Here is a 222,230-nt window from a genome sequence, read left to right on the forward strand (position 1 = left end):
ACGGTGGAGCGGGGCTCCATGAAGGCCGGGATGAGCCGCTGCTGGCGGTACTCGCGCTCGATGACGATGCCACCGTCACGCGCCTTGGCGATGGCTTCCTCGATGTCCTCGCCGGTGCCACCCTCCTTGGAGTCGAGCTGCCAGAAGGCGGACTTGTTGGTCCCGAGCGAGGGGTGCGCGAGGACCGAGTCGGTCGCCGCCTCCTTGAGGTCGAGGACGGCCGGGAGCTCGTCGTAGTCGACGTCGACGAGCTCGGCGGCGTCCCGCGCCTCGGCGGCGGTCCGGGCAGCCACGACGGCGACGATCTCGCCGGCGTGGGCGACGCGGTCGAGCGGCATCGGCAGGTGGTCGGGCGACTTCTGATCGGTCGTGATCGGCCACGCGGTGATGTTGACGCCCTGGATGTCGGCGATGTCCGCGCCGGTGAAGACGGCGATGACCCCCGGCGCCTGGCGCGCCGCCTCGGTGTCGATGCCGGCGATGGTCGCGTGCGCCAGCGGGCTGCGGACCATCGCGAGGTGCAGCATGCCGGGGAGCTGGAGGTTGTCGGTCCACCGCGTGCGACCGGTGATGAGCCGCTGGTCCTCCTTGCGGCGCCGGTCGCGCCCGATCTCGCGCACAGGCGCCTGCGCCTCGGGCCGGTCGTCGACGGCGGTCATGACTGCGCTCCCGAGGTCGCACCCTGGCCGGCCGCCTGCTGCACGGCCTTGACGATGTTGTGGTAGCCGGTGCACCGACAGAGGTTGCCCTCGAGCCCGACCCTGATCTCCTGCTCGGTCGGGTTCGGGTTGTCGGCGAGCACGTCGATGGCCTGCATGATCATCCCCGGCGTGCAGTAGCCGCACTGGAGCGCATGGCACTCGTGGAAGGCCTGCTGCATCGGATGGAGCTCGCCCCCTTGGGCGAGCCCCTCGATCGTCGTCACCTCGTGCCCGTCCACCTGGACGGCGAGCACGTTGCACGACTTGATGCTCCTGCCGTCGAGATGGACCGTGCAGGCGCCGCAGTTGCTCGTGTCGCACCCGATGACCGTCCCGGTCCGGCCCACCACCTCCCGCAGGTACTGGACGAGGAGCATGCGCGGCTCCACCTCGTCGGTGTATGCCGTGCCGTCGACCGTGACCGTGATCCGAGTCATCGTTGACCCTTCGCCGTGGCGGAATGCGGATGTCCGCGATCTTTCTCCGAAAGGGCGGACGATGACAAGGGTTCAACGAGATTGACAGCACCCTCGCAGGGAGCTGCACCCTCACTGCGTGGGCTCAGGTGTGGATCGGCCCGTCGCGGTCGGCGAGCCGGTCACCGCGACCGCCCCACCGCAGCGCGACGATCTCAGCGGCGATCGACACGGCCGTCTCCTGAGGTGTGCGCCCACCGAGGTCGAGGCCGATCGGCGACGACAGTCGCGACAGCTCGGACTCGGTGAGCCCGGCCTCGCGCAGGTGCCGCATCCGGTCGTCGTGGGTGCGCCGCGAGCCCATCGCTCCGACGTAGGCCACGGCGGGCAGCCGCAACGCCACCTCGAGCAGCGGCACGTCGAACTTCGGGTCGTGGGTGAGCACGCACAGCACGGTGCGCCCGTCGATCCGCCCGGCCGCCGCCTCGTCGCGCAGGTAGGTGTGCGGCCAGGACACGACGACCTCGTCCGCCGCGGGCAGCCGTGCCGGGGTCGCGAAGACGGGACGCGCGTCGCACACCGTCACGGCATACCCGAGGAAGGCGCCCATCTCGGCGACCGCCGCCGCGAAGTCGATGGCGCCGAAGACGATCATCCGCGGCTTCGGCGAGTAGGACGCGACGAAGACGCGCATGCCCTCGCCGCGGCGCTCGCCGTCGGGCCCGTAGGTGAGGGTCTCGGTCGTGCCGTGGTCGAGCAGGCCGCGCGCGTCGTCGGTGACGGCGTCGTGGGCGCGCTCGCTGCCGAGCTCACCCACGACGGAGTCGGGGCGCACGACGAGCCGCCGTCCCACCCACGTCGGATCCGGGTGTGCCACCACGGTGGCGACGGCGACGGGACGTCCGGCGTCGATGTCGTCGGCGACCGACCCCAGCTCCGGGAAGCTCTCGGCGTCGACGCGCTCGACGAAGACGTCGAGCTCACCACCGCACGTGAGACCCACGCTGTATGCCGTGCTGTCCGAGACGCCGTAGTGCGCGAGCTCCGGTGTGGCAGAGACCAACACGTCCTGGCCGACGTCGTGGACGGCGCCCTCGACGCACCCGCCGGACACCGAGCCGACGACGGTGCCGTCCGGCCCGACGAGCATCGCGGCGCCGGGCGGACGCGGCGACGAGCTGAACGTGTCGACGACGGTGGCGAGCGCCACGGGCTCCCCCGCGTCCCACCACGCGCGCAGCTCACGCAGCACCTCACGCATCGGCGACCACCTCCAGCAGCTCGGCGAACGAGGCCATCGAGTGGCCCGCGACGAACGAGTCGATGTGCGGCATCGCGGCGACGATGCCGAGCTGGACCGGCTCGTAGGCGTCGTGGCCGCGGTGCGGGTTGGCCCAGACGACGTGGTGCGCCAGGGCGTGCAGCCGTCGCATCTGCTCGGCTAGGCCCTGCGGGTCGCCACGCTCCCAGCCGTCGCTGACGAGGACGACGACGGCGCCGCGCGCCATGCCGCGCCGGCCCCAGAGGTCGAGGAAGGCCTTGAGTCCGTCGGCCAGCCGGGTGCCGCCGGACCAGTCGGGGATGGTGCGCCCGGCCGCGACGAGCGCCCGGTCGGGGTCGCGCTGGTGCATCGCCGCGGTGACGTGGGTGAGCCGCGTGCCGAGGGTGAAGACCTCGACCGGTCCGTCCGCCCGGCACCACGCGTGGGCCAGCCTCAGCAGGGCGTCGGCGTAGGCGCTCATCGAGCCCGAGACGTCGAGGAGCAGCACGACCCGACGGGGGCGCTCGGTCCGGCGGCGCCACCGGATCGGACCCGGCTCGCCGTGTCGACGGAGCATCTCGCGCATCGTGGCTCGCGCGTCCACGCGGCCGCGGCGCGAGGGGGCGAGCCGGTGGGTGCGTCGGCGAGGCGGTCGTGGCCGCAGGCCCCCGAACAGCCGTACCAGTGTCGCCCGCTCGCGCGCCGACATCGTCGCAATGTCCCTGTGCCGCAACACTTCCGTGGCACTGGCTCGGGCGCGCACCGCCTCGGGGTCGAGATCGCCCTCCATTCCCTGGTCACCATCGTCGGCGAGGTCCGCCATCGGCGCCGGCGGCCTCGACGGGGGGCGACGCGCGGCCGCGGGGCGCTGCGCACCGAACCACACGGCATACACGAGGTCGTAGCGCTCGAGGTCGGCGGGCGAGCCGCAGAGCGTCGCGCGCCCCACGGCATACACGGCGGCCTGGTCCTCGAGGCCCACGGTGGCGACCGCGAGGAGGTAGGTGCGCTCACGGTCGGCCGTCACCGCGACGCCCGCGGCGCGCAGGGCACGCGCAAACCCGAGGAGGATCTCCTCCGGAGCGCGCGTCACCGTCACGACGTCACCTCGCGAGGATCCGGTCGAGTGCAGCGCGGACGCGGTCGGCGTCCTCGCGGTACTTCACGGCGACGCCGAGCGACGCGGCGGCGGAGGCGGTGTCGAGGTCACGCACGCCGAGCTCGTGGAGCGCGCGGGCCCAGTCGAGGGTCTCGGCGACGCCGGGTGGCTTGAGGAGCTCGGTGTCGTCACGGACGGCGTGCACGGCACGGACGACCTGGTCCGCGAGCGCCTCCGGAACCTCGGGCGCACGGGACCGCACGATCGCGAGCTCCCGCTCGAGAGAGGGGTGTTCGAGCCAGTGATAGAGACAACGCCGCTTGAGCGCGTCGTGCACCTCGCGGGTGCGGTTGGACGTGAGGACGACCAGCGGCGGCACCTCGGCGCGCACCGTCCCGAGCTCGGGGATGCTCACCTGCCACGTCGAGAGGACCTCGAGCAGGAACGCCTCGAACTCGTCGTCGGCGCGGTCGATCTCGTCGACGAGCAGCACGGCGGGAGCCTCACGCAGCGCGCGCAGGATCGGACGGGCGACGAGGAAGCGCTCCTCGAAGAGCCCGGCCTCGACCTCGTCGAGCGAGCCGGCGCCGTCGACCGCCTCGACCGCACGCAGATGGAGGATCTGGCGCGGGAAGTCCCAGTCGTAGAGCGCCTGGCTCGCGTCGATGCCCTCGTGGCACTGGAGCCGGATGAGCGGCACCCCGGCCGCGAGGGCGAGCGCCTCGGCGAGCGCGGTCTTGCCGGTGCCGGGCTCGCCCTCGAGGAGCAGCGGTCGCGACAGCCGGGTGGCCAGCCACGCGATCGTGGCGAGGTCGTCGTCGACGAGGTAGCCGGTGCCCTCGAGCGCGGTGCGCAGGTCCGCAGCGGTGGCGGGGGCGAGATCCATACCGAGCATCGTCACACGGGCGCTGCTCAGACGTCAGCAGGCCTGTCGATGTCGCGCCCGCTCGCGAGGTCCCCGCACTCGACGAGCCGGGGCCGCTGGTCCTTGAAGTAGTCGCGAGCGCCAGAGTCTCCGACCGCGCCCTCACGCACCGCTGCCCAGTGCGCGCGACCCAGCAGCACCGGGTGTCCGGGCAGACCGTCGTATGCCGCCCGCACCAGCACCGCGGTGAGGTCACCCTCGTCGGCGACCGCCGTGAGCAGCCTCGCGTGGACCTCGGCGCCGACGTCGGGCAGGTCGACGAGCATGAGCAGCGCGGCGTCGGCACCCGTCCTCGACAGCGCGTCGAGGCCGCGTCGCAGCGAGGCGCCCATCCCCTCGGCCCAGTCGGCCGCCTCGACGACGAGGCCGCCGACCCTCTCGGCACGCACCCGCACCTGGTCGGCTGCGGAGCCGGCGACGACGTGGACGTCCCCCACTCCCGCGTCGTGCAGCCGCGTCACCGCGGTCTCGACGAGGGACGGGCCGGACGGCGTGAGGCGGAGCAGCGCCTTGGGTCCCCCCATACGTCGCCCCGCCCCTGCCGCGAGCACGAGCCCAGCGACCCCTCCGTCAGCCATCCGCACACTCTGCCATCCGGTGACGTAGTCGTGGGTCGGCGTGTGGAAATCTCCCATGAGGTGGTCGTCCCGGAGACCCCGTGGCCGTCGGGTTGCCATCGGCCGCGTCAGGACCGAGAGTGCAGCGATGACGTTGACGACGAGAGCGGCCGTGCTGCGCGGGTCCACCGACGAGCTGCCGTTCGCCCGGTCGGCGCCGCTCACCGTCGAGGAGGTCACCCTCGAGCCGCCCGGCCCCGGCGAGGTCCTCGTGCGGATCACCGCCGCGGGCCTGTGCCACTCGGACCTCTCGGTCGTCAACGGCGACCGTCCCCGGCCGCTGCCGATGGTGCTCGGGCACGAGGCGGCCGGTGTCGTCGAGGAGGTGGGCGCCGGTGTCACCGACGTCCGACCGGGCGACCGGGTCGTCTGCTCCTACGTCCCGTCCTGCGGCCACTGCCCCGACTGCGCCGGCGGCAACCCGGTGCGGTGCGCCGACGCCCAGGCCGCGAACCGCGAGGCCCGGCTCGTCACCGGCCGGCGACCTTTCCGCGACGCCTCCGGCGCCGCACTGCACCACCACCTCGGCGTCTCGGCGTTCTCCGAGCTCACCGTCGTCTCCCCTCGCTCGCTCGTGCCCGTCCCCGATGAGGTGCCGCTCGACGTGGCGGCCGTCTTCGGGTGCGCCGTCCTCACCGGCGCCGGCGCGGTCCTCAACACCGCGGTCGTCCGCCCGGGCGAGTCCGTCGCCGTCGTCGGGCTCGGTGGGGTCGGGATCTCCGCAGTCATGGCGGCCGCCCTCGCGGGCGCGCACCCCGTCGTCGCCGTCGACACCGTGCCGGCCAAGCTCGACGCTGCACGGGCGGTCGGCGCGACCCACGGCGTCCTCGCCGGCGACGACGTCGTCGACGAGATCCGCGACCTGACCCGTGGTGGCGTGACCGTCGCGATCGAGGCGGCCGGGCACCCGGGCGCGCTCGCGACGGCATACGCCGCGACGCGCAGCGGCGGACGCATCGTCGTCGCCGGGCTCCCCCACCCGCGGCACCAGATCCAGGTCCCCATCGCGTCACTCGTCGGCGAGGAGAAGTCGATCCTCGGCTCCTACATGGGCTCGTCGGTCCCGCGCCGCGACCTGCCGCGCCTGTTCGACCTGTATGCCGCCGGGGTCCTGCCCGCCGACGCCCTCGTCACCTCGCGCTCGGTGCCGCTCGACGACGTCAACGGCGCACTCGACCGGCTGCACGCGGGCACCGAGGTCCGGCAGATCCTCACGCCCTGACGGCGGCCTCGCTACGCGTGGCCGATGACGAACGCGGTGAGGAAGCCGACGGTCGCGGCGAGGCCGGCATACAGGTGGGTCTTCTCGAACGCCTCGGGGATCATCGTGTCGGCGACCATGGCGAGGATCGCGCCGGCCGCGAGCGCCGTGATCGCGGCGACCGTCTCGGGGGTGGCGCCCTCGAGGAGCAGCACGCCGAGGAGACCGGCCAGACCGCTGGCGACCGCGATGGCGCCCCACACCCCGAAGACGTAGCGCGCGCTGCGCTGCGATGCCTTCATGCCCGCGGCGCTCGACAGGCCCTCGGGCAGGTTGGACAGGAAGATCGCGACGAACACCGCGATGCCGACGCCCTCGCCGCTGAGCAGCGTGAGCCCGAGGACGATCGACTCCGGGATGCCGTCGAGCAGCGCCCCGATGGCGATCGCCGCTCCGCTGCCGGGGTTGTCCGCCTCGGAGCCCTGGATCTCGTGCGAGCGCTTGCGATGGCGTGCGCCCCGCTTGGACAGCAGGACGTTGGCGGCGACGTAGACCACGGCGCCGGCGATGAACCCGCCCGCGGTCGGCACGAGCCCGCCGGTCCGTTCGGCCTCGTCGACGAGGTCGAACGACAGCGCCGAGATGAGCACGCCGGCGCCGAACGCCATGATCGTCGCGACGACCCGCTGGGGCACGCGGACGAACCAGGCGACCGCCGCACCGACGACGAGCGCACCGCCCGCGAGCAGCCCCCACAGTCCAGCCTGAGCCCACACGGGCATGTGCCACGTCCTCTCACGGATGACAGCAGTTCTACCCCGGATCGTGGCCGTCGACGTCGTTGGGCCTCACCCCGGGTGTGCGCTGGGTAGGTTGCATGGACCGGACGGCGACGAGGCGAGAGGTCGAGATGCGCGAGACGCGCAAGGGGCGCAAGGCGCGCGGGACGCGCCAGGCGGAGAGCGGCGCGGACGAGTCCACCGACCTCTGGCCCGGTGCACCACCGTCCCGGATCGAGGACTACGCCGTGGTGTCGGACCTCCAGACCGCCGCGCTCATCGGCCGCGACGGGTCGATGGACTGGCTGTGCCTGCCCCGCTTCGACTCCTCCGCGTCGTTCGCGGCCCTGCTCGGCGGACCCGAGGCCGGACGCTGGCGGATCGCCCCACTCGCGGGCGGGGTCTGCACCCGCCGGGCCTACCGCGACGACACGATGGTCCTCGAGACGTTGTGGGAGACCGGCGAGGGCACGGTCCGGGTCATCGACTTCATGCCGGTGCGCCAGACCCAGCCCGACATCGTGCGGATCGTCGAGGGCGTGAGCGGACGGGTCGAGATGGGCGTCGAGCTCGTCGTCCGCTTCGACTACGGACGGGTCGTGCCGTGGGTGCGTCACTCGGGTGGGCGCTGGGTCGCGGTGGCCGGCCCGGACTCCCTGTGGCTCGACACCCCCGTGGCCCTGCGGGGCGAGAACCTGCGCAGCCGGGCCGAGCTCTCGGTCGGCGCCGGCGACCGGATCCCCTTCGTCCTCACCTGGGCGCCCTCGTACGAGCCGGAGCCGCGCCGCTACGACCCGGAGCGGGCGCTCGCGGACACCGACCGCTACTGGAGCGAGTGGGTCGGGCACTGCACCTACGACGGCCGCTACGGCGTGGCGGTGCGTCGCTCTCTGCTCGTCCTCAAGTCCCTCACCTACGCACCGAGCGGTGGCATCGCCGCGGCCGCCACCACGTCGCTGCCCGAGCAGGTCGGCGGCCCCCGCAACTGGGACTACCGCTACTGCTGGCTGCGCGACGCCGCGTTCACACTCCAGGCCCTCACCGGCGGTGGCTACACCGACGAGGCGAAGGCGTGGCGCGACTGGCTGCTGCGGGCGGTCGCGGGCGACCCCAAGGACCTGCAGATCATGTACTCGCTCACCGGCCGCCGCCGGCTCGCGGAGACCGAGCTGGAGTGGCTCCCGGGCTACGAAGGGTCGCGGCCCGTGCGCGTGGGCAACGAGGCGGCCGGGCAGTTCCAGCTCGACGTCTACGGCGAGCTGCTCGACGGACTGCACAGCGCACGCGAGGCCGGCCTCGCCGGTGACGACGACGCCTGGACCCTGCAGTGCCTCCTCACCGACCACCTCGAGAGCGTCTGGCGCGAGAAGGACAGCTCGCTGTGGGAGGTGCGCGGCCCACGCCAGCACTTCGTGCACTCCAAGGTCATGGCCTGGGTCGGGCTCGACCGGATGATCATTACCGCCGAACGCTCCGGGCTGAGCGCCCCGCTGGACCGGTGGCGGGCCACCCGCGACGCCATCCACGACGAGGTCTGCGAGCGCGGCTTCGACGCGGAGCGGAACACGTTCACCCAGTACTACGGATCCCGCGGTCTCGACGCCGCACTCCTGCTCATCCCCCGCGTCGGGTTCCTCCCACCCGACGACCCCAGGGTGGTCGGCACCGTCGACGCCGTGCGTCGAGAGCTCTGCCAAGACGGGTTCGTGCTGCGCTACCGCACCGACGCGGACCCGACCGGGGAGCACGGCACGGTCGACGGCCTCCCCGGGGACGAGGGCGCGTTCCTCGCGTGCAGCTTCTGGCTCGCCGACGCGCTCGCGCTGACCGGCCGCACGGACGAGGCCCGCGAGCTGTTCGAGCGCCTGCTCGAGGTGCGCAACGAGGTCGGCCTGCTCAGCGAGGAGTGGGACCCGGTGGCCCGGCGCCACCTCGGCAACACCCCCCAGGCGTTCAGCCACGTGGGCCTCATCAACACCGCCCTCACGCTGGACCGCGGCCCCGCACACTCCGCCACCGGCTCCCCCACGCAGAGCGCACGGTGAGGGGATGACGAAGGCCCCCGACCGGCATACCGGTCAGGGGCCTTCCAAGCACTGGTGGCGGGTGAAGGATTCGAACCTTCGAAGCTTTCGCGATGGATTTACAGTCCACTCCCATTGGCCGCTCGGGCAACCCGCCGTGCGCGTGGAAGGATAGCAAGCCAACCACGCAACAACGAAACCGTGCCCCCGCACGCCCCCGGGGCACCCGAACGAGGAGGACCCGTGGCGGACAGCTCCATGGACATCGTGAGCAACTACGACAAGCAGGAGATCGCCAACGCGGTCAACGCTGCGGCCAAGGAGGTCGCGAACCGCTACGACTTCAAGAACGTCGGCGCGAAGGTGGAGCTGTCCGGTGAGACCATCTCGATGCAGGCCAACTCCGAGGAGCGCTGCCTCGCCGTGCTCGACGTCGTGCAGACCTGGCTCGTCAAGCGCAAGGTCTCGCTCAAGCACCTCGACGTGCCCGAGGGCGGGCCGCGGCTGTCGGGCAAGGAGTACAAGCTCGACGTCCCGCTCAAGCAGGGCATCTCGACCGAGAACGCCAAGAAGATCAACAAGCTCATCCGCGACGAGGGCCCCAAGGGCGTGAAGTCGCAGATCCAGGGCGACGAGCTGCGCGTGTCGAGCAAGTCGCGCGACGACCTTCAGGCCGTGCAGCGGATGCTCAGCGGCGCCGACCTCGACGTCGCGCTGCAGTACACGAACTACCGCTGAGGCTCGCGCCGCTGGTTTTCGCTCCCCATGCGGGAACGTTGAGGGTCCGGAGGGAACATTTCCCTCCGGACCCTCAACCTTTCCTCCGGACGATGCCCGTATGCCGGGTGCCGGCGAACGTGACCGGCGCCACCCTTGCGGGTCACGACGGGGCGATTTCTGGTTACGTGGAAGTAACCAACGCCGCCGAACAACGGAGTTCACATGCGCCGCCGCCCCGCCCTCGCCCTCGCCGCCCTCGCCAGCGCCGCCGGAGCCACGCTCGCGCTCGGGCTCGCCAGCCCGGCCGTGGCCGCCACCGGAGCCACCACCGGACCCCGCGTCCCGGCCGGCCGGTACGTCGCACTCGGTGACAGCTTCTCGGCCGGCTCCGGCGTCCTCCCGCTGAGCCCCACCGCGAACCCGCAGTGCACGCAGTCGGCGCTCAACTACCCCAAGCTCCTCGCGCAGCGCAGCGGCGGCGCGCTCACGGACGTCACCTGCGGCGGGGCCGACACCGGCGACTTCACCGGCTCGCAGTTCACCGGTGTCGCCCCGCAGCTCGACGCCGTGACCCCGGCGGCCCGCCTCGTCACGATCGGCATCGGTGGCAACGACTCCAGCGTCTTCACGAGCATCATCCAGCAGTGCGCGACGGCCGGTCTCCGCACCGCCGGCCAGGGCAGCCCCTGCAAGGACACCTACGGCTCGTCCTACGCCGACACGATCCGGACCAAGACCTACCCCGCTGTGCGTGCCGCCATCGCCGCCGCCAAGGCGCGGGCACCCCAGGCCCGCATCGTCGTCCCGGGCTACCCGCAGATCCTCCCGCCGACCAAGGGCTGCTACGCGACGATGCCGATCGCGACCGGCGACGTGCCCTACGTCAACGGCATCGAGCAGGTCCTCAACGCCGCGCTCGAGCAGGCCGCCAAGGACAACGGCGCGACCTTCGTCGACATGTGGGCGCCGTCGGCCGGACGCGACGCCTGCCAGCTGCCGTGGGTGCGCTGGGTCGAGCCGCTCGCGGGCTCGCTCAACTACGTGCCGGTCCACCCGAACGCCGCCGGCGAGCGGGCCTACGCCGACCAGATCGCAGCGCGCGTCAGCCTCTGACCCCGCGACGTCGCGCCCCGCACCCATGGGGCAGGACGTTGTGACGGAGGGGGCGAGGGGGCGCCGGCCTCAGCTCCAGCGGGAGCGTGAGGCCAGCGCCTCCTCGAGCTTGCTCAGCTCGTCGGCCATCGAGCGGCGCACGCCCGACGTGACGTCCGGGCGGTCCATCGCCGCCCGCACCAGGTCCACGGTCTCCGGCTCGACGATCCGTGACGGGAACGCGAGCGTGGCCACCCGGTCGAGCGCGTCGGCCCCGACCCACTCGGTGAGGCGAGGGATGTCCGCGACGTAGCGTGCGGCATACGGGCGCAGGTCCTCGACCGAGCCGCTGGACCAGAACCCGGACGCGAGGGCGTTGAGCTCGTAGTTGGAGCGTTCGCGGTTGCCGGAGATCTGCGCCCAGGCCCACTCCTTGTCCTGTATGCCGGGTCGCGCGGCTCGCGCGGCCAGTCCGGACAGGCGTCCCGACAGGGTGGTGTCGTCGGCCTCGACGGCGGCGATGCGCCTCTCGTCGGCCAGCCCCAGGCGGGCCATCGTCTGCAGCACGATCCAGCGGAAGTCCGAGTCGTGCTCCAGGCCCTGCGGAAGGTCCCGGCCGGAGACCCACGCCTCGAGCCGCTGCTCGTCGGTCGTCGTGGCGGCGAGGACACGTGCCGCGACGAGGGCCCGGTCGGAGCCGGGCTCGGCGTCGTCGAACGCGGCGAGCGCGGCCTCGGCGAGCCGGGCCTTGGCGTCGGCGGCGCGGTCGGCGGGCAGGAACTGCGGCACGATGCGGTCGGTGACCGCCAGCGCCACCCGCGACATGAGGGCGTCGTCGCGCTCGTGCGGCCAGGCAGCGGTGACGACGTCGAGGGCAACGGCCGGGTCGACCGTGCCGCGGAAGACGCCGGTGAGCACCGCGCCCCACATGACGGACCGCGCCACCGGGTCCTGCACCTGGGCGAGCTCGCGCGGGAGGGCGGCGAGCGACTCGGCATCGAGGTCGACCTGGGCCCAGGTGAGGTCGCCGGCGTTGGGCAGGAGGACGGCCGCGTCCCGCTGCACGCCGTCGACGGACACCTGGGGTGCGTCGAGGGTGAGCGACGTGCGGAAGACCTCGGCGCCGCCGGTGAACCCCGCGACGTCGAGCGCGTGCGGCCGGTCGGCCGGGTGCTCCTGCGGCGCCGTGCGGGTCAGGATGCCGTCGCGGTCGAGCGCGATGGCGTCGACCCCGGCGGTCTCGAGCCACGCCGCGCTCCAGTCGGCGAGCGAGGACCCGTGGACCTCCTCCATCGCCGCGAGGAACTCGGAGAGCTCGCCGTTGCCGTGCTCGTGCGAGCGCAGGTAGGCCGTGACGCCGGCGTTGAACGCCTCCTCGCCGATGTGCGCGACGAGCTGGCGCAGGACGGACGCGCCCTTGGCGTAGGAGATGCCGTCGAAGTTCGCGAGGGCGCTCTGGGCGTCGGGCGCAGGTGACCCGGCGACCGGGTGGGTCGAGGGCGCACGCTCGGCGGCGTAGCCCCACTGCTTGCGCGAGATGCCGAACTCGACCCAGCTGTCGGTGAACTCGGTCGCCCGCGAGGTGGCGGTGTAGGCCATGAACTCGGCGAAGGACTCGTTGAGCCAGAGGTCGTCCCACCAGCGCATGGTCACGAGGTCGCCGAACCACATGTGCGCCATCTCGTGGGCGATGGTGTTGCTGCGCTGGAGCACCTGCTCGCGGGTGGCAGCGCCGCGGAAGAGCATCGGGTCGCGGAAGGTCACGCAGCCCGGGTTCTCCATCGCGCCGGCGTTGAACTCGGGCACGAACACCTGGTCGTAGTCGCCGAACGGGTACCGCACGTCGAAGGTGCGGTGGTAGTGGTCGAACGACTGCTTGGTCACCTCGAACATCTGCGGCCCGTGCAGCTCGAGCTCGCGCTGGAGGCTGCGGCGGGCGTGGATGCCGAGCGGGATGCCGTCGTGCTCGTCGTGCACCGAGACGTACGGGCCTGCGCAGACGGTGACGAAGTACGTCGCGAGCGGCAGGGTCTCGCTCAGCTCCCACCGCCCGGGGGCGGTCCGCGTCGCGCGGCCGTTGCCGAGGACGACCCACGCCTGCGGCGCGCGGACGGACACGGCATACGGCGCCTTCAGGTCCGGCTGGTCGAAGCAGGCGAAGACCTTCGGTGCCGCGTCGAGGAAGAGGTGGCCGTAGACGTAGTCCTCGCCGTCGGCCGGGTCGGTGCTGCGGTGCAGGCCCTGGCCGTCGCGCGAGTAGGCCATCGTCGCCGTGACCTCGACGACGTTGTCGGCCGCGAGGTCGGTCAGCGTGAGGCGACCCTCGGTGACCGTGTCCGGATCGATCCGTATGCCGTTGAGCTCGATCCGCTCGCAGCTCACGGCGTGCAGGTCGAGGAACGTCGAGCCGCCGGGAGCGCTGCAGGAGAACGTGATCCGGGCCGTGGATCCGAAGTGCTCGGAGCCGCGGTCGAGGTCGAGGTCGACCTCCATGCGCTGGACCGAGATGAGCTGCGCCCGCTGCCGGGCTTCGTCGCGAGTCAGAGATGGCACGCGGCGATGGTGTCACACGGCCCGCGGCCCCGCCCGCAGGTCGGGCGTCGCGTGCGCGCCCGTCACACGTCAGTCGGGCGTCAGCCAACCGTCAGTCGCGCGGGAGGACCGTGAGGACCCGCTCGACGTGGTCGCGGAACTCGGTCATGAACGTCCGCAGGAACTCCTTGCTCTCCTCGTCGGTGACCTCGCCGCTCGCGAGGTAGATCTCGGGGTCGAAGTGGATGTAGCCCTCGGGCGCGGTCATCTGACGGGCGTTGCAGTAGCTGAGGATCGAGCGCAGCGGCTGCTGCCCGACGGCGGTGCCGATGGCCCCGACCGACGCCCCGATGACGGCGGCGGGGATGTGGTCGAAGGAGTTCTTGCCGTAGGGCCGCGACGCCCAGTCGATGGCGTTCTTGAGGGCGCCGGGGATCGAGCGGTTGTACTCCGGGGTGATGAAGAGCAGCGCATCGGAGTCGGCGATCGCCTGCTTGAGCGCCGTCGCCTCCGCCGGGTAGTCCTCGTCGAGGTCGCGGTTGTAGAGCGGGAGGTCCTTGATCGGGATCTCGTGGAACTCGAGGTCGTCGGGGGCGACGGCGATGAGGCACTGGCTGAGCACCCGGTTGATCGAGTCCTTGGACAGGCTTCCGATGAGATATCCGACCTTGTGCGCCATGACGACCTCCTGACGACGAGCGACGGCCCGGGTCCGGACCACGTGTTCCACCGTGCCACGGACCCGGGCCGTCAGCCGGGCAAGAGCCTCGTCAGTTCGCGTTGGGCCTCGTCAGTTGGGGCGGTAGCCCGTCGCCATGCCCTGGAGCCGGGCGATGCGGTCGGCCATCGGGGGGTGGGTCGCCATGAGCCGCGAGATGTCCTGGGCGCGGAAGGGGTTGGCGATCATCATGTGGCTCGCGTTGACGAGGTCCTTGGTCGGCGCGAGCGGCGCCTGCGAGACCCCGGCCTCGAGCTTGGCCAGGGCCGACGCGAGCGCGAGCGGGTCACCGGTGAGGGTGGCACCGTCCTCGTCGGCGTCGTACTCACGGGTGCGCGAGATGGCGAGCTGGATGAACATCGCGCCGATCGGGGCGAGGAAGGCCATGGCGAGCCCGGCGATCGCGCCACCGGGGTTGTTGCTGTCGCGGTTGCCTCCACCGAACATCGCGCTGAACGACAGCATCTGCCCGACCGAGCTGATGACACCGGCGATGGCGGCGGCGACCGAGCCGGTGAGGATGTCGCGGTTGTAGACGTGCATGAGCTCGTGACCGAGGACACCGCGCAGCTCGCGCTCGTCGAGGAGCTGGAGGATCCCCTGGGTGCAGCAGACCGCGGCGTTCTGCGGGTTGCGGCCCGTCGCGAAGGCGTTGGGCGCCTCGGTGGGCGAGATGTAGAGGCGAGGCATCGGCTGCCCGGCCTTCGTCGAGAGCTCGCGGACGATCCGGTACATCGCCGGCGCCTCGGTCTCGCTCACCGGGAACGCGTGCATCGCCTTGATGGCGAGCTTGTCGCTGTTCCAGTAGGAGTAGAACGTCATCGCGACGCCGATGAGGGCGAAGATCAGGATGAACGAGCGGTTGTTGAAGTAGACGCTCGCGGCCCATCCGAGGGCGAGCAGGAGTCCGAAGATCGCTCCGAAGAGCCCCGCGGTCTTCAGGCCGTTGAAATGGTTGTGCATGTCTCCTCCAACGCTCGACCTCGGCGGAAACGTTCCGCGTCGGCTCTCATGACACCAGACCGACGAGCAGCTGCGGGAGCACGCTCGTCACGACGAGGACCGCGGCGCCGACCACGGCGACGGCGACGCTCGCCCGGCGGCGACGCGGACGGGACGGCGCACCGGCCTCCGGCTCACCGAACAGCACCGCGAACCAGCGGACGTAGACCGCGATCCCGAGCACCGCGGCGACCACCGCGACGACCGCGACGGGCCACAGCCCGGCGGCGATGGCCGGTCGCAGGGCGACGACCTTGGCGACGAGCCCGATGACTCCCGGGGGCAGTCCGGCGAGGACGAGCAGCGCGAGGGCCAGCGTCCCTCCCGCGACCGGGTCCCGACGCAGCAACCCCCTGTATGCCGCGAGCTCCCGACCGTCCTCGACGCGCCATCCGTGGACCGCACGGACCGCGGCGAACGCGACGAGGCTGGCCACGGCATACACGAGGGCGTAGGCCGCGGCAGCCTGACGGCCGGCGACGGTGAGCGCCGTCAGCGGCAGGAGGATCCAGCCGGCCTGGGCGACGGTCGACCACGCGAGGAGGCGGACGACCTCGGTCTGGCGCAGCGCCATGACGGTGCCGACGAGCATCGAGGCGACGGTGAGGACGACGAGCGCGGAGACGACGACGTGGGGGCCGGGGCGAGCGCCGAGGACCGACTCGTAGGGCGCGAGCACAACGACGAGGGCACCGACGGCGGCGAGCTTGGAGGCCGACGCGAGCAGCGCCGACACCGGGAGCGGGCCCGACGTCAGGGTCGTCGGGGTCCATGCGTGGAACGGCACGGCCGAGAGCTTGAAGGCGAGGCCGGCGAGCAGGACGACGGTGGCGAGGCCGGCGAGGGTGCGGGTCTCGGGTGCGCCCCACGCGGCGGCGAGCGACTGTCCCGTGAGGGTCGGGTCGCCGGTCGCCGTGACCCAGAGCGCGGTGCCGAGGACGAGCAGCCCGAACGACACGAGCGAGGTCGTGAGCAGCGTGAGGGCGCCGTGCGCGGCGGCCCGGCGCTCGCGCCACGCCACGAGGGCGATGACGGGCAGGGTCGCGAGCTCGAGCGTGATGAGCCAGGTGCCGAGGTCGCGGGCCGCGACGACCGCGACCGCCCCGCTGGCCGACGCGAGGAGCATGACGACCTCGATGACGCCGACCCTCTGGATCGACAGCAGGGCCAGCACGGCGAGGGTGGCGAGCAGGGCGCCGACCTGGAGGGTGCTGGCGAGGGGGCCGCCGTCCCAGAGGCAGCGACCGTCGGGTGCAGGGGTGCAGAGCGCGAGCCGCGGTCCGGTGGCGACGAGCCCGGGCAGTGCCGCGACCGCTCCCCCGACGAGACCGACGGCACCGATGACGGGTGCGGCGAGCCGGGTGCGCGGCGCGACGGCGTCGACGAGCAGGACGAGGACCATCGCGGCGACGGGCAGGAGGGCGGGCAGGAGCAGCCCCCAGTGCATCTCGAGGGTCATCGGCCGCCTCCGACGAGGGCGGTCACGGCGTCGGCCGTCACCGAGAACACGAGGAAGGGCGCGACGCCGATGACGACGACGGCGGTGCCGAGTACGGCCATGACGGCCAGCTCGACCGACCGCGCGTCCGGGGTGCGCCCGAGGGCCTGGTCGAGCCCCTCCTCCGGCGCGGCGTCACTCACCCAGACGATGCGGGCCACCCGCAGCGAGTAGGCCGCGGCAAGGGCCGCACCGATCGCGGCGATGACGGCGCAGGTGCGCAGGATCCCGGTGTGCTGGGCGGGGTTCCACGCGGCGAGGAGGGCGACGAACTCGCCCCAGAAGCCGGCGAGGCCGGGGAGCCCGAGGCCGGCGGCGAGCCCGAGGATGAGCGCGAAGCCCAGGCGAGGCGACACCTCGCGCAGTGCCGGGCGTACGACGGCAAGGTCGACCGAGCCCCACCGGTGCTTGAGCCCGCCGACGATGACGAAGAGCAGAGCCGAGATGACGCCATGGGCGATGTTGCCGATGAGAGCGGCCTGGAGACCGGTCTCGGTGCCGGACGCGAGCGCGAGGACGACGAAGCCCATGTGCGCCACCGACGAGAAGGCGATGAGCCGCTTGAGGTCACGCTCGACGAGGCAGATGAGCCCACCCCAGAGGATGCCGACGACACCGGCGATGGCGAGCACCGGCGCGATGCGGGCGAACCCGTCGGGCACGTTGGCGATGGGGAGCCGGACGAGGCCGTAGGTGCCGAGCTTGAGCAGGACCGCGGCGAGCAGGACCGAGCCCGCGGTCGGCGCGGTCGTGTGCGCGGCCGGGAGCCAGGTGTGCAGCGGGAAGACTGGGACCTTGACGGCGAGCCCGAGGGTGAGGAGCGCCGCGATGGTCGTCTGCTCGCCGATCCCGAGGGCCGCGGCCGCGGCGGGGAGCTCGCCGAGGTCGGCGGTGCCCGCGCGGGTCACGAGGAGCAGGATGCCGACGAGCATGAGCGTCGAGCCCACGGCGGTGTAGAGGATGAAGCGAGCCGACGCGTCGGCCCGGGCGGCGGCGCTGTGGCGGTCGCCGTAGCGGCTGATGAGCACCCACATCGGGACGAGGACGACCTCGAACGCGAGGAAGAAGAGGACCGCGTCCCGGGCCGAGAACGCGGCGAGCGCACCGGCGACGACGAGGAGCAGCGCGCCGAGATAGGTCGCCGCGCTGCCGCTGTCGGGCGCGTCGGCCCACGGCTGCTCGACGAACGCGTGCGCGACGACGAGGACGCCGATGACTGCGGTGAGGACGACGAGCGGCGCGCTCACGCCGTCGACCTCGAAGTGCCACCGCACCCCCAGGTCGGGGATCCACGCACGGTCGACGACGGGTCGCAGGACGGTCGCCGCGACGGCCGCTGCGCCTCCCACGGAGGCGGCCACCAGCGCGACGAGCCGTGCCGTCGAGGGCGCGAGCGCCCGGCCGCCGGTGACGAGCCACAGGCCGACGGCGCCGGGCACGAGCAGCATGAGGATCAGCGCCATGCGAGCACCGCCGTCCCGGCCGCGACGAGCAGCCCGAGCGCGACGAGGGCGACGCCACCCGACGCGGCCTCGCGCCGGTGCCCGCGCTCGGTGAGCCAGCCGGCGATGCCCGCCGACGCCGCGGCACCGCGCACGTAGCCGTCGACGACCTCGCGGTCGAGGAACGCCACGACCCGCGCCAGTCCCAGCACCGGTGTCGCGATCAGGCGCCGGTATGCCGTGTCGAACCCGAGCCCGCCGTCGGCGAGCACGCGCTGGCGCGCGGTGCGGACGAAGGCGTCGCGGGGGTCGCCGTCGGTCGTCCGGCTGCGCGCCGACCAGACGGTGCCGCCCCCGATGAGGATGAGCACGACGGTGAGGAGCATCCACCAGGGGGAGACGCCGTGGATGTCGAACAGCCCCGTGAGGAGCACCAGCCCACCGACGACGGTGACCACGGTGAGGACGGCCAGGGCGACGATGACGGGGGCGGACGGCATACGGGCGTCCTCGTCGAGGGTCTCTCCGTCCGGGAGCGCGGCCGTGACGACGAGATGGGCGCGCGTCGCGTAGGCCGCGGTGAGGACGACCGTGACGAGCAGGGCCGCGAGGACGATGACCCCGGGTCCGCCGGCACCGATCGCACCCTCGTAGGCCGTGGTGATGACGTGTTCCTTGGAGAGCCCGCCGACGACGAAGGGAGCTCCGGCGAGAGCGAGAAGGCCGAAGAGCCAGGCGACCTTGGCGAGCTGGTGGACGTTGCCGCTGCCGCGCAGGGCGACGGCGAGCGTCGAGCCGGCGACGACGGACAGCCAGCCGATCGTGAGGAAGAGCAGGGACTTGAAGACCGCGTGCGACCACAGGTGGAACAGCGCCGGGTCCGGTCCGAGCTCGCGGGTCGCCGTCGCGAGCGCCGACAGCATGATCGCCACCTGGCTCACCGTCGACCACGCGAGCAGGCGCTTGAGGTCGGACTGCCCGAGCGCGAGGACGGCCGCCCCGACCATCGTCACCGCGGTCGCGAGACCGAGCAGCCAGCGCGCACCGTCGGCGACGACGAGGAGGTCGAAGAGCTGGGCGAGGACGACGGTGCCGGCCGCGACCATCGTCGCGGCGTGGATGAGCGCGGACGCGGGGGTCGGGCCCTCCATCGCGTCGGGGAGCCAGTCCTGGAACGGGAACTGGGCCGACTTGCCGAGGACCCCGATGACGAGCAACGAGAGCAGGAGCGACCGCAGCCACGGCTCGGGCGGGGCCATGCAGGCGGCGGTCTGCGTCACGGTGTCGACGCAGACGCCGCCCGTGTGCGACCAGAAGTCGACGACCCTGTCCAGGCCGGTCGAACCGGCGCCGGCACTGAGGCCCACGACACCGAGGACGAATCCGATGTCGGCCACCCGCGTGACGATGAAAGCCTTGTATGCCGCGCGGCGGGCGGACTTCTTGCGCGACCAGTGGCCGATGAGCAGGTAGGAGCACCAGCCCATGACCTCCCAGCCGACGAGGGTGAGCACGAGGTCGCGGGCGTGGACGACGAGCATCATCGCGGCGGTGAACAACGAGACGGTCGCGGCGAACTGGGCGAGGCGGTCGTCGTCGGCGAGGTACCAGCGGGTGAAGACGAGGACGGCCGCGGCGACGAGTGCGACGACGGCGGCGACCGCGGCCGTCGACGGGCCCGAGCCGAGCTGCAGCGACATCTCGATGTCGCCGACGTGGAACGGTTCGCGCAGGTAGACGGTGCCCTCTCCGCGGGTCGGCGCGACGGCCATCCCCACGATGGACACGACGATCGACACGAGCGCGGCGCCGGTGGCGACGAGTGCAGCGAGCGCCGGTGTGCGGCGGAGCGCGAGCGTGACGACGGCGGCGAGGACGGGAACCCCGACGAGCAGGTGGGCCACCCAGAGTGCGCCACTCATGCCCCCTCACCCCCCGGCTGATTGCCCCACGGCGAGTCCCCATCCCCCGACTGATTGCGACTTCGCAGAGTTCCGAGGGACGAGGCACTCTGCGAAGTCGCAATCAGTCGCTCGTCCAGGGGCTCGTCGAGGTCGATCGAGCCGCGGAGGCGGAAGGCGGTGAGGATCACCGCGAGCGCCACGACGACCTCGGCAGCGGCGATGGTGATGACGAAGAGCGGCAGGACACTCGACGCCTCCCACCGCGACGCCGACGTCGCACCCGACGCGACGAGCAGGACGAGAGAGCCCGAAAGAATGAGCTCGACGCCGATGAGCAGCAGCACGGCGTTGCGACGCACGAGGACCCCCATGACGCCGAGGCCCACGAGCAGGGCGGCGACAACATAGGGACCGGCGAGGTGGATCACGCGTCCCCACCCCTGCCCACACCTTCCGACTGATTGCGAGTTCGCAGAGTCCCGAGGGACGAGGGACTCTGCGAACTCGCAATCAGTCGGTCGTCGGGGCGGTGCCCCGAGCGCGAGACGGCGAGAGCGGCGACGAGCGCCGCGAGCAGAAGGACCGACAGCGCCTCGAACGGCCACACCCACGTGCCGAAGAGCTCGGTCGCCACGGCCTGGTTCGAGACCTCGCGGCGCTCGACCGCGTCACCGGCGAGCGGCAGCAGAGCCGCGAGCAGCAGCCCGGTCGTCGCGGCACCGGCCAGCCCCGCGAGCACCCGGCGCCACCACGGCACGGCGTGCGCGACGTCGGGCCCGATGGGCGCGCGCGTCAGCATGAGCGCGAAGAGCACGAGGACGACGATCGCCCCGACGTAGACGAGGACGAGCACCAGCGCGACGAGCTCGTGCCCGAGCACGAGCAGGCAGCCCGCGACCCCGAGCAGGGCGACGACGAGCCACAGGGCCGCGTGCACCACCTGCCGGGTCGTCACGGCCAGCAGCCCCGCCACGACGGCGAGCAGTCCGCAGGCCGCGAACGCGAGGTCGAGAGAGGTCATGTGGCGCGACCCCGCGGCATACGGGCAGGTTTGTTCGCGGCCGCGACCTCGGCCGGCTCGGCCGCGTTCTCGTCGAGCGCCGGCGGCGGCGGCACGGTCTCCATCCAGCCGCCGAGCCGCTCCTTGTCGTGGAGCAGATCGCGGATGTCGGTCTCGGCGTACTCGAACTGCGGGCTCCAGAAGAGCGCGTCGAACGGGCACACCTCGATGCAGATGCCGCAGTACATGCAGAGCGAGAAGTCGATCGAGAAGTTGTCGAGGACGTTGCGCTGGCGGTCGCGCCCGCCCTCGGTCGTCGCCGGGATCGTCTCCTTGTGCGAGTCGATGTAGATGCACCAGTCGGGGCACTCGCGCGCGCAGAGCATGCAGCTCGTGCAGTTCTCCTCGAGCAGGGCGATGACGCCGCGGCTGCGCGGCGGCAGGTCCGGCGCGACGTCGGGGTACTCGTGCGTGTGCGTCTTGCGCGTCGCGGTCTTCGCGGTCGTCGCCAGACCCTTGAGTATGCCGGGCAGCAGGCCCTTGTTCGTGGGTCTCGTGGGCTTCTTGTCGTCGTTCACTGCGTCACCACCACGCCAATTCCGGTGAGGGCCAGTTGGATCAGGGCCAGGGGAAGGAGGACGAGCCACGCGAGACGCTGGAGCTGGTCCTCGCGCATCCGGGGCCAGGCCACGCGGAACCAGATGACGAGGACGGCGATGACGAACCCCTTGAGCAGGGTCCACAGCCACCCGAGCTGGTCGTCGAACGGGCCGCGCCACCCGCCGAGGAAGAGCACGGCGAAGAGGACCGAGAAGACGACGATCCCGGCGTACTCGGCGAGGAGGAAGAACGCGAACCGCAGCCCGGTGTACTCGGTCCAGGGCCCCATGACGAGCTCGGCGTCGGCGATCGGCATGTCGAAGGGCGGCCGCTGGAGCTCCGCGAGCGAGGCGACGAGGAAGACGACCATGCCCGGCAGCTGCCAGAGGAGCCACCACGGGCTCCACGCCTCGACGATCCCGGTGAGGCTCAGGGTGCCCGCCGCCAGGCAGGCCGACGCGACGGCGAGGACGAGCGGCAGCTCGTAGGACACGAGCTGGGCCGCGGACCGCAGCGCCCCGAGCAGGGCGTACTTGTTGGCGCTCGCCCACCCGGCCATGAGGGTGCCGAGAGCGCCGACGCTCGTCGCCGCGAGGACGAGGACGGCGCTGGCGGGCACGTCGACGCCGGCCACGCCGGACTGGAGCGGGAGGGCGCCGAGGGCCAGCAGGTAGGGCACGAGCGCGACGAACGGCGCGATCCGGAAGATCGTCCGGTCGGCGGCGCGCGGGGTGATGTCCTCCTTCTGGACGAACTTCACCCCGTCGGCGACGAGCTGGGCCCACCCGTGGAAGCCACCGGCATACATCGGTCCGAGCCGGCCCTGCATGTGCGCCATGAGCTTGTGCTCGGTCTGCCCCACGAGAAGGGGGAACACGAGGAAGGCGGCCAGGACGGCCACCGACCTCAGCACCACCTCGAGCACGCTCATCGCACGCAGCCTAGTTGGGACCGGTGCTGCGTGGGCGGTGCCGCCGGGTCGCGGCATTTCGCCGAATCGCCGGACAGCGCGCAGCCGCAGCGGGACCATGGATTCGAGGTTGAGCCGGAGCCTCACCACATCGCACGGGCACCACTACTTGCAGATTCGGGTGGCGCGGTCGGCGACGACGTCTCGGCCGAGCCCTGTCAGAAAGGCTCCACCATGCGGAACGTCTACCGTGTGCTCGCCGGCCTGATCGCCGTCGAGGTCATGCTCCAAGCGTCCTTCATCGTCTACGGCGATGCCGGGATGGGCAAGTACGTCGAGGACGGCGGCGTCATCGACAAGGCGGGGATGGAGGCGGCGTTCGACAGCGGCGACGCCCCGTTCTCGGAGTTCGTCGCGTTCGTCCTCCACGGCATGAACGGGATGATGGTCATCCCGCTCCTCGCCCTCCTGCTCCTCGTGTCGTCGTTCTTCGCCAAGGTCCCCGGCGGCGTCAAGTGGGGCGCCATCGTCCTCGGCCTCGTCGTCCTCCAGGTGACCCTCGGCCTTCTCGGGCACAGCTACCCGATCCTCGGCGCGCTGCACGGGATCAACGCGCTGCTGCTCTTCTCGTCGGCCGTGTGGACCTTCTGGCGGTCCCGCCGGGTCACCGGGACGGACACGACGTCCGACGTCCCGAGGGAACGTGTCGTCGCCTGACGACTCCCCATCTCGCGGCAAGGGCCGGCTGGCACTGCTGGTCGCCCTTGCCGCGTCCCTCCTGCTCCTGCTGCCGCTGGCGTGGATGTGGAACGCCAGCCGGATGCCCGAGTCGTGGTCGGTCATGGACATGGGAGTCCACGAGCCGGGTCTCGTCGCGGCGGCCGGCGGCCACGGGACCGGGCACGGGCTGCCCGACGCGTCGGCAGGGCCCGTGTCGCCCGTGTCCGTCAAGGACCTCGTCGAGGTGCAGAAGGGTCCGGCAGACGTCAGCGTCCGGCTCGTCGCCGCAACCGGCCGCATCGACATCGGTGGAGGCACGACCGTCCCCGGGATCACACTCAACGGCACCTCCCCCGGCCCGGTGGTGCGGGCGACGCAGGGCGACCTCGTCGAGGTCACGCTCGTCAACGAGTCGGTCCCCGGCGGGACGACGCTCCACTGGCACGGGCTCGACGTGCCCAACGCCGAGGACGGCGTCGCCGGTGTCACGCAGAACGCGGTGCACCCCGGACAGTCGCACACCTACCGGTTCGTGGCGGGGCAGGTCGGGACGTACTGGTACCACTCGCACCAGGTCTCGCACGAGCAGGTGCGCCAGGGGCTGCTCGGCGCGATCGTCATCGCGCCGAAGGGCGCAGCCACGGCGCCCGCGGCGGACGTCCTCGCCCTGTCGCACATCTACGGAGGCAAGCGCACCGTCAACGGACGCGTGGGTGAGCAGCACGTCGACGCCGCGCCCGGCACGCGGGTGCGGGTGCGGGTGGTCAACACCGACCCCGGAGTGGCGCCGGTCTGGGTGAGCGGCGCGGCCTACCGGGTCGCCGCGGTCGACGGCACGGACGTCAACGACCCGGAAGAGGTCGCGGACAAGGCGCTCGTCGTCCCGGCGGGCGGTCGGGCCGACCTCCTCGTCGAGGTGCCTGCGACGACAGCGGCCCGCGTCGAGCTCGGCGGTGCGTCGCTCGTCATCGGGCCGGCCGGTTCGACGACACCCTCGACACCGCGACCCAAGGCCTCGGTCGACCTGCTCACCTACGGCTCACCGGCGTCCCTCGACTTCGACCCCGAGCGCCCCGACCGCACGTTCGCGTACTCGATCGGCCGGCGCCCGGGCTTCGTCAAGGGACGTCCCGGCGTGTGGTGGTCGGTCAACGGCAAGCTCTATCCGGACATCCCCATGTTCACCGTGAGCGAGGGTGACGTCGTGCGGATGGAGATCCTCAACCGCAGCAACGAGACCCACCCGATGCACCTCCACGGCCACCACGTCGTCGTCCTGTCGCGCAACGGCGTCAGGGCGAGCGGCAGCCCGTGGTGGACCGACTCGCTCGAGGTGCCCGTCGGCGCGCGCTACGAGGTCGCGTTCGTCGCCGACAACCCCGGCATCTGGATGGACCACTGCCACAACCTCCCCCACGCGCGCGAAGGCCTCATCGCCCACCTCGTGTACGAGGGGGTGACGACGCCCTACCGGCTCGGCGGATCCACGCCCAACGAGCCCGAGTGAGTCAGGACTCGCGCGGTCCCCACGCAGGGTCGGGCACACCCGGCGCCTGCACGCGACGGCGTGACGGCGACTTCGCCGAGTCGTGCCCCTCACCGGGCTCCTTGCCGCCGGGCCACTGCTTCGACGCGCGAGCGGCGAGGACGAACGACTTGCGCAGCGGCGTCCCCTCGAAGCCGTCGGGCAAAAGGAGTGGCCGCAGCCCCGACCCGGACCCGTCGTCGAAGCCCTCGAACTCGACCCCGAACATCTCGTGCGTCTCGCGCTCGTGCCAGGCCGCGCCGGCATACACGTCGGTGACCGAGGCGAGCGACGCACCTTCGGGGACCCTCGTCCTGATCCGTATGCCGTGCAGTCCCGCGAGCTGGTCGCCCGTCACCGAGTCGCGACGCTGGAGGGCGAGCGCGCGGAGCACGACGTCGTAGCCGGGTGCGGCCTCGTCGTAGGTGCGGTCGACGGCACTGAGCCAGTCGAAGAAGGTGAACCCGGTCGCGTGCGCGGCGGCGACGGCCTCGTGCCAGTCGCCCGGCGCCACGTCGTGCAGCTCGTCGGTGCTCACGTCGTCACCCTAGACCCGGGGTGCGGACGGACAACTGATTGCCCTTTCGCGAGGCCCCCACGACTGATTGCCCTTCCGCGAGCCTCGCGAAAGGGCAATCAGTCGGTGGTGGGTGAAGCAGTGCGTCAGCGAGTGGCGGCCTGCTTGGCCTGACGGGCGGACCAGACGCGGTCGGCGGCGTCGATGCTGGCCCGCGAGGACAGGTCGACCCCGGCCTTGGCAGCGGCGGCCTTGACCGCGGACGTCCGCAGGTTCGGCGTGCGGAACTCCTTCGGCGTGATCGAGGCGTCGCGGACGGCATACGTGCGCTGTTGTGCCGCAAGGCGATCGGCACTGGCGGCCGCGCGCTTCGACGTCGCCGAGGTGAGGCGGAACGCGCTACCGGTGAGCGGGGTGCTCACGGTCGGCGCGTAGCCGCTGGCGTGGCCCGGCTTGTTGGGGTGGTAGCTCTCGCTGATGGGGTTCGAGAGGCCGTTGAGCCACTCGACGTCGTCGCAGACCGCGTGACCGATGAAGCGCGACGTCGGGTTCGCGAAGCTGAAGCCCTTGGCGCTGGCGGCCGCCGACGTCTTGCTGTTGAGCAGGTCGGCCATCGAGTTGAGGCGGGCCTCCTCGGCCGGGGAGAACCACGTGAGGGCGTTGCAGTCCTCGCCCTGGAAGATGCGCGGGTAGCCGACGATGACGACCTTGGCGTTGGGCGCCTTGCTCCGGATCGACGTGTAGAGCGTCGAGAGCCGGCCCGGCAGCACGTTGTTGACGAAGCTCTGGGCGGTGTCGATCGCACCGTTGCAGTTGCTCGCCCAGCCGGGCATCGCGCACTCGGTGAGCACGTCGGCGAACCCGGCGTCGTTGCCCCCCACCGAGAGCGTCACGTGGGTCGTGGACGCGGTGAGGGCGCTGAGCTGGGTGTTGGTGACGTCCGGGATCGTCGCCCCCGAGCAGGCCCGGAAGTTGAGGGTGAGGCCCTTGGACGCCGCGATGAGCGAGGGGTAGGCCGAGGTCGAGCGCTGGCACGACGTGCCGTCTGCGATGTAGCTGCGGGTGCCGGTCCCCGAGGAGTACGAGTCACCAAGCGCGACGTAGGACGTCGCGGCTTGGGCGGGTGCGGCACTGATCACGAGGCTGGTCGCGGCGGCTCCCGCGGCGAACAGGCCCAACGCTCGAACTGTCGTCATTGACATCTCCCATGGGTGGCAGGACTGGTGCTCGCAACCTAGGGCTGCGAGGTGACCCCCGTCACAGAACTTTGCCAAGTTCTTACCTGCGGGTAGGGAACCTTTGCGTCCGCAAGGCTGGTCGGCCTCGCGACCACGTGCCCGGACGTCGTTCGCATGCCGTCCGCGGCGCTCGCGATCAGGTGCCGCCGCGGACGCGACGCACCCGGATCGGCCCCTTGGCCGTCGACGGGTCGACGACCCTGCCCTGCTGGACGATCTCGACCTCCCCCGCGACCACGAGCCGGCGTGCAGCGCGACGGGCCGGCTCCATGAGGTCGCGCCACTCCTGCGCACCCGAGCCGGCCTCGGACGCCACGGCGCGCGCCGCCTCGGACGGGCAGATCGTCGCCCCGGCTGCCCGGTCCCGGAGCAGGTCGAGGATCGAGCGCTCCAGGCTCCGGTCGGCAGCGCCGACACCGCGCCGGCGGCAGGCGGCCGAGCAGTAGCGGACCTCGTCCCAGTCCTTCTCCCACTTCTTGCGCCACTCGATGCGTCGCCCGCACGACGCGCAGCTCTTCGTCGGCCGTTCCGCGCTCATCGTCGTCGCGAGCGCTGGTCGCGGCGCGAGCGCTGGTCGCCGTGCGAGCGCCGGTCGCCATGCGAGCGCTGGTCGCCGTCAGCACGATGGTCACGGCGCGAGCGCCGCGTCTCCTGCGTCCCCCCGGTCTCCCCTGTCTCACCACGGAGCCCCCGACCCTGCGGCGGCGCCACGGGCCCGGCGTCGTCGAGGGTGATCTGCGCGACGACGAGCACGAGCCCGGCGCCGAGCAGCACGAGACCGAAGCGCTGGTGCCCCTGCGCGAGCAGTCCCGCCCCGACGGCGGCGACCGCCCCGCCGGCGACGAGCGCCCGGGGCAGCTTGGGCAGGCGGCGACGCGCCTTGGGCGCGAGGAACAGGCCCCAGAGTGCAGCGACGACGACGACCGCGAGGACGCCGAGCAGGCTGCCCGCCACACCGCCGCCCACGACGCTCGACGCGAGCATGAACACGCCCACCATGAAGGCGAACTCGATGACGAATGCGAGCAGCCCCAGGACGACGAGGCTCACCGCGGCGGCTCGACGCGACCGCGCGTCACCTCGGCGGCAGACCCGGTGCGGTGGGCGGTGTAGCGCGGCGCGGCGGCACCCTCGCCGTCGGCGGGGACGAGCCGCCCGGCACCACCGAGGCGCTCGGCGATGGCTCGCCCGGACAGGCGCTCGCCGGCGATCTGCTCCTGGAGCCGGATGATGCCGTGCAGCAGCGCCTCGGGCCGCGGCGGGCAGCCGGGCACGTAGACGTCGACAGGGATGAGCTGGTCCACGCCTTTGGTCACGGAGTACGAGTCCCAGTACGGGCCACCGGAGTTGGAGCAGGCACCGAACGAGATGACGTACTTGGGCTCGGGCATCTGGTCGTAGAGCCGCCGGATGGCCGGCGCCATCTTGTCGGTGACCGTGCCCGACACCACCATGAGGTCGGCCTGGCGTGGCCCGGGCGCGAACGGGATGACCCCGAGCCGGATGAAGTCGTGCCGTCCCATCGAGGCGGCGATGAACTCGATGGCGCAGCAGGCGAGCCCGAAGTTGAAGACCCACAGCGAGTAGCGGCGGCCCCAGTTGAGGACGACCCGGATCGGCTTGGGGGCGTGCTCGGCGACGGGACCGACGCGAGGCATCGGCAGCATCACGGCCCGGTCCTGGCCCACGGCGTTCGGAGCGTTCACCTCGGTCACGGGATCACGTCCACCGCAGCAGGCCGCGGCGAGCGGCGTGCAGCAGCCCGATGACCACTATCCCGATGAACACCGCGATCTCGACGAGCGAGGCGACCCCGAGGTCGGAGTCGCGCAGGACGTAGGCCCACGGGAAGAGGTAGACGGCGTCGACGGCGAAGACGACGTAGAGGAAGGCGTAGGCGAGGTAGCGCACCTGGCTCTGTGCCCAGCCCTGGCCGACGGGGTCGACGCCGGACTCGTAGGTCGTGAGCTTGGCCGCTGTCGCGGCGCGCGGAGCGAGCAGTGACCGGGCGCCCATCGCGGCGATGACGAGCAGCATGCCGGTGGCCAGCACCGCTGCCGCCGCCACGTATCCGGTCATGCAGGTCACCTTAGCGAGCCGCATCCGGGCGGGACGGGCTGCGCCCAAATGACCACTCCCTCGGTCGCGTCCCGGACCTAGACTGCGAGGGGAGAGAGGAGGGTCCATGGCCATCTTCATGATCGAGCGCCAGTTCGCCGACCGGCTCGACCTCCAGCCCGACGACGCACGAGAGCTCCGTGAGATCAACGACGACGAGCACGTGCGCTGGCTCTACTCGTTCCTCTCCGCCGACCGCCGCAGGACGTTCTGCCTCTACGAGGCCGACTCCGCCGAGGCGATCCTGCGCGCAGCCGAGCGCGCCGGCGTCCCCGCGGACGTCATCGTCGAGGTGACGCACACGCTCACGCCCGACGGCGCTAGCCACGACATCCGGGAGTCCGTGGGCTGAGACCCGATCGGACGCTCCTCAGGGGCCGGCGTCCAGCAGGCCGTGCTCGGCGGCATACCTCGACGCCATGGTCCGGTTCGTCACGCCGGTCTTCATGAGGATCGAGCGCACGTGGTTGGTCACGGTGTTCTCGCTGATGAAGAGCTGCTCGGCGAGCTCCCGGTTGCTCAGGCCCTGCGCGAGCAGTCGCAGCACCTCGACCTCGCGACGGGTCAGCCCGTCGGCACGGCGACGAGGTGGCACGACGCGTTCCAGGCTCGAGGCGAGCCTCGGCGAGTGCAGGGCGCCGACACGTGCCGAGGCGTCGAGCCGGGCCGCCTCGAGCGCCGTGGCTCCGGCCCCCGAGCGCCGGAGGTGCTCGGCGAGCGCGACGGCGTCGTAGCCCACGAAGAGCGGGGCGCCCATCCGGCCGTCCATCTCGGTCGCCGACCGCAGCAGTCCCTCGGCCCCGGGGCGGCCCAGGGTCGACTCGAGCATCCCGAGGTAGCGGTCGGCGGAGCCGAAGGCGGCGAGCATCGGCCCGACGGTGAGGTTGTGCCCGGCGTACTCGGCCGCCGCCTCGCGCAACCGGTCCGCGGCGGGACGGTGGCGCAGCCAGACCGCCGCCTCGGTCACGAAGGCGATCGTGGCCGGCCACGTCGGCGAGGCCATGAAGCGCGCGAGGTCCTGCTCGACGAACCAGTCGAGCACCCTGCGGGCCGGCTCGCGCAGGCCGAGCTCGACATAGAGGGCCAGCAGGCCCGGCGCCCAGTGCTGCTCGACGGACTCGCTCCCGGAGATGAACGGTGCGACCTCCCCGAGCCGCGCCTGCTCCCTGCGCAGGACGAAGGTCTGCACCGACAGCCGCTCGGTGAGTTCGGCACGGGTGCCGACGCGGTGGGACTGCAGGAGCTCCTCCCCGATCGCCTCCGCCCGGGCGAGGTCACCCCGGACGAAGGCCCGGACCCACTCGAAGCACGAGGACTGGACCTGGAAGAAGGGCTCCCCGCTCGCCGCCGCGGCCCGCACCAAGTCCGCGTGGGACCGCTCGTACTGCACTGCGTCACCCTCGAGGTGCGCGACGAGAGCGAGGATCGAGGCACCGTTGAAGACCCAGTCGGACTCGCCCCCGGCGGTGCCGAGACGGACCAGCTCCTCACACCGGGGCCGTTGCTCCCGGGCGGTGCGGGGCCGGACGTTCATGATGATGCTGCACTCCACGGCGTGGGCGAGGGTCGCCCGGTCACCGGACGCGGTGGCCAGCTCGATGGCCCGGGCGCAGACCTCGCGTCCGCGGTCGAAGTCGCCCGTGAACGTCAGCGCCCGACCCAGGCTCGCGACGGCGGTGATCCGCAACGGGTCGGTCTCCGCGACGTCGGCCTGGCCCAGGGTCGTGGTGAGGAGGTCCGCCGCCTCGAACCCCAGGTCGCCGATGCGCCACGTCGCGCTCTCGAACGCCACCGCCGCACGCAGCCGGTCGCGCTGGCTGCCCTGCACCGCCACCGCGCGGTCGAGGTCGCACGCCGCCGCGAAGTCGCCCGCGGCCCGGAGCGACTCCGCCGCGAGCAGGCGCAGGTCGTCACGGTCGGCGCCCTCGTCGGCGAGCTCGGCCGCCCGGGCGAGCGCCTGCCCCGCCTCGTGGTGCGCCAGCCGGGCACGGGCCACCGACGCCGCCTCGGTGAGGTAGTGCACGGCCTCGCGGCGGTGCCCCAGGACCTCGGCGCTCGCATAGTGGTGGGCGATGCGCTCGACCCGGTTGGGCGCCGACGACGGGCCCGCCTCGAGGGCTCGGGCGACGTCGACGTGGAGGTGCAGGAGGTCGGTGCGGAGCATGAGGTCCAGCACCGACTGCCGGCAGAGGACGTGGTCGAAGGCGACGAGCGACCCGTCACCCGCGAGGCTCCGCAGGAGGCCGGCCGTCTCGGCGTGGCCCAGGCCCTCGAGCGTCTCGTCCACGTCCTGCCCGGCCACGCGGGCGAGGAGCTCGACGGGCACCTCGTCCCCGACGACCGCCGCGACCTCCACCAGGCGGCGGGTGCCGGTCCCGAGCCGCCCCAGGCGGCCGGCATACAGGTCGCGCACCGTCTGCGGCGTCGGCAGCTCGCCGGAGCCGAGGTGCTCGAGACCACCACCCCTGGCGTCCACGAGGTCCCGGACGAGCTCGCGCAGGTAGAACGGGTTGCCACCCGTGTGCTCGAGCAGCAGCGGCGCGACCGCGCGAGCCCTGTCCGGCGGTGAGCCGGTGCGCGCGACGACGTACTCCGCGACGTCGCCCTCGGTGAGCGGGGAGAGCCGGACCCTGCTCACCGCTTCGAGCCGGTGGAGCTCCGCGACCGCGCTCGCCAGCGGCGCGGACCGGTCGGGGGCCGTGCTGCGGTACGACGCCAGACACAGCAGCCGGACGTCGCCGGTGTGCCGGGCCAGGTGCGACAGGAGCTCGAGGGACGTGGCACCGGCCCAGTGCAGGTCCTCGAGGACGAGCACGACCGGACGCTCGCGGGCAGCGGCTCGCAGCGCCGTGACGAGTGCGTCGTGGAGCTCACGGGTCGTCGGTGCGCGCGAGGAGCCGACGGCCGCGTCGGTCCCGACGAGGGTGCCGAGGAGCTGCGTGAGCGCCGGCGCCGCGTCACCGGACACGTCCGCGAGCGCCCCTGCTAGGACCGCCGACGTCAGCGCCTCGACCGGACCGACGAACGGCTGGTAGGGCGCCCCGCCCTCGGCCACGCACGACCCGAGCAGGACGGCCGCGCCGTGGGCGTGCAGGATGCGGCCGGTCTCGGCGATGAAGCGGGACTTGCCGGCCCCGGCCTCCCCCTCGAGGAAGACGACCTGGGCGAGCCCCGACTCCACGGCGGCCCAGGCCTCCTCGAGGGCGCGGAACTCCGCGCGCCGGCCCACGAACGGGCTGGCGTGGACCCGCCATCGGGCCGGGAGGTCTGGGGGCGTCCACCGCTCCACGTCTCCCACGGTAGGCCCGTCGTATGCCGTGGTGCGGCGCTCGCTCGAATCGCGCGGCGGCGCACGCTCACCTCGCTCCGAAGATGGCCAGATCTGGCCATGCCGGCGGCTCCGCGGAGTTCGCCAGTGCTGGTCAGGTGCCGAGTCGGCCGCGTCCCTAACGTCGTTGGCACAGAGATCACCATCGATGGAAGGACACACCGTGAACACTCACCTCGCACGGGGCACCGCAGCTGTCGGAGGATCGCTGCTCGGCCTGCTCCTCCTCGCCGGCCCCACGTCGGCCAAGGACATCGGCCCCGGGGACGCCCTCCCCGGCACCACCTCGTCGGCCTCCTGCCGCAACGTCGTCCCCGAGGACCGCGCCGCCTGTCAGGGCACCGGCACCACCACGGTCCCCCGCAGCGCTCCGGCCTCGATCCCCGACCTCCACGTCGAGGGAGGGCTGCTCGGTCTCGAGCCGGGCCAGCTCGGCGTCGTCGTGCTCGGCGCGGCAGCGCTCGCGGGCGCGGCCCTCGTCACGACGCGGCACCGTCACCCGCACGCGTCGGGGCACCGCCCGGCCTGACCCGGGCCACGACGAGGCATGGCGTCACCCGCATCCCGGGGGGCGCCACGCCTTCCCGTGCCCGGCACATGCCGGCACAGGCCAGCGCAGGCCTGGTCGAGCGGGCGCGCCGCCTCACTTCGTGAGGTAGCAGGCTCCGAAGACGGTGGCAGTGGTGTTGACCCCGGTGCCCACGGACAGCTCGGACCCGTCCTCGTCGTAGACCGACATCTGGTGGCCGCCCGGCTCGTCCTTGAGGGTGTGCTCGTCGCCGTAGCCACGCTTGGCCGCGACCTCCTTGACCGCCGCCCAGGCACGTGGCCAGTCGGCGTCCGGGATCGCACCGAGGGCGCCACCGCTCGTGAGGTTGAGCGTCCCGGCTCCGTCCACCGCGTCGAACGGCTCCTTGCACAGCGAGCCGGACTCCACGGTCGGCTCGGGCGTGCGCCACTCAAGAGCGGGGTTGACCCGGGTCAGGGCCTCGCGCACCTCAGCAAGGAGGGCGAGGTTGTCACGCTGGGCCTCGGCCTCGCTGCGTCGCGAGTCGAGCTGCTGTCGTGCGTCCACGGTGTCTCCTGTCTGGGGGGTGGTGCCGGTGCCCCCGCCGTCCCGGGTGCACCCGGGGAGCAGGGCCAGTGCCGCGACGACGGCAGCAGCCTTCGTCGCGATCCGCGCCCGGCGGCGTCGGTCGGTCGGGGTGCGGCGAAGGCCGGTCATCGGGTCGTCGTCTCTCACTTGAGGAACCCCGGCCACCAGGGCTGGGCGTCGAGCGGGTCGGTCCAGAAGCCCACATTCTTGCCCTCGATGACGTCGTCCGGGTGGCCGCCCACGACCTGCGCCATCGAGTACTGGCTCGTCGAGCCGTCCTGGAGGTAGTCCGAGTGGCCCTCCACGCCGTTCCACGACCGGCCGTCGGCGGACTCGCCGTCGCCGGTCTCGAGGTGGTTCATGCCGTCGAGCCCCGTGGGGTCGGTGCCGAAGCGGCCGAGGTCGCCTACCGGGTCCCACTTGGCCTCCGCGTAGTAGGCGTTGCCCTCGGGCAGGTGCAGGTCGTCGAGGTCGCTCGTGCCCAGACCCGGCGAGCCGAAGAAGACGGCGCGGTCGACCCCCGTGCCCTCGTGCTGGAGGGAGTAGCCGGTCGTCGTGGAGCCGTAGGAGTGGCCGAGCGCGGTGAGGTCGGGGTCGTCCAGCCGGGAGGCGTTGAGACCGGTGAAGTAGGCCGCGAGGTCACGACCGCCGTCCTCGGCGGACCCGGACAGCGCGACCGAGTCACCCGCGAACGTCGTGCCCCACTGCGGCGCCTGGTAGTCGAGCCAGGTCACCGTGGCGACGGTGCCCGACTCGCCTCGGCGGAAGAGCTCGTCCTCGGTCCTCGCCCTGAGCTGGGCCATGCTCGAGTCGTAACCGCCCATGCCCTCGACGGTGGAGGTCAGCCCGGGCGTGAAGACGGCGACGTGGTCGGCCGTGTCGACGTTGCCGTTGGCGACGATCGCCTGGGTGCGCGGCGTCGTGAAGTCCACACCGATGAGCTGGTGCTCACCGGGACGGGCGAGCATCTCGTCGAGCGTGGCGATCGCGCCCTTCTCCTCCATGAGGTCGTTGTACTCGTCGACGTGGTCCTGGTAGTAGACGTAGTCAAAGTTGCCGTCCTCGTCGATGAAGCCGGCCTCGAGCTCGGCGAGCCTCGTCGTGACGTGGGTGCGACGGGTGTCGAGGAGATTGCGGTTGGCGAGGTCCCGCGACGTCGCGTCGACGCCGTCGAGGTTGCCGATCCAACCGGGGTGCTCGGCGATGACGAGCGCCCGCTCGTCCGGCGAGAGCGTGGCCCACCATGCGGCGTTCTGCGTCGGCGACCCGCCTCGGGGCGGCTCGAGCACGCTGAGGTCACCCTTGACCTCGCCGATGGCCGAGGCCTGGGCGAGCGTCCCCTTTCCGCCGTCGATGCGATTGAGCTCGATGCTCGTGAGCACGGCCGAGAGGTCGGCGTCCACGTCGGCGGCCTTGCGCAGCGCCTCGGAGATCCGCGTGACGCACTCGTCGACCTGGGCCTGGCGGGCACGGCGGGCCTCGACGTCCTCCTCGTCGTCGTCGGCACGGCATACGAGGAGCTCGTTGGTCGTGACCACACCGGAGGCGCTGATGGTCAGCGAGCTGAGGCGGGCGTACTCCTGGGCCTGGTCCACGGCACCCACGACGCCGAGGACTCCGTCCGCGGCGTCACAGACAGCGGTGTATGCCGCGGACACCTCCGCGACGACGTCGCGGAGGTCGTCGGCGACCGTTGCGAGCCTGGTGCCCGAGGTCTCGGCGGCGTCGCCGGTCCAGTTCTTGGGCAGGCCCATGGTCGCCAGCTCGTCGGCGAGGTCGAGGAGGTCGCGCCGCGTCGTGCGCAGCTCGCGCTCGGCGGTGGCGAGGGGCTCGTGCTTCCACGCCGTGATGTCGGACCACGTCAGCGGCACGCGTCAGCGCCCCTGACCGAGGGGGCCGAACGCGTCGCGCGCGGCCTCGTCGTCGAGCTCGTACTGGTCGGCGTTGGTGTCGAGGGTCCGGCCGTAGCCCCGGGCGGCCTTGGCCCAGTCGGAGAGCTCGGTGGTCCACCCCGAGCTCACCCGCGCCATGATCGCGACGCTGGCCGCCCCGGGCATCCCGGTGCCGGCGCCGGTGAGGTGGCTGCCCGGCGTCTGGCGCGCGACCTCGGTGGCAGCCGTCCGGGCAGCCTTGGCCGAGTCACGCAGGTCCTTGATCTCGACCTCGTACGTCATCGGCACCCCCCGTCGTGTGTTCCCCGGGGCGACAGCCTGTCATCCCCTGCCCCGGCCGGACAATGGGGAGGTCTCCCCACCGCCGATCCGACGATCGCCCTGCGTCGTGCCCGATGCCACGGATCGGGATGGACACCTCCATAGCCTTGCCTTACCCCGGCCGTACGATGGGAGCACCACGTCGGGACACGACGCACGCGTCCCGACCGACGTCTCTCGAGTCAGGTGTTCATGTCCAGCAAGACCGTCCAGAAGCTCGATCGCGTCGTCATCCGTTTCGCCGGGGACTCCGGCGACGGGATGCAGCTCACGGGGGACAGGTTCACCTCCGAGACCGCGGCCATGGGCAACGACCTGTCGACGCTTCCCAACTTCCCGGCGGAGATCCGCGCACCCCAGGGCACGCTGCCCGGAGTCTCGAGCTTCCAGCTCCACTTCGCCGACCACGACGTGCTCACGCCGGGAGACGCCCCCGACGTCCTCGTCGCGATGAACCCGGCAGCGCTCAAGGCCAACCTCGCCGACGTCCCCCGCGGGGCGACGATCATCGTCAACACCGACGAGTTCTCCAAGCGCAACCTCGCCAAGGTCGGCTACGCCGAGAGCCCGCTCGACGACGGCAGCCTCGACTCCTTCCACGTGCACCCGGTGCCCCTCACGAGCATCACCGTCGACGCGCTCGCCTCCTTCGAGGGCCTGACCCGCAAGGAGAAGGAGCGCGCCAAGAACATGTTCGCGCTGGGTCTCCTGTCATGGATGTACACCCGGCCCACGACCGGCACCGAGGCCTTCCTCACGAAGAAGTTCGGCGCCCACCCCGAGATCCTCGAGGCCAATCTCGCGGCGCTGCGGGCCGGCTGGAACTACGGCGAGACGACCGAGGACCTCGCGTCGAGCTACGAGATCGCTCCCGCGGTCATGCCGCCGGGCACCTACCGCAACATCACCGGAAACACCGCGCTCGCGCACGGCCTCGTCGCCGCCGCCCACCAGGCCAAGCTGCCGCTCGTGCTCGGGTCCTACCCGATCACCCCGGCCTCCGACATCCTGCACACCCTGTCCGCGCTCAAGCGGCACGACGTCACGACGATGCAGGCCGAGGACGAGATCGCCGGGATCGGCATCGCCCTCGGCGCGAGCTTCGGTGGCGCCATCGGCGTGACGACGACGTCCGGACCGGGCGTCGCCCTGAAGTCCGAGATGATCGGCCTCGCCGTGTCGCTCGAGCTGCCCCTCGTCATCGTCGACGTCCAGCGCGGCGGACCCTCGACCGGCCTGCCGACCAAGACCGAGCAGTCCGACCTGCTGCAGGCGATGTTCGGGCGCAACGGCGAGTCGCCGGTCCCGATCATCGCGCCGTCGACCCCGGCCGACTGCTTCGACGCCGCCTTCGAGGCGGTCCGGATCGCGACGGCATACCGGACTCCGGTCTTCCTGCTCAGCGACGGCTACCTCGCCAACGGGTCCGAGCCGTGGGCCGTCCCGGAGGTCGCCGACCTGCCCGACCTGCGCGTGGAGTTCGCGAGCGCCCCCAACGGCGTCGACGACAAGGGCGAGCCGGTCTTCCACCCGTTCCTGCGCGACCCGGAGACGCTGGCCCGGCCGTGGGCCATCCCGGGGACCGCCGGCCTCGAGCACCGCATCGGCGGCATCGAGAAGGCCGACGTCACCGGCAACATCTCCTACGACCCCGACAACCACGACAGGATGACGCGGCTGCGTGCCGCCAAGGTCGCGGGCATCGCCGGCATCCCCGACCTCGTCGTCGAGGACCCGTCCGGCTCGGCGTCGCTGCTCGTCCTCGGCTGGGGGTCCACGCAGGGCCCGATCGCCGCTGCTGTCAGGGCTGTTCGCAACGCCGGCCACTCCGTCGCGAGCGCGCACCTGCGCCACCTCAACCCGTTCCCCGCCAACCTCGGCGAGGTGCTGCGGTCCTACGACCGCGTCGTCGTCCCCGAGATGAACCTCGGCCAGCTGTCGATGCTGCTGCGCGCCGAGTTCCTCGTCGACGTCCGTCCCCACACGTCCGTGCGCGGCCTGCCGTTCTCGACGGTCGACCTCGCCGACGTCATCCTCACCCACCTGGAGGAGGTCAAGTGACCACCACGGAGCACCCGACCACGACCAACGGTGCGGCTGCGCGCCCGAGCGGGCTGGCCGGCATACCGCTGCTCGCTCCTGACGCCGCCAAGCAGACCAAGAAGGAGTTCACCTCCGACCAGGAGGTGCGCTGGTGCCCTGGCTGTGGCGACTACGCCATCCTCGCCGCGGTGCAGTCGTTCCTTCCCGAGCTGGGCCTCAAGCGCGAGAACATCACGTTCGTCTCCGGCATCGGCTGCTCGTCGCGCTTCCCGTACTACCTCGACACCTACGGCATGCACTCGATCCACGGCCGCGCGCCGGCGATCGCGACCGGTCTCGCGACGTCGCGCCCGGACCAGAACGTCTGGGTCGTCACCGGTGACGGCGACGCGCTGTCGATCGGTGGCAACCACCTCATCCACGCGCTGCGCCGCAACGTCAACATGACGATCCTGCTGTTCAACAACGAGATCTACGGGCTCACCAAGGGCCAGTACTCCCCCACCTCGCGCGTCGGACAGGTGACGAAGTCGTCGCCGCTCGGGTCGGTCGACCAGCCGTTCAATCCGGTGTCGCTCGCCCTCGGCGCCGAGGCGACCTTCGTCGCCCGCACGATGGACAGCGACCGCAAGCACCTCACGTCGATCCTGCGCGCTGCGGCCGAGCACCGTGGGACCTCGCTCGTCGAGATCTACCAGAACTGCCCGATCTTCAACGACGGCGCGTTCGAGCTCATCAAGGACCGCACGCAGCAGGAGGCCCGCATCGTGCACCTCCTCGACGGCGAACCGGTGCAGGTCGGTCCCGAGGACGACCGCAAGACCCTCGTCCGTATGCCGGGTGGTCACCAGGAGTTCGTCGCTGCGGACTCGCTCCCCGAGGGTGCCGAGGTGGTCGTCCACGACGCCGGCGCCGAGGACCCGAGCCAGGCGTTCGCGCTCTCGCGGCTCAACACCCCGGAGATGACGCACGTGCCGATGGGCATCTTCCGGTCGGTGTCGCGCCCGACCTACGACGACGGTGTGCGCGCCCAGGTCCGGGCGGCGGTCGACACCGCCGGTGGTCCCGCGACCGACGACGACCTCGCCGCGCTGCTGCGCGGTCGCGACACGTGGACCGTCGGGTGAGCGTGGACGCTCGGGTGTCGGGGGCGTGAGCGCACCCCTCGCGGGTGACGACGCAGAGCTGAGGCGGGGGACGGCATACGCCTTCCTCGCCTACGGCATCTGGGGCCTGTTCCCGCTCTACTTCCACGCGCTCAAGCCGTCGGGCGCGTTCGAGATCCTCGCCCACCGCATCCTGTGGACGCTGGCGTTCTGCGCCGTCGTCCTCCTCGTCCGGCGTGACTTCGGCTGGCTGCGGACGGTGGCCTCGCGACCCCGCCTCCTCGGCGGGCTGACGATCGCCGCGCTGCTCATCGCGGCGAACTGGGTCATCTACGTGTTGGCGGTGATCACCGGACGCACGTATGCCGCGGCGCTCGGGTACTTCCTCAACCCGATCGTCACGGTCGGGCTCGGCGTGCTCGTGCTGCGTGAGCGGCTGCGACCGCTCCAGTGGGCGGCGGTGACGGTGGGTGCGGTGGCTGCCGTCTATCTCACCGTGGCCGGTGGCGAGTTCCCGTGGATCGCGGTGTCGCTGGCGTTCTCGTTCGCGTTCTACGGGCTCGTCAAGAAGAAGGTCGGCGCCACGCTCGACGCGATGCACTCGCTCACCGTCGAGACGGCGGTGCTTGCACCCGTCGCGGTCGGCGTGCTCGTCTGGCTGGGCGCGCAGGGGTCGACGACGTTCGGCTCCCACGGCGGCTGGCACACGGGCCTGCTCGTGGCGGCCGGTGTCGTCACGGCGATCCCGCTGCTGTTCTTCGCCGCGGCGGCACGTCGCATCCCGCTGGTGACGATCGGGCTCATCCAGTTCCTCACGCCGATGCTCCAGCTGCTCATCGGCGTGCTGGTGCTCGGCGAGCACGTGTCGGGCGCGCTGTGGGTCGGGTTCGGGATCGTCTGGGTCGCGCTCGTGCTGCTCACGATCGACTCGTTGCGGCAGGCGCACAGCAACCGTCGCAGCCGCCTCGCCGCGCTCGAGCCCGACCCCTGCCCCTGATCGACGCCCCCCTTTCGTAGGTGGTCTCGAGCGGCTCGATGACCGATAGGTGTTCAGGCTGAGTACCGATCGGTCATCGAGGCGCGACGAGACACCCGTCAGGGGCCGAGGACGTGGGCCAGGTGCTCGTTGGCGAACCGGCGCTCGGGGTCGACGCGGTCCCGCACGCGCTGCACGTCACCGAATCTCGGGTAGAGCCGGCCGAGGTCCTCCGCCCCGAGGGTGTGCAGCTTGCCCCAGTGCGGGCGGCCGTCGTGCTCTCTCACCATCGCCTCGAACGCCGCGAAGACTCCCCCGTCGTCCATCCGGTGGTACTGGTGCACCGCGACGTAGGCGTTCTCCCGCTCGTATGCCGTCGACAGCCACACGTCGTCGGCTCCCGTCGAGCGCACCTCGACCGGGATGGGCAGGGCCACGTCGTGTCCGTCGATCCACGCCCGGAGCTCCCCGAGGACGGCGGGCAGGGAGGCGCGCGGGACGGCATACTCCGACTCGCGGAAGCGCACGTCTCGCGCGGTGCAGAAGACCCGCCAGGACGTGTCGGTGTACTCCTTGGCGCCGAGGACCCGGGCGGAGACCTGGTTGAGCCGCGGCACGATCGACGGGCGTGCCGCGGCGGCGCGATTGAGCACCTCGTAGAGCTTGTTGCTCAGCAGGTCGTCGTCGAGGCGCTCGCGCCACCGCGGCTGCGGACGACCGGGGTCGTCGTCGGCGACACGTGAGTTGCGCTTGAGGAGAACGCGATCGGTGTGCGGGAACCAGTGGACATCCACATGGTCGTGGTCGGCGACGAGCTGCTCGTAGCCCTCGACCACCTCGTCCAGCCGGCCCGGCGTCTCGAGTGCCCGCAGCCGGAAGGCCGGCACGCACTGGAGCTCGACCTCGACCACGACACCGAAGGCACCGAGCCCCACGGTGGCCGCACGGAACAGTTCGGGGTCGGACGCCGCGTCGACCGAGACCACCGACCCGTCGGCCAGGACGAGTGTGAGCCCCGTGACCGCCGCCGCGATCCCCTGACGCCTGACGCCGGTGCCGTGGGTCCCGGTCGCGATGGCCCCGGCGATGCCCTGCCGGTCGATGTCACCGAGGTTGGGCAGGGCCAGGCCGAGCGCGTCGAGCAGCGGGTTGAGGACGTACAGCCGTGTGCCGGCCGCCACCCGCACCCGGCGCCGCGCGTGGTCGACCTCGAGGATCCCGGTGAGGTGGGTCAGCCGCAGCATCGTCCCGTCCGTGGCGACGAGCGGCGTGAACGAGTGGCCGGCCCCGACGACACGCACCCGCTGACCGCGCTCGGCCGCCTGCTTCACCGCCGCGACGACGTCCTCGACCGACCTCGGCTCGACGAGTCGCGCGGGATGGGCGGTGACGTTGCCGGCCCAGTTGCTCCAGCTCGCGGTCGCGCTCATCCGAAGTTCTGCCCTTCTCCGCGATAGCTCGGCACGGTCTCGACGAGGCTCCCCTGCTGGACGAGGTGGACACGGTCGAAGCGTTCGAGCAGCTCGCCCGCCTTGGCGCCGCGCATCCACACCCGGTCACCGATCGCGAGACCGTCGGCGGCACTCCCCCGCAGCGGCGTCTGCACCTCGCCGGCGGCCTCGGAGCGGATCAGCCCGAGGGCCCGGCTCACGGGGCTCGGCACCCGTGACCACCCGGGCTCGCCGCTCGCGACATAACCCCCGCTGTATGCCGTGACGATCCCCTTCGCCGGCCGGCGCACCACCGGGAGGGCGTAGGCCATCGCGGGCCGCGGCGCGAAGTCGTCGTAGGCGTCGAAGAGCGTCGGACCGTACAGGCCGGAGCCGGCGGCGAGCTCGGTGAGGGTGTCGGCGGCGGCGAGGCGTCCGAGGCTGCCGGTCCCGCCCCCGTTGACGAAGTCGAGGTCGGTGAGGGCGAGCACGGCCTCGACGAGGGGCGCGCGACGCTCGGCGAGGTCGGCCAGGCTGCGCTTCTTGAGGGCGGCCAGGTGGGGGCCGCGGTCGGGGAGCCCCGCGACTTGGGCGTCGTAGAACATCACCCCGGCCACCCGGAGGCCGGCGTCGAGGGCGACCCGCGTCACCGCGAGAGCGTCGGCGGGGGTGCGCAGCGGCGACCGGCGGACGCCGAGGTGGAGGCGCCCCACCCGCAGCGAACAGTCGACGTCGAGCGCGACGCGCACGCCGCTGCCGGTGCCGAGCAGGTCGGTGAGGAAGCGGACGTGCTCGACGCTGTCGATGGCGAGGGTGACCTGTTCGCGCAGCGTCTCGTCCTCGGCGACCGTCCTGATCCACTCGACGTCGACGCTCGGGTACGCCACGAAGACGTCGGTGAAGCCCTGCCGGACGAGCCAGACCGCCTCGGGCACGGCATACCCCATCACCCCGGCGAAGCCGGGACGGTCGAGGACGCGTCGCAGCAACGACCGGCACCGCACGGACTTGCTCGCCACCCGGATCGGGCGCCCGCCGGCGCGTCGGGTGAGGTCGTCGGCGTTGGCGTCGAAGGCGTCGAGGTCGACGGTGGCGAAGGGTGCGGGCAGCCCGGCGGTGGCTCGTTCGAGGGCGGCGACGTCGACGACGGGCTCGTCCTTGCGGCTCATGCGCTCCTGCTCTCGGTCGCGCCGCGGAAGGTGCGGCGGTAGGCCTGCGGTGACACCCCCAGCGTGGCAGCACAGTGCTTGCGCAGCGACGCACCCGTGCCGAAGCCGGCGCGTGTCGCGATGACGTCGACGGTGAGATCGGTTGTCTCGAGCAGGTGCTGGGCATGACGCACCCGCTGCTGGGTGACCCAGGCGGCGGGCGTGAGACCGGTCTCCTCGCGGAAGCGGCGCGCGAAGGTGCGCTCGCTCATCCGGGCACGAGCAGCCAGCGCGGGCACCGAGAGGTCACGGTCGAGGTGCCCGAGTGCCCACGCCCGGGACGCCGAGGTCGAGGCGTCGTCGACCACGGGGACCGGTCGATCGATGTACTGCGCCTGACCGCCGTCGCGCCACGGTGGGACGACGCAGTAGCGGGCCACCTCGTTGGCGACAGCCGAACCGTGGTCGCGTCGCACGAGGTGCAGGCACAGGTCGACGCCGGCCGACAGCCCCGCCGAGGTGAGGACGTCGCCGTCGTCGGTGAAGAGGACGTCCTCGTCGAGGTCGACCTCCGGGAAGAGCTCACGGAACTTCTCGGTGTGCTGCCAGTGCGTCGTCGCCCGGCGGCCGTCGAGCAGACCCGCGGCCGCGAGCACGTAGGCGCCGGTGCAGATCGAGACCACCCGCGTGCCGGCGCGCAGCGTCCCGAGGGCCGAGGCGAGCTCGTCGGTGAGCGTGCCCTCGAGGCGTGGTCCGGGGACCCGTGTGCCGGGCACGATCACGGTGTCCGCGCTCGCGAGGAGGGAGGCGTCGCTGTGGGGCAGGACGGCATACCCCGTCGTCGTGGTGACCGGCCCGCCGTCGAGCGAGGCCATGAGGACGTCGTAGAGCGGACGGCCGTCGGCGTCCTTCGCCGCGCCGAGGACGGCCGAGGGGATCGTCGCGTCGTAGCCCACGAGCGGCTCGAGGAGGAGGACGACGACACGGTGAGGGGCGATGGGTCGGCCGGACGAGCTCATGGCTGGATCTTTGCACATTGTGGCGTTCCTGCCACTAGGCGAGCAGCGGCCGGGGTGTGAGGATCGGCGGCATGACTGATGACGTCGCGCTCGGCACCGGCTCCGGCGCCACCGCCGAACCCTTCGCCGGCGACCCACCGCGCCGCCCGGTGCACCGCGCCTGGATCGTGGCGGCGGTGACGCTGGCCGGTCTCGTGGCCGCCGCGGCGTTCCGGTCCTCGACCGGTGTCCTCCTCGAGCCGGTGGAGCAGGAGTTCGGGTGGTCGCGGACGACGACCTCCGGCGCGGTCAGCCTCAACCTCGTCGTCTACGGGCTCACCGCGCCGTTCGCGGCCGCGCTCATGGAGCGCTTCGGCGTGCGCCGGATGGCGACGTTCTCGCTCGTCGCGGTCGGGCTCGCGAGCGCCGCGACGACGCTCATGACGTCGGCGTGGCAGCTCTGGGTGCTCTGGGGCTTCGTCATCGGGATCGGCACCGGGTCGCTGGCGCTCGTCTTCGGGGCGATCGTCGCGAACCGCTGGTTCGTCTCGCACCGGGGCCTCGTCACCGGCATCTTCTCGGCCGCCAACGCCACCGGGCAGCTCGTCTTCCTCCCCGCGATCGCCTGGGCGGCGACCCAGCACGGCTGGCGCTCCGCGGCGCTCGTGGTCTCCGTGCTCGCGCTCGTCGTGTCGGTCCTCATCGCGCTGCTCCTGGCCGACCGCCCCTCGGACCGCGGGCTGCGACCGTTCGGGGCGACCGAGGCGTCGGAGCGCGAAGCGGCGGAGGCTGCCGCGATCGTGGCCGGCCGCCCACCGGTGGCTCCCGCCCGCAACGCCCTCGCCGTCCTCGTGCGGGCCAGCCGCTCGTGGACGTTCTGGGCGCTCATGCTGACGTTCTGGGTGTGCGGGTGGTCGACCAACGGGCTCATCCAGACGCACTTCATCCCCGCCGCCCACGACCACGGCATGGGGACGCAGACCGCGGCCGGGCTGCTCGCGCTGGTCGGGATCTTCGACATCGCCGGGACGGTGGCGTCGGGCTGGCTCACCGACCGCGTCGACTCGCGGGTGCTGCTCGCGGTCTACTACGGCGGGCGCGGGCTGTCACTCCTCGCCATCGATGCGGTGCTCGCCCCGGACGTGCAGCCGGCGCTGTGGGTGTTCATCGTGTTCTACGGGCTCGACTGGGTGGCCACGGTGCCGCCGACGGTGGCGCTGTGCCGCCAGCACTTCGGGCTCGCCGACTCAGGCATCGTCTTCGGGTGGGTCTTCGCGTCGCACATGGTCGGTGCCGGCGTGGGAGCGTCGATCGCCGGGTGGGTGCGGGAGTCGTCCGGCAGCTACAGCTCGGCGTGGCTGTTCGCGGCCGGGCTGTGCTTCGTCAGCGTCGTCATCGCGCTGTCCATCCCCCGCCGCGGCGACCTCCTCGCCCCCACCACCTGACCGCCTCGGGTTCCCCCGCCACACCTTTCCCGCCCGAAGTGGGTTCCGTGCACTGAGCCCGGGCGCGGCAGGGGCGCCCAGTGCATGCTTCGCATGCCCAGTCACCGCCGGGAGGGGCACCTCAGGCTGCGGCAGCCATCGCCAGCGCCGCTCGCACCTTGGCCACGGCGGTGCCGCGTTCGAGGTCGGCCCACGTGATGCGGACAACGGTGTACCCGAGGGCCCGCAGCCGGTCCTCGCGCTTCTTCTCCGCCCACAGCACCTCGGGGTCGCCCGACGCGAACTTGAGCTTGCCGTCGAACTCCACGACGACCGTCGTCCCTTCGACGAGGAAGTCGACGCGACCGACGAGGGTGCCGAAGGCGTCCCGGATCTCGACCTGGGGAACGACGTGTATGCCGGCCAGCTCGAGGGCGAAGCCGCACCGGCTCTCCCCCGCCGACTCACGCTCCACGCAGACGAAGGCCGCCATCGACCGGGCCCGGTGGATCCCCGGAGCGCGCGTCGACCGATCGATCGACTCATCGATGTCGGCCTTGGTGACAAGTCCCTGACGCAGGGCTGCGTCGGTGCTCACCACACCCTGTTCGATGCCGTGGTCGACGGCCAGCTGGACGAGGCTGTCCGCCACGGTGGACGCCGGCCCCCACTCGGTGGCCACGACTGCACCGCGGGACCGACGCACCCGGAAGCACGTCACCCCGGTGGACCGGTGGATCGGCCGCCGGAGAGAGGGCTTGGCGAGGTCGCAACCCCACACGCCGATGCCGTGGGCCAGCACCGACGTGACACCGCAGAGTGCTGCGTCCGGGTAGATGAGCATGGCACCCGCGGCAAGGTGACGATGCCAGGCCTCTGGCGTGCCGTGGTCGACGAGGTGCGCGACGGCATACAGGCCTCGCCCAGGGTGCACGAGCTCGCCCGCGGTCACCGCCGCGATGAGGGAGCGCCGACCCAGGCCCACCCGGGCCGCCTGCCCGGTCGTGAACATCCCGTGCTGGCTGGCGGCGAGGGCGCAGAGTTCGGGTGGAAGTCCAGTCATCCCGCCAGCGTGGGCTGCTCAGATGTGGTCCCGCCAGCGACGGTGAGCGGACTGTGGACGGTGGGCGGACGGCATACTGGCTGTGGACGACGAACACTGGGCACGAGAAGGGTGCACTGGGCCACGTCGCCGCGGCGGAGCCCAGTGCACGAAACCCACTTCGGGCGGGAAAGGGGTGACGGACCGCGTCAGGAGACGCGGGTCGTCACCGACGACGCCAGCGCGAGGAGCGCCGTCCTGGCCTCGCTCTCGGGGAGGTCGGCGAGCGCGGCCTGTGCCTGCTCGCCCACTGCCCGCGTCTCGTCCCGCGCGCGGTCCAGCGCCGGGTGGGCGCGCAGCAGCCCCAACGCCTCGGCGAGCTCGGCGTCACCGCTGAGGTCCGAGCGCAGCAGCTCCTGGAGGCGCGCGTCGTCCGGCGCGGTCGAGGCGAGGGCGTGGAGCACGGCGAGGGTGCGCTTGCCCTCGCGCAGGTCCGTGCCCGGCGTCTTGCCGAGCTCCTCCTCGCTCGACTCGATGTCGATGAGGTCGTCGGCGAGCTGGAACGCCATGCCCAGCCGCTCGCCGTAGGCCCGCATCGTCTCGACCACGTCGTCGGAGCACCCCGAGAACATCGCGCCGTAGCGCGCCGCCGTCGCGATGAGCACGCCGGTCTTGTCCTCGAGCACCCGCAGGTAGTGCGCGGACGCGTCGGAACCCTCCGGCGCCTGCCGGTCGTCGCGGATCTGCCCGGTGCACAGCCGGATGAACGTCTCGGCCTGGATGCGCACCGCCTCGGCACCGAGCTCGGCGACCAGCGCCGACGCGTGCCCGAAGAGGAGGTCACCCACGAGGATGGCCGTGGAGTTCCCGTATGCCGTGTTGGCCGTCGGCGTCCCGCGTCGCAGGTCCGCCTCGTCCATGACGTCGTCGTGGTACAGCGAGGCGAGGTGGGTCAGCTCGACCGCGGCCGCCGCCGTGACGACGTCGTCGTTGACCCCGTCACCGAGCTCGGCGGCAAGGATCGTGAGCATCGGGCGGAACCGCTTGCCACCGGCGCGGAGCAGGTGGACGTTGGCCTCGGCGATGAACGGGTCGTCGTGGTCGATGCGCTGCTCGATGAGCGCCTCGACCCGGGCCAGTCCGTCGGTGAGCCGCTCCTGGAGCCCGGCAGAGACCTCGGGCAGTGCCAGCGTCACTGGATGAACTGCGACACCCGACCGGCGAGGTCGAGGATCGGGCCCGGGACGATGCCCAGGATCACGGTGCCGAGGGCACCGACGGTGATGGCGATCGTCGAGGCGATCGAGGGCGTGAGGGCGGCGACGTCGTCACCCGTCGGCTCGGTGAAGTACATGAGCACGATGAGCCGGAAGTAGACGAAGGCCGTCACGGCCGAGGCGAGCACACCGACGACGACCATGACCACGCCGGCGAGACCGCCGTGCGCGACCGCGGGGGCGAACGCCGCGAACTTCGCGGTGAAGCCGGACGTCAGCGGGATGCCGGCGAAGGCGAGGAGGAGCAGCGCGAAGATGCCGGCGATGACCGGGTGCTTGCGCCCCAGGCCCGCCCACTGCGACAGGTGCGTCGCCTCGGAACCACCGGAGCGGACGAGCGCGACGATGGCGAAGGCGGCGATCGTCGCGAGGCCGTAGGCCACGAGGTAGAACATCACGCCGGAGACGCCGGTGACGTCGAACGCCAGCACTCCCACGAGGATGAAGCCGGCGTGCGCGACGGACGAGTAGGCGAGCAGCCGCTTGATGTCGGTCTGGGTCACCGAGAGCACGGCCCCGACGACCATGGTGAGAACGGCGATCGCGGCGACGCCGAGGCGCCACTCGAGACGCGAGGCCTCGAGCCCGACGTAGGCCAGGCGCAGGATCGCGCCGAACGCCGCGAGCTTGGTGGCGGCGGCCATGAAGCCGGTGACCGGGCTGGGGGCGCCCTGGTAGGCGTCGGGCGTCCACGAGTGGAACGGCACGGCGCCGACCTTGAAGAGCAGGCCCACGAGGGTGAGGACGACACCCGGGAGGAGCAGGCCCTCGAGGTCACCGTTGGCGGTCGTGATGGCGGTGGCGATCTTCGACAGGTCGGACGAGCCGGCATACCCGTAGAGCAGGGCCGCGCCGAAGAGGAAGAAGGCCGACGAGAACGCGCCGAGGAGGAAGTACTTGAGCGAGGCCTCCTGCGAGAGCAGGCGACGACGGCGGGCGAGTCCGGTGAGGACGTAGAGCGGCAGCGAGAGGACCTCGAGCGCCACGAACATCGTGATGAGGTCGTTGGACGAGACGAACATGAGCATGCCGAACACCGCGAACATCGTCAGCGGGAGGGCCTCCGACGTCGCGTAGCCCGCGCGGTCCGCGGCCGCCTCTGCCGGCGAGCCCGGCGTGGCCGCACCCATCGGGGTGAAGGCATCGGCCGAGCGGCCACCGAAGCGCTCCGACATCGTGAGGATGCCGAGGATCGCGAAGATGATGAGCGAGCCCTGCATGAACAGCGCCGGGCCATCGATGACGATCGACCCGCCGACCGTCACCCCGTGGTGGTCGACCGACACGAGGACGAGCACGACGAACGCCACGACGAGCGCGGTGAGGGTGAGCGCGACCTGGATGAAGTGGCGCTGGAGCCGCGGGGCGAACGCCTCGACGAGCACCCCGATGAGTGCCGCGCCGACGACGACGAGCATCGGCGCGACGGCGGCGTAGTCGACCTTCACGGCCTCGAAGGCCGCCGGCAGGGCCGTCGGCAGAGCCGTGGGCAGGGCCGTGGGCAGAAGGGCGGCGGTCACTGGGCACTCCCGGAGGCGTTGGTCGGTGCCGGATCAGTGGCACCGACGAGTTCGAGCGTCTTGCTCACGGCAGGGTTGACGAGGTCGAGGACCGGCTTCGGGAAGAAGCCGAGCAGCAGGAAGGAGGCGATGATCGGCACCACCACGAGCTTCTCGCGCAGGCCGAGGTCACGCGGCTCGGCCACACCGGCGAACGTCGGCCGCGGACCTGTGAAGACGCGCTGGTAGGTCAGCAGGATGTAGAGAGCGGCCAGCACGATGCCGACCGTCGCGATCGCGGCAGCCCACGGGTAGCGCTGGAACGTCCCGGCGAGCACGAGGAACTCGGAGACGTAGGACGACAGACCGGGAAGGGCGAGCGACGATAGACCCGAGACGAGGAAGGTCCCCGCGAGCACCGGTGTCACCCGCTGCCAGCCGCCGTAGTCGGCGATCCGCTGGGAGCCGTGGCGGGCGACGAGGAACCCGGCGATGAGGAAGAGCCCGGCCGTCGCGAACCCGTGGTTGACCATGTAGAGGGCCGAACCGGCACCCGCCGTCGACGTCATGACGAAGATGCCCATGACGATGAAGCCGAAGTGGCTGATCGACGTGAAGGCGATGAGCCGCATGATGTCGCGCGAGCCGATGGCGAGCAGCGCGCCGTAGATCACCGAGATGACCGCGAGCGTGATGACGACCGGCGTGGCCCACTTGGAGGCCTCGGGGAAGAACCCGAGGCAGAATCGCAGCATCCCGAAGGTGCCGACCTTGTCGAGCACGCCGACGAGGAGCACGGCGGTCGCCGGGCGCGCCTCGGACGCGGCGTCGGGCAGCCACGTGTGGACCGGCCACATCGGCGCCTTGATCGCGAACGCGATGAAGAAGCCGAGGAAGAGCCAGCGCTGGGTCGCGGTGGACCCGGTGACGCCACCCTCGAGCGCCTCGTAGAGGAAGCCCTGCTCGCCGCCCGGGCCGTGGAAGTACAGCGCGATGACGGCGACGAGCATGATGAGCCCGCCGACGAGCGAGAAGAGGATGAACTTCACCGCGGCGTACTGCCGGCGCGGGCCGCCGAAGAGCCCGATGAGGAAGTACACCGGGATGAGCATGGCCTCGAAGAACACGTAGAAGAGGAAGACGTCGCGCGCCGCGAAGACACCCACCATGAAGGTGAGCAGCACGAGCATGAGCGCGAAGTAGGTCTTCTCGCGCCGCGGGTCCGCGTCGTCACCGAGATCGTTCCACGCGGCGAGAAGGCAGACGGGCGTGAGGATCGCGGCCATGACGATGAGCGAGAGCGCGATGCCGTCGACGCCGACCGCGTAGGAGACACCGAACTGCGGGATCCACGAGTGGGTCTCGGTGAGCTGGTAGCGCCCGGCCGAGCTGCCGGTGTCGAACCGGGCCCAGGCGAGCAGCGCCAGCACGAGGGTGACGAGGGAGGTGGCCAGCGCGACGGGGCGCGCGAGCCGCGAGGAGCCCGCGGGCAGCAGCCAGACGACCGCCGCGCCGACGAGCGGCACGACCATCATCACGGTGAGCAGGGGGAAGGACATCAGTTCATCACCCACAGGGCTCCGAGGACGGCGACGACGCCGGTGAGCATCGTCAGGGCATAGGACCGGGCGTAGCCCGTCTGGACGCGACGCAGTCGCGAGGACGCGCCACCGATCATGGCGGCGAGCGAGCCGGCGACACCGTCGACACCCTTGCCGTCGGTGAAGACGAGCGCGCGGGTGAGGTGCGTGCCGGGGCGCATGAACAGGCCCTCGTTGATCGCGTCCTGGTAGAGGTCGGCACGTGCCGCCTGCGTGACGAGCGAGCCACGCGGCGCCGTGGCCGGCACCTCGTCGCGCCAGTACAGCATCCACGCGTAGGCCGCGCCGCCGGCGACGAGCAGCAGCGTGAGCGCCATGATGACCGGCACCGCGAGGACGGGGTGCTCCTCACCGTGAGCGCCGACGACCGGCTCGAGCCAGTGGGTGAACATGCCGCCCCACGACAGGACCAGACCGAGGAGGCCGGAGCCGATGGCGAGCACCATCATCGGGACGGTCATCGTCAGCGGGGACTCGTGCGGGTGGACACCGCGCTCGGCGTCCTCGTGCTCGTCGACCCAGCGCTTCTTGCCGTGGAAGGTCATGAAGAACAGGCGCGACATGTAGAACGCGGTGATGCCCGCACCGATCATGGCGACGCCACCGAAGACCCAGGGCCGCCAGCCCTCACCGATGAAGGCCGCCTCGATGATCTTGTCCTTGGACCAGAAGCCCGAGAACGGCGGGACACCGAGGATGGCGAGCCAGCCCAGCCCGAAGGTCACCCAGGTGATCTTCATGAAGCCGGACAGGCCACCGAAGCCGCGCATGTCGACGCGGTCCTTCATGCCGTGCATGACCGAGCCGGCGCCGAGGAACATCCCGGCCTTGAAGAAGCCGTGGGTGACGAGGTGGAAGATCGCGAAGGCGTACCCGACCGGGCCGAGGCCCGCGGCGAGCATCATGTAGCCGATCTGGCTCATCGTCGAGGCGGCGAGCGCCTTCTTGATGTCGTCCTTGGCGCAGCCGACGATCGCGCCGTAGAGCAGCGTGATGGCACCGACGATCGCGACGGCGAGCTGCGCGTTGGGCGCCGCGTCGAAGATCGCGTGCGAGCGGACGACGAGGTAGACGCCGGCGGTGACCATCGTCGCCGCGTGGATGAGCGCGGACACCGGGGTCGGGCCGGCCATCGCGTCACCCAGCCAGGACTGCAGCGGGAACTGCGCGGACTTGGCGCAGGCGCCGACGAGCAGCAGCAGGCCGAGGACGGTCATCGTCGTCGAGCCGGCCTCCGCCGCGCCCGCGTGGACGGTGGCGAAGTCGACCGAGCCGAACGTCGCGAACATGAGCATGATCGCGATCGACATCCCGACGTCACCGACACGGTTGACGAAGAACGCCTTGTTGGCCGCGGTCGCGTAGGCCGGGTTGTGGTTCCAGAAGCCGATGAGCAGGTACGACGCGAGACCCACGCCCTCCCAGCCCACGAAGAGCAGGAGGTAGGAGTCGGCGAGCACGAGCAGCAGCATCGACGCGACGAAGAGGTTGAGGTACGCGAAGAACTTCCGACGGTTCTCGTCGTGCGCCATGTAGCCGATCGAGTACACGTGGATGAGCGACCCGACGAACGTGATGAGCAGGACGAACGCGATCGAGAGCTGGTCGACGAGCAGCCCGGTCTCGAGCTGGAACTGCCCCGCGGGGATGAAGTTCCAGCCACCGACGTGGGCGGCGCGCTCCTCGGAGCCGCGGCCGACCATCGCCAGGAGCACGAGGAAGCCGACGACGAAGCTGGCCCAGGACAGGGCCGTCGCGAGCAGGTGGCCCCAGGCGTTCGTGGCCTTGCCTCCGAGGAGGAGGATCCCGGCTCCCGCGAGCGGGAGGAGGACGAGAAGCCATGCGTATGCCGTGATGCCGGTGGCCGAGGCCACCTCACCTTCCGCGGCGAGCAGTGCCAATGAGTTCACGAGTGCAGCCCCTTAGAGCTTCAGGAGGTTGGCATCGTCGACCGAGGCCGACCGGCGGGCACGGAAGATCGCCATGATGATGGCGAGACCGACGACGACCTCGGCGGCGGCGACGACCATGACGAACAGCGCGATGACCTGCCCGTCGAGGTTGCCGTGCAGCCGGGCGAAGGTGACGAACGCGAGGTTCGCGGCGTTGAGCATGAGCTCGACGCCCATGAAGACGACGATCGCGTTGCGCCGGGTCAGGACGGTGGCGCCACCGATGACGAAGAGGAGCGTCGCGAGGTAGATGTAGTTGATCAGGCTCACGGCTGGTCCTCCTTGGCGGTGGTGGCAGCGTCGTCCATGCGGGCGGAGGCTCCGTCGCCGTCGTTGAGGGCGTTCTGCGACCACGAGGCGTCGCCGACCTCGCGCTGCACCTTCTCCTCAGCCTCGACCCACGGCGTGGCGCTGCCGACCTGGTCGCGGGCGGTGAGGACACGGGAGACGGACAGCTCGCTCGGCGACCCGTCGGGCAGCAGGGCCGGGGTGTCGACCGCGTTGTGGCGGGCGTAGACACCGGGCACGGGCAGGCCGGCGAGGTGCTCGCCGGAGCGGATCCGGCGCTCGGACCAGGCGCGCTGGCTCGGGCGCGAGCCGAGGCGCTCGCGGTGGGCGAGCACCATCGCGGCGAGCGCGGCGGTGATGAGGAGGGCAGACGTGGCCTCGAAGACCCACACGTAGCGGCCGAAGATCAGCTCGGCGACGCCGGAGACGTTGCCGTTCTCGGCGTTGAGCGTCGTGAGCTTGTCCGCGGGGACGTCGCCGATGGTGACCCGGCCGAGGGCCCCGGCGAGCAGGACGCCGAGCCCGAGGGACAGGACGACCGTCGCGCCGCGCTGGCCCTTGAGGGTCTCGACGATGCTGTCCGAGGAGTCGACCCCGACGAGCATGACGACGAAGAGGAAGAGCATCATCACGGCGCCGGTGTAGACGAAGATCTGGATGACGCCGAGGAAGTCCGCGTCCTGCGCGAGGTAGAACACCCCGAGGACGATCATCGTCAGCGCCATGCCGAGGGCGGCGTGGACGGCCTTGCGGGCGAAGACCAGGCCGAGCGAGCCGGCGATGGCCACGGGCGCGAGGATCCAGAACTGGATCGCTTCTCCCGTCGTGGTCATGACGTCGCCTCCTGCTTCTGCGTGTCGTCGGTGGCGTGGTGCTCCTGCACCCAGTCCTTCTGCGACTCGGTGGCTCCGGAGACCTTGCCGAGGTAGTAGTCGCGCTCCTCCATGCCGTCCACCATCGGGTGCGGCGCCGCGACCATGCCGCCCTGGAGCGGGGCGAGCAGCTGCTCCTTGGTGAAGATGAGGTCGGCGCGGTTGTTGTCGGCGATCTCGTACTCGTTGGTCATCGTCAGCGCGCGCGTCGGGCAGGCCTCGATGCACAGGCCGCAGAAGATGCAGCGCAGGTAGTTGATCTGGTAGACGCGGCCGTAGCGCTCGCCCGGGCTGAACCGCTGGCCCGAGGCGTCGTCGTTGTTGGCGCCCTCGACGAGGATCGCGTCCGCGGGGCAGGCCCACGCGCACAGCTCGCAGCCGACGCACTTCTCGAGACCGTCGGGGTGACGGTTGAGCTGGTGGCGGCCGTGGAAGCGCTGCGCCGTCGGGCGCTTCACCTCGGGGTACTCGACGGTCGCGACCTTGCGGAACATCGTCGCGAAGGTCACCCCGAAGCCACCCACGGGCGCGACGAGGTCGGCGAAGAACCCGCCCTTCTTCTTGTCAGCCGCGGTCGGCCTCTTGTCAGCCACGGTCGGCCTCCTTGTCGGTGAAGTCGAACACGGCAGGACCACTGGGCCGCTCGGGCGTCACGGGGTCGGCGCCGGGCAGCGCGGGGGCGCCGACCCGCGCGGTCTCACGCAGGCGCTGACCGGGCAGCGGCGGCACGACGAACCCACCGGCATACGGGTCGATCTCCTCGGGCGCGGACTCGTTGGCGGCCGCCTCCCTCGCGATGGCGCGGTTGTCCCACCACCAGCCGAAGGCGAGGGCGCCGACGGCGACGAGGCCGATGAGGGCCAGCGACGAGAACGGGAAGCGACGACCCGCGATGTCGAGCGCCGCGTCACCGAACCAGCCGTTCTGGGCGCCGCGGAAGAACGCGACGAGGACGACCCACCCGAGCGTGGCCGGGATGAGGAACTTCCAGCCGAAGCGCATGAACTGGTCGTAGCGGGTGCGAGGCAGCGAGCCGCGCAGCCACACGAAGACGAACATGAACATCCAGAGCTTGATGGTGAACCAGAGCAGGCCCCACCAGCCCTCGTTGAACATGCCGTCGTTGATGGCGGCGATGCCGGGAGGCGCCTGCCAGCCACCGAGGAACATCGTCGTGGCCAGGGCGGCGACGGTGAACATGTTGATGTACTCGCCGAGGAAGAACATGGCGAAGCGCATCGAGCCGTACTCGGTGTGGAAGCCACCGGTGAGCTCGCCCTCGCCCTCGGCGAGGTCGAACGGCAGGCGGTTGGTCTCGCCGACCATCGTGATGACGTAGACGAAGAAGCTGAAGAACGCCGGGATGATGTACCAGATGTTGGCCTGCGCCCCGACGATCTGCGAGGTCGACATCGAGCCGCTGTAGAGGAAGACGGCGACGAGCGAGAGCCCCATCGCGATCTCGTAGGAGATCATCTGCGCGGAGGAGCGCAGGCCACCCATGAGCGGGTAGGGCGAGCCCGAGGACCAGCCGGCGAGGACGACGCCGTAGATGCCGATGCCGGCGATCGCGAGGACGAAGAGCACGGCGATCGAGGAGTCGGCGAGCTGGAACGGCGTGCGGTGGCCGAACATGCTCACCTCACCGGCGAGCGGGATGATCGCGAACCCGATGAAGCACATCGTCGCGGTGATGAGCGGCGCGAGGGTGAAGACGAACCGGTCGGCCTTGGCCGGGGTGTTGTCCTCCTTGAGCATCGCCTTCATACCGTCGGCGAGGGTCTGGAGCAGACCGAACGGGCCGTTGCGGTTGGGCCCGGGGCGCTGCTGCATCCGGCCGATGACCCGTCGCTCGAACCAGATGACCATGAGGGTCGAGAGGAGCAGGTAGACGAAGATGATGAGCGCCTTGACCAGCGACAGCCACCACGGGGTGTCCGAGAAGTCGGCCCGCGGGTTGTCCTTGCCCTCAGCAGCCAGCGTCTGTATGCCGTGCAGCGCACTCTCGCTGAACGTGCCGGCCGCCTCGTGGAGGCTGAGAAGGGTGCTCATGAGTCCACCTTGGTGACGGAGACGCGGATACCGGGGGCGTCCGCGAGCGTGCCCCGGAGATCGCAGCCCTCGGAGTTGGTCGGGAGCCAGACGACGTGGTCGGCCATCTCGGTGACGGCGACCGGCACGGTGACGGTCGAGTCGCCGGCGACGACGGTGACGGAGTCGCCGTCCGCCAGACCGATCGACGCCGCCGTCGTGGCCGAGACCTTGGCCGCGGCCTTGGGCGCGGTGCCCGCGAGGAACGGCTCGCCGTCCTGGAGCAGGCCCTTGTCGAGCAGGTGGCGCCACGTCGCGAGGACGAGGTGCCCGTCCTCGGCGCTGGGGACCTCACCGGCGTCGATGCTCGGAGCGGCGGCGCGGGCACCGGTGGCCGGGCCCATGGCCTCCATCTCGGTGCGGATCTCGCCGACGGTGCGGCAGCCGAGGAACTCGCCGAGCTCGTCGGCGAGCATGTCGAGCGCGCGGTGGTCGCTGACGAAGCCGGTCTCGATCGCCTGCTGGAACGGACGCACGCGACCCTCCCAGTCGACGAAGCTGCCGGCCTTCTCGGCGTGGGCCGCGACGGGCAGGACGACGTCGGCGAGGGCGGTCACCGCGGACTCGCGAATCTCGAAGGAGACGACGAACGTGCGCTCGAACGCCTCGAGGGCGTCGGCGCGACCGAAGTCGAGCGGATCCACGCCGCCGACGACGAGGGCGCCGACCTGACCGGTGCGGGCGGCCTCGAGGATCGCGGCCGCGTCACGACCGGGAGCATCAGGCAGGCCGACGACGCCCCACGCGGTGGCGACCTCGGCGCGGGCCGAGGCGTCGGAGATCGCGCGGCCGCCGGGCAGCAGCGTCGGGAAGGCGCCGGCCTCGAGGGCTCCACGCTCTCCCGCACGACGCGGGACCCACGCCAGGCGGGCGCCGGTGGTCTCGGCGAGACGCGCAGCAGCGCTCAGGGCGCCGGGCACGGTGGCGAGGCGCTCACCGACGAGGATGACCGCGCCCTCGCCCCGCAGCGCCTCTGCGGCATCGCGGACGGTGTCGGGGCCGTCGCCGGGTGCACCGCTGGCCGAACCCTTGCCGAGCGCGTCGAGGACCTCGGGCTCGGTGCCGGGCGCGGTCGGGATGAGGCGACCGGCCACCTTGGCGAGGCCGCGGGTCGCGACGGGCGACACGGCATACACGGCGGTCTTGTTCTTGCGCGACGCCTTGCGCAGGCGCAGGAAGACGATCGGGCTCTCGTCCTCGGGCTCGAAGCCCGCGAGGACGACGGTCTTGGCCGACTCGAGGTCGGCGTAGGTGACCGCGCCGCCATCGGGACCGGTGGCCACGACGGTGGAGGCGAGGAAGTCGGCCTCCTCGGCGGAGTGCGGACGGGCGCGGAAGTCGACGTCGTTGGTGCCGAGGACCGTGCGCGCGAACTTGCCGTAGGCGTAGGCGTCCTCGGTGCTGACGCGACCACCGACGAGCACACCCGCGCTCGCCGCGGCCTTGAGTCCGGCCGCGGCGACCTCGAGGGCCTCGCGCCAGGACGCGACGCGCAGCTCGCCGTCCTCGCGCACGAGCGGGAGCTCGAGGCGGGCCGGTGTCGTGGCGTACTGGAAGGCCCAGCGGCCCTTGTCGCAGTTCCACTCCTCGTTGACCAGCGGCTCGTTGGCGGCCATGCGGCGCAGGACCGAGCCACGACGGTGGTCGGTGCGGGTCGCGCAGCCGGCGGCGCAGTGCTCGCAGACGCTCGGCGTCGATACGAGGTCGAACGGGCGGGCGCGGAAGCGGTAGGCCGCGCCGGTGAGCGCGCCGACCGGGCAGATCTGGACGGTGTTGCCGGAGAAGTACGACTCGAACGGCTTCTCCTCGTAGATGCCGACCTGCTGGAGCGCGCCGCGCTCGACGAGGGCGATGAACGGGTCACCGGCGACCTGGTCGGAGAAGCGGGTGCAGCGGGCGCAGAGCACGCAGCGCTCGCGGTCGAGGAGGACCTGGCTCGAGATGTTGATCGGCTTGGGGTAGGTCCGCTTGACGTCCTCGAAGCGGCTCACCGGGCGGCCGCTGCTCATCGCCTGGTTCTGCAGGGGGCACTCGCCGCCCTTGTCGCAGACCGGGCAGTCGAGCGGGTGGTTGATGAGGAGCAGCTCCATGACGCCCTGCTGAGCCTTGTCGGCGACGGGCGAGCTGTGCTGGGTCTTGACCTCCATGCCCGGCGAGACCGTCATCGTGCACGAGGCCTGCGGCTTCGGCATCGGACGCAGTGTCCCGTCGGGGCCCGGCGTCGCGACCTCGACGAGGCACTGGCGGCAGGCGCCGACCGGCTCGAGGAGGGGGTGGTCGCAGAAGCGCGGGATCTCGATCCCGGCCTCCTCGGCCGCCCGGATGACGAGGGTGTTCTTGGGGACGGAGACGTCGATGCCGTCGATCGAGAGGTCGACCATCTCGACTGCGGGCTTGTCGACCGTCGCGGTCTTCTTGTCGTCGGTCACAGTCATGCTGTCACTCGGTCCTTGTGGAAGAGCGTGGACTCACGCGAGTCGAACGGGCAGCGACCCTCGGTGAGGTGGGCGCGGTACTCGTCACGGAAGTACTGGATGGAGCTCGTGATCGGGCTGGTCGCACCATCGCCGAGCGCACAGAAGCTGCGGCCCAGGATGTTGTCGCAGATGTCGAGGAGCTTGTCGAGGTCCTCCTCGCTCCCCTGACCGTGCTCGAGCCGGCCGAGGATCTGCTTGAGCCACCACGTGCCCTCACGGCACGGGGTGCACTTGCCGCAGGACTCGTGCTTGTAGAAGTCGGTCCAGCGGTCGACGGCGCGCACGACACAGGTCGTCTCGTCGAAGATCTGGAGGGCACGCGTGCCGAGCATCGAGCCGGCCGCGGCGACCGACTCGAAGTCGAGCGGGGTGTCGAGGTGCTCGGCCGTGAACAGCGGTGTCGAGGACCCGCCGGGGGTCCAGAACTTCAGCGCCTTCTCGGGGTCACGCATGCCGCCGGCCATGTCGAGGAGCTCGCGAAGCGTGATGCCGAGCGGGGCTTCGTACTGGCCGGGGTTCTTGACGTGACCCGAGAGGCTGAAGATGCCGAAGCCCTGGGACTTCTCGGTGCCCATGTCGCCGAACCACTCGGAGCCGTGCAGCAGGATCGGCGGGACCGACGCGATCGACTCGACGTTGTTGACGACGGTCGGGCGGGCGTAGAGACCGGCGACGGCGGGGAACGGCGGCTTGAGGCGCGGCTGTCCGCGACGGCCCTCGAGGCTGTCGAGGAGCGCGGTCTCCTCACCACAGATGTAGGCGCCGGCGCCCGCGTGGACCGTGACGTCGAGGTCGAAGCCCGAGCCGTGGATGTTCTTGCCGAGGTGCCCGGCCGCGTAGGCCTCCTCGACCGCGCGCAGCAGGCGGCGGTAGACGTGGACGACCTCGCCGCGCAGGTAGATGAAGGCGTGGTTGCAGCCGATCGCGAACGACGTGATCGCGACACCCTCGATGAGGAACTGCGGCGCCGCCATCATGAGCGGGATGTCCTTGCAGGTGCCCGGCTCGGACTCGTCGGCGTTGACGACGAGGTAGCGGGGGCCACCGTCCGGCGGGGGCAGGAAGCCCCACTTCATGCCGGTGGGGAAGCCTGCGCCGCCACGACCGCGCAGCCCGGAGTCCTTGGTCATCTGGACGAGGTCGGCCGGCGCCATGGCGAGCGCCTTCTTGAGGGCCTGGTAGCCCTCGTTCTTCTCGTAGGTCTCGAGCGTCCAGCTCTGGGGGTCGTCCCAGAACTTCGTGAGGATCGGGGTCAGCGTGGTGCTCATCGGGGCCCTCGCAAAGTATCGGAGTGACGAAGGAACGGAGAACTTTGTGGGGTGATGTTCACTTCGCGTCCTTCCCGTTGGTGCCGCTCGTGCGCTTCCTGCGCTTGGTGGCGTCGGTGGAGCCGGGCTCCTTGGCCGCGTCCTCGCCGGGGGCGGTGGTGTGCTCGCCGAAGGAGCTGACGAACCCGGGCGCCTGGTCGCCGCCGGTCTGCGGGGTGGCGCCCTGCGAGGAGGCCGCCGCGGGGGTGCCGGTGAGCGGGGCGTCGCCCTTGGGCTCGGCCTCGGCCGTCGTGGCACCGTCGTCGAACAGGGTCGCGGGCTCACCCTCGGCCTGGAGCGTCGAGGGCTGCGCGGGCGCGTCCTTCTTCTTCGAGCTCTTCTTGCCCTTCGCCTCGCCGGCCTCGGCGTCGGCGTCGGCCTTGGCGGAGTCCTCGACGGGCTTGTCGTCGGGCTCGGCCGCGCTCTTCTTGGCGGGCGCGCCGCCCGGCTTATCGTCGGGCTCGTTGGTCGGGGCGTTGACGGAGGTATGCCGTCCGGCCGCCTTGCCCTCGACCGTCTCACCCTCTGCGCTGGCCGAGGTGTCGGTGTCGCCGTCCTTCGAGGACCCGTTGGCGCTCGGCGCCTCCCAGCCGTTCTCGTGGGCGACCTCGAGGCCGCGCAGCGAGGCGGGGCCGGCGCCGACACCCTGGTCGGCGAGGCCGTCGGGGAAGCCGGCGAGGACGCGCGACATCTGCTTGAAGGTGCACACCGAGTCGGGGCCACGGGTCGGCTTGACCGGGACGCCGGAGCGCAGGTCGTCGACGAGCTGGTTGGTCGACTCCGGGGTCTGGTTGTCGAAGAACTCCCAGTTGGCCATGACGACCGGGGCGTAGTCGCACGCCGCGTTGCACTCGATGCGCTCGAGGGTGACCTTGCCGTCCTCGGTCGTCTCGTCGTGGCCGATGCCGAGATGGTCCGAGACCGAGTCCCAGATCTCGTCGCCGCCCATGATCGCGCAGAGCGTGTTGGTGCAGACGCCGACGGTGTACTCACCGTTGGGGTGGCGCTTGTACTGCGTGTAGAACGTCGCCACACCGGAGACCTCGGCGCGGCTCAGGTCGAGGACCTCGGCGCAGAAGTCGATGCCGCGACCGGTGACGTAGCCGTCGACCGACTGCACGAGGTGCAGCAGCGGCAGCAGCGCCGAGCGCTTCTGCGGGTAGCGGGAGACGACCTGCTCCGCGTCCGCGTGCAGCTGCGCGAGCTGCTCCGCGGCATACGGCTCCTTGGACTCCGGCGACACCGTGAGGTGGCCGGCGGCCGTCTGCAATCCGTAGTGCTCCATCAGTGCTTGTCCTTTCGCGCAACGACGGGCGCTCCGCGCCTCACTCGCTGGCGCTCGCTCGTGTGCTCACACCCTGTCGCGCTCAACGGTCCACGCCTCCCATGACGGGGTCGATGCTGGCGACGGCGACGATGACGTCGGCGACCTGGCCGCCCTCGGACAGCGCGGCCACGGCCTGCAGGTTGTTGAAGCTCGGGTCCCGGAAGTGCGCCCGGAACGGCCGCGTCCCACCGTCGGAGACGACGTGGGCACCGAGCTCGCCCTTGGGCGACTCGATCGGCACGTAGGCCTGGCCGGCCGGCACGCGGAAGCCCTCGGTGACGAGCTTGAAGTGGTGGATGAGCGACTCCATCGAGGTGCCCATGATCTCGCGGATGTGGTCGAGGCTGTTGCCCTGGCCGTCGCTGCCGACGGAGAGCTGGGCCGGCCACGCGATCTTCTTGTCCTCGACCATGACCGGGCCGGTGACCTTCTTGAGGCGCGCCACGCACTGCTCGATGATCTTGAGCGACTCGTACATCTCGTCGAGGCGGATCCGGATCCGGTCGTAGGCGTCGGCGCCGGTGCGGGTGATGACCTCGAAGTCGTAGGTCTCGTAGCCGCAGTAGGGCTGGCTCTTGCGCAGGTCGTGCGGCAGGCCGGTCGAGCGCAGGATCGGGCCGGTGATGCCGAGCGCCATGCAGCCGGCGAGGTCGAGGTAGCCGACCTCCTTGGTGCGGCCCTTGAGGATGGGGTTCTCGTTGAGCAGGAGCTCGAGCTCGTGCAGGCCGTCGCGCAGCTCGGGGACCGTGTCGCTGATCTGGTCCAGGCAGCCGTGCGGGAGGTCCTGCGCCACACCGCCGGGACGGATGTAGGCGTTGTTCATGCGCAGGCCGGTGACCGTCTCGAAGATCCGCAGGATGCGCTCGCGCTCGCGGAAGCCGACGGTCATGACGGTCGTCGCACCGAGCTCCATGCCACCGGTGCCGAGGCACACGAGGTGGGAGTTGATCCGGGTGAGCTCCATCATGAGGACGCGGATGATGCTCGCCCGCTCGGGGATCTTGTCCTCGATGCCGAGGAGGCGCTCGATGCCGAGGCAGTAGGTCGCCTCCTGGAACATCGGGGTGAGGTAGTCCATGCGCGTGCAGAACGTCACGCCCTGCACCCAGCTGCGGTACTCCATGTTCTTCTCGATACCGGTGTGGAGGTAGCCGATGCCCGCACGGGCCTCGGTCACCGTCTCGCCGTCGAGCTCGAGGATGAGGCGGAGCACGCCGTGCGTCGACGGGTGCTGCGGACCCATGTTGACGACGATCCGCTCCTCGTGGAGCGCGGTCGCCTCGTCGACGAGGTCGCCCCAGTCACCACCGGAGGCGTTGAAGACCCGGGCGCCGTCCTCGCGGTCGGCGTCGGTCGTGGCGTAGGGGTCGCTCGTGCCGTCGGTGCCGAGCTCCGGGTCCAGGCCCGGGCTGTCCTCGTAGACGGTCTCTTCGTGAGTCGACATCAGTTGTACGACCTCCGCTCGTCGGGCGGCGGGACGGTGCCGCCCTTGTACTCCACCGGGATTCCACCCAGGGGATAGTCCTTGCGCTGGGGGTGGCCCGGCCAGTCGTCGGGCATGAGGATCCGCGTCAGGGCCGGGTGGCCCACGAAGACGATCCCGAACATGTCCCACGTCTCGCGCTCGTGCCAGTCGGCAGCGGGCCAGGTGTCGACGACCGACGGGATGGTCGCGTCGGAGTCCGGCGCGCTCACCTCGAGACGGACGCGACGGTTGTGGGTGATGGAGAGCAGGTGATAGACCGCGTGCAGCTCGCGGCCGACCTCGCCCGGGAAGTGCACGCCGGACACACCGGTGCAGATCTCGAAGCGCAGGGCGGGGTCGTCGCGCAGCGCCCGGGCCACGGCCGGCAGCGCCTGCCGGGCGACGTGCAGGGTGAGCTCGCCGCGGTCGACGACGACGCGCTCGATGGCCGAGCCGTATGCCGTGTCACCGGTCTCGCCGAGCGCCTGCTCGAGCGCCGTGGTGAGCTCGTCGAAGTAGCCGCCGTAGGGCTTCTCGGCGGAGCCGGGGAAGAGGATCGGGGTGCGCAGGCCGCCGTAGCCGGTGGTGTCGCTGCCCCGGGTCGGGCCGAACATGCCGCGGCGTTCGCCGATGCGGACGGGCGCGGTGTCGCCGTAGGCGTTGGCCTCGGTGAGGTCGACGTCGGTCGCGTGCAGGTCCTCGGACCCGGTGACGGGCTCGGGAGGAGTCGCCTTGGGGTCGGCGGGGGGCGTGGTGTCGCTCATGCGAGGAGGTTCCTCCCGGGCGTCGCCGTGAGGGCGCCGTGGTCGTGGGTCGGCGGCATGAGCGACGTCGGGACGGCGCGCAGGGCGGCCTCCTCGGCGGCCCGTGCGGCGGCGACCCGGTTGACGCCGAGCTTGGAGCTCTGGATCTGGTCGTGCAGCTCGATGATCGCGTTGAGCAGCATCTCGGGGCGCGGGGGGCAGCCCGGCAGGTAGATGTCGACCGGGATGATGTGGTCGACGCCCTGGACGATGGCGTAGTTGTTGAACATGCCGCCGGAGCTCGCGCAGACACCCATCGAGATGACCCACTTGGGGTTGGGCATCTGGTCGTAGACCTGACGGACGACCGGGGCCATCTTGTTGGACACGCGTCCGGCCACGATCATGAGGTCGGCCTGGCGCGGGGTCGCCGAGAAGCGCTCCATGCCGAAGCGGGCGATGTCGTAGTCCGGCGTGCCGACGGCCATCATCTCGATGGCGCAGCACGCGAGACCGAACGTCGCCGGCCAGATCGAGGCCTTGCGCATGTAGCCGACGACGCTCTCGAGCGTCGTGAGCACGAAGCCTGCGGGCAGCTTCTCCTCGAGTCCCATCAGAGACCCCTTCCGGTCGGGTCAGGCAGAGCAGTGGCGCGCGCGAGCGCGTCGGGGGCACACGGCATACACATCAGTCCCACTCCAGACCGCCGCGCTTCCACACGTAGGCGTAGGCGACGAACACGGTGATGATGAACATGACCATCTCGACGAGCGCGAAGAGCCCGAGCTGGTCGAAGGCGACGGCGAACGGGTAGAGGAACACCGACTCGATGTCGAAGATGATGAAGAGCATCGCGGTGAGGAAGTACTTGATCGGCACGCGACCGCCACCCTCGGCGCGCGGCGACGGCTGGATGCCGCACTCGTAGGGCTCGGACTTGGCGCGGTTGTAGCGCTTGGGTCCGACCACGAGGCTGGTGAACACCGAGCCGGCGGCGAAGACGAAGCCGAGAGCCAGGAGGAAGAGGATCGGGACGTAGGGGTTGCTCATCGCTGGTCAACTCCCCTTTCGGTGCCAGGGTGTGCGGCGGCTCGGGTCACGCGCCCCATCGTAGAGGGCGTGACACAGGTCTCAACTTGGGCAGGGGTGGGCGCGCTGATGCGGGAGAGGGCGACCTTCATGACCGGCTCGTGCGGGAGCGCCCACGTCGACGCGAGGCGCGTCACGAGTGGGCGGTCGGCCAGTCGCGCGGCGGCCCGTCGCAGCGTCCGGTGCCCTCCCAGCGCACGGTCGAGAACGGCGTCGTGTGCCGTGAGCTCGGCGGCATCGGGCATGCGCTCGAGGACGAGGACGTCGTGGCCGGCTGCGCTCAGGTGTGCCGCAGCAGCGGAACCGGCCGGGCCGGCTCCGATGACGACGACGCCTGCGGCATCTGGCACGAAACTCAACGACACACCTTGCTTGTGAAAGCCTTCACGAACGTCCGACCACTCTATGCAGCCGATTTCCGGCGGGTCACTCAGGCGACCCTAAGTTGGCTTGCGTCCGAGGGCTCAGGCGGACTTGACCGCGCGGTGCAGGGCGACGATGCCCCCACTGAGGTTGCGCCATTCGACCTCGCCCCAGCCGGCAGCGGCGACGCGGGTCGCGAGCGCGCGCTGGTCGGGCCACGCCTGGATCGACTCGGCGAGGTAGACGTAGGACTCGGGGTTGGAACTCACCCTGCGGGCCACGCGCGGGAGCGCCTCCATGAGGTACTCGCTGTAGACCTTGCGGAAGGCGCCGTTGACCGGCTGGCTGAACTCGCAGACGACGAGGCGCCCACCGGGCTTGGTGACGCGGGCGAACTCGCGCAGGGCGGCGTCGATGTCTGCGACGTTGCGCAGCCCGAACGACATCGTCACCGCGTCGAAGCTCGCGTCGGCGAACGGGAGGCGCATCGCGTCGGCGGCGGTGAAGCCGAGGTCGTCACGCCGCTTCTTGCCCACGCGGAGCATGCCGAGCGAGAAGTCGGCGGGCACGACGTGGACGCCGTTGTCGGCGAACGGCTCGCTCGACGTGCCGGTGCCGGCGGCGATGTCGAGGACCCGCTCCCCCGGCCTGGCGTCCACGGCCTTGAGGACGGCGCGTCGCCACAGCCGGTCCTGGCCGAGGGACAGCACGTCGTTGGTGACGTCGTACCTCTCGGCGACGTCGTCGAACATCGCGGCGACGTCGCGCGGTTGCTTGTCGAGGGAGGCGCGGCTCATGGCGTCATCCTCTCACCGCGCGGCGACTGCTCCGGTGCGGGACTCCGACGGGGGCGGGGTTACGCTCACCGGTGATGACGACCCTGCCCACGTCCGACCCGGACACTGCACCCCTCGCGCCTCTGGTCACGCGAACCGTCGCCCTGTCCCCCGCGGACGGCACGGCCCTGCTGTCGCTCCTGCCCGCGACGGACGCCCGCGACACGACCTCGTGGGTGCGCCGCGGTGAGGGCCTCGTCGGCTGGGGCCGGGCGGCGTCGCTGACCGCTCACGGCGAGTCGCGGTTCGCCGCGCTCGAGTCGTGGTGGCAGCAGGTCTCGGGGTCGGCCGTCGTCCGTGACGAGGTCGACCTGCCCGGCACCGGGCCCGTCGCCTTCGGCGCGATCTCGTATGCCGCCGACTCACCTTCCGGCGCAACGCTCGTCGTGCCCTCGGTCGTCATCGGCCGACGCGGCGACCAGTGGTGGGTGACGACGACGACCACGACCGACGCGCTGCCCCCGAGCGTGGACCCGATCGTCCACGACGACGTGGAGGCGCCCGGCGACGTGGCCTTCGCCGACGGCTCGCTGTCGCCGACCGAGTGGGCCGGCGCGGTCGCCGAGGCCGTGACCCGGATCCAGCGGGGCGACCTCGACAAGGTCGTCCTCGCCCGTGACCTCGACGTCCGCACCGCCGCGCCGGTCGACGTGCGGTGGCTGCTGTCGCGGCTCGCCGAGAGCTACGAGTCCACGTGGGTGTTCGCCGTCGACGGGCTCGTCGGCGCGACGCCCGAGATGCTCGTGCGTCGCGAGAAGGGGCTCGTCACCTCGCGCGTGCTCGCCGGGACGATCCGGCGCACGGGGGACGACGAGCACGACCTCGCCCTGGCCGCCTCGCTGGCGCGGTCGTCCAAGGACCTCGAGGAGCACGAGTACGCCGTGCGCTCCGTCGCCGACGCCCTTGCCCCGCACTGCTCCTCGATGAACGTGCCCGAGGCGCCGTTCGTCCTGCACCTGTCCAACGTCATGCACCTCGCGACCGACGTGGCCGGCGTCCTCACCGACGCGACGTCGTCGCTGGCGCTCGCCGCGTCGCTCCACCCGAGCGCTGCGGTGTGCGGTACGCCGACCTCTGTGGCGGATGCCTTGATCTCCGAGCTCGAGCACATGGACCGCGGTCGCTACGCCGGACCGGTGGGCTGGATGGACGCGAGCGGCGACGGCGAGTGGGGCATCGCGCTCCGGTCCGGCGATGTCTCGGGCGAGGACCCACGGCGGATGTCGCTGTATGCCGGCTGCGGCATCGTCGCCGGCTCGGTGCCCGAGGCCGAGGTGGCCGAGTCGGACGCCAAGCTCATCCCGATGCGCGACGCCCTCACCGCGGCCCGCCCCTGACACGTCGGCGCAGGACCTTCACCGCTTCCTCCCACGTCGGGCACATCCGGTGCGACACACTGCTTCGGTGAAGAGGATGTGGGGGCGACGCTGGGTCCGGGTGGTCAGCGTGCCCGCGTCCTCGGGCTCGTCGCGGTGCTCGGGCCCTGGCTGTGGGTCTCGGTGGCCTCGGCGGGACGCGTGCACTCCGCCGCGGAGGCGCCGACGACCCCCGTGGCCCTCGTCCTCGGTGCCGGGATCGACGGCTCCGGGGCCCCCTCCCCCTACCTCAAGGCGCGGCTCGACGCCGGAGTCGAGCTCTACCGGGCGGGCAAGGTGCGGGTGCTCCTCGTGTCCGGCGACAACCGCACCCATGCCTACGACGAGCCGACGGCGATGCGCGACTACCTCGTGACAGCAGGAGTGCCGACGGAGGCGGTGGTCCTCGACTTCGCCGGGCGCGACACCTACGACTCGTGCCAGCGCGCCCACCGGATCTTCGGCGTCGACGAGGTGACCGTCGTGTCGCAGGAGTACCACGTCGGGCGGGCGGTGGCGCTGTGCCGTGCGGCGGGCATGACGACACAGGGCGTCGGTGACGTCTCGGTGCGCGACCGTTTCCCCCGCGACTGGCAGGTCGGGTGGGCCCGGGAGAAGGTCGCCAACCTCAAGGCCGTGGCCGACGTCGTGAGCCGCCGCGACCCTGTGCTCGGCGAACCCGAGCCCGGCGTCCGCGACGCCCTCGCCCGCTGACCGGGCACGGTGCGCGGCAATGCCCGCCCGCTCGCCGTTCCTGAGCACGACCCGTATGCCGTCCGCCCCCGTTTGCCGCGCGCGGTGCCCGTCCCAGCCGCTGACCGGGCACGGCCCTCGGCCCGGTCAGCCGTCGGTGAGCCCCAGGGCGCGTCTGGCAGTCGCCACGCGCCACCGTGTCGACCTGGCACCGCCGGTCACCTCCGGGACCTCGACCGTGGCTCCGTTGGCTCGCTTCAACCTGAGCATCGTGAAACGCCGTGACTCCGAGCCCCGGCTGAGGTTGCCCGAGTACCCCCGCGCCCTCACCGCGACCACGTCGGACGCGGCGTAGGTCCAGCTGCGCCACCATCCTCGGCGCACCACCCTGTCCTGCTCGATGAGGAGTCCGACGAAGGGCGCTCGGGCCAACAACCCCACGTTCGCTGCCGACCACACCCAGAACATCCAGTCGGGATCGGACGAGGCATCCATCGCAGGGTCGAGGAACCCCATAATCCCGGCGGCCAGGAAGATCGTGAGGATGACGACGACCAGGGTCAGGTAGCCGGACCCACGCAACATCACGCGACGACCCGACGCCGCCTCACCCATCAGGTAAAGGGCGGGCGGTGGTCGAGCGCGATCGAGCGGCGACCGGCCCAACGCCACACGCGGGCCGCCCGGTCGGCGTCCTCGTCGGTGACGAGGTTGCCCATCCAGCGCAGCGCGAGCGTCATGAGCCAGTCCGAGCGCATGCCGGCCGGGCCGAGGGCGGGCAGGATGCGCGGCACGGTGACAACACCGGCGAGTCGACGGGCGATCGAGAACGCCTCGCCGTAGTGCTCCTTGAGCAGCGCCGGCCAGGTCACCGAGAGGTCGGTGTCCAGCAGGTCGACGACGAGCCGTCCGGTCTCGAGGCCGTAGTCGATGCCCTCGCCGTTGAGCGGGTTGATACAGGCGGCGGCATCGCCGATGAGCGCCCAGTTGGCGCCGGCGACACCGCTCACCGCACCACCCATGGGCAGCAGGGCACTCGTCGCCATCCGCGCCTGCCCCTGGAGCTCGAAGCCGTCGCGGCACTCCTCGACGTAGCGCGCCATGAGCGGCTTGATCGCCACCTCGGCCGGGCGCTTCGTCGTGGCGAGGGTGCCGGCGCCGACGTTCACCTGACCGCCGCCGAGCGGGAAGATCCAGCCGTAGCCGGAGAGGATCTCGTTCTGCTCGCCGCGCAGCTCGAGGTGGCTGCTGATCCACGGGTCGTCCGACTGGGTGGAGTCGACGTAGCACCGGCCGGCGACGGCATAGACGGTGTCCTTGTGCCACTCGCGGCCGAGGACCTTGCCGAGCCCGGAGCGCACACCGTCGGCGACGACGAGCCGTTCGCACTCGATCTCGAAGGTCTCGCCGTCGCGCTGGAAGGTCACTCCGCGGACGCGGCCACCCTCGACGCGGGCGTCGACGGCCTTGGCACCCTCGACGCCGACGGCGCCCGCCTTGAGCGCGGTGGTGCGGAGGTGGTCGTCGAGCTCGGTGCGCGCGACGGCCGAGCCGTAGTCGGGCAGCGACCCACCCGGCCAGCGCAGCTCGAGCACCTGGCCGAAGCCGTGCGCCCGCAGCCCGTGGTTGACCGTGTGCGCGCGGACCCAGTCGTCGAGGCCGAGCCGCTGGAGCTCGGCGATCGCGCGCGGGGTGAGGCCGTCACCGCATGTCTTGTCGCGCGGGAAGACCGCGGCGTCGGCGAGGACCACGTCACGCCCGGCGCGTGCCGCCCAGGCCGCCGCGGCCGATCCGGCCGGGCCGGCTCCGACGACGAGGAGATCGGTGCGCTGCGGGGTCGTGGTCACTGGCTCATTGTCTCAAGCGGTCGGCTCAGCCCGAAATCGCGAGCGCCTCGTGCGCGACCTGCCGCAGCCGCTCGTGCGCGCTGCGGTGGGACTCGGGGTCGACCGGCACCTCCACGACGGTGATCCCCTCGGTGGCCGCGGACAGCGCCTCGGCTGCCGCGTCGCGGGTCTCGGCCAGGACGTGGCGTATGCCGTGTGCTCGGCACAGTGCCGCAAGGTCCGTCCCGGTCGGGGTGCCGAAGATGCGACTGAAGTCGTCGGCCCGCTCGGGGGCGCCGTGCTCGAGGGTGCGGAAGATGCCGCCGCCGCCGTCGTTGGTCACGAGGACCGTGAGGTCCGGGCGGGGCTCGTCGGGACCGATGGCGAGGGCGTTGGAGTCGTGGACGAAGGTGAGGTCGCCGACCCACGCGTAGCTCGGGGCGTCGGTGGTGAGGGCGAGCCCGACCGCCGTCGAGAGGCAGCCGTCGATGCCGGCGAGGCCGCGGTTGCCGACGACGGTGAGCGGCGCGCTGCGCGGAGCGAGGCCGAGGTCGAGGTCGCGCACCGGGTTCGAGGAGCCGACGAAGAGCCGGGCGCCCTCGGGCAGGACCTCGCCGAGGAGCTCGCCGACCGCCAGTCCGGTGCCCCACTGCGCCGGGGAGGCCGATACGGCCTTGGCGACCGCCGACCCGTCGTCGGCCCACGTCGCCGCCCACGCTCCGTCGCCCTCGGCCTCTGCACCGGTGAGGAGCTGGACCAGGGGGTGGACGGCATGGGCGACGTGACCGGGGTCCGACCACTGGGGCTGGCCGCTGAACAGCTCGACGCGTACGGCGGGGTTGCGCAGGAGCCCGGCGACGGCGCGCGAGAGCGTGATGCGACCGACGACGAGGACTCGCTCCGGCAGGTGCCGGGCGAGCCAATCTGCGTCGGTGAGGAGCAGCGGTCCGTGTGGAACGACGCCGTCCCGGGCGTGGTCGCCGAAGGGTTCGGTGATGACGGGGTACGAACGTCCCGCAGCCCATCGCAGGACCTGCTGCGAGCTCACTGGCGACGGCGTGAGGTCACCGAGGACGACGAGCGTGCGCGGGACGTCACGGATGCCACCGTGCCCCACGACGTAGGAGTCACGGGTCACCTCGACCCACGGCCGACCATCGGCCCGCCCTTCATGCACCCCCTGCAACTGAGTGCCCGGTTGGGACAGCTGCGGAGAGCCTTCGACCCGATCGTGATGTCCCAAGCGGGCAATGAGTTGCTCGTCGTCGGGGGTGAGGGGGTCGCGGAAGGAGACGTTGAGGTGGACGGGGCCGCGGTGAGACGCGGGTACACCACTGCCGGGAGCGCCGAGGGCAGCGGCGAGGGCACGGCACACGGAAGAGCGGTGGAAGGCGCCCACGGACTCGACCGACTCCGGTGCGGGCAGGTCCGCGGACCACCGCACCGCCGGGCCGAACATGCCGGGCTGGACGGTCGTCTGGTTGGCGCCCGTCCCCCGCAGCTCCGCGGGGCGGTCGGCCGAGAGCACCACGAGCGGGACGCCGGTGTGGTGGGCCTCGAGTACCGCGGGGTGCAGGTTGGCGACGGCCGTGCCCGACGTCGTGATGACGGGAACCGGTGCGCCAGAGCCCTTCGCGAGCCCGAGGGCAAGGAAGCCGGCCGTGCGCTCGTCCACCCGCACGTGCAGCCGGAGGCGACCGTCGCGCTCGGCCTGCTGGACGGCATACGCGAGGGGCGCGGAACGCGAACCGGGGGCGAGGACGACGTCACGCACCCCACCGCGGACGAGCTCGTCGACGAGGACGCGAGCGAGCGCGGTGGAGGGGTTCATCAGCTGCCCGAGGCGGGCGGGCCGACGACGAGGGCGAACCCGGTGAGGCCGGCAACGGCCACGAGGCCCACGACGGCGGCGAGGCCGGGGTTGCGGGTGAGCCAGGCGAGGACCCGCTCGGGGACCGAGGAGGGGGTCTCGCCGCCGGCGCCGAAGCGCCACGGGCCCTCGAGCAGCCCGGCGGCCTCGATGCGGCGGTCGAAGAGGATCGTCGCGAACGGTGGGACGGCGCTCACGAGAGCGAGCATCCCGACGCCCAGCTGCCAGCGCTGGTTGACCCACGTGGTGATCGCGATGAGCCCGTAGGCGATGAAGACGACCCCGTGCACCATCCCGAAGATCCGGACACCGAGGTCGGTGGTCTCCGTGACGTACTTAAGGAACATGCCGACGAGCAGCAGGGCCCAGGTGATCGCCTCGGCGACGGCCACCCGGCGGAACAGGAGTTTGGGGGTCACGAGTCGCGATTCTGCCATCGCCGCTCGGAGCGGAACTCATGCACCACGGGCTGCGCGCCCGGCGCGAGGGCCAGCGCGGGTGCCAGGCCCGCACGCCAGTCGCGCAGCGAGACGTCGTCGGACCGGTCCACCCTGGCGGCCGTCGCGCGATAGGCGGAGAGGGCATGTGCGCCCGCGGTGAGGTGGGCCCGCAGCCCGACCGGCGCAGCCGCCTCGACCGTCGTCCAGCTGCTGCGGTCGGGTGGCGGCGAGACGTCGAGGGCGTGCACGGGGTCGGTCGCGTGCTGCAGCGAGAGCACCTGCGTCGCGTCGGGGATCGGGAAGTCGTCGATCGGCGAGCCCGCCGTGACGACGTGGGTGACGCGATGACTTCGCGTGAACGCCGGGTCCGACGCCAGCGCCGCCGCCACGATGCCGCCCTGGCTGTGGCCGACGAGGACGACCCGGTCACGAGGGCCCGCGCGGCCCGCCTGCGCCAGGTCCAGTGCTCGAGCGACCGCCACCTTGGAGGCGCTCGTCGCGCTGAGCATGAGGGAGACGTTGGCCGGCCAGTCCATCGGCACGTCGCCGCCCTCGGCCCAGCCGCCGTGGGTGCCCGGGACCTGGACGACCCACGTCGTCGTGCCGTCGCCCGCCGCGAGCTCGACGACCCGGACCCCGCCGCGACTGTCGGCGTCACCCAACGTCTGGACACCGGCCAGCAGGGAGTCGGTCGACGCCGGCGCCGGGACACAGGCGGGGGCCGCCACCCGCGTCACCGCGACGTCCCACCCCTCCCCCTCGTCGAGCAGCCCGAACGCGCGACCCGTCGCCTCGGACACCAGCCACGCGAGCGACATCGCCTGGTCGTGCAGCCCTGACACCAGCCCACGGGTCGTCGCCTCGGCGCGCTCGTAGCCCGTCGCCGCCCGGTCGGTCGAGTCCGCGAGCCCGTGCAACCGATCCACGACGTGACCCACCGCGTCGGACACGGCGGCGCCCGCCAGCCGGGCCCGGACGACGAGGTGGGCGAGCTCGGGTGACACGGAGGGCAGGCCCCAGGGAGGGGCACGCCACCGCTCGGGTGTCGCACCCTCCACCACGTCGGCCGTCGCGCGCAGTCGGGATGCGGCCCGCCGGAGGTCCTCGACGGCCACCTCGACACCGCCGACTCCGCCCGTGACGTCAAGGTCGCTCACGCCGCCCTCTCCGCGGCGTCGGCCACCCGGTCGAGCAGGTCGGCGACGGCGTCCTCACGCTCGGCGAGGTCACGCAGCTCGCGCAGCCGCACCTCGATGATCGCCCGGAACTCGGCGGCCGAGGGCGACCGCCAGCTCAGCTCGCCCACGTGGCGCAGCACGACACACTCCTGTCTCGTCACGTCGGCAGCCTCGCGCCACCGCCCCGCCCGCCGTCTGAGATCCGCTGCATCCACCATGCGAACAGCCAAGTCCGACAGCGCTTCTCGCGTCGACCCGGTCGGCCGAGCCTGTGGACGGCGACAGCGGGATGCGGCACCTGTGGACAGGCGTCAGGGGCGAGCGCCGGCCCTCACGACGAGGTCGTCCACGAGGTCCAGCACCTCGAGCGCGGACGCCGCCGGGTCCGTCACCGGAGCCTGTACCGCCCGGACCACGCCGGCCGGGTCGAGCACCAACGTGCACCGCTTGAGCCGGTCGACACCGCCGGACCGGAAGGTCGGCAGCCGCAGCGAGCCGGCGAGCCGGAGGTCCTCGTCCGAGAGGAGCACGTACGGCAGGCCGGCGTGCTCGGCGAACGCCGCCTGCTGGTCCGGACGCTGCGTGCTCACGCCGTGCACCACGACGCCGCGCTCGACGAACGCGGCCTGCGCCGCGGCATACGCCTTCGCCTCGACGGTGCACCCGGCAGCACCGGGGATCTCCCCCCAACCGGGCGAGTAGCCCTGTGCCGCAGGGGCCCAGGCACCCGGCATACAGAAGAGGACCGCCCACGAGCCCAAGGAGGACAGGCCGACCGGTATGCCGTCGTGTCCGGTCAGCGTGATCGGCGGCACCGACTGCCCCACGAGCTCACCGACCCGGTGCGCCTCGGCCGACCCGAGCGTGATCCCGGCGCTCACCGAACCGTCACCGAGAACGTGGCGGGCACCCCAGTCCTGGAGTGCGACGAGGACCGGCAGGAGCGCCTCACCCTTGGCCGTGAGGACGTACTCGTGGCGGAGAGGGCGTTGCGAGTAGGCGATCCGATCGAGGACGCCGTCGTCGACGAGCCCGGAGAGGCGCTCGCTGAGCGCGCGGCGGCTGATGCCCAACCCGGACTGGAGGGCGTCGAAGCGGGTGGCCCCGCCGGCGACGTCGCGAACGATGAGGAAGGTCCACCAGTCCCGGAGCACGCCGAGGGACTGGGCGATGCCGCAGTCCTCGTCGGACAGGTCCTCTCGGCGCATGACGTGAGTATAGTCCGTTCCATATTGGAACTAACTCGATGCGGAGGCACGCGTGATGACGGGGAACGCACGCTCGTTCTGGACCTACTGGGGCGCCAGCGCCACGAGCAACCTGGGCTCAGCCGTGGGGTCGATCGCCCTGCCGCTCACCGCCATCACCGTGCTCGACGCGACGCCGTTCCAGATGGGACTCATCGCCGCCGCCGCGTATGCCGCGTGGCTCGTCATCGGCCTGCCCGCCGGTGCGCTCGTGGCCCGCCTGCCACTGCGTGGGACGCAGGTGACGATGGACCTCGCGCGCACCGTCGCCGTCGCCTCGGTGCCGGTCGCGTGGTGGACCGGCCACCTCACCATCGCCCAGCTCGTCGTCGTGGCGCTCGTCGTCGGGTTCGCGGACGTGGTCTTCGACGTGGCGAACTCGACCTTCCTCCCGCTCGTCGTCCCGCGCGACCAGCTCCACGAGCGCAACAGCCTCATGTCGGGGACCTACGCGACGACCCAGCTCGGCGGCCCGTCGGTCGGTGGGCTCGCGATCCAGCTGCTCGGCGCTGTCCCGACGCTCCTCGTCGACGCGGTGAGCTATCTGGTGTCGGCGGTGCTCCTGCGGACGCTGCCGAGCCGCCCCGCAGCCACGAGCGCGCACGACCGTCAGCCGATCCGGCAGATGATCGGCGAGGGGTGGCGCTTCGTTTCCCGGCACCCGGTCATGGCGCCGTGCATGTGGTCGGCCACCGCGGTGAACTTTGTCTGCGGTGCGCAAATGGCGCTGTTCCCGCTCTACCTCGTGCGCGACCTCGGCACCCCTGCCGCCCTCGTCGGGTTCCTGCTCGCCGCCGAAGGGGTGGGCGCCCTGATCGGCGCGGCGCTGTCGCCTCGCGTCGTCCGGGCCCTCGGGTCGGCTCGGGCCTGTGTCGCGGCCTCGGTCGTGTCGTTCGTCGGCGGGCTGCTCATCCCGCTCGGGAGCGGGTGGGTGGCGTGGGCCGCCTTCGCGCTCGGCAACGTCGTCTTCTCCGGCGGAGTCGTCGTCTTCAGCACGGCCACCCGCACCTACCGGCAGCAGGCCAGCCCGCCCGAGATGCTGTCGCGCGTCATGGCCACGGTGCGGTTCGTGTCGTGGGGCGCCATCCCGGTCGGTGGGCTCGTCGCCGGGGTCCTCGCCACGTGGGTGGGTGCGCGGTGGGCGCTCGTGGCGTTCGCCGTCGTCGGCATCGTCGACGTCCTCGTCGTCACGCTCAGCCGCATCGGCCGGATGCGCGACCTCACCGACCTCGATCCGGTCGACGCGACCTCGTCCACCGTTCGCTGACGTGGCGGTGAGTGCCAAGGGCGTCACGGGTGACGCGATCGGCACCCAGGTGCACCCCGAACGGGACGCGGGCACCCGGCATACGCTGCTGTCATGGCGACGCACCACGACCTGATCATCATCGGCACCGGGTCGGGCAACTCGCTCCTCACCCCCGAGCTCGAGGGGCTCGACGTCGCGATCGTCGAGGAGGGCACGTTCGGCGGCACCTGCCTCAACGTCGGTTGCATCCCGACCAAGATGCTCGTCCTGCCCGCCGACCGCGTGCTCGAGTCGCGCGAGGCCGAGCGGCTCGGGGTGCATATCAGCCGCGACGTCACCGTCGACTGGCCGGCCATCCGCGACCGGATCTTCACCGACCGGATCGACCAGATCGCCTCGGGTGGAGAGCGCTACCGGCGCAGCCAGGACCACGTGACCGTGTATGCCGCGACCGCCCGTTTCGTCGGGGAGCGTCGCCTCACGCTGTCGACGGGTGAGGAGATCACGGCCGACCGCGTGGTCGTCGCGGCCGGCTCGCGCGCCGACCTGCTCGACGTCGACGGCCTCGACCGCGTCGACCCCGCCCGCGGCGTCCACACGAGCGACACGGTGATGCGGGTCGACGAGCTGCCGAAGCGGATGGCGATCGTCGGAGGTGGGTTCGTGGCCTGCGAGTTCGCCCACGTCTTCGGCTCGCTCGGGGTCGAGGTCACGCAGATCCAGCGGTCAAGCCGGCTGCTGCGCGTCGAGGACGAGGAGATCTCCCGCCGCTACACCGAGCTCGCCCGCGGTCACCACGACGTCCGCCTCGAGACGACCGTCTCGTCGGCGGTGCGGTCCGACACGACCGGGACGTGGACCCTCGGGCTCAAGGGCCTCGACGGTGACACCGACGTCGAGGTCGACGCCGTCCTCGTCGCCATCGGCCGCACCCCCAACGGCGCACGGCTCGGCGTCGAGGCCGCCGGCATCGAGCTCGACGACCGGGGCGTGGTCGTCGTCGACGAGCAGCAGCGCACCACCGCAGACGGCGTCTGGGCCCTCGGTGACGTCGCGAACTCGTGGCAGCTCAAGCACGTCGCCAACCACGAGGCCAGGGTCGTCGCGCACAACCTCGCCGTCGACACCGGTCGCCACCGCGACCCGGCAGCCACGCCGATGGAGGCGGACCACCGGTTCGTCCCGCACGCCGTGTTCGAACACCCGCAGATCGCGGCGTTCGGGCCGACACGCGCCGAGCTCGAGGAGTCCGGGACGCCCCACGTGAGCTACACCCAGTCGTTCGGCGACACGGCATACGGATGGGCCCTCGAGGACACCACCGGCATCCTCACGGTCCACGCCGACCCGACCACCGGCCTCCTCCTCAGCGCCCACTGCATGGGCCCGCACGCGTCGACACTCATCCAGCCGCTCATCCAGGCGGCGTCCTTCGGCCAGCCGGCGCGCGAGGTCGCGCGTGGTCAGTACTGGATCCACCCCGCCCTCGCCGAGGTCGTGGAGAACGCCCTGCTCGGCCTCGACCTGGAGGGCTAGCGTGACGGGATGACTCCCGTCGCACTCGTCACCGGCACGTCCTCGGGCATCGGCCTGCACACCGCCGTCGAGCTGGCCCGGCGCGGCCACACGGTCGTCGCGACGATGCGCGACACGGGGCGGGCCGGCCGTCTGCGCGAGGCCGCGGATGCGGCCGGTGTCTCGCTCGACGTCCGCCGGCTCGACGTCACCGACCACGCCTCGGCGGCAGCGGTCGTGGGGCAGGTCCACGCCGACCACGGACGTCTCGACGTCCTCGTCAACAACGCCGGCCAGGGGCTCGTCGGCACCGCCGAGCAGCTCACCGACGACCAGCTGCAGGCGCAGCTCGACGTCAACTACCTCGGTCCGGTCAACCTCACCCGCGCCGCCCTACCGCTCATGCGTGAGGCGGGCGAGGGCCGCATCCTCACCGTGAGCAGCGTCGGCGGCGCCGTCGGCCAGCCGTTCGCCGACGCCTACTGCGGCGCGAAGTTCGCGGTCGAGGGGTTCATGCAGTCTCTTGCGCCGGTCGCCCGATCGGTGGGCGTGTGGGTCAGCGTCGTCGAGCCGGCAGCGGTGGGCAGCGACTTCGTCGACAACGGCGAACGCACCGAGGCGGGACCGTATGCCGTGCAGCTCGACGCCTACCTCGCCCGCGCTGCGACGTCGTTCGCCAACGCTCAGAGCGCTGAGGACGCGGGGTCCGCGGTCGCCGACGCCGCCACGGCCGACGAGTACAGGTTCCGCTGGCAGACCTCGGACGCGGCACGGACCTTCGTCGGGGCCTCGCTCTCCGACCTCGACGGGTCCCGCGTCGTCGACTACACCTCCACCTGGATCGAGCCGCCCACCGAGGGATAAGCCGTCTCGGCGGCAGGTGAGGTCAGGGCGTGGGGTTGCGCGCGTCGTAGCGCAGGAAGCCGGGTGTGACCCGCGCAAGCACGACGATCGCTGCGACACAGGCGAACCCGCCCACCACGGCCGTCAGCCCTTCGCCGATGTTCTCGGCCACGAACCCGCCGAGCAGCTCACCGAGCCGTGGCCCACCCGCGACGACGACGATGAACACGCCCTGGAGTCGGCCACGCAGGTGGTCCGGCGTCGCCGACTGCAGGATCGTCGTGCGGAACACCGCGCTCACCGAGTCCGACCCACCCGCCACGCCCATCGCCACGAGCCCGACCCACAGGGCCTGCCCGCGGGTCAGCACGTCGCCGGCCGCGAGCATCGCCGCTCCCAGCCCCGCGATCGCCGCGCCCCACCCGATGATCGAGATGAGGATCGCCCTGCCCTGGTGGATCACCGAGCCGAGCCGGCCCGAGAAGAACATCGCCCCGATGCCGCCCACCGCGGCTGCCGCCGACAGCAGGCCGACCGTCGTCGCGCCCCCGCCGAAGATCACCGCACCCGCCGCCGGGAAGAGGACCCGCGGCTGCGCGAGCACCATCGCGCAGATGTCGGCGATGAAGGTCATGCGGACGTTGGGACGGGTCGCGAGGAACGAGAAGCCGTCGAGGACGGACCGTATGCCGGGCGCTCGCCTCGTCGACGTCGCCTCACCTGAGTCGCTGGGTTCCGGTGGGAGAGAGGGCAACCGGGCCAGACCCCACAGGGCGGCGGTCGTGATGACGGCGTCCACGGTGTAGGCCGCGCGGAAGCCGCCCCAGTCGACGAGCAGGCCGGCGAGGAGCGGCCCGACCGTCATCGAGGCGTTCATCGCGAACACCGACAGCGCGTTGGCCGCGGGCAGCTGGTCGCGCCGCAGGATGCGCGGGTAGATCGACGTGCGGGCCGGCGACGACACCGCGAACGCCGCGTTCCACGCGGCGACGAGCGCATAGAGCACGAGCACCGACGTGTTGCCCATCCAGGCCTGCAGCACGCAGAGCACCGAGACGACGAACGCGACCGACTGGGCGACGAGCCCGACGATGCGCCGGTCGAAGTGGTCGACGAGCGTCCCGCCGTACAGCCCCATGACGACGAGCGGCACGAGGGCGCAGAGGCCGACGACACCCACCGACGCCGTCGACCGGGTGAGGTCGTAGACCTGGAGACCGATGGCGACGACCGCGAGCTGGGAGCCGATGTTCGACAGGGTGAAGCCGGCATACAGGCGTCGGTAGTCGGTGTTGCTCCGCAACGGTTCGAGGTCGAGGAGCAGCGGCACGCGAGGAAGCCTATGTCCGGACGTGGGCGGACGGCATACGCGTAGGAGGCCGTCTCACAGCAGGTCGAACGCCTCGAGCTCCTCCTGCGTCATGAGCCGGCTCCGGATGAGGAAGCGCACACCCTCGGGCGCCTCGACCGAGAAGCCCGAGCCGCGCCCGGGCACGACGTCGACGGTGAGGTGGGTGTGCTTCCAGTACTCGTACTGCGAGCGGCTCATCCAGAACTCGATGGGCGTCACACCCTCGGGCGCCAACGTGCCGAGCAGCACGTCGGCATCCGAGGTGATGAAGTCCCCGACGGGGAAGCACATCGGTGACGACCCGTCGCAGCACCCACCCGACTGGTGGAACATCAGCGCACCGTGGATGCGCTCCAGGCGGGCGAGGAGCTGCGCGGCAGGGTCCGTGAGCTCGACGCGGGTCGCCACCGATGGCTGGTTCATCGCAGGCCGGCTCAGAAGAAGCCGAGCTTGTCGGGGCTGTAGCTGACGAGCAGGTTCTTCGTCTGCTGGTAGTGGTCGAGCATCATCTTGTGGTTCTCGCGACCGATGCCCGACTGCTTGTAGCCACCGAACGCGGCGTGCGCGGGGTACTGGTGGTAGCAGTTGACCCAGACGCGTCCCGCCTCGATGCCGCGACCCATCCGGTATGCCGTGTTCGTGTCGCGCGACCAGACTCCCGCACCGAGGCCGTAGAGCGTGTCGTTGGCGATCCGGAGGGCGTCCTCCTGGTCGGTGAACTTCGTGACCGACAGGACCGGCCCGAAGATCTCCTCCTGGAAGATCCGCATCGAGTTGTCGCCCTCGAAGACCGTCGGCTCGATGTAGTAGCCGCCCTCGAGACCGTCGACCGTGCGCTTGCTGCCGCCGGTGAGGACCTTGGCACCCTCCTGGCGGCCGATGTCGAGGTAGCTGAGGATCTTCTCGTACTGGTCGTTGCTCGCCTGGGCGCCGACCATGACGTTCGGGTCGAGCGGGTTGCCGACCGTGATGGCCTCCACCCGGGCGATCGCCTTCTCCATGAACTCGTCGTAGACCGACTCTTGGACGAGGGCGCGGGAGGGACAGGTGCAGACCTCGCCCTGGTTGAGGGCGAACATCGTGAAGCCCTCGAGGGCCTTGTCGAGGAACGCGTCGTCCTGCGCCATGACGTCGGCGAAGAAGACGTTGGGGCTCTTGCCGCCGAGCTCGAGGGTGACGGGGATGATCTTCTGCGAGGCGTACTGCATGATGAGGCGCCCGGTCGTCGTCTCGCCGGTGAACGCGATCTTGCTGATGCCGTCGTGCGAGGCGAGCGGCTTGCCGGCCTCGACGCCGAAGCCGTTGACGACGTTGAGGACGCCGTCGGGCAGCAGGTCCGCGATGAGCTCGACGACCTTGAGGATCGACGCGGGCGTCTGCTCGGCCGGCTTGAGGACGACGCAGTTGCCGGCGGCCAGGGCCGGGGCGAGCTTCCACGTCGCCATGAGGATCGGGAAGTTCCACGGGATGATCTGTCCGACGACGCCGAGCGGCTCGTGGAAGTGGTAGGCCATCGTGTCGTGGTCGATCTCGGAGATGCCGCCCTCCTGGGCGCGCACGCAGCCGGCGAAGTAGCGGAAGTGGTCGACCGCCAGCGGCAGGTCCGCGGCGAGCGTCTCGCGCACCGGCTTGCCGTTCTCCCAGCACTCGAGGACGGCGAGCTCCTCGAGGTGTGACTCGAGCCGGTCGGCGATCTTGAGCAGGATGTTGCTGCGCTCCGTGGTCGAGGTGCGACCCCAGGCGTCCTTCGCGTCGGTCGCGGCCTGCACGGCGGCGTCGATGTCGGCCGCCTTGCTGCGCGCGACCGTGACGAACGCCTTGCCGTCGACGGGTGAGATGTCATCGAACGTCTCACCGTCCTGCGCCGGGACCCACTTGCCACCGATGAAGTTGTCGAGGTGCGACGGGAGCGTCACCTTCGAGCCGTCGGCGTTCGGGGGTGCAAAGACCATGACCGGACCTCCTTGTCCACGGGCGACGCGCCACTGCGTCACCACCTGGGACGGACCGTAGGTCGGTGGAGGTTGGTCAGAGGTTGGCCCAGCTCGTCGGGCGCGCGACCACCCTCGTCAGAGGTTGCCGGCTCTCGCCTGCGCCACCAGCTCGGCCCGCGCCGGGTGCGGCCGGTCGCCGAGAACGGCGAGCGCGCGCTCCACGACCTCGACGTCCCACGGCACGGCCCGCGCGTAGCGGACGACGACGTCCGGGCGCGGGTCGGCGAGCAGGGACTCACGGACGGCGACGGCGAGGTACTCACCCGTCGACGTCAGCTCCGGCGACTCCGTGCCGGGGACGAGGTCACCGCCGTAGTGCTCGACCGCGCGCTGCACGTCGCGTGCCCGGACGGCCTCGGTCACGGTGATGGCGTCGCAGGTCACCGGCAGGTCGAGGCGGTAGGGCCGGGACGAGAGCCGGCCACCGAGGGCGTGCCGCAGGTGCGACACCTCGGCCTTGAGCGTCGAGGGCGAGACGCGCGCGTCGCCGTAGAGCGCGGCGTGCAGGGCGTCGAGGGTCAGCCCTGCGGGGTGGAGGGCGAGCAGCGCGAGGATCTCGCTCTGGCGCCGGGTCAGGAGCAGCCGGGCACCGTCGAGGTGGGCCTCGGCAGCGCCGAGGATGCGCAGGGTGAGGCCGCTGCCCAGGCGTGGTGGCGCACCTACCGGCCCACCGCGTGGGATCTCGCGCTCGAGCAGGGCCGCGAGCGCGGTGGCCGTCGCAGCACCGATGGGGTGGGTGCGGTCCCACGTCGTCGACAGGTCGAGCACGCCAATCTGCTCGCCCGTCGTCGGGTCGTGGACCGGCGCGGCCCAGCACACCCAGTTGTGCACGATCGGCGCGAAGTGCTCGGCCGAGAAGACCGTCTGGGTCCGCCCGGTGCGCTGCGCGAGGCCGAGCGCGTTGGTGCCGACGCTCTCCTCGTCCCACCGGCCGCCGGGCACGAAGTTCACCCGCTCGGCCTTGCGCCGCATGACGCGCCCGCCGTAGGTCCACAGGATCCGGGTGTCGCGGTCGGTCACGGCGACGACGAGGTCACCGTCCTCGGCCGCCCGCCGGAGCTCGGTCGAGATGTTGCCGACGGCGACGTGGAGCGGCGAGTCCTCGAACTCGGCCCGCGTCTGGTCGGGGTCGGCCATGGGCGCCTCGGTCATCCCTTCGGACACGTGGCCGGCGCTGCGTTCCCAGCTGTCGACGATCGTGTCGTCGACGTCGGTCGGCACCGGGCGCGGTCCGAGGCGGTCCGCCCACGCGGAGCGCGCACGTTCGAGCGCGCTGCGTCGACCTCTCAGACCCTTGGTCGCCATCGACCCTCCATCCGTCGCTTCGCAGACGCTAGCCCGCCATCCTGTGCCCGCGCGGGGTCGCTGCTCACTCCTTGGGCGGCAGGCTGCGCACGAAGGCCACGCCCCGCCCGACCCAGAGCCGCAGCCGGGCGTCGTCGGCGAGCTCGGGGCCGTCGACGAGCAGCCACCCGTTCATCGTGCGCCCGCGCATCTCCATCGGACGCACCGACGTCCCGTCGCTCCATGCGTCCCCGTCGACAGGGTCGACGCGCACCATGAGGGAGCCGCCGCTGCCGGCCGCCACCGCCATGTGGCCGTCGAGCATGAACCCCAGGCCGCCGAACATCGCCCGCGTCGACAGGCCCGGTTCGGCGTCGAGCAGGTCGTGGAGCCGCTGCGCCAGCACCTCGTCGTACGCCATGGTCGCGAGACTAGGGCAGGCCACCGATGGCCGTCCGGGCTTCGGGCTCAACCAGGCCAGCCAGCCCAGCCAGCCGTCGGGCGTGACGCGCGCCCGGCCCCGGGCTCAGGGCCGCCGGTCGGTGAGGCAGTGGACCCGGCCCACCGGGTCCCGCATCACGGTCCAGAACTCGTGCTCGGAGACGACGACGGCACCGGCGGCGACGTGCCCTGACCTGGTCGCCTCCCGGTCGAGGCAGGCGAGGTCGAGGTGGCCGCGAGCCGTCCCGCTCGGCTCACCGAGTCGTTGGAGCAGCAACCGCAGCGGTATGCCGTTCGGTCTCGTCAGCGAGACGAACTCCGGGAGCGAGCCCGGTCGCTTCGGCCAGCCGGTGAGTGCCTCCCAGAAGTCGACCTCGCGGGAGTAGTCGTCGGAGGGGATGTCGATGCAGACCTGGTCGAGGAGGTCGGCCTGGCCCTCGCGCACCTGCGTGGATGCCGAGCCGGCGTTGCTCCACGACGTGAGGCAGAAGGTGAAGCCGGCCGGCGAGCGCATGATGACGAAGTCGCTCTCGCGGTGCACCTCGGTCGCGCCGAGCCGTGTCGCCTCCGCCGCCGCTTCGGGCAGCGGGACGTCGACGTCGAGGTCGAGGTGGACCCCACCACCCTCACCCACACGCTGCAGCTTGACCCAGGCGTCGCCCCGTTCGGGGACGAGCGTGGAGAACTCCTGCCGCGGCCCTCGCCGTTCGGCGAGAGCCGAGCGCGTCACCGTGCTCCAGAACTCCCACGAGCGGTCGGCGTCGGCCTCCACGGTGTCGACGAAGACCCAGACCCAGCGGACGTCGATCATGTGAGCTCCCAGGCAGCAGCAACCCTGTCACGCCACCAGGCGACCCGCTCGGGCGAGGCGGCGTGACGGTCGAGGAGGTCGGGGTCGGCAGTGACACGGCGCACCGGCAGTGCACCGTCGAGAGGGGTGAGCGAGTCGGCGGTGACGTCGCCGTCGAGCAGTGCCACCGTGCCGAGCCCGCACGCGTGGTCGAGCCGGGGCAGCGCCGCCGCCAGGGCGACGCCGGCTGCCATCCCGACGCTCGTGTCGAGGGCCGACGAGACCACGGCGGGCAGGCCGCACTCCTGCACGATCTCGAGGGCGCGGCGCACTCCCCCGAGCGGCGCTGCCTTGATGACGATGACGTCGGCGGCATCGAGGTCACGCACGCGCATCGGGTCCTCGGCCTTGCGGATCGATTCGTCCGCGGCCACCGGGACGTCGATCCCATTGCGCGCCAGCACGACTCGCAGGTCACGCAGCTCCTCGACCGTGGCGCAGGGCTGCTCGGCGTACTCGATGTCGTATGCCGTGAGCCTCCCGAGCACCTCCGCCGCGGCGTCGACGTCCCAGGCCCCGTTGGCATCGACCCGGATCCGGGCGGAAGGTCCCATGGCGTCACGGACGGCGGCCACACGGCATACGTCGTCGTCTGCTGACTGGCCGAGTTCGGCGACCTTGACCTTGGCGGTCGTGCATCCCGGGAAGCGTTGCAGCACACCAGGGACGGCGTCGGGAGCGACCGCCGGGACGGTGGCGTTGACCGGGACCGTGTCGCGGACCGCAGTGGGCCAGCCGACCCACGCCGCCTCCACCGCCGAGGCCAGCCAGCGGCTCGCCTCGGGCGGTGCGTACTCGAGGAACGGCCCGAACTCGCCCCACCCGGCCGGCCCCTCGACGAGTGCCACCTCGCGCTCGGTGACGCCGCGGAAGCGGACCCGCATCGGGATCGACACCACCCGCAGCGATGCGAGGACGTCGTCGAGCGCCGGCCCGGTCATCGGCCGCGTGTGCAGAGGGGCAAAAGCATGCTGCGAACCTACTCTGGAGGGATGCAGACGACGATCAGCCTCGACTCCGCCCTCCTCAAGCAGGCCCGCGGCTACGCCAAGCGCCAGGGCATGACGTGGAACGAGTTCGCCGAGAGCGCCCTGCGGGCCCATCTCGAGGTCGTCGACCCCGACGGCACGATCGACCCCGCGACCCTCACCGAGGCCGAGCGGACCCACTTCGTCGTCGTGCCCGACGAGCTCGTCGAGGCCGAGGACGCGGCCGACCGCCACTGGCAGCGCTGACTGCGGGTCGCCGCCGGACGGCCCACCGTTAGGCTCCGACGCGTGACTGCGATCGATGGTGTGAGTGAGACGTTCGACCCGGCGGCGTGGGACGAGGTCGACGGGTTCGACTTCACCGACATCACCTACCACCGGGCCCGTGGGCTCGGTGCCGTCCGCATCGCGTTCGACCGGCCCGAGGTGCTCAACGCGTTCCGCCCGCACACGGTCGACGAGCTCTACCGCGCGCTCGACCACGCCCGTCGCAGCGCGGACGTCGGTGTCGTCCTGCTCACCGGCAACGGCCCCGGCCCGTCGGGCACGGGCAGCGAGGGCAAGTGGGCGTTCTGCTCCGGCGGTGACCAGCGCATCCGTGGACGGTCCGGCTACCAGTACTCCCAGGAGGGCACCGACGACGCGTCCGCCGGCGGCGTCGACGAGCTCCGGGTCAAGGCCGAGGGCGGACGGCTCCACATCCTCGAGGTCCAGCGCCTCATCCGCACGATGCCCAAGGTCGTCATCTGCCTGGTCAACGGCTGGGCGGCCGGTGGTGGCCACTCGTTGCACGTCGTCTGCGACCTGACGATGGCGTCGCGCGAGCACGCCCGCTTCAAGCAGACCGACGCCGACGTGGGCAGCTTCGACGGTGGCTACGGCTCGGCCTACCTCGCCCGCATGGTGGGCCAGAAGTTCGCCCGCGAGATCTTCTTCCTCGGTCGCACCTACACCGCCGACGACATGCACCGCATGGGCGCGGTCAACATCGTCAGCGCGCACGCCGAGCTCGAGTCCGACGCCCTCCAGGTGGCGCGCGAGATCATGTCGAAGTCGCCTCAGGCCCAGCGGATGCTCAAGTTCTCGTTCAACCTCGTCGACGACGGGCTCATGGGCCAGCAGGTCTTCGCCGGCGAGGCGACGCGGCTGGCGTACATGACCGACGAGGCCGTCGAGGGGCGCGATCAGTTCCTCGAGAAGCGTGACCCCGACTGGTCGCCCTTCCCCTGGTACTTCTGAGCCTCAGGAGCCCGAGGGCCACTGCTCGCAGGTGGTCCGGTACGCCGAGTGCGGGAAGTGCTCCTGCCACTCGGCCCGGGTGAGGTTGCGCCCGGCGACGGCACAGGCGCGGTCCACCCATGACTGCGGCTGGGTCTCGAGGGTCCAGGTCATCCCGTCCCGACCGGTGACCACCACTCCGCTGCCGTCCGGGAGGTACGAGATGCGCGGCGAGGGACTGGGCGCCGGGAGCATGAGGGCCGCCTGGCGCTCGCCCGTCCGCCCGTCGTAGAGCTCGATCCGGCCGCCCGTGAGAGTCGCGAACTGGGTTCCGTCCGGCGACAGGGCGAAGGTCTCCAGCCGCTCGTCGTGACGGGCGGAGACCCCGACCGGTCGCCACGTCTTCGTGTCGACGAGCTGGACCCGTGGCTCGTCACCGACCGGGGCGAGGAGGCGCCGGCCGTCGGGCGTGACGTCGACCTCGACGCTGGCTCGACCGGCAACCGTCCGGTCGGGCGCCACCTTCTCGACCCTGCCGGAGGTCGGGTCGACGCGCAGCACCGCACCGCCCCGGGTGAGGGCGATGACCGTCCCGTCGCTCGGGTGGGGGGCGATGCCCAGGGAAGGCTCCCCCAGGTCGATCGGGGCACCCACCGGTTCGAGGGAGGGTGCCCGCAGGACGTGCAACCGGCGCTCCGCCGGGACGTTGACGTAGACGCGGTCGCTCGAGGGACCGAAGACCGCGATGAGGTCCACCCCGCGGGGCAGCGCGGACCGCGCCGCGACCCGACCCTGGGCGGGGTCCCACAGCTCCAGCCCTGCCTCTGCGCTCATGGTGAGGTGCCACCGGGAGTCGGGACTCCACTCGTGGTACGACATGGGATGAGGGGTCGGCTTCGTCGTGCTCCCCGTGGCCTCGTTGACGAACCACGTGCGGCCCGCCTGCTCGCGAACCGCAGTGCGGCCGTCGGGGGCGGTCTGGGAGGTGTCGTAGCCCCCTGCCCCGGACATGGTGCCGACCGAGGCGAGCCGGCGTCGCCCACTCAGGTCCCAGCCGACCAGACCGGCACCGGCCACGCTGAGCAACGAGTGGTCGTCGGCACCGAAGGCGAGCCCCCAGGCCGAGCCACCCGGCGCGCGCAGCACGGGATCACCGCCCTTGCGCGCGTCCCACACGAGCACCGTCCCGCCCTCCGTCCCGCCCGCGACGAGGGAGCCGTCGTGCGAGTACTCCACGCGCTCCACCGGATCCCCGACGTCACCTCGCAGCTCGGGCCTGATCGGCTCCAGCGTCTCGGTCGCCACCCGGTGCACCGAGCTGCCGGACGCGACGGCGAAGGTCTTGCCGTCCGGGCTGAGCGCGCCGGACACATGGCTGCCGTCGGTGGCCCCCAAGCTCTGGGGAGCGGAGCGGACCAGCCGTCCCGAGTCCACGTCGTACGTCCGGATCGGCTGACCCGGGCCCTCGCCGGTCACCGCGACATGGAGCCGACGCCCGTCAGGGCTGAGCTCCAGGACGGGGTACTCGGGCACCGGGACCTCCACGAGGGGCCTCGACGGCGCTGCCAGGTCCCAGACCGTCGCACGGGTCCGGAGCACCCCACCGGTGACCGGGTCGAGCTGGTCGACCGCCGCGACCAGGCGCCGCCCGTCGGCGCTGAAGTCGAGGGCGTACTCGACCGAGGCTCCCTCGGGGAAACCACCGAGCTGCTGGGGGGCGCGTTCACCGTCCGTGACCACGATCAGGCGGATGGGAAGGGCGTCGAGGCGAGGTGGCCCACCATCGTCGCCCGGCCACTGGTTCACCGCCGTGGCGAGCAGCCGGCCGTCCGGGGAGTAGGCGACCCCACTCGTGGGGGTCTCGTCGTCCACGGGGCTGGTGGCGCCCGATGCGAGGTCGAGGAGGAGGGGACCCCCGTTGGGCCGGCTGAGGGCGATCGTGTCGCCGTCGGGGCTGGCCGCGACGTCGACGACCGACATGTCGAGCGGTCGCAGGGACACGATCGAGGGCCACCGCATGAGGACGGACCCGAGGTTCTCGCGGGCGCCGGGTGACGGGTCGAACTGCAGCGCCGCCAAGGAGAGGAGCAGCGACGTGGAGGGGTCCTCGTGGTCGAGGGCCACGGTCTCGGCCCGGCGGGCCTCCGCGAGAGCCGCGGCGTCGAGCGCGCGAGCCGCCTCCGCCTCGGCCCGGCCCGCACTCCGCGCGGCCATCGCCCCGGCAACGAGTCCCAGGACGGTGACGACGGCGACTCCCGCGAGCGCACCCCGCAGGCGGCGCCGGGCGCCGCGCTCGCGCATCAGCTGCTCGCTCGCGGCGCGCTGCTCCGCCTCCGACAGCGCGGCCGACGACGCGAGGTAGGCGGACTCGAGGTCGCTCAGCTCGGGGTCGCAGCGGTCGCGCCACTCCAGCGTGCGAGCGAGCCTGGCTCCCCGGAGGAGCTCGCTGTCAGGGCGGTCCATCGCCTCCCACGCGTCCGCGGCACCGGCCAGGTGCCGCAGCAACCGCTGGCCGTCCACGTCGTCGTCCAGCCAGCCGCGCAGGCGCGGCCAGACCCGGACGAGGGCCTCGTGCGCGATCTGGACGCTGTCACCGTCGATGCTCACGAGCCGTGCGCCGACGAGCTGCTCGACGAGGCGGGCATGGTGCTCGTCGACCGTCACCCTGGTCCGCGGCACCCGGGTGCGGACGGCCTCCCCGGCCTCGCTGGGCACGACGAGCCGCAGCAGCAGGCCGCGCAACCGGCTGCGCTGCGCGTCGTCCATCGAGTCGTAGAGCGACTCGGCCGAACGCGCCACTGCGTGCCTGATGCCACCGGTCGCCCGGTACCCGGCGACGGTCAGCGTCGCTCCCTCCCGGCGCTCCCACGTCTCGAGGAGCACGTGCGAGAGCAGGGGCAGGGCCGCGGGCTCGCCCTCGACCTCCTGCACCAGGAGGTCGACCAGACCCGGTTCGAGCCGCAGACCGGCTCGACGGGCCGGGCCCTCCACCGCGCTGCGGAGCTCCTCCTCCCCCATGGGGCCCAGGAGGTAGAGACCGTCCTCGAGCACCCGGGCGATGTCCGGGTGCGAGGCGAAGTCGCCGAGGTGGTCGGCGCGCACGCACAGGACGAGCCAGCCGCCGGCCCCGACGTGTGCCGCCAGCGCACCGAAGTAGCGGGCGCGCTCCGCCGGGTCGGTGCAGAGCGTGACCGCCTCCTCGGCCTGGTCCACCACGAGGGTCTGCCTTCCACGAGGCTTGAGACCGGCGAGCGAACGCACGGGGTGCGAGCCGGGCGTGGTCACCATGACAGGTGTGCCGGCACCGACCAAGGCGGCCACGACACCCGCGAGCACCAGGGAGGACTTCCCGACCCCGGAGGCGCCCACCACGGCGAGGAGCCCGGTGTCACGCAACCGCCTCAGGCAGGCGGCGCAGTCGTCCTCGCGCCCGAAGAACGTGTCGGCGTCGTCGGTGCCGTAGGACATCAGACCCGGATAGGGGCTGGTCGCGCTCACGACGTGCTCGACCGGTGGGCGCAGCGACGGGTCCTGCCGCAGCAGCCGTGTCTCGAGCTCGACCAACTCGGGACCGGGGTCGAGGCCGACCTCGTCGGCCAGCATCGTCCGAGCACGCCTCACCACGGCGAGGGCTTCGGCCTGGCGCTCCGCCTGGTGCAGGGCCGTCGCCAGCAGCACCCAGCGGCGCTCCCGGAACGGCGCCTGGCTCACCATGGACCGCCCTCGCTCGATCACGGCCTCGGCGTGCCCGGCGCGCAGTTCGGCTGCCATGAGGACCTCCTCGGCCTCCATCCGCAGCCCTTCCAGACGCGCGGCCTCCACCCGTCCGGGCTCCCACTCCTCGACGTCACCGAGGGCTCGGCCTCGCCAGAGGTCGAGCGCCTCCCCCACCAGGTAGGAGGCGCGCGCCGGGTCGTCACCGTCGAGTGCTTCACGGCCGCTTGCGAGCAGGTGCTCGAACCGGCTGTGGTCGACCTCGTCGCTGGTCAGCGTGAGCCGGTAGCCCGAGGTTCCCGAGTCGATGGCCGCCGGTCCCAGTACCTTGCGCAGCCGCACGATGCAGCCCTGGACGACCTTGACCGACGTCGGCGGCGGGTGCTCCCCCCAGAGCGCGTCCGCCAGGGTGTCGGATCGCACCGGGTCGCCCCGCGCGACGACCAGCGCCGACAGGACCACCCGGTCCCTCGGGCTGAGCCCGTCCGTCCGCCCGTCCACCTCGAGTGGGCCGAGCACTCCGACACCCATGCCACCACTGTCGACCTGCCCGCGGGGGGCGTCAACGGCCCCGATACCGCGCTGTTACCGCCCCGGTGGCCCCTCGGAACCGGGCGGGTGTCCCGTGGCCCTGACGGCCCCGAGGAGCGGCTGCCGGTCCGGGGGCTGCCGGCGACGCCGTGCCCCCGGACTACACCCTCGTGGAGGAGACCTACCTGAGAGGTCCGGGCCGGTGGGCCCTGCCTGCGGACGGAGCGACCAGGGCGCCGCTCGCGGTGTTCACCGTGCCCGCGGGCTACCAGGGACGTGACCACTACATCTGGACCCATGACGAGGCCGACCTCGCCGAGCACCCGGGGCAGGTGCTCTACCGGTCGCCGACACGCGTCATCCCCGACCCGTGCGACAGCTCCGAGCCCTCGACGCCACTCGGCCCCAGCGTGCAGGACCTCGCCGACGCACTGTCCGACCAGCAGTGGACCACCACCTCGACCCCCGTCCCGGCCACCCTCGGCGGCCATCGCGGGCTCTACCTCGAGCTGACCTCGGATCCCGGTGTGGACTTCGCGACCTGCCGCTCCGGCGACGGGATGGTGCTCTGGGAGTCCGGGAGCCGCGACTCGCAGCGGGTCCTCGAGTTCGCCGCGACCGACCGCTACTGGATCCTCGACGTCGAGGGCAGGCGGGTCGTCGTCACGGCGATGACCCCCTCCTCGGCCACGGGCGCGTCGGTCAGGCGGGTCACCGACGTCGCCACGTCGGTCACCTTCGTCACGCCCTAGCCGGACCCGCCGATGTCCACCTCGTAGGCCTCGTAGATGAGGTCGGCGCCCCGCTGCCGGTGACGGATGATCCGCCCGACCAGCTCGGTGGCCGCCTCACGGTGCGCGACAACGGCTTCGGCGCTCTGCAGCCCCGCCTCGCGCTCACCGAGGAGCCGCTGCACGACCTCGACGAAGTCGAGGTGGTCCTCCATCTGGCGCTTCGCGAGAGAGGCCAGCCGGGGCGCCCGGGCCACCGCGTCGGCATACAGGCCCCCGGGCTCCTCGGTGATGGCGCGGTGGTCGCGCAGGTCGTGCTCGAGCTCGGTGAGCGCAGCCCGCACGCGCCGGCGCCACAGCACACCCAGCCCGATCGGCAGCGCGAGCGCCGCGTCGAGCGCGGCCAGCGACTCCCCGAGCTCGGCCCGGTGGGCACGCACCCGCTCGAGGTATGCCGCGAACTCGGGGTCCATGCGCCCATCATCCTCACGGGTGAGGCCCGTGCCTAGAGTTGGTCCCATGAGGATCGAGCCGCTCGCCGTACCGGCCGGCGCGGCAACGCTCGAGGTCCTCCCCCGCCTCGCGAGGGCCCTCGAGGGCGGTCACCCGATTGCCCCGTATGCCGTCGGCTCGCCTCCCCCGGACCTCGCACCCGCCGCCGCGGGCGGGATCCCCGATGATCCCGACCTCCCCGACGACCTCGCTGTCGTCGTCGGCACGTCCGGCTCCACCGGCACCCCGAAGCGCGCGATGCTCACGACCCGCAACCTGCGCAGCAGCATCGACGCCACCGCAGCCAGGCTCGGCGGGCACGGCCAGTGGCTGCTCACGGTCCCCGGCCACCACATCGCCGGGCTGCAGGTCCTGCTCCGCTCCGTCGTCGCCGGGACGACCCCGCACGTCATGGAGCTCTCCGACGGTTTCACCCCGGCCACCTGGGTTGCCGCCGTCGACGCGATGCCCGGCACCGACCTGCCCATCTACGTCTCCGTCGTCCCCACCCAGCTCACCCGGCTCCTCGCCGAGGATGCCGCGACCGAGCGGCTGGCCCGCTTCGCCGGCGTCCTCGTCGGTGGCGCGGCCACGCACCCCGACCTCCTGACCCGCGCGGCCGAGGCCGGGGTCACCGCCGTGACGACCTACGGCATGAGCGAGACCGCTGGTGGCTGCGTCTACGACGGGCGCCCGCTCGACGGCATGACCGTCGACCTCGACGACGACGGCCGCATCTCGCTGCGCGGAGCCACCGTCGCCCACGGCTACCTCGGCGGCCCCGACCTCACCCGCGCGACCTTCCCCGTCCCGGGCACGTTCCGCACCGACGACATCGGCCACCTCGACCCCGACGGGCGACTGCGGGTCGACGGGCGCATCGACGACCTCGTCAACACCGGTGGGCTCAAGGTCGCCCCGCGGCTCGTCGAGGAGGCGGTCGCCCGGCTCGACGGCATCAGTGAGGCCGTCGCCGTCGGCATCCCGGACCCCGAGTGGGGTGAGGTCCTCGCCCTTGCCGTCGTGCGCGAGGCGCCGTCGACCACACCCGGCCACGCGCTCACGGTGAGCGGGCTGCGCGAGCAGCTGCGCGGCATACTCCCCGATCACGCCCTCCCCCGAGCGCTCCGGGAGGTCGACGCGATCCCGGCACGCGGGCCCGGCAAGCCCGACCGGGCAGCCATTCGAGTGCTGTTCGCGCGCGTGGGAGAATAGCGACGTGCTCCGCTTCCTGCCCTTCCTGATCGCGCTCGCGCTGTCGATCTACTGCGTCGTCGACTGCGTCCAGACCGACGACTCGCTGGTCCGGGGCCTGCCCAAGCTCATCTGGGTCTTCGTCATTCTGCTGTTCCCCTTCGCCGGCTCCGCGGCGTGGCTCCTCGCAGGACGCCCCAAGGCGACTCCGCCGGCGCCCCGCCGCCAGATGCCCCGCGGCCCCGACGACGACCCCGACTTCCTCAAAGGACTCTAGGCACCTCCGCTCATGGCCACATTCGAACAGTGGGTCGCCGGTGCGCGCCCCCGCACGCTCTTCGCTGCCATCGCCCCGGTCGTCATCGGGACCGCCGCCGCGGCCCAGGACTCGCACCCGAGCTACGCGATCGCGATCCTCGCCGGCGTCGTCGCCCTCGCCCTCCAGGTGGGTGTGAACTACGCGAACGACTACTCCGACGGCATCCGCGGCACGGACGACTCGCGCGTCGGCCCCGTGCGGCTCGTCGGCCAGAAGCTCGCCCGTCCCGAGAGCGTGAAGGCCGCGGCGTTCCTCTCGTTCGGGTTCGCGGCGGTGACGGGTCTGGCCCTCGTCGCGCTGGCGGAGGCGTGGCTGCTCCTGCCCCTCGGGATCCTCTCGATCATCGCCGCGTGGAAGTACACCGGTGGTGACAACCCCTACGGCTACCTGGGTCTGGGCGAGGTCTTCGTCTTCGTGTTCTTCGGGCTCGTCGCGACGCTCGGCACGCAGTACGCCCAGGTCGGCACGGTGACGTCGTTCGGCGTCGCTGCCGCGGTCGGCGTCGGCGCCATCGCCTCGGCGATCCTCGTCGTCAACAACCTGCGCGACATCCCCACCGACTCGCAGACCGGCAAGCACACGCTCGCCGTCCGCCTCGGGGACGCCGGGACGCGACGCCTCTGGCTGGGGCTCATCGTGCTGAGCATCCTCTGCGTCGGCGTCATGGCCATCTGGGACCCGTGGGCCCTGGCCGGCCTGCTCTCCATCGCGGCCATCTGGGGCGCGGTGCAGGTCGTCATGGGCGGCGCCGAGGGGCGCCGGCTCGTGCCCGTCCTCGGGTCCACGGGCCGCTACGAGCTCGTGTATGCCGTGACGGTCTTCGCCGGCATCCTCGCCTCGCGCGCCCTCGCCTGACCCGCGACCGCCGGCGCCAACCCGCCCGCCCCGGTTGTCGCGGGCATCTTGCGCTGCCGCCCGTGAAGTGACAGACGACAACGCGAGATGGGCCCGACAACGGGCTTTGCCAGCCTGTTCGAGTCGGCGCCCGCCTCCGGCGGCCCAGACGGTCTAGCGGAAGTCGGAGTCGCTGCCTGCGTCGTCGGTGCGCGTGGCCGGGCGCCGGATCTCGGCGTCCTCGGCGGCCTCGTCGGTGCCACCCTCGCGGTCCCGACGGCGCTCGCCACGACGGTCGACCCGCTCGGCGATGTCAGCCGAGGCCTGCTGCCGGAACGGCTTGAGCACGAACGCCGAGATGACGAGCGACGCGACGGCGGCGATGACCACGGCGAGCAGCTGCTCCTCGCGGTCGCGCATGCCGAGCAGCCAGGTCGCCGCGAGGCACCCGACGAAGATCAGCGTGCGCAGGATGAGGTAGCGGACCATCGACATGTGTTCAGAGTCCCGAGTACGAGTGCTGGCCGACGAAGTAGACGTTGACGACGGCGTAGTTGACGATGATGCAGACGAACCCGGCGACGGCGACCCAGCTGGCCGACTGCCGGCGCCAGCCCCGGGTCACCCGCGCGTGCAGGTATGCCGCGTAGACGACCCAGATGATGAACGTCCAGACCTCCTTGGGGTCCCAGTTCCAGTAGGAACCCCAGGCCTGGCGGGCCCAGATGGCACCGGCGATGAGGGTGAACGTCCACAGCGGGAAGGCCACGATGTGCAGGCCGTAGGTCAGGCGCTCGAGCGTCTTCTCCTGGGGCAGCGCACGCAGGAACCCGCGGTCCGTGCCGAACCGGTCCTTGGCGAGGTAGAGCAGCGCGACGACGAACCCGACGGCGAACAGCCCGACCGAGATGGTCGCGACGGTGACGTGGATGATGAGCCAGACGCTCTTGAGCGAGGGCATGAGCTCGGCGGCCTCGGTGTACCAGACGGTGTTGGCCAGGCCGAGCAGGATGAGCACCGGCGCGACGACGAAGAGCCCGAGCCACTTGAGGTCGCGGCGCACTCCCCACGCCACGAAGACGAGCATCGTGAACAGCGCCGACGCAACCCCGAACTCGAACATGTTGCCCAGCGGCCAGCGCTGCACGGACGCGCCGCGCAGGACGGCCGAGACGAGCAGCAGCACCGTGCCGAGGATCGCGAACATGTGCGCGACGCCACCGGCCTTGCGCGCCCGCAGCGGGACCTCGGTGGTCGTCGCGGTGCCGGTCGCGGCGACCTCGGCCCCACCGTCTGCACCGGCGACCGTGCCGCCACCGGCGGAGACCAGCTCGCGCTCGTGCGTCTCGGCGCCCTCGACGGAGTCGGCCCGCGCCTCACGCGCCGGGAGCAGGCCCGCGAGGTACGCGGCATACCCCAGCATCGAGAGAGTGAGGACCGCCATCGCGGAGTACAGGCTGAGGTTGGAGTAGCTCGCCAGGGTCTCGTGGGTCACGTGCGTGGTTCCTTCAGTCGGGTGAGGACGTCATCGAGCTCGTCGCCCATGCCCTCGTCGTCGTCCTTGGCCAGGCCGCCGATGCTCACTACGGTACGACCCTCCTCCGCTGCGGGCGCAACCCGCACGAAGAGCCGCCGCCGCCGGATCGTCAGCGACAGGATGAGCCCGAGCAGCGCGACGAGCGCGGCAACGAGCGTGAGCTCCTTGCCGGGGTCGTTGCGCACCGAGATCCCGGCGAAGCGCTCGACCCCGTCGAAGGTGATCGAGCCCTGCCCGCCCGGCAGCGTGTAGGTCTGTCCGGGCTTGAGCCAGATGCGCAGGAGGTCGGTGCCCTCCTTGTTCTTGAGCTGGGTCATCCCCTCGGTGTCGAGGGAGTAGACCGACTGCGGCCGCCCGCCCGGGAAGAGCGTCCCCTCGAACGCCGAGAGGGCGAGCGCCGGCTCGAGCAGGTCGGGGAAGACCGAGTGCGGGCCCTGCTCGTCGAGGACCGCCGTCGGGAGGAAGAGCCCGGCGAACCCGAGCTGCTTGCCCGCGGGCCCGGCGCCTGCGACCTTGACCGCGCCGACCGACGTGTAGTTGTTGTCCTGGGCGAGGAACGGCGTCGCGTCGGAGTAGGTGACGTTGCCCTGCGCGTCCTTGACGGTGATCTTCGGGGCGTAGCCGTTGCCGAGGAGAAACGCCGTCCCGCCACCGGTCTCGAGCGGGCCGTTGACCCGGATGACCTTCTTCTCGACCGCGGCCCCCGGTGCCTTGGTGAAGTCGACGTGGGCGGTGAAGTCGCGCGGCGAGCCAAACTGCCCCTTGCCCTTGACGTCGCTCTCGAACTCGGCGTCGAACTTCGTGAGCTTCATCGTGAACGGGTCGAAGTCGGCCGGGTCGACGAGCGGCCCGGTGCTCAGGGTGTCGTAGCGGGCGGCGACGTTGGCCATCGTCTCGCCCACCGGGAGGATGATGTCGGCCTTCCAGCCGAAGAGATGACCGCCGGCCATGCCGACGATGACGCCGATGAGCGCGAGGTGGAAGAAGAGGTTGCCGGTCTCCTTGAGGTAGCCCTTCTCGGCCGACACCGTCGAGTCGTCGTGCGAGTGGGTGCGGAAGCGGCCGTCCTTGAGGGCGGCGCGCACCCGCTCGAGGACCTCGTCCGGCGTGCCGTCGACGGTGACCCGGTCGTGGGCGGCGAGGCGCTCGAGCCGCTTCGGCGCACGCGGCGGCTGCGATCGCATGGCCTTCCAGTGGACCTTGGAGCGGGGTAGGACGCAGCCGACGAGCGAGACGAAGAGCAGGAGGTAGATCGCGGCGAACCACGGCGAGGCGTAGACCTCGAAAAACCCGAGGCGGTCCAGCCACGGGCCCGCCGTCTCGTGCCGGGCGATCCAGTCGGCCGTCCGCACGGCGTCGATCGAGCGCTGCGGGAAGATCGAGCCCGGCAGGGCGGCGACCGCGAGCAGGAGCAGCAGGAAGAGCGCCGTGCGCATCGAGGTCAGCTGGCGCCACGCGAACCGCAGCAGCCCCAGCGGTCCGAGCGAGGGCTGGGTGATGTCGTCGCGGTCGGTCCGCGGGTCACGGGGCTGGGTGGACAGACTCATCAGATCGGCACCTGGAACCCGTTGACGAGCTCGGACTGGACCCAGCGCGTGAGCGACTCCCACACCCCGGTGAGGAGCAGGAGCCCGACGACGACGAGGAGCCCGCCGCCGACGAGCTGGACGACGCGGTGGTGCCGGCTCACCCAGCGCGAGACGCTCCCGAACCTCTCGATCCCGGCCGCCGCGAGGATGAAGGGCAGTCCCAGACCGATCGCGTATGCCGTGGCGAGCGTCACGGCGCGACCCGTGCTCGGGTTCGTGGTCGAGGCGGACAGGGTCATGACGGCGGCAAGGGTCGGGCCGGTGCACGGCGCCCAGCCGAGACCGAACACCGCACCGAGGACGGGGGCCCCGACGAGGCCGGCCCGAGGACGCCAGGTCGGGGTGAACTGCCGCTGCGAGCCGGCCCGGGCACCGACCCCGAGGAAGACGAGCCCCATGAGGATGACGAAGACACCGCCGAGGCGGGTGAGGAGGACACGGTTCTCGATGAGCGTGCGTCCGAGGGTCGCGATGAAGATCGAGCCGAGGACGAAGATCACCGCGAAGCCGAGGACGAAGAGGAGGGCGCCCAGCACCATCCGACCCTTGGAGCGCTGCTCGAGCGCGGTGTCGCTCAACCCGGTGACGTAGCCGAGGAACCCCGGCACGAGGGGCAGCACGCACGGTGACGCGAACGAGACGAGCCCGGCGAGCGCCGCCACGAGGACGGCGAGGGGCAGCGCTCCGGAGGCGATCTGGTCGGTCATCGGTGGCTGGCGCTCAGGACTCGAGGACGTCGTCGATGAGGCCCTGCAGCGTGGCGGCGGAGACGGCGCCGTTGGCGCGGGCCGCGACCCGGCCCTCCTTGTCGAGGACGATCGTCGAGGGCGGGCTCGTCGGGGCCTGGCGTCCGAACGCGAGGATGAGCACGCCCGACTCGTCGGACAGGCTCGGGTAGGTCATCTTCTGCGTCCTGACGAAGGCCTGGCCGCGCTGCGGATCCTCTCGGAAGTCGATCCCCATGAACTGCACCGGCTTGCCGGCGGCCTGCACGTCGGTCCACACCTTCTCGAGGTCCGGGATCTCCTCGATGCACGGCGGGCACCACGAGCCCCAGAGATTGACGACGACGACCTGCTTCCCGCGCTCACGGGTGCTCGACCACTGGCGGCCGTCAAGTGTCTCGCCCTCGAGGGTGATCGGGTCGAGCCTCTTGTCGGACGGGATCTGCTCGATCGCGCCGTTGCCGGCGATGTAGCCCTTCTGGTCGCCCTTCTTGGCCTGCTCGGCGATGGAGTTCGGGTCCGACGAGCACGCGCCGAGCGCCAGGAGCGCCGAGACCGAGGCGAGCGCCATCATGCGACGGCGGGACACGGCATACAGGGGAGGTCGAGGGGTCATGCACCTGCTCCGGAGTGGGCCATGGGAAGCAGCGCGGCCGCGGGCTCGCTGTAGGCGAGCGACTCGAGCTCGTCGCCGCGGTAGGTCAGCGACGTGAGCGAGGCGAGCGTGCACTGGCGCTTGCGGGGGTCGTGGACGAAGCGGCGACCCTCGATCGCGAGGCGGAGCATCCAGATCGGCGCCTGGTGCGACACGATGACGGCCTCGTGGCCACGGGCCAGCTCACGGGCGGAGTCGACCGCGGCCTGCATCCGCGCGGCGAGGTCGACGTAGGGCTCGCCCCACGACGGACGCATCGGGTTGGTCATGAGCTTCCACATCTTCGGGTCGCGGAAGATGCCCTTGCCACCGGCGACCGCGCGCCCCTCGAAGGCGTTCTCGGCCTCGAGCGCCCGGTCGTCGATCTCGACCTCGAGCTCGTGGGCGGCCGCGATGGGGGCTGCGGTCTCGCGAGCCCGCTCGAGCGGGCTCGAGATGACGTGGGTGACGTCGTGGTCGGAGAGGTGGACGGCGACGAGGTCGGCCATCTCGCGACCGAGCGCCGAGAGGTGGAACTCGGGCAGCCGGCCGTAGAGGATCCGCTCGGGGTTGTGGACCTCACCGTGCCGCACGAGGTGCACGACCGTGCGGTCGACCGCGTCGGAGGCGTGGGCGGGCGGGGTCATGACGCCGATTGTCGCAAACGAACCTGAGCGTTCCGTCAACCCCCGTCGGCCGCCGCCCGGGCCGCCGCGGGCAGCGCCTCGACGACCTGGCCGACCGCCTCGTCGTCGTGCGCGCCGCTGACGAACCAGGCCTCGAACGCGCTCGGCGGCAGGTGCACTCCCGACTCGAGCATGGAGTGGAAGAACCGTCCGTATGCCGTGGTGTCCTGGTCGCGCGCCTCGTCGTAGTTCGTGACGGCGGAGTCGCGGAAGAACACCGAGAACATCGAGCCGGCCCACTGCACGGTGTGCGCCACTCCCTCGGCTGACAGCGCCGTGCTGGCGGCGTCGGCGATGGTGTGGGCCGTGGCCTCGAGCCGCGGGTAGAGGTCGTCGGTGCAGCCCTTGAGGGTGGCGAGGCCGGCGGCGGTGGCGACGGGGTTCCCGCTCAGCGTGCCCGCCTGGTAGACGGGGCCGAGCGGCGCGAGGTGGCTCATGAGCTCGGCACTGCCGCCGAAGGCCGCGGCCGGGAAGCCGCCACCCATGACCTTGCCGAAGGTGAACAGGTCGGGTGCGCCGCCGGCATACGGGCCCTCGAGGCCGTACCAACCGGCCTTGCTGCACCGGAAGCCGGTCATGACCTCGTCGGAGATGAGCAGGGCGCCGTGCTCGCGGGTGATCCGGCGCAGCGCCTCGGTGAAGCCCGGCGCCGGCGGGACGACACCCATGTTGCCGGCGGCGGCCTCGGTGATGACGGCGGCGATCTCACCACCGCGCGCGGCGAAGGTGGCCTCGAGCGCGGCGACGTCGTTGTAGGGCAGGACGACCGTGTCGGCGGTCATCTCGGCGGGGACCCCTGCCGAGTCCGGAAGGGCCAGCGTGGCGACGCCGGAGCCGGCGGCGGCGAGGAGGGCGTCGACGTGGCCGTGGTAGCAGCCGGCGAACTTGACGATGACGGCTCGACCGGTGGCGCCGCGGGCCAGCCGCACGGCGCTCATCGTCGCCTCGGTGCCGGACGAGACGAGGCGGACCTGCTCCAGCGGCTCGATGCGCGAGACGATCTCCTCGGCGAGGAGCACCTCGTTCTCGCTCGGGGTGCCGAACGAGAAGCCCTTGGCGGCGGCGGTGCGCACGGCCTCGAGGACGTCCGGGTGGGCGTGCCCGAGGATCATCGGGCCCCAAGAGCAGAGCAGGTCGACGTAGCGGCGGCCGTCGGCGTCGGTGAGCCACGGCCCGCTGGCCTCGGCGATGAAGCGGGGCGTGCCGCCGACGGCGCGGAACGCACGCACCGGGGAGTTCACCCCGCCGGGGATGACGCGGGTCGCGCGCTCCAGGAGGGCTGCGGAGGCGGGGGCGTCGGTGGCTGCGGCAGGGGTGGGGCTGGACGTCATGCGTCCATTGTCGTCCTCAGACGATCTCGTCCTCCGGGCGGGCACCCGGGACGAGGTGCGAACGCACCACCGAGAAGGCGTCGCGCAGCACGCCGAGCTGTTCGGGGCTCAGGTGGTCGATGAAGTGGTCGCGGACCGACTGCACGTGCGTCGGCGCGGCGGTCTCGACGAGGCGGCGCCCGGCGGGCGTCAGGGCCAGCGCGACGCCACGACCGTCCTCGGGAGTGGGCTCGCGCCGGACCCAGCCGCGCGTCTCGAGGCGCTTGGCCGTGTGGGTCACCCGACTGCGGCTCTGGACGACGAGCTCGGCGAGCACCGACATGCGGGCCCGGTCGCCGTCCTGCTCGGAGAGCATCGAGAGCAGCTCGTACTCGGGCAGGCTGATGTCGAAGGACGTGAGGTCGCGCTCGAGGGCGACCTGGAGCTCACGGTGCGCCCGCAGGTAGGCACGCCACGCCTGCTGCTCGTCGTGGCTGAGCCATCGAGTGCCGGAATCCTCGTCCCCCTGCATGGGCGAATGCTATCGGCTGGTCCCCCGTGCCCCGTGTCGTTCCGGGCACTTCAATGTGACCCACATCACACGACTTCAGCAGGAAGGTTGAAATATCTACTAATACGGTGAGGTTGAACCCTGTGAACGTCACCACCCCCCACCCTTCCCAAGGAGTTCGTCCATGAGCACCACCGTCACCACGCAGCAGATCCCCGCCGGCACCTGGACCGTCGACGCCTCCCACACCGAGGTCGGCTTCGTCGCCCGCCACCTCATGGTGAGCAAGGTCCGTGGCACCTTCCGCGAGGTCTCCGGCACCGTCGAGGTGGCCGAGGACATCACGAAGTCCACGGTCGACGTCACCGCGCAGATCGCGTCCGTCGAGACCGGCAGCGCCGACCGTGACGGTCACCTCAAGAGCGCCGACTTCTTCGACGCCGAGCAGTTCCCCACCATGCACTTCGTCTCGACCTCCTTCGACGGCGAGACCCTCACCGGGGACCTCACCATCAAGGACGTCACCAAGCCCGTGACCTTCGACGTCGACTTCGGCGGCGTCGGCCAGGACCCGTGGGGGAACACCAAGGCCGGCTTCGAGGCCACCACGACCGTCAACCGTAAGGACTGGGGCCTCACCTGGAACGCGGCCGTCGAGGGTGGCGGCGTCCTCGTCTCCGACAAGATCACGATCAACATCGACGTGCAGCTCGCCAAGCAGGCCTGACACGCTCGACTGATTGCCCCATGACGAGGGCCCCCGCAGTGCCGACAGGCACCGCGGGGGCCCTCGTCATGGGGCAATCAGTCGTTCAGATGCGGTGGGCGACGTCGAGGGCGCTGTAGGTGAGGATGATCTGCGCGCCGGCCCGGCGGATGTGCAGGAGCGACTCCATCACCGCGCGGTCGCCGTCGATCCAGCCGCGCTCGGCGGCCGCCTTGATCTGGGCGTACTCACCGGAGATCTGGTAGGCCGCGATCGGCACCGGCGAGACCTCGGCCGCCATCGCGATGATGTCGAGGTGGGTCTGGGCCGGCTTGACCATGATGATGTCGGCGCCCTCGGCGAGGTCGAGCTCGATCTCGCGCAGCGACTCCGTGGCGTTGGCCGGGTTCTGCTGGTAGGTCGCGCGGTCCCCCACGAGGGAGGACTGGACCGCTTCGCGGAACGGGCCGTAGAGCGCGGAGGTGTACTTCGCGGCATACGCGAGCAGGATCGTGTCGTGGAGGCCGGCCTCGTCGAGCGCCTCGCGCACGAACGCCACCTGGCCGTCCATCATCCCGCTCAGTCCGAGGACGTGGGCGCCGGCACGGGCCTGCGCCAGCCCCATCGCGGCGTAGCGCTCGAGGGTGGCGTCGTTGTCGACCCGGCCCTCGTCGTCGAGCACGCCGCAGTGGCCGTGGTCGGTGAACTCGTCGAGGCAGAGGTCGGCCATGACGACGAGGTCGTCGCCCACCGCGTCACGCACCGCGCGCAGGGCGACGTTGAGGATGCCGTCGTCAGCGTCGGCACCGGAGCCGGTGGCGTCCTTGTCGACGGGCACGCCGAAGAGCATGATCCCGCCGAGCCCGGCCTCGACACAGCGCCGGGCCTCGGCCACGAGCGACTCGACGGTGTGCTGGAGCACCCCCGGCATGGCCGCGATCGGCTGCGGCTCGTCGATGCCCTCACGCACGAAGACGGGCAGGACGAGCTCGGCCGGGTGCAGCCGCGTCTGCGCGACGAGCCGCCGCACGCCCGGCGACTGACGCAGCCGGCGCGGGCGGACGGGGAGCAGCGGCGAACGGCCTGCCACGGAGCCGGTCACTTGGCGCGACGGCGTGCGGCGGGGCGCTTCTGGCTCGGGCGGACCGCGCTCTCGCCGGCCTCGGCGGCCGTGAGCGCCAGCGACCGACCGTGGTCGGCGAGGGCGTCCACGAGCTCGTCGGCGGACGGCTCCGGTGCGAGGACGTCGACCCGCAGGCCGCACTCCTCGGCGGTCTTGGCCGTCGCCGGCCCGATGCACGCGATGACGGTCGACGGGTGCGGTTTGCCGGCGATGCCGACGAGGTTGCGCACCGTCGAGCTCGACGTGAAGACGACCGCGTCGAAGCTGCCGCTCTTGATCGCGTCGCGGATCTCGGCCGCGGGCGGAGCCGCACGAACGGTCCGGTATGCCGTGACGTCGTCCACCTCCCAGCCCATGTCCTGGAGCCCGGCGACGAGCGTCTCGGTGGCGATGTCGGCCCGGGGCAGGAAGACCCGGTTGATCGGGTCGAGCAGCTCGTCGAAGGGCGGCCACTCGTCGAGAAGGCCCTTGGCCGACTGCTCGCCCTCGGGGACGAGGTCGGGGTTGATGCCCCATTCGCGCAGCGCCTCGGCAGTGACACCGCCGACAGCGGCGACCTTGAGCCCGGCGAACGAGCGGGCGTCGAGGCCGAACTCCTCGAACTTCTCGCGAATGGCCTTGACGGCGTTGACCGAGGTGAAGCCGACCCACTCGTAGCGGCCGGTGACGAGGCCCTTGACGGCGCGCTCGATCTGCTGCGGGGTCCGCGGCGGCTCGACCGAGATGGTCGGGACGCTCGTGGCCTCGGCGCCGTAGCGCTCGAGGCGACGCACCATCGAGCCGGCCTGGTCCTTGGTGCGGGGCACGAGGACGTTCCAGCCGAAGAGCGGCTTGGTCTCGAACCACGACAGGGTCTCGCGCAGGGCGACGGTGTCGCCGACGACGGCGAGGGCCGGGAACTGCATCGCCTTCGCGGCCTTGGCCACCTCGCCGAGCGTGGTCGTCACGGTCGCCTGCTGCACCGTGGTGCCGCGCTCGGTGACCGCCACGGGAGTGTCGGCTGCGCGACCGGCGTCGCGCAGCGCCTCGAGGGTGGGCACGAGGGTGTCGGGCTGGCCGAGGACGACGACGGTGACCGAGGGGTCGGTCGCGGCGGAGACGTCCTTGATCTTCTGCCCGGCGGTGATGACGTGGATGCCACGCGAGCTCGTCGTCGTCAGCGGGACGCCGGCGTAGGTCGGGACGGCGCTCACCGAGCTCACACCCGGGACGACCTCGAAGGGCACGCCCGCCTTGACGCAGGCAGCCGCCTCCTCGGCGAGGCCGTTGAAGGTGGCGGGGTCGCCGTCCATGAGCCGGACGACGAGGCCACGCGGGTGGGCCTTGGCTGCCCTGACGACGAGCTTGGCGCGCGACGCGTGGGTGAGCGGCTGGCCGTGCTCGCCGTGACCGGCGTCGACGACCTCGACCTCGGCGCGGGCATGGCGCGCGACGACCTGTTCGCGGGCGACCTGGTCGATGACGACGGCGTCCGCCTCCGCGAGGTACTCGAGGGCGCGCACCGTCATCAGCCCGGCGTCACCCGGCCCAGCGCCGACGAAGGCGACGCGCGCGGGGGTGCGGGCAGGGGTGGTCGGTCGGTTCGAGCGGGTGGTGCTCACAGGTCACGCTCCGGGACGTTCGGTGTGGACGATGGGACGAGAAGTCAGGGGGGCGAGGTCGGCGGCGCCGTCCTCGAGCAGGAGCCGGGCGAGTCGGCGTCCGACGCCGTCGGCGTCCGCCGGGGAACCGGCGGCCGAGCGGCGCACGTCACCCTCGCCGTCGATGTTGGCGACGACGGCACGCAGCGAGAGCTCGTCACCCTCGTCGCCGAGGACGATCTCGGCGAGGGCTCCGATGGGCGCGGAGCACCCGGCCTCGAGCTCGGCGAGGACCGCCCGCTCGGCGACGACGCAGGCGCGGGTGTCGGCGTCGTCGAGGGCGGCGACGGCGTCGCGGGTGGCGGAGTCGTCGGCGCGGACCTCGACGGCAAGAGCACCCTGGCCGGGCGCCGGAAGCATCTGGATGGGGTCGAGCACCTCGGTGACGACGTCGGCGCGGCCGATGCGGCGCAGACCGGCGTGGGCGAGGACGACGGCGTCGAGCTCGCCGTCGGTGACCTTGCCCAGTCGGGTGCCGACGTTGCCGCGGAGCTCACGCAGGTCGAGACCGAGACCGAGCGCCTCGAGCTGGGCCCGGCGACGCGGCGAACCCGTGCCGACGGTCGAGCCGGCGGGGAGCTCGCCGAGGGTGAGGCCGTCGCGGGCCACGAGGGCGTCGCGCGGGTCCTCGCGGGTGGGGATGGCGGCGACCACGAGGTCGTCCTCGGGGGTGGTCGGCAGGTCCTTGAGCGAGTGGACGGCGAGGTCGACGGTGCCGTCGCGCAAGGCCTCGCGCAGCGCGGAGACGAAGACGCCGGTGCCACCCATCGAGGCCAGCGGGGTGTTGCGGTCGCGGTCGCCCTCGGTGGTGATCTCGACGAGCTCGACCTCGTGCCCGAGGGCACGCAGGCGGTCGGCGACCCACGAGGACTGCGTGGTCGCAAGCGTCGAGCGGCGGGTGCCGAGGCGCAGCGTCATCGGCCGACCTCCTCGTCGTCGGTCACGGGGATGACCGGCGGGGTCGAGACGACCGACACCTCGCGCGGGTCGAGGTCGAACAGCTCGCTCAGGGCCTTGGCATAGCTGCCGCCCTGGCCGTTCTGCGCCATCTCCTTGACCCTCACGGTCGGGGCGTGGAGGAGCTTCTCGACGATGCGGTGCACGGTGCGCTGGACCTCGGCCCGGTGGGCTTCGTCGAGGTCGGGCGTGCGGCGCTCGAGGCGCGCCATCTCGTCGTCGACGACGGACTGGGCACGCGAGCGCAGCGCGGCGACGGTCGGGGCGACGGCCTCCCCGGAGCGCTCGGTGAGGAAGGCGGCGACCTCGCCGGTGACGATGTCGCGGGCCTCGCGGACCTGGGGGACGTCGCCGGCGGAGCTCAGCGCTTCGCCGAGCTCGGCGAGACCGATGCGGGTCACGCCCTCGAGGTCGGCGACGGAGAGGTCGATGTCGTGCGGCAGCGCCAGGTCGACGTAGAGCTGCGGCCGGCCCTCGCGCTCGACCATCGCCGCAGCGACGTCGTCGGCGGTGACGACGACTCCCGTGGCACCGGTGCTGGAGATGACGATGTCGGCGTCGACGAGGGCCGCGATGCGCTCGCCCCACGGGCGGGCCGAGCCGTCGACGCGGTCCGCCAGCCGCTCGGCGCGAGCGAGTCCGCGGTTGACGACGGTGACGGACGCGGCACCGGCCTGGCTGGCCGTCGTCGCCGCGAGGGCACCCATGCCGCCGGCGCCGATGACGAGGACGCGGGCGCCGTCGATCGAGCCGACGACGTCGTCCGCCACACCCAGCCCGACGCCGACGAGCGAGCGGCTCACGTCGTCGATGCCGGTCTCGCTGTGGACGCGCTTGCCGACCCGAAGTGCCTGCTGCAGAAGCGTGTTGAGCGCCGGGCCCACGTGGCCGCGACGCTGTGCGCGGGTCAGGGCCTCCCGCAGCTGCCCGAGGATCTGGGCCTCGCCCACGGCCATCGAGTCGAGCCCGGCGGCCACCGAGAACGCGTGCGCGATGCCGCGGTCCTCGTAGTGGACGTAGAGGTGGGGCTGGAGGTCCGGAAGCGGCACTCCGGTCGCCGCGGCCAGGGCCTCGGAGACGTCGGTGAGCGCGCCGTGGAAGGTCAGCCCCTCGGCGTAGACCTCGGTGCGGTTGCAGGTGGAGACGACGACGGCCTCGACGACGTGCTCGGAGCCGACGATCGTCGACTCGAGCCGGCCGCGCGACGCCGGGTCGAGCGCCGCGGCCTCGAGGAGGCCGATCGGGGCGCCGTGGTGCGACAGTCCGAGGACGAGCAGGCTCACAGCGCCACCTCCTCGACATCGGTGGCGGTCTGCGACAGGTCGAGCTCACCGGTGCGGCGCTGCTCGTGGAAGGCGAGGATCTGCAGCTCGGTCGACATGTCGACCTTGCGGACCATGACGTCGGCCGGGACGTCGAGGACGCACGGCGCGAAGTTGAGGATCGACCGCACACCGGCCTCGACGAGGCGGTCGGCGACGTCCTGCGCCGACTCGGCGGGCGTCGCGATGACGCCGATCGCGAGGCGGTCGTCACGCACGAGCGAACCGAGGTCACCCATCGGGCGGATCTGCCGCTCCCCCACCGCCGTGCCGACGAGGTTGTCGTCGCGGTCGAGGAGGGCGATGACGTTGAAGCCACGCGTGGAGAACCCGCTGTATGCCGCGAGCGCACGACCGAGGTTGCCCATCCCGACGATCGCGACGGGCCAGTCCTGGGTGAGCCCGAGCGCGGTGGAGATCTCGTAGGCGAGCCGGTCGACCTCGTAGCCGACACCGCGCACACCGTAGGAACCGAGGTGGGACAGGTCCTTGCGCAGCTTCGCCGAGCTCACGCCCGCGGCCGCCGCCAGCTCCTCGGAGCTCACCGAGCTGATACCCCGCTCGGCGAGGTTGGTCAGGGCCTGCAGGTATCCCGGGAGTCGCGCCACGGATGCATCGGGGATACCCCGGCGGGCTGCGACGTCGGCGGACACGAGGCCTTCGACTCCTGTTCTTCAAGGTGGTGGTGCCCTGCCAGCGTACGCATTTGTGAAGGGATGCACAAAGTCACGAGCGGACCCCGAGACGGAGTGCTCGTGACCCTCTGGTACAAGCGGGACGCGTAACCGCTTGCACGTCCGATCCGGCGCGTCCCGTCAGGGCCGCGGGCGGGCCAGCGCGGCGCGCAGCCGGGCCGCGTCGACCCGCCAGAAGTCGTGCTGCCGACCGTCGACGAGCGTCACCGGGATCTCCTCGGCGTAGCGCGCCATGAGCTCGGGCTCGTCGAGCACGGAGCGCTCGACGAACGCCTCCCCCAGCTCGGCCGTGACCATCTCGATGACCGCCCGGGCGTCGTCGCACAGGTGGCACCCCGGCTTGCCGATGAGGGTGACCCGCGGCTGCGGGTCGGGGGCGGACGGCATACGGAGGTCCTCGGCTCAGAAGAAGACGGAGCGACGCTGCATGAGCAGCGAGTACAGGGTCTGCTGGATCGTCTCGCGCACCTGGTCGGTGAGGTCGAAGACGAGCATCGGGTCGTCGGCGGCCGCGGCGCCGTGGCTCGCGGTCTCGATGGGGGCGCCGAACTCGATGATCCACTTGCTCGGCAACGGGATGAGCCCGAGCGGCCCGAGCAGCGGGAAGGTCGGGGTGATCGGCGCGTAGGGCAGGCCGAGCAGGCGGGCCACGGTCTTCATGTTGCCGATGATCGGCGCGATCTCCTCGGCGCCGACGACCGACGTCGGGATGATCGGCGCGCCGGCCTTGAGTGCGGCCGAGACGAACCCGCCACGGCCGAACCGCTGCAGCTTGTAGCGCTCCTTGAACGGCTTGCCCACACCCTTGAACCCTTCGGGGAACACCCCGACGAGCTCGCCCTTGGCGAAGAGCCGGTCGACGTCGTCGCCGGTGGCGAGCGTCGAACCGCCGCGGCGGGCGAACGAGCCGAGCACCGGGGTCTGGAAGACGAGGTCGGCGCCGAGGGCGCGCATGACCCGGTGCTTCGGGTGCTCGTCGTGGATGGCCTGCGCGACCATGAGCGAGTCGATGGCGATGGTGCCCGAGTGGTTGCTCACGATGAGGGCGCCACCCTCGTCGGGGATGTTCTCGAGGCCGCGGACCTCGACCCGGAACCAGTTGCGGTAGATCGGGCGGAGCATCGGGAAGATCACGTGCTCGGCGAAGTGCTCATCGTAGCCGAACTCGTCGACCGAGTAGTCGCCCTCGAGCCGGCGCCGCACGAACGCCAGCGTCGCGGCGATGCGGCGCTCGACCTCCTCGGGCGAGATTCCGGCCCCCTGCGCGGCCATCCGCATCGCGGCGATCGAGGCGCTGAGCAGCTCCTCGATGCCGGGCACGGGCAGCGACATGTCGGTCTGGGTGGCCGTCGGGTCCGGCGACGCCGGGCGCGCCGGCTTGGGTGCGGGCTCGGCGACGGGGGCCACGCGCAGGTGTCGACGTGCGGCCTCGTCCGCCGCGCGCTTGGCCCGCGGGCTCTGCGGTCGTATGCCGGCCTGTCGCGTCGCCTTGGCCGACGCCTTCGCGCGGACCGTGGGCTGGGGACGGTGGGCCGCACGCCGGCCAGCGGGTGTCGACGCTGCCGACCTGGCCTCGGGTGCGGGCGCGGGCGGGGGCTCCGGAGTCGGAGACGCCGGGGCGACGACGGGCGCCTCGGCTGGCTTCGCTGCGGGTGCCGCCGACGTGGTCTCGGTCGCCGAGGCCGACAGCAGCGGTGTAGAGCGGCGGCGGGCGCGCTCGCCCGAGGCGCGCGCTGCACCCGCGGCGACGGAGGGCGAACGGCGGGCCGCCTTCTTGGGTGAGGCGTTCTTCGCGGCCGGAGTCTTCGGCGCGGCCTTCTTCGTCGCGGCCTTGGCGGCGGAGGGTGCAGGGGCCTTCTTCGTCGCCACCTTCTTGGTCGCAGCCTTGGTCGTCGCCACCTTCTTGGCGGTGGCGGTCTTCTTCGTCGTCGCCATCAGCGCCGCCCTCCCGTCGCGCGTCCGAGAACCTGTTGGGCCACACCGGCCACACCGCTCACGGCGCCGCTCATCGCGTCGAACGACGGGACGATCGGGCTGAGCGTGCGGGCGAAGTCCTCGAACGCGGCTCGGGTCGAGAACGACGGGTGGAAGCCGAAGCCCTCCCGCATCACCGTCGTGTCCATCCCCCGCCCGAAGGCGAGGAACGACATCTGGTCGGGGCTGAAGTCGACGAGACCGAAGCGCTTGCCCAGACCGCCGAGGGGGCCCGCTGCGGCCATGGGCACCATGACGAACGGACGGCGGGCGATCGCGGCCGCCTGCACGACGGTGAGCACCCCGTCGCCGGCGAGGTTGACGACTCCCGTGGTCGACCCGGTCACGCCGCGGGCGAGCGCGGCGATGGCGTCGTCCTCGTGGAAGAACTGGAGCCGCGCGTCGTAGCCGAACGGGATCGGGATGACCGGCAGGTTGAAGTAGTCGGTGATCGAGGTCCGGATGCGCGGGCCGATGATGTTGGCGAAGCGCAGGGTGAGGATCTCGGCGTCGGGGCGGCGACGGGCGAAGCCGCGCACGTAGCCCTCGACCTCGATCGAGTCCTTGCCGAAGCCCGAGGACGGGAGGCGCTTGGCCGTCATCTCCTCGGTGAACATCGCCGGGTCGCGCGGGGTCGAGCCGTAGACCGCGGCGGTGGACTTCACGACGAGTCGCTTGACCGTCGACGCCTTCTGGCAGGCAGCGAGCAGCTGCATCGTGCCGATGACGTTGATCTCCTTCTGCGGGGTCCGTCCCCCGGCGAAGGTGGGCGTCGCGATGACGTTGGCGTGCACGACCGTGTCGACGTCGCCCTGGGCGATGACCTTGCCGATCATCGGGTTGCGGATGTCGGCACGGACGAACTCGGCGGCCCCCAGGTCACGTGGCGGCGGGATGACGTCGACACCGATGACCTTGTCGACGGACGGGTCGGCCGCGAGCCGCCGGGCGAGGACTCCGCCGATGTAGCGGGACACCCCCGTCACGAGAACAACCTGGCCCACGGGTCCTGCCTCTCCTCGTGTCGACACCGTCGGTCACGACCCTACTTCGTCACTCCGGTGCGACGGCACTGTTGATGGCGAGAGTCCGGTCACCCGTGACCACCGGCGGCCAAGGCGCGCGGACGGCGCTCGGCGGGCGGACGGCATAGCGGGTCCGAACGCAGGACGACCCCCGCCGAGGGGGCGGGGGTCGTCCGGTCGCGTCAGGAACGCGTCACTTCTTGTTGCGACGCTGGTGGCGCGTCTTGCGAAGCAGCTTGCGGTGCTTCTTCTTCGCCATGCGCTTGCGACGCTTCTTGATCACTGAACCCATGAGCAGTCCTTGCTTTCGAGGAATTCGAACGACGGTGGACCAGCAGCTGCTGGTCGGCCTGCGCGGCCGACCGGCGCGCGTGTGTCAGGGGGCAACCCTACCGGCGCACGGCCGCGCGCCCAAACGGGCCCGGGAACGCTGAAGGCCGGACCGCCTCGGTCCGGCCTTCAGCATGGAGCTCGGCTCGCTCAGGCGGTGCCCATGTAGGACTCCCGGAGGTACTTCTGCACCTCGTCCTCGGGAACCCGGAAGGACCGTCCGACACGGACGGCAGGGAGCTCGCCGCCGTGGACCATGCGGTAGACGGTCATCTTGGACACGCGCATGATCGAGGCGACCTCGGCGACGGTGAGAAACCGCACCTCGGCAAGACGTTCCTGGGACATGGCCACCTCAACTTCTGCACACGCGCATCGCCGGCTTCCCCACCGGCGGTCATCTACGGGCGTGCAAGAAGCAACCATAGGGGCTGATGTGACCATTGGGGAAGCGGTTGGAGCGGAATCTTTGCCAAGTCCAGCCGACACGCGGCGCAGTGGGGAGATTTCCTCCACTAGTCGAACCACGGGTCGAGGCCGTGGAGCGGGAAGACGGCTTGACGCGTCGCGAGGATGGCGGCGTCGACGGGGCGGTCCGGGTTGTGTCCCATGCCCCAGGACCGCACCCAGATCGGCAGGTCCTCGGGGCGCAGGTCACCCATCGTCGCGGGCCCCTCGCGGCCGCTGATCTCGAGGACGTGGTCGCGCCACTCCTGCGGGATCGGCGTCTCCGGCGGCACCGGCGCGTGTGCCGCGATCGCGGCGAGGTGCGTCCACGAGCGTGGGACGACGTCGACGAGCTCGTAGCCACCACCGCCGAGGGCCACCCAGCGACCGTCGGCGACGTCGTGGGCGAGCCGGTGCAGGCAGTCGTGGGCGCGGCGCTGGGCGTCGACCGACACGGTGAGGTGGGCCAGCGGGTCCTGGCTGTGGGTGTCGCAGCCGTGCTGGGTCACGAGGACGTCGGGGTCGAACGCCTCGACGAGCTGGGGCACGACGGACTCGATCGCACGCAGCCACTCGGAGTCACCGGTGCCCGGAGGCAGGGCGACGTTGGCCGCGCTCCCCCGGGCGTCCGGCCCACCGATGTCGCCGGGATAGCCCGTGCCGGGGAAGAGCGCCCGCCCCGACTCGTGGACCGACACGGTGAGGACGCGGGGGTCGTTCCAGAAGATCCGCTCGACGCCGTCGCCGTGGTGCACGTCGATGTCGACGTAGGCGACGCGCGCGGCGCCGCTGTCGAGGAGGTGCTGGATGCCGACCGCGGCGTCGTTGTAGATGCAGAACCCGGCGGCGTGGGTGGCCATGGCGTGGTGGAGGCCGCCGCAGTAGTTGACGCCGTGGTCGATCTCGCCGCGCCACACGGCGTCGCACAGGTCGACGGTGCCCTGGACGATGCGGGCGCTCGCCTCGTGCATCCCGAGGAACGCCGGGTCGTCCTCGGTGCCGAGACCCCGTCGGGCCTCGGCGGCACTCGGGTCGGCGGAGGCGGCGCGGACCGCGGCGACGTAGCCGGGGTCGTGGACCGACGAGAGAACCTCGTCGCTCGCGACGCCGGGGCAGACGACCTCGACCTTGTCGAGGACGCCGAGCGCGCGCGCGAGCCGGGTCGTGAGGTCCAGGCGTACCGGTGCCATCGGGTGGCTCGGACCGAAGTTGTATGCCGTGAAGCCGTCGTCCCAGACCAGGCGCGTGCGGTGAGCCATGTCGGGCACGCTACCCGCCGCGGGGCCACCGGGCGTTAGCCTCGTGCCGTTGCGCCCGTCATCGTGGACCCGCCGTCGCGGCTGGCCCGTCACCAGGAGGAAGCCGTGGGAGGCAAGAACAGCGATCTCGACGTCCTCGTCGTCGGGCTCGGCCGGTTCGGCGGCGCTGCCGCGCTCGAGCTGCGCCGGCTCGGGCACCGCGTCGTCGCCATCGAGAAGGACGGCTTCCTCGCCGAGAAGTTCCTCGGCCGCCTCAGCTCGGTGATCCACGGCGACGCCAGCGACGCCCAGGTCATCCGCGACGCCAAGGCCTCGCGCTACCAGATCGCCGTCGTCGGGGTCGGCTCCTCGATCGAGGCGTCGGTGCTCTCGTCGGCCAACCTCGTCGACGCCGGCATCCCCGACATCTGGGCCAAGGCGATGTCGCCCGAGCACGCGCGCATCCTCGACCGGATCGGCGTGCAGCACATCGTGCGGCCCGAGGCCGACACCGGCCGTCGCGTCGCCCACCTCGTCGGCGGCAAGCTCCAGGACTACATCGAGTTCGACGACGGGTTCGCCATCGTCAAGATGCGCCCGCCGACCGAGGCCATCGGCTTCACGCTCGAGCAGAGCGCCATCCGCAGCAAGTACGGCGTCACCGTGGTCGGCGTGAAGTCACCCGGCGCGGACTTCACGTATGCCGTCCCCTCCACCAAGGTCTCGGCGCACGACACGATCATCGTCAGCGGACCCACCGAGCTGCTGGAGCGCCTCAGCTCGCGTCCCTGACCACCTCGGCGCCGCACCCCATGAGGACGAGCAGCTGGGCTCAGAACGTGACGGGAGCCGACCCGCGGTCGCCGCCGAGGGCGAGGACCATGGAGACCTCGTCCTCGTCGTCGTCCGACTTGACGCGCATCGGGCGGCGGTCGGCGGTGGGGCGGAACCCGAACCCGCTCGCGAAGGCCACCGCGCGGCCGTTGTCGCTGCCGACCCAGTAGGCGAGCTGGGTCCGTCCCTGTTCGCGAGCCAGGTTGGCACCGGCGCGGACGAGTTCGGTCGCGACACCACTACCACGGGCCTCGGGTGAGACCCACAGCCCGAACAGCTCCGAGGTGTGGGGGCGCTCGTCGCTGGAGGCGCCCACGCTGACGATCCCGACCGGAGTGCCCTCGCGCTCGGCGAGGAGCCGGGTGGAGCGCTGCATGCGTAGCCGCCAGAAGTCCTCGTCGTAGGCCTCTTCCTCGTCGACCGTCGCGGCGAAGGCCTCGGGCGACTCGCGGAGCGCGGTCAGGCGGGTGTCGCGGTACTGGCTCCAGTCCTCTTCGCCCAGCGGGCGCACGCTGATCTCGCTCATGCCCCCACTGTCCCCGACGCCGCCGACGAGCGGCAACCCGGGTCCACCCTGACCGCGTACCCGATCTCGCGAATCCCGCCGTAGAGCGGGTTGTCCCACGTCGTGCCGGTGCGGGCGAACCCGTGGCGCTCGTAGAGCCGCTGTGCGGGCAGGTTCTCCTCGCCCACGTCGAGCAGCACCCGGGAGTACCCGGAGTCACCTGCGGTGTCGAGCACGGTGGAGACGAGCAGGTCGCCCACCCCGTGTCCTCGCGCGGAGGACGACACCCACATCTGGATGAGGTAGGCCTCGTCCTCGGGCAGCTCGTCGTCGCGCGACAGGGCGATGACCCCGACGGGGCGGTCGCCCTCGAAGGCGAGCCACACCTGCACGGACGCGAGCAGAGCCAGCCAGGCGCTCTCGTCGCGAGCCGCGGTGCCGGCATACGTGCTCGCGAAGGCACGAGGGGTGTCGAGGAGAGCGGCGAGGCGCACGTCGCGGTAGATGCGCCAGTTGTCCTCGGTGACCGGTGCGACGTGGAGGGTGGTCGAGGTGGTCTCAGCCACCCGAGAGCTCCTTGGACCGCACGGCGGCGGCCTCCATCGCGCTGATGAACGCGGCGCGCACCTTGTGGTCGTCGAGCTCGCGCAGGGCGGCCGCGGTCGTGCCGCCGGGCGAGGTGACCTGCTCGCGCAGGACCGTCGGGTGCTGCCCGGTCTCGCGCAGCATGGTGGCGGCGCCGTAGAGGGTCTGGGTGACGAGCTCGGTGGCGGTCGCGCGGGGCATCCCGAGCACGACGCCCGCCTCGATCATCGCCTCGACGACATAGAAGATGTATGCCGGCCCGCTACCGGAGATCGCCGTGACCGCGTCGAGCTGCTTCTCGGGGACCTCGGTGACCTTGCCCGTCGCGGCGAGGAGCTCGACGGCGTGCTGGAGCTGCTCGGGAAGGCAGTGCCGGCCGGCGCTCACCGCCGCCATGCCCTCGTCGACGAGCGCGGGGGTGTTGGGCATGACGCGAACGACGGAGCGCCCCTCGGCGAGGCGGCTCTCGAGGAACTCGGTCGTGATGCCGGCGGCGAGACTCACGACGAGGTTGCCGTCGGCGACGTGCGGACTGATCTCGTCGAGGAGGGCGGCCATGTCCTGCGGCTTGACGACGAGCACGAGCGTGTCGGCCTCGGTGGCGGCCTCGACGTTGCTCACGGCACGCACGCCGTACTTCTCGGTCAGCTCGGCGGCACGCTCGGCGCGGCGCTCGGTGATCAGCAGCTCGTCAGCCGGTCGGCCCGCTCGCAGCAGACCCGAGAGCAACGTCTCGCCCATGACACCCGCACCGAAGATCGCCACCGTTCCCATGGCGCGAGACTACGGCCTGCCCGGGTCTCACTTCAGGCGGGTTTCAGGCGTGGAGCGCGCACGGCGCGCGGCAAAGGGGCGGACGGCATACCCATGTCGTGCTCGGCGACCAGCGCGTCACGTGCCTTTGCCGCGCACGGTGCCCCGCAGGGGGTCAGCCCTTGGAGACGAGCGAGCGCAGGAAGAACTGCAGGTTGGCGGGGCGCTCGGCCATGCGGCGCATGAGGTAGCCGTACCACTCCTCGCCGAAGGGCACGTAGACGCGCATCTGATGGCCGCGGTCGGCGATGCGGGTCTGCTCGTCGGGGCGGATGCCGTAGAGCATCTGGAACTCGTAGGAGTCGGGCTCGCGGCCGTGACGGCTCGCGAGCGCGCGGGCGATGTCGATGAGGCGCGGGTCATGACTGGCGACCATCGGGTAGCCGTCACCGGCCATGAGCACCTTGAGGCAGCGCACGTAGGACAGGTCGACGTCCTCGGCGTCCTGGTAGGCGACCGACGCCGGCTCCTTGTAGGCGCCCTTGCAGAGCCGGACCCGGCTGCCGGCGGTGGCGAGGTCGCGGCAGTCGCCCTCGGTGCGGTGGAGGTAGGACTGGAGCACGGCCCCGGTGTCGGGGAAGTCCTTGCGGAGCTCGGCGAGGATCGACAGCGTCGAGTCCGTCGTCGTGTGGTCCTCCATGTCGAGGGTGACGGTCGTGTCGGCGTCCCTGGCCGCCTCGCAGATGATGCGCGCGTTGTCGAGGGCGATCTTCTCGCCGTCCTGCGGCAGCGCCTGTCCCACCGCGCTGAGCTTGACGCTCACCTCGGCCGCACCGAACTGCGAGAGGTCCTTGGCCTTGAGCGCGCGCAGGAGCCCGACGTACGTGTCGACGGTGTGTGCCGCCTGCCCCGCGTCGAGGGTGTCCTCACCGAGGTAGTCGATGGTGACCTGCCGGTTCGTCGCGCGCAGCTCGGCGGCGGCCGACACCGCGTGGGCGACGTCGGTCCCCGGCACGTAGCGCTGGACGACGGCGCGGCTCACGGGCGCCTTCTCGATCGTCGTGCGCACGAGCGAGGAGTCGGACAGGTGCAGCAGGCTGGAGCGAAGCAGGTCAGAGGCATCCACGGTCGTCAGGCTAACCGCTCGCGAGGCGTGCCCAGAACCGAGCCGGTATGCCGTTCGCCCACCTCGCGCTCAGGGCGTGCGCCGCCGCAGGGTGAGACTGCCGAGGGCCAGCGCCAGGGCGATGGCGCCGATGATGATGCCGATGTCGGAGGTGACGTCGGCGAGGGGCTCGGGGACCGAGGCGATCGTGCGCATCGCGTCGACGGCATACGACAGGGGAAGCCAGTCCGAGACCGTCGAGAGGATCGACGGCAGTGCCTCGCGGGGCACGAGCAGGCCGCAGAGGAGGAACTGCGGGAGCACGAGGGCCGGCATGAACTGCACCGCCTGGAACTCGGTCGATGCGAAGCCGCTCACGAGCAGTCCGAGCGCCGTGCCGAGGAGTGCGTCACAGACGGCGATGACGACGAGCAGCCACACCGGGCCGGCGACGTCGAGGTCGCACACCCACACGGCGAACCCCGTTGCGACGAGGGCCTGCACGACCGCCATCAGTCCGAAGGCGAGCGCGTAGCCGAGCATGAGGTCGCCCTTGCCGAGCGGCGTGGTGAGCAGGCGTTCGAGCGTGCCCGAGGTGCGTTCGCGCAGGGTCGCCACGCTCGTGACGATGAACATCACGACGAACGGGAAGACGCCGAGCAGCGCCGCACCGATCCGGTCGAAGACCGGTGTGCCGTCGAAGATCCAGGCGAGCAGGCCGAGCAGCACGCACGGCACGACGAGCATCATCGCGATGGTGCGGTGGTCGGACCGCAGCTGGCGCAGGATGCGCGCCGCGGTGGCGAGGGTGATGCGCGGGTTCATGACCGTCCTCCCGCCACGTGGTGGTCGTCCTCGTGCCGGCCCTCGTATGCCGTCCGCCCACCGAACCCGGCCCCGCCCGGCGGTCTCCCGGCCGCCTCGTCGACCAGGGCGAGGAAGGCCTGCTCGGCGTCGAGGGCCCCGGTCCGGTCGAGGAGCTCGGGGAGCGTCGAGTCGCTGAGGATCTCGCCCTCGCGGAGCAGGAGCAGGCGGTCGCACCGGGTGGCCTCGTCCATGACGTGGCTCGAGACGAGCAGAGTGCGACCCTCTTCACCGGCGAGGCGGCGGAAGAGGTTCCACAGGTCGCGTCGCAGGACGGGGTCGAGGCCGACGGTGGGCTCGTCGAGGACGAGCACCTCGGGGTCGCCGACGAGGGCGGCCGCGAGCGAGGCGCGCGAGCGCTGGCCGCCCGACAGGGTCGAGACCATCGCGTCGGCGTGGCTCGTGAGGTCCACGGCCTCGATGGCCCGGTCGACGGCGTCCTTGCCGGCGCCGAGGACCCGCGCGAAGTAGGCGAGGTTGTGGCGCACCGTGAGGTCGGCGTAGATGCTCGGCGCCTGGGTGACGTAACCGACGCGGTGGCGCAGGTCGGGCGAGCCCGCAGACTGGCCAAGGACCGTCACCGTGCCGCCCTCGACCTGCTGGACGCCGACGATGGCGCGCATGAGTGTGGACTTGCCACCGCCGCTCGGGCCGAGCAGGCCGACGACCTGTCCAGTCGGGACGATGACGCTGAGGTCGGGCAGGACGTCCCGCCCGCCACGCCGCACGACGAGGTGCTCGACGACGATCGCGTCGGTCACTGCCCTCTCCTGCCGGCTTTTCATCATGTGATGAATTTAGACCCGAGCAGCCCTCGCCCGCAAGACCCCAACTGATTGCCCCGCCGTGCGCGCCCAAGGGCAATCAGTTGCAGGGGTGACGCGACTGATTGCCCCGCCGTGCGCGCCCGAGGGCAATCAGTGGGGTGATGGCGGGACGAGGTGGCGCTGGAGGGTGGGCCCCAGGATCGCGACGAGTTCCTCCACACTGGCGTCCGCGACCGCGGGGACCTTGACGACATAGCGGAGCAGCCCCATCCCGATGAGCTGTGCCGCACCGAGCGCGACCCGCACCTCGAGCGACTCCCCGTCCCGCGGACCGATGCCGGGTTCGGTCCGCATCGACGCGACGACCCGGTGCAGGACCTCGCGCCCGACGAACTCACGCACCATCCGGGCGTGCTCCTCGTGGGCCGCGGCCGCCGCGAACATCGCGGCGAAGCGCTCGCGACCCTCGGGCCCGTCCCACGCCGCAAGGAACACGCGGGCGAGCGTCTCACCCAAGGCGTCCCGTGGCACCGCCGCGATCTGCTCGACGAGGACCGCAGGGTTGGCCGGGAAGGACATGACCTCGACGAAGAGCTCTGACTTGCCGTCGAAGTAGTGGTGCACGAGAGCGGGGTCGACGCCGGCCTCGCGCGCGATCCCCCGCAGCGAGGTGCCGTCGTAGCCGCGCTGTGCGAACTCGGTCCGAGCCGCGGCGATGATCGCCGCCCGGGTGTCCTCGCCACCGGGCCGGCGCCCACGCGGACTCATGTGCCCTCCCCCGGTTCGAGCGCACCCGCGAGGTGCAGCCGGCAGAACACGAGCGACTCGGTGAGCGCCATCTCGCGCTGCTCGGCCGTGAGCCGCCTCGTCGAGATCTCGACGACGACGGACCCCGAGTATCCGTTGTGCACCAACGTGTCCAGCACCTCCGCGCACGGCTGCGACCCGTGGCCGGGGACGAGGTGCTCGTCGCGCATCGACCCCAGGCCGTCGGCGAGATGGAGGTGCGTGAGCCGCGGCCCGAGGGCCCTGACCATCGCCAGGGCGTCCGACCCCGCGGTCGCCGTGTGCGACAGGTCCAAGGTCACGTGGTCGTAGGGCTGCGGCACCGGGTCCCAGTGCGGCAGGTAGGCCTCGATCTCGCGGCCACGCACCCGCCACGGGTACATGTTCTCGACGGCGAGGGTGATGCCCGACTCGTGCTCGCGGGTGGCGATGCCGTCGGCGAAGTCGCGGGCATAGTCCTTCTGCCAGCGGAACGGCGGGTGCAGCACGACCGTGTCGGCGCCCAGGTCGTGCGCGAGCTCGAGCGACCGGTCGATCTTGCCCCAGGGCTCGACGCCGTAGATCCGCTGGCTGATGAGCAGCGTCGGCGCGTGGACCGAGACGATCCGTATGCCGTGCAGCTCGGCGAGCGCTCTCAGCGCGCCGGCCTCCTGGGTCACCGGGTCGGTCCACACCATGACCTCGACGGCGTCGTAGCCCAGCCGGGCGGCGTACTGGAAGGCCGCAGCGCAGTTCTCCGGATAGACCGACGCCGTGGAGAGCGCGACCGGGATGTCGGGGATCAGGACAGCGTCACGGGCAGCCATCAGTGCATTCCGTCGAGCCTGCGCAGGATGATGCCCTCACGCAGCGCCCAGGGGCAGAGCTCGAGGCGGTCCACGCCGAGCAGGTCCATCGTGGCGGAGGCGACGAGACCGCCGGCGAGCAGCTGCTGCGCCCGCGACGTGGAGACACCGGGCAGCGAGCTGCGCTGTGCCGCAGTCATGCTCGCGATCCTGGGCAGGATCGCGTCGAGAGCGGCGCGCTCGAGGTGGCGGACGGCATACATGCCCTCGCTGCTCGGGGCGGCTCCCGTGATCCGGGCGAGGGAACGCATCGTCTTGGAGGTGCCGACCACCCGGTCGGGGCTGCCGGCCTTGGCGAGCGGGCGCAGCTCACGGGCGATGGTCGCCCGGACGTGCTTGCGGGCGGCCCGGACCGCGGCCTCACCGGGCGGGTCCCCGGCGAGGTGGTCGCGCGTGACCCGACCCGCGCCGAGCGGCAGCGAGATCGAGATGTCGGGGTCCTCGTCCATGCCCTGCGCGATCTCGAGCGAGCCGCCACCGATGTCGGCGACGAGGAGGGTTCCGGCCGACCAGCCGAACCAGCGGCGAGCGGCGAGGAAGGTCAGGCGCGCCTCGTCCTCGCCCGAGAGCACCTCGAGGACGACACCGGTGCGCTCCTTGACGGCGGCGAGGACATCGTCGCCGTTGGGCGCCTCGCGGATCGCGCTCGTGACGAATCCCATGAGGTCCTCGACACCTTGGTCCTCGGCGACGGTGAGGCACTCGGCGACGAACTCGGCGAGCTGCTCGCAGCCGGCATCGTCGATGGCGCCGTCGTCGGTGACGTGCTCGGAGAGCCGGAGCTCGCGCTTGTGGGAGCTCGCCGGGATCGGCTGGGCGCCGACGTGGGCGTCGACGACGAGGAGGTGCACGGTGTTGGATCCCACGTCGATGACCCCGAGCCGCATGGGTCCACGGTAGTCGGCGGGTGGCGACATAGGGTGAACCGGTGGCCGAGACCCCGTTGGACATCCCCCGCACGTGGGTCGAGTTCCCCGACCCCGCCGCCGCCGGACAGCGCTTCCGGTGCGACCTCACGTGGCTGACGTCGCGCTGGACCTGCATCTTCGGGTCCGGGTGCGAGGGCATCTATGCCGAGCGCCCCGACGACGGGTGCTGCACCCTCGGAGCGCACTTCTCCGACGACGACGACCTAGCCCGGGTGGCCGCCGTCGTCGAGCAGCTCGGTGAGGACGAGTGGCAGCTGCGACCGGACAAGAAGAACCCGTCCAAGGTGTCGCACTGGACCGAGCTCGAGGACGACGCCCGCAAGACCAAGGTCGTCGACGGCGCCTGCATCTTCCTCAACCGCCCCGGCTTCCCCGCCGGCGCGGGCTGCGCGCTGCACCAGCACGCGGTCCTCACCGGCCAGCCGCCGCACACGCAGAAGCCCGACGTCTGCTGGCAGCTGCCGATCCGCCGCACCTTCCGGATCGTCGAGAACCCCGACGACACGAGCTACCTCGAGGTGTCGATCGGCGAGTACGACCGCCGCGGCTGGGGCCCGGGCGGGCACGACCTCGACTGGTACTGCTCGGGCAACCCCGACGCTCACGTCGGTGCCGAGCCGGTCTACCGGAGCAACCGTGCCGAGCTCGTCGAGCTCATGGGGCAGGAGGCCTACGACGAGCTGGTGCTGCGCTGCGAGGCGCACCTCGCGGCCGTCAAGGCCCTGCGTACCCCGGCGTCACGCCGACTGCTGCCGCTCTTCGTCCACCCTGCGACGATCGAGGCCGACCACCCGACCCTCCGCAAGGGTCACTGACCCCCGACTGATTGCGCTGCTGGGACAGCAGCGCAATCAGTCGGTCTCGGGGAGCAGATCGAGGGCGAGGTCGAGGATCGGCGAGGAGTGGGTCAGCCCACCGACGCTGAGGTAGTCCACGCCGGTCGCGGCGTAGTCCGCCGCCACCTCGAGCGTCAGCCCACCGGTGGCCTCGATCTCGACGTCCTCGCCGGTGCCACGCACCGCCTCCACCGTGGCGCGCAGCAGGTCCGTGGACATGTTGTCGCACAAGAGGAACCGCGAGCCCGCCGCGACCGACTCGAGCGCCTCCTCCGTCGTGGTCACCTCGACCTGCACGGGCACCTCCGGGAACTGCTCGCGGACGGCGGCGTATGCCGCGGCGAGACTTCCCGCGGCCAGCTTGTGGTTGTCCTTGATCATCGCGACGTCGTAGAGCCCCATGCGCTTGTTGGTGCCGCCGCCCGCGCGCACCGCGAACTTCTCGAGCGCACGAAGGCCCGGCGTCGTCTTGCGGGTGTCGAGGACGGTGGCGCCGGAGCCCTCGAGCTCGTCGGCCCACCGCCGGGTGTGCGTGGCGATGCCGGACAGCCGGCTGATGAGGTTGAGCAGGGTCCGCTCGGCGACGAGCGTCTCGCGCGTCGACCCGCTGAGGCGTGCCACGACGTCTCCGCGCTCGACCCGGTCGCCGTCGGCCGCCACGAGCGAGACCGACACCGGGTCCGCGCCGAGGCGCCGGGCGACCTCGTCGAGGGTGAGGGCGATGACGTCGACACCGGCCACGGTGCCCGCCTCGCGCGCCACGACCGCGGCACGGGTCCGCTGTGACGCGGGGATCGTCGCCATCGTCGTGACGTCGACACCGTCGGGCCCGCCGAGGTCCTCGTCGAGCGCCACGGTGACGACACGTCGGGCGTCCCCTTCGGGGAAGGCGAGGTCGGGTCGCGAGGGGGAGCTCACGGCATACTCCGTTCGGTCACGGTGAGGGAGCGGTCGGGTGCGACGACGACGCTCTGGCGCACGAGCCATCGGTCGTCGTCACGGTCGGGGAAGTCGCTGCGCACGTGCCCGCCGCGCGTCTCGGCCCGGCGGTGGGCGAGCTCGGTCAGCGCCTGGCCGAGGTGGAGCAGGTTCGTGGTCTCCCAGGTACGTGGGCCGGGAGCGGCGGTCGACGGTGGCAGCGCCGACAGCTCGCCCAGCTCGCGAGCGGTCGAGGCGGTCGACTCGGCCGAGCGCACCGGCCCCGAGCCGACGGTCATGGCGCGCTGCACGGCGAGCCGCTGCGAGCTGTCGAGCAGCGCGCCGGGACCCGATCCCTCGCCGCCGGCGTGGGTCGGTGTGGTGGGCACGACCACCTCGGGCAGCTCCCCCGCCGCGATCCGCTCGGGGATGTCGGCGGCGATCCGGCTCGCGAAGACCAGGCCTTCGAGAAGGCTGTTGGAGGCGAGCCGGTTGGCCCCGTGGACCCCGGTGCACGAGCACTCGCCGCAGGCATAGAGGCCGGGCAGCGACGTGCGGCCGCGAAGGTCGGTCGCGACGCCACCCGAGGCGTAGTGCTGTGCCGGCGCCACGGGCAGGAGGTCGGTCGCCGGGTCGAAGCCCAGTGAGCGGCAGGACGCGACGATCGAGGGGAACCGCTCCTCGAGGAACGCGCCGCCGAGGTGGCGGGCGTCGAGGAAGACGTGGTCGGTGCCCTGCTCACGCATCGTCTCGAGGATCGCCCGAGCGACGACGTCGCGCGGCGCGAGGTCGGCCAGCTCGTGGCGTCCCTCCATGATCCGGCGACCGGTCCCGTCGACGAGGAACGCACCCTCACCGCGCACGGCCTCCGAGATGAGCGGCTGCTGCCCGGTCGAGCCCTCTCCGAGGAAGAGCACGGTCGGATGGAACTGGATGAACTCGAGGTCGGTGATGCGCGCACCGGCTCGCAGGGCCGCGGCCATGCCGTCACCGGTGGCCACGGGCGGGTTCGTCGTCGAGGTGTAGATCTGGCCGAGGCCGCCGGTGGCGAGGACGACCGCACGGGCATAGGCCGCCCCCACGCCGTCGAGCTGGCCCTCGCCGATGACGTGCAGGGTGACGCCGACGACCGGCGCACCCTCCCCCTCCCCCGAGTGCGGTCCCGAGCCCGGCTCGGACTGGAGGAGATCCACCACAAGCGCGTGCTCGACGACCTCGATGCCCGGGTCGTCGATGACGCGGTCGAGGGCCGCGATGAGCGCCCGCGAGATCTCCCGACCGGTCGCGTCACCACCGGCGTGGGCGATGCGGTCGCGGTGGTGGCCGCCCTCGCGGGTCAGCTTGATCTCGCCCTCGGCGTCGCGGTCGAACTCGGCGCCGAGCGCGACGAGCTCGCGTACCCGCTTCGGACCCTCGGTGACGAGCGCCTCGACGGCGTCCCGGTCGCACAGCCCGACACCGGCGACGAGGGTGTCCTCGAGGTGCTCCTCCGGCGAGTCCTCGGGGTGGAGCGCCGCGGCGATCCCACCCTGCGCCCACGCCGTGGAGCCCTCGTCGAGCACCGTCTTGGTGACGAGCAGGACCCGGTCGACCTGTTCACGCAGCCGCAGGGCACACGTCAGGCCGGCGATGCCCGAGCCGACGACGATGACGTCGGCGGACGTGGTCCAGCCCGGGGCCGGCGCCGCGAGCGCCCGTGGGATCCGGGCGCCGCTCCGGGTGCTCGCCTCGGGCCCGGTCACCCGTGCGAGCGCTTCGTCACGGCCGACGTGCTGAGGCCGAAGCCCTCCGGCACGTCGCCCGCGTCGTCACCGACCTCGACGATCCGGTTGTCCTTGTCGACGAAGACGACGTTGGGGTCGTGGGCCCGTGCGTCCTCGTCGGACATCGACGCGTAGGCGATGATGATGACCGTGTCGCCGGGGCTGATGAGCCGGGCGGCGGCGCCGTTGATGCAGAGGATGCCGGAGCCGCGCTCGCCCTCGATCGCGTAGGTCGTGAGCCGGTTGCCGTTGTCGACGTCGACGACGTCGACCTGCTGCCCGGGGAGGAGGTCCGCGGCCTCCATGAGGTCCATGTCGATCGTCAGCGAGCCGACGTAGTGCAGGTCGGCCTGCGTGACGGTGGCGCGGTGGATCTTGCTGTGCAGCATGTAGCGGTACATGGGAGTGCTCTCCTGGTCGAGATGCCGGTTCACGATGCCGGGCGGGCGGGGATGCTGCCGGACTCGGGCTGCGAGAAGACGTCGAGTCTGCCACCGCCGGGCCCGACGAGGATCGGGGTGTTGTCGATGAGCCGCGTCGTGCCGACCCGGGCCGCGACGGCGAGCAGCGCCTCGCCGCGGTACCACTCGGGCACGTCCTGGAGCGTGCTCGGGTGGACGAGCACGAGGTAGTCGACGAGGGCGAGCGGCTCCTCGACGACGACGTCGCGGGCCGCACGGCGGATGGCGGACGGCCCGTATGCCGCCTGGTCGGCTCCCGCGGTGAGCGCGCGGCTCAGGCAGAGGGCCACCTCGCGGTCGGAGTCGGTGAGATAGGTGTTGCGGCTGCTCAGGGCCAGACCGTCGTCCTCGCGGACGGTCGGGACGGAGACCACCTCGACCGGGAAGTCGAGGTCGCGGACCATGCGCCGGATGAGGAGCAGCTGCTGGGCGTCCTTCTGGCCGAAGAAGGCACGGCGGGCGCCGGTGAGGTGGAGCAGCTTGCCGACGACGGTGAGCATGCCGTCGAAGTGGCCGGGCCGCGACTTGCCCTCGAGGACGTCGCCGAGCGGGCCCGCCGAGACGCGCACGCCGGGGTCGCCGTCGGGATAGACGACGTCCGGCGTCGGGGCGAAGACGATGTCGACGCCGGCGTCGGTCGCGATCCGCATGTCGTCGTCGAACGTGCGCGGGTAGCGCGACAGGTCCTCCTTGGGCCCGAACTGGAGCGGGTTGAGGAAGATCGTGAGGATGACGTGCTCCGCCGCCTGACGGGCCTCCCGGATGAGCTGGGCGTGACCCTCGTGCAGCGCACCCATCGTCATGACGACGGCGACGTCGCTGCCGGCGAGGGCCGCCCGGGCGGCCCGCATCTCGTCGCGGGTGCTCGCGACGACCGGTCCGCCGGCGGCGTCGTCCGGTGCCGCGGTGGAGGTGGCGCTGTCGGTCACGGTGTCGGCTCCTGGGGTTCCTGGTCGGCGAGGGTGTCGAGCAAGGGCTCGGCGGCCGACGGCCGGAGCCGTCCGCTCTCGAGCGCACGCACCGCGGTGGCGCGGGCCAGGGCGACGTAGGTCGTCCTGATCTCGGGCGAGATCCGGTCCAGCTCGCGCAGGTGCGAGCCCACGGTACTCACATCGCCACGGGCGACGGGTCCGGTGAGCGCTGCGTCACCCAGCCGCAACGCGTTGTCGAGAGCGGCGCGCGCGAGCGGTCCGAGGACGGCGCGCGGCTGCTCGACGCCGGCGGCGGCCAGGACCTCCATGGCCTCGGCGATGAGCGTGACGAGGTGGTTCGAGCCGTGGGCGAGGGCCGCGTGGTAGGCCGCCCGCTGGTCCTCGGCGACCCAGACCGGCTCGCCGCCCATCTCGACGACGAGCGCCTCGGCCATGGGCCGCAGCGCGTCCGGACCCGTGACGCCGAAGGCGCACTCCTCGAGCCGGCCGAGGTCGAGCGCCGTGCCCGTGAAGGTCATCGCCGGGTGGATCGCCACGGGGAGGATGTGCGCCGACATGGCGGGGCGGAGCACGTCGGCGCCGTAGCGCCCGCTCGTGTGCACGACGATCTGCCCGGCCTGCCACGTGTCGGTGGCGGCCAGCCCGGCGACGAGCTCGGGCAGGGCGTCGTCGGGCACGGCGAGGAGGACGAGGTCGGCGCCGTCGATGACGTCGGGGATCTCCTTGAGCGGCACTCCCGGCAGAAGCGCTGCCGCGCGTTCACGACTCTCGGCGCTCACGGCATACGCGGCTCTCACCTGGTGCCCCGCGCGGGCGAGGGCGGCACCCAGGACGGCACCCACCCGACCGGCCCCGATGACCCCGATCGACAACCGTGCGGGGTGCTCGCCTGCGTTCACGCAGCCAACCTATTACCTCAGACCTGCGCGACGAACCTGGCTGCCCGCTCCTCCAGCCCGGCGACGCGCCGAGCGATGAACTGCTCACGGGCCGACGGGTCGTTCGACCCGAGCTCGGCGAAGGTCGGCTTGCGCCGCACGTTGGCCGAGCACCGGAAGTCCGTGCAGATGAGGGTGCCCACGGTGTCGCCCTTGCGGCCCTCGGCGCCCGACCGCTTCGCGACGTACAGGCTCACGTCCTGGGTCTCGAGCGGGTCCTCGCACCAGGCGCAGATGGCGCTGCGTCGTCGGCCGCCCAGCGCCGTGGGCGGAGGCGCGGCCCGCAGGATGATGCCCCGCGGCTCGTCGTCGACGACGACGACGGCGTAGCCCAGCGGTCGCTTGCCGTCCTGCCAGCCGAGGTACTCGAGCCGGTCCCAGTCCAGGCTCGACAGGTCGGGCAGGCTCGCCTGCGCCACCTCGCGCTTGGACGCGTTGACGAAGCTGGAGCGGATCTCGTTCTCGGTGAGGGGTTTCACCGCATCGAGTGTGCCGTCGCCGGCCCTCCGACGCGAACGCATTTGCTGCCGTAGGTTGGCGCGCGTGAGCCCTCGACCCTGGCGTGACGCGTGGTGGGACGCGCTCTACGGACCCGACGGCTTCTACCGCCGCGACGAGGGGCCGGCCGGGCACTTCACCACCTCCGCGCACGGAGACCTGGGAGCCGTCCTCGCCGAGGCGGTCGCTCGCCTCGCGGACGAGACGGGCGTATGCCGTGTGGTCGACCTCGCGTGCGGGCGCGGCGAGCTGTTGCGGCACCTCCGGGGCTGCCGGCCCGAGCTCGAGCTCCTCGGGGTCGACGTCGTCGGGCGGCCCGACGACCTGCCCGACGACGTCGGGTGGCTTCGCTCCCCCGGCGGGTCGCTGCTCCCCGACGACCTGCACGACCTCGACGCCCTCGTCCTCGCCCACGAGTGGCTCGACGTCGTCCCGTGCACGGTGGCCGAGGTCGACGACGACGGCGTCCTGCGCGAGGTGCTCGTCGACGGCGACGGCTCCGAGTCGCTCGGTGACGATGTGACCGGCGACGACCGCGCCTGGGCCGACGCGTGGTGGCCGAATGCCACGCCCGGCGAGCGCGTCGAGATCGGACTGAGCCGCGACCTCGCGTGGCGGGACCTGGTGTCCCGCAGTCTCTCCGGGCTCACGGTCGCCGTGGACTACGGCCACACGCGGACGGGACGTCCGCAGCACGGGACGCTCACGGCATACAGGGAGGGCCAGGTGACCGAGACGGTCCCGGACGGGCTGCGCGACCTCACCGCGCACGTCGCCACCGACTCGCTGGGCGCCGACGAGGTCGTCACGCAGCGCGAGCTGCTCCACCGACTGGGCCTGATCTCCGCGACGCCGGAACACGCGCAGGCGAGCACCGACCCGCTCGCCTATGTCCGGGCGCTCGGCCGTGCCTCCGCGGTCGCCGCGCTCACCGACCCGAACGGGCTCGGCGGGTTCTCGTGGGTGATGACGCGGCATACTCGGGGCCATGCCTGAGCCGACGAGCATGCCGACGCAGACGACGACCGTCGCCGTCGGGGCGGGCGGGCTCGCGACCGCCGACATGGTGCTCAACATCGGCCCTCAGCACCCGGCGACGCACGGCGTGCTCCGGCTCCGTCTCACCCTCGACGGCGAGCGGATCGTGCGGGCCGAGCCGATCATCGGCTACATGCACCGCGGCGCGGAGAAGCTCTTCGAGGTCCGTGACTACCGGCAGATCATCGTGCTCGCCAACCGCCACGACTGGCTCAGCGCGTTCGGCAACGAGCTCGGGGTCGTCCTCGCGGTCGAGGAGATGCTCGGCATGGAGGTGCCCGAGCGCGCGGTGTGGCTGCGCACGATGCTCGCCGAGCTCAACCGGGTCCTGTCGCACCTCATGTTCCTCGGCTCCTACCCGCTCGAGCTCGGTGCGATCACGCCCGTCTTCTATGCGTTCCGTGAGCGCGAGGAGCTCCAGGCGGTCATGGAGGAGGCGTCGGGTGGGCGCATGCACTACATGTTCAACCGCGTCGGCGGGCTCAAGGAGGACGTGCCCGCGGGGTGGCTCGGCCGGGTCGACGACGCGGTCAAGGCCGTGCGGGGTCGCCTGCCCGACCTCGAGTCGATGCTCGTCGGCAACGAGATCCTCACCGCCCGCACGCGTGGCGTCGGCGTGCTCGACGTCGAGACCGTCCAGGCCTACGGCGTGTCCGGACCCATCGCGCGGGCGTCGGGCCTCGACGTCGACCTGCGACGGGACGCGCCCTACCTGGCCTATGGCGAGCTGTTCGGCGAGGACGGGCCCGGCCGCGTCGTGACCCGGACCGCGGGCGACTGCCTGGCCCGGCTCGAGGTGCTGCTCGAGCAGGTCCACGTGAGCCTCGACCTCGTCGAGCACTGCCTGTCGGTGCTCGGCGGCCTCGCGGCCGGGCCGGTCAACCAGCGACTGCCCAAGGTGCTCAAGGTCCCCGAGGGCGAGACCTACGTCGCCACCGAGAACCCGCTCGGGTTCAACGGCTACTTCCTCGTCTCGCGCGGCGACAAGACCCCGTGGAGGCTCAAGCTGCGCTCGGCGTCGTTCAACAACGTGCAGGTGCTCACCGAGCTGCTGCCCGGCACGCTGGTCTCGGACATGGTGGCCATCCTCGGTTCGACGTTCTTCGTCGTCGGCGACGTCGACAAGTAGCCCCCTCCCGACTTATTGCGACTTCGCAGAGTTGCGAGCGCCAGCGAGCGACTCTGCGAAGTCGCAATAAGTCGGTCAGTGGCCGTCAGTCGTTGTCGTCGCGGGGGTCGACCCGGCACCACGACTGGGCGACGAGCCCAGCCGCCGCGAGCACGAGCCCGGCGGCCACGAGGACGGCCAGACGCCACAGCCGGTCCTGGTTGGCCACGAGCGAGAGCTCACCGGCGACGACGAGCAGCTGGCCGGCATACCAGCCGACGGCGGCAGCGCCGGTGAGCGTGGCCGCCTGGGCGAGCACGACGACGCGCGCGGCGCGCAGCGGGTCGAGGCGTTTGGTCGAGCGACCGGCGAGGTAGGAGCGGACCGGCCAGGCCCACCCGGCGACGAACGCCGCCATGCCGACGAGCAGCACGGCCGCGAGCCACGACGGGCGCGGCACGAGCCGACCCTCACCCGTGACGAGCTGCCAGAGGACCCACGAGGCGATGCCGACGACGAGCGTCACGAGCACGGCGACGCGGGTGCGCACGCCGTGGCCGTTCACCACCCGTCCTCCAGGAGGTCGACGTCCGGTCCGAGTGCGACACCGGCGCTGCCGACCTCGGTGGCGAGCTCGGCCACGCGCCGGACCTGCCCGTCGACGCGCAGCGCCGACTCGGGGTCGGCGTCGGCCCACGGCACGAGGACGAACGCCCGCTCGTGCGCCCGCGGGTGCGGGAGGGTGAGCGCCTCGGTCGTGAGGCGGACGTCGGTGTCGAACACGGGGTCGCCGTACTGGATGAGGTCGAGGTCGAGCGTGCGCGGCCCCCACCGCTCCTTGCGGACCCGGCCGTGGTCGAGCTCGATGTCCTGGAGCGTGCGCAGAAGGCGCTGCGGAGACAGCGAGGTCGTCCCGACGACGACCGCGTTGAGGTAGGCCGACTGCGCCGGCCCGCCGACGGGTGCGGTCTCGTAGACGCGCGATGCCGACTTGAGGTCGAGCGCGAGCCAGAGGGCGCTCACGGCGTTCTGGATCGTCTCGAGCGGGTCACCCATGTTGGAGCCGATCGCGACGACGACGGGTGTCTCGCGCAGCCGCTCGACGGTGACGGCGACGTCGGTGAACGGGTGCCCGACGGGCGCCTGCGGCTTGTGGACGGTGACGACGACCGACTCGACGAGCGGGCGGGTGAGCACCTTGGCCGCGATCCGGTCGGCCAGCGCCTCGATGAGGTCGAGCGACTCCCCCTCGATGAGGGCCACGACGTCGCCGGCGACCTCGGCGTAGTTCACCGTGTCGACGAGGTCGTCGCTCGTGCCGGCCTGGGTGAGGTCGACGTCCATCTCGACGTCGACGACGAACGTCTGGCCGTCACGCTTCTCGAAGTCGAGGACCCCGTGGAAGCCCTCGGCCGACACGCCCTTGAGGGTGATCCGGTCGCTCACGCATGCTCCTCTGCATCAGGGCCCTTGAGTGCGTCGGCCACGTCGAGCGCCTCGATCGTCGCGGCGACGTCGTGCACGCGCACGGCCCACGCACCGCACCGTGCTGCGTGGAACGACGTCACGGCGGTCGACAGGTCGCGCTCGGTCGGCGGCTTCGGGTCGGCACCGGCCGGGCGCCCCAGCCGGCCGAGGAAGGTCTTGCGGGACGTCCCGACGAGCACGGGGTGGCCCAGCGCGACGACCTCGTCGAGGCTACGCAGGAGCGCCCAGTTGTGCTCGGCCGTCTTGGCGAAGCCGAACCCGGGGTCGAGCACGATGTTGACGGGGTCGATCCCGCTGTCCTGCAAGGCTTCCACGCGCTCCTGCAGCTCGCGGCACACGTCGACGACGACGTCGTCGTAGACCGCGCGTGACTGCATGTCGGTGCTGTGCCCGCGCCAGTGCATGGCGATGAAGGGTATGCCGGCCTGCGCGGCGAGCGCTGCCATCTCGCCGTCCGCGAGGCCCGCGCTCACGTCGTTGATGATCGCGGCGCCGGCGTCGACGGCGGCCGCCGCCACGGACGCGCGCATCGTGTCGATCGAGATGACCGCGCCCTCGTCGGCCAGGGCCCGCACGACGGGCACGACCCGGCGCAGCTCCTCCTCGACGGACGGGCGCTCGGCGCCCGGACGGGTCGACTCGCCACCGACGTCGATGAGGTCGGCACCGGCAGCGAGCAGCTCACGCCCGTGGGCGACTGCCGCCTCCGGCTCGAACCACTCGCCACCGTCGCTGAACGAGTCGGGTGTGACGTTGACGACCCCCATGACCAGGGGTCGCGGACCGGCGACGAGCGGGATCACCTGGTGCCGCTCACCGCTTGCCGCCGAGCAGCAGCGACATCGCCTCCGCGCGGGTGGCGGGGTCGCGCAGCTGGCCGCGCACGGCCGAGGTGATCGTGCGGGAGCCGGGCTTGTGCACGCCGCGCATCGACATGCAGAGGTGCTCGGCCTCGATGACGACGATGACGCCCTGCACGCCGAGGTTGTCGACGAGCGCGTCGGCGACCTGGGTCGTGATCCGCTCCTGCACCTGCGGACGCCGGGCAAAGACGTCGACGAGGCGGGCGAGCTTGGACAGCCCGGTCACCGTGCCGTCGGACGCGGGGATGTAGCCGACGTGGGCGACGCCGTGGAAGGGCAGCAGGTGGTGCTCGCACGTCGAGAAGATCTCGATGTCGCGCACGATGATGAGCTCTTCGTGGTCGATCGAGAACCGCGCGGACAGGACCTCCGCGGGGTCCTGGGACAGGCCGGCAAACAGCTGGGTCGCGGCACGCGCGACGCGGTCGGGAGTGTCGAGCAGGCCCTCGCGGTCGGGGTCCTCGCCGATCGCGCTGAGGAACTCGCGCACCGCCGCGCGGGCTCGCTCGTGGTCGACCTGTCGCGGGGGAACCGAGTCGGTCTCGCGCGTCGTGTCGACCACGTTGCTCGTGTCCGTCGCGTCGCTCGAGTCCGGCACCGGCCGACCCTCCTCAGTGGGCGTCGGGGTCGACACGCTGGCCCTCGGGAACCTCGATCACCTGGGTGGGCGGGTGCTCACCGGCGGCCTCGGCGGCCGGGTGCGCACCCTCGGTGGCGGCGCGGTCGATCGCCGCGGACGTCGACGGGTCGCCCTCGTTGACGTGCGCACCGCTCGGCTCGCCCGCCGGGCCGTGGCCGTTGAGGGCCACCTGCTCGGCCGGGGTGAGGACCGGCGGCTGGTCGGAGATGCCGCGGTGCTCGCTCGAGAGCCACGTCGGGCGCAGCGGGCGCTTGACGATGCCCTCGAAGACCTCGGCGATCTCCTTCTGGTTGAGGGTCTCGCGCTCGAGAAGCTCGAGGACGAGGCGGTCGAGGATGTGGCGGTTGTCGTTGATGACGTGCCACGCCTCGTCGTGCGCGGCCTCGATGAGGTTGCGCACCTCCTCGTCGACGATGCCGGCGATCTTCTCGGAGTAGTCGCGCTGGTGGCCCATGTCGCGACCGAGGAAGACCTCGCCCTGGCTCTGGCCCAGCTTGATCGCGCCGACGCGCTCGCTCATGCCGTACTCGGTGACCATCTTGCGGGCCATCGCGGTGGCCTTCTCGATGTCGTTGGCGGCGCCGGTCGTCGGGTCGTGGAAGATGATCTCCTCCGCGACGCGGCCACCGAGGGCGTAGGCGAGCTGGTCGAGGATCTCGTTGCGGGTCGTCGAGTACTTGTCGTCGATCGGCATGACCATCGTGTAGCCGAGTGCCCGGCCGCGGGGCAGGATCGTCACCTTGGTGACCGGGTCCGTGTGGTTCATCGCCGCGGCCACGAGGGCGTGACCACCCTCGTGGTAGGCCGTGATCTTGCGCTCCTTGGCCGACATGATCCGCGTCTTCTTCTGCGGACCGGCGATGACGCGGTCGATGGCTTCGTCGAGCGTGGCGTCGTCGATGAGCGTCTTGTCGGTGCGGGCCGTGAGCAGCGCGGCCTCGTTGAGGACGTTGGCGAGGTCGGCGCCGGTGAAGCCGGGCGTGCGCCGGGCGACGGCGAGCAGGTCGACACCGGGAGCCATCGGCTTGCCCTGCGAGTGGACCTCGAGGATGCGGTGGCGGCCGAGCATGTCGGGGGCCTCGACCGCGATCTGGCGGTCGAAGCGGCCGGGGCGGAGCAGCGCCGGGTCGAGGATGTCGGGGCGGTTGGTCGCCGCGATGAGGATGACGTTGGTCTTGACGTCGAAGCCGTCCATCTCGACGAGCAGCTGGTTGAGCGTCTGCTCGCGCTCGTCGTGCCCACCGCCGAGGCCGGCGCCGCGGTGGCGGCCGACGGCGTCGATCTCGTCGACGAAGACGATGGCGGGCGCGTTGGCCTTGGCCTGCTCGAAGAGGTCACGGACTCGGGAGGCGCCGACACCGACGAACATCTCGACGAAGTCCGAGCCCGAGATCGAGTAGAACGGCACACCGGCCTCGCCGGCGACGGCGCGCGCGAGCAGGGTCTTGCCGGTACCGGGCGGGCCGTAGAGGAGGACGCCCTTGGGGATCTTGGCGCCGACGGCGAGGAACTTCGCCGGGTCGGCGAGGAACTCCTTGATCTCGTGGAGCTCCTGGACCGCCTCGTCGGCGCCGGCGACGTCGTCGAAGGTGACCTTGGGGGTGTCCTTGGTGGCGAGCTTGGCCTTGGACTTGCCGAACTGCATGACCCGCGAGCCACCGCCCTGTGCCTGGCTCATCATGAACCAGAAGAGTCCGACGAGCAGCAGGATCGGGAAGATGCTGATGAACAGGCTCCAGAACGGGTTCTGGGTCTCGCGCTTGTCGTTGTAGCCGTCGGTCGGGGGGTTGGCCTTGACGAGCTCGACGAGCGACTCGGCGCGGGCGTCGACGAACTCGGCGCGCACCTTGTCGGCGCCCGAGATGTTGGCCTTCTCGTCGGTGTAGGGCGAGTCCGACTTGAGGTCGAGGTTGAGGACGTTGTCGCTCGTGAACTCGGCCTTGTCGACCTTCTTGTCCGTGATGAGCTTCTCGGCCTTGGCCGTGTCGATCGTCGCGTAGCCGCCGTCCCCTCCCAACGAGAACATCACGACGGTGATGGCGATGACCGCAAGGACCCAGAACAACGGGGTCTTGAACACGCGCTTGGCATCCATGAATGTGAATGGGGCGCAGGGCCCCACGTCCTCCTGATCAACGAGCTCATTCCGTGCACGCTCGCGCGCCACAGGCTGGTGTACACGCTACCCGTGCAGGTGGGTCCTGGCCCGGGTGCGTCCGAACCGACAACGACCGGCGTATGCCGCGTGTTCCGGGCCCCTCGGCCCTCGCGCCCCGGCGCTCGGGGTCAGGAGTAGACGTGCGGGGCGAGCGTGCCGACCTGGCGCAGCCCGCGGTACTGCTCGGCGTAGTCGAGGCCGTAGCCCACGACGAACTCGTTGGGGATGTCGAACCCGACCCACTTGACGTCGACCTCGACCTTGGCGGCATCGGGCTTGCGCAGCAACGTGCAGATCTCGACCGAGGCGGGGTTGCGCGACTCGAGGTTGGAGCGGATCCACGACAGCGTGAGGCCGGAGTCGACGATGTCCTCGACGATGAGGACGTGCTTGCCCGAGATGTCGGTGTCGAGGTCCTTGAGGATCCGCACGACACCCGAGCTCTTGGTGCCCGAGCCGTAGGACGACACCGCCATCCAGTCGACCGGCGCCGTGATGGGCAGCGCGCGCATGAGGTCGGCCATGACCATGACCGCGCCCTTGAGGACGCCCACGAGGAGCAGGTCCTTGCCGGCGTACTCGTCCGCGATCTCCTGCGCCAGATCGGCCAGCTTGGCCTGGATCTCGTCCTCGGTGACGAGGACCCGCTCGAGGTCTGCTCCCATGTGGGCAGCGTCCACGGTGCACTCTCCCTGTTGTATCGACGGTCCGTCAGGGTCAGTCAACCGGACGGACGGGGCCGAAGGACAGCCGGGGGACCCCCGAGTGGGCCTCGACCTGTCTAGGGTCGGGGCATGGCGACGCGCGAGCTGTCCGGTGCCCGAGTGGCCGTGCTGGGTGCCAGCGGCGTCCTTGGCTCGCTCGTCACCCGTGAGCTGACCTCACGTGGGGTGCGCGTCCTGCTCGTGGGCCGCGACCCCGACCGGCTCGCCGCTGCGGCCGGCAGTGCGCCGACCGTCACCATCACCGACCTCGCCGACGCTTCGGCGGGCGAGACGGTGACGGCGGCGGCCCGTGAGCAGCTCGGTGGTCTCGACGGGGTCGTCAACGCGGCGGGGGTCGTCGCCTTCGGACCCCTGGTCGACACCCCCGACGAGGTCGTCGAGGAGCTGTTCCTCACCAACGTCGTCGGCCCGCTCCTCCTGCTGCGACGGCTCCTCCCCCTGCTCGTCGAGTCGCGGGGCTTCGTCGCCCAGGTCAGCGCCGTGGTCGCCGAGCGCCCCCTGCCCGAGATGGTGGCCTACTCCGCGAGCAAGGCCGCGGCGAGCGCGGTCGCCACGGCGCTGCGTACCGAGCTCCGGCGGTCGGGGGTGAGCGTGCACGACCTCCGCCCGCCGCACACCGAGACCGGGCTGGCCGACCGTCCCCTCGCCGGGTCCGCCCCGAGGCTGCCCCGCGGCCTCCGGCCCGAGGACGTGGCGCGACGCATCGTCGACGCCATCGCCGCCGGTGAGGACGACGTCGCCGCCGCGGCGTTCGGCGGCCCACCACGATGAGCTCCGGAGCCGGCTCCTGGCTCGTCCTCGCCGCCGGCGCCCACCTCGGCTTCCAGCTCACGGTGACCCTCGTCGCCTACCCGGCGCTCGCCGACGTCCCACCCGACCGGTGGGCTCGGGCCCACGACAGCCACTCGCGCCGGATCACCCCGGTGGTCGCCGTCGTCTACGTCGGCCTGCTCGTGGCCGTCGTCGCGGCCCTGCTCCACGAACCCGTCTCCAACGGCACCGTCGTCGCCGCGGTCGGCGCAGCAGGGTCGATGGTTCTCACCGCCGCCGGGGCCGCACCGCTGCACGGACGGCTCGGGGGCGGTCACGACACCGTCCTCGTTCGCCGGCTCCTGCTCGTCGACCGCATGCGCCTCGTCGCTGCGGTCGTCTGCGCCGCCGGAGCGCTCGCCGCGCTCTGACCCTCACCGGGCGAGCGTGACCCAGCCGTCCGCACGCGTCGCACGCAGGTCCCCCGGGAGGTGCGCCGGACCCTGACCCCGCCAGCTCGTGACGAGCGCATCGCAGGCGTCCGTATGCCGGGTGCCCACCTGCCCGGCCGGAGCACCTGCCGCGACGAGGAGCCTCCTCCAGACCCGGGTGCGGACGGCCCGGGGCAGCGCCGCGAGCACCTCGGCCCGCCAGGGGCCGTCACCGAGCTCCCGCACCGCCACATCGGCGAGAGCGTCGAGGTGGTCGGCGTCCTCGCGCAGGAGGTCGGCCGAGCGTGCCAGCGCGGCGGCGACTCCCGGCCCGAGGTCGGCCTCGAGGTCGGCCACGGCGCGTCGCGCCCGGACCCGGGTGAAGGACGTGTCCTCGTTCATCGGGTCGTCCCACCAGGCGACACCCTCGGCCTCGAGAGACTCCCGGCACTGCGTGCGGGTCACGCCGAGGAGGGGACGGCGGAAGCGGTCTCGGGCCGGCGGCATACCGGACAGGGAGCGGGCACCGGCCCCGCGGACGAGCCCGAGGAGCACCTGCTCGGCCTGGTCATCGAGGGTGTGGCCGAGGAGGACGACGGCAGCGCCGACGCGGTCGGCGACGGCGCCGAGGACGGCATAGCGGGCGTCACGTGCGGCCGCCTCGAGTCCGGAACCGTTGTCGGACACCGTGACCCGCTCGACCGCGACCGGGTCGAGGCCGAGGTCACGCAGCCAGCCGGCCGCCCGGGCGGCCACCTCGTCGGAGCCGGGCTGGAGCCCGTGGTCGACGACGACAGCACCGCTGCACCAATGGGCTCGCCTCTGCTCGTGCGCGACGGCCTCGGCGAGCGCCATCGAGTCGCCTCCCCCGCTGCACGCGACGAGGACGACCGCCCCCGGCGACAGGTCCGCGAGAGCCGAGCGGACGGCATACCGGATCGTCGCCGTCGACGGATGCGGACCGCTCACGGGAGGTCCGGCTCAGCCGTGGACGCGCGTGACCCAGGCGGCCGGGTCGGTGATCTCGAGCGGCTTGGGCAGGGTCTCGGGCGAGGTCCAGATCGCGTTGAAGCCGTCGATGCCGACCCGCTCCTGCACGCCGCGGACGAAGGCCGCGCCGTCCTTGTACTGACGCATCTTGGCCTCGAGCCCGAGGAGGCGGCGAAGCATCTTGTCGACGGCGCCGGCGCCCTTGCGGCGCTCGGTGAACTTCGAGCGGATCTCCGCCACGGTCGGGATGTGCGCGGGCCCAACGTCGTCCATGACGACGTCGGCGTGGCCCTCGAGCAGCGACATGACGGCCGTGAGCTCGGCGAGCTTCTCGCGCTGCTCGGGTGTCATGACGAGCTCGGTGATCCCGCCCGAGCCGCTGCTGAACACCTCGGGCAGCTTCTCGCGCAGGGCCTTGGTGAGCTCCTGGAGGCGGTCTTGGTCGGGCGCCATCTCGGTCGCGAGGGTGCGCGCCTCGGCGACCATGTGGTCGCGCAGCCACGGGACGGCGGTGAACTGCACCCGGTGGGTCTCCTCGTGCATGCAGACCCACGCGCGGAAGTCCTCGGCGTCGACGTCGAGCTCGCGCTGGACCTGCACGAGGTTGGGCGCGACGAGGAGGAGGGCCGGGGTACCGCCCGGCGCGAGGTCGTACTGCCCGAGCACCTTGCTCGACATGAACGCGAGCAGCGCGCCGGCCTCGGCACCGGTGACCTTGCCACCGATCGAGGCGGCGAGGCCGCTCGGGGCCGCGGCGTCGCCCCGCTTGGTCATGATCTGCTCGAACGCAGGGTTGAGCATGGCGCCCATCGAGTCCGCGTTCATCGCGATCCAGGTCGGACGGTCGATGACGAGTGCCTCGGGGGCGTCGTCGGGGGTCCGCAGGCGCGAGGTCTCGGCGACGGGCCCGTGGGCCTTGCGCGCGGCCTCGCGGATGGCGCCCACCTCGGCGGCGGCCTCGTCCGCGGACACGCTCGGACCGGCTGCGACGAGGGTGCGCCCCGTGGTCTTGGCGAACTCCCAGTCGACGTAGCTGTTGCTCACGTGCCCTCCTAGTGGCATCCGCACAGGGTGAGTGCGGTGACGAAGCGATCCAACGCCGCGCGTGCGCCCAGCGTTCCCGACGAGGCTGGCACACGGTCGGCGAGGATCGTGAACGTGACCAGGCGTCCGTCGGCCGTCACCGTCGTCCCGGCCAGGCTGGAGATGCCGGTCAACGTGCCGGTCTTCGCCCGGGGTATGCCGGCCACGGCCTTGGTCTCCCTGCTCTGGAACCGCTTCGACAACGTGCCGTCGAGCCCCGCCACCGGGAGGTTGGCGACGACCTCCCGCAGCCAGGGGTTGCGGTCGGTGGTCGCGAGGGTCAGGACCTCGCTGAGGGTGGTCGTGGAGACGAGCTGCCCGTAGGCGAGACCACTCGTGTCGAGCGCGGCATACCCGGTGACATCGACGCCCGCCGCCACCAGCGACTCCCGCACGAAGGCCGGGGGCGCTGCGGGCGAGGCCGCCGAGACCCCGGCGGCGGCCATGGCCTGGCGGACGAGGTTCTCGGTCAACGCGTCGTCGCTGTCGCCCAGGGCCAGGTCCACGATCTCGCGGTAGGTCGCCGACTCCACCGAGCCGAGCTCCTGGGCCGCGTCGGGTGCCCGGGTCCCGTGCCCGCTGAAGGGAGCGAGGGTCGTCGCGATCCCTCGCTGGGTGAGGAGCGCTGCCAGCCTCCCGGCCACCGACACCTCGGCGACCGCCACCGAAGGCCGCCCGATCCGGGGGCGCTCCGTCGCGCGGCCCAGCATCGCCACCCCTTGGGTGAAGCCGTCACGGACATCGATGGCCTTCCATTTCGCCGGGTAGCGGGGACCAGCGGCATAGCTGGCGTCGACGCTGAGGGTCACCGCCGTGAGTCGGCGGTCACGCAGGGACTCCGCGACCTCGTCGGCGAGGGTGGCCAGTCCTGCGCGACCCTCGACCGACGCCGGGTCCGAGGCACCCTCCCCGAGCCTGGTGTCACCACCGGCGACGAGGACGATCTCCGCCGGACCCTTGCCGCCGACGACCTTCGTGGTCATCCGGGCGTCGGGGTCCAGGTGCTCGGTGATGGCCACCGCTGCGAGGAGCTTGAGGGTCGAGGCTGGTGCGCGGGCAACACTGGGGGACACGGCATACAGCTCGGTTCCCGTCACTCCGTCGCGCACGCTGATGCCGACGCTGGGACCCAGCCACGGGTCCTTGGCGAGCGCGGCGAGGGCCTTCGTCAGACCGGCTGTGGTGGGTACCGCTCCGGCTGCCGTGGCGGTCGGCGAAGGGGTCGCGGTGGCGGGCGCGGCGCTCGGCAGCGCGGCCCAGACGGGCGAGGCGGACGGCGACCCGGTGGGGGTCGGCGGGTCGACCGGGGCCCCGTCGTAGGTGAGGATCCCGGGGGCGAGGTCGGCGACGTCGGCGGCGGCGTAGCCCACCCCGCCGACGAGAAGAAGGGTGACCCCCGCCACTACTGCCCGCCGCATCGGACCCCTTTCTTTGGTGCCCCCTCGCTCATACGGGACACTGGTCCCCGAGCGTAGGTCATCCATACCCATCCGAAAGAAGGCCACCAACGTGGAGTTCGACGTCACCATCGAGATCCCCAAGGGACACCGCAACAAGTACGAGGTGGATCACGAGACCGGTCGCATCCGCCTGGACCGCATGCTGTTCACGTCGATGGCGTACCCGTCGGACTACGGCTACGTCGAGGACACCCTGGGTGAGGACGGCGACCCGCTGGACGCCCTCGTGCTGCTCGACGAGCCCACGTGGCCCGGCTGCCTCGTGCGCGCCCGCCCCATCGGCATGTTCCACATGCGTGACGAGGCCGGCGGCGACGACAAGATCCTCTGCATCCCGGCGGGCGACCCGCGCAAGGCGCACATCACCGAGCTCGAGCACATCAGCGAGTTCGACCGCCTCGAGATCCAGCACTTCTTCGAGACCTACAAGGACCTCGAGCCCGGCAAGTCCGTCGAGGGCGCCCACTGGGCCGGCCGCGAGGACGCCGAGCGGTGCGTCGACGAGGCGATCGAGCGCGCCCGGGAGGCCGGGATGACCACGGCCCGCTGGCGTATGCCGGCCGCCCAGGAGTCCGACGCCAAGGCGGCCTCCGCGGCACGCACCGAGGAGGAGCACGCCCACGCGGCCGCGAAGGCCAAGGAGGAGCTCGCCACCAAGGAGAAGCCCCTCAGCGACGACTGACGCCCGACCGGAGCCGTCAGGAGGCCGCCAGCGACGTTCGCTGGCGGCCTTCGTCGTCGAAGTTCGCGGGGTCGAGCCACGCGTCGTGCCGGGCGCGGACGTCCGGCCACTCCTCGCCCGTCACCGAGAACCAGTCGGTGTCGCGGTTGCGGCCCTGCGTGACCATGTGGTTGCGGAACCGACCCTCGTAGGTGAACCCGAGGCGGTTGGCGGCGCGGCGCGACGGCTCGTTGAGGCTGTCGCACTTCCACTCGAACCGGCGGTAGCCGAGGTCGTCGAAGGCGTGGCGCATGAGCAGCGAGATCGCTTCGGTCGCGGCGCGGGTCCGCTGGAGACTGCGTGAGTAGAGGACGCCCGCGACCTCGACCTGGCCCGTCGCGGGGTCGATCCGCATGAACGAGGCGATGCCGCTGGCCCGCCCGGCCCGCTCCTCGAGCGGCACGAGGGCGAACGCCACCGTTGCCGGGTCCTCGACCACGGCAGCGAGGTGCATCCACAGCGCGGCGAGGGTCGTGGGCCGTGCGACCGGCCGGTAGGTCCACAACGGCCCGTCGTCGGGACCGCACACGGCGTCGAAGAGGTCGGAGTAGTGCACCGAGTCGAGCGGCACGACCCGCACGTAGCGGCCCTCGAGGGTGACCGGCTCCGGTCGGGGGCGCGGCTCCCATCCAGGCACCGCGACGCCGACGGGTTGTCCGAACGTGTTGACGTCGCTCACACGGGCACCGCGAGGTCGTCGTGCAGCGCCGCGAGGGTCCGGGCGATGTTGCGCTCCTGGAACGCGGCAAAGGTCCGGCCCCCGGCGAGCCGGGAGTCGAGGAGGTCGACGGCCCGGTCGGCCACCACCCGGCACCGGGTCTGCCACCGCGCGCCGGGGACGTCCACCGAGCCACTGACCTTCATCCGTCGCGCCATCGTCCGAGCCTAGGCGAGGCGCCCGGGACGCCCCGACCGAGCGCCCGGTTCAGCGCGCCGGATCAGCGGGACACGTAGATCTGGAACCCCGGGTGGTCGGTCCAGTCCAGGCTCATGACCCGGGTGCTCGAGAACGCGAACCCGTTGGAGGCGAGGAAGTGCTGCACGGACCCGTCGCCCTTGCGGTACATCCCGGACGGGACGTAGGTCTGTGCGTTGGGCGAGCCGCCGTAGGTCATGTTCCAGTCGCCGCCGAGGATGACCGAGCCGCCGCTGTTGTAGCTCGAGATGATCGACTTCATCTGCGATGCCTGGCTGGTGCGGGCCGTCCCGCTGGTCGCGAGGTGCGTGACGCAGACCCGGAAGGCGCCCGAGGCGCACGACAGGGTGCGCTTCTCGACCGTCGAGCTCTGCGCGTTTAGGTGTGGCGCACCACGGACGAGGCCGTGACGCCGGACCGGAAGAGCACGGCATTGCCGTAGGCCGAGCCGTTGCGGCACTTCTGGGTGCCCGACTGCGTGAACTGCCCCCGGAACCCCGTCCCGCTCGCGATCGCCGTGATGTCGTTGGCGCACGCCTCGTTGAGGGTGACGGCATACGGGGTTCGTGCCTTGATGAGCGCGATCGTCCCTGCCTGGGCGCGGCCCGTGTAGCACCCGGCGTAGCCCGAGTTGCACATGTTGACCTGCAGCACGCTGTAGGAGGTCGCGGCATGGGAAGGCGTCGCCCACGAGAGGCTGCCCATGACGAGCAGGAGACCGAGCAGCAGCTGGACCGGCCGACGCGCGGCCCCGAGGGTGGCTGTCATGCGTCGAGACTAGGGACGCGGCGCCCGATGCGCACCACTTCGGGAGATCGGAGCCGCTGACGGCGCGTACTCAGGCGCCGTCACTGCCGTCGTTGCTTGACTGTGGCCATGGACGCACCCCGGCCGGTCCCCGTCGAGCAGACCTTCGTCGTCGGCGACGACGACACCGCCCTCGCCCTCGGCTCGGGTGCCCTTCCGGTGCTCGCCACTCCCCGGCTGCTCGCGTGGATGGAGGCAGCGACGTGCGCCGCACTCGAGCCCGTCATCGGCGAGGGACGCACGAGTGTCGGCACCCGGGTGGACCTCCAGCACTCCGCCGCCTCCCCCGTCGGCGCCGAGGTCGTCGTCACCGCGGACCCGTCCCACAGCGACGGGCGACTGCACCGGCTCAGGGTGAGCGGACGGCATACGGACGGCAGGGTCGTCGCGACCGGCGAGGTCACCCGCGTCGTCGTCGACGTCGACCGCTTCCTCGGACGGCTCTGATGCCGACGCCGCGCCAGCACCTGCGGAACGCCGCCGGGTTCGCGCTGGTGTGGGCCGCGGCGGGGGTCGCGCACCGCGTGCGGTTCCGGACGATGGGTTCGGTGCCGCGCACCGGCCCGGCCATCGTCGTCGCCAACCACCTCACGATGACCGACCCGCTCGCCGTCGCGCGGGTGGCGATCGGGCACCGACGCTTCCCACACTTCCTCGCGATGCAGGAGGTGTTCGGCTGGCCCGGCATCGGGTCGTTGGCGCGCGCGACCGGCCAGATCCCCGTGGCCCGCGGGTCGGCCTCGGCCGCCGCGGCCCTCGACCTCGCGTCCGAGCACCTGGCCAAGGGCCACCTCGTCGCCCTGTATCCCGAGGGTCGGCTCACCACCGAGCCCGACCAGATGCCCGGTCCGGCGCGCACCGGCGCGGCACGACTCGCCCTGCGCCACCCCGAGGCGCCGGTCGTCCCGGTGGGGACGTGGGGGCCGAAGCAGGGCACCGAGCACATCTGGCACCGGCACACGGCCTGCCTGTCGGTCGGGCCGGCGGTCGACCTCTCGCGGTGGACCGGCCGCACCGACGAGGCCGCCGCCCGCGAGGTCACCGACGCGATCATGGGCGCGATCCTCGAGCAGATCGCCGTCGCGAAACAGATGTGGCACAAACGCTGACGCCGTGACCGGACGTCCGATCGTGCCCGGCTTGCCGCTGATTGACCAGGGCACAAATGGTCACCCACGCATCGGTATGCAGAGCGGCGCGGGTTCTAGCGTGAAGAAAGCCCGCGAGGCGCCCGACCGCAACGGGAGGTGTCCAGATGTGCGATGGATGGCAGTGGTGAAGCCCCCACGCCCCCTGCGCTGCGGCCTGGACTCGGTGGCCACGCCAGCGGGCTGACGCGTCTCGAGCCGTCTACGCGCCCTATCCCGGGGGCGTTCTTGGCACCATGGCGCCATGCACACGGGTCGGATCAGGACGTGGGGGGAGGCGCACTTCGGTGAGCCCGCCCCACCACGACGGATCGAGGCGCTCGAGAGGGACGTGGGTCACCCCCTGCCGTTGGAGTTGCGCGAGCTCCTGCTCGAGGCCGACGGCATCGAGGGCGAGTACGGACTGGGGCTGCTGTGACCCGCGGAGCGCACCGCGGCGGACAACGCCACCTTCCGCACCAGCCCCGCGTTGACCGACCACTACATGCCGTTCGACGGCCTCCCTCCCGGGGGACGAAGACGCCGGAGACCAGAAACGCCCCCGACCGGAGTCGGGGGCGTTGCCTGAGCCGCTTGTCGGAATCGAACCGACGACCTATTCATTACGAGTGATACGTTGGAGTCATGGCGACCCCACCTGCTCTGTGTATTTGTGCAGGTCAGCCGCATATTCGGCTGGTCTGCGCCGGATCATTCCGGCCTGATCCAGAGTGTACTATAGAGTGTACTGCCATGGATAGCGGTCAGGCATGGTGAAGAGCAAGCGCCGAGACAAGGGCGACGGCTCCCTCTTCCAGCGCCACACCAAGGACTGCCCGCCGGCCGTCCCCACCGAGCAGCCTGACGGCACGACGAAGCGCGAACGGCCCAAGCACCGGTGCAACGGGCTCTGGATCGCCCGGGTCGAGCTCGACGACGACAACGGCAAGCGCCGCGTCAAGGAGCGAGCCCGCAAGGACTACGCCGACGCCGTGAAGGTCCTGCGCGAGCTGCGCAAAGAGGTCGCCGTCCACGGCACCATCGCCACCGGCTCCATGAGCGTCGAGACCTGGCTGCGCCACTGGCACGCCGAGGTCGTCTCCGTCACCGAGGCACCCTCCACCGTCGCGTCCTACCGCTCCATCATCGAGAACCAGCTCATCCCCACCCTCGGCAAGAAGCGCCTGGACCGCCTCACCCCCGAGCACGTCCGACAGATGCACAAGACGCTGCGTGCGCGAGTCACCGTCCGCGGCAAACCGCTCGCCGAGTCCTCGATCCTCAAGGCCCACAACGTCCTCTCCTCAGCGCTCGGGCAGGCCCACGCCGACGGCAAGGTCAACCGCAACGTCGCGCGCATCGCGAAGAAGCCGACCCTGCCCGACGTCGACAAGGCCACCCTCACCGCTGACCAGGTGCGGCACTTCCTGCGCGCCAACGCCGAGCACCCACTCCTCCCCCGCTTCGCCACCGCCCTCTTCACCGGCGAACGACAGGGCGAAGTCATCGGACTCACCATCGACCGGCTCGACCTCGAGCACGGCATCGCCGACGTCACGTGGCAGCTGCAGCGGATCAAGTTCCGCCACGGCTGCAATGACACCTGCGGCATGAAGAGAGCCGGCTCCTGCCCCAAGCGCGAGCTCAACATCCGACCGGGCCTGCGCGGAGCCGTGCAACAGCTCGACGGCGGACTCTGCCTCACCCGGCCCAAGTCGAGGAAGGGCAAGCGGCTCGTGCCACTGCACCCCTTCCTCGTGGCGCTGCTCACCGAGCACCTGCGCCGAGCCGAGCCCAACCCCCACGGCCTCGTGTTCGCCCGACCAGACGGCCGACCGCTCGACCCGCGCCGCGACCTCGACGAGTGGTATGCCGCGCTCGAGCGGGCCGGGATGGACCAGCACGGCACCCACCTCGCACGGCGGGTCGTCGCCACCAGCCTGCGCGCGAAGGGCACCGACCGAAAGACCATGCGCGACGTCCTCGGCCACGCGACCGACCAGTCGACGGACCACTACCTCACCGGCGACCTCGAGCTCGCCCAGGTGGCGATGCTCGCTGTGGGCAACGAGTTCACGCCGCGCAGCGACGACCCCGGTCCCGACGAGACCTGAGCACGCCCATCACGATCGGGTATGCCGCCCACGCCTCGGCATCGTCGAGCAGGGCGTTGACCCGCTGCCAGCTGCGTACCGCCGACAGCCCGGTCCGCTCGGCCATCACACTCTCGAGGCGCCCGTCGCGGCCGCGGTTGAGGTGCTCGCCGATCGCCTCGAGCAGCTGCTCGTCCTGCGGCGTCATCGCGGCGTCACCGTCACGTCGGTGACCGTGCCAGCCGACAGGGCGCACGAGTAGTTCAGCGTCTGCTTGCCGCCGAGCTGGTTCTCTCCCGTCAGCGTCCCCGCGATGCGTGAGGAGTTCTGCACGTCCGGATAGGAGAAGTCTGCGGTCGACGGGTTCTTCAACCGCTGGCTCACCATCTCCTCGCAGATCACACGAGCACGGCCAAGGTCGGGCTCGTCCGGGCTGTCGCCCCCGCCGAACAGCACGACGGCCATGCCGCCCACGAAGAACAGGACGATGAGCGGGAACACCACCTGCTCCCACGTCTTGAGGCGGAGGTAGTAGGCCTTCGCGCGCTCGAACGCGGTGGACGCCTGTGGGTCACTCTCGGTCGTCATGCGGGATCCTCCAGGTCCTCGAGCCGGCTGACGATGATCGTCCGCTCGGCAGGGTGCAGGTGGGCGGGGTCGAGACGGTGGGTCAGCACACGCGGCGTCACCCAGAGCACGTCGGCGGCCTCTCCGACGTGGCAGCGCGACCAGGCGAGCGCGTCCGCCACGACGTGCGGGTCAGGCAGCAGGTAGCGCGCAGCGGCTGCCTGCACTCGCCTCTCGACGGGCTCAGGCTGGCAGCCGCGGTGGTCGCGGCGGACGTGCTCGAGCTCGTGCGCGAGGACGCAGCGCCGCTCCACCTGGGTCATGTCCGAGCGCATCCAGATGCGTTCGCCGTCGGTGGCGCCGCGGAGGTATTCGGGGAGGTCAGAGCGCCAATGGAGTAGTAGGTGAGACATCCCCCGGAGCGCCCGCCATGGGTGTGGCTGGTGCATGTCGTGGACGCTACGTGGCGCATCCGACAGGCCTCAGTCCTCGCCCGGCGGGCGCTGATCGCCGTGCGCCCGAGTGGGCTTCGAGTTGACGTCCGCAGCCAGGCCGGCCACGTCTTCAACCGACGCAGTGTCTGCGTACTTCGGATCGTTGGGGTCGACCTTGCGGCGTGCCGCGAGGTCGTCTTGCGCCGACGTCACGTCGGCATCTCTGGTGGGGGGACCATCACTGGTGTCCTTTCGAGGGTTGGCCTGCAGCGCACGGATTGCGCGCTGCGCTTCGGCAAGGTCGATGCGTAGTTGGGCGAGCTCGGTCTCTACCTGAGACGCCCGGGCGAGTCGTGCGGTGAGCGTGGCGATGAGCGCGACATCGTCGCTTCCGGTGAGTGCGTCCGCCGCTTGGGCGCCCTGCGCCTCGCGACGGAGTCGGGCTAGATCGGGCAGGGCTTCGATGGCGCCCTCGGGGGCCATCTCCTCTTCCGCGATCTCTTCTCCGAACTCCATCAGGAGCGAGTGCAGCTCGCGGATGCGGCCGAACTTCCAGCCGAGCACCTTCTCCAGGTCCTGCTGCGCCTCGGCGGGGAACGGCTCCATGCGCCCGTTCTCGATCTTGCCCATCGTGGTCTTCCCGGGGCCGCCGTACTCGGCGACCTGCTCTTGGGTGATGCCGACCTGCTTGCGTCGCCACCGCACGATGTTGCCGATCGTCTTCCACGCCTCTTTGTCGTTCATGGGTTCAGCGTGCCCGGGAAAGCAACGACAAGTCCAGTAGAGAAGTGACAAGTCAGTGACACCGAGTGACCGCAGGTGGGGAAGTTACGCACGTGTCTTTCAGCACGTCGGGGGACTTGTCACCGACAAATTGGTGACAAGTGGTTGCACTTGTCATCGCTTGTCTGTAAGTTGTCAGTCATGCCAGCAACCAACGCACTCGGACCCATGGTTCGCATCAAGGACGTGCGGCTCGCCCACAACCTGACGATGAAGCAGCTCGCCGAGAAGATCGCCGAGCAGGGAGTCGCCATCAGCGAGGGCGGGATCAGCAACGTCGAGAACGGCAACAAGCAGGCCTCGGACCGGCTGCTCACCGCCTGGTCTCAGGCACTCGGCCTCGACCCGCTCACGGTGTGGCATGGCCCCCTCCGCCCGACCGTCGTCCCCGGCGTGCCGACGAAGAAGGCGTCATGACCGCGCCCCGCCTGTGCCAGTGCGGCCTTGAGATGTCGCCTGACGCCAAGGGAGTCCTGTGGTGCAACCACTGCGACCAAGGCTGCTCGCGCGGCCTCGCCTGCCCTCAGTGCTGGAAGCTCACAGCCTCGCTCGGCACCGGCCCAAGGACGGAGTACCGGCGATGAATGCTCCCGGACCCATCTCCCTCCCCCTGGCCGCAGCTGCCGCCTCGGTGGGGCTCGGCGAGCGCTACCTGCGTGACGCCATGGACAGCGGCGACCTCATCGGCCACTGGGCCGGCTCGAAGCGCCTCTTCCTCATCGAGGACCTGCGCGAGTGGGTCGAGGCGATGCCGACCAGCAGGCCCGAGAAGAAGCCCTCCTGAACCACCCGTAATGCAAGCGGGCCGGCTCCGCCCTAGCAGACGAACCGGCCCAACTCACTGAAAGGAAGTGTCCCACGATGGACGCCGATCGCACCACCGCCAACTGGGAAGATCCTCCGCCGGATCGCCGCGGCCAGGCCGGAGTCCGCCTGGCACCCGAGCTGCTCGCCGAGATGCAGGCGAACCCGGGTCGCTGGATGAAGTTCCCCGAGCGCCTTCACCGTTCAACGCCCTACCGCTGGTCAAAGCGCTTCGGACTCGAAGTGACGGTTCGGAAGATTGCCGCAGACGGAACGGCTGACATCTACCTCCGTGTGCCCGAGGCGACGTCATGAGCGCCACCTTCGACGTCATCCCCGTCATCGAGCAGGGCGACCACGGCGAGCACGACCGCCACGAGATCCAGCTCGCGCTCACCCCCAACGCGCAGCGCCAGCTCATCCGCGCCATCGCCCGCGCCTGCCTCATCGCGAAGCACGACGGCACCCCGCTCTACGTGCCGCTCCTCGCCGCCGGCCACCCGCAGATCGACGAGATCCAGTCCCACGCCCTCGACCAGGTGCAGGCCGTCATCGGCACCTCGTGGGCCAGCTTCACCGTCTCCCCTGACGAGGCCACCGCCCTCGGCAACGCCCTCCTCGACGCCGGCGAGACACCCACCACGTGCACCGCGTGCGGCCACCTCATCGACACCGACTGCGCGGGCACCGAGTGCGTCCGCTGCTCCGAGACCCCGAAGGGACTCCGATCCGCATGAGCATCGACCAGAAGACCCTCAATATCGTCGAGCGCGCCCACCTCGTCGCCGAGGTCGTCGACGACCTGACCGACATGCGGCTCGCTGTCGCCTCCGCACAGGCCGCCGACTACGACGGCATGTCTGTCCAGGTCCTCGGCGGCGAGGACGCTGTCGACCGGGCAGCCGAGCACTTCGACCTGCCCATCCCCGACGACGGCCTGAGCAGCATCTACCTCCGCGCCGGCGCTGTGCGCGGCGTCGGGCTCCGCATCTACAGCAGCCGCACCCGCCCCGTCCCGGCGTGCACCGTCCCCGAGCACGCCACCACCGGAACCGTCCTCGGTTCCGCCGCCGAGGAAGAGCACGACGTCGAGGTCGGCCCGTTCACCGACGAGCACGGCTTCGACCGCACGCCCGGTCAGTGGCCGATCGGCGGTGCGCTGTGACCAGCCCCCGCCGCGCCGAGGACACCGCACACGGCCGCTACTACACCCACCCCACCAGCGGCGCACAGCTCGTGTCCGTCACCAACGCCCTCTCCGTCGGATGCGCCAAGCCCGCGCTCGTCCCGTGGGCCACCAAGATCGTCGCCGAGAAGTCGTGGGACCACCTCCCCGCATGGTCAAGGCCCTCTTCGCCAAGGACTGCGGCGCCGGACCCAAGCGCGACCAGGCATGCCACACCTGCCGCGACTGCGTCACCCGCGACCTCAAGGCCGAAGTCACCCTCGCCCGCGACAAGGCCAGCGACCTCGGCTCCCGCGTCCATGCCCTCGCCGAGGCGAAGCTCTCCGGCGCGGTCCTGGCATACGAGGACGGCGACGAGCTCGCCGAGGAGTTCGTCGCCCAGTACGTGAAGTTCCTCAAGGACTTCGACGTCGACCCGGCCAAGGACGTCGAGTCGGTCGAGCTCACCGTCGCCAACCCGGCGCTCGGGTATGCCGGCACCCTCGACGTGCTGCTCTATCTCAAGCTCGACGGCTACCTCGCCGGGCAGCCCGTCAAGCCCACCGAGGGCGACTCCCGCCGGCTCTGGCTCATCGACCTCAAGACGAGCCTCACCCGGGCCGCCACCAGCGTCTACGGCGAGTACGCACTGCAGCTCGCCGGGCTGCGCAACGCCTCCGAGATGTGGCTGCCCGACGACACCACGCAGCGCATGGTCGGCGTCCACGGCACCGCGGTGCTCAACCTGCGCCGCAACACCTACGAGCTCATCCCGCTGCCCACCGGGCAAGCCGAGTTCGAGGCGTTCCGCGGCTGCCTGGCCATCGCGAAGTGGATGCACTCCACCGGCGCCGACGTCGCCCGAGGCGACTACCGGCCCATCACCGCCAAGGGCGGCTTCAAGCCCAAGCGCGGCGCCGCCAAGAAGGCCGCCGCCGTCCCCACGAAAGCAGCGTGACGACATGCCCATCTCCCCCATCGTCCTGCAGCGCAGGCACGCCGAGCTCGGACGCATCCGCCTCGGCCAGAAGGTCCCCACCCAGCGCGGCGGCTCCCGCCCCGAGAAGCTCGACCGCTTCCGCTTCACCAGCGGCGACGAGCGCCTCATCACCGACATCGCCACCCTCTACGGCGGCGAGGCCCGCTCCTGGGACAACAGCGGCAAGGCCGAGTTCGAGGTCATCACCGACGCCAAGTCCATCCCCGTCATCGTCGTCAAGGGCGGGTTCTCCCAGTGGATGGAGACATGGTCCGGCGGCGGCTGCACCCACCGCTGCGACGGCATCAACAACGCCCTCACCGGCGGCCTGTGCGACGACAACGACCCGGCCCACAAGAACGCCAAGGCCACCACCCGCCTGTCCGTCATGCTCCGCGACGTCGAGTCCCTCGGCGTGTGGCGCCTCGAGTCCCACGGCTGGAACGCCGCCGCCGAGCTGCCCGCCGTCGCCGAGCTCGCCATGCACGTCGGCGACCTCGTCCCCGCCCTGCTCCACCTGTCCGAGCGGCGCGCCATCAAGGACGGCAAGACGTCCCGCTTCGTCGTCCCCGTCCTCGACCTCGCCGTCTCCAAGCAGCGGCTCGTCGAGATCGTCTCCGGCGTTGCAGCCGGCGCCCAGCAGATCGGCGGCACCGCCCCCCTCGCGATCGAGGCCGGTGGAGCCGGCCTCACCGACGAGGAGATCGACGAGATCGCCGACGCCGCCACCACCGACCAGCTCAACACGCTCTGGCGCCGCCTGGGCGAAGCCGGCCGCCTCACCGACGACGCGAAGCAGCGCATCGCCGCGGCAGCCGCTGAGATCAAGGCCGCCACCGAGACCCCCGAGGCGGGTGACGCGCCCCTCCCCCCTGCCGCGGCGCCCGCCTCGGGCCCGACCGCCGAGCGCGACGCCCTGCAGATGCAGGTGCTCGCACAGGCAGCCGAGCGCGGCATGACCTCTGACGAGGTCATCGCGGACCTCGAGCAGGAGTTCGCGCAGCCGGTCGACGACCTCACGCCCGAGCAGCTGCGTCAGTACCTCGCGAAGGAGCGTGCGGCGTGAGCACCCTGTTCAACGCCGACTGGCGCGACTGGCCCCTCCTCGCCGTCGACACCGAGACCACGGGACCCAACCCCGACGTCGACCGCATCGTCACCGCGACCACGGTCCTCATCGACGGACCGACCACGACGCCGACCACCTGGCTTGCGGACCCCGGCATCCCCATCAGCGACGGCGCCGCCGAGGTTCACGGCATCACCAACGAGGTGGCGCAGCGTGACGGACGCCCCGCCGCATTCGTCATCGCCGAGATCGCCAACGTCCTCCGTCGCGCGATCGACGACGGCACCCCGCTCGTCCTCTTCAACGCCTGCTTCGACCTCACGCTCATCGACCGGGAGTGCCGCCGCCACGGGGTCGAGCTCGACCTCACTCGGGCCCTCGTCATCGACGGCTTCGTCATCGACAAGGCCGTCGACCGGTTCCGCAAGGGCAAGCGCACCCTCACCGCCACCTGCGAGCACTACGGCGTCCGGCTCGACGACGCGCACGACGCGACCGAGGACGCCCTCGCGGCTGCGCGCGTCGCGTGGAGGCTCGCACAGCGGTTCCCCGACCAGGTGTGCGTCGACCTCGCAGTCCTCCACGAGCGCCAGAAGGTGTGGCGACGCGACTGGGCGGAGTCCTTCGGCCAGTACCTCGTGAAGCAGGGCAAGACCGATGACGTCGAGCGCGACTGGCCCGTCGCCCCCCTGCCCCTGGGCTGGACCCCGGACGCCCTGCCCGTCGAGCGGGTGGCGTCATGAGCGCCGACGTCACCACCTTCGACCCGACCCACATCAACCCGTGGGTCGCAGCGTTCATCGTCATCCTGCTCCTCATCGTGCTCGCCGCGCTCGAGGTCCGGGCCAGCATCCGCGAGCGCGAGGAGGAGGCCCGCGCGTACTGGATCGCCCGGCAGGAGGCGAACCGGACTGCGCACGTCCCCTACGGCGAGCGCTGCATGATGCCCCGCTGCGGCAACCGTGCAGCACCCGACCCGTACGACGGCTGGCGCCGCTGCGACGGCTGCAAGGCGAAGGCGGCGCGGCTTGCTGGGGGTGCGGCATGACCCTCACCTACGGCGAGCTCTTCGCCGGCTACGACGGCCTCGGCATGGGCGTCCGCTCCGTGCTCGGCGGCGAGACCTCATGGTTCTGCGAGTTCGACAAGGCACCGTCGCGCATCCTCGCCCACCACTACCCCAACGTCCCCAACTACGGCGACGTCACCAAGGTCGACTGGGCCACCGTCCCCAAGGTCGACGTCATCACCGGCGGCTCACCCTGTCAGGACCTGAGCCACGCCGGCAAACGAAAGGGCATGACCGATGGCACACGCTCCAACCTCTGGGTCCAGATGCGAGAAGCCATCGCCACCATCCGACCCCGCCTCGTCGTCTGGGAGAACGTCCGCGGCGCACTCTCCGCGAACGCTGCTAGCGACGTGGAACCCTGCCCGGGATGTATGGGAGGTGCCGATGACGGAGGGCCTTCTCTGCGAGCACTTGGACGTGTGGCGGGAGACTTGGCCGAGCTCGGGTATGACTCGCGCTGGTACGGCCTACGCGCTGCCGACGTGGGAGGAGCGCACGGACGGTTCCGAATCTTCCTCTTCGCCACTCCTGGGGACACCTCGGGTGACGACCTCTGGAATGACCGCCTCGCAGGCGGCAGTCGACCGTGGCGAGACGAACAGTCGACTGGAGGCGCAGATTGCGCTCCTGCCGACCGCCACGGCCAGGGACTACAAGAACGTCGGGACGCGGGAGGCGTTCGAGCGGCGCAGGCTGGATCACCCGCAGCCCCTCATGGAAATAGTGGTTCACGGGCTCACGCGGCCGACGGACTGACTCTCCTGCCGACGCCCGCCGTCAACGACATGGGCGCCGCGTACACCCCCGAGACGTGGGACGCATGGACCGCGAAGCTGAAGGCTGACCACGGCAACGGCAACGGGCACGGCAAGTCCCTCGCCATCGAGGCGCAGCGGCTCCTGCCGACGCCCGTGTCGGACAACTCCCGCGGGCTGCCGTCGGCGTCAACGGACTATGCATCGTTGGCGAACGAGGCGGCGCGACTGTTTCCGACGCCTCGCGCAACGGATGGCACGAAGGGTGGCCCGAACCAGCGCGGCTCGTCCGGCGACCTGATGCTGCCGAGCGCCGTCCACCTGTTGCCGACTCCGACGACGACGCAGCGCGGCACCGACGCGAACCTCGACACCCGAGAAGGGGCACGCGCGAACCTCCACAACGAGGTCGCCAAACTCCTCCCCACGCCGACGACCGGCAATCGCACCAGCGAGAAGGCCAAGACCGGACGTGACACGAGCGGCCCCTCCCGTGGCGGCCCCAGCATCGGGCTGGAAGACGTTGCGGCAGATCAGGACTGGCGGGAGTACGCCGCCGCGATCGCACGCGCCGAACACGCCACCGGACGCACCGCACCCCCACCCACCGAACCCGGCACCAAAGGCAACCCGCGACTCTCCCCCGCGTTCGTCGAGTGGCTCATGATGCTTCCCGCCGGCCACGTCACCGACCCCGCCATCGGCCTCACACGCAACGAGCAGCTCAAAGCCCTCGGGAACGGCGTCGTGCCACCCCAGGCAGCCGCAGCCACCCGCGCATTCATCGCCGACACCATCGCCGAGCGAGGTGCGGCGTGAAGCGCCTCCCCGACACCTGCCCCGGCTGCGGCCGCAGGACCGCCGAGAACTTCTCCCGCCCCAAGCGCGCAGGCCTCCACTGCCACCAGGACAACACCGACACCTGGCGCACCAACTGCGGCGTCATCGTCTGCGCCTGCGGCAACCACTACCACTCCCGCGGGAGCCAGAAGGGGAACAGGTCATGAGCCTCACCTACGTCACCCGCCCGATCTCCGACCGCAGCTGGATCCGCACCCCCGCGCAGCGAGAGTGGTCACGCTTCGACACCGCCTGGAGCAAGACCCTCAAGGACCTCGAGCGCGAGATCGACATGCTCCGTGGCCGCAACGTCGTCATCGAGGTCGACGTCCGCGAGCGCGACATCCGGCTCGACGGAATGCTCCGAGCCGACGCCCGCGCCAGCAGCCCGGCCGTCGTCATCGCCTTCGAGTCCAAGCACGGGCCCCTCATGTACCGGTGCGACCGCTTCACCCGCCGTTACTCCGACCAGGGCCCCGACTGGCAACACAACGCCCGTGCCATTGCGCTCACCCTCGAGTCCCTGCGCGCCGTCGACCGCTACGGCGCTACGAACACCGGTCAGCAGTACGCCGGCTGGAAGCAGCTCGAGGCCTCCGCCGCGGTCATCACGGCTGCCCCATGGACCGTCCTCGAGGAGCTCGCCTCCACTGGCGTCGCCGACGTCGGCGAGGAGCGCGTCATCAGCCTCGCCCGCCGCAACGCCCACCCCGACCACGGCGGCACCTCCGAGACGTGGGCCCGCTTCGACGCGGCATACAAGGCGGTGCAGCGATGATCCGCCTCGTCTGCGCATGGGTGGGCCGCTGGCTCTGCTCCTACGAGATCCACGACACCGGCACCGCCCGCGAAGGCCAGTGCCTCCGCGGCGGCGCGGAGGTGAGCGACCGATGAGCATCATCTACGGCATCGACCCCAGCCTCACCGGCACCGGGCTCGCCCGCCTCGACACCGACGACATCCTCGACGTCGACACCTGGACGATCGCCACCACCGGCAAGGCCGACGCCACCCTCACCCAGCGCCGCGACCGCCTCGCACGGATCGTCGACACCATCGCGCTCTACAACGTCGACCTCGTCGTCGTCGAGTCCCCCTCCCTCGCACAGGGATCGCAGCGCGGCACCCTCGACCGCAACGGCCTCTGGTGGCTCATCGTCTCCGCCTTCGAGTGCCCCGTCGTCGAGATCGCTCCGTCGACGCTCAAGGTCTACGCCACCGGCAAGGGCAACGCCTCCAAGGGCCACGTCATCGAAGCCGTCACCCGCCGCTACCCCCACGTCACCACCGACGGCGACGACAACCGCTGCGACGCCCTCGTGCTCGCCGCCATCGGCCACCACCTCCTCACCGGCCGGCCGCTCGTCGACCTCCCCGCAACCCACACCCGCGCCCTCGACAAGGTCGCCCGACCAGGAAGCAGCGCAGCATGAAGGCCTACGGCAACGCAGCCACCATCCCCGGCGGCACCCGCACCGGCATCCCCCTCCCCAAGGGCCCCGTCGTCCACGCCGGCGGCCACATCCTCGACCGGCTCGAACGCGAACACACCCGCGTCTCCCCGATCGTCATGCACAACCCCGCCGAGTTCACGCCCGAACAGCTCGCCCGCGCAGGGTATGCCGTCGTTGGCACCAAGACCGCCCGGCGCCGCTCCACCTACGTCGGCCCCAACGACGACCGTATCGCCCAGCTGCACCGCCAGGGCCTCACCCTGCAGGACATCGCCGACGACGTCGACATGACCCCCGCCGGCGTCCGCGGCGTCCTCGACCGCCTCGGCATCGAGCGACCCAAGCGCGTCGGACGACGCGGCAAGCTCGTCACCGTCACTGACGACACCCTGCGCGCGCTCTACGTCGAGGACGGCCTGTCCTGCCGCGAGATCGGCGAACGCTTCGACTCGTCCGAGTCCGCGATCTCCCGCCGGCTGCGCGCCATCCCCGACCTCACCATGCGCACCAAGGCCATCACGCCCGCGCGCTGCGCCCGCAGGCCCGACCTCGACCGTGACGCCATCGTCGCCCAGTACGAGGCAGGCGACACCGCCAAGGCCGTCGCCGAGCGCCACCAGTGCTCCGACCGCACCGTCCTGACGATCCTGCACCAGCGCGGCGTCGCCATCCGCGGCCGCTCGTCCTACGACACCCACTTCACCCCGCGCCCGGCCCGTATCGACCTGGACAAGGCCGTGCTCGAGCGCCTCTACGTCGACGAGCAGCGCACGGCATACGAGATCGCCGACGAGCTCGAGGTGTCGCTGTCCACCGTCCGCCGCCAGCTGCGCCACCACGACATCCCGCTGCGCGACGACCGAGCCCGCAACGGACGCCGTCGACAGTCGCTGGACGGCCTGCGGGACACCGCATAGCTGCCGTCCCGGGCCCGCCCCACTGCGCCGAGCGGCGTGCCCGGGACCGGCCAGCAGACCACCGACCAACGCGGACCACAGGAGCAGCGTGAGCATTTACTACCAGGACGAGAGTGTGACTCTGCACCTCGGGGACTGGCGCGAGGAGATCGCTTCCGACTTCTGCGCCGATCTCATCCTGACCGACCCGCCCTACGGCGAGACCGCCTTGGACTGGGACCGGTGGCCCGCGGGTTGGGTCTCGCTTGCCGCACGGCACGCGCAGTCCATGTGGTGCTTCGGCTCCATGCGGATGTTCCTCGACCAGAAGGGCGAGTTCTCCGAGTGGACCTACTCGCAGGAGGTCGTCTGGGAGAAGCACAACGGCTCCAGTCTGGCCCGTGACCGGTTCTCGCGCGTCCACGAGTTCGCCACCTTCTGGTACCAGGGCCCTTGGGCTGACCGTCACCACCAGACGCCCACCACGGCGGACTCCACGGCCAGAACGGTCCGTCGAAAGCCCAAGCCGGCTCAGTGGCAGGGAGCGCGCGGCGCATCGGAGTACGTGTCGATCGACGGTGGGCCGCGCCTTATGCGTTCCGTCATCTACCAGCGCTCCATGCACGGGCGCGCGATCAACGAGACCGAGAAGCCCGTACCGCTCCTCGAGCCGCTCATCCAGTACGGCTGCCCGGTCGGCGGGACCGTCGTCGACTTCTACGCCGGGTCATCGGCCACCCTCGTCGCCGCGCGCAACCTCGGCCGCGAGGCCGTCGGGTTCGAGAAGCGCGAGAGCCAGTGCGAGAAGGCCGCCCTTCGCCTGAGCCAGGGCGTCCTCGACCTCGGCGAGGTGACCGCATGAGCCTGAGCCACGTCCCGCCCCTCGACGAGGAGGACCCCCGCGCGGCACCGACGCTGCCTCATGACGACGAGGCAGAGAAGCAGGTCCTCGGCGCCATGCTCTCCGGCGACCGCTGGGCCCTCGACGCCGTCACCACCACCATCAGCGGACCCGACTACTACCAGGCCAAGCACGAGTACATCCACGACGCCTGCGTCCACCTCTACGCCCGCGGCACCACCCCCGACGTCATCGCCGTCACCGCACACCTACGCGACACCAAGAACCTCACCCGCGCCGGCGGCCCCGCCTACCTGCACACCCTGCACCAAGGCCTCATCGTCGCCGCCAACGCCGACTACCACGCCGACAAGGTCCTCGAGCACGCCACCCGCCGCCGCGCCCTCGCAGCACTCGACGCCGCACGCGCCCGCATGCTCACCCCCAGCGACGACGACGCCCACACCCTCGTCGACTCGCTGCGCACCCAGATCGACCTCATCCCCCTACGACCAGCCGGCGTCGACGAGGAGACCTCCACCCACCCGTGGACCCCCGTCGACTTCGACGCCATCCTCGACGGCGACCTCGAAGCACCCAAGGCCACCGTCCTCGCCCGCCGCGACGGCAAGCACCTGCTCTACCCCTACGCCGTGCACTCCATCAGCGGCGAACCCGGCAGCCTCAAGACCTGGGTCGCGCTCCTCGCCGCCGTCCAAGAGCTCGAGCAGGGCAACCCCGTCGTCATGATCGACTTCGAGGACCGCCCCCAGTCCGTCGCCGCCCGCCTCCTGCAGATCGGCGCACGACCCGAACAGCTCCGCGACCGCAGCCTCTGGCGCTACATCCGCCCCGACATCGCCCTCGACGAGAACGGCACACGGCACCTCGCCGCGGCAGTCGCCGGCGCCACACTCGCCATCATCGACGGCGTCACCGAAGCCATGTCCCTGCACGGCATGAGCGTCAACGACAACGACGACGTCGCCAAGTACATCCACATGCTCCCCAAGCGCGTCGCCGACCTCGGACCCGCCACCCTCCAGATCGACCACGTCACCAAGGACAGCGACTCCCGCGGCCGCTACGCCATCGGCGGGCAGCACAAGCTCGCAGCCGTCACCGGCACCGCCATGAAGGCCGTCGTCGTCCGCTCCGGCGGCAAGGGCGAGCACGCCATCGTCAAGGTCGTCCTCGACAAGGACAAGCACGGCGACGTCGGCCCCACCGGCCTCACCGTCGCCGAGTTCCACCTCGATGACACCCAAGGCGGCTACACCTCCGCCTGGCTGGACCACCCCACCTCCAACTTCGACGACGACGGACACTTCCGGCCCACCACCCTCATGCGCCGCGTCTCCGACTACCTCGACATGACCGGCCGCGCAGCCTCCATGCGCGAGATCCGCCAGGGCGTCAAAGGCAACAACTCGTCCATCGCCACCGCCGTCGACACCCTCGTCCGCGAAGGCCACATCCGGCTCGAAACCGGGGCTCGCGGAGCCGTCATGCACCACCTCGTCACCCGGTTCGAGGAGGGGTCATGAACACCCCCAACGACCGGTTCCTGAGCGGTTCCTCGACCGGTTCCTTTTCGACCCGTCCGACGACTGGTTCTCCGGTTCCCTCCCCTACGGGAACCGGAACCGGTCGGAGCGGTTCCCCGAGGGACCAGAACCAGAGGAACCACTCGACCCCGCAGAGCAGCACCCCACCCATCAGCAGCACCCACACGGAGGAACCCATGAGCAGCACCACGACCAGGCCACGAGGACGAGTGAGCCTCACCCACGGCACCATCCACGGCCTCGTCAGGGCGAACCGCCGACACCGCTGCGACGGCCACCTCATCGACCCTGACGATGTCCACCACATCGAGCCCGGCGAGTACTACGTCGCCAGCGCCCTGCCTACCCACAACCCCGAGATCGGCAACGAACGCTGGTGGCACGCGCGGTACTGCCTCGACTGTGCCCCCGTCCAGTACGCCGAGGCCCAGCGATGACGGCCCACGACGACGCCCCGGAGTCGCTGCGGGACACGGAGGCGTTCTGCGCGTCGAAGGGTCTGCCCCGAACTCGCATCGACGAAGCTCTCGCCAGGTGGGAGGCGAAGGGTCCGACGTCGCTCACGGTGGCGCTGGCCGTCGATGCGCTCTACGGCGCACGGGAACGCATCGCCCAGACCCACGACATCTTGGACGCGGTTGAAGCCAACCCGACCGGATGGGGTGGCCCTCCGGTCGTCTCACTGGCTCGCTCAATACGCGCCGCTCTCGCGGGTGGGGTTGCCGCCGACGCACCCACCAGCAGCGACGGAGGTGCGAAGTGAGCGCCCGTCGGGAGCGAGCGGCGAAGCGTCGGCAGTGGGTGGAGGCAGCCAACGGCCGCAACGGGCTCGTCATGCGCTGCATCCAATGCGGAGGGGCGGGACCCCACTTCGTCCCACCGTCGTTCGGCGACATCGGCTTCTTCATCTGTGACCCGCCTGCTGACATCCGGAACCACAGCAGGGAGGTGTCCCGGTGAGCGCCGTCGATGAGGGCCTCGACGCCGCCGTGCAGCGGGTCAAGCGCATCGCGTCGATGAGTGCCTACATCGTGGAGGACTCGCTGATCGAGCGGGTGGTGCGTGCTGCTCGTGAGGATGTGCCCGCCCTCACCCAGCAAGCCCGCGCCGACGAGCTCGAGGATGCAGCCCGCGCGTATGCCGGCGATGACGACCCTGAATGGATCGACGGTTCGTCGTTCCTGCTGGAGCGTGCGGCCGCAATCCGGGAAGGCCGCGAGCCATGACCGACCTGTGTCCCGACCACGAGCACGCCGCCGCCACCTGCCTCGACAAGACCGGCCACCACCCCGAGAGCCGAGCCGCCGAACGGCTCCGCGCCGACCTCGCCACCCAGTGCACCCCGGGCCGCTACTGCCCGCCCCTCACCGCCCAGGAGGCCAAGCCATGAGCACCCGACGAGAACGCGCCGCGAAGAGGGCCCGCTGGGTCCGGGACGCCAAGGGCATCCCGCGACCCCTGTGCCCGAACGGGTGCGGTGAGCCCGGCTCCCACTTCTTCCCACCGTCGCTCGGCGACCCCGGTTTCTACATCTGCCAGCCTCGACCAGCCCAGGAGACACGATGACCCGCCCCCGCGTCACCGCCCACCACGAGATCGAAGCGTTCACCGACGAGCGTCAGTGCACCGACGGCGGACACACCACGCCGAGCGTCGAGGTCCGTGTCGACTTCGACCTCCACGACCACATCACCGCTCTCGCCCAGCTCGACACCGCGGTCGCCAAGGTCAAGGCCCAGATCGAGGAGGCGAAGCCGTGAGCACCCCCGAACCCCCGGACCGACCCGAGCCCCTGCCCAACCCGACATACACGCCCCCCGACCGCTCGTGGATCACCACCGAGACCATCCGTGGCGCCGGAGGGTCCGGCGGCGACTGGACCGGCGTCCTCCTCGGACTCGCGCTGGTCATCCTCGTCGTCGTCCTCGTGAGGAGCAGCCGATGAGCGACCACGACCGCACCCACGGCTGCGACAAATGCGGGCAACCCCACCCCCGCTGCTACGGCCACAACGGCCGCGGCCTCCCCTGCGGCCTCCACCCCATCACCGGCCTGCGCGTCTGCGGCAAGCACGGCGGCAGCGCACCCCAGTCCAAGACCGCGGCCGCCCGCAACGTCGAAGAGGCCAAGGCGGCGAAGGAGCTCGCCCGCCTCGGGCAGAAGGTCGACGTCCACCCCGCCGAGGCGCTGCTCGACCTCGTGCACTGGACCGCCGGCGAGGTCGCCTACTGGCGGCAGGTCGTCACCGCCATCGCCGACCAGGACGAGGCCGACCTCACTTGGGGCCGCACGAAGACCAAGGAGGGCGGCGACGACCGCGGCACCACCGAAGAGGCCAAGCCCCACATCGCCTACGTCCTCCTCGAACGCGCCAGCGACCGCCTCGCCTCGTATGCCGCCGCAGCCCTCAAGGCCGGCGTCGACGAGCGCCGCGTCCAGCTCGCCGAACGCCAGGGCGATCTTGTCGCCTCCGTCATCCGCCGCATCCTCGACCGCCTCAACCTCGACGAGGCGCAGCAGGCCCTCGTCGGCACCGTCGTCCCCGAGGAGCTGCGGCTCCTCATCTCACCCACCAAGGAGACCGCGTGACCCAGCCGGCCGCCACCGCCACCCGCGACGAGCCCACCCCCGCGGAGTACTCCGCCCAGATCCGACGCCACCTCGAGACCATCCGCCGCGCCTGGCTCTGGCTCCAGTTCCCCACCACCACCCCCGGCGGAGCACCCACCGGCAAGCCCGGCAGCCGACCACCCATCCCCGTCGACCCCCTCTCCCTGCGCGCCGAGATCACCCACGACCTCGCCTACTGGTGCCACGCCCTCCTCGAGGACCACCCCGAAGGACGTCGCGCCGACGCACCCCTGCTCGACCTCACCGACGTACCCGCCATGCTCGAGCACCTGCTGGCCGAGACCCGCTGGATCGGCGGCTGGGCCTTCGCCAAGCGCATGGAGGACGAGCTCCGCTACCACGCCATCGACGCACGCACGATCGCGTGGCCGCGCACCTCCGACAGCATCTTCCTCGGCGAGTGCCCCGTCACCATCGGCGCCGGCGGCGAGGCCGTCACGTGCGGCGGCCGGGTCCGCGCCACCGCCCGCCACGTCGGCGACATCCCCTGCCCCCGCTGCAAGACGAAGGACACCATCGAGGGCTGGCTGCTGCGCATCGTCGGAACCGACCGGCCGGTGACGATCCCGCAGCTGGTGCCGATCCTCGCGGGACGGCTCGGGGTGCGCGTCGACGAGCGGACGCTGCAGCGCTGGCACAAGGCCGGCCGCATCACGCCGTGCGACGGGACCGAGGGCAAGCCGTTGTTCGACCGGCGGCACGTGCTGACCGTGGTGGTGGCCCGGGAGGCGATGAAGGGGCAACGGTCTGCGTGAAGGGGCGTCCATGCGGTCGTGGGGCAAGGCGGGTCACCATGAGGTCGTGTCGCGTCTTGCTTGACATGGTGTCGCACGTCAGGCGAGAATCCGACATAACGGCGGTGAACCATGTCCAGTGACAGGTTCCACCGTCGTTCCGCATTCGTCCCGCCGCCGGCTCACGCCCACCCAGACGGGCGGATGGCCAGCACGCCCTCACCAGTAGCAGCCAGCGCCGATGCCCCCGCGTGAGCGGATAGACCTGGCGAGCGAACCGAGCAGCGACTGACCGCGCATCCGCACCGCAACAGCGTGAGGCTCGAGCGGCGGGCACCCCTCCACAAACACCGCCCGGGAGCCACAGGCCAGGGCGGTCATAGCGCGTCCCGGACTGATCACCCGGGCCGGCACCACGCTATGGAAGAGGCAGGTGACCGCCATGGCTGACCACCAGCAAGGCGTGATCAGCCTGCCCGACAGCAGCGACGACGAGCTCGACGCGCTGCTCCGCGGTCTCGCCGTCACCGCTGCCGCGCATCGCCGCTGCAGCTCCGGCGACATCCACTGCGCGCAGCGACGCAGCGCCCTCGAGTGCATCGACGCCGTGCTCGAGGAGCAGACGACGCGTCGCGCCGCGGCCACCCAGCCATGACCGACGTCGCCTGGGCCGAGCACGCCGCCCGTCTCTTCGAGCCGCCCCGCCGACGCTGGGCCACACCCGGCGACCTCGCCGCTGAGCTCAACCCCAAGACGGTCCGCACGCCCGCGCTCGACCTCATCGACGCCGAGCTGGTGCGCCTCCTCGACGAACCCGACAGCCGGCTCATCATCACCATGGCCCCGCAGGAGGGCAAGAGCCTGCGCGTCGCCGGCGACCTGCCCATCTGGGCCCTCACTCAGAACCCGGACCTGCGCATCATCGCCGCCTCCTACGGCCAAGGCCTCGCGTCCCGCAACGGCCGCCAGATCCGCAACCGCATCATCGTCAACCCCGACCTCGGCCTTCGCATCGCACCCGACAACGGTGCCGCCGGCGAGTGGCAGATCGACGGCCACGACGGCGGCGTCTACTCCGTCGGCATCGGCGGCGCCATCACCGGCCGCGCCTGCGACCTCCTCATCATCGACGACCCCATCAAGTCCCGCGCCGAAGCCGACTCCAAGGTCTACCGCGACCGCGTCTGGGACTGGTGGACCGACGAAGCCGCAGCCCGCCTCGCCCCCGGCGCACCCGTCGTCCTCATCCTGACCCGCTGGCACCACGACGACCTCGCCGGGCGCCTCCTCAAGGAGCCCGACAGCGACTGGCGGATCCTCAACATCCCCGCCGAATGCGTCGACCCCGACACCGACCCCCTCGGCCGGACCGAGGCCGGCGAGTTCATGGTCTCCGCCCGAGGCCGCACCCCAGCCCAGTGGCGCTCACGCAAGAAGGCCGCCGGCTCCCGCACCTGGGCCAGCCTCTACCAAGGCAACCCCACCCCCGACACCGGCAACCTCTTCCCCGCCGACGGTTGGGCCCGCTACACCCACCTGCCATGGATCGAGCGCGAGGACGGCGCACGCATCGTCCCGGACGCCCACCGCGACCCCGACGTCGAACTCGTCCAGTCCTGGGACTTCGCGTTCAAGGACACCGCCTCCTCCGACTACGTCGTCGGGCAGGTCTGGCTGCGCCGCGGCGTCGACGCGTTCCTCCTCGACCAGGTGAGGCGCCGCGCCGGCTTCACCGAGTCCTGCCAGATGATGCTCGACATGACCGCGCGCTGGCCGCAAGCCGTCGCCAAGCTCGTCGAAGACAAGGCCAACGGACCCGCCATCCTCAACGCGCTGCGCGCCAAGGTCGGCGGCCTCATTCCCGTCGAGCCCGAGGGCAGCAAGTACGCCCGCGCCGCCGCGATCACCCCGATGGTCGAGTCGAAGAACGTGCTCCTGCCCGACTCCAGCATCTGCCCGTGGATCACCGACCTCACCGAAGAGGCCCGGGACTTCCCGTCAGCTGCGCACGACGACACTGTCGACGCCATGAGCCAGGCCGTGCACCGCCTCCTGCTCGTGCCGCTCATGGACTCGGAGATGCACGACGCGGACGACATCCTCGACCACTTCGACGAGCAGCCCCTCGACTGGGCACCCCAGTACTGACGACCCAGGAGGTATGCCGTGACCGACACCGCGCCGGCATACACCCCCGAAGATGTCGCCCAGCTCGAGCACATGGTCGAGGTCCTCGAGGACGCAGTCGCCGACGCGATGCTCGCCGCCGAGGACCGCGGCTGGTCCACGATGGGCGACGCCACCGACGGCGCCATCACCCGCGAGAGGCTGCTCTCCGAGTCCCGACGGGCCCGCGTCATGGCCGTCGCCGACCCCCTCATCCGGCGCGGCGTCAGCCTCCGCACCGCCTACGTGTGGGGTCAGGGCGTCGCGGTCGAGGCCAAGCAGGACGACAACGCCGGCCAGGACGTCAACGCCGTCGTGCAGGCCTTCCTCGACGACGACACCAACGCCGTCAGCTTCACCAGCGCGCAGGCCCGCGAAGAGCTCGAGCGACGCTTCGCAACCGACGGCGAGGCGTTCCACTGCCTCGTCACCGCGCCGCGCACCGGCCGCGTGCAGGTGCGTGTCATCCCGCACCGCGAGATCGTCGACATCATCACCGACCCCGAAGACGCCGACACGATCCGCTTCTACAAGCGCGAGCATGTCGCCAAGGTCGTCGAGGCCGACGCTTCCGGCGGCACGGTCATCAACCGGGAGACCCGCACCACCTACTACCCCGACCTGCGCTTCCGCCCCACCACCCGCGCCCGCACGATCGACGGCCACCGGGTCGAGTGGGACAAGCCGGTCCTGCACACCGCAGTGAACCGGCAGACCGGGTCGCTGTGGGGCGTGCCGGACCTGTATGCCGCGCTGCCGTGGGCCGACGGCTACAAGGGCTTCCTCCTCGACTGGGCCAAGCTCGTCAAGGCCCTGTCCCGGTTCGCGTTCCAGGTCACCGCGAAGAACCGTCGCGGTGGAGCGGCCGTGCGCGACCGCATCAGCGCCGGCGCTGGAGACGGGGCCGTCGGGCAGACCGTCGTCACCGGGCAGGACCAGTCGATCAGCGCCATCGGCAAGTCCGGGGCCACCATCGACTCCGAGTCCGGGCGACCCCTGGCGTCGATGGTCGGCGCCGCACTCGACCTGCCCGTCACGATGCTGCTCACCGACCCCGGCGTCACCGGCGCCCGGGCGACCGCGGAGACCCTCGACCAGCCGATGCGGCTCATGGTCAAGAGCCGCCAGCGCCTGCACGCCGACCTCATCGCCACGATCCTGCACTACGTCATCGACCAGGCCATCAAGGCGCCCGCCGGGGCACTGCGCGGCACGATCGGGCGCAACCCGTTCACGGGCCGTGAGGTCCTCACCCTCGCTGGCGACCAGGACCGTAGCCTCGACGTCACGTTCCCCGACGTCGACGACGCCAACACCGCCGAAATGGTCAAGGCCATCGTGGAAGCAGCAGGCACCGAGCTGCTGCCTGAGCTCACCCTCGCCCGGCTGCTGCTGCAGGCCCTCGACGTCGAGGACGTCGACGAGGTCCTCAAGCTCGTCACCGACGCCGACGGGAACTTCATCTACCCGGCCGACCGTGCCGCTGCCACGTCCCAGCAGGACGCCGTGCGCGACGGCGACGTCCCGCAGGACTGACCGTGGCCGTCACCCGCGAGACACTGCAGCTCCTCGACGGCATGCGGATCGCCGTCAATGGTCGCGTCGACGCCGCCTCCGAACGGATCATCCTCGCCTGGGCAACCGCCTGGAACGAGATCGCCACCGAGTGGCAAGCCGCCATCGACGACCTGATCGAGGCCAGCAGCGACGGCGCCTGGCCGTCCCGGGCGAAGGTGTCCCGCGCGCGACGCGCACAGCGCGCGCTCGAACTCACCCGGGCCGCACTCCTGGACCTCTCCCGGGACCTGCCCGTCACCGTCGCCCAAGCGCTGCCCCTCATGACCGCTGACGCCGCCGACTGGTCTCGCCGACTCGCCGGCTCCCAGTACCCACCGCAGGCCGGTGGCACGCTCCACATCGCCAGCACCTTCGATCGGGCTGGCGAGGACGCACTCAAGGCCATCGTCACCCGCACCACCGGCCGCGTGCACTCCACCGCCCGACCCCTGTCCGGGCAGGCTGAGCGGGCGATGAAGGCCACGCTCATCCGCGGCATCGCCGTCGGGGAGAACCCCCGCACCGCTGCCGCGCAGATGCTGCAGCGCGTCGAGGGTGCGTTCAACGGCGGCCGCAACCGGGCCCTCGTCATCGCCCGCACCGAGATGCTGGACGCTTACCGTGCCGGCGCCCTCGCGCAGGAGAAGGCCATGGCCGACATCCTGCAGGGCTGGCAGTGGGGCGCCACCCTCGACAACCGCACCTGCCCCTCGTGCTGGTCACGTCACGGCACGGAGCACCCGCTCGGCACGCCGGGCCCCGAGGACCACCAGCAGGGCCGCTGCGTGCGCCTCCCGCTCACCAAGAGCTGGAAGGACCTCGGCTACCCCAACGTCATCGAGCCACCGTCGCTCATGCCGAACGCGCAGGCCATGTTCGACCGGTTGCCGCTCGAGGACCAGATCGCGGTCATGGGCAAGGCCCGCCTCGACCTGCTCCGCACCGGCAAGACGACGTGGTCCGACCTCGCGACGAAGCGCCACACCGACGGCTGGCGCGACTCCTACGCCCCCACCCCGGTCAGCGCACTGCGCGCCACAGCGAAGGCCGCGTCCTAGACCCAACCGCCGAGCTCGTCGGGTCCGACCAGCGCGATCGCCCCACACAGCGCGCACGACTTCTCGACGTGCGACCCGTCCGCCGCGATCACGACGGCGTCCGTCATCCACAGGTGCTCATCGCACCCGTCACCGTCAGCGACCACCACCGGTCCATCGTCCCACTCGCCCAGGAGGCGCGCATGCCGAAGCACCTGATCCGCGAGGCCGTCCCGACCCCGCTCGAGTCGACGAAGCCGACCAAGTCGGGCCGGCTGGAGGTCACCCTCATCACCCCCGGCTGGGGCAGCTCGGGCTACTACAGCGCCGCCGTCCTCAAGAACGCCGCCGAGGAGGGTCTCTGGCAGGCCGGCCACCAGATGTTCGCCGACCACCCCGGCGAGAACGAGTCCTACGACCGCCCCGAGCGCTCCATCAAGGACCTCGCCGCCACCCTCACCGAGACCGCCCGATGGGACGAGGAGGGCCAGCGCGTCGTCGCCGAGGCCCGCGTGTTCCCCCACTTCCTCGAGCTCCTCACCGACGAGGACTTCGCGGCCGCCATCGGCGTCTCCATCCGGGCATACGCCGAGTCCCGTCACGGCGAGGCCGAGGGTCGCAAGGGCCCGATCATGACCCGCATCGACGAGGCCGTCTCCACCGACTTCGTCACCCGCGCCGGCCGAGGTGGCGCCATCGCCGCCGTCATGGAGTCCGCACGGCCCGCGCAGGTCGCCGCCCGCGCCGTCGCGCACGGTGTCGAGGAGGCCACCGCCAACGACACCCGGGCCGCGCTGCAGGCCGCCGTCACCGGCGAGTACGGCGGCGACAAGACCTGGGTGTGGGTCCGCGACTTCGACGAGTCCCGCGTCTGGTTCACCCTCGAGACCCCCGACACGTCCGCCATCTACGAGCAGGCGTACGTCGTCGACGGCGAGCAGGTCGCGCTCGACGGTGAGGCCACTGAGGTCCGCGCCCGCACCGAGTACGTGCCCGTCACCACGCCGACCAGCACCGCCGCCGAGAGCGGCGCCCCCAAGCCGACCAAGGCCCAGGCACCCGCCGGGCAGTCCACCGCCACAAAGTCCGAGGAGACACACATGGCAACCACCGAGATCGAGGAGAGCCGCCTGGCTCAGCTCGAGACGGACGCCGAGCGGGTGCAGTCGCTCGAGTCCGAGCGCGACACCGCACGCACCGAGCTCGCCGCCTTCAAGGCGCGCGAGGCGGCCCGCCCGGCCGTGACGGCCAAGGTCGGCGAGTCCACCGACCTGCCCGCCCGCCGTCAGGCCCGCATCGTCGAGGCCGCCCTCGACGAGCTCACCATCACCGACGGCAAGGTCGACACCGAGGCCCTGACCCAGTCGATCGAGTCGCTCGTCACCGACGCCCGCGAGGAGCTCGCCGAGCTCGCCGAGTCCCTCGGCGTCGGCAGCGTCACCGGCTTCGGCAAGTCCGAGGACACCAACACGGTCGTCGAGTCCGCCGACCCCGCCATCGCGTCCGCGTTCGGTCGCACCGTCAAGGAGGCCTGAGCCCCATGCGCAACGAGTACATGCGTCCCGCGACCGAGCTGTCGCTGCCCGTCGTCGCCAGCACCGTCTCCGGCGACCCCGTCCGCGTCGGCTCCATCAACGGCGTCGCCGCCACGAACCGCGGCGAGGGCGGCAACGCCTCCACCCACGCCACGGTCATCACTGACCAGCGCGCCTACCTCTACGAGGTCGGCGGCGCCATCGCAGGCCCCGGCACCCCGGTCTACCTGACCGCCCGCGCCGGCGCCACCGCGCCCATCCTCTCCACGACCGCCTCCGGCGCCGTGTGGGGGCACACCATCCCCAAGGCGGGTGAGACCGGCGTGCGCGCAGCGACCTCCGGTGTCGTCGTCGTCCGTCCGGCCCAGGTCTGAGGAGGCCACCCATGAGCAAGTCCCAGATCCTCGCGCTGGCCGAGTCCCTCGGCGTGACCGAGCGCGACCTCACCAACGGCATCCGCCGCGGCGCCGCCAGCGAGGCCGACGTCGCCAGCGTCGCCCAGATGCTGCAGTCCGCGTGGCAGGGCAACGCCCGCGTGCGGCACGCCGTCAACGAGGCGCTCACCACGAGCGACCTCTTCGTCACCGGCACCGGTGTCGTCTTCGACCGCGAGCTCCTCGCCGAGTACACGGCGATGCCGCGTCAGTGGCAGAAGTTCGCCTCGCGCACCGTGCTCAACGACTTCCGCCCGAAGAAGCTCATCGACCTCATCACGGGGTCGGCGGCCTTCGCGGACGTCCCCGAGCACTCGAACTACCCCGAGGCCAAGTACGACGAGGCCGAGCGCACCATCCAGGTCAAGAAGACCGGTGAGCAGTTCGGGTACACCTTCGAGATGCGGGTCAACGACCAGCTCAACGAGCTGCAGAAGATCCCGAACTCGTGGGCCGGCAAGGCCATCGCCACGGAGGACCTCGCGGCCCTCTCCAGCCTGGCCAACCCCCTCACGGGTGCCCCGAACGCCGGCTTCTTCAACGTCGGCAACGACAACCTCGGCAGCCTCGCGCTGACCGACACGAACCTGCAGACGGTCATGACGACCGTGCGCACCCGCCGCGACGCCTCGGGTGCGCTCCTGTACCCCGGCGCGCTGCAGCTCGTCGTCGGTCCCGCGCAGGAGTTCACGGCTCGCCGGATCCTCAGCTCCACCGAGGTCCGCGTCACCAACGGCTCGACCACGACGATCCAGGCCAACCCGTTCGCGGGCATCACCCTGACCGTCCTGGACAACCTGCCGGGCACGGCGTGGTTCGTGCTGCCGCTGGCCAACGCCCCGCGACCGGCGTTCTACGTCGGGTTCCTGCGCGGCCACGAGACCCCGGACATGCGCGTCAAGCGCGACCAGGGTCAGCGCCTCGGTGGCGGCGACGTGCCGGTGGAGGACGGGTCGTTCGACGACGACACGATCTACTTCCGCGCCCGTCACATCACGGGCGGTGCCGCCGGCGACCCCCGCTTCGCCTACGCCAACCAGCCGGCCTGAGCCGGAGAGAGCGAGTCCCCATGGCTGACAACGGCAAGCTCCTCATCCCCGAGTCCGACTACGTGACCGTCGTGAACGGTGACGGCGTCGAGCTCGCGCACAAGGTCCCGAAGGCGTGGGTGGGCACCGACCTGCTCGAGCCGGGCGTGACCACGAAGGCCGAGCACGAGAAGGCCCAGAAGGCCGCCGAGGCCGAGGCCAAGGCCTACGAGGAGGCGGCGAAGAAGGCCGCCGACGAGAAGGCCAAGGCGGAAGCCGAGGCGGCCAAGAAGGCCTCGTCCGGCAGCTGACCCCGACGTCCCGCCCCGAGCCCTCCGACGGCCCGGGGCGGGACGAGGTCACGCACACCGTCTGGTCGGGGCGTCAACGTGGCAAGCGCGACGACGTCCCACGCGAGAGCAGTTCACCGCCCCGAAGGGCCAACCGGGGGAGCCGTGGCGGGTAACGCCGGGCAGCGTCGACGCCCATCCTTTCCTCCCCTGACAAGGCAGACCCTGCGCCCCGACCAGCACCCCACGGAGGTACGCCATGGCCAGTGAGACCGTCGACCAGGTCCGGCTCATCATCGCGGACACCGACAGCAGCAACCAGCTGCTCGACGACAGCCAGATCGCGTCGTTCCTCGCCCTCACCGGCGGCAACGTCCGCCTCGCCGCGGCTGACGCACTCGAGGCCATCGCGGTCTCCGAGGTGCTCGTCGCGAAGAAGATCCAGACCCAGCACCTGCAGACCGACGGCCCCGCGGTCGCCGAGTCCCTGCGCAAGCTCGCGGCCACCCAGCGCCAGCTCGCTCGGGATGAGGCCGACGCCGGTGACGAGGGCTTCTTCGACGTCGTCGACACCATCAGCGACGGCAGCGGGCCCGAGCACACCAACCGGCCCGTCTGGGGCCTGTAGGCCATGAGCCCCCTCCCCGGCACGCGCGCCATCCCCGCCGGCTGGTCCGCCCACCACGCCCCCGTCGCCGAAGGCGCCCTCAACGGCGCCGGCACCGTGTACGACCCGGACCTGCGCACCACCGGCTGGGACGACGCGACCGAATCCCCCACCGTCGTCGAGGGCGCACCGCTCTACGACGGACCCCTCGGCATCATGTCCACCCAGTCCGAGCAGACCGCACAGCAGGCCGGCGACGTCGTCCGCACACGCGAGTACCTCGTCCGCTTCGCCGCCGACTGCCCCTGGCTGCGCGAAGGCCTGCTCGTCAAGGTCACCAACGGCCACGCCGACGTCGACCTCACCGGTCGCACGCTCACCGTCATCGACGCCCAGCTCGGCACCGAGCGCTTCCAGCGCGACGTCGTCTGCCGCGACTCCACCGAGACACCCACCGCCTGACCGGGAGGTATGCCGTGCGCATCGAGATGGACGGCATCAACGACCTCGCCGCAGGCTTCGCCGCCGACAACCTCACCGTCATCAAGGAAGCCCGCAAGGCCGTCGAGAAGACCGTGGCCGCCGCGGTGCGCGACGCCAAGACCTTCGCACCCGTCGACACCGGCGCCCTGCGCAACTCGATCAGCGGCGAGGTGTCCTACTTGGCCGCCAGCACCGTCGGCGAGTTCGGTCCGACGGTGAACTACGGCCAGTTCGTCGAAGAGGGCACCTCACGGCAGGCACCGCAGGCGTTCGTCGGCCCGGCGTTCGACAGGAACACTCCGCCCTTCATCTCCGCCATGGAAGCCATCGTCGGGAAGTTGGGCAAGTGAGCACCGTCCTCGAGCTGCGGACGGCCGTCCTCGACGCTCTCGCCGCCCAGCCCAACCTGCAGGTCTTCGACGGCGAGCCTGGCTCCGGTCTCAAGTCCATGGGCTTCGGCAACGAGAGCACCGCGGTCGTCATCGACGCCGACAAGCGCGCACACATGCACGCCGCGCTCTACCTCGGCATCGGTCGCCCCGACGACGAGCGCGCCAACGGCGGCCACGGCGCGACCAACGACACCTTCCAGGTCACCTGCGTCGGCGGCGACTCCTACCGCTGCCTCCTCGCGATCGCCAAGGTCCAGACCGCACTCGAGGGGCTGCGCGTCCCCGGCGCGGGACGGATCAGCCAGGACGACGTCGACCTCGGCCCGCTGCGCGTCGACCCCGACCCCTCCCCTTCGCGCACCTACCTGCCGCTCATCTTCCGCGTCCTGCTTTGACGCCCCACGAGTCTCCGACCAGACCCGTCCACCCACCCGCCCCGCACAGGGAGGCATCACCCATGCCCAGCAACACCAGCGGCCCCACCAGCGGGGCCTCCAAGTCGGAGGGCTCGCCCTACGACCTCGTCCGGGTCCGCTCTGAGCGGTCCGGCAACGAGCACACCGTCACCCGCGTCGTCGCCGACAGCTCCGACGACCTCAAGGTCCTCGACAAGGCCGCCGTCGACGGCACCGGCAAGCCGCTCCCGGCCCGCGCCAAGCCCACCACCCGCACCGACAAGGCCGGCAAGCCGGCGCAGGAGGCCTGACCCTCATGGCATTCAGCATCGACGTCCCCCCCGGCTTCGACGCCGGCGGCATGTTCCAGGCCTGGTTCATCCCGGGCGCCACCAGCGTCGCGTCGGTCTCCGTCGCCGACCTCCTCGAGGCAGACACGGTGCAGGTCGGGTGCTACTTCACGACCCCGCCGGAGCCCACCGCCGCGACCGAGACGATCGAGGACGACCGGGCCTGCCTGCGTGACCCCGGCCAGTCGCGTGGCTCCACGACGTGGACGATCAACGACCTCGAGTACATCTACGACGTCCAGAACCCGGCGTCGGTCAGCAACAAGGCGTACGCCGCGATGACCGAGGGCTCCGAGGGCGTGCTCGTCATGCGCTACGGCATCGAGTCCGGGAACGCGCCCGTCGCGACCACCCAGTTCGTCGACGCCTACGCCATCGAGCTCGGCCCGCAGCGCAAGCTCCCGCTCACCCGCAACACGAAGGGCCGCGTCTCGCAGGCCGTGTTCGTGAAGCCGGGCGGCCGCGCGAAGGACCTGGCGCTCACCGCCTGAGTCCCCCAGATCGGGTGCGGGGCCGGCTCTGGTCGGACGGCCCCGCACCCCCCCTGCGTCACCCCTTCCGACCAGAACCCCGACCAGTCCGACCAGAGGAGCACCACCGTGTCCAAGAAGCGCACCCCCGCGAAGGCCACCGCAGCCACCAAGGCGGGCGCCGCGTTCGGCATCGACGAGCAGGAGCCCAGCGCCCCCGACGCCAAGACCTTCGACCTCCGCTCATGGATGGCCGGCACCGCGCTGACCACCCGCAGCATCGACGTCTGCGGCAAGCCCCACCTCATGGGCCGCATCCAAGAGCTCGCCGCCAAGCTCGAGCGCCCCGAAGCGCACGTCGTCGACGAGCGCGCCGCCGGGATGAGCCAGAACGAGATCGACGCCCACGCCGTCGCCGAAGAGCTCGAGGCGCTGCGCGAGGAGATGCTCGAGTCCATCGTCACGTGGAAGATGCGTGGCCTGTCCTCGGCCGAGATCGCCGAGATCAAGGAGTCCACCCCCGAGTCACCGGACGGCGTCGCCGGCGAGCGGGACTACAGCATCTGGGCCGCGCAGGTCGTCTCCATCAACGGGCAGCCCATCGAGCTCGAGTGGACGGACCTGCAGACGCTCCACCGCGGCGCCAAGGGCGTCGCCGGGCTGGGCGAGTACTTCCTGCAGACGATCGCCGCCACCGCGAACGCCGCACACCTGGGGGTCGGCGTGACCGTCCCTTTCTCGCAGAGGTCCTCGTCGCTGACCAGTCCGCCGCCGAAGAGCTGACGGTCGCCCGCTCGGCCGGGCTGCTCCCCTCGGAGTGGTGGGGCATCCGCCCACGCGGCTCCCTGCCGACTGACGAGGACCGTGACCTTCTCGTCGCGCTCCGTCGATACGAGGCCGGGCTGTGCAGTGGCGGCTGCGGGGCACACAAGGACGAGTCCATGGACGAGGCCAACGATGGCACCCCCGGTTCGTCCGGGAAGTACGTCGTTCCGCCGCCGTTCCTGTGCTTCAAGTGCGACGCCCTGGCGAAGGCGCAAGCCGAGTTCCGACGAGCCCTCGAAGAGGCGGGCTCGCACGACCACGGCCAGTACCAGTGGACCGCCCATCTCGCCCCGACGCAGCAGCCACAGACGACGTGACGAGAGGGCGGTGAGCCAGTGACCCAGCGCACCGTCACCGCCGTCTACCGCGCCGACGTCGACCGCTTCATCTCCGACACGCTCAAGGCGAAGGCAGCGGTCACCGGCTTCGGCAAGGAGGTCGCGGGGTCCTCGGCCAAGAGCCGCGCGGCCGCCAACGACGTCGCTGGCGCGTCGGCGAAGGCTGGCCTCGCCGTGAGCGCGGCACTCGCCCTGTCCGGCAAGGCCGCGATCGACTGGGAGTCCGCGTGGGCGGGCGTCACGAAGACCGTCGACGGGTCCGCCTCGCAGATGGCTGTGCTCGAGGGCGGTCTGCGCGACCTGGCGACGACGCTGCCGTCCACGCACACGGAGATCGCGGCCGTCGCCGAGGCTGCCGGGCAGCTCGGTGTGAAGCGCGAGGACATCCTCCAGTTCACCGAGACCATGATCGCGATGGGCGAGTCGACGAACCTGACGGCTGACGAGGCCGCCACGTCGATGGCCCAGATCAGCAACGTCATGGGCACCATGTCCCGCGAGGGTGCCGTCGGCGTCGAGCGCCTCGGTTCCACGATCGTCGCTCTCGGCAACGCCGGGGCCTCGACGGAGAAGGACATCGTCTCGATGGCCACGCGCCTGACCGGCGCGGGCAAGCTCATCGGGGCGACCGAGGCCGACGTCCTCGCCTTGGCCAACGCAATGTCGTCGGTCGGCATCGAGGCCCAGCTCGGTGGCGGCGTCATGTCCCGGGTGATGCAGCAGATCAACTCTGCGGTCATCGAGGGCGGCGAGACCATGGAGGGCTTTGCCCAGATCGCGGGCGTCTCTGCCGAGGAGTTCGCGTCCAAGTGGAACGCTGACCCGGTCGCCGCGATCGACCTCTTCGTCCGTGGCCTCGGCGGGATCAACGAGTCCGGCGGCGACGCGGTCGCGGCCCTCAAGGACGTCGGCATCGCGGGCACGGAGAACACCTCCGTCCTGCTGCGCCTCGCCGGCGCCGGCGACATCCTCACCGACTCCCTCAAGCTCGGCAAGACCGCGTGGGAGCAGAACAACGCCCTGCAGGACGAGGCCGCGAAGCGCTACGCGACGACCGCCTCCCAGCTCAAGATCGCACGCAACAACGTGCAGGACGCCGCGATCGACTTCGGCGCCGTCCTCGCTCCCGCGATCGTCAAGGCATCTGACGCGGTCTCCGGTGTCGCACAGGCCATGGCCGACCTGCCCCAGCCCGCGCAGACCGCGATCACCACCGTCGCCGGCATCGGTGCGGCCGCGCTCCTGGCTGTCGGCGGCACCATCAAGCTCACCACCACCGTCCTCGACCTCAAGGAGTCGCTCGACGCCACCGGCATCAGCGGCGGCAAGTACGCCCGCACCCTCGGCGTCATCGGGGCCGCGGCCGCCGGTGCTGCCGCAGCCACGGCGCTCTTCGACAAGTCCGGCTCGGTCATCGCCGACTGGATGGGTGCCAGCGTCACCGGCACCGAGGCTGCGACCGCGAAGATCCTCAAGGGCAAGGACGCCACCGCCGACTTCGCCACCTCTCTGGCGACCGCGACCTCGGCCGGGTCGACCTTCGGCTCCGTCATCGAGAAGGTCTCCCCCGTCGCCAACCTCTTCGGCGGCGGCATCGACTCTGCTCGCGAGTCGCTCACGTCCTACGACGCGGCTCTCGCGCAGCTCGTCGCGTCCGGCAACGGCGACAAGGCTGCGGAGTTCCTCAAGGCCGCCGGCGTCTCAGCCGAGGACGCCTCCCGCTCCCTGCCGGCGTATGCCGCGGCGCTGCAGGAGGCCGACAACCAGCAGAAGCTCGCGGCTGGCTCGGCGGGCGACGCCGCGGGTGAGCTCAAGGCCGTCGGTGGCGTCATGGAGGACTCGGCTCAGTCGGCCGAGGACTACGCGGAGGCCCTCGACGGTGTCAAGGAGGGCATCGTCGCCCTCGGTGGCGGGCTACGCGCCGAGCAGCAGGCGATCTCCAACTCGAGCGAAGCCTTCAAGGCCGCACGCGACGCCATCAAGGGCACACAGGTCGAGCAGGAGACCGCGCTGCGCGAGCTCTCGGCCTCCTACCTCGAAGTGTCGGCGGCCCAGGTCGATATGGGCCGCGGTGCAGGCGAGATCGGCGCGACGATGAAGCGCAACCGTGAGGACTTCATCGCCACCGCGGTCGCCATGGGTTACAACGCCACCTTCGCCGCGCAGCTGGCCGACAACTACGGACTCATCCCCGAGAAGGTCTCGACCTTGGTCTCGGCCGTGGGCGCCGAGACGTCCGCTGAGCAGGTCACCAATCTCAACACCGTCATCAAGGGTCTGAACGGCAAGACCGTCACCGTCCAGGAGGCCGGCAGGGCCAAGCCCTCGACGAAGAACATCGTCGAGATGGACGGTGCGATCTTCGGCCTCAAGGACAAGACGGTCAAGGTGCAGGAGCTCGGCGCCACCGCCTCCGGCGATCGGGTCGTCAAGCTCAACGGGAAGATCTACACCCTCAAGGGCAAGAAGGTTACGGTCGCCGCCAATGTCACGGGCCTGAGTGCGCTCGACGCCGCCGCCGCCAAGATCGCACGGCTGCGCGACAAGCGCATCAACATCGGCGTGAACACCGACTACACGACCTCGGGAAGTCGCTCGACCGCTGGCGGCATCACCCGCGCCGGCGGTGGTGCGGTATTCGGTGCCGGCACGGCCACGTCGGACTCCATTCCGGCCCGCCTGTCCAATGGGGAGCACGTCTGGACGGCCGCCGAGGTTCAGGCAGTCGGAGGCCAGGCGGCGATGTATGCGCTGCGCGCCGCAGCTCGCGCCGGCAGGGTCCCGAAGTTCGCCGACGGTGGCGCGGTCATGTCGACGTCACGGGCCGCGCAGTATGCCGCCCGCCCGGCGCTGTCGACCGGCTCCCCGATCGTCCATGTGAGTGCCCCCGCCTCCGACCTTGCGCCCCTGCAGGACTCCATTGCTGCGCTCGGCGCCGACATTCGCGGGCTGCGGCTCCGCGTCGACGGCCGCGACTTCGGACGGATCGTCTCCACGCACCAGACCCGCAGCCGCGAGAACGGAGGCGAGTGATGACGCTCATCGCGACCGCAGAGCCGGACGCGTGGCCGCCCCGGGTCAAGCTCGAGACGGACGGTGCCGCCGTCACCCGCACCGACGCCTCCGGCGACGTCGTCACCGTCCGCGGTGGCGTGGTCAACGGCGTCATCTACGACTACGAGGCGCCGCAGGGTGTCGCCCTCACCTACGAGGGCGACTCAGGCGACTGGGACACGGTCGCGTTGCCGGACGTCGGCAACTGGCTGGTGCACCTGTCTCGCCCCGAGCTGTCGTATCCGCTCGAGGTGCAGGCTGAGGGTGACGTGGAGATGCCAGCGCGCGTGTCGTCGGCCCGCCCCTACTCGGGCCGAGCGATGTCGGCCGCGACGGGCAACCGTGACTGGGTGCAGTCGTCGATGACGGTGCACGGCATTACGCGCGAGGACGTCATGGGCCTGCTGGACCTGCTCTACGACCAGACCGTGCTCTTCCTCTCGACCCACCCCGGGCACGACGACGAGGGCCCGCGGTACGTGCGCGTGCTCGACGTCTCCAAGCGACGGTTCATCAACGCCTGCGAGTCGCCGCGCCGGATCCTCACCCTGCCCTACCTCGTGCAGGACCGGCCGTCGGTGATCGAGGCCGACGCTTACGGCTGGGACCTGATGCCCACGAAGTGGTGGGCTGGGATGCCGACGCTCTGGGGCGGAATGCCGTGATCTACGGCTCCGAGATCGTCGAGGAGGCGCTGCGCGGCCCCCACAACATCAGCCTCCGAGCCCAGGTCTGGCACCACGCGTACAAGCGCGGCAACCTCGACGTCGTCGACGGCGCGTACCGCATCTCCAACGGGGACCTGGTGCGCCGCACGGGCACGATCGAGGTCCCGAACTCGCGCGAGGTCCGCGACCTGCTCGTCCCCGGCGTGGCCGTGCGGCTCTGGCGCGGCGTCGAGGGCGTCGGGCGGCCCATCCCGATCATGTGGGCCGTCGTCGGGCGCCCCTCGCGTGACGGCGCGACCCTGTCCCTGCCCCTCACCGACTTGGCACGTCGCGTCGGACGTCACGGCTTCCTCACCCCCCGCCGTTCCATCGCCGGCGCGACCATCGCGGGCCAGATCGAGTCGCTGTGGCGTGAGGCCATCCCCTTCATCCGCGGGTTCATCGACGAGTCCTACGACGGCAGCGCCATGCCGGGCGTCACGTGGATGGAGAGCGACTCCCGCGCCGCCGTCATCATGGAGCTCGCGACGTCGATCGGCTGCGAGACGTTCCTGCGCCCCGACGGCTGGGTCGTGCTGCGCCGTATCGGCGGCATCTACTCCCGCCCAGTCTGGTCACCATCGGACGACCTGCTCATCGAGGCCGACGCCGAGGCCGACATCGAGGAGGTCGTGAACTCCGTCGCTGTCCAGGCCGAGCACCCCTCCGGCGCCCGTCACACCGGCTCCTACACCGACGCGTTCAGCGACACCGGCACCAGCGCCATCGGCACCGTTACCCGGGTCGTGCGCACAGCAGTGCCGACGTCGAAGTCGCAGTGCGACCTCATGGCCCGCGCGATCGTCACCCGCACGTCTGGTGCACGCGTCTCCGTGGACTACGAGGCGAAGATGCATCCCGGCGTCGAAGCCGGTGACGTGCACGGCATACGCACCACCACGCAGGGCAGGCGCCGCCGCTACTCGGTCGTCATCGACGACGTCGACGTGCCGGACCTGTTCGGGGTGTCGATGCGCGCCTCCGGTCGGGTGGCCAAGCTCGGCGACGGCCTGTCGGATCTGGACGAGGAGTCGGCATGAGCCCGCGCAACGACGCGATCGGACGCCCGGGCCGGGTGGTGGAGCTTGGCGCCGACGGCTTCTACATCGTTGAGGTTGGCGGTGGCCAAGTCCCCGCTTACCTCTCGGACCGCGCCACGACAGCATCCCTCGAGATCGGCTCCGTCGTGACGCTTCTGCCGATGCTTGGCGGGTTCGAGATCGTGTCGACCCGCACCGGCCCGGACGAGAGCGGGGGCATGATCTTCGGCCCAGAGCTCCTGTCGAACCCGGGGTTCGAGGCCGGGATCCCGGGCGAGTGGCCGAACCAATGGCAGCCTGCATGGGACTTCCGCACAGGCGAGCCGGACCCGCTGGACGTCAGCACCGACTCGCCCCTCTCGGGGACTCAGGTCGCGCGGGTGACCTCGCCACCGGGCATTTGGCAGCACAACACCGTGGTGCTTCGCACGCAGGCCGCGCGAGTCGACGCGGGAGCCACCTACCGCGTGTCGGCGTTCGTATCGGCCAAGCCCACTGGCGCGACCGACTTGAAGGTCGACATCGAGGTTCTCACGGCTGCCACGCAGGATGACGCCGCCTACTTCAACCCCGCTGCGACCTTCCACCTGCTGGCTCAGGTGCTCGCCCCAGGCGAGGCGTGGCCTCTGTTGTTCGCCGACTTCGTCATCCCGACCGGCCACCAGTGGTGCCGCGTCGGTCTGCGAAGCGAGGCGGCCGCCGGTTCGACCGTGGATGTCCGTTGGGACTCCGCTTCCCTCAAGCAACGACTCGCCTAGGAGAACTGACCCATGGCCGCACCAGCTGGCTTCTTCGAGACGCCGTCGGGCTACCCGATCATCGACCCGGACACGATCAACCCCCGTGAGGACTGGCCCGCAGGGATGCAGGCCCAGGCCGACTGGCTCGACACGCACACCATCCTGCGGTTTGCCAACAAGACCGCCCTGCTGCTGGCGCGTCCCACGATGCCGCCCGGCCAGTCCGGCTGGGCGATCACGGAGAACAACGGCACCCTCTGGCGGTGGCGCGGCACGTCGAACCAGTGGGTGCCCGCCGGGGGGCGTATGCCTCGCGCGTCCGGCACGTTCGGGTCGGTCGCGGCCCTCGGCGCCGGCGCATGGTCCGGCCTCGGCTGGTCCGTTGCGACGACTGACGCTGACGTGTTCGAGGTCACCGCCGGGAAGGTGAGGTGCCTCATCGCCGGTGAGGTGCAGGTGCAGGCGCAGGCGCTGTTCGCGGCGACCCCTGCCGGCCAGATCAACGTTCGCATCCTCGGGGGCGGCTCGGTGAAGCGCAGCAACGTCTCCACCTCGGACCGCTCGGTGCCCGTCACGGCGGCGTTCAACGTCGCCGCGGGCGACCTGATCGAGGTGCAGGTCTACCAGAACCCAGCCTCCGGCAGCGCCACCCGTGACGTCGGCGGCGACGCGTCCGTCATGGCGTTCGATGTTCTGTGGAGGGGTGCAGCGTGATCGAGCTCATCATCGACCCGCGTGACCCCGAGCTCGCGCACCTGGGTGTTGCGGGCGACGGGTCGAGCGTGCGGTCCTACACCGCGACGATCCGTCCGTCCCGCACTGTGCGGCTCACGAGCGGCGGGTTCCTGTCCTCGGTGGTGCCCGCGCCGAAGTCCGCGACGACCGAGCAGTCGGTGACGTTCACGGTGCCTGCGACGGACGGTCCCGAGATCCTCGCCGCGGACCGCTCCACGTTCACGTACACGGTCGACATCGAGTTCGATGGGATCAGCGGGCGCGGCCGGGGCAATGCGCGACGGCTGTCGTTCGCGGGCATGCTTCCGGCGTCGCTGGGTGCGTCGGCGCCCGTGACGGCCATCGTGAACGCCGAGCCGGTGCCGCCCGAGTTCGCGAACGTCGCGGACCTCGTTGCGGACGTGAACGCCGCCGAGGCGGCGGCCACATCTGCTGCGTCCTCTGCCGCGACCTCGGCGACGGCTGCGACCAACGCCGCGAACCTCGTCGGCGCGCCCGCGGACTCTGCCGTCGCAGCAGCCATCAACGGCACCACCTCCAACACGCGCGTCGCTCTCGCCGGGGCGCTGAACCGGTACGACATCCGCGACTACGGTGCCACCACCGCCGCCACCGACAACGGCCCCGCGATCCAGGCCGCGATGAACGCCGCCGCCACCACCAAGGGTGTCGTGTGGGTTCCGACCGGGACGTGGAAGATCGTTGGCAAGGCTGCCCGCACCCTCACCGCGCCCGCGAACGTCACCATCGAGGGGCAGGACCGCCGCGGGTCCATCCTCAAGGTGACCGGGACGACGGACTGGGCGTTCCTGTTCTGCTACCCCACCACCGGGTCGTGCGACGGGTTCACCGTCCGCAACCTCACCGTCGATGGTGCCGGCACGACCGGGATGACGGGGACCGCGGGCGACTTCGCGAAGGCCCGCACCCTGTTCAACCTCATCGGCGCCAACATCACCATCGAGTCGTGCGACCTCATCTGCAACGGCGTGTGGGGTGTCAAGCACGTCGGCGCGAACGTCAAGCTCCGCGACAACAACATCACCGTCGACCTGACCGGGTACACCCTCGGCTGGTTCGACATGTCGGTGCTGTGGTCGAACTCGATGGACGGTCGCTACCAGGACAACTCCTTCACCGTCATCGAGCCGACCACCAACACGTTCGTCGCACAGACCGCGATCGAGTTCCAGGGCCACCGCAACACGGTCGCCGGGAACAAGACCACCGGCTCGTCGAAGTTCCGCAACGGCGTCATCTTCACCGCGAACACCTACATCGACCCGCTCGCCACCTACTACCCCGGCTGGCCCAAGGGCGCCGACGACAACGTCATCGAGAACAACCGCATGACCGTCACCCGGTTCGGTGTCGAAATCTGGGGCATGGCGGTCACGTCGCCGGCGCCGATGCAGCGCACCCGGATTCGCCGCAACGCGTTCACCATCAACAACGTGGGCGTCGCTGCTGCGGGTGCGCTGGTCAGCATGTACCTCGGCACGCCCGGTGCTCCCGGCAACGACGGCACGCAGACGTCGCCGCTCATCGACCTCAAGATCAGCGACAACGTCGTCACCTACGCGGTGCGCCGCGTGTCGGGGGTCTACTCGTCCGCGGACTCGGCTGTGCGCCTCTACACGGAGGTGGCGCTGACGGGCGTGCAGGTCATCAACAACACCGTTGACAACTGCGGCGGGTTCGGCGTTCTCGCCTACGTCGCAGACGCGTCGTCGGCGTGGATCGACGGCCTCGACGTCACCAGCAACAAGTTCGTCAACGTGCGCGAGCCTGTCCGCATCGTCCGCAACACGAAGAACTGGCGCGTCGCGGAGGGCAACGTGTTCTCGCAGACGTCCATCTACGGGACACTCACCGACAACATGATCGAGACCGTCGCGGCGCGCTCCGGCTCGCAGACGGACGGCACGGTGCGCGGCAACATGATCCGCTGCGCGGCGGGCCACAAGCCGTTCTACCCGATCCGTAACCAGGGCATCGCGGAGGCGTTCTACCCGGCGTCGTCCGGGTTCGTGGTGGAGCAGATGGGTGTGCAGCTCGAGGCGCCCACGCAGACGGTCACGGTCGGCTCGAACGATCTGGTGCGCCGGGTCGCGGGCACGTTCGTCAAGTCACAGTTCGCGGCGGGCGCGACCCTCGGCACCCTGACCGCCGCGGGCGGTGGTGCCGTCGCCATCACGTCGGTGACGGACGCGCGAACGATGACAGTCAACGACGCCACGAACATCCTGCCCGGTCAGGTTCTCGCGATCCCGTTCAATGCGCCGTTCGCGTCGGGATCGGCGGTCGTGGTCGCTGTAGTGGGGAACGTCGTGTACACGGGCGCGAACCATCTGGCGGCGGCTGCGGGTCACGCGTGGTCTGAGGCTGCCGGCGTCACGCTGACGTACTACAGCGCGGTCACCACCGTTTCCTGACGCAACAGACCCCGCACGGCAACCAGTTGGGCTGGAAACCGTGCGGGGCTGAGAGACACCCGTCGGCGCCGGGCGCCGCCCTCAACCATGGAGGCTCCACGTGACCATCGTCCGCCGCGTCATCCACCAGGCAGGCAACCGCCTCGACCAGGCCGAGCACTACATCCTCGCGATCGCGCTCATCCTCACCGCGATCACCGCAGGCATCGGCATCACACAGCTCACCAACCCCGAGTCCTACCTCGCGGCCAAAGGCTTCACCGTCACCTACGAATGGCGACCGATCCAGCAGTGGGGCGCCGGCATGCTCGCCCTCGCCCTCGCCACGGTGACCGCGATCCCCGGCGGCCGCCGCACCCTCGCGCTGTCCTTGGGCGCACAGTCGCTCATCTGGACCGCTTGGGGGTTCGCGCTCATCCAAGCCTCCGCCCGACTCGGCACAGCCCCCTCCGGCGCGATCGCCTACACCGGCCTGTCCTGGGCGCTGATGATCCTCGCCGCCTACTACCTCTTCTCCCGCAAGAAGGGCCCGGTGCTCGGATGACGAAGGCCCTGTCGATCACGTCGACCCGACACGCCGCCGCCATCACGCTCTACGTCGTTCTCACGTGGCTCGGACTCCTGCACATCCTCGACGTCGCCGGCCACGAGTGGGTCACGGCCAAGCTCGGCGGACCGCTCACCGCGCTGTGGGCGTCGCTGTACTTCATCGGCCCGGCCGTGGTTCTCGCGTCCGCGATGCTCGCGCCGACCGTGCGCCTCCCCGTCATCCCCCTCTGGTGCGAAGCCGCCGGCTGCGTTCTCACCGCGGCCATGAACATCGTGCTCGTCACCTGCGTCGTGCTCGTCATCGGCTTCGACTCTGCGTCGAACTTCACCACGATCTTCGGCGGCATCGTGGTCGGCATGCTCGCCCGGGTCGGGCAGATCTGGCGCGAGCAGAAGAAGCTCAAGGCCGCGCACGCCCACCCCCGGCCCGCCGACCCGGCGCCGCTGGCCGAAGCCGACACCACGCGGGAGTAGCCATGGAGCGCGCGGTCTCCCTCGCGTTGCAGGCGCTTCCCATCTTCGCCGCAGCCTGTGCCGGCCTGTGGGTCGTCATCCGGTACTTCCTCGAGCGTCGCCGCGGTCCCCGCCCTGACCCCGCCACGGTCCAGCAGGGCCAAGTCATCCCGCCACCGTCCGACGAGTGGGCGACTCGTGCCTACGAAGGGCTGCAGCGCGAGCTCAAGGACGAGATCGCCGACCACGCCCACACGATCAACCGGCACCGCCTGTGTCACGAGCTCATGGCTGACCACGGCATTCCGGTCCCGGACGACCACTGACCCCGTCGCCGCCTCGAGCGGCCACCACCCCGAGTGCACCTCGGGGCCTTCGCCATGCCCAGACCAGGAGGACCCACATGGCACGGCTGCTCACCGACCTCGCCACCATCGCCCGCGCCGCCGGGCTCACGGTCGTCGAGATCCCCGGTTGGAAGACCCGCGGGCGTCCCGGCGACTTCAACCCCCGCGGCGTGCTCTGCCACCACACCGCCGGCGCCGGCGACACCCGGCGCACCGCCGAGCAGATGGCGCTCGAGGGCCGACCCGACCTCAAGGCACCGCTCGCGCAGCTCGCGCTCTCCCGTACCGGTGTCGTCTACGTCATGGCCGCCGGTCGCGCCAACCACGCTGGCAAGGCCAAGGCGTTCGGCGGCATACCGGCCGGCGACGGCAACGAGCTCTACGTCGGCATCGAGGCCATGAACACCGGCTTCGAGGGCTGGACTTCCGCGCAGTACTCCGCGTACGTCCGGCTCGTCGCGGCCCTGTGCACGGCGTACGGCTGGCCTGCGACCCGCGTCGCCGGGCACAAGGAGACGAGCGAGAGCGGGAAGATCGACCCCGGCAAGATGTCGATGCCCGACTTCCGCGCCGACGTCGCCCGCGCCATGAGCGCCGGCACCGACCTGCGCCGCGGCGCCACAGGCGACAAGGTCGCCCGCGTCCAGAACGCCCTCTCCCTCACCGCAGACGGCTCGTTCGGACCCGCCACCGAGGCCGCGGTCCGCACCTTCCAGACGGCCAAGGGCCTGCCTGTCACCGGTGTCGTCGACACCAAGACCTGGGCGGCCCTGTTCCCTCCCGCTTCCCCGACCCCGGCGCCCGCCCCGGTCACCCCGAACACGTCCGAGGAGGACGAGCTCATGGCACTGCAGATCCAGCACCCCACCGAGAAGGGCAAGACCTGGCCGTTCTCCCGGGCCGTCTGGTCCATCTGGACCTACGCCTTCAACGCCGCCGTCGACGCTCGCGCCACCCGTCGCATCGTCGAGGCGCTCGCCCAGAAGGGCGCACCGCTCACGGTCGACGAGACCAAGCAGGCCGTCAAGGACGCCGTCACCGAGGTCGAGCAGGAGGCGCAGGCATGAGCGCGCTCGAGCCCGCCCGCGTCATCGACCCGCCCAAGGGCGTCACGATCTTCGGTCGCGAGCCGGCCATGGTCGTCGGCTTCATCGAGGCCCTCCTCGCGCTCGCGCTGTCGTTCGCCGCGTTCATCAGCGGCGAGCAGGCCGCGCTCGTCATGGCCGTCGTCTCCGCCGCGGCCGGCTTCTACGTCGGCTACGCCACCAAGGACGTCGGCCTCGCCCGCGTCATCGGCCTCATCAAGGCCGTCGTCGCTCTGGCAGCCGGGTTCGGGTTCGCGATGTCCGACTCGCAGCAGGGCGCACTCATGGCTGCCGTCGCCGTCGGGTTCTCGCTCATCAACCGCGACCGCACCTCCCCCGTCGCTGACCCCGTCGACCCGTCGCCGCAGCAGGTCACGCCCGTGCTGCCCACCGAGGACGTCGCCAGCCAGCTCATCCCCGGCACCCTGCCGACGAGCTCGCAGACATTCGACCCGCACATCGACGACGACTACTCGGGGAGGTGACGGGCATGAAGCGGATCCTCCTCGCGGTCCTCGCGCTGGCCCTCGGCTGGCAGTGGTGACCATCGCCGGTCGCAACATCGACCTCGCCCGTCACGGTCTCGCCGAGCGCTTCATCCTCGACGCGACCGTGACGGCTCTCGTCCTCATCGGCCTCGGCCGCTACCTCTCCCGCGAACTCCCACACTGACCTGAGGACTTCCGCATGGCCATCACCGCAGCTTTCGACCGGCCCGTCTACAACCCCGGCGACCAGATGACCCTCACCGTCGTCACCGGCCCCACCGACCGCGACCAGTACGCGGAAACACCCGTGCAGGTGCGCGTGTCCGTCGCAGGCGTCGGCGAGGCCGACGTGTCCGCGGTGCTGCGCCAACCCGCCGCCGACACCGCCGTGGTCGTGGTCGACCAGGCGCGCGACTGGACCCTCACCAGCGACGACGGCGTGACGGCCGTGTTCACAGCGACGGCGTGACCGTGGCCGCCGTCAGCGTCACCGTCGTCAACGAGCAGCCGCACACCGTCACCGTCAAGGACTCGAGCACGGCCGCGGTGAAGGCTGCCCGCGACGAGCTCCTCGCATCCAAGGGCGCCGGCACGGGTGCGGCACGCAAACGGATGCTGTTCCCTCCCGGCGTGTTCGACATCCGCGAGAACGACGCGCTGCTCACCCCGTCCGACGGCAACAACGACGGCTTCTTCGGTGTCGAGATCGTCGGCTCCGGCCGGGAGACGACGACGCTGCGGTTCACACCGTCCAGCACCGGCAGCGACCCCCGCGTCGGGAACCTCATGTCCGCGAACAAGCGCCTGCGCATGGCCCGCGTCGCGGACATGACCGTCGAGTCGGCACACCCCGACGCGTCGTTCCTGTACGCCTACCACGACGGCGGCGGCGCCAACCAGAACCAAGGATGCACGTTCGAGCGCCTCAACTTCCGCGGCAACTGGAAGCGCGTGTTCGGGTTCGACGGCGGCTCCACCGCCAACCTCAACTCCGAGATGAGCTTCGCCCACATCTCCGGGCAGACCGCCACCTACAGCGACGCGTTCCTCAAGGTCGGTGGCATCTCCGGCACCTACAACCAACAGAACCAGTTTCTGGACTACTGGATGCGGGACTGCTTCTTCATCCTGGCCGGCGGCACACTGATCGACTTCGTGAAGGGCGGCAACCTGCACGTCCGCAACGGGTCGTGGTCGGCGTCGTCCAGCGCCGCGCCCGCGATGCGGTTCATCCACCTCGGCCTGAACTACAACAACCTGGGCGCGGCACAGTTCTCGTTCGAGGGTGTCCGTTTCGAGCCGAAGGCCGCGAACCATCGCGTCCTCGACTGCGAGCTCGGTCACGGCACGGTCGGGTTCCGGCACTGCACTGACCAGTCGTCGATCCAGAACACCACCTCCTACGACTACCCGTTGACGCGGGTCGTGGGGCAGTCGCCGTGGGGCTTCCCGATGCACCCCACCCTGACCTACGAGCAGTGCCACCTCGCCGGGTATGTCTCCTACGAGGGCGGGCCGGCCACTCGCGGACGCATCCGCGTCCTCGGGTCGCACCTGTACCGCGGCAACAACCACGCCCTCGCGAACCCGACGCAGGACCAGGGCGGGCAAGGGTTCCTCCGTTGGCCGGGCGGCGCACCCCGCTACCACGTCGAAGACTGCAACACCGCCGAGCGCGTCTACGCCAACTGACTCAGGAGCCCTCATGTCGTTCACCGTCACAGGCCGTCTCGAGCGCCCCGACTCCCCGGGCACGCCGCAGGCAGGCACCCTCGTGTTCACGCCGACGCCGGGCACCTTCATCGAGGACGACTCGGTCAACTTCGGTGACGTCGAGGTCGAGCTCGACGAGCAAGGCGCATTCTCGGTCGAGCTCAAGTGGAAGCCCGGCATGGTGTGGCATGTCCGCTTTCGGTACGTTGCGACAGGCTTCGAGCCCTTCACATTCGAGGCTCCCAAGGTCGACGGCGCGACGATCGATCTGCTCACCGTCACGCCCGTGCAGGTGCCGACCGGGATCGACCCCGCCCGCTACGTTGCCGTCCCGGTTCCGGGCGGGGAAGGCGGCGCAGTCGCGTCCGTCAACGGGCAGACCGGCGCTGTCGTGCTCACAGCGGCCACCGTCGGCGCGGCCACGACCACGCAGGGCGCGAAGGCCGATACGGCGTCACAGCCCGGCCACGTCCAGCCGGCGAACTCGATCACCGACCTCGCCGAGACGGTGCGCGACCTCGTCGCCGCGTTCGTCGTGGCCGGGTCTGGGGTCGTCGTCACCCATGACGACGCCGGCGACACCTTCACCATCACCGCGACGGGCGGAGGCGGAGGCGACACCGACCCGGAGATCGTGCGTGACGTGATCGGCTCCGCGCTGGTCGCCGGTACGGGCGTGCAGATCGTCGTCAACGACGCGGGCGATTCGATCACCGTCTCGTCGACGGCGGTCCAGCCCACACGGCAGATCGCCACCGGCGCCGGCCTCCTTGGCGGCGGCGACCTGTCCGCCAACCGGAGTCTCTCGGTCGACTTCTCCCAGGTCGCGACAGCAGCGCAAGGCGACAAGGCGGACAGCGCCGTCCAGCCCGCGGCGCTGACCACCGAGGCGACCGCTCGCAGCGACGGCGATGCGGCAACGCTCACCGCTGCGCAGGAGCACGCGCAGGCCCTCGTCAACGCGCTCACCGCCGCGTCCCCCGCGACGCTCGACACCCTCGCCGAGATCGCGGCCGCTCTCGGCAACGACCCCAACCTCGCGGCCACCCTCACCGCCGCGTTGGGGAAGCGCGTCCGGGTCGATGCTGCCCAGTCGCTGTCGACCCCGGAGCAGGCGCAGGCGCGGGCGAACATCGGCGCGGGCACGTCGTCGTTCGACGGCGCCTACGGTTCCCTGAGCGGGCGGCCGACGCTCGGTACCGCAGCTGCTACCGCCTCGAGCGACTACGCGCCCGCCACGCACAACCACGACAGCCGCTACTTCACCGAGACCGAGGCCGACGGCCGCTTCGTGCGCACCGTCAACGGCACCGGCCCGGACGGCGCCGGCAACGTCGTCGTCTCCGGTGAGCCCGGACCCGCGGGGGCGGACGGTGTGAGCGACGTCGTGTTCGCCGTCGGCACCACCGGCGAGGACGTGCCTGCTGGCACCCCGGCCAACACTCTGGTGGTGCTGCGTGCCGCGCCCTGACCCGCAGTGGGTCAACAAGACCCGCGCCGTCAACCAGACCGGGTCTGCGACGCTCACCATCGCCAAGCCCGCCTCGCTCGTCAACGGCGACTACCTCGTGTTCGCGGTGCGCGAGCAGAACGCCACTGTCGGGGACTACACCAACGCGCACGGCTTCACCCGGATCAGCGCCACCTACGTGCAGGACAACAACGTCCGCCTCGTGTCGGTGTGGGCCAAGTTCGTCACCGACGCCGCCGCCGAGCCCGCGAGCTACACCTTCAACCTCACCGGCGGCGGCCGGTACGTCGCCGAGATGTTCGCCGTCAAGAACGTCGACCCGAGCACCCCCACCGGTGGGGCGAGCGCGTTCGGCGGCACCGCCATCACCAACGGGCGCCGCGCCGAGGCGGTCGCGTTCACCACCGGTCGGCCCATGCTCGCCCTCTTCGTGTCCGGTCGCGAGGCCACCGCCAACCAGGCGAGCTCACCGACCTCGACGCCGGCAGGGTGGACCCTCGTCACCGACACCGACACGGGCGGCCCCGTCACAGGCTCCCGCACCACGTTCCACATGTACTCCCGCGCCTACGACACCAGCCCCACCGACGCCGCGAGCATCACCTGGGCCGCGACCGTCACCGGACCCCACGCACAGGTCGTCGTCCTGCGAGGCACCGCAGATGCGCCACCAGCTCACGACCCCGGCCCCGGGCATGCAGCGTTCGACGGCAACGGGGCCACGACGAAGGTCTACGTCACGAACGACGCCGGGCTGCCCGTCACTCCGACCGCGCTCGTGCCCATGTTCCGCGGGTTTCGCGACGTCGACGAGATGCTCGCCACGCCTGGCTTCACGATGGCGCACCGAGGCAACTCCACCCGCTACGCCGAGATGAGCCTCTACGCCTACACCCAGTCCGCCCGGCTCGGGTACGGCGTCATGGAGGTGTCGCTGGGCCGCACCAGCGACGGCGTGTTCGTCGGCCTCCACGACGACGACATCAACCGCACCTCCGGCGTCACGGGGCAGCCCGCGATCGCGTCGATGACGTGGGCACAAGTGCAGGCCTTCAACAACGTCCTCGGCGCCCAAGGCATCCCCCGCCCCTACATGAGCCTCGACCAGTACATCGCGGCATACGGAGACACCCACGTCACGATGTTCGACCCGAAGTCGATCAACCTCGCGGGCCGGCAGGCGCTCTACGCGAAGCTGCTGGCCGAGGTCGGCCCAGCGCGGGCGATCATCAAGTCCTACGGCGACTCCGCCCACATCGGGCTCGAGGCGCGAGCCGCTGGTCTGTTCTCGTGGGGGTTCTTCTACGCCGTCAACATCGGCACCGGCATCCTCGCGACGGACCACTCGTCGTGGGACTCCCTCGGCCTCGAGTACAACGCCAGCCAGGCCGACTGGGACACGCTGCTCGGGCTCGCGGGGTCACGCATCACGATCGCGCACGTCCTCCCCACGCAGGCCACCTACGACACCGCCATGTCGAAGGGCGCGTTCGGCGCGCAGGTCTCCGGCTCGCACGTCGTCCGGCCCGTCTCGTGGTGGACCTGACAGCCCGAATCCACAACATGCGACAGCGCCCCACCTCTTCGGAGGTGGGGCGCTTCTCGCGTTGTCAGGCCGCGGTCGTACCCTCACGCCGTGCTCGAGTACACCCTGGCCGACTACGACCCCGAGACCGACGGCGACGAGGTCGACTGGGCGAAGCGCCTCGATGCGCAGGGCTGGCGCACCTGGCACGAGGGTGGCGGCGCTTGGACCACGATCAACGGCCGGCGCGTGAAGCGGTGGAGCCTGCGCCGGCGGAAACCTCAGCGTGAGGCGTAGAGCTCGGCGAGCGCCGTGCGGTCGAACTCCGTGACGGTGGCGCTGCCGTGCTCGCGGTCCTCTTCGCCGCCGGCGACCATGAGGCTGCGCGACTTCTCGGTGTAGAGGTGACCGGCCAGACCGAGGCAGTGGCCGAACTCGTGCGTCAGCACGGCGTCCGTGGCGCGTGCCGGGTCCAGCCGCATCGCGCACCCGACGATCCGGTCGCCGTCCACGACCGGTTCGGCGTCGCCGCGCAGGTCGCCGCCTGCCTTGGCCGCGCCGGTCAGGTCTACCCACGACACCCGCACGTCGGCCTTGGCCGCGAACTCGACACGGAACGGGGAACCCCACTGCTGAGCCAGCTCGACCACGCGAGCGTCGTCGACGGTGACGACCGGTTGCTGCCACGTCGGCTGGACCGTGACGGCGTTCGCGCGCTGGTATGCCGTCCAGGTCAGGGCGAGCATCGTCGCGACGAACGCCACGAAGAGCACCGTCCAGACGTGCTTAGAGTGGACTTTGGAGTGTACTGACGCCAGAACCACGAACGGCTCCCCACCTGTTTATGCAGGTGGGGAGCCGTTTCTGAGTGAGCCGCTTGTCGGAATCGAACCGACGACCTATTCATTACGAGTGAATCGCTCTGGCCGACTGAGCTAAAGCGGCGCGGTGTCCGACCCTTGGGTCGAGCACGCCGCACGAGTATACGAACAACCCGGGCCCATCGCGAAACCGAGGTGGACCCGAGGCGACACCGAGCCACCCACGCCCCACGGCGCTCAGCACTCGAGGCCGTCCTCCGGCACCGTCCCCTTCGTGTAGAACGTGTCGATCGGCTTGTCGACGCAGTCGTTGGACCGCGTGTATGCCGTGTGCCCGTCACCGTCGTAGGTGATGAGCGAGGACTGGGCCAGCTGGTCGTGCAGGCGCACTGCCCACTCGTAGGGCGTCGCCGGGTCGCGCGTCGTGCCGACGACGACGATGGGGGGCGCCCCCTCCGCCGTGATCTTCGACGGTGGCTGCGACGAACGCTCGGTCTTCACCGGCCACGAGCCGCACGTGAGCGAGGACCACATGAGGAACGGGCCCCACGTCGGCGCCTCGGCCTTCGACGCCTCGGCCGCCCTGGCGTGCTCCTCGACCGAGTCCGACTCGGGCTTGTCGAGGCAGTTGACCGCGTAGATGACCTCCATGATGTTGCCGGAGTAGCCGCCACCGGGCTTGCGGTCGGCGTAGCTGTTGGCGAGCCCCATGAGCTCGGCGCCGTTGCCGGCGAGCGCCTGGCGCATCGCCTCGACGAGGCCGTCCCACATGCCCTCGTCGTACATCGCCGCGGCAATGCCGGTCGACGCCCACCCCTCGGTGAGCGCGGGGATCGCGGGGTCGCCGGTCTCGGTCAGCGGCTCGTCGTCGACCCTGGCCAAGAAGTCACGGATCCCCTGCATCACCTCGTCGACCGAGCCACCGAGGGGGCAGTCGCCCTTGTCGATGCAGAACTTCGCCCAGGCGCGGGTCGCGGTCTCGAAGCCCTTGGCCTGGCCGAGGTTGACCTCCTGGGCGGTGAGGTCGGGTGCGACGACGCCGTCGAGGACGAAGCGACCGACGAGCTGCGGGAACAGACCGGCATACGTCGCGCCGAGGTAGGTCCCGTAGGACTTGCCGAGGTAGTGCAGCTTCTTCTCGCCGAGCGCGGCCCGCAGGACGTCCATGTCCTTGGCGGCGTCGACGGTCGACACATGTCCGAGCAGCGGGCCGGCGTTGTCGGCGCACGACTGCGCGAAGCCCTTCCACCGGTCGGCGAACTCCTGGTCCTCGGCGGGGTCGTCGGGCGTGGGGTCAGCTCCCAGGAGGCCGTCGAGCTGGCTGTCGTCGACGCAGTCGATCGGGGCGGAACGGCCGACGCCGCGGGGGTCGAACCCGACGATGTCGAACCGCTGCCTCACCGACGAGCCCACGACGAAGTCGGCCGCGCGGGCGTAGTCGACACCGGACCCGCCGGGGCCACCCGGGTTGACGACGAGCGAACCGATCCGTTGCGACCCGCGCCGGGCCGGGACCTTGAGCACGGCCACCTCGATGGTGGCGCCGTCGGGCTCCTCGTAGCTCCGGGGCACCTCGAGCCGGGCGCACTGGGCGCCGCCGCAGTCCTGCCACGAGAGCTGCTGCTCGTAGAACGTGTCGGTGCCCTCCATCCCGGCCGGCGGCTCCTGCGCCGACCACGAGGGGGCGGGCGCGGACCGGTCGAAGAGGTCACCGACGGCGGTGCACCCGGATGCGACGAGGGCGACCGAGACCAGTGCTGCGGTGAGGGGCAGGCGACGCATGGCGTCGACCCTACGGGTCGAACCTGAGGTATGCCGTGCGCCCCGGCCCGCGCGAACGCCCGGTGCTGGGCCGTGCCCTCAGCGGGGCAGGCGGAGGTCGAGCGCCATCGCCTCGAGCGCGAGGAGGGGCTGGACGTTGGCGGCGATCCGCTCGCGCGCCGTGCCGATCGCGTCCATGGCGACAAGCACCCGCTCCGACGAGAGCACCTGCGCGACCTGCTGGACGACGTTGCGCGAGTCCTCGTTGACGAGCGCCGTGGGGGCTCCGGTGCGCAGGACGAGCGCGTCGCGGTAGACCGAGAGCAGGTCGACGAGGGCGCGGTCCACCATGTCGCGCGAGAAGCGGGTGGCCCGGGCCTTCTGCTCCTTCTCGAGCGAGGAGAGCTGCGAGCGGATGTGCGGCGGCTGGGTACGAGCCGTGGGGTCGGCGCCGAGCACCTCCATGAGCCGGGCCTTCTCGGCGGCGTCGCGCTCGGCCGAGGACGCCTGCGACTCCTCGGTGGCGATCGTCGACAGGTCGGCGGCCGCGTCGATGGCGTCGCCGACCGTGCGGATCTTGGACGCCAGCGTGATGACGTCGTGGCGGCGGATGCGGGCGTTCTCGTCGCGGGCCAGCCGTCGGGCGAGGCCCACGTGGGACTGGGCGGCGCGGGCGGCATACATCGCCATCGGCCGGTCGACGCCGTCGCGGCGCACGAGGAGGTCGGCCACCGACTCGACCGAGGGCGTGCGCAGCCGGACGTGCCGCGAGCGCGACCGGATGGTGATGATGACGTCCTCGACGGAGGGGGCGCAGAGCATCCAGACGGTGCGCGGCACCGGCTCCTCGAGGGCCTTGAGCAGGGCGTCGGCGGCCCGCTCGGTGAGCCGGTCGGCGTCCTCGACGATGATGACGCGCCACGCGCCGACGGACGGGCGGTGGGCGGCGAGCGCCACGAGGTCGCGGGCCTGCTCGACCTTGATCGACAGCCCCTCGGTGGCGATGACGTCGACGTCGGCGTGGGTGCCGTCGGAGGCGGTGCGGCACTCGCGGCACTGACCGCAGCCGTTGACCGGGCACTGGAGGGCGGCGGCGAACGCGCGCGCCGCGACCGAACGGCCCGAGCCCGGCGGTCCGGTGAGCAGCCACGCGTGGGTCATCGACGCCGGGTCCTCGACGGCCCGGGACAGCGTCGTGACCGCCGGCTCCTGGCCGATGACGTCGCGCCAGACGCTCACGCGGCGCCCCCGTCGAGGAGGCCGGACGACTCGAGCCGTCCCATGACGGCCGCATGGATCTGCTCGGGCGAGAGGGTGCCGTCGACGACGAGGTAGCGCTCGGGCGCGCCCTGGGCCATCGCGAGGAAGTGGTGGCGGATCGCCTCGTGGAAGGTGTCGGCCTCGGACTCGAGCCGGTCGTGGACCTCGCCCCGCCTGCTGCGCCCCTCCTCCGCCGAGATGTCGACGATGACGGTGAGGTCGGGCACGAGCGAGTCGACGGCCCACATCTGCAGGTCGTGCACCTCGACGGCCCCGAGGTCCCGACCGGCACCCTGGTAGGCGACCGAGGAGTCGGTGTAGCGGTCGGTGACGACGACGGCGCCGCGGTCCATGGCCGGCCGGATGAGCTGGTCGACGTGGTGCGCCTTGTCGGCGGCGAAGAGCAGCGCCTCGGCCCTCGGCGACACGTGGTTGCCGTGCAGGACGAGGTCGCGGATCTCGGCGCCGAGTGGGGTGCCTCCCGGCTGGCGGGTGACGACGACCTCGCGCCCGAGCGACTCCAGCGCCGCCGCGAGCAGCCGCACCTGCGTCGACTTGCCCGCGCCGTCGCCGCCCTCGAAGGCGATGAAGAGTCCCTGTCCGCTCACGGGCCGAGCCTAGGCGAGCGCGAGGACAGGCGGGCACCGCGGCGAGCGGACGGCATACGGGCGCTGTGTCAGCCATCCGGAGGGAAGCTTGAGGGTCCGGAGGGACATCTTCCCTCCGGACCCTCAAGGTTCCCGCACGGGGAGCAAAAGTTGAGACGCGGCTCAGGCGTGACGGTCGGCGTTCGCGTGGATGGCGTCGCGGACGTACTGCGCGAGCCCCGGCGCGATGCCCTCGTACGTCTTCGTGAACCGCGGGTCGGCGACGTACATGTCACCCAGGTTGCGGTGGAAGTCGTGCGAGCAGTCGTAGAACCACGTGTGGATCTGCAGGCGCGCGGCCTCGGCGGCGTCCATCGCCTCGGGTGAGGTCGCCGGGAGCCCCGCCTCGAGCGCCGCGACGAACTGTGCGTTCACCGCGTCACCCTCGGCCTTGATCTGCTCCCAGTCGGCCTTGGTGTAGCCCTTCGTGCGGCGTGCCGACTGCTTCCACGCGTCGGTCTCGCCCCAGCGCTCCTGCGCCTCCTGCTGGTACTCGTCCTTGAACCCGTCGCCGAAGATCTCCTTGAGGTCCTCGTGGGTCGCCGGCTGCTCGTTCATCTCTCGCTCCATCGCCTTGTCGATCGCGTCGACGAGCCCCCTGAGCTCGTCGACCTTGTGCATGACCGCGACACGCTGGCGCCGAAGGTGCTCGATCGTCGAGCCGTCGCCGCGCAGCAGGGCCGCCACCTCGTCCAGCGGCAGGTCGAGCCGCCGGTAGGTGACGATGGTCGCCAGCCGCTCGAGGTCGTCGGCCGTGTAGAGGCGGTAGCCGGCGTGCGAGCGCTCCGACGGCGTGAGCAGCCCGACCTCGTCGTAGTGGTGCAGCGTCCGCACCGTCACGCCGAAGGTCGCGGCCACCTGTCCCACCGTGAGCAGCTCGTCCACCGTCACAGTCTCTCGTGTCGTGGTCATGGGACCACCGTGACGGCTCACGTCGCGTGAGGGTCAAGTCGTTTCTCAGACCACCGCGTCGTATGCCGTGCGCCCCCCATCCGTGGCGGACGCACCTCCCGCGGTGGGAAGGTGGGCCATGGGCTTCCTGAGCACGCTGACCGGCTCCTTCTCCACCCCGGCCGACGACAACCCGACGGTGGCGATGATGGAGGCGGCCTACGCGGCGGCGGGGCTCGACGCCCGCTACGTCAACGTCGACGTCTCCTCGGCCGACCTCGCCGACGCGGTCCTCGGGGCCAGGGCGATGGGCTGGGTCGGCTTCAACTGCTCGATGCCGCACAAGGTTGCCGTCATCGACCACCTCGACGGGCTGGGCGAGTCGGCCGAGCTCATCGGCGCCGTCAACTGCGTCGTCGCCCGGGACGGCGGCCTCATCGGTGAGAACACCGACGGCCGTGGCTTCGTCGAGGCGATGCGCGAGCAACGCCACCCCGCCGGCACGCACGTCGTCGTCCTCGGAGCGGGTGGGGCAGGGCGCGCCATCGCCGTCGAGTCCGCGCTGGCCGGTGCCGCCCGGATCACCGTCGTCAACCGCAACGCCTCGCGCGGGGAGGCGCTCGCCGCCCTCGTCGACCAGCACACCGGCGCGGACGCGGACTTCCAGCCGTGGACCGAGTCGTATGCCGTCCCGACCAGCGCCGATGTCGTCGTCAACGCCACCTCGGTGGGACTCGGCAACCCCGACGAGCTGGTCGCGGTGGACGTCGAGAGCCTGCGGCCCGAGCTCCTCGTGGCCGACGTCATTCCCAACCCGCCGCGGACGGCATACCTGCGCGAAGCGGAGCGCACGGGCGCCGCCAAGCTCGACGGGCTCGGCATGCTCGTCGCGCAGGGAGCGGTTGCGATCGAGCTGTGGCTGGGCGTCACGCCGAACCGCGACGTCATGCGGGCGCGACTGTCCGAGGTCCTGGGTCTGGATTCGACGATCTGAGCCGAGCCTGTACCGTCAGGGCCGTTCCCTCGTAGGAGCAGCGACGAATCCGCTGCACGAGGTGATCAGCAAAGGACAGGTGCGCCATGAGCCCCACCACGAAGGCCCCCACGGGCCGCAAGCTCGTCATCGTCGAGTCGCCGGCCAAGGCCAAGACGATCGCCGGCTACCTCGGCCCGGACTGGGACGTCGAGGCCTCCGTCGGCCACATCCGCGACATCCCGACCCCCTCGGAGATGCCCGCCGAGATCAAGAAGGGGCCGTTCGGCAAGTTCGGCGTCGACGTCGACAACGACTTCGAGCCCTACTACGTCGTCGACAGCGACAAGAAGAAGAAGGTCGCCGAGCTCAAGCGGCTGCTCAAGGGCGCCGACGAGCTCTACCTCGCCACGGATGAGGACCGCGAGGGCGAGGCGATCGCCTGGCACCTCCTCGAGACCCTCCAGCCCAAGGTCCCCGTCAAGCGGATGGTCTTCCACGAGATCACCAAGGAGGCCATCCAGCGCGCAGCCTCCAACACCCGCGACCTCGACACGGCCCTCGTCGACGCGCAGGAGACCCGCCGCATCCTCGACCGCCTCTACGGCTACGAGATCTCGCCGGTCCTGTGGCGCAAGGTCAAGGCCGGGCTCTCCGCCGGACGTGTCCAGTCCGTCGCCACCCGCATGGTCGTCGAGCGCGAGCGCGAGCGGATGGCCTTCCGGTCCGCGAACTACTGGGACGTCGAGGGCGAGTTCACGCCCGACGCCGAGTCCTCCGCGTTCACGGCGCGCCTGTCGTCGGTCGACGGCCGCCGCGTGGCCACCGGCCGTGACTTCGGCGACGACGGCCACCTCAAGGGCGACGTCGCACACCTCGACGAGACCGCCGCGACCGGCATCGCCACCGCCGTCCTCACCGCCGACGTGTCGGTCGTCTCGGTCGCCGAGAAGCCCTACACCCGACGCCCGAGCGCGCCGTTCACGACGTCAACCCTCCAGCAGGAGGCGTCGCGCAAGCTGCGCCTGTCCTCGAAGAACGCGATGCGCGTGGCGCAGCGGCTCTACGAGAACGGCTACATCACCTACATGCGTACCGACTCGACGGCCCTGTCGCAGTCGGCGCTCACCGCGGCCCGCCAGCAGGCGCGCGACCTCTACGGCGGCGACTACGTCCCCGACGCGCCGCGCAACTACGCCAAGAAGGTCAAGAACGCGCAGGAGGCCCACGAGGCGATCCGCCCCGCCGGTGACCGCTTCCGCACCCCGGCCCAGGTTGCCGGCGAGCTGCGCGGCGACGAGTTCGCCCTCTACGAGCTCATCTGGAAGCGCACCATCGCCTCGCAGATGGCCGACGCCCGCGGGTCCACGGCCACGGTCAAGCTCGGCGCGGACCTCGCTGCCGGGGCCCCGGCCGAGCGCGTCGAGTTCACCGCGAGCGGCACGGTCATCACGTTCCGAGGCTTCCTCGCGGCCTACGAGGAGGGCCGGGACGAGCAGCGCAACGCGACGGCCGACGAGGAGCGACGCCTCCCCCGCCTCGGCGAGGGCACCGCGCTCACGGTCATCCGGGCCGAGGCCGGCGGGCACGACACCTCGCCACCCGCCCGCTACACCGAGGCCACGCTCGTCAAGGCCATGGAGGAGAAGGGCATCGGCCGCCCGTCGACCTACGCCTCCACCATCGGCACCATCCAGGACCGCGGCTACGTCTCCAACCGCGGCAACGCGCTCGTGCCGTCGTGGTTGGCGTTCGCGGTGACCCGGCTCATGGAGGAGCACTTCACCCGGCTCGTGGACTACGACTTCACGGCGTCGATGGAGGAGGACCTCGACGAGATCGCCGGCGGCAACGCGCAGCGTGCGACCTGGCTCAAGCGGTTCTACTTCGGTGACGAGGCGTCGTCGAGCGAGGGGCTGCGCGACCTCGTCGCCGACCTCGGCGACATCGACGCCCGCGGAATCTCCACGATCGAGATCGGCGACGGCATCGTCGTGCGCGTGGGCCGCTACGGCCCCTACGTCGAGGAGGTCGCGCCGGCCGGTGTCGACCCGCTGACCGGTGAGGTCTCCGAGTCGTATGCCGGTGACTCGGCCTCCGATTCGGGTGCCGGTTCTGGTTCGGGCGAGGGGTCGACGCCGCGGCGCGCGACCATCAACGACGACATCGCCCCCGACGAGATGACGCCCGAGAAGGCGCGTGAGCTGCTCGCGACCGCGGCCGACGACGGCCGCGTCCTCGGCCAGGACCCGGAGAACGGCCGCGACATCGTGGCCAAGGCAGGGCGCTACGGGCCCTACGTCACCGAGGTGCTGGACGAGGAGACCGCTGCGCTCAAGGGCAAGGCCAAGGTCAAGCCCCGCACCGCGTCGCTCTTCGCCGACATGGACCTCGCGACCATCGAGCTCGAGACGGCGCTCAAGCTGCTGTCGCTGCCGCGCGTCGTGGGTGTGGTCGACGAGACGGTCACCGGCGAGGACGGCAAGGAGTCGACCAAGAAGGTCGAGATCACGGCGCAGAACGGCCGCTACGGTCCCTACCTCAAGAAGGGCACCGACTCGCGCTCGCTCGAGACCGAGCAGCAGCTGTTCGACATCACGCTCGAGCAGGCCGAGGCGATCTACGCCCAGCCCAAGCAGCGTGGCCGCGCCGCGGCGAAGCCGCCGCTCAAGGAGTTCGGCCCCGACCCCGTGTCGGGCAAGCCGGTCGTCGTCAAGGACGGTCGCTTCGGCGAGTACGTCACCGACGGCGAGACCAACACGACGCTCCGCCGTGACGACGACCTCGAGACGCTCACCGCCGAGCGCGCCTTCGAGATGCTCGCCGAGAAGCGCGCCAAGGGCCCGACGACCCGCAAGCGCGCTGCCAAGAAGACGACGAAGAAGTCGGCCGCGAAGAAGACGGCCAAGAAGGCGACGGCGAAGAAGGCCACCAAGAAGGCCTGACGCCACGCAGGACTCCCGGCCGGGATGAAGGTCCCACGGAACGCGGCCCCTACGCCGCACTCCGTGGGACCTTCCGCGTTCGATGTCTGCACCGGACAGGCGTGGTGTGACCGGAGGCACAGGGAGCGAGCCGTTGTCGCTCCACCTACCCGCAAGTAGGGTCGAGGCTGATCCCCTGACCTCAACGAGGAGGAGCCTCGCGATGACCAGCATCGACCCCACCACCTTCGGCACCATGAGCGCCGCGGAGTTCGCCGACACCGTGAAGAAGGCCTCTGACAAGGAGATCAACGAGGTCATGGGCGGCGAGCACCGCACCGCCATCCTCGACGCGATCTTCGAGCGCTTCCCCACCCTGTTCAACCCCGAGAAGGCCAAGGGCGCCGACGCCCGCGTCAACTGGCGCATCACCGGTGGCCCCGGCGGCACGGACGACACCTACGCCGTCGTCGTCAAGGACGGCACCTGCACGATCGAGAAGAGCCCGACCGCCGAGCCCAAGACCTCGATCATGCTCGGCCCGGCCGAGTTCGCGAAGCTCATCACCGGCTCGGGCAACCCGACGATGATGGTGATGATGGGCAAGGTCAAGGCCCGCGGGGACCTCAGCGCGGCGATGGCCTTCCAGAACTGGTTCGACACGCCGAAGGGCTGAGCCATGGCGATCAGCCTGCTCACCGTCGGCACCGTCATGGCCCGGCGGGGCATGCTCGCGCCCGCTCCTCCGTACCGTCAGGTGGCCCAGCTGCTCGCGCTCAAGAAGTGGGGCTTCGGCCTCGGCGGCGAGCTGCGCCAGGCGGCCAACCGCAGCCCCGACCAGGTCGCCGTCATCGACGAGGACCAGGGTCCGGTGACGTACTCGGACCTGTTGGCGCGCAGCGAGAAGGCGTCGGCACTGCTGCGCGGCAAGGGTTTCGAGCCCGGTCAGCGGCTGGGACTCCTGGCCCGCAACCACGTCGGCGCCATCGAGATCATGACCGGCGCCTCGGCGGTCGGCATCGACCTCGTCCTCCTCAACACCGGCCTGTCGTCCGGCCAGCTGGCACAGGTCGTGGATCAGCAGGAGGTCGTCGGGGTCATCCACGACGACGAGTTCGACGCGGCGGTGCAGGACCTGCCCGACACCCTCACGGTGGTCCGCGAGAGCGACTGGTCGGCCGAGCTCGACGCCGCACCCGCCGCGCCCTCGCTCGCCCCACCGGCCAGGGGCGGCCGCACGATCATCCTGACGTCCGGCACCACCGGCACCCCCAAGGGCGCCGCCCGCAAGACGCCGGGCGGCTTCGGCCCGCTCATCTCGATCATCGAGCGCATCCCGCTGCACGCCGAGGACCGCACCCTCATCAGCGCCCCGATCTTCCACACCTGGGGCTACGCCGCGATGCAGCTGGCCTTCGCGATGCGGTCGACGATCGTGCTGCAGCGGCGCTTCGACCCGCAGCGGGCCAAGGACGCGCTCGAGACGCACTCGTGCCACACGATGTTCGCGATCCCCGTCATGCTCCAGCGGATGATGGAGCTGCCGGCGGACCCGCAGGGTCGCAGCCGGCGCCCCCACCTCCGCGTCGTGGCGACCTCGGGCTCGGCCTACCCGCACGGGTTCACGACGAGGTTCATGGACGAGTACGGCGACGTCCTCCACAACCTCTACGGCTCGACCGAGGCGTCCTGGGTCTGCATCGCGACGCCGCAGGACCTGCGCCGCGACCCGGACACCGCCGGCACCCCGCCCCTCGGGACGGTCGTGCGCATCCTCGACGCGGACGGCCAGGACGTGGAGCCCGGCGAGACCGGCCGCCTCTTCTGCGGCAACGACCTCGTCTTCGAGGGCTACACCTCCGGGGACAGCAAGGACTTCGTCGACGGCCTCGTCTCCACGGGCGACATGGGCCACGAGAAGGACGGGCTGTTCTACGTCGACGGTCGCGACGACGACATGATCGTCAGCGGCGGCGAGAACGTCTACCCGATCGAGGTCGAGTCGCTCCTCGTCGAGCACCCCGCGGTCCGCGAGGTCTCGGTCGTCGGCGTCCCCGACCCCGAGTTCGGGCAGCGGCTCGCCGCCTTCATCGCGCTCCAGGACGGCCACGACCTCACCGAGGACGAGGTCAAGGAGCACGTCAAGGCCCACCGCGCCCGGCACTGCGTCCCGCGCGAGGTGCACTTCCTCGACGAGCTGCCCCGCAACGCGACCGGCAAGGTCCTCGCGCGCGAGCTGCGCGACCGCATCGGCTGAGACAGGCACACGGCAGACGCACAGGCGCCCCCGGTGGGGGATGCTCGATGGGCCCCTGAACCCCACCGAGCACCCTCCGCCGGGGGCGCCTGCCGTATGCCGGCCGCCCACCCGGGGCGGCCGGCCTTCGGGCTACTTCACCTCGCGGTGCATGACCCTCCAGGCGCCGAGGAGAAGGGGCAGGAGCACCCACACCCCGAACGACGTCGACAGCTGGCCCCAGTTCTCACCGGTCATCGACCCGCTGAACAGCGGCTCGGTGACCTGGTTGAGGTCGAGCCACTTGCTCGGCTCCGCCAGCGACGACACGAGACTCACCGCGATGGTCCAGAGCGTCGGCAGGAGGAGGGAGGCAACGATCGCGAACGGGGTGTTGAGGAAGACGAACCCGAACGCGAGCCCCTGGAGGACATAGATCGCGAAGCCGAGGACGACGCCGAGCCCGACCTTCCACGTGACGTCCCACGCGCCGCTGCCGTCGCCCACGGACGCCCCGACGACGTTGGCCAGTGCGGCGAAGACGAACGCCGCCGCCGTGACGACGAGTCCGAGGATGAGGGCCGCGACGACCTTGGCGACGACGACCCGGCCGCGTCGCGGCTCGAGGGTGAACGTCACGAGGCCGGTGCGCTGGCTCCACTCCGCCGTCGCGGCCATGATGCCGAGGATCGGCAGGAGCATGGCGAGCGGCAGCGCCGTGAAGCCGAGGAACGACTCGTAGGTCATCTCGTCGGACTCACCCCAGATGAGCAGCGCCGTGACGACGACGAGCGAGATCGACGACATGACGATGAGCATCCAGCGTCCGGCCTTGGTGTCGACCATCTTGCGGAGCTCGACGTGGATGAGCCGCTGCATCGGCACGCCCGGCCGGCCGTCGGCACCCGGCGTCGAGGTCGGCTGCACGAGGCTCGGGTCGAGCGCCGGGTTGCGGGCCTCGGTGCTGGTGTCGGTGGTGGTCATGCTGCGGTCCCTTCGCGTGACGTGGCTGCGGTGAGGCTGAGGAACATCTCCTCGAGGCCCTCGGACCCGCCGGAGCGGAGCTCGAGGAGGACGATGCGCTCGTCCAGGGCGATCTGCCCGACGACACCGGGCTCGGCGTCGACGACGAGGCCCGAGGCGATGTCGGTGACGGGGACCTCGGCGCGCTGGAGCGCGGCGTGCAGGGCCTTGTCGTCGGTCGAGCGGACGGTGGTGCCGCCGCGGCTGAGCAGCTCGTCCTTGGTGCCCTGGGCGACGATCTGGCCGCGGCCGATCATCACGAGGTCGTCGGCGATGACCTGAACCTCGTGGAGCAGGTGGCTCGACAGGAGCACGGTGCCACCGCCGTCGGCGAAGCCGCGGAGCAGGCCGCGCATCCAGTGGATGCCCTGCGGGTCGAGGCCGTTGGCCGGCTCGTCGAGGATGAGCACTTCGGGCTGTCCGAGCAGCGCCGACGCCAGGCCGAGCCGCTGCCGCATGCCGAGCGAGTAGTTGCGGACCCGGCGTCCCGCCTCCTCGTCGGTGAGCCCGACGAGGGCCAGCGCCTCGTCGACGCGCGCTCTGGACACCCCGATCTGGATCGCGGCGAGCCGCAGGACCTCGCGACCGGTACGGCCGGGGTGCTGGGCGGAGGCGTCGAGCATGACGCCGACCTGGCGTCCGGGGTTGTGCAGGTCGCGGTAGGGCTTGCCGAGGACGGTGGACCCACCGCTCGTCGGCGGCGTCAGCCCGGTCATCATCCGCATGGCCGTGGACTTGCCTGCGCCGTTCGGCCCGAGGAAGCCGACGACGCTGCCGGGGCGCACCTCGAAGGAGATGCCGTCCACCGCGGTGAAACTGCCGTAGCGCTTCGTGAGGTTCTCGACTGTGATCATGGTGTCCACCCTGCCGTCGTGGCCGGGTCGCCCACATCGGCCGCCGGTCCCGAGCGGCATACGACTTTGGTATGCCGTGGGCGCACCTCCCGCAGCCCGGAGTCTGACGCGCTCGCGCGCGCCGGCTGCCTAGGCTCGTGCCATGCCCGACACCTCCGCGCCCGAGTACGGCCGCCTCGGCTCCGTGTGGCGCTGGTCGCTGGCGGGCTTCATCAGCCTCGTCGCGTGGGGGTTCACCGGTGTCGCCATGGCCGACGCCAACATCGACGACGAGCCGATCATCGCTTGGTTCTTCGTCGGCGACCTCGCGCTGGGGCTCGTCTCGGTGCTCCTCATCCGGGTGCGCCACCGCTGGCCGCTGGGCGTCTCCGTCGTCACCAACCTCTTCGCGTGCGTGTCGACGAGCGCCGCCGGGCCGGCGACCTGGGCAGTGGGATCGGTCGCGGCCCGCCACCGGTGGCGCGACGTCGCGGTCGTCGCTCCCCTCGTGGTCGTCTCCGGCATCATCCAGGAGCGCTTCTACCCGGGGGAAGACGAGCTGCCCGTGTGGGCCGCGATCCTCTTCGGCGCCCTCATCGCGGGCATCGTCATCGCGGTCGGCTACGCCATGGGCGCGCAGCGCGACCTCATGGCGTCGCTGCGCGAGCGCGCCGTCACCGCCGAGCGCGAGCAGCAGGCCCGCGTCGCCCAGGCCCAGGCGGCCGAACGGACCCGCATCGCTCGCGAGATGCATGACGTTCTCGCGCACCGCATCTCGCTCGTCGCGATGCACGCCGGTGCACTGAGCTATCGCACCGACCTCGCGCCCGAGGAGCAGGCCACGGCGGCAAGGACCATCGAGGAGAACGCCCACCAGGCGCTGCGAGACCTGCGCGACGTCCTCGGCGTCCTGCGCGACCCCACCCTCCCCGACGCCGCGGCACCCGAGCGCCCGCAGCCGGTGCTCGCCGACATCGCCGCGCTGGTCGCCGAGGAGCGCGCCGGCGGGATGCGGGTGAGCCTCGACGAGTCCTGCGCGGGTGACGTGCCCGACGGACTGGGGCGGACGGCATACCGGATCGTCCAGGAGGCCCTGACCAACGCACGCAAGCACGCCAACGGCACCTCGGTGACGGTGAGCCTCACCGGCTCGCCGGACGACGGTCTCACCGTCACGGTCCGCAACGCTGCACGGGTCGGCGCGCGTGGGACCCGCCTGCCCGAGTCGGGGCTCGGGCTTCTCGGCCTCGACGAGCGGGTCGCCCTCACCGGTGGACGCCTCCGGCACGGGCCGGACTCCACCGGGGGCTACGTCGTCGAGGCGTGGATACCGTGGGGCCCGTGAGCGACCCTGCACCGATCCGGCTGGCCATCGTCGACGACGACCCGATGGTCCGCGCCGCCCTCGGCATGATGCTCGGCGGCAACTCCGGGATCACGGTGGTGGGCGAGGCGAGCAACGGCGAGGAGGCCCTCACCCTCGTGCCGTCGTCCCGTGCCGAGGTCGTGCTCATGGACATCCGTATGCCGTTGCGCGACGGCCTGAGTGCGACCGAGGTTCTGCTCGGCCGGGACCCGTCGCTCAAAGTCATCGTGCTGACGACGTTCGACGCCGACGACATGGTGCTCAGGGCGCTGCGCCTCGGGGCCGCCGGCTTCATGCTCAAGGACACCCCGCCGGCCCGGCTCGTCGAGGCGGTGCGGACCGTCGCCTCGGGCCAGCCGATGCTGTCGCCCAGCGTCACGGCCCAGCTCATCGCCGCCGTGGCCGGCCCGGCGTCGGCCTCGGACGACCGTGCCGACGCCCGCTCCCGCCTGGCCGGCCTCACCGAGCGTGAGCGCGAGGTCGCCGACGCCGTCGGTCGCGGGCTGAGCAACGCAGAGATCTCGGCCGAGCTGTTCATGAGCGTTCCCACCGTGAAGACCCACGTCGGACGCCTGTTCACCAAGCTCGGCGTCGACAACCGGGTCCAGGTCGCGATCCTCGTCCACGATGCCGCGGAGTGAGCCGTCGGTGGCCCCCGTCGAGCACCTCTGTGGGGTCGTCGTCCACCCCCTCAAGGCACGCAGCGGCGAGGCGGTCGCCGCGGTGCGACGCGCGACGCGACGCCGCGGGTGGCCCGAGCCCGTCGTGCTCGAGACCACGCGCGACTCCCCCGGCACCGACGAGGTCGTCGAGCTCCTCGCGCGTGGCGTGGACCGCATCGTCGCGGTCGGCGGCGACGGGACCGTGCGCGAGGTCGCGGCGGCCCTGTCCCGCTCGGGGGCCTCGGCGGACCGCGTGGCGCTCGGTGTCGTACCGACCGGGACGGCGAACCTCTGGTCCCGCACCATCAGCCTGCACGGTGAGGCGTTCGACGTCGTCGTGGACCTCGCGGTCGACGGCCCCGTGCGCGACAGCGACCTCGCCTGGGTGACCGTGACGAGCGCCGACGGCACGACCCGCACCCATGACATCGCGGTCGTCGCCGGCGTCGGGATGGACGCCGAGGCGTTCGCGGCGACCGACGAGCGCAGCAAGGTGAGGGTGGGCTGGGCGGCGTACTTCGCCGCGCTGGCGCGGCGGGCGGTCGGCGACCCGGTGACCGTTCGACTGGGTCTGGACTCACGGCCCGGTGAGCCCGAACCCGTGCGCACCGTCCTCGTCGGCAACTGCCGGGTCCTGCCACTCGGGCTGCCGCTCATGCCCTCGGCGTCGATGACCGACGGGCGGCTCGACGTGCTCGTGGTGGCACCGCGCACCGTCGTCGGGTGGCTCGGCGTCGCCGCCGGGATCGTCGCCCGGCGCCGTGACCGATGGACCGGCCTGCGCACCCACCGGACCCGTCACGTCGTCATCGACGTCGACGAACCGACGGCCGTCCACGTGGACGGAGACCCGGTCGGCGACGCCGTACGCCTCGAGCTGGGGGTCCGGCCCGGCGCGGTGCTCGTCCGCTGCCGCGCCGAGCCCCGCGACACCGAGTCCGAGGTGCGTCGCCTCCTCGACGGGTCCGAGCGCGACCTCGCGGCTCTCGCCGACGCGCTGCAGCACGGCCACAGCTGGTCCTCCGACCACGCCCGCGAGCTGCTCGTCCGCGACGCGTTCCTCGCGCTCACCGGCGCCGACCTCACCCGGTTCAAGAGCCTGCTCAACGCCGGCCCCGACCACCGCGACCTCGAACACCTCGTCTTCGACGTCGTCCAGGACGAGGGGGTGCGGGCCGACGTCCTCGACCACATCGCCGCCCAGGCCGCCCTCGTCGAGGTGCCCGACCTCCACGTGCTCAGCGACATCGACGACACCCTGCGCTGCGCGCTGCACGACGACCGCTACCCGCGCGGGACGCTCTACCCGGGTGTCATCGCGCTCTACCGCGCTCTCGATGCCGGCCACGCCGCCGACCCGGAGGCTCCCGGCGACCTCACCTTCGTCACAGCGCGACCGATGGACCCCGCCGGGCTCATCGAACAGCACACCCGCCGTGGACTGCGCGAGCTCGGCCTGCCGCCGCACTCGGTCCTCTCGGGCACCTTCGGCGGGCTGCGCGACCACGACTCGATGGCGGGCGCCAAGCTCGAGAACTTCCGCCACTTCCGGGCGCTCATGCCCGAGACCGAGGTCGTCTTCATCGGCGACAGCGGCCAGGGCGATGTCGAGGTCGGGCGCCGCATGCTCGCCGAGGATCCGTCGGCCGTGCGGCTCGTCCTCATCCACGACGTCGTCGACACCCCCGCCGACGAGCGAGCGACCCTGCGATCCGAGGGCATCGTCGTCGTCGACACCCCCGTGGGCGGTGCCCTCGAGGCGTATGCCGTCGGGCTCGTCTCCGCGGACGGTCTCGCCTCCGTGGTCGACGCTGCGGAGCGGGACCTCGCCCGGATCGACTGGGAGTCGCCCGAGCAGGCGTCGGCGACCACCGCGCTCCTCGAGCGGGACCTCGCAGCGGCGCGAACGGCATACGAGGGGACTCGCCCCACCCCTTGACTTCTGGACAGTGACACTATCCAATGTTGGGAAGTCCCACTATCCAAGGAGATCCGCATGACTCTGCTCGCCGACCCCCACGCCTTGGCGACCGTCGGGGCCGTCCTGTCCGACGAGTCGCGCACGACCGCGGGCATCCTCCTGCTCGCGCTCGTCACCGTCGAGACCGGCGGCCTCTACATGGTCAAGATCGTCAGCGGCCGCGCCGGCGTGACGGAGTTCCAGGAGAAGTTCGCCCGCGCCGGTCACGCCCATGCCGGCGTCCTGCTCGTCCTCGCCCTGCTCTGTCAGGTGCTCGCGGACTCGACCGACCAGTCCGGTGCGCTCGGGTGGCTCTCACGGTCGGGCGTCGCCGTCGCGGCCCTCCTCATGCCCGGTGGGTTCTTCTTCTCGTCGATGGGTCAGGGGCGCACGAGCCCCAACCGGCTCATCTGGATGGTGTTCGCCGGCGCCGTGGTGCTCGCCGCCGGGCTGCTCTCGCTCGGCATCGGCCTGCTGACCGCTTGACGACTGGGCCGTGACTTCGGCCGTCCGACGTGCCCAGAATGGTTGATGGTCACCCCAGCGAGCCCGTCCCGCCGCCAGCTCCTGACCGGCGCCGCAGCCTCGGTTGTCGCGTCCACCAGCGCCATCGCTTCCCCCGCCGAAGCCGGACGGCGCCGCGCCGGGCCGGCTCCCGAGACCGTGCCGCTGCCCGACGGCATCCGGCCCGAGGGCATCACCTCCGGCCCCGGTACCCGCTTCTACGTCGGGTCGCTCGCCGACGGACGGATCGTGGCCGGCGACCTCCTCACCGGGAGGTCCTCGACGCTGTTGGCCGGCGCGACCGGACGGGCCCTGCGCGGGCTCTTCTGGGACTCGCGGACCAACCTCGTCTGGGCGGCCGGCAACGTCGGCTCGGTCGGGCACGTCTGGGCCGTCGACGGCACGACCGGCACCGTCGTCCGTGACGTGGTCGTCCCCGGCGCGGTCTTCCTCAACGACCTCGTCGTCCTCGGCAACGCGGTGTGGGTCACCGACTCCCGCGTCGTCCCGGACCGGCTCACCCGCATCGCCCTCACGGCGGGCGGCGCACCCACCGCCGCGGCACCGACCTTCGTCCCGCTCACCGGGGCCTGGCCGCAGGGCAACGGCACCGACGTCAACGCCAACGGGATCCGTGCCCTCGCCGACGGCAGCCTCGTCCTCAACAACTCGCGGGTCGGTGGCCTCTGGCAGGTCGACCCCGCCACCGGTGACACCTCCGAGATCCCCGTGAGCGGCGGCCCCGGCATCACCGGCGGCGACGGTCTCGTGCTCGACGGACGCTTCCTCTACAACGTGCGCGGGTCGGGCCAGGCCGAGGTCTCGGTGCTCGAGCTCGTCCCGGTCGGCAGTGCGTGGGCGGCCCGGTGGCGGGGCGCACGCACCGACGAGACCCTCGACGTGCCGTCGACCGCGACCCTCGCCGGAGGATGGCTGTGGGCCGTCAACGCCCGGTTCGGCGTCGCGTCACCGGGCACCGCGTCGTACTGGGTGACCCGCCTTCCCGCGCGCTGATCCCGAGGGACGGGACCACGGCCCCCGATCGGCCTAGAGTCGCGGTGTGGACACGACAACGCCCGTCATCTACCTCAGCCACGGTGCACCACCGCTCGCCGATGACGAGCGCTGGACCGGTGAGCTCTCGAGCTGGTCGACCGACCTGCCGAAGCCCACGAACATCCTCGTCGTGTCGGCGCACTGGGAGCAGGCCCCGATCTCGGTGAGCTCGACGACGGCGGGTACGCCACTGCTCTACGACTTCTGGGGCTTCCCGCAGAAGTACTACGAGGTCACCTACGACGCTCCCCCGGCCGCCGCGCTGGCGCAGTCGGTCGCCGGGCACCTCGGCGACGTCGGCGGCGGCCTCCACCAGGACCCGAGCCGCGGCCTCGACCACGGCGCCTACGTCCCCCTCGTGGAGATGTTCCCCGAGGCCGACGTGCCCGTGCTCCAGCTGTCGATGCCGACCCTGGACCCCAAGGAGCTCTTCGACATCGGGACCAGGCTCGCGCCGCTGCGTGACGAGGGCACCCTGATCATCGGCTCGGGCTTCACGACCCACAACCTGCGCTGGTTCAACCCGCGTGCCGGGGCCGACAGCGCCCCGCCGAGCGCCTCGGCCGAGTTCGACCACTGGGCCGCCGAGGCCGTCGACGCGGGCGACGTCGACGCGATCCTCGACTTCATGGACAAGGCGCCGGCCGCGCAGGAGGCCCACCCGCGCACCGAGCACTGGGCGCCACTGTTCGTCAGCCTCGGCGCCGCGCACGCGGGTGGCGGCATCGACGGCCAGAGCGTCATCGACGGGTTCTGGTTCGGACTGTCCAAGCGCTCCTGGCAGTTCGCCTGACGTCAGCCGCCCACAGACGCGAGATGCCCCGTATGCCGTGAGGACGGCATACGGGGCATCTCGCGTTCTCGGGTCGTCAGCTCCCGTGCTTGGGCTTGGGCTTCTTGCGCGGGGCGGGCCGGGTCGGGTCGTCGGTGACGGGCTCGATGTGGTCGGGGACCACGGTCGGGCGCAGGCGGGCCCAGGTCATGAACCCGGCCGAGACGACGAGCAGCACGAGGCCGGTCCAGAGGTTCGCGTTGACCCCACCGGTCTTCTCCAGCTCCTTGTCACCGAAGAGGCCCATGAGCGTGAGGATGATGCCGTAGAGCCCGAGCAGCATCCCGATGAAGTTGCGGATGTCGAAGGCTCCGGCGGTCTTCTTGGTGTCAGCCATGTCGAGAACCTCCTTAGAAGGCGACGTTGAGGATGAGGACGAGGACGGCGGCGATGCCGGCCAACGGGATCGTGCGCTGGAACCAGGGTCGACCCGCCTCCTCCGGGTCGACGAGGTCCTCCTTGGGCGTCTCGGAGTAGACGAGACCCTTGAGCTCGGACGCCGGCTTCGGCTCCGTGACGAGCGAGACCGCGACCGACACGAGGATGTCGACGACGAAGGCGGTGGACGCGGCGACGAAGCTCGCGCCCTGGCCCTCGAGCGGGATCACCCCGAGGCTGGCCGTACCAAACGCGTCCTTCGAGAGGAACGCGACGAGGACGGCGGACAGCGTTCCGGCGACCAGACCGGCCCAACCGGCGGTCGGGGTCATCCGCTTCCAGAACATCCCGAGGATGAAGGTCGCGAAGAGCGGGGCGTTGAAGAAGCCGAACAGCGTCTGGAGGTAGTCCATGATGTTCGAGAACCCGCCGGCAATCGACGCGGTGAAGATCGCGATGATCGTCGCCGCCACGGTGGCGAGGCGCCCGATCCGCAGGTAGTAGTCGTCGCTGCGGTCCTTGCGGATGTAGCGCTCCCACAGGTCGTAGCTGAAGACCGTGTTGAAGGCCGAGATGTTGGCCGCCATGCCCGCCATGAACGCCGCGAGGAGACCGGCGATGGCCAGTCCGAGCAGTCCGTTGGGGAGCACGTCGCGCATGAGGAGCAGGAGCGCGTCGTTGTACTTGACGTCACCGCTCGCTCCGCCGGTGGGCGCCCCGCCGTTCTTGAGGTCCATGATCTCCTTCACCAGCACGGCCGCGACCATGCCCGGGAGGATGACGATGAACGGCACGAACATCTTGGGGAAGGCGCCGATGATCGGTGTCTTGCGAGCCGCCGAGATCGAGTTCGAGGCCATGGCCCGTTGGACCTCGACGAAGTTCGTCGTCCAGTAGCCGAAGGAGAGCACGAACCCGAGGCCGAAGACGATGCCGATGACCGACAGGAACCCGGAGTCGAAGCCGGTGAGGGCCTGGCCGGGCCAGGACTCGAGCTGCTGGGCTGCGGGGGCCACCTCGGCCTTGGCGGGTGCGGCGTCGGCGAACGCGGTGATCTTGTCCTTGAGGCCTCCGTAGCCACCGACGCGGTGCAGGCCGATGAGCGTCAGCGGCAGCAGCGAGGCAACGATGACGAAGAACTGGAGGACCTCGTTGTAGATCGCCGCCGAGAGGCCACCGAGCGTGATGTAGGACAGGACGATCACCGCCGCGACGATGAGCGCCACCCACAGGGGCCAGCCGAGCAGGGCCTGCACGATCGACCCGAGGAGGAAGAGGTTGACGCCGGCGATGAGCAGCTGCGCGATGGCGAAGCTGATGGCGTTGACGAGGTGGGCCCCGGTGCCGAAGCGCCGGAACATGAACTCCGGGACCGACCGCACCTTCGAGCCGTAGTAGAAGGGCATCATGACGATGCCGAGGAAGAGCATCGCCGGGATGGCTCCCACCCAGAAGTAGTGGACCGTCGGCAGGCCGTACTGCGCGCCGTTGGCCGACATGCCCATGATCTCGACGGCGCCGAGGTTGGCCGAGATGAACGCCAGACCCGTCACCCACGCCGGCAGCGACCGGCCGGACAGGAAGAAGTCGATCGAGTCGGAGACGGCGCGTCGGGCGGCGAGCCCGATGCCCATGACGAACGCGAAGTACAGCGCGACGATGAGGTAGTCGACGACGTTGGCGTCGATGAGCGGTTCAGCAGCCGCCAGGGCTACCGGTGCGAGGGTCGATGGCATCAGCGGCATCCTCCGGGTCGACGTCGGCTCCGTGAGCCCGAACGCCGTTCAACCTACTCTCGCGCCGGTCGCCGTGCCGTGTGGAGGCGCGGCAGTCTTCGGCGGTCGGCACTGGTCAGCGGCTCAGGTCGAGGCGCTCCGTGATCCAGTCGCCGAGCTCGACGAGCAGCCCGAGGGTGATGCCGTGGCCGCCGGGGTCTCGGTGCGAGCGGGTCGTGGCACCGGAGCCGGCGGTGAGGTGCTCCCACGTGCGGTCCAGCAGCTCACGCGGGATGACGTGGTCCTGGTCGCCCTGCGCGACGAAGGTGTGCGCACCCACGAGGCCGCCCGGGGTCACCGGCAGCCCCGCGTCGAACGGGAGCGTGCCGTGGAGGACCCCGACGCCGGCACACCCCGTCGGCCGCTGCAGGAGGAGCGCACCCGCGAAGGCGGCGCCACCGCTGAAGCCGACGAGGACGACGGGGCGACCCACCGGGGCCACCTCGTCGAGCCACGCCGTGAACCACGCCGTCGTCTCGGCCAGCGACTCGGCGACGGGACGGCCGATGCCGCGGTTGGCGAACCACGCGTAGCCGCCACCCTCGGCGATCGGTGCCCGCACCGCGGCGTATGCCGGCCCCTCCGGCAGGTGCCCGGCGAGCGTCATGATCTGGCGCTCGTCCGAGCCCCGACCATGGAGGAGCACGACGAGGGGCGCGGCCGGGTCGGTCGTGCCGGCGACGGCAACGACCGGCGGAGCGAACTCGCTCCCGTCGGACTGGGTCACGCGGACGCCTCGGTCACGATGCGGCCGGCGGTGCGGACACCGCTCCACTCGCGGATCGCGCCGGGGAGGTCGAGCGGGAGGACCGGTGCGAGGTCGTCGAACTCGCCCCACTTGTCGGTGGGCAGCATCCACATGATCTCGAACTCGTTGCCGTCGGGGTCCATGCCGTAGACGCTCTTGGTCGCGCCGTGGTCGGACTCGCCGGTGTAGCCGCCGACCTGCTGGAGCAGGTCGCGGGCGGTCTGGAGGTCCTCGATCGCGTCGACCTGCCAGGCAAGGTGGTACAGGCCGAGACCGCGGGTCTTGGGAGCGGCGTTCTGGCCGACGCCGAAGAGGCCGAGGTCGTGGTGGTTCCCCGAGCGCGGCAGACGGAGGAAGGCCGCACCCATGCGGGGCTCGTGCGCCGCGATCTCCATGCCGAAGACGCGGGTGTAGAACGCGACCGAGCGGTCGAGGTCGGCGACGTAGAACACGGCGTGGTTGAGGCGGACGGGGTTAATGCTCATGGCAGCGCTCCTGATGATTAGTTGTTGTGACAACTATCCTAACGGAGAGGTGGGCACGCGTGTTCCACAGGGTGGGTTCAGGTGGGCGGGAGTCTGCCCGGAGGAGGGCGAGGGGGCGACGCGTAGGCCGGCGGCTGGAGTCGCTCAGGGGGCCGAGCGACGGTCCTGCGGCGCGTCGCCCATCGGGTCGACCCGGGTGAGGATCGCGCCGAGCGCCTCGGAGAGGGCCTGCACCTGCTGCTCGTCCAGCGGGTCGAAGACGTACTCCCGCACGCTCGCGAGGTGGCCCGGGGCGGCGGCCGCGAGGGCCTCGAAGCCGTCCTCGGTGAGCGCGGCGTTGATGGCCCGCTTGTCCTCGGGCGCGACCGAGCGCTCGACGAGCCCCCGGTCCTCCAGCCGCTTCACGACGTGCGAGAGCCTCGGGAGGGTGGCGTTGGTCTGGAGTCCGAGATGGGTCATGCGCAGGGTGCGGTCGGGGGCGTCGGAGAGCATCGCGAGCACCTGGTACTCGAAGTGGGTGAACCCGCTCTCGCGCCGCAGCTGCGTGTCGAGGATGCCGGGGAGCCGCTCGGTGACCGCGACGAGGCGCAGCCACGCCGTCATCTCCGCCTGGTCCAGCCACCGCGGCTCGCTCGAATCGGTCACGCGACGAACCCTATCCGCGGAACCAGGAATGGACGGGCATGCTCATTAGTTGTAGCTTGAAGTAAGCGCGAAAGTCCCCCACTCGAAAGGCAGTTTCGACATGACCAGCATCACTATCTTCGGCAGCGGCAACATGGGCACCGCCATCGCGGGCATCGCCGGCAACGGCGACAACGACGTCCAGGTCCTCGGCAAGGCCGACACGAACCAGGCCGTCACCGGTGACGTCGTCGTCCTCGCAGTCCCCTACGGCGAGGTCGCCCGCATCATCGAGGCTCGCCGCGACCAGCTCGCCGGCAAGGTCGTCATCGACATCACCAACCCGGTGGACTTCGAGACGTTCGACTCGCTCACCGTGCCCGCCGACTCCTCCGCCGCCGCGGTCATCGCCGAGGCCCTGCCCGAGGCCAAGGTCGTCAAGGCGTTCAACACGACCTTCGGTGGCACCCTCGTCGCCAAGGAGGTCGGCCCCCTCCCGACGACCGTCCTCATCGCGGGCGACGACGCCGATGCCAAGGCCCTCGTGACCGAGGTCGTCGAGGCCGGTGGCCTCACCGTCATCGACGCGGGCGCCCTCAAGCGGGCCCGTGAGCTCGAGGCCCTGGGCTTCCTCCAGATCACCCTCGCCGCCGCCGAGAAGGTCTCTTGGAACGGCGGCTTCGGCGTCATCCGCTGATCCCCACCCCAGGCCTCACACCCCACTGCGTCCGCAACCTTGGTCACCTTTGCGACCAGGGTTGCGGACGCTGTCGTATGCCGTCCACCTGCGTCCGCAACCTTGGTCACCTTTGCGACCAGGGTTGCGGACGCAAGCGGGTGAGGGGGTGCGCTACTCGACGGGCTCGGCGACCGCGGAACGGAACTGTGCGGCATACAGGTCCGCGAAGGCACCGCCCGCGGCGAGCAGGTCGGCGTGCGAACCCTGCTCGACGATGCGGCCGTCCTGCATGACGAGGATGAGGTCGGCGTCGCGGATCGTCGAGAGGCGGTGCGCGATGACGAAGCTCGTCCGGTCCTGGCGCAGCGCCGACATCGCACGCTGGACGAGCTGCTCGGTGCGCGTGTCCACCGACGACGTCGCCTCGTCGAGGATGAGCAGCGCCGGGTCCGAGAGGAACGCCCGGGCGATGGTGACGAGCTGCTTCTCACCGGCGCTGATGTTGCCGGCCTCGGCGTCGAGCACCGTGTCGTAGCCGTCGGGCAGCGAGTGCACGAACCGGTCGACGTAGGTCGCCTGGGCCGCCTCCATGACCTCGTCGTCGGTCGCGTCCGGCCGGCCGTAGGCGATGTTGTCGCGGATGGTCCCGCCGAACAGCCACGTGTCCTGGAGCACCATGCCGATCTCGCCACGCAGGTTGTGCCGCGACAGGTCGGTGATGTCGACGCCGTCGAGCGTGATCCGGCCCGAGTCGAGCTCGTAGAACCGCATGATGAGGTTGACGAGCGTCGTCTTGCCCGCTCCGGTGGGGCCGACGATGGCCACCATCTGACCGGGCTCGACGGTGAGGTCGAGCTCCTCGATCAGGGGCTTGTCGGGGCTGTAGGAGAACGACACCTTCTCGAACTCGACCCGACCGTGCGGGTCGTCGAGCACGGTCGGCGTGGCCGACTCCGCCTGCTGCTCGGGCGCGTCGAGCACCTCGAACACCCGCTCGGCAGAGGCGACTCCGGACTGCATGAGGTTGGCCATGGACGCGACCTGGGTGAGCGGCTGGGTGAACTGGCGCGAGTACTGGATGAACGCCTGGACGTCACCGAGGGTCATCGAGCCGCTCGCCACGCGCAGCCCGCCGACGACAGCGATGATGACGTAGTTGAGGTTCCCGATGAACATCATCGTCGGCATGATGATGCCGCTGACGAACTGCGCGCCGAAGCCCGCCGCGAAGAGGTCGTCGTTCTTGCTGCGGAAGGCCTCACGGGCCTCCTCCTGGCGGCCGAAGACCTTGACGAGCTGGTGACCGGTGAACGTCTCCTCGACGATGCCGTTGAGCTCGCCGGTCGACTTCCACTGCTGGACGAAGTGCTTCTGCGAGCGCTTGCCGATGACGGCCGTGACGAGCATCGTCACCGGGATCGTCACGAGGGCGATGAGCGCGAGCAGCGGTGAGATCCACAGCATCATCCCGACCATGGCGACGACGGTGAGCAGCGAGGTGAGCAGCTGGCTCAGCGTCTGCTGCAGGCTCTGCGAGACGTTGTCGATGTCGTTGGTGACGCGGCTCAGCAGCTCACCGCGCGGCTGGTTGTCGAAGTACGGCAGCGGCAGCCGGTTGAGCTTGTCCTCGACATCGCGCCGCAGGTTGAAGATCGTCCGGTTGACCGCCCCGGTGAGGATCCAGCCCATAGCCCACTGGAGCAGGCTCGCGACGACGTAAATGCCGAGCACGAGGAGCAGCACCCGACCGACGGCGCCGAAGTCGATGCCCACCCCGGGGACGAGGTACGGCATGCCCTCGACCATGTCGGCGAAGGTGTCCTGGCCCCGGGCCCGCAGGCCGGCGACGATCTGCGCGACCGTCCCCTCGGACGGCAGCTGCTTGCCGACGACCCCGGCGAAGATGAGGTCGGTGGCGCGCCCGAGGATCTTCGGGCCGATGGCGTTGAGGCCGACGCTCGCGAGCGCGAAGGCGAGGACGGCATACAGGGAGAGACGTTCGGGACGCAGGAGCCCGAGCAGCCGGCGGGCCGAGACGCGGAAGTTCGTCGACTTCTCGCCCGGCTGCCCGATCCGCATGTGTGGCGGGCCGCCTCGTTGGGTGGCGCCGGGACCGCGACGCTGCTCCGCGGCCTTCTCCTCCTCGGTGAGGATCCGGTCGCCGCTCATGCTGCCGCCTCCTCTGCGCTGCGCTGGCTCTCGACGATCTCGACATAGGTCGGGCAGCTCTCGAGCAGCTCGTCGTGCGTGCCCGAGCCGACGACCGCGCCGTCCTCGAGGACGATGATCTGGTCGGCGTCGATGATCGTCGACACCCGTTGTGCGACGACGACGACCGTCGTATGCCGGGTGACCGGCTTGAGTGCCGCCCGGAGCCTCGCGTCCGTGGAGAGGTCGAGGGCGGAGAAGCTGTCGTCGAAGAGGTAGACGTCGGGCTTGGCGACGAGGGCGCGCGCGATGGCCAGGCGCTGGCGCTGGCCGCCCGAGACGTTGGTGCCGCCCTGGGCGATGGCGCTATCGAGGCCCTCGGGCATGGCGCGCACGAAGTCCTCGGCCTGGGCGATGCGCAACGCCTCCCACAGCTCGGCGTCGGTCGCGTCGGCGTCGCCGTAGCGCAGGTTCGAGGCGACGGTGCCGGTGAACAGGTAGGGCTTCTGCGGGACGAGCCCGATGCGACCCCAGACGTCCTCGAGAGTGGCGTCGCGGACGTCGACCCCGCCGAGCAGGACCTCGCCGTCGGTGACGTCGTAGAGGCGCGGGATGAGCGAGAGCAGGGTCGACTTCCCGGAGCCGGTGCTGCCGATGATCGCGGTCGTGCGACCGGGTGCCGCCGTGAGCGAGATCCCCTGCAACACAGGCACATCGGCGCCGGGGTAGGCGAACTCGACGTTACGAAGCTCGACCGACGTCCCACCCTCCGGCAGGGTGACGGGCTGGATCGGCTGGACCACGGTCGAGGCCGTGTCGAGCACCTCGGTGATGCGTCCGGCCGAGACCGTGGCCCGCGGGATCATCATCGACATGAAGGTCGCCATCATCACCGACATGAGGATCTGCATGAGGTAGGCCATGAACGCCGTGAGGGCACCGATCTGCATGGCCCCGCTGTCCACGCGCTGCGCACCGAACCAGAGCACCGCGACGGTCGAGGCGTTGAAGATGACCATGACGATCGGGAAGACCAGCGCCATGAGGCGACCCACGGCCAGCGCCGTGTCGGTGTACTGCGTGTTGGCCTCCGCGAAGCGGGCGCGCTCGTGGTCCTCACGCACGAAGGCGCGCACGACCCGGATCCCGGTGATCTGCTCGCGCAGCACGCGGTTGACCCAGTCGACGGACTCCTGCATGAGCCGGAAGTTGGGGATCATCTTGCGGATGACGAGCGCGACGCAGAGCGCGAGCAGAGGCACAGCGACGGCCACGAGCCAGGACAGGCCGACGTCCTCGCGCAGGGCCATGACGATGCCGCCGACCATCATGATCGGGGCCGACACCATCATCGCCGCCCCCATGAAGACGACCGTCTGGACCTGGGTGACGTCGTTGGTGTTGCGCGAGATGAGCGTCGGCGCACCGAAGCGCGACACCTCCTGGGCGGAGAAGTCGCCGACCTTGGCGAAGACGCCGGCCCGCAGGTCCCGTCCGAGACCGGCAGCCGCCCGCGCGCCGAGGTAGGTCGCGCCGACGGTGGCGGCGATCTGGACGAGCGAGACGGCGAGCATCCAGCCACCCGCGGTGAGGATGTAGCCGGTGTCGCCCTTGGCGACGCCCTCGTCGATGATCCTGCCGTTGAGACTCGGCAGGTAGAGCGAGGCGATGGTGCCCGCCAGCTGGAGCAGGACGAGCACGACGAGCGAGCCGCGGTAGGGCCGCAGGTAGTCGCGCATGAGTCGGAGCAGCACTACGTGGTCTTCTTCCTCGAGAGGGTGGGAGGGGTGGTGGGGGTGCGGTCCTGGCTGCGGTCCGGGCCGTGGCCTGAGCCACGGTCGAGGGCGCCCTCGAGGAGCACGTCGACGAGTTCCTCGGGAGTGGACGCCTGCCCGCCGAGCATGGGGTGGACGCTCGAGAGGGTGAGCATCCGCAGGTAGCCGATGAACGTCGTGGCGCTGACCCGCAGCAGCCGCGCGTCGTCACCGATGAGCTCGACGAACGCCTCGTCGAGCTCGGCCGTCGCCTCCTCGCGGCGCCGGTGCGCGTCGCCGTCGTGCGTCGGCGGGCGCATCGGCTGGCCGGAGGCGTGGAGCACCGTCATGAGCGCGAAGACGCCCTGCAGGTGCTCCTGCATGATCGCGACCGCACGGGCCAGCCGGTCCCGCAGGCAGAGCGCCCGGTCGATCTCGGCGAGCTCGACGAGCAGTGTCGAGTTGTCGAACGCGTCGTGGACCGTCGCGTCGATGAGGTCGTCCTTGCTGTCGAAGACCCGGAAGATCGTCCCCTCGGCGATGCCGGCCGCCTTGGCGATCTCCTTGGTGCTGACGATGCGCCCCTTCTCACGCAGCAACGGCATCGTCACCGCGATGATCGAGGCGCGGCGGTCGTCCGGGCTCATGGCCGGGGCACGGGGAGGAGTCACGTCCTCAAGTATGAGTGAGTGAGCACTCACTCACAACTGGCTTTCTCCCGTGCTCAGCCGAGCCGCTCGGTCACCGTTCGGGGCCCCGCCACTCATTCGCGACGGGGTGTTCGGCGCGGCGTCAGACGCTCTCGTCGGCCCCGTCACCAGCCTGGTCGTCGGCGACGTTGACGTCCGTCCGCCCGCCGTCGAGGTCGTCGTTGACGTCCGGGGTGTCCGGCACGCTGTCGGCGCCACCGAGCGCGGTGTCCGGGTTGAGGCCCGCCGAACCGGCCTCCGACACGGTGCCCTCCTGCCCGTCACTGCGGCCCTGGCCCGGGGTCGTCGACTGCTCGTCGGACGTCGGCTCGTGCTCGCTGGGGATGTCGTGGTGCGTCATGCGTCCAACATAGGCGGGCGACGGCGTCACGGCCGGACGAGCAGCCCGTCCTTTGCGGCGTCACGGACGAACGCGAGCACCTCGCGCTCGGTCTCGGCCGGGTCGAGGTCGAGGATCCCCGCGATCGCGCCCACCGCCTGTCTCGGCGTGAGCTCGCCGTCCGCGACGGAGAGGTATGCCGCGGTGACCGTCGTGAGCTGGATGACCCGTCCCAGCCCACTCCCCTGCCGGGCGACGATGACCGACGGGTCCGACGCCCCGGGCAGGGTGTGACGCTCCTCGGTGACGTCGGGCGTGGCCCTCCACGCCTCGTCGAGCACGTCGTCGTCGGAGTGCTCGGCGAGCCAGACCCTCGCCTCCAGCCCGACGCGGACGGTCTCGCCCATCGCCGGCGGCACCGGCCCACGCTCGTCCATGAGGTCGACGAACGTCTCGCGCTCGGTGCTCGGACGGTGGAGGGTGATGACGCCGAAGCCGATCGACTCGACGTCGCGAGAGGCGAAGTCGTCGAGCCACGCGGCATACATCGCGTCGAAGTCGGCGGTCCCCGCGTGGTGACCACCGTCGCGCGACCAGGTCTCGGCGTACTCCGCCGGGTCCTGCACCTCACGCTGGACGACCCACGCGTCGACGCCGGCGCCGTCGAGCCACGACCCGACGCGCTCGGTCCAGGTCGAGCCCTGCGACACCTCCCAGTTGCCGAGGAACTGGGCGACTCCCCCCGGCTCGAGGTGCTCACCGACGGAGCGGACGAGTCCGGCGACCACGGCGTCCCCGGCCGCGCCACCGTCGCGGTACTCGAAGAGCGGGACCTCGCCCGAGCGAGGCGTGATGACGAACGGCGGGTTGCTCACGACGAGGTCGAACCGCTGTCCTGCAACGGGTTCGAGCATCGAACCGGAACGCACGTCCCACTCGCACTCGTTGAGGGCGGCGTTGAAGCGGGCAAAGGCCAGCGCGCGTTCGGACAGGTCGGTGACGACGATGTCGTCGACGTGCGGGCCGAGGTGCAGCGCCTGGACGCCGCAGCCGGTGCCGAGGTCGAGGGCCCTGTGGACCGGGCGCCGGATCGTCCACTGAGCCAACGTCGTCGACGCCCCACCGATGCCGAGGACATGGTCCTCGCGCACCGGCGAACCCGTCGCGACCTCGGCAAGGTCCGAGGCGACCCACCAGTGCCGCTCGTCCGAGGCGTAGGGCCGGACGTCGAAGCGCGCGACCACGCCGTCACCCTCCTCGGTGACGAGCCCGAGCTCGACGGCTCCGCGCAGGCGCAGCGTCGGCAGGGCCCGCTCCACGTCGGCGGCGTCGACGGGGTCACCGAGCGTGAACAGGCGGATGAGCGTGGCGGCCGGCGAGGTCGATGCCCCCGCGACGCGGCGGGCCGGCAGTGGCTGCTCGCGCCCGAGCGCGGCGCTCGCGAGCGGGCCCAGGACCTCGAGCACACCGGTGACGGTGAAGTCGGCGGCGGCGAGGTCGGCGCGCAGGCGTGCGACGAGCCCCTCGTCGACGTGCGGGACGGGTGCAGTCATGCCGTTCAGCCTAGGGCCGCACGTTCTCCGTCTTGGGCTCCCTCCCGCAGGCGCGGCCGGGCGCCGGCCCCTCGTCACCGGCGCAGACCGTGACCACCGGCGCTGCCATGTGAGCGCCGCTGGTCAACTTCTGCGCCGCTGGTCGCGAGTCGCACGGTCAGGCGACACCCGAGAACCAGGTGTTCTTCGCCTGCGGCCGGATTCCTTGGTCGGCGAGGATGCGCGCCATCCGGCTCGGCTGCACCGCATCGGCCCAGACCCACCGCGCCATGCGGTTGCCCCGGGCGCGGATCCGATCCTCGCGGCGCTTCTCGCGCCACAGCACCCGCTCGGCATCCCGCGGGTCCGCTCCCTCGGCAAGGCCATACTTCTTGCGTCCGTCGAACTCACCCATCACCTCCTCCCAGCCGAAGTCGCAGTAACCGACGAGGCCGTCGGAGTCCTCGACCCGCACCTGCAGCCGAGGTCGTGGCAGGTTGAGCCGGAACATCTGCACCCGGGACAGCGACTCACCCACCGACATCGACCGGGAGTCCACGAGGTCGATGGCCAGCTGGGCACGAGCCCGTCCGGGCACTCCCGGCTCCAGAAGGGTGAGCTCGTTCAGGAGCTCGCCCCAAGTGCACTGCTGGTGGTGCAGTGCATGGTCCGCGGCCGCAACCGCGTCGTGCAGGTCCTCGGTCCGAGCGAGGTCGATGAGCGTACGCGCGAGTGGCGTCACGGTCAGTCCCGCCACCACGGTCGTCACGGTGACCTCGAGGTCGTGGCGGCGGATGAGTCCGGATGAGCGCACCCTCCGACCCGGCCGAATCACCTCCACCAGCTGCGGCCATGGCGAGACCCGGGGCAGGCCCCAGACCGCAGCCGCCGACGAGTGCGAGAAGACCGACGGCCCGTTCGCCATGCGAAGCGCAGCAGCATGGACGAACGCCGCGTGACGGTGTTCAGGGGTGAGGGTCCGCCAAACCTGCGCCGGCGCCACGACGCCGTGCCGAACTCGCACCCACGCCCTGCGCCCATCCGGGCCGGTCTCACGGGTGTCGCGACCGGCCCTGCGGACGTCGGCCGCCAAGCGCAGGACCGTCGGGTCGAACGGAACCGGACGTGGCGTGGTCATCGCCAGATCGTGGCAGTTCGGGCCGATCAGGCCGGGGCGCCATCCACAGCCCTGCCGATGACTGGCACGAGCGGCGCACATCCTGATCACCGGCGCAGGCATGCGTGCGCCGGTGGTCAGCTTCTGCGCCGCTGACGACGGACACGTCGGAGGGGGAACGGCGCGGCGGCCGGCTCACCCTCTCGGGTGGGCCGGCCGCCGTGTCACTGCGTTGGCGTATGCCGTGTGCTCGGGTCAGCGCTGCGCGGGAACCTCGAGCGCGTCGCCGTTCTCGACCGACTCGTCGACGGCCTCACCGGGCTCGGTGACGGCGCCGGAGTCGGGCGCGGAGGCGTCGAGCTCGTCGACACCCTCGATGTCGTCGTCGCCACCGATGGCGAGGTCGCGACGCTTGGAGACCGCGACCGCCGTGACGACGATGATGAGACCGACGGCGGCGATGCCGTAGCGGATCGGGGCGCTCGCGCCTCCACCGATGCTCAGGGTGACGATCGCCGGGGCGATGAGCACGGCCACGAGGTTCATGACCTTGATGAGCGGGTTGATGGCCGGGCCGGCGGTGTCCTTGAACGGGTCACCCACGGTGTCACCGATGACGGTGGCCTCGTGCGCCGCACTGCCCTTGCCGCCGTGGTGGCCGTCCTCGACGATCTTCTTCGCGTTGTCCCAGGACCCGCCCGAGTTCGCGAGGAAGACCGCCATGAGGCAGCCGGTACCGATGGCGCCGGCGAGGAAGCCCGCGAGCGCACCGATGCCGAGACCGAATCCGACGACGACGGGCGTCAGGGCAGCCAGCAGACCCGGGGTGGCGAGCTCGCGCAGCGAGTCCTTGGTGCAGATGTCGACGACCTTGCCGTACTCCGGCTTGGTCGTGCCCTCCATGATCCCGGGGATGTCGCGGAACTGGCGACGGACCTCGAAGACGATGGCCCCGGCCGCACGCGTCACCGCGTTGATGGCCAGACCGGAGAAGAGGAACACGACGGCCGCACCGAGGAGCAGACCGACGAGCGTGGCCGGGTTCGTCACGAGCGCCTGGGCGTCGGAGAGGAAGGACTCGGCCTGCTGCTGCGTGGTCGTGCCCGGGTCGGTGATCTCGCGGACCGCCGTCTGCCAGGCATCGGTGTAGGAGCCGAACAGCGCGGTGGCGGCGAGCACGGCCGTCGCGATCGCGATGCCCTTGGTGATGGCCTTGGTCGTGTTGCCGACCGCGTCGAGCTCGGTGAGGATCTGCGCGGCCTCGGCGTCGACGTCGCCGGACATCTCGGCGATGCCCTGCGCGTTGTCGGAGACGGGGCCGAACGTGTCCATGGCGACGATGACACCGACGGTCGTGAGCAGGCCACAGCCGGCGAGCGCGATGAGGAACAGCGAGAGCGCGACCGAGCCGCCACCGAGCAGGAAGGCGAGGTAGACGGCGCCGCCGATGATGGCCGCGGTGTAAACGGCCGACTCGAGGCCGACGCCGATGCCGGA

At 71.3% G+C, this 222,230-nt stretch carries 238 protein-coding genes, 2 tRNA genes and 2 pseudogenes (2 of these 242 running past the window's edge); 105 read left to right on the top strand and 137 right to left on the bottom strand.

What is annotated here, in order from left to right; translation table 11 throughout:
• From ACSQ11_RS01635 to ACSQ11_RS01660, 6 genes are all read right to left on the bottom strand, one after another.
• Positions 1–659 carry the 5' end (the start) of a xanthine dehydrogenase family protein molybdopterin-binding subunit gene (locus tag ACSQ11_RS01635; RefSeq protein WP_436002409.1) on the bottom strand. It extends 1,834 nt beyond the left edge of the window, so 659 of the gene's 2,493 nt are visible here — the first part of the coding sequence; the start codon lies at positions 657–659; the stop codon falls past the left edge of the window.
• Positions 656–1,138, bottom strand: a complete 483-nt coding sequence (locus ACSQ11_RS01640; RefSeq protein ID WP_436002411.1) for a (2Fe-2S)-binding protein — start codon at positions 1,136–1,138, stop codon at positions 656–658. The genes ACSQ11_RS01635 and ACSQ11_RS01640 overlap by 4 nt, the downstream gene beginning before the upstream one ends.
• A gap of 124 nt (positions 1,139–1,262) precedes the next feature.
• Complete coding sequence (locus ACSQ11_RS01645; protein WP_436002413.1) at positions 1,263–2,378, bottom strand: XdhC family protein; 1,116 nt, start codon at positions 2,376–2,378, stop codon at positions 1,263–1,265.
• Positions 2,371–3,477 carry a vWA domain-containing protein gene (locus tag ACSQ11_RS01650; protein WP_436002415.1) on the bottom strand — a complete coding sequence of 369 codons (1,107 nt, stop codon included), beginning with the start codon at positions 3,475–3,477 and terminating at the stop codon, positions 2,371–2,373. The genes ACSQ11_RS01645 and ACSQ11_RS01650 overlap by 8 nt, the downstream gene beginning before the upstream one ends.
• A 4-nt stretch (positions 3,478–3,481) precedes the next feature.
• Positions 3,482–4,363: an AAA family ATPase gene (locus ACSQ11_RS01655; protein WP_436002417.1), complete on the bottom strand. Its 882-nt coding sequence runs from the start codon at positions 4,361–4,363 to the stop codon at positions 3,482–3,484.
• Between the two features lie 26 nt (positions 4,364–4,389).
• Complete coding sequence (locus tag ACSQ11_RS01660) at positions 4,390–5,037, bottom strand: nucleotidyltransferase family protein (protein WP_436002419.1); 648 nt, start codon at positions 5,035–5,037, stop codon at positions 4,390–4,392.
• A 70-nt stretch (positions 5,038–5,107) separates the two neighbouring features.
• Here ACSQ11_RS01660 and ACSQ11_RS01665 point away from each other — a divergent pair, with 70 nt between their 5' ends.
• Complete coding sequence (locus tag ACSQ11_RS01665) at positions 5,108–6,241, top strand: zinc-binding dehydrogenase (protein ID WP_436002421.1); 1,134 nt, start codon at positions 5,108–5,110, stop codon at positions 6,239–6,241.
• Positions 6,242–6,252: 11 nt separating this feature from the next.
• Here the strand turns inward: ACSQ11_RS01665 and ACSQ11_RS01670 are convergent, their stop codons facing one another.
• Positions 6,253–7,002 carry a ZIP family metal transporter gene (locus ACSQ11_RS01670; protein WP_436002423.1) on the bottom strand — a complete coding sequence of 250 codons (750 nt, stop codon included), beginning with the start codon at positions 7,000–7,002 and terminating at the stop codon, positions 6,253–6,255.
• Between the two features lie 95 nt (positions 7,003–7,097).
• Here ACSQ11_RS01670 and ACSQ11_RS01675 point away from each other — a divergent pair, with 95 nt between their 5' ends.
• Positions 7,098–9,044: a glycoside hydrolase family 15 protein gene (locus ACSQ11_RS01675; protein WP_436002425.1), complete on the top strand. Its 1,947-nt coding sequence runs from the start codon at positions 7,098–7,100 to the stop codon at positions 9,042–9,044.
• A 52-nt stretch (positions 9,045–9,096) separates the two neighbouring features.
• Here ACSQ11_RS01675 and ACSQ11_RS01680 read toward each other — a convergent pair.
• A tRNA-Tyr gene (locus tag ACSQ11_RS01680) sits at positions 9,097–9,180 on the bottom strand.
• A gap of 86 nt (positions 9,181–9,266) precedes the next feature.
• Here ACSQ11_RS01680 and ACSQ11_RS01685 point away from each other — a divergent pair.
• Both ACSQ11_RS01685 and ACSQ11_RS01690 read left to right on the top strand, forming a co-directional pair.
• Positions 9,267–9,761: a YajQ family cyclic di-GMP-binding protein gene (locus ACSQ11_RS01685; protein WP_436002427.1), complete on the top strand. Its 495-nt coding sequence runs from the start codon at positions 9,267–9,269 to the stop codon at positions 9,759–9,761.
• Positions 9,762–9,965: 204 nt separating this feature from the next.
• Positions 9,966–10,856, top strand: a complete 891-nt coding sequence (locus ACSQ11_RS01690) for an SGNH/GDSL hydrolase family protein (RefSeq protein WP_436002429.1) — start codon at positions 9,966–9,968, stop codon at positions 10,854–10,856.
• 69 nt (positions 10,857–10,925) lie between these two features.
• On the opposite strand, the gene pepN is transcribed toward ACSQ11_RS01690, so the two are convergent.
• From pepN to ACSQ11_RS01740, 10 genes are all read right to left on the bottom strand, one after another.
• The gene (pepN, locus tag ACSQ11_RS01695) at positions 10,926–13,388 is read right to left on the bottom strand and encodes an aminopeptidase N (RefSeq protein ID WP_436002431.1); all 2,463 of its coding nucleotides are present in this window, start codon (positions 13,386–13,388) and stop codon (positions 10,926–10,928) included.
• Between the two features lie 91 nt (positions 13,389–13,479).
• On the bottom strand, positions 13,480–14,046 hold the full coding sequence (locus tag ACSQ11_RS01700) for an NADPH-dependent FMN reductase (RefSeq protein ID WP_436002433.1): 567 nt from the start codon (positions 14,044–14,046) through the stop codon (positions 13,480–13,482).
• 111 nt (positions 14,047–14,157) lie between these two features.
• Positions 14,158–15,048, bottom strand: a complete 891-nt coding sequence (gene htpX / locus ACSQ11_RS01705) for a zinc metalloprotease HtpX (RefSeq protein ID WP_436002435.1) — start codon at positions 15,046–15,048, stop codon at positions 14,158–14,160.
• 46 nt (positions 15,049–15,094) lie between these two features.
• Entirely contained in the window at positions 15,095–16,546 is a 1,452-nt protein-coding gene (locus ACSQ11_RS01710) for a proton-conducting transporter transmembrane domain-containing protein (protein WP_436002437.1), read from the bottom strand.
• Positions 16,543–18,048, bottom strand: coding sequence for a complex I subunit 4 family protein (locus ACSQ11_RS01715; RefSeq protein ID WP_436002439.1), 1,506 nt, complete (start codon positions 18,046–18,048; stop codon positions 16,543–16,545). The genes ACSQ11_RS01710 and ACSQ11_RS01715 overlap by 4 nt, the downstream gene beginning before the upstream one ends.
• Entirely contained in the window at positions 18,039–19,949 is a 1,911-nt protein-coding gene (locus tag ACSQ11_RS01720; RefSeq protein ID WP_436002441.1) for an NADH-quinone oxidoreductase subunit 5 family protein, read from the bottom strand. The genes ACSQ11_RS01715 and ACSQ11_RS01720 overlap by 10 nt, the downstream gene beginning before the upstream one ends.
• Positions 19,946–20,359, bottom strand: a complete 414-nt coding sequence (nuoK, locus tag ACSQ11_RS01725; protein WP_436002443.1) for an NADH-quinone oxidoreductase subunit NuoK — start codon at positions 20,357–20,359, stop codon at positions 19,946–19,948. The genes ACSQ11_RS01720 and nuoK (ACSQ11_RS01725) overlap by 4 nt, the downstream gene beginning before the upstream one ends.
• Complete coding sequence (locus ACSQ11_RS01730) at positions 20,356–20,952, bottom strand: NADH-quinone oxidoreductase subunit J family protein (RefSeq protein ID WP_436002445.1); 597 nt, start codon at positions 20,950–20,952, stop codon at positions 20,356–20,358. The genes nuoK (ACSQ11_RS01725) and ACSQ11_RS01730 overlap by 4 nt, the downstream gene beginning before the upstream one ends.
• Positions 20,949–21,509: a 4Fe-4S binding protein gene (locus ACSQ11_RS01735; RefSeq protein WP_436002447.1), complete on the bottom strand. Its 561-nt coding sequence runs from the start codon at positions 21,507–21,509 to the stop codon at positions 20,949–20,951. Before ACSQ11_RS01735 ends, ACSQ11_RS01730 begins: the two co-directional genes overlap by 4 nt.
• The gene (locus ACSQ11_RS01740; protein WP_436002449.1) at positions 21,506–22,462 is read right to left on the bottom strand and encodes a complex I subunit 1/NuoH family protein; all 957 of its coding nucleotides are present in this window, start codon (positions 22,460–22,462) and stop codon (positions 21,506–21,508) included. Before ACSQ11_RS01740 ends, ACSQ11_RS01735 begins: the two co-directional genes overlap by 4 nt.
• A 213-nt stretch (positions 22,463–22,675) precedes the next feature.
• Between ACSQ11_RS01740 and ACSQ11_RS01745 the strand changes: the two genes are divergently transcribed.
• Positions 22,676–23,158: a DUF6220 domain-containing protein gene (locus ACSQ11_RS01745; protein WP_436002451.1), complete on the top strand. Its 483-nt coding sequence runs from the start codon at positions 22,676–22,678 to the stop codon at positions 23,156–23,158.
• Entirely contained in the window at positions 23,145–24,668 is a 1,524-nt protein-coding gene (locus ACSQ11_RS01750; RefSeq protein WP_436002453.1) for a multicopper oxidase family protein, read from the top strand. The genes ACSQ11_RS01745 and ACSQ11_RS01750 overlap by 14 nt, the downstream gene beginning before the upstream one ends.
• A gap of 1 nt (position 24,669) precedes the next feature.
• Here ACSQ11_RS01750 and ACSQ11_RS01755 read toward each other — a convergent pair whose 3' ends face one another.
• The 6 genes from ACSQ11_RS01755 to ACSQ11_RS01780 all read right to left on the bottom strand — a co-directional run bounded on the left by ACSQ11_RS01755 (position 24,670) and on the right by ACSQ11_RS01780 (position 28,520).
• On the bottom strand, positions 24,670–25,224 hold the full coding sequence (locus ACSQ11_RS01755; RefSeq protein WP_436002455.1) for an NADH-quinone oxidoreductase subunit C: 555 nt from the start codon (positions 25,222–25,224) through the stop codon (positions 24,670–24,672).
• A 125-nt stretch (positions 25,225–25,349) separates the two neighbouring features.
• Positions 25,350–26,399, bottom strand: a complete 1,050-nt coding sequence (locus ACSQ11_RS01760; RefSeq protein ID WP_436002457.1) for an SGNH/GDSL hydrolase family protein — start codon at positions 26,397–26,399, stop codon at positions 25,350–25,352.
• Positions 26,400–26,577: 178 nt separating this feature from the next.
• Positions 26,578–26,979, bottom strand: a complete 402-nt coding sequence (locus ACSQ11_RS01765) for a DUF3253 domain-containing protein (protein WP_436002459.1) — start codon at positions 26,977–26,979, stop codon at positions 26,578–26,580.
• Positions 26,976–27,491 carry a DUF2568 domain-containing protein gene (locus ACSQ11_RS01770; RefSeq protein WP_436002461.1) on the bottom strand — a complete coding sequence of 172 codons (516 nt, stop codon included), beginning with the start codon at positions 27,489–27,491 and terminating at the stop codon, positions 26,976–26,978. The genes ACSQ11_RS01765 and ACSQ11_RS01770 overlap by 4 nt, the downstream gene beginning before the upstream one ends.
• Entirely contained in the window at positions 27,488–28,108 is a 621-nt protein-coding gene (locus ACSQ11_RS01775) for an NADH-quinone oxidoreductase subunit B (RefSeq protein ID WP_436006674.1), read from the bottom strand. The genes ACSQ11_RS01770 and ACSQ11_RS01775 overlap by 4 nt, the downstream gene beginning before the upstream one ends.
• A 52-nt stretch (positions 28,109–28,160) precedes the next feature.
• On the bottom strand, positions 28,161–28,520 hold the full coding sequence (locus tag ACSQ11_RS01780; protein ID WP_436002463.1) for an NADH-quinone oxidoreductase subunit A: 360 nt from the start codon (positions 28,518–28,520) through the stop codon (positions 28,161–28,163).
• Positions 28,521–28,626: 106 nt separating this feature from the next.
• Between ACSQ11_RS01780 and ACSQ11_RS01785 the strand changes: the two genes are divergently transcribed.
• Positions 28,627–28,911, top strand: a complete 285-nt coding sequence (locus ACSQ11_RS01785) for a DUF4242 domain-containing protein (RefSeq protein WP_436002465.1) — start codon at positions 28,627–28,629, stop codon at positions 28,909–28,911.
• 18 nt (positions 28,912–28,929) lie between these two features.
• On the opposite strand, the gene ACSQ11_RS01790 is transcribed toward ACSQ11_RS01785, so the two are convergent.
• On the bottom strand, positions 28,930–31,848 hold the full coding sequence (locus ACSQ11_RS01790; RefSeq protein ID WP_436002467.1) for a helix-turn-helix transcriptional regulator: 2,919 nt from the start codon (positions 31,846–31,848) through the stop codon (positions 28,930–28,932).
• Positions 31,849–32,050: 202 nt separating this feature from the next.
• On the opposite strand from ACSQ11_RS01790, the gene ACSQ11_RS01795 reads away from it, so the two are divergent.
• Positions 32,051–32,416 carry a hypothetical protein gene (locus ACSQ11_RS01795; protein ID WP_436002469.1) on the top strand — a complete coding sequence of 122 codons (366 nt, stop codon included), beginning with the start codon at positions 32,051–32,053 and terminating at the stop codon, positions 32,414–32,416.
• 114 nt (positions 32,417–32,530) lie between these two features.
• Here the strand turns inward: ACSQ11_RS01795 and ACSQ11_RS01800 are convergent, their stop codons facing one another.
• Genes ACSQ11_RS01800 through ACSQ11_RS01810 form a run of 3 tightly spaced genes read right to left on the bottom strand, consistent with a single transcriptional unit; the run spans position 32,531 to position 35,157 of the window.
• Entirely contained in the window at positions 32,531–33,112 is a 582-nt protein-coding gene (locus tag ACSQ11_RS01800; RefSeq protein ID WP_436002471.1) for an LppA family lipoprotein, read from the bottom strand.
• Between the two features lie 14 nt (positions 33,113–33,126).
• Positions 33,127–34,854, bottom strand: a complete 1,728-nt coding sequence (locus ACSQ11_RS01805) for an alpha/beta hydrolase (RefSeq protein ID WP_436002473.1) — start codon at positions 34,852–34,854, stop codon at positions 33,127–33,129.
• 3 nt (positions 34,855–34,857) lie between these two features.
• Entirely contained in the window at positions 34,858–35,157 is a 300-nt protein-coding gene (locus ACSQ11_RS01810) for a hypothetical protein (RefSeq protein WP_436002475.1), read from the bottom strand.
• Between the two features lie 231 nt (positions 35,158–35,388).
• On the opposite strand from ACSQ11_RS01810, the gene ACSQ11_RS01815 reads away from it, so the two are divergent.
• From ACSQ11_RS01815 to rarD, 3 genes are read left to right on the top strand one after another with little or no spacing between them, the layout of a single operon-like run.
• Positions 35,389–37,257 carry a 2-oxoacid:acceptor oxidoreductase subunit alpha gene (locus tag ACSQ11_RS01815; RefSeq protein ID WP_436002477.1) on the top strand — a complete coding sequence of 623 codons (1,869 nt, stop codon included), beginning with the start codon at positions 35,389–35,391 and terminating at the stop codon, positions 37,255–37,257.
• Positions 37,254–38,366 carry a 2-oxoacid:ferredoxin oxidoreductase subunit beta gene (locus ACSQ11_RS01820; RefSeq protein ID WP_436002479.1) on the top strand — a complete coding sequence of 371 codons (1,113 nt, stop codon included), beginning with the start codon at positions 37,254–37,256 and terminating at the stop codon, positions 38,364–38,366. The genes ACSQ11_RS01815 and ACSQ11_RS01820 overlap by 4 nt, the downstream gene beginning before the upstream one ends.
• Positions 38,367–38,391: 25 nt before the next feature.
• The gene (gene rarD / locus ACSQ11_RS01825) at positions 38,392–39,342 is read left to right on the top strand and encodes an EamA family transporter RarD (protein WP_436002481.1); all 951 of its coding nucleotides are present in this window, start codon (positions 38,392–38,394) and stop codon (positions 39,340–39,342) included.
• Positions 39,343–39,440: 98 nt separating this feature from the next.
• Here the strand turns inward: rarD and ACSQ11_RS01830 are convergent, their stop codons facing one another.
• From ACSQ11_RS01830 to ACSQ11_RS01840, 3 genes are read right to left on the bottom strand one after another with little or no spacing between them, the layout of a single operon-like run.
• Complete coding sequence (locus ACSQ11_RS01830) at positions 39,441–40,751, bottom strand: D-arabinono-1,4-lactone oxidase (RefSeq protein ID WP_436002483.1); 1,311 nt, start codon at positions 40,749–40,751, stop codon at positions 39,441–39,443.
• On the bottom strand, positions 40,748–41,920 hold the full coding sequence (locus ACSQ11_RS01835; RefSeq protein WP_436002485.1) for an amino acid deaminase/aldolase: 1,173 nt from the start codon (positions 41,918–41,920) through the stop codon (positions 40,748–40,750). Before ACSQ11_RS01835 ends, ACSQ11_RS01830 begins: the two co-directional genes overlap by 4 nt.
• A complete protein-coding gene (locus tag ACSQ11_RS01840; protein ID WP_436002487.1) occupies positions 41,917–42,918 on the bottom strand; it encodes a GlxA family transcriptional regulator in 1,002 nt (333 codons plus the stop codon). Before ACSQ11_RS01840 ends, ACSQ11_RS01835 begins: the two co-directional genes overlap by 4 nt.
• 71 nt (positions 42,919–42,989) lie before the next feature.
• Here ACSQ11_RS01840 and ACSQ11_RS01845 point away from each other — a divergent pair, with 71 nt between their 5' ends.
• On the top strand, positions 42,990–44,342 hold the full coding sequence (locus ACSQ11_RS01845; RefSeq protein WP_436002489.1) for an MFS transporter: 1,353 nt from the start codon (positions 42,990–42,992) through the stop codon (positions 44,340–44,342).
• A gap of 121 nt (positions 44,343–44,463) precedes the next feature.
• Here ACSQ11_RS01845 and ACSQ11_RS01850 read toward each other — a convergent pair whose 3' ends face one another.
• The 18 genes and pseudogenes from ACSQ11_RS01850 to ACSQ11_RS01935 all read right to left on the bottom strand — a co-directional run bounded on the left by ACSQ11_RS01850 (position 44,464) and on the right by ACSQ11_RS01935 (position 64,511).
• The gene (locus ACSQ11_RS01850; protein WP_436002491.1) at positions 44,464–45,384 is read right to left on the bottom strand and encodes a type IV toxin-antitoxin system AbiEi family antitoxin domain-containing protein; all 921 of its coding nucleotides are present in this window, start codon (positions 45,382–45,384) and stop codon (positions 44,464–44,466) included.
• A 188-nt stretch (positions 45,385–45,572) separates the two neighbouring features.
• A complete protein-coding gene (locus ACSQ11_RS01855) occupies positions 45,573–46,559 on the bottom strand; it encodes a polyprenyl synthetase family protein (protein WP_436002493.1) in 987 nt (328 codons plus the stop codon).
• The gene (gene nuoN / locus ACSQ11_RS01860) at positions 46,556–48,160 is read right to left on the bottom strand and encodes an NADH-quinone oxidoreductase subunit NuoN (RefSeq protein WP_436002495.1); all 1,605 of its coding nucleotides are present in this window, start codon (positions 48,158–48,160) and stop codon (positions 46,556–46,558) included. Before nuoN ends, ACSQ11_RS01855 begins: the two co-directional genes overlap by 4 nt.
• The gene (locus ACSQ11_RS01865) at positions 48,157–49,698 is read right to left on the bottom strand and encodes an NADH-quinone oxidoreductase subunit M (RefSeq protein WP_436002497.1); all 1,542 of its coding nucleotides are present in this window, start codon (positions 49,696–49,698) and stop codon (positions 48,157–48,159) included. Before ACSQ11_RS01865 ends, nuoN begins: the two co-directional genes overlap by 4 nt.
• Positions 49,698–51,650, bottom strand: a complete 1,953-nt coding sequence (gene nuoL, locus ACSQ11_RS01870) for an NADH-quinone oxidoreductase subunit L (RefSeq protein ID WP_436002499.1) — start codon at positions 51,648–51,650, stop codon at positions 49,698–49,700. The genes ACSQ11_RS01865 and nuoL overlap by 1 nt, the downstream gene beginning before the upstream one ends.
• Positions 51,651–51,662: 12 nt before the next feature.
• A complete protein-coding gene (nuoK, locus tag ACSQ11_RS01875) occupies positions 51,663–51,962 on the bottom strand; it encodes an NADH-quinone oxidoreductase subunit NuoK (RefSeq protein ID WP_147064549.1) in 300 nt (99 codons plus the stop codon).
• Positions 51,959–52,813 (bottom strand): NADH-quinone oxidoreductase subunit J, encoded by an 855-nt coding sequence (locus ACSQ11_RS01880; protein ID WP_436002502.1) that lies wholly within the window; start codon positions 52,811–52,813, stop codon positions 51,959–51,961. The genes nuoK (ACSQ11_RS01875) and ACSQ11_RS01880 overlap by 4 nt, the downstream gene beginning before the upstream one ends.
• Positions 52,810–53,445: an NADH-quinone oxidoreductase subunit NuoI gene (gene nuoI / locus ACSQ11_RS01885; RefSeq protein ID WP_436002504.1), complete on the bottom strand. Its 636-nt coding sequence runs from the start codon at positions 53,443–53,445 to the stop codon at positions 52,810–52,812. Before nuoI ends, ACSQ11_RS01880 begins: the two co-directional genes overlap by 4 nt.
• Positions 53,438–54,904, bottom strand: coding sequence for an NADH-quinone oxidoreductase subunit NuoH (nuoH, locus tag ACSQ11_RS01890; protein WP_436002506.1), 1,467 nt, complete (start codon positions 54,902–54,904; stop codon positions 53,438–53,440). Before nuoH ends, nuoI begins: the two co-directional genes overlap by 8 nt.
• Positions 54,901–57,378, bottom strand: coding sequence for an NADH-quinone oxidoreductase subunit G (locus ACSQ11_RS01895; RefSeq protein WP_436002508.1), 2,478 nt, complete (start codon positions 57,376–57,378; stop codon positions 54,901–54,903). Before ACSQ11_RS01895 ends, nuoH begins: the two co-directional genes overlap by 4 nt.
• Complete coding sequence (gene nuoF / locus ACSQ11_RS01900) at positions 57,375–58,688, bottom strand: NADH-quinone oxidoreductase subunit NuoF (protein ID WP_436002510.1); 1,314 nt, start codon at positions 58,686–58,688, stop codon at positions 57,375–57,377. Before nuoF ends, ACSQ11_RS01895 begins: the two co-directional genes overlap by 4 nt.
• Positions 58,689–59,172: 484 nt before the next feature.
• Positions 59,173–60,012: pseudogene (gene nuoE, locus ACSQ11_RS01905) on the bottom strand (NADH-quinone oxidoreductase subunit NuoE); the annotation flags it as partial.
• An 82-nt stretch (positions 60,013–60,094) separates the two neighbouring features.
• Positions 60,095–61,498 (bottom strand): NADH-quinone oxidoreductase subunit D, encoded by a 1,404-nt coding sequence (locus ACSQ11_RS01910; protein WP_436002512.1) that lies wholly within the window; start codon positions 61,496–61,498, stop codon positions 60,095–60,097.
• Positions 61,498–62,283 (bottom strand): NADH-quinone oxidoreductase subunit C, encoded by a 786-nt coding sequence (locus ACSQ11_RS01915; protein ID WP_436002514.1) that lies wholly within the window; start codon positions 62,281–62,283, stop codon positions 61,498–61,500. The genes ACSQ11_RS01910 and ACSQ11_RS01915 overlap by 1 nt, the downstream gene beginning before the upstream one ends.
• Entirely contained in the window at positions 62,280–62,876 is a 597-nt protein-coding gene (locus ACSQ11_RS01920; protein WP_436002516.1) for a NuoB/complex I 20 kDa subunit family protein, read from the bottom strand. Before ACSQ11_RS01920 ends, ACSQ11_RS01915 begins: the two co-directional genes overlap by 4 nt.
• 73 nt (positions 62,877–62,949) lie before the next feature.
• Complete coding sequence (locus ACSQ11_RS01925) at positions 62,950–63,312, bottom strand: NADH-quinone oxidoreductase subunit A (protein ID WP_147064531.1); 363 nt, start codon at positions 63,310–63,312, stop codon at positions 62,950–62,952.
• Positions 63,309–63,701, bottom strand: coding sequence for an FAD-dependent oxidoreductase (locus ACSQ11_RS01930; RefSeq protein ID WP_436006676.1), 393 nt, complete (start codon positions 63,699–63,701; stop codon positions 63,309–63,311). The genes ACSQ11_RS01925 and ACSQ11_RS01930 overlap by 4 nt, the downstream gene beginning before the upstream one ends.
• Positions 63,702–63,815: 114 nt before the next feature.
• Positions 63,816–64,511, bottom strand: a complete 696-nt coding sequence (locus ACSQ11_RS01935) for a demethylmenaquinone methyltransferase (RefSeq protein WP_436002518.1) — start codon at positions 64,509–64,511, stop codon at positions 63,816–63,818.
• 74 nt (positions 64,512–64,585) lie between these two features.
• Here ACSQ11_RS01935 and ACSQ11_RS01940 point away from each other — a divergent pair, with 74 nt between their 5' ends.
• Both ACSQ11_RS01940 and ACSQ11_RS01945 read left to right on the top strand, forming a co-directional pair.
• Positions 64,586–65,887 (top strand): isochorismate synthase, encoded by a 1,302-nt coding sequence (locus ACSQ11_RS01940; RefSeq protein WP_436002520.1) that lies wholly within the window; start codon positions 64,586–64,588, stop codon positions 65,885–65,887.
• 78 nt (positions 65,888–65,965) lie between these two features.
• Positions 65,966–66,619, top strand: a complete 654-nt coding sequence (locus ACSQ11_RS01945) for a SanA/YdcF family protein (RefSeq protein ID WP_436002522.1) — start codon at positions 65,966–65,968, stop codon at positions 66,617–66,619.
• Positions 66,620–66,745: 126 nt separating this feature from the next.
• Here the strand turns inward: ACSQ11_RS01945 and ACSQ11_RS01950 are convergent, their stop codons facing one another.
• From ACSQ11_RS01950 to ACSQ11_RS01980, 7 genes are all read right to left on the bottom strand, one after another.
• Positions 66,746–67,213, bottom strand: coding sequence for a hypothetical protein (locus tag ACSQ11_RS01950; RefSeq protein ID WP_436002524.1), 468 nt, complete (start codon positions 67,211–67,213; stop codon positions 66,746–66,748).
• Positions 67,213–68,445, bottom strand: a complete 1,233-nt coding sequence (locus ACSQ11_RS01955; RefSeq protein WP_436002526.1) for a geranylgeranyl reductase family protein — start codon at positions 68,443–68,445, stop codon at positions 67,213–67,215. Before ACSQ11_RS01955 ends, ACSQ11_RS01950 begins: the two co-directional genes overlap by 1 nt.
• Before the next feature lie 25 nt (positions 68,446–68,470).
• Positions 68,471–70,255 carry a 2-succinyl-5-enolpyruvyl-6-hydroxy-3-cyclohexene-1-carboxylic-acid synthase gene (menD, locus tag ACSQ11_RS01960; protein ID WP_436002528.1) on the bottom strand — a complete coding sequence of 595 codons (1,785 nt, stop codon included), beginning with the start codon at positions 70,253–70,255 and terminating at the stop codon, positions 68,471–68,473.
• Entirely contained in the window at positions 70,255–70,713 is a 459-nt protein-coding gene (locus ACSQ11_RS01965; RefSeq protein ID WP_436002530.1) for a DUF3817 domain-containing protein, read from the bottom strand. The genes menD and ACSQ11_RS01965 overlap by 1 nt, the downstream gene beginning before the upstream one ends.
• Positions 70,710–71,891, bottom strand: coding sequence for an alpha/beta fold hydrolase (locus ACSQ11_RS01970; RefSeq protein WP_436002532.1), 1,182 nt, complete (start codon positions 71,889–71,891; stop codon positions 70,710–70,712). The genes ACSQ11_RS01965 and ACSQ11_RS01970 overlap by 4 nt, the downstream gene beginning before the upstream one ends.
• A complete protein-coding gene (locus tag ACSQ11_RS01975; protein ID WP_436002534.1) occupies positions 71,888–72,073 on the bottom strand; it encodes a hypothetical protein in 186 nt (61 codons plus the stop codon). The genes ACSQ11_RS01970 and ACSQ11_RS01975 overlap by 4 nt, the downstream gene beginning before the upstream one ends.
• Before the next feature lie 150 nt (positions 72,074–72,223).
• Positions 72,224–73,120: a winged helix-turn-helix transcriptional regulator gene (locus ACSQ11_RS01980; RefSeq protein WP_436002536.1), complete on the bottom strand. Its 897-nt coding sequence runs from the start codon at positions 73,118–73,120 to the stop codon at positions 72,224–72,226.
• 55 nt (positions 73,121–73,175) lie between these two features.
• On the opposite strand from ACSQ11_RS01980, the gene ACSQ11_RS01985 reads away from it, so the two are divergent.
• From ACSQ11_RS01985 to ACSQ11_RS01995, 3 genes are all read left to right on the top strand, one after another.
• Positions 73,176–74,426: an MFS transporter gene (locus tag ACSQ11_RS01985; RefSeq protein ID WP_436002538.1), complete on the top strand. Its 1,251-nt coding sequence runs from the start codon at positions 73,176–73,178 to the stop codon at positions 74,424–74,426.
• A gap of 93 nt (positions 74,427–74,519) precedes the next feature.
• Positions 74,520–75,944: a mycothione reductase gene (locus ACSQ11_RS01990; protein ID WP_436002540.1), complete on the top strand. Its 1,425-nt coding sequence runs from the start codon at positions 74,520–74,522 to the stop codon at positions 75,942–75,944.
• A 9-nt stretch (positions 75,945–75,953) separates the two neighbouring features.
• A complete protein-coding gene (locus ACSQ11_RS01995; protein ID WP_436002542.1) occupies positions 75,954–76,787 on the top strand; it encodes an SDR family oxidoreductase in 834 nt (277 codons plus the stop codon).
• Between the two features lie 22 nt (positions 76,788–76,809).
• Here the strand turns inward: ACSQ11_RS01995 and ACSQ11_RS02000 are convergent, their stop codons facing one another.
• The 7 genes from ACSQ11_RS02000 to ACSQ11_RS02030 all read right to left on the bottom strand — a co-directional run bounded on the left by ACSQ11_RS02000 (position 76,810) and on the right by ACSQ11_RS02030 (position 83,627).
• On the bottom strand, positions 76,810–78,096 hold the full coding sequence (locus ACSQ11_RS02000; protein ID WP_436002544.1) for an MFS transporter: 1,287 nt from the start codon (positions 78,094–78,096) through the stop codon (positions 76,810–76,812).
• Between the two features lie 54 nt (positions 78,097–78,150).
• Complete coding sequence (locus ACSQ11_RS02005; protein WP_436002546.1) at positions 78,151–78,540, bottom strand: DUF779 domain-containing protein; 390 nt, start codon at positions 78,538–78,540, stop codon at positions 78,151–78,153.
• Between the two features lie 11 nt (positions 78,541–78,551).
• On the bottom strand, positions 78,552–80,069 hold the full coding sequence (gene exaC / locus ACSQ11_RS02010; protein ID WP_436002548.1) for an acetaldehyde dehydrogenase ExaC: 1,518 nt from the start codon (positions 80,067–80,069) through the stop codon (positions 78,552–78,554).
• A 117-nt stretch (positions 80,070–80,186) separates the two neighbouring features.
• Positions 80,187–81,416, bottom strand: coding sequence for a transcriptional regulator (locus tag ACSQ11_RS02015; RefSeq protein WP_436002550.1), 1,230 nt, complete (start codon positions 81,414–81,416; stop codon positions 80,187–80,189).
• A gap of 64 nt (positions 81,417–81,480) precedes the next feature.
• Positions 81,481–81,816 (bottom strand): TfoX/Sxy family protein, encoded by a 336-nt coding sequence (locus ACSQ11_RS02020; RefSeq protein WP_436002552.1) that lies wholly within the window; start codon positions 81,814–81,816, stop codon positions 81,481–81,483.
• A 105-nt stretch (positions 81,817–81,921) separates the two neighbouring features.
• The gene (locus ACSQ11_RS02025) at positions 81,922–82,647 is read right to left on the bottom strand and encodes a VOC family protein (protein ID WP_436002554.1); all 726 of its coding nucleotides are present in this window, start codon (positions 82,645–82,647) and stop codon (positions 81,922–81,924) included.
• Positions 82,644–83,627, bottom strand: coding sequence for an o-succinylbenzoate synthase (locus ACSQ11_RS02030; RefSeq protein ID WP_436002556.1), 984 nt, complete (start codon positions 83,625–83,627; stop codon positions 82,644–82,646). The genes ACSQ11_RS02025 and ACSQ11_RS02030 overlap by 4 nt, the downstream gene beginning before the upstream one ends.
• Positions 83,628–83,678: 51 nt before the next feature.
• On the opposite strand from ACSQ11_RS02030, the gene ACSQ11_RS02035 reads away from it, so the two are divergent.
• Together ACSQ11_RS02035 and ACSQ11_RS02040 are read left to right on the top strand one after the other, a co-directional pair.
• Positions 83,679–83,921, top strand: a complete 243-nt coding sequence (locus tag ACSQ11_RS02035) for a hypothetical protein (protein WP_436002558.1) — start codon at positions 83,679–83,681, stop codon at positions 83,919–83,921.
• A gap of 42 nt (positions 83,922–83,963) precedes the next feature.
• Positions 83,964–84,914: a 1,4-dihydroxy-2-naphthoyl-CoA synthase gene (locus tag ACSQ11_RS02040; RefSeq protein WP_436002560.1), complete on the top strand. Its 951-nt coding sequence runs from the start codon at positions 83,964–83,966 to the stop codon at positions 84,912–84,914.
• A 3-nt stretch (positions 84,915–84,917) separates the two neighbouring features.
• Here ACSQ11_RS02040 and ACSQ11_RS02045 read toward each other — a convergent pair whose 3' ends face one another.
• Positions 84,918–89,138, bottom strand: a complete 4,221-nt coding sequence (locus ACSQ11_RS02045; protein ID WP_436002562.1) for an nSTAND1 domain-containing NTPase — start codon at positions 89,136–89,138, stop codon at positions 84,918–84,920.
• 149 nt (positions 89,139–89,287) lie between these two features.
• Here ACSQ11_RS02045 and ACSQ11_RS02050 point away from each other — a divergent pair, with 149 nt between their 5' ends.
• A complete protein-coding gene (locus tag ACSQ11_RS02050; RefSeq protein WP_436002564.1) occupies positions 89,288–89,890 on the top strand; it encodes a hypothetical protein in 603 nt (200 codons plus the stop codon).
• Here the strand turns inward: ACSQ11_RS02050 and ACSQ11_RS02055 are convergent.
• Positions 89,887–90,342 (bottom strand): hypothetical protein, encoded by a 456-nt coding sequence (locus ACSQ11_RS02055; protein ID WP_436002566.1) that lies wholly within the window; start codon positions 90,340–90,342, stop codon positions 89,887–89,889. The genes ACSQ11_RS02050 and ACSQ11_RS02055 overlap by 4 nt on opposite strands.
• Before the next feature lie 46 nt (positions 90,343–90,388).
• Between ACSQ11_RS02055 and menE the strand changes: the two genes are divergently transcribed.
• From menE to ACSQ11_RS02070, 3 genes are read left to right on the top strand one after another with little or no spacing between them, the layout of a single operon-like run.
• The gene (gene menE, locus ACSQ11_RS02060) at positions 90,389–91,576 is read left to right on the top strand and encodes an o-succinylbenzoate--CoA ligase (protein WP_436002568.1); all 1,188 of its coding nucleotides are present in this window, start codon (positions 90,389–90,391) and stop codon (positions 91,574–91,576) included.
• A 4-nt stretch (positions 91,577–91,580) separates the two neighbouring features.
• Entirely contained in the window at positions 91,581–91,832 is a 252-nt protein-coding gene (locus ACSQ11_RS02065) for a PLDc N-terminal domain-containing protein (protein ID WP_436002570.1), read from the top strand.
• Between the two features lie 12 nt (positions 91,833–91,844).
• Entirely contained in the window at positions 91,845–92,729 is an 885-nt protein-coding gene (locus ACSQ11_RS02070) for a 1,4-dihydroxy-2-naphthoate polyprenyltransferase (RefSeq protein WP_436002572.1), read from the top strand.
• A gap of 153 nt (positions 92,730–92,882) precedes the next feature.
• Here ACSQ11_RS02070 and ACSQ11_RS02075 read toward each other — a convergent pair whose 3' ends face one another.
• From ACSQ11_RS02075 to ACSQ11_RS02110, 8 genes are read right to left on the bottom strand one after another with little or no spacing between them, the layout of a single operon-like run.
• The gene (locus ACSQ11_RS02075; protein ID WP_436002574.1) at positions 92,883–93,203 is read right to left on the bottom strand and encodes a DUF4229 domain-containing protein; all 321 of its coding nucleotides are present in this window, start codon (positions 93,201–93,203) and stop codon (positions 92,883–92,885) included.
• A 4-nt stretch (positions 93,204–93,207) separates the two neighbouring features.
• The gene (ccsB, locus tag ACSQ11_RS02080; protein WP_436002576.1) at positions 93,208–94,203 is read right to left on the bottom strand and encodes a c-type cytochrome biogenesis protein CcsB; all 996 of its coding nucleotides are present in this window, start codon (positions 94,201–94,203) and stop codon (positions 93,208–93,210) included.
• Positions 94,200–95,792 carry a cytochrome c biogenesis protein ResB gene (resB, locus tag ACSQ11_RS02085; RefSeq protein WP_436002578.1) on the bottom strand — a complete coding sequence of 531 codons (1,593 nt, stop codon included), beginning with the start codon at positions 95,790–95,792 and terminating at the stop codon, positions 94,200–94,202. Before resB ends, ccsB begins: the two co-directional genes overlap by 4 nt.
• Positions 95,792–96,541 (bottom strand): cytochrome c biogenesis CcdA family protein, encoded by a 750-nt coding sequence (locus ACSQ11_RS02090; RefSeq protein ID WP_436002580.1) that lies wholly within the window; start codon positions 96,539–96,541, stop codon positions 95,792–95,794. The genes resB and ACSQ11_RS02090 overlap by 1 nt, the downstream gene beginning before the upstream one ends.
• Before the next feature lie 13 nt (positions 96,542–96,554).
• Positions 96,555–97,175, bottom strand: a complete 621-nt coding sequence (locus ACSQ11_RS02095; protein WP_436002582.1) for a TlpA family protein disulfide reductase — start codon at positions 97,173–97,175, stop codon at positions 96,555–96,557.
• On the bottom strand, positions 97,172–97,840 hold the full coding sequence (locus ACSQ11_RS02100) for a histidine phosphatase family protein (protein ID WP_436002584.1): 669 nt from the start codon (positions 97,838–97,840) through the stop codon (positions 97,172–97,174). The genes ACSQ11_RS02095 and ACSQ11_RS02100 overlap by 4 nt, the downstream gene beginning before the upstream one ends.
• A gap of 35 nt (positions 97,841–97,875) precedes the next feature.
• Positions 97,876–99,210 carry a glutamate-1-semialdehyde 2,1-aminomutase gene (gene hemL / locus ACSQ11_RS02105; protein WP_436002586.1) on the bottom strand — a complete coding sequence of 445 codons (1,335 nt, stop codon included), beginning with the start codon at positions 99,208–99,210 and terminating at the stop codon, positions 97,876–97,878.
• 16 nt (positions 99,211–99,226) lie between these two features.
• On the bottom strand, positions 99,227–99,721 hold the full coding sequence (locus tag ACSQ11_RS02110) for a MarR family winged helix-turn-helix transcriptional regulator (protein WP_436002588.1): 495 nt from the start codon (positions 99,719–99,721) through the stop codon (positions 99,227–99,229).
• A gap of 163 nt (positions 99,722–99,884) precedes the next feature.
• Here ACSQ11_RS02110 and ACSQ11_RS02115 point away from each other — a divergent pair, with 163 nt between their 5' ends.
• Entirely contained in the window at positions 99,885–100,427 is a 543-nt protein-coding gene (locus ACSQ11_RS02115) for a YceI family protein (protein WP_436002589.1), read from the top strand.
• 85 nt (positions 100,428–100,512) lie between these two features.
• On the opposite strand, the gene hemB is transcribed toward ACSQ11_RS02115, so the two are convergent.
• The 11 genes from hemB to ACSQ11_RS02170 all read right to left on the bottom strand — a co-directional run bounded on the left by hemB (position 100,513) and on the right by ACSQ11_RS02170 (position 111,178).
• Positions 100,513–101,496: a porphobilinogen synthase gene (gene hemB, locus ACSQ11_RS02120; RefSeq protein WP_436002591.1), complete on the bottom strand. Its 984-nt coding sequence runs from the start codon at positions 101,494–101,496 to the stop codon at positions 100,513–100,515.
• 8 nt (positions 101,497–101,504) lie between these two features.
• Positions 101,505–103,130 (bottom strand): uroporphyrinogen-III synthase, encoded by a 1,626-nt coding sequence (locus tag ACSQ11_RS02125; RefSeq protein WP_436002593.1) that lies wholly within the window; start codon positions 103,128–103,130, stop codon positions 101,505–101,507.
• Between the two features lie 3 nt (positions 103,131–103,133).
• A complete protein-coding gene (gene hemC, locus ACSQ11_RS02130; protein ID WP_436002595.1) occupies positions 103,134–104,087 on the bottom strand; it encodes a hydroxymethylbilane synthase in 954 nt (317 codons plus the stop codon).
• Positions 104,084–105,409: a glutamyl-tRNA reductase gene (locus ACSQ11_RS02135; RefSeq protein WP_436002597.1), complete on the bottom strand. Its 1,326-nt coding sequence runs from the start codon at positions 105,407–105,409 to the stop codon at positions 104,084–104,086. Before ACSQ11_RS02135 ends, hemC begins: the two co-directional genes overlap by 4 nt.
• Positions 105,406–106,101: a redox-sensing transcriptional repressor Rex gene (locus tag ACSQ11_RS02140; protein ID WP_436002599.1), complete on the bottom strand. Its 696-nt coding sequence runs from the start codon at positions 106,099–106,101 to the stop codon at positions 105,406–105,408. Before ACSQ11_RS02140 ends, ACSQ11_RS02135 begins: the two co-directional genes overlap by 4 nt.
• A gap of 162 nt (positions 106,102–106,263) precedes the next feature.
• Positions 106,264–106,530 carry a glutaredoxin family protein gene (locus ACSQ11_RS02145; RefSeq protein ID WP_436002601.1) on the bottom strand — a complete coding sequence of 89 codons (267 nt, stop codon included), beginning with the start codon at positions 106,528–106,530 and terminating at the stop codon, positions 106,264–106,266.
• Positions 106,531–106,545: 15 nt separating this feature from the next.
• A complete protein-coding gene (locus ACSQ11_RS02150; RefSeq protein ID WP_436002603.1) occupies positions 106,546–108,078 on the bottom strand; it encodes a 1-acyl-sn-glycerol-3-phosphate acyltransferase in 1,533 nt (510 codons plus the stop codon).
• Positions 108,078–109,103 carry an NAD-dependent epimerase/dehydratase family protein gene (locus tag ACSQ11_RS02155; protein WP_436002605.1) on the bottom strand — a complete coding sequence of 342 codons (1,026 nt, stop codon included), beginning with the start codon at positions 109,101–109,103 and terminating at the stop codon, positions 108,078–108,080. Before ACSQ11_RS02155 ends, ACSQ11_RS02150 begins: the two co-directional genes overlap by 1 nt.
• Before the next feature lie 232 nt (positions 109,104–109,335).
• On the bottom strand, positions 109,336–109,434 hold the full coding sequence (locus ACSQ11_RS02160) for a 30S ribosomal protein bS22 (protein ID WP_003792170.1): 99 nt from the start codon (positions 109,432–109,434) through the stop codon (positions 109,336–109,338).
• Positions 109,435–109,622: 188 nt separating this feature from the next.
• Positions 109,623–109,820, bottom strand: a complete 198-nt coding sequence (locus tag ACSQ11_RS02165; RefSeq protein ID WP_035913729.1) for a helix-turn-helix domain-containing protein — start codon at positions 109,818–109,820, stop codon at positions 109,623–109,625.
• A 167-nt stretch (positions 109,821–109,987) separates the two neighbouring features.
• A complete protein-coding gene (locus ACSQ11_RS02170) occupies positions 109,988–111,178 on the bottom strand; it encodes an acetoin utilization protein AcuC (protein ID WP_436002608.1) in 1,191 nt (396 codons plus the stop codon).
• A 105-nt stretch (positions 111,179–111,283) separates the two neighbouring features.
• Between ACSQ11_RS02170 and ACSQ11_RS02175 the strand changes: the two genes are divergently transcribed.
• Entirely contained in the window at positions 111,284–111,949 is a 666-nt protein-coding gene (locus ACSQ11_RS02175; protein ID WP_436002610.1) for a potassium channel family protein, read from the top strand.
• Positions 111,950–111,989: 40 nt separating this feature from the next.
• Here ACSQ11_RS02175 and ACSQ11_RS02180 read toward each other — a convergent pair whose 3' ends face one another.
• The 9 genes from ACSQ11_RS02180 to ACSQ11_RS02220 all read right to left on the bottom strand — a co-directional run bounded on the left by ACSQ11_RS02180 (position 111,990) and on the right by ACSQ11_RS02220 (position 119,088).
• The gene (locus tag ACSQ11_RS02180; protein WP_436002612.1) at positions 111,990–112,517 is read right to left on the bottom strand and encodes an N-acetyltransferase family protein; all 528 of its coding nucleotides are present in this window, start codon (positions 112,515–112,517) and stop codon (positions 111,990–111,992) included.
• A complete protein-coding gene (locus ACSQ11_RS02185; RefSeq protein WP_436002614.1) occupies positions 112,514–113,062 on the bottom strand; it encodes a GNAT family N-acetyltransferase in 549 nt (182 codons plus the stop codon). Before ACSQ11_RS02185 ends, ACSQ11_RS02180 begins: the two co-directional genes overlap by 4 nt.
• The gene (gene proC / locus ACSQ11_RS02190; RefSeq protein ID WP_436002616.1) at positions 113,055–113,855 is read right to left on the bottom strand and encodes a pyrroline-5-carboxylate reductase; all 801 of its coding nucleotides are present in this window, start codon (positions 113,853–113,855) and stop codon (positions 113,055–113,057) included. Before proC ends, ACSQ11_RS02185 begins: the two co-directional genes overlap by 8 nt.
• 154 nt (positions 113,856–114,009) lie before the next feature.
• On the bottom strand, positions 114,010–114,960 hold the full coding sequence (locus ACSQ11_RS02195; RefSeq protein WP_436002618.1) for a proline dehydrogenase family protein: 951 nt from the start codon (positions 114,958–114,960) through the stop codon (positions 114,010–114,012).
• A 69-nt stretch (positions 114,961–115,029) separates the two neighbouring features.
• A complete protein-coding gene (locus ACSQ11_RS02200) occupies positions 115,030–115,764 on the bottom strand; it encodes an ABC transporter permease (RefSeq protein ID WP_436002620.1) in 735 nt (244 codons plus the stop codon).
• The gene (locus ACSQ11_RS02205) at positions 115,761–116,591 is read right to left on the bottom strand and encodes an ABC transporter ATP-binding protein (protein ID WP_436002622.1); all 831 of its coding nucleotides are present in this window, start codon (positions 116,589–116,591) and stop codon (positions 115,761–115,763) included. Before ACSQ11_RS02205 ends, ACSQ11_RS02200 begins: the two co-directional genes overlap by 4 nt.
• Positions 116,592–116,720: 129 nt before the next feature.
• Positions 116,721–117,338, bottom strand: coding sequence for a TetR family transcriptional regulator (locus ACSQ11_RS02210; RefSeq protein WP_436002624.1), 618 nt, complete (start codon positions 117,336–117,338; stop codon positions 116,721–116,723).
• Positions 117,335–118,162, bottom strand: a complete 828-nt coding sequence (locus ACSQ11_RS02215) for a sugar phosphate isomerase/epimerase family protein (RefSeq protein ID WP_436002626.1) — start codon at positions 118,160–118,162, stop codon at positions 117,335–117,337. The genes ACSQ11_RS02210 and ACSQ11_RS02215 overlap by 4 nt, the downstream gene beginning before the upstream one ends.
• Complete coding sequence (locus ACSQ11_RS02220) at positions 118,162–119,088, bottom strand: Ppx/GppA phosphatase family protein (RefSeq protein WP_436002628.1); 927 nt, start codon at positions 119,086–119,088, stop codon at positions 118,162–118,164. Before ACSQ11_RS02220 ends, ACSQ11_RS02215 begins: the two co-directional genes overlap by 1 nt.
• Positions 119,089–119,129: 41 nt before the next feature.
• Between ACSQ11_RS02220 and ACSQ11_RS02225 the strand changes: the two genes are divergently transcribed.
• Positions 119,130–119,945 carry a hypothetical protein gene (locus ACSQ11_RS02225; RefSeq protein WP_436002630.1) on the top strand — a complete coding sequence of 272 codons (816 nt, stop codon included), beginning with the start codon at positions 119,130–119,132 and terminating at the stop codon, positions 119,943–119,945.
• A 36-nt stretch (positions 119,946–119,981) separates the two neighbouring features.
• Here ACSQ11_RS02225 and nadC read toward each other — a convergent pair whose 3' ends face one another.
• From nadC to ACSQ11_RS02255, 6 genes are all read right to left on the bottom strand, one after another.
• Positions 119,982–120,884: a carboxylating nicotinate-nucleotide diphosphorylase gene (gene nadC, locus ACSQ11_RS02230; RefSeq protein ID WP_436002632.1), complete on the bottom strand. Its 903-nt coding sequence runs from the start codon at positions 120,882–120,884 to the stop codon at positions 119,982–119,984.
• The gene (locus tag ACSQ11_RS02235) at positions 120,881–122,626 is read right to left on the bottom strand and encodes an L-aspartate oxidase (RefSeq protein ID WP_436002634.1); all 1,746 of its coding nucleotides are present in this window, start codon (positions 122,624–122,626) and stop codon (positions 120,881–120,883) included. The genes nadC and ACSQ11_RS02235 overlap by 4 nt, the downstream gene beginning before the upstream one ends.
• Positions 122,623–123,048 (bottom strand): aspartate 1-decarboxylase, encoded by a 426-nt coding sequence (gene panD / locus ACSQ11_RS02240; RefSeq protein ID WP_436002636.1) that lies wholly within the window; start codon positions 123,046–123,048, stop codon positions 122,623–122,625. Before panD ends, ACSQ11_RS02235 begins: the two co-directional genes overlap by 4 nt.
• Before the next feature lie 29 nt (positions 123,049–123,077).
• Complete coding sequence (panC, locus tag ACSQ11_RS02245; protein ID WP_436006678.1) at positions 123,078–123,959, bottom strand: pantoate--beta-alanine ligase; 882 nt, start codon at positions 123,957–123,959, stop codon at positions 123,078–123,080.
• Between the two features lie 74 nt (positions 123,960–124,033).
• Positions 124,034–124,939, bottom strand: a complete 906-nt coding sequence (locus ACSQ11_RS02250) for a Rossmann-like and DUF2520 domain-containing protein (RefSeq protein WP_436002638.1) — start codon at positions 124,937–124,939, stop codon at positions 124,034–124,036.
• 17 nt (positions 124,940–124,956) lie between these two features.
• On the bottom strand, positions 124,957–125,457 hold the full coding sequence (locus ACSQ11_RS02255; protein WP_436002640.1) for an FBP domain-containing protein: 501 nt from the start codon (positions 125,455–125,457) through the stop codon (positions 124,957–124,959).
• A gap of 64 nt (positions 125,458–125,521) precedes the next feature.
• Here ACSQ11_RS02255 and ACSQ11_RS02260 point away from each other — a divergent pair, with 64 nt between their 5' ends.
• Together ACSQ11_RS02260 and ACSQ11_RS02265 are read left to right on the top strand one after the other, a co-directional pair.
• A complete protein-coding gene (locus tag ACSQ11_RS02260; protein WP_436002642.1) occupies positions 125,522–126,472 on the top strand; it encodes an SAM-dependent methyltransferase in 951 nt (316 codons plus the stop codon).
• Positions 126,465–127,643, top strand: coding sequence for an NADH-quinone oxidoreductase subunit D (locus tag ACSQ11_RS02265; RefSeq protein ID WP_436002644.1), 1,179 nt, complete (start codon positions 126,465–126,467; stop codon positions 127,641–127,643). Before ACSQ11_RS02260 ends, ACSQ11_RS02265 begins: the two co-directional genes overlap by 8 nt.
• A gap of 85 nt (positions 127,644–127,728) precedes the next feature.
• On the opposite strand, the gene ACSQ11_RS02270 is transcribed toward ACSQ11_RS02265, so the two are convergent.
• The 6 genes from ACSQ11_RS02270 to hpt form a co-directional block, all read right to left on the bottom strand.
• Complete coding sequence (locus ACSQ11_RS02270) at positions 127,729–128,187, bottom strand: DUF3180 domain-containing protein (RefSeq protein WP_436002646.1); 459 nt, start codon at positions 128,185–128,187, stop codon at positions 127,729–127,731.
• Positions 128,184–129,068: a 2-amino-4-hydroxy-6-hydroxymethyldihydropteridine diphosphokinase gene (folK, locus tag ACSQ11_RS02275; protein WP_436002648.1), complete on the bottom strand. Its 885-nt coding sequence runs from the start codon at positions 129,066–129,068 to the stop codon at positions 128,184–128,186. The genes ACSQ11_RS02270 and folK overlap by 4 nt, the downstream gene beginning before the upstream one ends.
• The gene (gene folP / locus ACSQ11_RS02280) at positions 129,065–129,913 is read right to left on the bottom strand and encodes a dihydropteroate synthase (protein ID WP_436002650.1); all 849 of its coding nucleotides are present in this window, start codon (positions 129,911–129,913) and stop codon (positions 129,065–129,067) included. Before folP ends, folK begins: the two co-directional genes overlap by 4 nt.
• 10 nt (positions 129,914–129,923) lie before the next feature.
• Positions 129,924–130,535: a GTP cyclohydrolase I FolE gene (folE, locus tag ACSQ11_RS02285; RefSeq protein ID WP_436006680.1), complete on the bottom strand. Its 612-nt coding sequence runs from the start codon at positions 130,533–130,535 to the stop codon at positions 129,924–129,926.
• Between the two features lie 49 nt (positions 130,536–130,584).
• Positions 130,585–132,708: an ATP-dependent zinc metalloprotease FtsH gene (gene ftsH / locus ACSQ11_RS02290; protein WP_436002653.1), complete on the bottom strand. Its 2,124-nt coding sequence runs from the start codon at positions 132,706–132,708 to the stop codon at positions 130,585–130,587.
• Between the two features lie 191 nt (positions 132,709–132,899).
• Positions 132,900–133,451 (bottom strand): hypoxanthine phosphoribosyltransferase, encoded by a 552-nt coding sequence (hpt, locus tag ACSQ11_RS02295; protein WP_436002655.1) that lies wholly within the window; start codon positions 133,449–133,451, stop codon positions 132,900–132,902.
• A gap of 114 nt (positions 133,452–133,565) precedes the next feature.
• Between hpt and ACSQ11_RS02300 the strand changes: the two genes are divergently transcribed.
• Together ACSQ11_RS02300 and ACSQ11_RS02305 are read left to right on the top strand one after the other, a co-directional pair.
• Positions 133,566–134,267 (top strand): SDR family NAD(P)-dependent oxidoreductase, encoded by a 702-nt coding sequence (locus ACSQ11_RS02300; protein WP_436002657.1) that lies wholly within the window; start codon positions 133,566–133,568, stop codon positions 134,265–134,267.
• Entirely contained in the window at positions 134,264–134,677 is a 414-nt protein-coding gene (locus ACSQ11_RS02305) for a hypothetical protein (protein WP_436002659.1), read from the top strand. The genes ACSQ11_RS02300 and ACSQ11_RS02305 overlap by 4 nt, the downstream gene beginning before the upstream one ends.
• 3 nt (positions 134,678–134,680) lie before the next feature.
• On the opposite strand, the gene tilS is transcribed toward ACSQ11_RS02305, so the two are convergent.
• Genes tilS through ACSQ11_RS02320 form a run of 3 tightly spaced genes read right to left on the bottom strand, consistent with a single transcriptional unit; the run spans position 134,681 to position 138,153 of the window.
• Positions 134,681–135,646: a tRNA lysidine(34) synthetase TilS gene (gene tilS, locus ACSQ11_RS02310; protein WP_436002661.1), complete on the bottom strand. Its 966-nt coding sequence runs from the start codon at positions 135,644–135,646 to the stop codon at positions 134,681–134,683.
• Between the two features lie 12 nt (positions 135,647–135,658).
• Positions 135,659–136,711 (bottom strand): zinc-dependent metalloprotease, encoded by a 1,053-nt coding sequence (locus ACSQ11_RS02315; RefSeq protein WP_436002663.1) that lies wholly within the window; start codon positions 136,709–136,711, stop codon positions 135,659–135,661.
• An 8-nt stretch (positions 136,712–136,719) separates the two neighbouring features.
• Complete coding sequence (locus tag ACSQ11_RS02320; protein WP_436002665.1) at positions 136,720–138,153, bottom strand: D-alanyl-D-alanine carboxypeptidase/D-alanyl-D-alanine-endopeptidase; 1,434 nt, start codon at positions 138,151–138,153, stop codon at positions 136,720–136,722.
• 106 nt (positions 138,154–138,259) lie between these two features.
• Here ACSQ11_RS02320 and ACSQ11_RS02325 point away from each other — a divergent pair, with 106 nt between their 5' ends.
• Positions 138,260–138,892: an inorganic diphosphatase gene (locus tag ACSQ11_RS02325; protein WP_436002668.1), complete on the top strand. Its 633-nt coding sequence runs from the start codon at positions 138,260–138,262 to the stop codon at positions 138,890–138,892.
• 16 nt (positions 138,893–138,908) lie between these two features.
• Here ACSQ11_RS02325 and ACSQ11_RS02330 read toward each other — a convergent pair whose 3' ends face one another.
• The 4 genes from ACSQ11_RS02330 to ACSQ11_RS02345 form a co-directional block, all read right to left on the bottom strand.
• The gene (locus ACSQ11_RS02330) at positions 138,909–139,610 is read right to left on the bottom strand and encodes a GNAT family N-acetyltransferase (RefSeq protein ID WP_436002670.1); all 702 of its coding nucleotides are present in this window, start codon (positions 139,608–139,610) and stop codon (positions 138,909–138,911) included.
• Positions 139,607–139,807 carry a hypothetical protein gene (locus tag ACSQ11_RS02335; protein ID WP_436002672.1) on the bottom strand — a complete coding sequence of 67 codons (201 nt, stop codon included), beginning with the start codon at positions 139,805–139,807 and terminating at the stop codon, positions 139,607–139,609. Before ACSQ11_RS02335 ends, ACSQ11_RS02330 begins: the two co-directional genes overlap by 4 nt.
• A gap of 62 nt (positions 139,808–139,869) precedes the next feature.
• Positions 139,870–140,109 (bottom strand): hypothetical protein, encoded by a 240-nt coding sequence (locus tag ACSQ11_RS02340; RefSeq protein WP_436002674.1) that lies wholly within the window; start codon positions 140,107–140,109, stop codon positions 139,870–139,872.
• Between the two features lie 116 nt (positions 140,110–140,225).
• Positions 140,226–140,615 carry a hypothetical protein gene (locus tag ACSQ11_RS02345; protein ID WP_436002676.1) on the bottom strand — a complete coding sequence of 130 codons (390 nt, stop codon included), beginning with the start codon at positions 140,613–140,615 and terminating at the stop codon, positions 140,226–140,228.
• Between the two features lie 108 nt (positions 140,616–140,723).
• On the opposite strand from ACSQ11_RS02345, the gene ACSQ11_RS02350 reads away from it, so the two are divergent.
• From ACSQ11_RS02350 to ACSQ11_RS02365, 4 genes are all read left to right on the top strand, one after another.
• Entirely contained in the window at positions 140,724–141,101 is a 378-nt protein-coding gene (locus ACSQ11_RS02350; RefSeq protein ID WP_436002678.1) for a thioesterase family protein, read from the top strand.
• Positions 141,101–141,763 carry a lysophospholipid acyltransferase family protein gene (locus ACSQ11_RS02355; RefSeq protein WP_436002680.1) on the top strand — a complete coding sequence of 221 codons (663 nt, stop codon included), beginning with the start codon at positions 141,101–141,103 and terminating at the stop codon, positions 141,761–141,763. Before ACSQ11_RS02350 ends, ACSQ11_RS02355 begins: the two co-directional genes overlap by 1 nt.
• A gap of 283 nt (positions 141,764–142,046) precedes the next feature.
• Entirely contained in the window at positions 142,047–142,220 is a 174-nt protein-coding gene (locus ACSQ11_RS02360) for a hypothetical protein (RefSeq protein ID WP_436002682.1), read from the top strand.
• Between the two features lie 331 nt (positions 142,221–142,551).
• Complete coding sequence (locus ACSQ11_RS02365) at positions 142,552–143,895, top strand: tyrosine-type recombinase/integrase (protein ID WP_436002684.1); 1,344 nt, start codon at positions 142,552–142,554, stop codon at positions 143,893–143,895.
• Here ACSQ11_RS02365 and ACSQ11_RS02370 read toward each other — a convergent pair.
• The 4 genes from ACSQ11_RS02370 to ACSQ11_RS02385 form a co-directional block, all read right to left on the bottom strand.
• The gene (locus ACSQ11_RS02370) at positions 143,855–144,082 is read right to left on the bottom strand and encodes a DUF3263 domain-containing protein (RefSeq protein ID WP_436002686.1); all 228 of its coding nucleotides are present in this window, start codon (positions 144,080–144,082) and stop codon (positions 143,855–143,857) included. The genes ACSQ11_RS02365 and ACSQ11_RS02370 overlap by 41 nt on opposite strands.
• Positions 144,079–144,462, bottom strand: a complete 384-nt coding sequence (locus tag ACSQ11_RS02375) for a hypothetical protein (protein WP_436002688.1) — start codon at positions 144,460–144,462, stop codon at positions 144,079–144,081. Before ACSQ11_RS02375 ends, ACSQ11_RS02370 begins: the two co-directional genes overlap by 4 nt.
• Positions 144,459–144,764: a hypothetical protein gene (locus ACSQ11_RS02380; protein WP_436002690.1), complete on the bottom strand. Its 306-nt coding sequence runs from the start codon at positions 144,762–144,764 to the stop codon at positions 144,459–144,461. Before ACSQ11_RS02380 ends, ACSQ11_RS02375 begins: the two co-directional genes overlap by 4 nt.
• Before the next feature lie 159 nt (positions 144,765–144,923).
• Positions 144,924–145,619: a helix-turn-helix transcriptional regulator gene (locus tag ACSQ11_RS02385; protein ID WP_436002692.1), complete on the bottom strand. Its 696-nt coding sequence runs from the start codon at positions 145,617–145,619 to the stop codon at positions 144,924–144,926.
• Between the two features lie 180 nt (positions 145,620–145,799).
• On the opposite strand from ACSQ11_RS02385, the gene ACSQ11_RS02390 reads away from it, so the two are divergent.
• From ACSQ11_RS02390 to ACSQ11_RS02535, 30 genes and pseudogenes are all read left to right on the top strand, one after another.
• Complete coding sequence (locus ACSQ11_RS02390; RefSeq protein ID WP_436002694.1) at positions 145,800–146,075, top strand: helix-turn-helix domain-containing protein; 276 nt, start codon at positions 145,800–145,802, stop codon at positions 146,073–146,075.
• A gap of 163 nt (positions 146,076–146,238) precedes the next feature.
• Positions 146,239–146,442 (top strand): hypothetical protein, encoded by a 204-nt coding sequence (locus tag ACSQ11_RS02395; RefSeq protein ID WP_436002695.1) that lies wholly within the window; start codon positions 146,239–146,241, stop codon positions 146,440–146,442.
• Positions 146,443–146,519: 77 nt separating this feature from the next.
• Positions 146,520–146,777, top strand: coding sequence for a hypothetical protein (locus tag ACSQ11_RS02400; protein WP_436002697.1), 258 nt, complete (start codon positions 146,520–146,522; stop codon positions 146,775–146,777).
• Entirely contained in the window at positions 146,774–147,199 is a 426-nt protein-coding gene (locus ACSQ11_RS02405; RefSeq protein WP_436002699.1) for a hypothetical protein, read from the top strand. The genes ACSQ11_RS02400 and ACSQ11_RS02405 overlap by 4 nt, the downstream gene beginning before the upstream one ends.
• Positions 147,196–147,627, top strand: a complete 432-nt coding sequence (locus ACSQ11_RS02410) for a hypothetical protein (protein ID WP_436002701.1) — start codon at positions 147,196–147,198, stop codon at positions 147,625–147,627. Before ACSQ11_RS02405 ends, ACSQ11_RS02410 begins: the two co-directional genes overlap by 4 nt.
• A 154-nt stretch (positions 147,628–147,781) precedes the next feature.
• Positions 147,782–148,585 (top strand): hypothetical protein, encoded by an 804-nt coding sequence (locus ACSQ11_RS02415; RefSeq protein WP_436002703.1) that lies wholly within the window; start codon positions 147,782–147,784, stop codon positions 148,583–148,585.
• A 4-nt stretch (positions 148,586–148,589) separates the two neighbouring features.
• Positions 148,590–149,672 (top strand): recombination directionality factor, encoded by a 1,083-nt coding sequence (locus ACSQ11_RS02420; RefSeq protein ID WP_436002705.1) that lies wholly within the window; start codon positions 148,590–148,592, stop codon positions 149,670–149,672.
• Positions 149,669–150,418: a 3'-5' exonuclease gene (locus ACSQ11_RS02425; RefSeq protein WP_436002707.1), complete on the top strand. Its 750-nt coding sequence runs from the start codon at positions 149,669–149,671 to the stop codon at positions 150,416–150,418. The genes ACSQ11_RS02420 and ACSQ11_RS02425 overlap by 4 nt, the downstream gene beginning before the upstream one ends.
• Positions 150,415–150,723, top strand: a complete 309-nt coding sequence (locus tag ACSQ11_RS02430) for a hypothetical protein (RefSeq protein WP_436002709.1) — start codon at positions 150,415–150,417, stop codon at positions 150,721–150,723. The genes ACSQ11_RS02425 and ACSQ11_RS02430 overlap by 4 nt, the downstream gene beginning before the upstream one ends.
• Positions 150,720–151,271: pseudogene (locus ACSQ11_RS02435) on the top strand (DNA cytosine methyltransferase); the annotation flags it as partial. The gene ACSQ11_RS02430 and the pseudogene ACSQ11_RS02435, both read left to right, overlap by 4 nt.
• Positions 151,272–151,305: 34 nt before the next feature.
• Entirely contained in the window at positions 151,306–151,503 is a 198-nt protein-coding gene (locus ACSQ11_RS02440) for a hypothetical protein (RefSeq protein WP_436006800.1), read from the top strand.
• Between the two features lie 29 nt (positions 151,504–151,532).
• Positions 151,533–152,321 carry a hypothetical protein gene (locus ACSQ11_RS02445; RefSeq protein ID WP_436006802.1) on the top strand — a complete coding sequence of 263 codons (789 nt, stop codon included), beginning with the start codon at positions 151,533–151,535 and terminating at the stop codon, positions 152,319–152,321.
• The gene (locus ACSQ11_RS02450; protein WP_436002711.1) at positions 152,318–152,509 is read left to right on the top strand and encodes a hypothetical protein; all 192 of its coding nucleotides are present in this window, start codon (positions 152,318–152,320) and stop codon (positions 152,507–152,509) included. Before ACSQ11_RS02445 ends, ACSQ11_RS02450 begins: the two co-directional genes overlap by 4 nt.
• On the top strand, positions 152,506–153,120 hold the full coding sequence (locus ACSQ11_RS02455; protein WP_436002712.1) for a hypothetical protein: 615 nt from the start codon (positions 152,506–152,508) through the stop codon (positions 153,118–153,120). Before ACSQ11_RS02450 ends, ACSQ11_RS02455 begins: the two co-directional genes overlap by 4 nt.
• A gap of 112 nt (positions 153,121–153,232) precedes the next feature.
• The gene (locus tag ACSQ11_RS02460; protein WP_436002714.1) at positions 153,233–153,775 is read left to right on the top strand and encodes a crossover junction endodeoxyribonuclease RuvC; all 543 of its coding nucleotides are present in this window, start codon (positions 153,233–153,235) and stop codon (positions 153,773–153,775) included.
• A complete protein-coding gene (locus tag ACSQ11_RS02465) occupies positions 153,772–154,713 on the top strand; it encodes a hypothetical protein (RefSeq protein WP_436002716.1) in 942 nt (313 codons plus the stop codon). The genes ACSQ11_RS02460 and ACSQ11_RS02465 overlap by 4 nt, the downstream gene beginning before the upstream one ends.
• An 88-nt stretch (positions 154,714–154,801) precedes the next feature.
• A complete protein-coding gene (locus ACSQ11_RS02470; protein WP_436002718.1) occupies positions 154,802–155,554 on the top strand; it encodes a DNA-methyltransferase in 753 nt (250 codons plus the stop codon).
• Entirely contained in the window at positions 155,551–157,080 is a 1,530-nt protein-coding gene (locus tag ACSQ11_RS02475) for a DnaB-like helicase N-terminal domain-containing protein (protein ID WP_436002719.1), read from the top strand. The genes ACSQ11_RS02470 and ACSQ11_RS02475 overlap by 4 nt, the downstream gene beginning before the upstream one ends.
• 197 nt (positions 157,081–157,277) lie before the next feature.
• Positions 157,278–157,538, top strand: coding sequence for a hypothetical protein (locus tag ACSQ11_RS02480; protein WP_436002721.1), 261 nt, complete (start codon positions 157,278–157,280; stop codon positions 157,536–157,538).
• A complete protein-coding gene (locus ACSQ11_RS02485; protein ID WP_436002723.1) occupies positions 157,535–157,864 on the top strand; it encodes a hypothetical protein in 330 nt (109 codons plus the stop codon). The genes ACSQ11_RS02480 and ACSQ11_RS02485 overlap by 4 nt, the downstream gene beginning before the upstream one ends.
• Before the next feature lie 193 nt (positions 157,865–158,057).
• Positions 158,058–158,327 carry a hypothetical protein gene (locus tag ACSQ11_RS02490; RefSeq protein WP_436002725.1) on the top strand — a complete coding sequence of 90 codons (270 nt, stop codon included), beginning with the start codon at positions 158,058–158,060 and terminating at the stop codon, positions 158,325–158,327.
• A complete protein-coding gene (locus ACSQ11_RS02495; RefSeq protein WP_436002727.1) occupies positions 158,324–158,491 on the top strand; it encodes a hypothetical protein in 168 nt (55 codons plus the stop codon). Before ACSQ11_RS02490 ends, ACSQ11_RS02495 begins: the two co-directional genes overlap by 4 nt.
• A 172-nt stretch (positions 158,492–158,663) precedes the next feature.
• Positions 158,664–158,861 (top strand): hypothetical protein, encoded by a 198-nt coding sequence (locus ACSQ11_RS02500; RefSeq protein ID WP_436002729.1) that lies wholly within the window; start codon positions 158,664–158,666, stop codon positions 158,859–158,861.
• Positions 158,858–159,046, top strand: a complete 189-nt coding sequence (locus ACSQ11_RS02505; RefSeq protein ID WP_436002731.1) for a hypothetical protein — start codon at positions 158,858–158,860, stop codon at positions 159,044–159,046. Before ACSQ11_RS02500 ends, ACSQ11_RS02505 begins: the two co-directional genes overlap by 4 nt.
• Positions 159,043–159,690, top strand: a complete 648-nt coding sequence (locus ACSQ11_RS02510) for a hypothetical protein (protein ID WP_436002733.1) — start codon at positions 159,043–159,045, stop codon at positions 159,688–159,690. The genes ACSQ11_RS02505 and ACSQ11_RS02510 overlap by 4 nt, the downstream gene beginning before the upstream one ends.
• Positions 159,687–160,487 carry a hypothetical protein gene (locus ACSQ11_RS02515; RefSeq protein WP_436002735.1) on the top strand — a complete coding sequence of 267 codons (801 nt, stop codon included), beginning with the start codon at positions 159,687–159,689 and terminating at the stop codon, positions 160,485–160,487. Before ACSQ11_RS02510 ends, ACSQ11_RS02515 begins: the two co-directional genes overlap by 4 nt.
• A gap of 421 nt (positions 160,488–160,908) precedes the next feature.
• Entirely contained in the window at positions 160,909–161,121 is a 213-nt protein-coding gene (locus ACSQ11_RS02520) for a hypothetical protein (protein ID WP_436002737.1), read from the top strand.
• Entirely contained in the window at positions 161,118–162,614 is a 1,497-nt protein-coding gene (terL, locus tag ACSQ11_RS02525) for a phage terminase large subunit (protein WP_436002738.1), read from the top strand. The genes ACSQ11_RS02520 and terL overlap by 4 nt, the downstream gene beginning before the upstream one ends.
• A gap of 18 nt (positions 162,615–162,632) precedes the next feature.
• Positions 162,633–164,168, top strand: coding sequence for a hypothetical protein (locus ACSQ11_RS02530; protein ID WP_436002740.1), 1,536 nt, complete (start codon positions 162,633–162,635; stop codon positions 164,166–164,168).
• Positions 164,169–164,170: 2 nt separating this feature from the next.
• Entirely contained in the window at positions 164,171–165,247 is a 1,077-nt protein-coding gene (locus tag ACSQ11_RS02535; protein ID WP_436002742.1) for a phage minor head protein, read from the top strand.
• Here the strand turns inward: ACSQ11_RS02535 and ACSQ11_RS02540 are convergent.
• Positions 165,244–165,396, bottom strand: a complete 153-nt coding sequence (locus tag ACSQ11_RS02540) for a hypothetical protein (protein WP_436002744.1) — start codon at positions 165,394–165,396, stop codon at positions 165,244–165,246. The two genes, ACSQ11_RS02535 and ACSQ11_RS02540, sit on opposite strands and share 4 nt — an antisense overlap.
• 33 nt (positions 165,397–165,429) lie before the next feature.
• Here ACSQ11_RS02540 and ACSQ11_RS02545 point away from each other — a divergent pair, with 33 nt between their 5' ends.
• The 29 genes from ACSQ11_RS02545 to ACSQ11_RS02685 all read left to right on the top strand — a co-directional run bounded on the left by ACSQ11_RS02545 (position 165,430) and on the right by ACSQ11_RS02685 (position 189,012).
• Positions 165,430–166,761 (top strand): hypothetical protein, encoded by a 1,332-nt coding sequence (locus ACSQ11_RS02545; protein ID WP_436002746.1) that lies wholly within the window; start codon positions 165,430–165,432, stop codon positions 166,759–166,761.
• A 5-nt stretch (positions 166,762–166,766) separates the two neighbouring features.
• Positions 166,767–167,135: a capsid cement protein gene (locus ACSQ11_RS02550; RefSeq protein WP_436002748.1), complete on the top strand. Its 369-nt coding sequence runs from the start codon at positions 166,767–166,769 to the stop codon at positions 167,133–167,135.
• 11 nt (positions 167,136–167,146) lie between these two features.
• Positions 167,147–168,244, top strand: coding sequence for a phage major capsid protein (locus tag ACSQ11_RS02555; RefSeq protein WP_436002750.1), 1,098 nt, complete (start codon positions 167,147–167,149; stop codon positions 168,242–168,244).
• Between the two features lie 20 nt (positions 168,245–168,264).
• Positions 168,265–168,534: a hypothetical protein gene (locus tag ACSQ11_RS02560; protein WP_436002752.1), complete on the top strand. Its 270-nt coding sequence runs from the start codon at positions 168,265–168,267 to the stop codon at positions 168,532–168,534.
• Between the two features lie 238 nt (positions 168,535–168,772).
• On the top strand, positions 168,773–169,141 hold the full coding sequence (locus ACSQ11_RS02565; protein ID WP_436002754.1) for a hypothetical protein: 369 nt from the start codon (positions 168,773–168,775) through the stop codon (positions 169,139–169,141).
• A gap of 3 nt (positions 169,142–169,144) precedes the next feature.
• Positions 169,145–169,582 carry a DUF6093 family protein gene (locus tag ACSQ11_RS02570; protein ID WP_436002755.1) on the top strand — a complete coding sequence of 146 codons (438 nt, stop codon included), beginning with the start codon at positions 169,145–169,147 and terminating at the stop codon, positions 169,580–169,582.
• A gap of 14 nt (positions 169,583–169,596) precedes the next feature.
• The gene (locus ACSQ11_RS02575) at positions 169,597–169,953 is read left to right on the top strand and encodes an HK97-gp10 family putative phage morphogenesis protein (protein WP_436002756.1); all 357 of its coding nucleotides are present in this window, start codon (positions 169,597–169,599) and stop codon (positions 169,951–169,953) included.
• Entirely contained in the window at positions 169,950–170,390 is a 441-nt protein-coding gene (locus ACSQ11_RS02580; protein ID WP_436002758.1) for a hypothetical protein, read from the top strand. The genes ACSQ11_RS02575 and ACSQ11_RS02580 overlap by 4 nt, the downstream gene beginning before the upstream one ends.
• Positions 170,391–170,452: 62 nt before the next feature.
• Entirely contained in the window at positions 170,453–170,701 is a 249-nt protein-coding gene (locus ACSQ11_RS02585) for a hypothetical protein (RefSeq protein ID WP_436002760.1), read from the top strand.
• 5 nt (positions 170,702–170,706) lie between these two features.
• The gene (locus ACSQ11_RS02590) at positions 170,707–171,231 is read left to right on the top strand and encodes a hypothetical protein (protein WP_436002762.1); all 525 of its coding nucleotides are present in this window, start codon (positions 170,707–170,709) and stop codon (positions 171,229–171,231) included.
• A gap of 108 nt (positions 171,232–171,339) precedes the next feature.
• Positions 171,340–171,993, top strand: a complete 654-nt coding sequence (locus ACSQ11_RS02595; protein ID WP_436002763.1) for a hypothetical protein — start codon at positions 171,340–171,342, stop codon at positions 171,991–171,993.
• A 158-nt stretch (positions 171,994–172,151) separates the two neighbouring features.
• Positions 172,152–172,352: a hypothetical protein gene (locus ACSQ11_RS02600; RefSeq protein ID WP_436002764.1), complete on the top strand. Its 201-nt coding sequence runs from the start codon at positions 172,152–172,154 to the stop codon at positions 172,350–172,352.
• Between the two features lie 18 nt (positions 172,353–172,370).
• Entirely contained in the window at positions 172,371–175,406 is a 3,036-nt protein-coding gene (locus tag ACSQ11_RS02605) for a phage tail tape measure protein (protein WP_436002765.1), read from the top strand.
• The gene (locus ACSQ11_RS02610) at positions 175,406–176,092 is read left to right on the top strand and encodes a hypothetical protein (RefSeq protein WP_436002766.1); all 687 of its coding nucleotides are present in this window, start codon (positions 175,406–175,408) and stop codon (positions 176,090–176,092) included. The genes ACSQ11_RS02605 and ACSQ11_RS02610 overlap by 1 nt, the downstream gene beginning before the upstream one ends.
• On the top strand, positions 176,089–177,174 hold the full coding sequence (locus ACSQ11_RS02615; RefSeq protein WP_436002767.1) for a hypothetical protein: 1,086 nt from the start codon (positions 176,089–176,091) through the stop codon (positions 177,172–177,174). Before ACSQ11_RS02610 ends, ACSQ11_RS02615 begins: the two co-directional genes overlap by 4 nt.
• Positions 177,171–177,932 carry a hypothetical protein gene (locus ACSQ11_RS02620; RefSeq protein ID WP_436002768.1) on the top strand — a complete coding sequence of 254 codons (762 nt, stop codon included), beginning with the start codon at positions 177,171–177,173 and terminating at the stop codon, positions 177,930–177,932. Before ACSQ11_RS02615 ends, ACSQ11_RS02620 begins: the two co-directional genes overlap by 4 nt.
• Positions 177,933–177,944: 12 nt before the next feature.
• Complete coding sequence (locus ACSQ11_RS02625) at positions 177,945–178,628, top strand: hypothetical protein (RefSeq protein WP_436002770.1); 684 nt, start codon at positions 177,945–177,947, stop codon at positions 178,626–178,628.
• The gene (locus ACSQ11_RS02630; protein ID WP_436002771.1) at positions 178,625–181,084 is read left to right on the top strand and encodes a hypothetical protein; all 2,460 of its coding nucleotides are present in this window, start codon (positions 178,625–178,627) and stop codon (positions 181,082–181,084) included. The genes ACSQ11_RS02625 and ACSQ11_RS02630 overlap by 4 nt, the downstream gene beginning before the upstream one ends.
• Before the next feature lie 100 nt (positions 181,085–181,184).
• Positions 181,185–181,628 (top strand): hypothetical protein, encoded by a 444-nt coding sequence (locus ACSQ11_RS02635; protein WP_436002773.1) that lies wholly within the window; start codon positions 181,185–181,187, stop codon positions 181,626–181,628.
• Positions 181,625–182,107: a hypothetical protein gene (locus tag ACSQ11_RS02640; RefSeq protein WP_436002775.1), complete on the top strand. Its 483-nt coding sequence runs from the start codon at positions 181,625–181,627 to the stop codon at positions 182,105–182,107. The genes ACSQ11_RS02635 and ACSQ11_RS02640 overlap by 4 nt, the downstream gene beginning before the upstream one ends.
• A gap of 2 nt (positions 182,108–182,109) precedes the next feature.
• Positions 182,110–182,412: a hypothetical protein gene (locus ACSQ11_RS02645; protein ID WP_436002776.1), complete on the top strand. Its 303-nt coding sequence runs from the start codon at positions 182,110–182,112 to the stop codon at positions 182,410–182,412.
• A gap of 77 nt (positions 182,413–182,489) precedes the next feature.
• Positions 182,490–183,500, top strand: a complete 1,011-nt coding sequence (locus ACSQ11_RS02650) for a peptidoglycan recognition protein family protein (protein WP_436002778.1) — start codon at positions 182,490–182,492, stop codon at positions 183,498–183,500.
• Complete coding sequence (locus tag ACSQ11_RS02655) at positions 183,497–184,003, top strand: hypothetical protein (RefSeq protein ID WP_436002779.1); 507 nt, start codon at positions 183,497–183,499, stop codon at positions 184,001–184,003. Before ACSQ11_RS02650 ends, ACSQ11_RS02655 begins: the two co-directional genes overlap by 4 nt.
• A 55-nt stretch (positions 184,004–184,058) precedes the next feature.
• Positions 184,059–184,190: a hypothetical protein gene (locus tag ACSQ11_RS02660; RefSeq protein ID WP_436002781.1), complete on the top strand. Its 132-nt coding sequence runs from the start codon at positions 184,059–184,061 to the stop codon at positions 184,188–184,190.
• Between the two features lie 15 nt (positions 184,191–184,205).
• The gene (locus ACSQ11_RS02665) at positions 184,206–184,475 is read left to right on the top strand and encodes a hypothetical protein (RefSeq protein WP_436002783.1); all 270 of its coding nucleotides are present in this window, start codon (positions 184,206–184,208) and stop codon (positions 184,473–184,475) included.
• A gap of 2 nt (positions 184,476–184,477) precedes the next feature.
• Complete coding sequence (locus ACSQ11_RS02670; RefSeq protein ID WP_436002784.1) at positions 184,478–185,698, top strand: hypothetical protein; 1,221 nt, start codon at positions 184,478–184,480, stop codon at positions 185,696–185,698.
• A 13-nt stretch (positions 185,699–185,711) separates the two neighbouring features.
• Positions 185,712–187,190 (top strand): hypothetical protein, encoded by a 1,479-nt coding sequence (locus ACSQ11_RS02675; protein WP_436002785.1) that lies wholly within the window; start codon positions 185,712–185,714, stop codon positions 187,188–187,190.
• A complete protein-coding gene (locus ACSQ11_RS02680) occupies positions 187,177–188,736 on the top strand; it encodes a glycerophosphodiester phosphodiesterase (RefSeq protein WP_436002787.1) in 1,560 nt (519 codons plus the stop codon). The genes ACSQ11_RS02675 and ACSQ11_RS02680 overlap by 14 nt, the downstream gene beginning before the upstream one ends.
• A 90-nt stretch (positions 188,737–188,826) precedes the next feature.
• A complete protein-coding gene (locus ACSQ11_RS02685; protein ID WP_436002788.1) occupies positions 188,827–189,012 on the top strand; it encodes a hypothetical protein in 186 nt (61 codons plus the stop codon).
• Here ACSQ11_RS02685 and ACSQ11_RS02690 read toward each other — a convergent pair.
• The 6 genes from ACSQ11_RS02690 to ACSQ11_RS02715 form a co-directional block, all read right to left on the bottom strand.
• A complete protein-coding gene (locus ACSQ11_RS02690) occupies positions 188,997–189,479 on the bottom strand; it encodes a hypothetical protein (protein WP_436002789.1) in 483 nt (160 codons plus the stop codon). The two genes, ACSQ11_RS02685 and ACSQ11_RS02690, sit on opposite strands and share 16 nt — an antisense overlap.
• A gap of 107 nt (positions 189,480–189,586) precedes the next feature.
• A tRNA-Thr gene (locus ACSQ11_RS02695) sits at positions 189,587–189,660 on the bottom strand.
• Between the two features lie 113 nt (positions 189,661–189,773).
• Positions 189,774–191,318, bottom strand: coding sequence for an alpha/beta hydrolase (locus ACSQ11_RS02700; RefSeq protein WP_436002791.1), 1,545 nt, complete (start codon positions 191,316–191,318; stop codon positions 189,774–189,776).
• 78 nt (positions 191,319–191,396) lie between these two features.
• Positions 191,397–192,536: a DNA polymerase III subunit delta' gene (locus ACSQ11_RS02705; protein WP_436002793.1), complete on the bottom strand. Its 1,140-nt coding sequence runs from the start codon at positions 192,534–192,536 to the stop codon at positions 191,397–191,399.
• Positions 192,533–193,165, bottom strand: coding sequence for a dTMP kinase (tmk, locus tag ACSQ11_RS02710; RefSeq protein ID WP_436002795.1), 633 nt, complete (start codon positions 193,163–193,165; stop codon positions 192,533–192,535). The genes ACSQ11_RS02705 and tmk overlap by 4 nt, the downstream gene beginning before the upstream one ends.
• 162 nt (positions 193,166–193,327) lie before the next feature.
• On the bottom strand, positions 193,328–194,116 hold the full coding sequence (locus ACSQ11_RS02715; RefSeq protein WP_436002797.1) for a MerR family transcriptional regulator: 789 nt from the start codon (positions 194,114–194,116) through the stop codon (positions 193,328–193,330).
• 118 nt (positions 194,117–194,234) lie between these two features.
• Here ACSQ11_RS02715 and aroE point away from each other — a divergent pair, with 118 nt between their 5' ends.
• From aroE to ACSQ11_RS02735, 4 genes are all read left to right on the top strand, one after another.
• Entirely contained in the window at positions 194,235–195,089 is an 855-nt protein-coding gene (aroE, locus tag ACSQ11_RS02720) for a shikimate dehydrogenase (protein ID WP_436002799.1), read from the top strand.
• 86 nt (positions 195,090–195,175) lie between these two features.
• Positions 195,176–198,013, top strand: a complete 2,838-nt coding sequence (gene topA, locus ACSQ11_RS02725) for a type I DNA topoisomerase (RefSeq protein WP_436002801.1) — start codon at positions 195,176–195,178, stop codon at positions 198,011–198,013.
• 202 nt (positions 198,014–198,215) lie between these two features.
• Positions 198,216–198,668 (top strand): SCP2 sterol-binding domain-containing protein, encoded by a 453-nt coding sequence (locus tag ACSQ11_RS02730; protein WP_436002803.1) that lies wholly within the window; start codon positions 198,216–198,218, stop codon positions 198,666–198,668.
• Positions 198,669–198,671: 3 nt separating this feature from the next.
• Positions 198,672–200,249: an AMP-binding protein gene (locus ACSQ11_RS02735; RefSeq protein ID WP_436002805.1), complete on the top strand. Its 1,578-nt coding sequence runs from the start codon at positions 198,672–198,674 to the stop codon at positions 200,247–200,249.
• 132 nt (positions 200,250–200,381) lie between these two features.
• On the opposite strand, the gene ACSQ11_RS02740 is transcribed toward ACSQ11_RS02735, so the two are convergent.
• On the bottom strand, positions 200,382–201,212 hold the full coding sequence (locus ACSQ11_RS02740) for an ABC transporter permease (protein ID WP_436002807.1): 831 nt from the start codon (positions 201,210–201,212) through the stop codon (positions 200,382–200,384).
• Positions 201,209–202,105, bottom strand: a complete 897-nt coding sequence (locus ACSQ11_RS02745; protein ID WP_436002809.1) for an ABC transporter ATP-binding protein — start codon at positions 202,103–202,105, stop codon at positions 201,209–201,211. Before ACSQ11_RS02745 ends, ACSQ11_RS02740 begins: the two co-directional genes overlap by 4 nt.
• Before the next feature lie 142 nt (positions 202,106–202,247).
• On the opposite strand from ACSQ11_RS02745, the gene ACSQ11_RS02750 reads away from it, so the two are divergent.
• The 6 genes from ACSQ11_RS02750 to ACSQ11_RS02775 are packed head-to-tail and all read left to right on the top strand — an operon-like array spanning position 202,248 to position 208,425.
• Positions 202,248–203,429, top strand: coding sequence for a sensor histidine kinase (locus ACSQ11_RS02750; RefSeq protein ID WP_436002811.1), 1,182 nt, complete (start codon positions 202,248–202,250; stop codon positions 203,427–203,429).
• Complete coding sequence (locus ACSQ11_RS02755) at positions 203,426–204,091, top strand: response regulator (protein WP_436002813.1); 666 nt, start codon at positions 203,426–203,428, stop codon at positions 204,089–204,091. Before ACSQ11_RS02750 ends, ACSQ11_RS02755 begins: the two co-directional genes overlap by 4 nt.
• On the top strand, positions 204,078–206,051 hold the full coding sequence (locus ACSQ11_RS02760; RefSeq protein WP_436002815.1) for a diacylglycerol kinase family protein: 1,974 nt from the start codon (positions 204,078–204,080) through the stop codon (positions 206,049–206,051). Before ACSQ11_RS02755 ends, ACSQ11_RS02760 begins: the two co-directional genes overlap by 14 nt.
• Positions 206,052–206,108: 57 nt before the next feature.
• Positions 206,109–206,558 (top strand): hypothetical protein, encoded by a 450-nt coding sequence (locus ACSQ11_RS02765; RefSeq protein ID WP_436002817.1) that lies wholly within the window; start codon positions 206,109–206,111, stop codon positions 206,556–206,558.
• A 45-nt stretch (positions 206,559–206,603) separates the two neighbouring features.
• A complete protein-coding gene (locus tag ACSQ11_RS02770; RefSeq protein WP_436002819.1) occupies positions 206,604–207,590 on the top strand; it encodes a hypothetical protein in 987 nt (328 codons plus the stop codon).
• A 46-nt stretch (positions 207,591–207,636) separates the two neighbouring features.
• A complete protein-coding gene (locus ACSQ11_RS02775; protein WP_436002821.1) occupies positions 207,637–208,425 on the top strand; it encodes a dioxygenase family protein in 789 nt (262 codons plus the stop codon).
• Positions 208,426–208,501: 76 nt separating this feature from the next.
• Here ACSQ11_RS02775 and ACSQ11_RS02780 read toward each other — a convergent pair whose 3' ends face one another.
• The 5 genes from ACSQ11_RS02780 to ACSQ11_RS02800 all read right to left on the bottom strand — a co-directional run bounded on the left by ACSQ11_RS02780 (position 208,502) and on the right by ACSQ11_RS02800 (position 212,495).
• Positions 208,502–208,801, bottom strand: a complete 300-nt coding sequence (locus ACSQ11_RS02780) for a hypothetical protein (RefSeq protein WP_436002823.1) — start codon at positions 208,799–208,801, stop codon at positions 208,502–208,504.
• Between the two features lie 13 nt (positions 208,802–208,814).
• Complete coding sequence (locus tag ACSQ11_RS02785) at positions 208,815–210,578, bottom strand: sodium:solute symporter family protein (RefSeq protein ID WP_035949089.1); 1,764 nt, start codon at positions 210,576–210,578, stop codon at positions 208,815–208,817.
• A 115-nt stretch (positions 210,579–210,693) separates the two neighbouring features.
• The gene (locus ACSQ11_RS02790) at positions 210,694–211,344 is read right to left on the bottom strand and encodes an alpha/beta hydrolase (protein WP_436002826.1); all 651 of its coding nucleotides are present in this window, start codon (positions 211,342–211,344) and stop codon (positions 210,694–210,696) included.
• Complete coding sequence (locus ACSQ11_RS02795; protein ID WP_436002828.1) at positions 211,341–211,850, bottom strand: VOC family protein; 510 nt, start codon at positions 211,848–211,850, stop codon at positions 211,341–211,343. The genes ACSQ11_RS02790 and ACSQ11_RS02795 overlap by 4 nt, the downstream gene beginning before the upstream one ends.
• Before the next feature lie 144 nt (positions 211,851–211,994).
• Positions 211,995–212,495, bottom strand: coding sequence for a MarR family winged helix-turn-helix transcriptional regulator (locus ACSQ11_RS02800; RefSeq protein WP_436002830.1), 501 nt, complete (start codon positions 212,493–212,495; stop codon positions 211,995–211,997).
• A gap of 100 nt (positions 212,496–212,595) precedes the next feature.
• Between ACSQ11_RS02800 and ACSQ11_RS02805 the strand changes: the two genes are divergently transcribed.
• Positions 212,596–213,171 (top strand): NADPH-dependent F420 reductase, encoded by a 576-nt coding sequence (locus ACSQ11_RS02805; protein ID WP_436002832.1) that lies wholly within the window; start codon positions 212,596–212,598, stop codon positions 213,169–213,171.
• 153 nt (positions 213,172–213,324) lie between these two features.
• Here ACSQ11_RS02805 and ACSQ11_RS02810 read toward each other — a convergent pair whose 3' ends face one another.
• The 7 genes from ACSQ11_RS02810 to ACSQ11_RS02840 all read right to left on the bottom strand — a co-directional run.
• Positions 213,325–215,322, bottom strand: coding sequence for an ABC transporter ATP-binding protein (locus ACSQ11_RS02810; protein WP_436002834.1), 1,998 nt, complete (start codon positions 215,320–215,322; stop codon positions 213,325–213,327).
• Positions 215,319–217,055 carry an ABC transporter ATP-binding protein gene (locus tag ACSQ11_RS02815; protein ID WP_436002836.1) on the bottom strand — a complete coding sequence of 579 codons (1,737 nt, stop codon included), beginning with the start codon at positions 217,053–217,055 and terminating at the stop codon, positions 215,319–215,321. Before ACSQ11_RS02815 ends, ACSQ11_RS02810 begins: the two co-directional genes overlap by 4 nt.
• Complete coding sequence (locus ACSQ11_RS02820; protein ID WP_436002837.1) at positions 217,055–217,726, bottom strand: TetR/AcrR family transcriptional regulator; 672 nt, start codon at positions 217,724–217,726, stop codon at positions 217,055–217,057. The genes ACSQ11_RS02815 and ACSQ11_RS02820 overlap by 1 nt, the downstream gene beginning before the upstream one ends.
• Before the next feature lie 121 nt (positions 217,727–217,847).
• Positions 217,848–218,105, bottom strand: a complete 258-nt coding sequence (locus ACSQ11_RS02825; RefSeq protein WP_436002839.1) for a hypothetical protein — start codon at positions 218,103–218,105, stop codon at positions 217,848–217,850.
• Between the two features lie 26 nt (positions 218,106–218,131).
• Positions 218,132–219,637, bottom strand: a complete 1,506-nt coding sequence (locus ACSQ11_RS02830; protein ID WP_436002841.1) for a DUF7059 domain-containing protein — start codon at positions 219,635–219,637, stop codon at positions 218,132–218,134.
• 157 nt (positions 219,638–219,794) lie between these two features.
• Positions 219,795–220,430, bottom strand: coding sequence for a hypothetical protein (locus ACSQ11_RS02835; RefSeq protein WP_436002843.1), 636 nt, complete (start codon positions 220,428–220,430; stop codon positions 219,795–219,797).
• Positions 220,431–220,988: 558 nt separating this feature from the next.
• A protein-coding gene (locus ACSQ11_RS02840) for a sodium-translocating pyrophosphatase (protein ID WP_436002845.1) crosses the window boundary here: on the bottom strand, positions 220,989–222,230 show its 3' portion. 1,203 nt of this gene lie beyond the right edge of the window; 1,242 of the gene's 2,445 nt are visible here — the last part of the coding sequence; the start codon falls outside the window, past its right edge; it ends in the stop codon at positions 220,989–220,991.

Source organism: Knoellia sp. LjRoot47 (assembly GCF_964253435.1).
Lineage (GTDB): Bacteria > Actinomycetota > Actinomycetes > Actinomycetales > Dermatophilaceae > Knoellia.

Coding starts and splice junctions, on each gene's coding strand:
- ACSQ11_RS01640 (WP_436002411.1), bottom strand. CDS start 1,138: ATGACTCGGATCACGGTCACGGTCGACGGCACGGCATACACCGACGAG.
- ACSQ11_RS01645 (WP_436002413.1), bottom strand. CDS start 2,378: ATGCGTGAGGTGCTGCGTGAGCTGCGCGCGTGGTGGGACGCGGGGGAG.
- ACSQ11_RS01655 (WP_436002417.1), bottom strand. CDS start 4,363: ATGGATCTCGCCCCCGCCACCGCTGCGGACCTGCGCACCGCGCTCGAG.
- ACSQ11_RS01660 (WP_436002419.1), bottom strand. CDS start 5,037: ATGGGAGATTTCCACACGCCGACCCACGACTACGTCACCGGATGGCAG.
- ACSQ11_RS01665 (WP_436002421.1), top strand. CDS start 5,108: ATGACGTTGACGACGAGAGCGGCCGTGCTGCGCGGGTCCACCGACGAG.
- ACSQ11_RS01670 (WP_436002423.1), bottom strand. CDS start 7,002: ATGCCCGTGTGGGCTCAGGCTGGACTGTGGGGGCTGCTCGCGGGCGGT.
- ACSQ11_RS01675 (WP_436002425.1), top strand. CDS start 7,098: ATGGACCGGACGGCGACGAGGCGAGAGGTCGAGATGCGCGAGACGCGC.
- ACSQ11_RS01690 (WP_436002429.1), top strand. CDS start 9,966: ATGCGCCGCCGCCCCGCCCTCGCCCTCGCCGCCCTCGCCAGCGCCGCC.
- ACSQ11_RS01700 (WP_436002433.1), bottom strand. CDS start 14,046: ATGGCGCACAAGGTCGGATATCTCATCGGAAGCCTGTCCAAGGACTCG.
- htpX (WP_436002435.1), bottom strand. CDS start 15,048: ATGCACAACCATTTCAACGGCCTGAAGACCGCGGGGCTCTTCGGAGCG.
- ACSQ11_RS01710 (WP_436002437.1), bottom strand. CDS start 16,546: ATGACCCTCGAGATGCACTGGGGGCTGCTCCTGCCCGCCCTCCTGCCC.
- ACSQ11_RS01715 (WP_436002439.1), bottom strand. CDS start 18,048: ATGGCGCTGATCCTCATGCTGCTCGTGCCCGGCGCCGTCGGCCTGTGG.
- ACSQ11_RS01720 (WP_436002441.1), bottom strand. CDS start 19,949: ATGAGTGGCGCACTCTGGGTGGCCCACCTGCTCGTCGGGGTTCCCGTC.
- ACSQ11_RS01730 (WP_436002445.1), bottom strand. CDS start 20,952: ATGACCTCTCTCGACCTCGCGTTCGCGGCCTGCGGACTGCTCGCCGTC.
- ACSQ11_RS01740 (WP_436002449.1), bottom strand. CDS start 22,462: ATGAGCGTGCTCGAGGTGGTGCTGAGGTCGGTGGCCGTCCTGGCCGCC.
- ACSQ11_RS01745 (WP_436002451.1), top strand. CDS start 22,676: ATGCGGAACGTCTACCGTGTGCTCGCCGGCCTGATCGCCGTCGAGGTC.
- ACSQ11_RS01760 (WP_436002457.1), bottom strand. CDS start 26,399: ATGACGACAGTTCGAGCGTTGGGCCTGTTCGCCGCGGGAGCCGCCGCG.
- ACSQ11_RS01765 (WP_436002459.1), bottom strand. CDS start 26,979: ATGAGCGCGGAACGGCCGACGAAGAGCTGCGCGTCGTGCGGGCGACGC.
- ACSQ11_RS01775 (WP_436006674.1), bottom strand. CDS start 28,108: ATGCTGCCGATGCCTCGCGTCGGTCCCGTCGCCGAGCACGCCCCCAAG.
- ACSQ11_RS01780 (WP_436002463.1), bottom strand. CDS start 28,520: ATGACCGGATACGTGGCGGCGGCAGCGGTGCTGGCCACCGGCATGCTG.
- ACSQ11_RS01785 (WP_436002465.1), top strand. CDS start 28,627: ATGGCCATCTTCATGATCGAGCGCCAGTTCGCCGACCGGCTCGACCTC.
- ACSQ11_RS01800 (WP_436002471.1), bottom strand. CDS start 33,112: ATGACCGGCCTTCGCCGCACCCCGACCGACCGACGCCGCCGGGCGCGG.
- ACSQ11_RS01810 (WP_436002475.1), bottom strand. CDS start 35,157: ATGACGTACGAGGTCGAGATCAAGGACCTGCGTGACTCGGCCAAGGCT.
- ACSQ11_RS01815 (WP_436002477.1), top strand. CDS start 35,389: ATGTCCAGCAAGACCGTCCAGAAGCTCGATCGCGTCGTCATCCGTTTC.
- ACSQ11_RS01830 (WP_436002483.1), bottom strand. CDS start 40,751: ATGAGCGCGACCGCGAGCTGGAGCAACTGGGCCGGCAACGTCACCGCC.
- ACSQ11_RS01835 (WP_436002485.1), bottom strand. CDS start 41,920: ATGAGCCGCAAGGACGAGCCCGTCGTCGACGTCGCCGCCCTCGAACGA.
- ACSQ11_RS01840 (WP_436002487.1), bottom strand. CDS start 42,918: ATGAGCTCGTCCGGCCGACCCATCGCCCCTCACCGTGTCGTCGTCCTC.
- ACSQ11_RS01845 (WP_436002489.1), top strand. CDS start 42,990: ATGACTGATGACGTCGCGCTCGGCACCGGCTCCGGCGCCACCGCCGAA.
- ACSQ11_RS01850 (WP_436002491.1), bottom strand. CDS start 45,384: ATGACTGGACTTCCACCCGAACTCTGCGCCCTCGCCGCCAGCCAGCAC.
- ACSQ11_RS01865 (WP_436002497.1), bottom strand. CDS start 49,698: ATGTCCTTCCCCCTGCTCACCGTGATGATGGTCGTGCCGCTCGTCGGC.
- ACSQ11_RS01880 (WP_436002502.1), bottom strand. CDS start 52,813: ATGACCACGACGGGAGAAGCGATCCAGTTCTGGATCCTCGCGCCCGTG.
- nuoH (WP_436002506.1), bottom strand. CDS start 54,904: ATGAGCACCCTTCTCAGCCTCCACGAGGCGGCCGGCACGTTCAGCGAG.
- ACSQ11_RS01895 (WP_436002508.1), bottom strand. CDS start 57,378: ATGACTGTGACCGACGACAAGAAGACCGCGACGGTCGACAAGCCCGCA.
- nuoF (WP_436002510.1), bottom strand. CDS start 58,688: ATGAGCACCACGCTGACCCCGATCCTCACGAAGTTCTGGGACGACCCC.
- ACSQ11_RS01910 (WP_436002512.1), bottom strand. CDS start 61,498: ATGTCGACTCACGAAGAGACCGTCTACGAGGACAGCCCGGGCCTGGAC.
- ACSQ11_RS01915 (WP_436002514.1), bottom strand. CDS start 62,283: ATGAGCGACACCACGCCCCCCGCCGACCCCAAGGCGACTCCTCCCGAG.
- ACSQ11_RS01920 (WP_436002516.1), bottom strand. CDS start 62,876: ATGGGACTCGAGGAGAAGCTGCCCGCAGGCTTCGTGCTCACGACGCTC.
- ACSQ11_RS01925 (WP_147064531.1), bottom strand. CDS start 63,312: ATGAGCAACCCCTACGTCCCGATCCTCTTCCTCCTGGCTCTCGGCTTC.
- ACSQ11_RS01935 (WP_436002518.1), bottom strand. CDS start 64,511: ATGAGCCGCGCCTCCCTCGACAAGCAACCGCGCGACGTCGCCGCGATG.
- ACSQ11_RS01940 (WP_436002520.1), top strand. CDS start 64,586: ATGACGACCCTGCCCACGTCCGACCCGGACACTGCACCCCTCGCGCCT.
- ACSQ11_RS01950 (WP_436002524.1), bottom strand. CDS start 67,213: ATGGGTGAGGCGGCGTCGGGTCGTCGCGTGATGTTGCGTGGGTCCGGC.
- menD (WP_436002528.1), bottom strand. CDS start 70,255: ATGAACCCCTCCACCGCGCTCGCTCGCGTCCTCGTCGACGAGCTCGTC.
- ACSQ11_RS01980 (WP_436002536.1), bottom strand. CDS start 73,120: ATGCGCCGAGAGGACCTGTCCGACGAGGACTGCGGCATCGCCCAGTCC.
- ACSQ11_RS01985 (WP_436002538.1), top strand. CDS start 73,176: ATGACGGGGAACGCACGCTCGTTCTGGACCTACTGGGGCGCCAGCGCC.
- ACSQ11_RS01990 (WP_436002540.1), top strand. CDS start 74,520: ATGGCGACGCACCACGACCTGATCATCATCGGCACCGGGTCGGGCAAC.
- ACSQ11_RS01995 (WP_436002542.1), top strand. CDS start 75,954: ATGACTCCCGTCGCACTCGTCACCGGCACGTCCTCGGGCATCGGCCTG.
- ACSQ11_RS02005 (WP_436002546.1), bottom strand. CDS start 78,540: ATGAACCAGCCATCGGTGGCGACCCGCGTCGAGCTCACGGACCCTGCC.
- exaC (WP_436002548.1), bottom strand. CDS start 80,069: ATGGTCTTTGCACCCCCGAACGCCGACGGCTCGAAGGTGACGCTCCCG.
- ACSQ11_RS02015 (WP_436002550.1), bottom strand. CDS start 81,416: ATGGCGACCAAGGGTCTGAGAGGTCGACGCAGCGCGCTCGAACGTGCG.
- ACSQ11_RS02020 (WP_436002552.1), bottom strand. CDS start 81,816: ATGGCGTACGACGAGGTGCTGGCGCAGCGGCTCCACGACCTGCTCGAC.
- ACSQ11_RS02025 (WP_436002554.1), bottom strand. CDS start 82,647: ATGATCGACGTCCGCTGGGTCTGGGTCTTCGTCGACACCGTGGAGGCC.
- ACSQ11_RS02030 (WP_436002556.1), bottom strand. CDS start 83,627: ATGACCGGGCCGGCGCTCGACGACGTCCTCGCATCGCTGCGGGTGGTG.
- ACSQ11_RS02035 (WP_436002558.1), top strand. CDS start 83,679: ATGCAGACGACGATCAGCCTCGACTCCGCCCTCCTCAAGCAGGCCCGC.
- ACSQ11_RS02045 (WP_436002562.1), bottom strand. CDS start 89,138: ATGGGTGTCGGAGTGCTCGGCCCACTCGAGGTGGACGGGCGGACGGAC.
- ACSQ11_RS02055 (WP_436002566.1), bottom strand. CDS start 90,342: ATGGACCCCGAGTTCGCGGCATACCTCGAGCGGGTGCGTGCCCACCGG.
- menE (WP_436002568.1), top strand. CDS start 90,389: ATGAGGATCGAGCCGCTCGCCGTACCGGCCGGCGCGGCAACGCTCGAG.
- ACSQ11_RS02070 (WP_436002572.1), top strand. CDS start 91,845: ATGGCCACATTCGAACAGTGGGTCGCCGGTGCGCGCCCCCGCACGCTC.
- ACSQ11_RS02075 (WP_436002574.1), bottom strand. CDS start 93,203: ATGTCGATGGTCCGCTACCTCATCCTGCGCACGCTGATCTTCGTCGGG.
- resB (WP_436002578.1), bottom strand. CDS start 95,792: ATGAGTCTGTCCACCCAGCCCCGTGACCCGCGGACCGACCGCGACGAC.
- ACSQ11_RS02090 (WP_436002580.1), bottom strand. CDS start 96,541: ATGACCGACCAGATCGCCTCCGGAGCGCTGCCCCTCGCCGTCCTCGTG.
- ACSQ11_RS02095 (WP_436002582.1), bottom strand. CDS start 97,175: ATGACCCCTCGACCTCCCCTGTATGCCGTGTCCCGCCGTCGCATGATG.
- ACSQ11_RS02100 (WP_436002584.1), bottom strand. CDS start 97,840: ATGACCCCGCCCGCCCACGCCTCCGACGCGGTCGACCGCACGGTCGTG.
- hemL (WP_436002586.1), bottom strand. CDS start 99,210: ATGACGTCCAGCCCCACCCCTGCCGCAGCCACCGACGCCCCCGCCTCC.
- ACSQ11_RS02110 (WP_436002588.1), bottom strand. CDS start 99,721: ATGCAGGGGGACGAGGATTCCGGCACTCGATGGCTCAGCCACGACGAG.
- ACSQ11_RS02115 (WP_436002589.1), top strand. CDS start 99,885: ATGAGCACCACCGTCACCACGCAGCAGATCCCCGCCGGCACCTGGACC.
- hemC (WP_436002595.1), bottom strand. CDS start 104,087: ATGACGCTGCGCCTCGGCACCCGCCGCTCGACGCTTGCGACCACGCAG.
- ACSQ11_RS02145 (WP_436002601.1), bottom strand. CDS start 106,530: ATGCCGTCCGCCCCCGACCCGCAGCCGCGGGTCACCCTCATCGGCAAG.
- ACSQ11_RS02150 (WP_436002603.1), bottom strand. CDS start 108,078: ATGGCGACGACGAAGAAGACCGCCACCGCCAAGAAGGTGGCGACGACC.
- ACSQ11_RS02160 (WP_003792170.1), bottom strand. CDS start 109,434: ATGGGTTCAGTGATCAAGAAGCGTCGCAAGCGCATGGCGAAGAAGAAG.
- ACSQ11_RS02165 (WP_035913729.1), bottom strand. CDS start 109,820: ATGTCCCAGGAACGTCTTGCCGAGGTGCGGTTTCTCACCGTCGCCGAG.
- ACSQ11_RS02170 (WP_436002608.1), bottom strand. CDS start 111,178: ATGGCTCACCGCACGCGCCTGGTCTGGGACGACGGCTTCACGGCATAC.
- ACSQ11_RS02180 (WP_436002612.1), bottom strand. CDS start 112,517: ATGAGCGAGATCAGCGTGCGCCCGCTGGGCGAAGAGGACTGGAGCCAG.
- proC (WP_436002616.1), bottom strand. CDS start 113,855: ATGGGAACGGTGGCGATCTTCGGTGCGGGTGTCATGGGCGAGACGTTG.
- ACSQ11_RS02200 (WP_436002620.1), bottom strand. CDS start 115,764: ATGAACCCGCGCATCACCCTCGCCACCGCGGCGCGCATCCTGCGCCAG.
- ACSQ11_RS02205 (WP_436002622.1), bottom strand. CDS start 116,591: ATGATGAAAAGCCGGCAGGAGAGGGCAGTGACCGACGCGATCGTCGTC.
- ACSQ11_RS02210 (WP_436002624.1), bottom strand. CDS start 117,338: ATGAGTCCGCGTGGGCGCCGGCCCGGTGGCGAGGACACCCGGGCGGCG.
- ACSQ11_RS02215 (WP_436002626.1), bottom strand. CDS start 118,162: ATGGCTGCCCGTGACGCTGTCCTGATCCCCGACATCCCGGTCGCGCTC.
- ACSQ11_RS02220 (WP_436002628.1), bottom strand. CDS start 119,088: ATGCGGCTCGGGGTCATCGACGTGGGATCCAACACCGTGCACCTCCTC.
- panD (WP_436002636.1), bottom strand. CDS start 123,048: ATGTACCGCTACATGCTGCACAGCAAGATCCACCGCGCCACCGTCACG.
- panC (WP_436006678.1), bottom strand. CDS start 123,959: ATGCGGGCCGCCCGGGCGGCCCTCGCCGGCAGCGACGTCGCCGTCGTC.
- ACSQ11_RS02265 (WP_436002644.1), top strand. CDS start 126,465: ATGCCTGAGCCGACGAGCATGCCGACGCAGACGACGACCGTCGCCGTC.
- ftsH (WP_436002653.1), bottom strand. CDS start 132,708: ATGGATGCCAAGCGCGTGTTCAAGACCCCGTTGTTCTGGGTCCTTGCG.
- ACSQ11_RS02300 (WP_436002657.1), top strand. CDS start 133,566: ATGGCGACGCGCGAGCTGTCCGGTGCCCGAGTGGCCGTGCTGGGTGCC.
- ACSQ11_RS02305 (WP_436002659.1), top strand. CDS start 134,264: ATGAGCTCCGGAGCCGGCTCCTGGCTCGTCCTCGCCGCCGGCGCCCAC.
- ACSQ11_RS02335 (WP_436002672.1), bottom strand. CDS start 139,807: ATGGCGCGACGGATGAAGGTCAGTGGCTCGGTGGACGTCCCCGGCGCG.
- ACSQ11_RS02340 (WP_436002674.1), bottom strand. CDS start 140,109: ATGAAGTCGATCATCTCGAGCTACAACAGCGGCGGCTCGGTCATCCTC.
- ACSQ11_RS02345 (WP_436002676.1), bottom strand. CDS start 140,615: ATGACAGCCACCCTCGGGGCCGCGCGTCGGCCGGTCCAGCTGCTGCTC.
- ACSQ11_RS02350 (WP_436002678.1), top strand. CDS start 140,724: ATGGACGCACCCCGGCCGGTCCCCGTCGAGCAGACCTTCGTCGTCGGC.
- ACSQ11_RS02355 (WP_436002680.1), top strand. CDS start 141,101: ATGCCGACGCCGCGCCAGCACCTGCGGAACGCCGCCGGGTTCGCGCTG.
- ACSQ11_RS02360 (WP_436002682.1), top strand. CDS start 142,047: ATGCACACGGGTCGGATCAGGACGTGGGGGGAGGCGCACTTCGGTGAG.
- ACSQ11_RS02365 (WP_436002684.1), top strand. CDS start 142,552: ATGGTGAAGAGCAAGCGCCGAGACAAGGGCGACGGCTCCCTCTTCCAG.
- ACSQ11_RS02370 (WP_436002686.1), bottom strand. CDS start 144,082: ATGACGCCGCAGGACGAGCAGCTGCTCGAGGCGATCGGCGAGCACCTC.
- ACSQ11_RS02375 (WP_436002688.1), bottom strand. CDS start 144,462: ATGACGACCGAGAGTGACCCACAGGCGTCCACCGCGTTCGAGCGCGCG.
- ACSQ11_RS02380 (WP_436002690.1), bottom strand. CDS start 144,764: ATGACCCAGGTGGAGCGGCGCTGCGTCCTCGCGCACGAGCTCGAGCAC.
- ACSQ11_RS02385 (WP_436002692.1), bottom strand. CDS start 145,619: ATGAACGACAAAGAGGCGTGGAAGACGATCGGCAACATCGTGCGGTGG.
- ACSQ11_RS02390 (WP_436002694.1), top strand. CDS start 145,800: ATGCCAGCAACCAACGCACTCGGACCCATGGTTCGCATCAAGGACGTG.
- ACSQ11_RS02395 (WP_436002695.1), top strand. CDS start 146,239: ATGAATGCTCCCGGACCCATCTCCCTCCCCCTGGCCGCAGCTGCCGCC.
- ACSQ11_RS02400 (WP_436002697.1), top strand. CDS start 146,520: ATGGACGCCGATCGCACCACCGCCAACTGGGAAGATCCTCCGCCGGAT.
- ACSQ11_RS02405 (WP_436002699.1), top strand. CDS start 146,774: ATGAGCGCCACCTTCGACGTCATCCCCGTCATCGAGCAGGGCGACCAC.
- ACSQ11_RS02410 (WP_436002701.1), top strand. CDS start 147,196: ATGAGCATCGACCAGAAGACCCTCAATATCGTCGAGCGCGCCCACCTC.
- ACSQ11_RS02420 (WP_436002705.1), top strand. CDS start 148,590: ATGCCCATCTCCCCCATCGTCCTGCAGCGCAGGCACGCCGAGCTCGGA.
- ACSQ11_RS02430 (WP_436002709.1), top strand. CDS start 150,415: ATGAGCGCCGACGTCACCACCTTCGACCCGACCCACATCAACCCGTGG.
- ACSQ11_RS02440 (WP_436006800.1), top strand. CDS start 151,306: ATGACCGCCTCGCAGGCGGCAGTCGACCGTGGCGAGACGAACAGTCGA.
- ACSQ11_RS02445 (WP_436006802.1), top strand. CDS start 151,533: ATGGGCGCCGCGTACACCCCCGAGACGTGGGACGCATGGACCGCGAAG.
- ACSQ11_RS02455 (WP_436002712.1), top strand. CDS start 152,506: ATGAGCCTCACCTACGTCACCCGCCCGATCTCCGACCGCAGCTGGATC.
- ACSQ11_RS02460 (WP_436002714.1), top strand. CDS start 153,233: ATGAGCATCATCTACGGCATCGACCCCAGCCTCACCGGCACCGGGCTC.
- ACSQ11_RS02465 (WP_436002716.1), top strand. CDS start 153,772: ATGAAGGCCTACGGCAACGCAGCCACCATCCCCGGCGGCACCCGCACC.
- ACSQ11_RS02475 (WP_436002719.1), top strand. CDS start 155,551: ATGAGCCTGAGCCACGTCCCGCCCCTCGACGAGGAGGACCCCCGCGCG.
- ACSQ11_RS02480 (WP_436002721.1), top strand. CDS start 157,278: ATGAGCAGCACCACGACCAGGCCACGAGGACGAGTGAGCCTCACCCAC.
- ACSQ11_RS02485 (WP_436002723.1), top strand. CDS start 157,535: ATGACGGCCCACGACGACGCCCCGGAGTCGCTGCGGGACACGGAGGCG.
- ACSQ11_RS02495 (WP_436002727.1), top strand. CDS start 158,324: ATGACCGACCTGTGTCCCGACCACGAGCACGCCGCCGCCACCTGCCTC.
- ACSQ11_RS02500 (WP_436002729.1), top strand. CDS start 158,664: ATGACCCGCCCCCGCGTCACCGCCCACCACGAGATCGAAGCGTTCACC.
- ACSQ11_RS02510 (WP_436002733.1), top strand. CDS start 159,043: ATGAGCGACCACGACCGCACCCACGGCTGCGACAAATGCGGGCAACCC.
- ACSQ11_RS02520 (WP_436002737.1), top strand. CDS start 160,909: ATGGCTGACCACCAGCAAGGCGTGATCAGCCTGCCCGACAGCAGCGAC.
- terL (WP_436002738.1), top strand. CDS start 161,118: ATGACCGACGTCGCCTGGGCCGAGCACGCCGCCCGTCTCTTCGAGCCG.
- ACSQ11_RS02545 (WP_436002746.1), top strand. CDS start 165,430: ATGCCGAAGCACCTGATCCGCGAGGCCGTCCCGACCCCGCTCGAGTCG.
- ACSQ11_RS02550 (WP_436002748.1), top strand. CDS start 166,767: ATGCGCAACGAGTACATGCGTCCCGCGACCGAGCTGTCGCTGCCCGTC.
- ACSQ11_RS02555 (WP_436002750.1), top strand. CDS start 167,147: ATGAGCAAGTCCCAGATCCTCGCGCTGGCCGAGTCCCTCGGCGTGACC.
- ACSQ11_RS02560 (WP_436002752.1), top strand. CDS start 168,265: ATGGCTGACAACGGCAAGCTCCTCATCCCCGAGTCCGACTACGTGACC.
- ACSQ11_RS02565 (WP_436002754.1), top strand. CDS start 168,773: ATGGCCAGTGAGACCGTCGACCAGGTCCGGCTCATCATCGCGGACACC.
- ACSQ11_RS02570 (WP_436002755.1), top strand. CDS start 169,145: ATGAGCCCCCTCCCCGGCACGCGCGCCATCCCCGCCGGCTGGTCCGCC.
- ACSQ11_RS02585 (WP_436002760.1), top strand. CDS start 170,453: ATGCCCAGCAACACCAGCGGCCCCACCAGCGGGGCCTCCAAGTCGGAG.
- ACSQ11_RS02590 (WP_436002762.1), top strand. CDS start 170,707: ATGGCATTCAGCATCGACGTCCCCCCCGGCTTCGACGCCGGCGGCATG.
- ACSQ11_RS02600 (WP_436002764.1), top strand. CDS start 172,152: ATGGACGAGGCCAACGATGGCACCCCCGGTTCGTCCGGGAAGTACGTC.
- ACSQ11_RS02610 (WP_436002766.1), top strand. CDS start 175,406: ATGACGCTCATCGCGACCGCAGAGCCGGACGCGTGGCCGCCCCGGGTC.
- ACSQ11_RS02620 (WP_436002768.1), top strand. CDS start 177,171: ATGAGCCCGCGCAACGACGCGATCGGACGCCCGGGCCGGGTGGTGGAG.
- ACSQ11_RS02625 (WP_436002770.1), top strand. CDS start 177,945: ATGGCCGCACCAGCTGGCTTCTTCGAGACGCCGTCGGGCTACCCGATC.
- ACSQ11_RS02640 (WP_436002775.1), top strand. CDS start 181,625: ATGACGAAGGCCCTGTCGATCACGTCGACCCGACACGCCGCCGCCATC.
- ACSQ11_RS02645 (WP_436002776.1), top strand. CDS start 182,110: ATGGAGCGCGCGGTCTCCCTCGCGTTGCAGGCGCTTCCCATCTTCGCC.
- ACSQ11_RS02650 (WP_436002778.1), top strand. CDS start 182,490: ATGGCACGGCTGCTCACCGACCTCGCCACCATCGCCCGCGCCGCCGGG.
- ACSQ11_RS02655 (WP_436002779.1), top strand. CDS start 183,497: ATGAGCGCGCTCGAGCCCGCCCGCGTCATCGACCCGCCCAAGGGCGTC.
- ACSQ11_RS02665 (WP_436002783.1), top strand. CDS start 184,206: ATGGCCATCACCGCAGCTTTCGACCGGCCCGTCTACAACCCCGGCGAC.
- ACSQ11_RS02675 (WP_436002785.1), top strand. CDS start 185,712: ATGTCGTTCACCGTCACAGGCCGTCTCGAGCGCCCCGACTCCCCGGGC.
- ACSQ11_RS02700 (WP_436002791.1), bottom strand. CDS start 191,318: ATGCGTCGCCTGCCCCTCACCGCAGCACTGGTCTCGGTCGCCCTCGTC.
- ACSQ11_RS02715 (WP_436002797.1), bottom strand. CDS start 194,116: ATGACCACGACACGAGAGACTGTGACGGTGGACGAGCTGCTCACGGTG.
- aroE (WP_436002799.1), top strand. CDS start 194,235: ATGGGCTTCCTGAGCACGCTGACCGGCTCCTTCTCCACCCCGGCCGAC.
- topA (WP_436002801.1), top strand. CDS start 195,176: ATGAGCCCCACCACGAAGGCCCCCACGGGCCGCAAGCTCGTCATCGTC.
- ACSQ11_RS02730 (WP_436002803.1), top strand. CDS start 198,216: ATGACCAGCATCGACCCCACCACCTTCGGCACCATGAGCGCCGCGGAG.
- ACSQ11_RS02735 (WP_436002805.1), top strand. CDS start 198,672: ATGGCGATCAGCCTGCTCACCGTCGGCACCGTCATGGCCCGGCGGGGC.
- ACSQ11_RS02740 (WP_436002807.1), bottom strand. CDS start 201,212: ATGACCACCACCGACACCAGCACCGAGGCCCGCAACCCGGCGCTCGAC.
- ACSQ11_RS02745 (WP_436002809.1), bottom strand. CDS start 202,105: ATGATCACAGTCGAGAACCTCACGAAGCGCTACGGCAGTTTCACCGCG.
- ACSQ11_RS02750 (WP_436002811.1), top strand. CDS start 202,248: ATGCCCGACACCTCCGCGCCCGAGTACGGCCGCCTCGGCTCCGTGTGG.
- ACSQ11_RS02760 (WP_436002815.1), top strand. CDS start 204,078: ATGCCGCGGAGTGAGCCGTCGGTGGCCCCCGTCGAGCACCTCTGTGGG.
- ACSQ11_RS02765 (WP_436002817.1), top strand. CDS start 206,109: ATGACTCTGCTCGCCGACCCCCACGCCTTGGCGACCGTCGGGGCCGTC.
- ACSQ11_RS02770 (WP_436002819.1), top strand. CDS start 206,604: ATGGTCACCCCAGCGAGCCCGTCCCGCCGCCAGCTCCTGACCGGCGCC.
- ACSQ11_RS02780 (WP_436002823.1), bottom strand. CDS start 208,801: ATGGCTGACACCAAGAAGACCGCCGGAGCCTTCGACATCCGCAACTTC.
- ACSQ11_RS02785 (WP_035949089.1), bottom strand. CDS start 210,578: ATGCCATCGACCCTCGCACCGGTAGCCCTGGCGGCTGCTGAACCGCTC.
- ACSQ11_RS02795 (WP_436002828.1), bottom strand. CDS start 211,850: ATGAGCATTAACCCCGTCCGCCTCAACCACGCCGTGTTCTACGTCGCC.
- ACSQ11_RS02805 (WP_436002832.1), top strand. CDS start 212,596: ATGACCAGCATCACTATCTTCGGCAGCGGCAACATGGGCACCGCCATC.
- ACSQ11_RS02810 (WP_436002834.1), bottom strand. CDS start 215,322: ATGAGCGGCGACCGGATCCTCACCGAGGAGGAGAAGGCCGCGGAGCAG.
- ACSQ11_RS02825 (WP_436002839.1), bottom strand. CDS start 218,105: ATGACGCACCACGACATCCCCAGCGAGCACGAGCCGACGTCCGACGAG.
- ACSQ11_RS02830 (WP_436002841.1), bottom strand. CDS start 219,637: ATGACTGCACCCGTCCCGCACGTCGACGAGGGGCTCGTCGCACGCCTG.